Origin of the sequence: Rhodovulum sp. BSW8, from assembly GCF_003314725.1 — a bacterium.
Lineage (GTDB): Bacteria > Pseudomonadota > Alphaproteobacteria > Rhodobacterales > Rhodobacteraceae > Rhodovulum > Rhodovulum visakhapatnamense.
In genome coordinates this window covers 64,279-248,265 of sequence record NZ_QNVX01000012.1, presented here as the reverse complement: position 1 = coordinate 248,265, position 183,987 = coordinate 64,279, and the positions used below count along the sequence as shown (strand labels likewise).

Below are 183,987 nucleotides of genomic sequence, written 5' to 3'. Positions count from 1 at the left end.
GCCGTCGCGCCCGCGGCCCGGCCCGCGGCGGTCGACCCGGTGGCGCTGGCGCGCGCGGCGGCGGCCGCGGCGCAGGATCTGGAAGGGCTGGCGGCGGCGATGGCCGCCTATGAGGCATGCGAGCTGAAGAAGGGCGCGCGGAACCTCGTCTTTTCCGAAGGCAATCCGAAGGCGCGGGTGATGGTGATCGGCGAGGCGCCGGGCCGGGACGAGGACCTGCAGGGCAAGCCCTTCGTCGGCCGCGCCGGGCAGCTTCTCGACCGGATGTTTTTCCATATCGGGTTGGGGCGCGCCGACCCGGCGGCCGAGCGCGCGCTTTATATCACCAATGTCCTGCCCTGGCGCCCGCCGCAGAATCGCGACCCCGAGGCGCAGGAGGTGGCGATGATGCTGCCCTTCCTCGAACGCCATGTCGAACTGGCCGATCCCGACATCCTGGTCCTGATGGGCAACCATTCCTGCGGCGCGCTTCTGGGGCGGAAGGGCATCACCCGGCTGCGCGGCCACTGGGTCGAGGCGCTGGGCCGGCCCGCGCTGCCGATGTTTCACCCGGCCTATCTGTTGCGCAATCCCCATGCCAAGCGCGATGCCTGGCACGATCTGCTGATGCTGCAGGCGCGGCTGAGGGGCGGATGATGGGGCCGGTCGATCTTGTGACGCTCGCGGCCTTCGTGCCGGCGGCGCTGGCCCTGAACCTGACGCCCGGGGCCGACATGATGTTCTGTCTGGGGCAGGGGCTGCGCGGCGGCCCGCGCGCGGCGCTGGCGGCCGATCTCGGCATCGCGCTGGGCTGTTTCGTTCATGTGACGCTGGCCGGGCTCGGGCTCGGCGCGGTGGTGGCTGCGGTCCCGGGCGCGTTCGAGGCGATCCGCTGGGCGGGCGTCGCCTATCTGCTCTGGCTGGCCTGGGGCGCGCTTCGGCACGGGGCGCTGGCGCCGGGGCTGCCCGCCGTCACGCCCCGCCGGGCCTTCCGCGAGGCGCTGGCGGTGAACCTCACCAATCCCAAGGTGATCCTCTTCGTGCTGGCCTTCCTGCCGCAATTCGTGGTGGCCGAGCGCGGCGCGGTGCTGGCGCAATTCCTGATCCTGGGGGGTGTGCTGTCGCTTGGGGGCTTCATGGTCAACGGCGCGGTCGGGGTCTTCGCCGGGCGGGCGCGGCAGGTCCTGAGCGGCTCGCGCACGGTCGAGCGCGCACTTGGCGTCGTTTCGGCGGCGATCTTCACGGCGCTGGCGGTGCGGCTGGCGGTTCTGCAAAAGGGGTAGGCATGGCAGGTATCGACGGGACTAGGGAGTTCGTCCCGGTCAGGATCGCGGTCCTGACCGTGTCGGACACGCGCGGGCTGGCCGAGGACCGGTCTGGCCAGACGCTGGCCGACAGGATCGCGGCGGCGGGTCATATTCTGGCCGATCGCAAGATCCTGAAGGACGAGCGCGCCGAGATCGCGGACCAGCTGCGCGCCTGGTGTGCCGATCCCGAAATCGACGTGGTGATCTCGACCGGGGGCACCGGGCTGACCGGGCGCGACGTGACCGTCGAGGCCCATCGCGACGTCTACGAGAAGGAGATCGAGGCCTTCGCGACGCTCTTCACCCTGGTGTCCTTCGGCAAGATCGGCACGTCTGCGGTGCAAAGCCGCGCCACCGGCGGCGTCGCCCAGGGCACGTATCTCTTCGCGCTGCCGGGCAGTACCGGCGCCTGCAAGGATGCCTGGGACGAAATTCTGGTGCATCAGCTCGACTATCGCCACCCTCCCTGCAATTTCGTCGAGATCTTTCCGCGACTCGACGAACACCGCCGACGGAAATAGGTATATTCGCCATAGTGAATGTGTGCCCCGTTGCGGCCGCCCGGGCGTTTCTGTCGGGCGCCGTGGCAGGCGGCCTTGCGACCCGATGCGACGGGAAAGGACGGTTCGATGCGTTTCCTCCGCCGCAGCCTCACGGGGCTGTTCCTGCTGGCCCTGACGCTTGGGCTGCTGGCCTATGCGGCGGCGACGCTGCGGTCAGCCATCGACGCGCGCCGGTCCGACCGGCCCAAGGCGCCGCCCGTGGCCGAGCGGGTCTTCTCGGTCAATGTCGTCCCGCTCCGCCCCCGGACCGTGACGCCCGAGCTGACCGCCTTCGGCGAGATCCGCTCGCGCCGCAGCCTCGAGCTTCGGGCCGAGGCCAGCGGCCGGGTGGTCTATCTGCATCCCGCTTTCGAGGAGGGCGGGCGGGTCGCGGCGGGCGATCTGCTGCTGCGGGTCGATCCGGCCGATGCGACCTCGGCCCGGGATCTGGCGCGGGCCGATCTGAGCCAGGCCGAGGCCGATCTGCGCGATGCCAGGCGGCGCCTCGATCTGGCTCATGACGAACTGACCGCGACCGAGCTGCAGGCCGGGTTGCGGCAGAAGGCGTTGGGTCGCCAGAAGGACCTGCGCGGGCGCGGTGTCGGCACAGATGCCGCGGTCGAAGAGGCAGAGCTGACGGCCGCCGCCGCCGATCAGGCGGTGGTGTCCCGCCGCCAGGCGCTGGCCCAAGCCGAGATCGGGCTTGAAACGGCCTTGACCGCGCTGGCCCGGGCCCGGATCGCGCTGGGCGATGCCGAGCGCGCACTGGCCGATACCGAACTGCGCGCGGCCTTTTCCGGCACGCTGATCGATGTGAGCCTGGTCGAAAGCGGGCTGGTCGGGGCCAATGAACGGGTGGCCGACCTGATCGATGTGTCGGCGCTGGAGGCCGGGGTGCGGGTCTCGACCGCCGAGTTCAGCCGCCTGCTGGACGAGAGGGGCGCGTTGCGGCCGCTGCCGGTGACGGTGACGCTCGATGTCTACGGCGCCAACCTGACCGCGCGGGGGGTGCTGTCGCGCGAAAGCGGGGCGGTGCCAGATGGCCAGGTCGGGCGGCTGGTCTATGCCCGGCTCGACGACGCGCCGGGCTTCCGGCCGGGCGATTTCGTGACGCTCCGGGTCGAGGAACCCGCGCTGGAGGATGTCGCGGTCCTGCCCGCCAGCGCGCTGGACGCGGCGAACGAGATTCTGGTGCTGGACGCCGAAGACCGGCTGGAGGCGGTGCCGGTCACGCTGCTGCACCGTCAGGGCGACCGGGTGCTCCTGCGCGCGCCCGGGCTTGCGGGCCGCGAGGCGGTGGCCGAACGCTCGCCGCTTCTGGGGGCGGGCATCAGGGTGCGCCCGCTGCGCCCCGGCGCCGCCGCCGAACCGGACGACGCGACAGAGGCGACGGTCGAGCTCAGCCCCGAACGCCGCGCCGCGCTGATCGCCTTCGTCGAGACCAGCCCGGCCCTGCCGCAGGAGGCGCGCGCCCGGATCCGCGCCCAGCTCGACCAGCCGCGTGTGCCCGCGCGACTGGTCGAACGGCTTGAAACCCGGATGGGGGGCTAGGCCGGTGCCGGGCCGGGTTGCCAGCGCCGCGGGCGGGCTTCTGTCCTATTTCACCCGCCACCGGACGGCGGCGAACCTGCTGTTGCTGCTGCTGATCGTGGCCGGGCTCTTTGCCGCGCCGCGGATGCGGGCGCAGTTCTTTCCCGACGTGATCGTCGAGACAGTCTCGGTCTCGGTGATCTGGGAGGGCGCGGGACCCGAAGAGGTCGATGCCGGGATCGTGCAACTGCTGGAACCGGAACTCCGCGCGGTCGAGGGGGTGGAAGAGACCGCGTCGCAATCGGTCGAGGGCTTGGCCACCATCACCCTCGATTTCGAGCCCGGCTGGGACATGGCGCGCGCCACCAACGACGTGCAGGCCGCGGTCGATGCCGAAACCGACCTGCCCGAAGAGGCCGAAGAGCCCGAGGTGACGCGCGGCGCCTGGCGCGACCGGGTGACCGATGTGGTGATCACCGGCCCGGTCGCGGTGGACCAGATCGGGCGGCTTGCCGACGAGCTGGTCGACCGGCTGTTCGCGGCGGGCATCACCCGCACCACGATCCGCGGCCTCGCCGCACCCGAGACGCTGGTCGAGGTGCCCTCGATCGAGCTGATGCGCCATGACATCACCATGGCCGAGATTGCCGCCGTGCTGGCCGCCGAGGCCGAGACCGCGCCCGCGGGCGATGTCTCGGGCGGCAATACGAGGGTCCGGACCGGGGTCGAGAAGCGCAGTGCGGCCAGCATCGCCGGCGTCGTGCTGCGCTCCTACCCGGATGGCTCCAAGCTGACGGTGGGCGACCTGGCCCATGTCCGGGTCGAGGGCGCGGATCGCGAGCGCGCCTATTTCGTCGGCCCCCACCCGGCGATCTCGCTCCGGGTCGACCGCTCGGACCGGGGCGACGCCATCGAGATGGAGGCCGTGGTGCGCGCCGTCGTGGCCGGGATGACGCCGTCGCTGCCCGAGGGCGTGCGCATCGACCTGATCCAGACCCAGGCCGATTATATCGCCGGGCGGCTCGACATCCTGCTCGGCAACGGGCTGATGGGGCTCGGGCTGGTGCTGGGGCTGTTGTTCCTGTTTCTGAATGCGCGCACCGCCTTCTGGGTGGCGGCGGGCATTCCGGTCGCGATGCTGGCCACCGCCGCGCTGATGTTCGCGGCCGGGCTGACGATCAACATGATCTCGCTTTTCGCGCTGATCATCACCCTCGGGATCGTGGTCGACGATGCCATCGTGGTGGGCGAGCATGCCGATTTCCGCGCCCGCCATCTGGGCGAGCCGCCGGTGCTGGCCGCCGAGAACGCCGCCCGCCGGATGGCCGCGCCGGTCTTTTCGGCGACGCTGACCACCATCGTCGCCTTCTATGCGCTGGTGGTGATCGGCGGGCGCATGGGGCATCTGATCGCCGATATTCCCTTCACCGTGATCGCGGTGCTGACCGCCTCGTTGGTGGAATGCTTCCTGATCCTGCCCAATCACATGGTCCATGCGCTGGCCCATTCGGCCAAGGAGCATTGGTATGACTGGCCGTCGCGCCAGTTCAACCGGGGGTTCCGGCGGTTCCGCGAAGGCCCGTTCCGCCGCCTGATGCGGCTGGTGATCCGGGGCCGCTATCCGGTGATGGCGGGCTGCCTGCTGCTGCTGGCGGTGCAGGTGGCGGCAGTGATCCGGGGCGATGTGCCCTGGCGGTTCTTCAATGCCCCGGAAGAGCGGTCGGTCACCGGCAATTTCATGATGCTTTCCGGCGCCGACCGGGCCGATACCGCCGCGATGATGGCCGAGCTGCAGCGCGCGGCCGAGGCGGTCGGGGCGCGCTATGCGGCGGAATATGGCAGCGACCCCGTGACCTATGCGCTGGCCGAGATGGGCGGCAATGCCGGGCGCGGGCTGGCCGGGGCCGAGATCAAGGACCCGGACCTTCTGGGGGCGATTTCGCTTGAACTGATCGACGCCGATGCCCGGCCCTATTCCTCCTTCGACTTCGTGCGCGCGCTTCAGGACGAGGTGCGGCCCCATCCCAAGGTGGAAAGCCTCAGTTTCCGCAGCTGGCGGGCCGGGCCGGGGGGCGATGCGCTCGATGTCCAGTTCTTCGGCGCCGAGGCGCGGGTGCTGAAGGCCGCGGCCGAACGGCTGAAGGCCGAGCTTGCGCGCTTTGGCGAGGTCTCGGCGCTGGAGGACAGCCTGGCCTATGACAAGGAAGAGGCGGTCTTGGATCTGACCGCTCAGGGCGCGGCGCTGGGCTTCACGATCGAGGATCTGGGCCGGGTGCTGCGCCACCGCATCAACGGGATCGAGGCCGCGACCTATCCCGAGGGGCCGCGTTCGGCCACGATCCGGGTCGAGCTGCCCGAGGCCGAGTTGACCGCCGATTTCCTCGACCGGATGCAGGTGCGCAGCCCCGAGGGCGTCTATCTGCCGCTGGCCGATCTGGTCACGGTCGAGCGCCGCACCGGGTTTTCCTCGGTCCGGCGCGAAAACGGGCTGCGGGTGGTCACGGTCACCGGCGATCTGTCCGAGGACGACCCGGCGCGCGCCGCCGAAATCTCGACCCGGCTGAAAGACGCGATCCTGCCCGCGATCGAGCGCGATCTGGGCGTCTCCTGGCGGCTGGGCGGGCTGTCGGAACAGGAAAAGGACTTTCTTGCCGATGCGCGGCTGGGCTTCGGGCTGTGCCTTGTCGGGATCTACCTGATTCTGGCCTGGATCTTCTCCAGCTGGACCCGGCCGGTCGTGGTGATGGCGATCATTCCCTTCGGGCTGGTCGGCGCGATCTGGGGCCACGCGCAATGGGATGTGCCGCTGTCGATGTTCACCGTCGTCGGGCTGATCGGCATGACCGGGATCATCATCAACGATTCCATCGTGCTGGTCAGTACGGTCGACGAATATGCCGACCGGCGCGGGCTGGTGCCCGCCATCGTCGATGCGACCGCCGACCGGCTGCGGCCGGTGGTGCTGACGACGCTGACCACGGTGCTGGGGCTCGCGCCGCTTCTGTTCGAGACCTCGCAGCAGGCCCAGTTCCTCAAGCCGACGGTCATCACGCTGGTCTACGGGCTTGGCTTCGGGGTCGGGCTGGTGCTGCTGGTGGTGCCGTCCCTGCTGGCGATGCAGCAGGATCTGGGGCGGCAGGTCGGCGCCCTGCGCCGGGCGCTGGGCGGGCGCGGGCGTCGGGCGATGCCGGTCCCGGCGCGGGCCGCGTTCGGGATGGCCGGGGTATTCTCGGGGACGCTTTTGCCCGAACTGCTGGGGGGCGGGCTGCCGGGGATCTGGCTGGCGCTGGTGCCGCCGCTGGCCGCCCTTCCGGCGCCGCTTGCGGCGTTTATTCTGTTCGTCTGCGGAAGCGCTTTGATCCTGGCGCTGGCCATCGCCGTCGCGCTGGTCGAGGGCCGCAAGTCCTGAGAGGGGCCTGAGAGGGCCGGGCGCTCAGCGCGCCCCGCCGCAGCCCTGAATGTCGACCGCGCGGTCCTGGCCCAGAAGCGTGATCCGCACCAAAGAGCGGTCGAGCGCGAAGGGCGTCCCGTCCGCGGGCACGATGTCCGATCGCGCGACCAACAAACTACCCTCGCGGTTCATCTCGGTCTCGGCGACCCAGATCGAGGGGTCGGGCAGTTCGAACACCGCGGTTTCGTCGCCGCCCAGCGGCGGCACCTCGATCCGCGCGGTCAGCCGAAGCCCGTCCGCGATCGGCTCGACCTCGCAGGCCACCCGTCCGACACGGGCCGCGCGCGCATCAAGCGGCTGGGCTGCCAGCGCGGCCCGGATCGGCGCGGCACGGCTTTCACCCGGCAACCGTTCGTCGAGCCTGAGCTCCATCGGCATGCAGATGTCGTGGCAGACCCCCAGGTCGATCCGCGCCCGGATCTCCATCGGGCGCCCGGGCTCGCCGGGCGTCACCTCGATCGGCAGGACCAGATCGTCGACATAGCCGATGGTGCGCATCCCGTTCGACGAGAACACGGTGGGCCGCGGCCAGTGCAGCCGCACCGCCGCGACATTCTTCGACCCGTGCCAGTCGAACCGGGGCGGGATGCCCGCATCGCCCGGCGCGCGCCAGTAGGTCTTCCAGCCCGGCGCGAGGGTCAGATGCAGCGCGGCCATGTAGGTGCCGCGGTCGGTCTGCCAGCCGGGCAGGATCTCGCCGCTGACCACGCTGTCCGGGGGCAGGGCGGTCTCTGCCCGGGCGGGGGAGGTCAGGGCCTGGGCCGCAAGGATCAGGGCGGCGGCGATCGGAACGAACAGATTTTTTGCCATGGCGCCCAAGATAGGCGCTCTGTCCCCGGCGCGGAATCACAAAGCGGCGAGAGAACGCCACAATTGCGGAACCGTGCCCTTGCGTCCTGCCCGGCTCGGGCACATGCTTGAACCGAGCAGGCGACAGGACAGGGCAGAATGCAGCTTGGAGGCAAGCTTCTGATTGCGATGCCCGGCATGGGCGATCCCCGCTTCGAAAGAAGCGTGGTCTATCTCTGCGCCCATTCCGACGAGGGCGCGATGGGCCTGATCGTCAACAAGCCGCTCAGCGAGATTTCGTTTTCGGATCTTCTCGACCAGCTCGACATCCCCCGCAGCCCCGGCGCGCGCGACATCCGGGTGCATTTTGGCGGGCCGGTCGAACATTCGCGGGGCTTCGTTCTGCATTCGGGCGAGTATCGCACCGACCGCGACAACACGCTTCGGGTCGATGCCCGGTTCGGGATGACCGCGACGCTCGATATCCTCGAGGACATCGCCCAGGGCGGCGGCCCGTCCAGTTCGCTTCTGGCGCTGGGCTATGCGGGCTGGGGGCCGGGGCAGCTCGAGGACGAGATCCGGCAGAACGGCTGGCTGACCTGCGATGCCGACCCGGCGCTGGTCTTCGACGGTGCCGATGGCAGCAAATGGGAACGCGCCATGCGGCTGATGGGCATCGACCCGCTGTTGTTGTCGCCCGCCGCCGGGCGCGCCTGAAAGACTGCCCGCCGCCGGGCGCGCCTGAAAGATTGCCCGCCGCCGGGCGCGCCTGAAAGTCGCCCGAAGAATCCGGTTCAGGGCCGGGGCGCGGCCGCGCGGCGCAGCCGGTCGTTGATCGCCCGGCCGAGCCCGTGGTCGGGGACCGGCGCGACGGCAATGGTCTGGCCCGGCGCGGTGCGGGCGTCGAGCCGGCGCAGCGCATGGAACAGCGCGGCCGCCGCCTCGACCAGATCGCCCGAGGCCGACAGGTTCAGCGCGGCCCCCGCACAGCCCGGCCCGAAGCCCAGCCAGAGCGCCCCCGGCGGCGGCACCTCGGCCTCCAGCACGACCCGCGCTCCGGGCGCGTAATGCGACCCCAACTGACCCGGCGCGGTGATCGCGGCCCCTTCGGCCCGCGCGGCGATCGCCATGCCAAGGCAGTCTTCCAGCGCCTCGGCGGGCAGCCCGCCCGGCCGCAGAAGAACCGGCCCGCCGTCCGCGTCGAAACCGAGGATGGTCGATTCCACCCCGACCGGGCAGGCGCCGCCATCGACCACCGCCGCGATCCGCGACCCGAGCCCCTCGATCACATGCTCGGGCCGGGTCGGGCTGACCGCGCCCGAGGGGTTGGCGGACGGCGCCGCGACCGGCCCGCCGAAGGCCCGCAGCAGCCCCTGGGCGACCGGATGATCGGGCACGCGCAGCGCCACGGTGGGCAGGCCCGCGCTGACCAGCGGCGACAGCCCGGACCCGGGCAAAAGCGGCAGCACCAGCGTCAGTGCGCCGGGCCAGAACGCCTCGGCCAGCCGCAGCGCCGGGTCCGGGAAACTGGCCAGCCGCGCGGCGGCGCCAAGATCGGGCAGATGCACGATCAGCGGGTTGAAGCGCGGCCGCCCCTTGGCCTCGAAGATCCGCGCCACCGCGCGGTCGTCGCGGGCATCCGCGCCCAGCCCGTAGACCGTCTCGGTGGGCAGCGCCACCAGCTTGCCTGCGGCCAGCAATGCGGCGGCGCGGGCCAGCCCGTCGGCATCGGGTGTCAGCGATTCGGCGCTCATGGGACGTTCCCTTACGTTGCGTTTGCGCTTGATGGGGCGGGGCGTTCCGTTACCTTCTGCCCGCGAAACGAGCGGTCAGATAAATCCGCCGAACGACCCCGACAAGCGGCGGCAATGGAGGCTTGCATGGCATATCGTGCTCCTGTGGCGGAATTCCAGTTCATTCTCGACCATGTGGTCGGGCTGGACGAGGTTGTGGCGACCGACCGATTTTCCGAGGCCACGCCCGATGTGACCCGGGCGATCCTCGATGGCGCGGGGCGGCTTTGCGACGATGTGCTGGCGCCGCTGCAACGGCCGGGCGACCTGCATCCGGCGCGGCTGGAAAACGGCGTGGTGCGCACCTCGCCGGGCTATGCCGAAGGCTATCGCGCCATTGCCGAGGGCGGTTGGGTGGCGCTGTCGGCGCCCGCCGAGCATGGCGGGATGGGGCTGCCGACCGCGCTTTCGACTGCGGTCAACGACATGATGAGCGGCGCCTGCCTGTCGTTGCAGCTGAACCCGTTGCTGACCCAGGGCCAGATCGAGGCGCTCAGCCATCATGCCAGCGACGAGATCCGGGCGCTTTACCTGCCGAAACTGATCGCGGGCGACTGGTCGGGCACGATGAACCTGACCGAGCCGCAGGCGGGGTCGGATGTGGGTGCCTTGAAGACCCGGGCGGTGCCCAATGGGGACGGCACTTATGCGGTGACCGGCCAGAAGATCTACATCACCTGGGGCGATGCCGATTTCATGGAGAACGTCGTGCATCTGGTGCTGGCGCGCCTGCCTGATGCCCCCGCAGGGACGCGCGGGATCAGCCTTTTCCTGGTGCCGCGCAACCTGCCCGATGCCGAAGGTCGGCCGGGTGTGGCGAACCGCGTCAAGGTGGTCAGCCTCGAACACAAGCTGGGGTTGCATGGCAGCCCGACCGCGGTGATGGAGTTCGACGGCGCCACCGGCTGGATGGTGGGCCAGCCCAACAAGGGCATGGCTGCGATGTTCACGATGATGAACAACGCGCGCCTCGGCGTCGGCGTGCAGGGCGTGGGCGTGGCCGAGGCCGCGTTCCAGCAGGCGCTGGCCTATGCCGCCGACCGGCGGCAGGGTCCGACGCCCCTGGGCGATGGCGGCATCCTCGGCCATGCCGATGTGCGGCGGATGCTGGCGGGGATGAAGGCCGAGATCTTCGCCGCGCGGGCCATCGCGCTGTCCTGCGCGGTCGCGGCCGATATGGGCACCGCGACGGGCGAGGCCGACTGGACGGCGCGCGCGGCCTTCCTGACCCCGATCGCCAAGGCCTGGGGCACCGAGGTCGGCATGGAGGTCGCCCAGCAGGGCGTGCAGGTTCATGGCGGCATGGGCTTCATCGAAGAGACCGGCGCCGCGCAATATCTGCGCGACGTGCGGGTGACCGCGATCTACGAGGGCACCAACGGCATCCAGGCGATGGATCTGGTGGGCCGCAAGCTGGCCGATGGCGGCGATGTCGCCTGGCGGCTTCTCGAAGAGGTCGAGCAGACCGCCGAGGCGGCGCGCGGCGTCTTCCCCGATCTTGCGGTCGAGGTCTGGACCGCGGCCGAGGCGCTGCGCGACACCACCGAATGGATGCTGGCCCGCGAGATGACCGACCGCTTTGCCGGGGCGGTGCCGTTCCTGCGCGCCTGGGCGCGGGTGCTGGGCGCGCAGCTGCACCTGGCGGCGGCGCTGGCCGAGGGCGGCTCGGGGCCGCGCAGCGCGCTGGCCCGCGTCTTCATCCGGCGGCTCTTGCCCGAACATGTCTCGGCTCTGGCGGCGGCGCGGGCCGGGGCGGACGACCTGTACGCCCTGTCCGACGCCGATCTCGGCGCATGATGGACGGCAGCCTGGCCCCGATCCGCACCCCCTTCGAGGTTCCGCCCGACGGTGGCGCGGCGGTCGAGATCGCCGAGGGCGTGCTGTGGCTGCGCCTGCCGCTGCCGCCGCCGCTGAAGCATGTGAACGTCTTCGCGCTGGACGATGGCCCGGGCTGGACGCTGGTCGATACCGGGCTCGACACCGAGCGCACCCGCGCGATCTGGCAGACGCTTCTGGCCGGACCGCTGGGCGGGCGCCCGGTCCGGCGGGTGATCCTGACCCATCACCACCCCGACCATGTGGGGCTGGCGGGCTGGTTCCAGTCGGCCCATGGCGCCGAGCTCTGGACCAGCCGCACTGCCTGGCTGTTCGCGCGGATGCTGACGCTTGACGAACAGCCGTTGCCCCGGCCCGAGACGCTCGAGTTCTATCGCGGCGCCGGGATGGACGCCGCAGTTCTGGCCGAACGCGCGGCTGAACGCCCCTTCAACTTCGCCGATGTGGTGGCGCCGATGCCGCTGGGCTTCCGGGCGCTCGCCGAGGGCGACCGGATCTCTGCGGGCGGGCGCGACTGGGATGTGCGGCTGGGCGACGGGCATGCGCCCGATCACGTCACGCTCTGGAGCCGCGACGACGCGCTGGTGATCGGCGGCGACCAGCTTTTGCCCTCGATCTCGCCCAATCTCGGGGTCTACGCGACCGAGCCGCTGAACGATCCGGTCGCGGGCTGGCTGGAAAGCTGCATCCGTTTCGCCACCCATGCGCGCGAGGATCATCTGGTCCTGCCGGGTCACAAGCTGCCTTTCACCGGCCTGCCGACCCGTCTGGTGCAACTGATCGAGAACCATCACGGCGCGCTAAACCGGCTGATCGAGGCGCTGGGCGAGGAACGCACTGCCTGCGACTGCTTTCCGGTGCTGTACCGCCGCGAGATCGGTTCGGGCGAATACGGGCTGGCGCTGGCCGAGGCGGTCGGCCATCTGAACCACCTGTACCTCACCGGCCGCGCGACCCGGCGCCGCCGGTCGGACGGCGCCTGGCTGTTTCGGAGTGAATAGCCCCGTGTATCGTTGGCGTCTTCTTCGCTGATTTCGAGGCCAGGAGGCCATGACGAGCTGCAGCAGGTTCAGCGATGCGTTCAAGCGGGACGCGGTCGCGCAGATCACCGAGCGGGGCTGCCCGGTCAGGGACGTGTCCGAGCGTCTCGGGGGCAGCCCGTAGTCGCTCTGCGCCCGGAAGGAGACGTTCGCGAAGGGTCATCGGCAGAGGCGGAGAAGGACACCGCGATACGGCGCCTGAAGACGGAACTGGCGCGGGTCTCAGGAGCGTGACATCCTGAAAAGGGCCACCGCGTATTTCGCCAGGGATGCAACGTGAGATACGCGGTCGTGGCCGGGCATCGCGGACAGTTCTCCGTCCGGGCGATGTGCCGTTCTCTGCGCATCCGGCCGGGCGGCTTCTATGCTGGGTTGAAGGCGCCGTTGGGCAAGCGTGCCGAGGAAGACGCCCGCCAGACCGACCTGCTGAAGGAAGCCTGGGCCGAAAGCGGCAAGGTCCATGGGCACCGCAAGCTGCACGACGATTTTCTTGAACGGGGCGAAGATGTCGGCCTGAACCGCGTTGCGCGCCTGACCGGGCTGGCCGGGATCACGGCTCAGATCGGCGCCAAGCGCCGCCCCGGGACGTATGGCGGCAAGCCCTCGGTCGTGGTCGACACCACCCTCAATCGCCGGTTCGACGTGGAGGCGCCGGACAAGGTCCGGGTGGCCGATATCACCTCCACCCGGACGCAGGAGGGCGTCGCCTGCCTGGCGGTGGTGATCGATCTGTCCTCACGCCGCGTGGTCGGATGGTCCATGCAGTCACGCCAGAGACCGACGTCGTGCTTCTGGCTCTGCTCATGGCCACGTGGCGCAGGAAGCCGAAGGCCGAGGGGCTGATCCACGCGGATCAGGCAAGCCAGTTCACGAGCCTGGACTGGGACGCTTTCCTGAAAGCCCACAACTTGGAGCATTCCACGAGCCGGCGCGGCAATTGCCACGATAACGCCGTCGCCGGAAACTTCTTCAACCTGCTCAAGCGGAGAGGATCGGGCGCCGAACCTACCGGACCCGCCAAGAAGCGCGGCAGGACGTGTTCGACGACATCGGGATGTCTACAACCCGAAGCGCAAGCACGCGCGGACCGGAATGCCGTCGCCCCTCGAGTTCGAGCGGCAGCAGAAACTGAGGCATGAGGGCGTCCAGGACACTCGGAGCCATTCACAGGGTCGGCACAGCCTGACCCCGCGCCGGGAAGCGCAGGCGTGGGCGGAATGCCACGCCCCGCGCTGCATCGCGGCATCGCGGGCGGCGGCAAGGTGACAGCGCCCGGGGCTTCGACTAGGGTGCCGCCAGCGAACAGGCAGGGGATACCGCAGGCATGGCAGCTTTCCGAACCGGCGCGACGCGCCTGTCCGTTCCGCCGTGCCGCGCGCATGCCCCCGCCCTCTCTCCGTCCTCCTGCCGCGCCGTCCGGCCGTTCCGGCCCGCCGCCGCCCATTTCCGGTCTGCCAAATGTTCCGTTTCCTGATTGCCTGCCTTCTGCCGCTGTTCCTGCTGGGCTGCGGCGCCGAATCCACCTGGGCCCCCGACGAAGCCGTCGCCCGGGCCAAGTACCGGGACGCCGCGTCGCCCTCGATCACGCTTTACACCATGATCAACAACCGGTCCGGTTCGGGCGCGCATTCGGCGCTGATGATCAATGGCAGCGAACGGGTGATCTTCGATCCGGCCGGAAGCTGGTGGCACCGTGCCGCCCCCGAACGCAATGACGTGCATTATGGCATCACCCCGAGGATGCTGGAGTTCTACATCGACTACCATGCCCGCGTGACCTATCACGTCGTCGCCCAGACGGTGCAGGTCTCGCCCGAGGTGGCCGAGCGCGCGCTGCGGCTGGTCGAGGGTTATGGCGCTGTGCCGAAGGCGATGTGCGCCCGGTCGACCAGCGATGTGCTGAACCAGCTTCCGGGCTTCGACAGCATCCCCCATACCGTCCGCCCCAAGGCGGTGATGTCGGCCTTCGCCAAGCTGCCGGGCGTCACCACGCGCGAATATTACGACGACGATCCCGACGAACACGAGGACCTGCTGCGCGAACAACAGCGCGCCCGGTTCGACGAACTGGTCCAGGGCATCGTCGAGGGCCAGTAGGCCTGGCCTCGGGAAAGGGGCGGCGGCAGGCCCGCCGCCTCAGCCCAGTTTGCCTTAGCCCAACAGGAACAAAAGCGCGTAAAGCGTGACCGCGCCCGCGCCGATGGCGGCCAGCACGGATTTGCGCCACCAGCCGACGGCCACGGTGACGACCGCCGCGGCCAGCCGCGCCGGATCGGGGTCGCCGCCGGTTGCGGGCGGCCAGACCACGGCGGGCGCGACCAGCGCGGGCAGCACCGCCACCGGCGTATAGCGCAGGTGCCGCAGCAGCCAGTCGGGCAGCCGCCGCCCGCCCATCGCACCGAGGAAGGAAAACCGCATCAGGAAGGTGCCGATCCCGAGCGTGACGATGATCGCCCAGGTCCCTGCCGTGCTCCAGCTCATCTAGCGCGCTCCCATCCGGCGTTCGATCTCGGCGCCCACGGCCATCGCCGCCACCGCCGCGATCATCAGCCCCAGATTGAAGGGCAGCCCGGCAAAGACCAGCGCCAGCGCGACCGAAGTGCCGGCCACCGCGACATGGGCCGGGGTCCGAAGCGCGGGCGCGACCATCGCCAGAAAGGTGATCGGCAGCGCGAAGTCGAGCGCGAATTGGGGCGGGATGCTGCGCCCCGCGACCGCGCCGACCAGGGTCATGCCGTACCAGGCGGGCAGCATCGGCGTGACCGCGCCCGCAAAGAAGGCGATCCGCTCGGCCACAGTCATCTCGGGGCGCGCCTCAAAGCGGGCATGCGCGACCGCGTAGGTCTGGTCGAAGAGGCCATAGGCGACCAGCGCCCGCTGCCAGAGCGGGGCCGCGCCCAGATAGGGCGTCAGCGAGGCCGAGTACATTGCCATCCGCATGTTGACCGCCAGCGCCGTGGCGATCACCACCAGCGTATGCGCGTTCTCGGCCATCAGTTGCACCGCCGAGAACTGCGCAGCCCCCGCCAGCACCACCATCGAAAACCCCATCACCTCTGGCAGCGAGAACCCGGCCTCGGTCGCCACCACCCCGAAGAGAAGCGCGAAGGGCACCAGGATCAGAAGGAACGGCGCGCCTTGGCGCAGGCCGGTCAGATAGGCAGAGTTCCGGGTGGAGGCAGGCATGGCGGGGGACTAGGCTGAAGAGGTCCCGATGGGCGTAAGGCCCGGCGGGACAGGATGCAATCGCAAACCGGAGGCGGCATGCGGATCTTCGGAACGATCCTCGCGGGCGGGCAGGGGCGGCGGCTTGGAGGCCGCGACAAGGCGTTGATCGGGCTTGGCGGGCAGACGCTTCTGGCGCGGGTGGCCGAGAGGCTGGAGCCTCAGGTCGAACGGCTGGCGCTCAGCGCGAACGGCCCGGCCGGGGCGTACGCGACGGCCGGGCTTGGTCCGGGCGTGCCGGTGCTGCCCGATCCGCCGCCGGGCGATCTGGGGCCGCTGCTGGGCGTTCTGGCCGGGCTCGACTGGGCCGCGGCGCATGGGGCCGACTGGCTGGTGACCGCGGCCATCGACACGCCCTTCCTGCCCTGCGATCTGGTGCCGCGCCTGCTGCTGGCGGCCGAAACCGCGGGCACCGGGCTTGCGATGGCGGCCAGCGGCGGGCGGCGCCATCCGACTGCGGCGCTCTGGCCCGTGGGGCTTCGCGGCGAGCTTGCCGCCGAGGTCGCGGGCGGGCTGCGCAAGCTTGGCGTCTTCGGCGCGGCGCGCGGCGCGGCGCTGGCCGATTTCGCGACCGTGCCCGGCCCCGATCCGTTCTTCAACGTCAACACGCCCGAGGATCTGGCGGCGGCCGAGGCGGCGCTGGGATGACCATGGTGGATACGGTCATCATGGCCGACTGGTCGGCCCGGTCCGGCCCCTCGCCGGCCCGTCCCTCGGCCGATGCGATCTGGATCGCGGTGGCGCGCCGGGGCTGGACGACCGCGACGGCCTATTTCCGCAACCGCGCCACCGCCGAAGCGGCGCTTGTCGATCTTCTGGACGGCGAGATCCGCGCGGGGCGCCGGGCGCTTCTGGGGGCCGATTTCGCCTTCGGCTATCCGGCGGGTTTCGCCCGGGCGCTGACCGGCACCGCCTCGGCCCGCGCGGTCTGGGCCTGGGTCGCGGACCGGCTGGAGGACCGCCCGGACAACTGCAACAGCCGCTTCGAGCTGGCCGATGCGATCAATGCCGCCCTGCCCGGAGGTGGCCCCTTCTGGGGCTGTCCGGCGGCCCGCGCCGCGCGGCTGGCGGATCTGACGACCACGCGCCCGGCTAACATCGTCTTCGCACCGCATCGCCGGGTCGAGCGGCTGCTGCGCGATCGTGGCGGGCCGGGGCGGGCCGTCAAGAGCGTCTGGCAGCTTTACGGGGCGGGGGCGGTCGGTTCGCAGGTGCTGGTCGGGCTGCCGATGCTGCACCGGCTGGCCGGGCGGTTCGGGACCGATCTGGCGGTCTGGCCGTTCGAGCCGACCGGAGCGACCGGAGCGACCGGGGCGCCCCTCACCCTCGCCGAGATCTATCCCGCGATGATCGGCCCGGAGGTGGCCGAGGCGCTGGCGGCCCGGCCCGGACAGATCCTCGACGAGTGGCAGATGCGGCTGATGGCAGAGGCGGTGCTGGCGGCCAGCGGCGCGGGCAGGCTCGCGGCGCTGCTGGACGTGCCGCCCGGCGCCGAACTGGCCGAAGAGGCCTGGATTCTCGGGGCAAGCGACCCCGAGGCGTTGCGCGCCGGGGCGAAGGCGTCGCTCAGCCGAACATGCCGGTGACGCGGCCCAGCAGCATGAAGGCGCGCGCGGTGCGGGTCTCGGCCAGGTCGTTGAGCTCCTGATCGCTGGCGGCGGCCTCGAATTCGACCAGAACCCGGTCGAACTGGCGCAGGAAATGGTGCGCCACGTCGCGGAAGATCGGGTCCTTCTTCATGCGCGCGGCGGTCAGCGCCAGACAGGACCGGTCGCGCACGCCGCCCAAGGCCGAGACCGGCAGACCGCGCTCGCCCTGCGCGAATCGGCGCCAGATCTCGGGACGCGCCCGGTCGGGATGCAGATCGTCCATGTAGATCCCCTCTTCGCTGAGAAGGGTCAGGATGTCCTGGGCCGAGCGCACCAGCTTGGACGCGGTGCGATCCTCGAGCGCCCGGCGCAGCGCGCGGAACCCGGCGCGGTCCGAGGTGTCCTCGGGGAAGTTCAGCGCCCGGATGAATTCCTCGACGGTCAGCGGCCGGACCGTGTCCTCGGGCACCGAGCCAAGGGCAAGACGCGGCTGGTCGTCCGGCGGGGTCTTCGACGGAGAGGCGGCGGGCGCTGTGCGGGGGGCCGAAGGGCCGGGATGGGCCTTGGTCGACAGGGCCTGCGGCACCTGAATGTCGGCGATCTCGACGGCCCGGTCGCGCCGGGTGGCGAAGGTCGCGATCGCGTCCTGGGTTTCGCGCTGGGCGCGGGCCAGATCGTCGATCCGCTTTTCCATCGAGGGGCGGACATCCATGCCCGCGCCCTGCTGCTGCGCCAGATAGGCCTGGCGAAGCGAGTCGACCGTCGCCTGCAGACGCGCGGCTTCCTGACGCAGCAGCCGCGCCGAGCGCGCGCCTTGCGCCACCACCCAGATCAGCCCGACCGGCAGCGCCAGCGCCAGCACCGTGACCGCCGTGCCAAGCGCGCCGCCCCCGGTCCCGGCAACGCCGTCCGCGCTGGCCAGCAGCGCGCCCGACAGCCCCAGCCAGGCGACGCTCAGGACGCCGGCGGCGATCTCGATCCGCGACAGGCCGCCCTCGCGGCCCTGTCCCGCAACGGGGGCCAGATCGAACGGCTTGTCCTTGTCCCTCTCCGCCATGCCAGCGGCCCCGTCCGGTAATGTCAGATGTAGCGGATGCTCAGAACTTCGTAGCTGCGCTCGCCGCCCGGCGTGCGCACCTCGACGCTGTCACCCTCTTCCTTGCCGATCAGCGCGCGGGCCAGAGGCGACTTGACGTTCAGAAGGCCCCTCTCGATATCGGCCTCGGCTTCGCCGACGATCTGGTAGGTCTTCTCTTCGTCGCTGTCCTCGTCGACCAGCGTCACCGTCGCGCCGAACTTGATCGCGCCGGACAGCTTGGACGTGTCGATCACGTCGGCCCGCGACAGCAGGCCCTCGAGCTCCTTGATGCGGCCCTCGATGAAGCTCTGCTTTTCGCGCGCGGCGTGGTATTCGGCGTTCTCGGACAGGTCGCCATGTTCGCGCGCTTCGGCGATGGCCCGGATCACGGCGGGACGCTCGACGCTTTTCAGCGTCTTGAGTTCTTCGTCGAGCGCGGTGTAGCCCGCGCGGGTCATGGGTATCTTTTCCATAGGACTCTTCGGACAGTTCACAGAACGGAATGCAGACCCCGCGGGTCCGCTTTCACGAGTAGGTCGGTCTACCCTGACCGGAGTGCGGGAGCAATTGCAATAGGCGAAAGATCCGCGCTTGGGCAGAGCCCCGCGCAGGCATAGCGGCGGCCGGAGAGACTATTCATTTTCTTATGCCGCGCCGCCGCGAAATGATGTTGCCGAACAATTGAATTGACGGCCCGGCTGAGTTAACGGTTTGCGGACTGCATTCAGCCAGGGCGGCCGGTGCGCCGGCCGAGAAGGGTAATCGCATGGCCGAGATCGAACGGGAATCGATGGAATACGACGTGGTGATCGTGGGAGCCGGCCCCTCGGGGCTTTCGGCGGCGATCCGCCTGAAGGAACTCGATCCCGATCTGTCGGTCGTCGTGCTCGAGAAGGGGTCGGAGGTCGGCGCGCATATCCTGTCGGGCGCGGTGCTCGACCCGATCGGGCTGAAGGCCCTGTTTCCCGACTGGAAGGAGCGCGGCGCGCCGGTCTCGGTGCCGGTCAAGGAGGACAATTTCGTCTTTCTCGGCAAAAGCGGCAGCCTGCGCTTTCCCAACTGGCTGATGCCGCCCTTGATGTCGAACCATGGCAAGTACATCGTCTCGATGGGCAATGTCTGCCGCTGGCTGGCCGAACAGGCCGAGGCGCTGGGGGTCGAGATCTTCCCCGGCATGGCCTGTTCGGAACTGGTCTGGGGCGAGGACGGCGCGGTCAAGGGCGTCGTCGCGGGCGAATTCGGGCGGCAGGCCGACGGCACGCCCGGGCCGAATTACGAGCCGGGGATGGAACTGCACGGCAAGTATGTCTTCATCGCCGAGGGCGTGCGCGGTTCGCTCGCCAAGCAGATCATCGCGAAATTCGACCTTTCGAAGGGCCGCGACCCGCAGAAATACGGGCTCGGCATGAAAGAGGTCTGGGAAATCGACCCCAAGAAGCACAGGGAAGGCACCGTCACCCACACCATGGGCTGGCCGCTGAACGGCAATGGCGGCGGCGGGTCCTTCATCTATCACGCCGAGAACAACCAGATCTTCATCGGCTTCGTGGTGCACCTGAACTACCGGAACCCGCATCTTTTCCCCTACATGGAATTCCAGCGCTTCAAGCATCACCCGATGGTGGCCGAGCTGCTGGACGGCGGCAAGCGCGTGGCCTATGGCGCGCGGGCGATCTCGGAGGGCGGCTATCAGTCGATCCCGCAGGCGGCCTTCCCCGGGGGTGTGCTGCTGGGCTGTTCGGCCGGGCTGGTGAACGTGCCGCGGATCAAGGGCAACCACAATGCCATGATGTCGGGGATCGAGGCCGCCAAGGCGGCGGTCGCCGCGATCAAGGCGGGGCGCGCGGGCGATGTGCTTGCCGACTATGACGACGCGCTGCATGCGGGCGACATCGCCAGGGACCTGAAGAAGGTGCGCAACGTCAAGCCGCTCTGGTCGAGATATGGCGGCTTCCTCGCGACGATGCTGGGCGGGTTCGACATGTGGGTCGCGCATCTGACCGGCTGGAACCCGCTGGGCACCATCCATCACGACAAGACCGATGCCGAAGCGACCGGCAAGGCCGCCGATTTCCCGAAGATCGACTACCCGAAACCCGACGGCAAGATCAGCTTCGACCGGCTGACCAACGTGGCCTTCTCCTTTACCAATCACGAGGAAAGCCAGCCCTGCCACCTGCGGCTGGCCGATCCCGCGATCCCGGTGCAGGTCAACCTGCCGCAATTCGCCGAACCCGCGCAGCGCTATTGCCCGGCCGGGGTCTACGAGGTGGTCGACGAGGGGCAGGACCCGCGCTTCGTGGTCAATTTCCAGAACTGCGTGCATTGCAAGACCTGCGACATCAAGGACCCGAGCCAGAACATCACCTGGGTCACGCCACAGGGCGGCGACGGGCCGAACTACCCCAACATGTGAGAATTTTACCGGGGACCGACGCGGCCCCGGCGGCCCCGGCGGCAACGCGCGGCGCAGGGGTCGGATGGCTTCTGCGCCGCCGGTTTTTCGGGCCGGGCGCTTGCAGGGGGCCGTGACTGTCACATCCGCGCGACGGCAGCGGCCTTTGCGCCTCGCCCTGGCGCCGGTCCATTGCCTTGGACGGTTCGCGGCTCTACCCTGCCGTCCAAACGAACAGGAGTGCATTCTTGGCCAAATCGCTGCCGCGCCTTGCCGCCCTGGCCATTCTGGGGCTTGCCGCGCTGAACACGGCGGCCCCCGCCCGGGCCGATCTGGGCGTGTCCGGTCCGTATCTGGCCGCCCGCCAGGCGAGCTTTCTCAGCGACTACCGTGCCGCTGCGGTCTATTACACCGAGGCGCTGGCCAGTGATCCCTCGAACCCGCGGCTGCTGGAAAACGCCATGACCGCGCTTGTGGGACTGGGCGAGGTCGAGAAGGCGGTGCCCATCGCCCGCCGGATCGAGACGCTGGGCAATCCCGACCAGTTGGCCAATCTGGTGCTGATGGCCGACCAGATGAAGCAGGGCCAGTTCGACCGGGTGATCGCCGATCTGGATGCCGGGCGGCAGACCGCGCCGCTGGTCGACGGGCTGATCCGCGCCTGGGCCGAGTTCGGGCAGGGCCGCATGACCGACGCGCTGGCGGCCTTCGACGCGGCCTCGGCGCAGTCGGGCATCAAGGCCTTCGGGCTGTATCACAAGGCGCTGGCGCTGGCGGCGGTCGGCGATTTCGAAGGCGCCGACACCATCTTTTCGGGCGAGGCCGAGGGGCCGCTGCGCGCCACGCGGCGCGGTGTTCTGGCCCATGCCGAGGTGCTGAGCCAGCTTGAACGCAATGACGACGCCATCGAACTGATCGACGCCGCCTTCGGCACCGAGGTCGATCCGGGCGTCGCCGCTCTTCGCGCCCGTCTGGCCAGGGGCGACGCACTGCCCTTCGACGTGATCGACGGCGCGGCCCAAGGCGCGGCCGAGGTGTTCTTTACCGTCGCCAGCGCGCTGAACGGCGATGCGCTGGACGGCTATACCCTGCTTTACGCCCGGCTGGCCCAGTTCCTTGCGCCGAAGAATGCCGATGCGATCCTGCTGTCGGCCGGTCTTCTCGAGGCGCAGGACCGTTACGAGCTGGCGACCGAGGCCTATGCCGCCGTGCCGAAGGACGATCCGGCCTTCTACGCCGCCGAGCTCGGCCGCGCCGAGTCGATGCGCCATGCGGGCGATGTCGACGGCGCCATCGAGACCCTGCGCGGTTTGGCGGCGACCTATCCGGATGTGGCCATCGTCCATGTCACGCTGGGTGACGCGCTGCGCAGCCAGGAACGCTTCGGCGACGCGCTCAAGGCCTATGACGCGGCCATCGCGCTGTTCGACGAACCGGCGCGCGGGCAATGGATCGTCTATTACGCCCGGGGCATCTCGCATGAACGATTGGACCAGTGGCCCGAGGCCGAGGCCGATTTCCGCAAGGCGCTGGAGCTTGAGCCCGACCAGCCTCAGGTGCTGAACTATCTGGGCTATTCCTATGTCGAGATGAACACCAATCTCGACGAGGCCATGTCGATGATCGAGCGCGCGGTCGCGGCCCGGCCCGATGACGGCTATATCACCGACAGCCTGGGCTGGGGGCTTTACAAGCTTGGCCGCTATCAGGAGGCGGTGCCCCATATGGAGCGCGCGGCTGCCCTGATGCCGGTCGACCCTGTCGTCAACGACCATCTGGGCGATGTCTACTGGGCGGTGGGCCGCAAGGTCGAGGCGCAGTTCCAGTGGCATCGGGCGCTTTCGTTCGACCCCGAAGAAGCCGAGGCCGAGCGCATCCGCAAGAAGCTTGCGGTCGGGCTCGACAAGGTCCTGAAGGACGAGGGCGCACCGCCGCTTCGGGCTGCCAATGACGGTTGAGGCCTTCGCGCCCGCCAAGATCAACCTGACCCTGCATGTCACCGGACAGCGGGCCGACGGTTATCACCTGCTCGACAGTCTGGTGGTCTTCGCCGATATCGGCGACCGGCTGACGCTGGAGCGGGCCGAAGAGCTCAGCCTTTCGGTCAGCGGCCCGCGCGCCGGCGGCGTGCCGGTGGACGGGCGCAATCTGGTGCTGAAGGCGGCGGCGCTGTTCGGTCCGGGGCAGGGGGCGCGGGTCCGGCTCGACAAGCGGCTGCCGGCGGCGGCGGGCATCGGCGGCGGGTCCTCCGACGCGGCGGCGGCGCTGCGCGGCCTGGCCGCGCTTTGGGGCCGCGATCTGCCCGGGCCCGAGGCGGTGCTGTCGCTGGGCGCCGATGTGCCGGTCTGTCTGGCGCCGGGGCCGGTGCGGATGCGCGGGGTCGGCGAAGAGATCCTGCCCGCGCCCGCCTTGCCCGAGTTCGGTCTTCTGCTGGTCAATCCCGGCGTCGAGGTGCCGACGCCTGCAGTCTTCAAGGGCCTCGTCCGCAAGAACAACGCGCCGCTGCCCGAGCTTCCGGGCTGGGCCTCGGCCGCCGATCTGGCGGACTGGCTTGCGGGCCAGCGTAACGATCTGGAACCCCCCGCCCGGGCCGAGGCGCCGGTGATCGACGCGGTTCTGGCCGCGATCGCGGCGACCCCCGGCTGCCTTCTGGCGCGGATGTCGGGGTCGGGCGCGACCTGTTTCGGGATCTACGCGGATCGTGCCGCCGCCGAGCGCGCCGCCGCCCTGCTGCGCGAGACCCGGCCCGACTGGTGGGCCGAGGCCGGGGCGCAATATTCGTTGTAGCGGCAGACCTTGCGCGCCGGTTTCCGGCCCGCCCCCGAGGCAGGTGCCGCCCTCGCCGGTTCGGGCTGACAGATCGCGAAAATGAAAAACGGCGCGGGCTGGACCAGCGCGCGCCGTATCTTCAAGCCCTGTCCGGGCCGGTCAGCTGATCCGGGCCACCACGTAATCGGCCAGATCCGACAGCATGTCGCGGATCTCGTGTTCGGGCAGCAGGCTCAGCGCCTCCTTGGCGCGCGCGGTCCAGGCCAGCGCCTCCTGCCGGGTCGCCTCGATGGCGCCGTGTTTCGCCATCAGCCCCAGCGCATGCTCCAGATCGCCCTCGCGCTGGTCGCCCTTCTCGATGGTGCGCGCCCAGAAGGCGCGCTCTTCGGCATCGGCGGCGGCGATGGTCTTGATGATCGGCAGCGTCAGCTTCCGTTCGCGGAAATCGTCGCCGATATTCTTGCCGGTCGAGGCCGCGTCGCCCGCCACATCCAGCAGGTCGTCGACGATCTGGAAGCCCACGCCCAGCGCGTCGCCATAGGTGTAAAGCGCCTTGACCTGTTCCTCGGGCATGCCCGCGATCACGCCGCCGACCTCGGTCGCCGCCGCGAACAGGGCTGCGGTCTTGCCGCGCACGACCTTCAGATAAATCTCTTCGGTGGTCGACAGATCCCGCGCCGCGGTCAGTTGCAGCACCTCGCCCTCGGCGATCACCGCCGCCGCGTTCGACAGGATGTCGAGCACCTGCAGATTGCCCGGCGCCACCATCAGCTGGAACGAGCGGGCGAAAAGATAATCGCCGACCAGAACCGAGGACTTGTTGTCCCACAGCAGGTTGGCGGTGGGCCGTCCCCGGCGCTGACCGCTTTCGTCGACCACGTCGTCATGCAGAAGCGTCGCGGTATGGATGAACTCGACCGTGCTGGCCAGATAGATGTGATAGGGGCCGTCATAGCCGCACATCCGCGCCGCGGCGATGGTCAGCATCGGCCGCAGCCGCTTGCCGCCCGCGCCGACCAGATGCGCCGCGACCTCGTCGATGCGGGGCGCGTATTCCGAGGTCATCCGCTCGCGGATCAGACGGTCGACGGCGGCCATCTCTTCGGACAGCACTGCGGCCAGACGTTCGTGCGGTTTGGTAACGGCGTGGTCCAAGCCCATGGCGGCCTCGTCTCTTGCTCGACAACGGGGCGGCACTGCCCTTAATTCGCTGTCATGAAAGAACTCGTTCGCACCAATGACCCGACACTCGTGGCCTTTGTCTCGGCGCTTCTTCAGGGCGAGGAGATAGACTGCTTTCATATGGATGTCCACATGAGCGTGCTGGAGGGCTCGCTAGGCGTTTTGCCGCGCCGGATCATGGTGGCCGACCGCGACCTGTTTCGCGCCCGCGCGGTCCTGAGGGACAACGGCATCCCTTGCGGCGACGAAAGCTGACCCGGTGACGGCGCTGCGGCAGGACGGATTTCTGGGCGGCCGGCTGCATCTGTGGCAGCCGACCGCGGGCTACCGTGCCGGGATCGACGCGGTGCTGCTGGCCGCGGCGACGCCCGCCGAGCCGGGCCAGAGCGTTCTGGAACTCGGCTGCGGCGCGGGCGTGGCCAGCCTGTGCCTGGCGGCACGGGTGCCGGGACTTGCGATGACCGGGGTGGAACTGCAGCCCGCCTATGCCGCCCTTGCCCGGCGGAACGCGTCCGGGACCGGGCTGCCGCTGGAGGTGGTCGAGGCCGATCTGGCAGCGCTGCCGCCCGGGGTGAAGGCGCAAAGCTTCGATCACGCGATCTTGAATCCCCCCTATTTCCGGCGCGACCGCGGCAGCGCCGCCCCCGATCCGGGGCGCGAAACCGCGATGGGCGAGGCCACGCCGCTGGCAGAGTGGATCGCGGCGGCGGCGCGGCGGCTGCGTCCCGGCGGGCGGCTGACCGCCATCCAGCGCGCCGAGCGGCTGCCCGACATGCTGGCGGCGCTTTGCCCGCTGCTAGGGTGTGTAGAGCTTCTGCCGCTCGCCCCTAGAGATGGTCGGGCCGCCAAGCTTGTCCTTTTGCGAGCACGGAAGGGGCGGCAGGGACCGTTCCGGTTGCATGCGCCGCTGACCCTGCACGAGGGCGCCGCGCATCTGGACGACGGCGACAGTTATACCCCGGACGTCGCGGCCATTCTGCGGGATGGGGCTGCATTGTCCTGGCCCGGTTGACGTCGCCAGTTATGCACGAACTCTTTTATTTCAAGGAGGTGACACGACTCGGATTTCGTGCTGCACTGTAAGCGTTTCATGACAGCTAGAGAGGAGCACCGGCCATGAATCTGAGTTCGCATCTGCAAGAACTGCGCAAGAAACACAAGGCTCTCTCTGATCAGGTCGAACGGGCCCAGCAGACCCCGGCCTCCGACACTCTTCAGGTCGCAGAACTCAAGAAACAGAAGCTGAAGCTCAAGGAACAGATCGAACGTTTGTCTCAGGCCTGATCGGCCGCCCGGCGGCTGGCGCGCGCGGCCAGGGCCGCGCCGCCGGTGATCAGGATCGCCGCCGCGAACAGGGTGGGCGTCGGGACCGCAACCCCGGCGCCGACCAGGACCAGGGTCGACAACAGCGGCGCGGCATAGCTGGCCACTCCCAGAAGCTGGATGTCGCCCCGCTTGACCCCGATATCCCAGACATAGAAGGCCAGCCCCACCGGGCCGAGCCCCAGAGCCAGGACACTGCCCCAGCCTAGCGCGGTCTCTGGCCAGACGGTCTGTTCCAGCGCCAGATGCAGCGGCAGCGACAGGGCGGCGGTAGCCAGGCAGAAGACGGCGACGCTGGCGGTCGGGACGGTGCCCAGCCGCCGCGACAGCACCGAATAGCTTGACCAGGTCAGCGCACAAAGCAGCGCAAGCCCGTAGCCGGGCAGGGCGGCGGCGTCGAACCCGCCGATCGCGCCCCCGGCCACGATCAGCGCCGCGCCCGCGAAGGCGGCCAGCGCGCCCAGCACATGGGGCGCACGCAGCCGCTCGCCGGGCAAAAGCCCCGACATCAGCACGATCAGAAGCGGCCAGAGATAGGCGATCAGCCCGGCCTCGGCCGCGGGCGCCAGCCGCAGCGCCGAGAAGTAAAGCGCGTGATAGCCGAAAAGCCCTGCCGTGCCGAAGGCATAGACCTTCCAGGAAATCCGCCGCAGCAGCCCCGCCTCGCCCCGGACGATCACCCAGACGAGCCCCAGCGTGCCGCCGATGGCAAAGCAGAGCGCGTTCAGCTGCAAGGGCGGCACCGGGGCCGAGCCCACGGTGAACAGCGCAAGCAACGCCCAGAGCAGGACGGCGACGAATCCGGTGGCGGTGGCACGGGTGCGGGTCATGACCGAAGGCTTATCCGGGCCGGTGCGCTCCGGCCAGAGCATTGCGCCGGGGGCCGACGTTGCGTCAGGGGTATTTTTGCCAAGAAGAAGACCCCGTCTGTTTCTTCTTGGCACAAATACCCGGCGCGCAGCGCGTCCGCGGCAGCGGACCCGGAAACGGAAAGGGGCGGCCCGTCAGGGCCGCCCCGGATCGCCCGCGGGCGGGATCAGACGAAGAACTGCGCGCCGTTGGCCGAGATCGTCGAGCCGTTGACGAAGGTCGCATCGTCGGAGGCCAGGAAGACCACGCAGCGCGCGATTTCCTCGGGCTCGCCGAGGCGGCCGGTCGGGATCTGCGAGATGATCGCCTCGCGCACCTTTTCGGGCACCGCCATCACCATTTCGGTGGCGATGTAGCCCGGGCAGATCGCGTTGGCCGTGATGCCGAACCGCGCGCCTTCCTGGGCCAGCGACTTGACGATGCCGAGATCGCCCGCCTTGGTCGCGGCATAGTTCACCTGGCCGAACTGGCCCTTCTGCCCGTTGATCGAGCTGATCACGATCACCCGGCCGAACTTGCGCTCGCGCATGCCGGGCCAGACCGGATGCACGGTGTTGAAGACGCCGGTCAGGTTGGTGTCGATCACCTCCTGCCATTGGTCGGGGGTCATCTTGTGGAACGGCGCGTCGCGGGTGATGCCGGCATTGGCGACCACCACGTCGATCGGGCCCAGATCGGCCTCGACCTTTGCCAGCCCGTCCTTCGAGGCCGCGTAATCGGCCACCGACCACTTGTAGGTGGCGATCCCGGTCTCGTCGGTGAATTTCTTCGCCGCCTCGTCATTGCCGCCATAGGTGGCCGCCACGCTATAGCCCGCGGCCTTGAGAGCCTTGCTGATCGCCTCGCCGATGCCGCGCGTGCCGCCCGTGACCAATGCAACTCGTGCCATGATTCCTCCAGATGGGGGTTTGTTCTTGTAATCCTGTTATGAAATGAACGCAGGACGCGCAAGAATGTTGCGCGCCCTTTGTCATTTCGTCGCGATCAGGCGCGTTCCAGGCACATGGCGACGCCCATGCCGCCGCCGATGCAGAGGGTCGCAAGGCCCTTCCTGGCGTCCCGGCGCTTCATTTCGAAGAGCAGGGTGTTGAGGATCCGCGCGCCCGAGGCGCCGATCGGGTGGCCGATGGCGATGGCGCCGCCGTTCACGTTCACGATGGCCGGGTCCCAGCCCATGTCCTTGTTGACCGCGCAGGCCTGGGCGGCGAAGGCCTCGTTGGCCTCGACAAGATCGAGATCCTCGACCTTCCAGCCGGCTTTCTCCAGCGCCTTGCGCGAGGCCGGGATCGGACCGGTGCCCATGATCGAGGGATCGAGACCGGCGGTCGCATAGGAGGCGATCCGCGCCAGCGGTTCCAGCCCGCGCTTCTCGGCCTCGTCGGCCGACATCAACAGGACGCCCGCGGCGCCGTCATTGATGCCGCTGGCATTGCCCGCGGTGACCGAGCCGTCCTTGGCGAAGGCCGGGCGCAGCTTCTGCATCGACTCGATCGTGGCGCCGTGGCGGATGTACTCGTCGGCCTCGACGATGGTGTCGCCCTTGCGGCCCGGGACCGTCACCGGGACGATCTCGTCCGCGAAGCGGCCGTCCTTCTGCGCGGCCTCGGCCTTGTTCTGGCTGGCCAGGGCGAATTCGTCCTGCATGTCGCGGCTGATCTGCCATTGTTCGGCCACGTTCTCGGCGGTCTGGCCCATGTGATAGCCGTTGAAGGCGTCCCACAGCCCGTCCTTGATCATCGAATCGATGAACTTGACGTCGCCCATCTTGTGGCCCGCGCGCAGATGCGCGACGTGGGGGCTGAGCGTCATGTTCTCCTGCCCGCCGGCGGCGACGATGGCGGCATCGCCCAGCAGGATGTGTTGCGCGGCCAGCGCCACCGAACGCAGGCCCGAGCCGCAGACCTGGTTGATCGACCAGGCCGCCGCCTCGACCGGGAAGCCCGCATTGACATGGGCCTGACGGGCCGGGTTCTGGCCCTGACCCGCGGTCAGCACCTGGCCGAGAATCGTCTCGGAAACCTCCGATTTGTCAATACCGGCCCGCGCGACGAGCGCTTCGAGCATCGTCTTGCCGAGTTCGTGGGCCGGAACGGTAGCGAACGCGCCGTTGAAGCTGCCGACCGCGGTACGGGCGGCAGAAACGATGACGACATTGGTCATGGGTAGGTCCTTCTCCCCTGGGTGCCTGACGGGGCGACTATAGGGGATGCACGCGCAGAATTGCACCCCCCGCCAGCGGCTCGCCTCACGCGTTCAGGCCGGAACCCGCGCGGCGGCGCGCCGCAGCATCGGCCCTGCCGGAGGGCAGGGACGCGCGGAGGGGACGGATCGCGGAAAACCGGCCCGGGAATTGGTGCCCGGGCGCCGTGCGGGGCAGAAAACTGCGGGGGCGGTCGAGCGGACGGAATCGGACGCGAGACGGCTTGGACACGGCCTGATCCCTCGGGCCGTGCGCGCCGTCCGGCCCATGATTGGCGTGCCGGTCTGGCCGTTCGGCCCGCGGCGCACCAGGCTCAGGTCGCAGGCCGGTGGGCGCGGGATCTGCCCGGGCGCGGAGCGGCGGTCAGGCGCTTCGGCGCTCGCGGTTGCCGCTTCGCCAGGGCGGGACGATGGTCGGGGCGCCGAAGGCATAGCCCTGCATGCAGTCGATACCGGCAGAGGCCAGCCAGGCGGCGTCGCGCGCGGTTTCGACATTCTCGGCCACGGTGAACATGTCGAAATGCTGGGCGATGGCGATCAGCGCCGAGGTCAGCACCTGATTGTCGGGATCGTCGGCGATGCCGCGAATGAACTGGCCGTCGATCTTGAGGATGTCGAAGTAGAAATCGCGCAGATAGCGGATCGCGGTATAGCCCGCGCCGAAATCGTCCAGCGCGAAGGCGATGCCCTTGGCCTGCAGGTCGCGCATGAAGACGGTGACCAGATCCGGCATCACCATGGCCGAGCTTTCGGTGATTTCCAGGATCAGCCGTTCGGCGAGCGTGGCGTCGTCCTCGATCGCGCGGTTGAGGGTGCGCGTCCAGCGCGGATAGCCGATCGAGCGGGCGGACATGTTGATCGCAAGCCGCAGGTCGGGGCAATCGGCCAGGGCTGCCAGCCCCAGTTCAAGTGCGGCGCAATCCAGCACCCGGCCGAGTTCGGTGGTTTCCACCGTCTCGATGAATTCGCCCGCCGGAATGGTCCGGCCGCTGCGGTCGATGACGCGGATCAGACCTTCGTAGAAGGCGATCCTGCCGTTTTCCATGCTTTGGACGACGGGCTGAAAGGCCAGCACCACATCGCGCCGGTCCAGCGCGTCCTGCACCATCGCGATGACGTTCCGGTCCCGTTCCGCGACGGCTGCGGACAGCGGACTGTCCGACCCTCGGGGCGCGGCAACGCCTTTTTCATAGCTGCCGTCCGGCATTCTGACCTCCGCTTCGCTCTCCGTTCTCATGGCGCGAGAACGGTTAAGGTCAGGTGAAGGTTCGCTTTTGGTTCCAAATTTAGGAAATCCGGGTAGTCTTTCGCAACTCTCGACATGAAAAGGAAAATTCTATGGCGGAAAGGTGCGGTTGGTGTGGAAGCGAGCCCATTTACGTGGCGTATCATGACACGGAATGGGGCGTGCCCGAGCGCGACTCGCGCGCGCTGTTCGAAAAGCTGATCCTCGACGGGTTCCAGGCCGGGCTGTCCTGGCTGACGATTCTGCGCAAGCGCGAGGGGTTCCGGGCCGCCTTTGCGGGCTTCGATCCCGAGATTATCGCGGGCTGGGGCGAGGCCGAGGTCGCGCGGCTGCTGGCCGATCCGGGCATCGTGCGGCATCGCGGCAAGATCGAGGCGACCATCGGCAATGCACGCGCCTGGTGCGAGATCGAGGCGCGCGAGGGGTTTTCGGACTATCTGTGGCGCCATGTCGACGGTGCGCCGCTGCAGAACAACTTCGCCAGCCTGGCCGAGGTCCCGGCCCAGACACCGCGGTCGCAGGCGATGTCGAAGGCGCTGAAGGCGGACGGCTTCAAGTTCTGCGGGCCGACCATCACCTATGCCTTCATGCAGGCGGTGGGCATGGTCAACGACCATGTCGTGACCTGCCCGCGCCATGCCGAGGTGGCGGCGCTGGGCTGAGCGGTCAGGACCCTTCGGCCAGACTGCCCAGAAGCGCCCTGGCCTCGGGGCCGTTCCAGTCGGCCTCGCCCATCAGGCGGCCGACCTCGCGGCCCTCGGGGTCGAGGATCACCGTCACCGGCAGCGCCAGGATGCCCATCGAGCGCGCCAGCCAGGAGGACTGGTCGCGCCATTTCGGCAGATGCGCGATCTGCTGTTCGGAGAACCACCGGTCGATGGCCTGGGGCGGGTTGCGCCCGGTGGCCACGGTCACCACGGCAAGCCGGTCGCTGTCCGCCGTCGCGGCCAGCGCCTCGAGCGTCGGCATTTCGGCCAGGCAGGGCGGGCACCAGGTGCCCCAGAAGTTCAGCACCACCCAGCGGCCGCGATACTCGCCGAGGCTGCGTTCGGCATCGGTCTCGTCCAGAAGAACGGCATCGGGCACCGCCTGCGGTTCGGCGTGGAACACCAGTTTCTTCATGGTGCCCTCGCGCATCGCTTCGAGCGTGGCGATGTCGGCGGCAGGAGCCGCGTTTGCACAGAGCCCGAGGGCGATGTAGAGGACGAGCGACCTTAAGACCATGTTTCCCTCCGAAGGGGGCCAGCCGATGACCAAAGACCAGACCCAGACCCGTTCCAACGCCATGTGGGGCGGACGTTTCGCCAACGGGCCGGACGCGATCATGGAGGCGATAAACGCCTCGATCTCGTTCGACAAGCGCCTTGCCCCGCAGGATATCGCAGGCTCGCGCGCCCATGCCGCCATGCTGGCGGAAACCGGTATCCTCACGGTTAAGGATGCCGAGGCGATCCGGGAAGGCCTGCTCACGGTCTTGTCAGAGATCGAGGCCGGGTCCTTTACGTTCTCGACCGCGCTCGAGGACATTCACATGAATGTCGAGGCGCGGCTGAAAGAGATCATCGGCGAACCGGCGGGGCGGCTGCACACCGCGCGGTCCCGGAACGATCAGGTGGCGACCGACTTCCGGCTGTGGGTGCGCGACCAGGCCGATGCGGCGATGGCCGGGCTTGAGGCGCTGATCCGCGCGCTGCTGGCGCAGGCCGAGGCGGGCGCGGACTGGGTGATGCCGGGCTTCACCCATCTGCAGACGGCACAGCCGGTGACCTGGGGCCATCACATGATGGCCTATGTCGAGATGTTCGCCCGCGATCTGTCGCGATTCGGCGATGCGCGCGCGCGGATGAACGAAAGCCCGCTGGGGGCTGCGGCGCTGGCGGGCACCTCTTTCCCGATCGACCGGCACATGACGGCACAGGCGCTGGGCTTCGACCGGCCGATGGCCAATTCGCTGGACGCGGTCAGCGACCGCGACTTCGCGCTGGAATTCCTGGGCGCGGCCTCGATCTGCGCGATGCATCTGTCGCGCTTCGCCGAAGAGCTGGTGATCTGGTCCTCGGCGCAGTTCCGCTTCGTGGCGCTCAGCGACCGGTTCTCGACCGGATCGTCGATCATGCCGCAGAAGAAGAACCCCGACGCGGCCGAGCTGATCCGGGCCAAGATCGGCCGGATCTTCGGTGCCAATGTCGCGCTGATGACGGTGATGAAGGGCCTGCCCTTGGCCTATTCCAAGGACATGCAGGAAGACAAGGAACAGGTCTTCGACGCGGCCGACACGCTGATGCTGGCCTTGGCCGCGATGGAGGGCATGGTGCGCGACATGACCGCGAACCGCCCGGCGCTGGAAGCGGCCGCCGCCAGCGGCTTCTCGACCGCGACCGATCTCGCGGACTGGCTGGTGCGCGAACTGGGCCTTCCGTTCCGCGAGGCCCATCACGTCACCGGCACCCTCGTCGCCATGGCCGAGACGAAGGGCTGCGACCTGCCCGACCTTTCCCTCGCCGAGATGCAGTCGGTGCATGAGGGCATCCGCGAGGACGTGTTCGGCGTGCTGGGCGTGCATAATTCGGTGGCCAGCCGGATGAGCTATGGCGGCACCGCACCCGAACAGGTCCGTGCCCAGATCGCCCGCTGGACCGAGCGGCTGGGATGAGACGCGGCGCGACATTTGCCGCGTGCCTTGCGCTTCTGGCGCTGGCGGGGTGTGCCCGGCCGCATGGCGGGGTCGCGGTGTCGAATGCGGGCGATGTCAGCGGCGGGGTGTCGGCGGGCCGCGTCGCGGTCGGCGCCGGACCGGGCGGGGCCCGCGCCTCGGCCAGGGTCGTGGACACCGGCAGCACGGCTGTTACGGTGGGCACCGATGGCGCCTCGGTCGGGCTGCGTCCGCGCGGCGCCCCGGTGCGGCTGATCCTTGGTACGGGAGGAGTGGGAATTGGCTTCTGATCGGTTGTTTCGGCCGCGGGGCAGCGCGGCCCTGGCGGCGGTGCTGGCCCTGACGCTTGCGGGCTGCGGGCTCGACGGCCCGCCCGAACCGCCCAAATCCGAAGCCGGGACCGGCTTTTCGGTCAGCGGCACCGCGGAAATGGGCGTCGTCGGAGGCAACCGGCCATGAAATACCTGCGCTATCTCTTTCTCGCGCTGGCGATCTGGGGCGCGATCCACCCGATATTCTATTTCATGCGCTGGATCCTCGCCAATGACTGGGACTGGGGCGGCATGATAGATGCCTGGTATGTCAATGACAGCGCCACCGGCCTGACCTGGGACCTGACGATCAGCGCCATCGCGCTGACGCTGTGGATCCTGATCGACAGCGCCCGGCGCCGCGACGCGCTGGGGCTGATCTGCATCCCGCTGACCTTCGGCATCGGCCTGTCCTGCGGCCTGCCGCTTTACATCTTCCTGCGCTCGCGGCCCTCGAAAGCCGCCTGAGCCCCCCGGAGACCCCAATGGACCATTTCCTCTACCGGAGCGGTGTGCTCCATGCCGAGGACGTGTCGCTGGCCGACATCGCGGCAACGGTGGGCACGCCCTTCTATTGCTATTCCGTGGCGACGCTGACCCGCCATTTCCGGCTTTTCGACGAGGCGCTGGCGGGCACCGACCATCTGGTCTGCTATGCGATGAAGGCCAATTCCAACATGGCCGTGCTCAAGCTGATGGGCGATCTCGGCGCGGGCATCGACGTCGTGTCGGGCGGCGAATACCGCAAGGCGCGCGCGGCGGGCGTGCCGGGCGAGCGGATCGTCTTTTCCGGCGTCGGCAAGACCCGCGAGGAAATGCGGCTGGCGCTGGAGGGCGGCATCCGCCAGTTCAACGTGGAATCGGAACCCGAGATGGCGGCGCTGGACGAGGTCGCGCGGTCGATGGGGCGGGTCGCGCCCATCGCGGTCCGGGTGAACCCCGATGTCGATGCGAAAACCCATGAGAAGATCGCGACCGGCAAGTCCGAGAACAAGTTCGGCATCCCGATCGCCCGCGCAAAAGACGTCTATGCCCGAGCCGCCGCGATGCCGGGGCTTCGGGTGCTGGGGATCGACGTGCATATCGGCAGCCAGTTGACCCAGCTCGAGCCCTTCGAGCAGGCCTATGGCAAGGTGGCCGAGCTGACGAAGGTGCTGCGCGCCGAGGGCCACGACATCCGCCGGCTGGATCTGGGCGGGGGGCTTGGCATTCCCTACGAACGCTCGAACGCGGCGCCGCCGCTGCCGGTCGAATATGGCGCCATGGTCAAGCGCGTGCTGGGCGATCTGGAGGTCGAGATCGAGATCGAGCCCGGACGGCTCATTGCCGGGAATGCGGGCGTTCTGGTCAGCCGGGTGATCTATGTGAAAGAGGGCGAGGGGCGGACCTTCCTGATCCTCGATGCGGCGATGAACGATCTGGTCCGGCCCTCGATGTATGGCGCGTATCATGACATCGTGCCGCTGAGGGAACCCGCCGCCGGAACGGACTATGCCCCTCATGACGTCGTGGGCCCGGTCTGCGAGACCGGCGACACCTTCGCCAAGGCGCGCGACCTGCCGCCGATGGCCGAGGGCGATCTTGTGGCCTTCCGTTCTGCCGGGGCCTACGGCGCGGTGATGGCGTCGGAATACAACACGCGCCCGCTGGTGCCCGAGGTGCTGGTCAGCGGGGATCACTTCGCCGTCATTCGCCAGAGGCCGTCCTTTGACGAGATCATAAACCGCGATACCATCCCGGAATGGTTGTGACCCGGCACCCCGCCCGGGTCCGCCGCCGGATGGGAGCATGACCGAGCGCACGCCGATCCCCGACGACGCCCTCACCCACCTGCGCTGGCCGCTGCGCCTGACCTGGGCGGGCCTTTTGGCCGAGCGTCTGTGCCGGGCCTTCTGGCCGCTGGCGAGCCTTCTTCTGCTGATCGCATCGGCCCTTGCCTTCGGGCTGCATGACCTGCTGACCCGCGGGACCGCGCTGGGGCTGGGGGGCGCGCTGCTGGCCGCGCTTCTGGCGACGGTCGTCTACGGCGTCCGCGGCTTTCAGCGGCCAAGCCGGGCCGAGGCGCTTGACCGGCTCGACCGGACGCTGCCGGGGCGGCCCATCTCGGCCCTTTCCGACAGTCAGGCCATCGGCGCGGGCGATCCCGCCTCCGAGGCGGTCTGGCGCGCCCATATCGCGCGCATGGCGGCCCGGGTGCAACACGCGCGCGCGGTTCCCCCCGATCTGCGTCTTTCGTCGCGCGACCCCTACGGTCTGCGCCATGTCGCGCTGATCGCCTTTACCGTGGCGCTGGTCTTCGGGTCCTTCCTGCGCGTGGCCAGTGTCGCCGATCTGGGGCAGGGCGGCCCGGCGCTTGCCGCCGGACCGACATGGGAGGGCTGGATCGAGCCCCCGGCCTATACCGGCAAGCCCAGCCTTTATCTGAACGACATCACCGATGACGCACTGGCCGTGCCTCAGGGCAGCCGGATTACCTTAAGGCTTTACGGCGCGGTGGGCGCGCTTGGCGTGACCGAAACCGTCTCGGGCCGCGAAGAGGGGGCCGAGGCCCCGCCGCCCGAGGGCACCGACGCCATGGCGCAAAGCTTCGAGGTGGTGAAGGACGGCCGCGTCGAAATCGACGGCCCCGGCGGCCGCGCCTGGCAGATCGTGCTGAGCCGCGATATCCGCCCGGAAATCCGGCTGACCGGCGATCTGGACGTCGCGGCCGATGGCGAGATGAAGCAACCCTTCTCGGCCAGCGACGATTACGGCGTGACCCGGGGCGAGGCGACGATCACGCTCGATCTGGCCCGCGCCGACCGCCGCTATGGCCTGGCCGCCGATCCCGACCCGCGCGAGCCGCTGGTGCTGGATCTGCCGATGCCGATTTCCGGCGACCGGCGGCAATTCACCGAAACCCTGGTCGAGAACCTGTCCGAACACCCCTGGGCGGGGCTCCCGGTCCGGATCGAGCTGGCGGCCGAGGATGCGCTGGGCCAGCGGGGCGTGTCGGCCCCCGTCGAGATGGTGCTGCCCGGGCGGAGGTTCTTCGATCCGCTGGCGCGCGCGGTGATCGAACAGCGCCAGGCGCTGCTTTGGGCGCGGGCGAACGCCCCCGAAGTCGCGCAGATCCTGCGCGCGGTCAGCTACCGGCCCGACGAGATCTTCCGCAACGAAAGCGCCTATCTGCAGCTTCGCGTGGCGATCCGGCGGCTCGAGGCTTCGGCCGCCGCGCTGACCGCCGAGACCCAGACCGAACTGGCCAAGGCGCTTTGGGACATCGCCGTGCTGATCGAGGACGGCGACCTGTCGGATGCCGCCGAACGGCTGCGCCGGGCGCAGGAACGGCTGGCCGAGGCGATGAAGAACGGTGCCAGCGATGCCGAGATCGCCCAACTGATGGACGAGCTGCGCGAGGCGATGCAGGACTACATGCGCCAGCTGGCCCAGCAGCAGCAGGAGAACGGTCAGGAGCAGGCCCGGAATGGCGAGACGCAGGAAATCACCGGCGATCAGCTTCAGCAGATGCTGGACCGGCTGCAGCAGCTGATGGAAGAGGGCCGGATGGACGAGGCCCAGCAGCTTTTGCAGATGCTCCAGCAGATGATGGAGAACATGCAGGTCACGCAAGGTCCGGGCGGGTCGTCTCCGGGCCAGCAGGCGATGGAGGGGCTGGCAGAAACGCTGCGCGACCAGCAGGGCCTGTCCGACGATGCCTTCCGCGACCTGCAGGACCAGTTCAATCCCGGCGGCCAGCAGGGCCAGGGCCAGCAGGGTCAAGGTCAGCAAGGGCAGGGCGAAGGCGAGCCGGGCCAGGGGCAGGGCGGAGCGCAAGGCCTCGCCGACCGTCAGGACGCGCTGCGCCGCGAACTGGAACGCCAGCAGCAGGGCCTGCCCGGTCTTGGCGCCTCGCCCGAGAGCGAAGCCACGCGCGAGGCGCTGGATCGCGCGGGCCGGGCGATGGACGAGGCCGAGCGGGCGCTGCGCGACAACGATCTGGCCGGGGCGCTGGACGATCAGGCCGAGGCGATGGAGGCGCTCCGCGAGGGCATGCGCAATCTGGGCGACGCGCTGGCCCGGAACCGGCAGGAGGGCGGCGAGGACGGTCAGGGCATGGGCCGGGCCGATGCCGGCGGCGAACGCCGCGACCCGCTGGGCCGCGCGCCGGGCTCGACCGGGCAGGTCGGCACCGAGGACAGCATGCTGCAGGGCGAGGATGTCTACCGCCGCGCCCGCGATCTGCTGGACGAGATCCGCCGCCGCTCGGGCGAACAGAACCGCCCCGATCTCGAACTCGACTACCTCCGGCGCCTGCTCGACCGGTTCTGATCGCGTCACCCGCAAGTCGCGCGGCTGTGCTAGGCTTCCCTTGGGTCACCGGTCGCAGGGGAGGCGGGCGTGAAAATCGTCGACTGGAATCTCGAATGGATGAACAAATGGTTTTCGGGCAATGCCCGGCCGCGCTGGGGCTCGAACGAGCTGTCGGCGGACGAGGCGCGGACCTGTGCCCGCAAGGCCGCCGCGGTGATCGACGCGCTGGCGCCCGACCTGCTCTGTCTGCAGGAAGGCCCCAGCGCCGAGGCCGAGATGGCGTTGTTTATCGACGAGTTTCTGTCGGATGCCGACGGGCCGCGCTTTGAGGCGCTGATCGGTTCCGACGGGGGCGCGCAGAAGCTTTACGTGCTGCGCCGCCGGGACGGGCTCGTGCGCGCGGTCGAGCGGGCGAGCGATGCCGCGACCTTGGCGCTGACCGAGCCCTGGGCGGCGGACGTCAATGGCGACATGCTGTTGGAGGGCTATGACTTCACCCGGCTGCCGCTGGTGGTCGATATCGACCCGGTGGGCGGCGCGCCGGTCCGGGTCGTCGTGCTGCACACCAAGTCGAAATATGTCCATGGCGGCGAGGCGCTCTGGCGCGATCCGGTGCGGCGGCAGGAATTCGTGGTGGCGGCCTTGCTGGCGCGCAGGCGCATTTCGGCCGAGGGCTTCCGGCTGCGTGCCTATCTCGACACGCTGGTGACGGACGACCCGGCGGCGCGGATCGTGGTCACCGGAGACTGGAATGACGGGCCGGGGACGGATTTCTTCGAGCGGAGCTATCTGACCCATAACGTGGCCGATATCGTGCTGGGGTCCACCTTCACGCCCGAGCTGATCTTCCGCCATCCGCTGCTGGCCCATGTGCCGCCTGCGGCGCTGTTCACCGCGCGCTTCGACGATTTCGTCGACGAGGTGCCGGACCGTCCGCTTTTGCTGGATCATTTCGCGATCTCGCCGGGGCTTGCGCCCTGGGTGCAGGCAGCCGGGATCGCCCATGACGCCTATGAGGCGGAACTGGACGGGTCCGGCGCCGCGCGAACCCAGCGCCCGAGCGATCACCGCCCGATCTGGGTCGAGTTGAGCAAGCCTTTGACGGGATAAGGCCCCGGCCCTGCAGGACCGGCGATCCTGCAGGGCCGGGGGCGGGCTCAGGCCAGCATGGCGAGCGGGTTTTCCAGATTGTCCCGGATCGCCTGCAGCAACTCGGCGCCAAGCGCCCCGTCGATCACCCGGTGATCGACGCTGAGCGTGACCGACATGACCGTCGCGACCTCGATCTCTCCGGCCTCGTTGACGACGGGTTTCTTCACGCCCGCGCCGACCGCGAGGATCGCGCCATGGGGCGGGTTGATCACCGCGTCGAAATTGTCGATCCCGAACATCCCGAGATTGGAAATCGCGAAGCTGCCGCCCTGATACTCCTGCGGCGCGAGCTTGCGGTCGCGGGCGCGGGTCGCCAGATCTTTCATCTCTTTCGAAAGCTGGCTGAGCGACTTGGTCTCGGCATCCTTCAGGACGGGGGTGAAGAGCCCGCCCTCGATGGCCACCGCGACCGCCACATCGGAGGGTTTCAGTTGCAGGATGCGGTCGCCGGCCCAGACTGCATTGGCCCTGGGCACCTGCTGGAGCGCCAGCGCGCAGGCCTTGATGATGAAGTCGTTGACCGAAAGCTTGACGCCTCGGGGGCTCAACTGGGCATTGAGCGTGCTGCGGAAGTCGAGCAGCGCGTCGAGCCGGATGTCGCGGCGCAGGTAGAAATGCGGGATGGTCTGCTTGGCCTCGGTCAGGCGGGCGGCGATGGTCTTGCGCATGCCGTCGAGGGTGACGACCTCGTAGGCGCGCCCGTCGTACATCCGCGCGACCGCGTCCGGCGATAGCCCGGCTGGCTGAGCGGCGGCGGCCTGTGGGGCGGCGGCGGTCTGGGGCGCCTCGGCCTTTGCGGGTTTTGCGGCGGGGGCGGTCGCGGCCTCGACATCGGCCTTGACGATACGCCCGCGCGGGCCCGAGCCCTGTATGGCGGTCAGGTCGAGACCCTTTTCGGCCGCGATCCGGCGCGCGAGCGGCGAGGCGAAGATCCGCTGGCCATCGGTGGCGCTGGGCGCGGGCGGGGCGGCGGCCGGCGCGGGACCCCCGTCGGGGGCCGCCTTGCCGCCCGCGTCGGCTGCGGGCGCAGCCTCCGGGGCCGGTTTCGACGGGGCCGCGTTGTCGTTGATGTCGTCTTCGCTTTCGCCCTCTTCCAGCAGCACGGCGATGGGCGTGTTGACCTTCACGCCCTCGGTTCCGGCCGCGACCAGCAGCTTGCCGATCCGGCCGTCGTCGACGGCCTCGAATTCCATCGTGGCCTTGTCGGTCTCGATCTCGGCGATGAGGTCGCCGGAAGCGACGGTGTCGCCTTCCTTGACCAGCCATTTCGCGAGCGTGCCTTCCTCCATGGTCGGAGAGAGGGCGGGCATCAGGATTTCGGTGGGCATGCCGGTCTCCTCAGCGGTAGGTCACAGCGCGGGCGGCTTCGACGACCTCTTTCGCGGTCACCAGCGCCAGCTTTTCCAGGTTCGCCGCATAGGGCATCGGCACGTCCTTGCCGGTGCAGTTGATCACCGGCGCGTCGAGCCAGTCGAAGGCTTCCTGCATCAGCACCGCCGAGATGTGGTTGCCGATCGAGCAGACCGGGAAGCCTTCCTCGACGGTGACGCAGCGGTTGGTCTTCTTGACGCTTTCGATCACCGTCGCGGTGTCGAGCGGGCGCAGCGTGCGCAGGTCGATCACCTCGGCCTCGATGCCTTCCTTGGCCAGCGCATCGGCGGCCTCGAGCGTATGGGCCATGCCGATGCCGAAGCTGACCAGCGTCACATCCTTGCCCTCGCGCCAGATCCGGGCCTTGCCGAAGGGGATGGTGAAATCGTCGAGCACCGGAACCTCGAAGCTGCGGCCGTAGAGGATCTCGTTTTCAAGGAAGATCACCGGGTTCGGGTCGCGGATCGCGGTTTTCAGCAGGCCCTTGGCATCGGCGGCCGAATAGGGCTGGACCACCTTGAGGCCGGGGATATGGGCATACCAGGCGGCATAGTCCTGGCTGTGCTGGGCGGCGACCCGGGCGGCGGCGCCGTTCGGGCCGCGGAACACGATGGGGCAGCCCATCTGGCCGCCCGACATGTACAGCGTCTTGGCGGCCGAGTTGATGATCTGGTCGACGGCCTGCATGGCGAAGTTGAAGGTCATGAACTCGACGATGGGGCGCAGGCCGCCGAAGGCCGCGCCGACGCCGAGACCCGCGAAGCCATGTTCGGAGATCGGGGTGTCGATCACGCGCTTCGCGCCGAATTCGTCGAGCAGGCCCTGGCTGATCTTGTAGGCGCCTTGGTATTCGGCGACTTCCTCGCCCAACAGGAAGACGTCGCCGTCGCGGCGCATCTCTTCGGCCATGGCATCGCGCAGCGCCTCGCGGACCGTGGTCGATTTCATCTTCGTGCCTTCGGGGATCTCGGGTTCGGCCACCGGCCGGGCGCGTTTCGGTTCGGCGGGGGCGGACGGCGCGGAGCCTCCGCCGGAGGCCGCCTTGCCGTCCGCGTCGGCCGCGGGCGCGGCCTCCTGCGCCGCCTTGACGGCGGCGTCGGCATCTTCGCCCTCTTCGACCAGCACGGCGATGGGGGTGTTGACCTTCACGCCTTCGGTGCCGGCCTCGATCAGGATCTTGCCGATCAGGCCCTCGTCGACGGCCTCGAATTCCATCGTCGCCTTGTCGGTCTCGATCTCGGCCAGGATGTCGCCCGCCGAGACGGTGTCGCCCTCCTTGACCAGCCATTTCGCCAGAGTGCCCTCTTCCATCGTCGGGGAAAGCGCGGGCATCAGGATTTCCGTTGCCATGTCTGTCTCTCCTCGCTCAGGCGTTCTGCGGCGCCGTGTCGGCGTAGATGTCGGTGTAAAGCTCGTCGAGAGCGGGCTCGGGGCTTTCCTTGGCGAACTCGGCGGCCTCGTTCACGACGGCCTTGATCTCCTTGTCGATCTCTTTCAGCTCGTCCTCGGACGCGTGCTTGCCCTGCAGGATCAGCTCGCGCACATGCTCGATGGCGTCGCGTTCCTCGCGGATCTTCTGCACCTCCTCGCGCGAGCGGTACTTCGCGGGGTCCGACATCGAGTGGCCGCGATAGCGGTAGGTCATGATTTCCAGGATATAGGGGCCCTTGCCCGCGCGGCAGTGGGCGACGGCCTTCTCGCCCGCGGCCTTGACCGCCAGCACGTCCATGCCGTCGACCGCCTCGCCCGCGATGCCGTAGGAGGCGCCGCGTTCCCAGAAATCGGGGCTCATGGTCGAGCGCTTGACCGAGGTGCCCATGGCATACTGGTTGTTCTCGATCACGAAGATCACCGGCAGCGACCAGAGCTGGGCCATGTTGTAGGTTTCCGCGACCTGGCCCTGGTTGGCGGCGCCGTCGCCGAAATAGGCGAATGTCACCCGGCCGTTGCCCTTGTACTTGTCCGAGAAGGCCAGCCCCGCGCCGATCGGCACCTGGGCGCCCACGATCCCGTGGCCGCCATAGAAATGGCGCTCCTTCGAGAACATGTGCATCGAGCCGCCCTTGCCCTTGGAATAACCGCCCTCGCGGCCCGTCAATTCGGCCATCACCCCCTTGGGGTCCATGCCGCAGGCCAGCATATGGCCGTGGTCGCGATACGAGGTGACGCGCTTGTCGCCCTCTTCGGCTGCGGCCTCGAGCCCGACGACGACCGCTTCCTGGCCGATATAGAGGTGGCAGAACCCGCCGATCAGCCCCATCCCGTAAAGCTGGCCGGCCTTCTCCTCGAAGCGCCGGATCAGCAGCATCTCGCGGTAGAAGGTCAGCAATTCTTCCTTGGAGGTGTTCGGTTTCGCGGGCGGTTTTCGCGTGGCCATCGGGCGGCGCCTCCCATGCGCAGAAATGGTTTAACGTTAAACGAAAATATATCAGAGCGATTCCAGGATTGCGAGGGCTTTTTGCCGGTCGCGGCCGGGCAGGCCGGTTTCGGCCAGAGACGGAAAGCTGTGGGGATGTGGCGCGCGGCCGCTCAGCGCACGACGATTTCGTCGGCGCGGATCAGGCCCAGCACGCTGCGGGCGCGTTCGTCGAGAAGGTCGAGGTCGAGATAGCCGTCCGACAGCCGCCGGGTCTTGTTCGAGACGGCCTCGAGTTCGGCCTCGAGCGCGGCCTTCTGGGCTTCGAGCGCGGCGGCATCGGCCTCGATCTGGATCCGGCGGAACAGCCCGTAATCGCCCTGCACCGCGGCGAAGGTGAAATACATCGCCAGCGAGAAACTGATCCCGATATAGACGAGCGCCCCCCAGGCGGGGCGCAGACGCGCCGCGGTCATGACCCTGCCCCTGCTTGCCGCGCGACAGGCGCGGTCCGCCGCAGTCTAGGGCAAGCGAATCGGCTTGTGAATCGAAAAGTCGGGGCCGCCCATCACAATGACGGCGGCCCGGGCGGGCCGCCGTTCATGGGGCAGGGCGGACAGGCCGGGCTGACCCGGCTCAGTCCTGAAGCGCGGCCACGCCCGGCAGGGTCTTGCCTTCCATCCATTCGAGGAAGGCACCACCCGCGGTCGAGATATAGCTGAACTTTTCGGCCGCGCCCGCGCCGTTCAGCGCCGCGACCGTGTCGCCGCCGCCCGCGACCGACACCAGCAGCCCGGCTTCGGTCAGCTCGGCCGCCTTGGCCGCCGCCGCGTTGGTGGCGGCATCGAACGGGTCGATCTCGAAGGCGCCGAGCGGGCCGTTCCAGATCAGCGTCTTGCACTTGGCGAAGACCTCCTCGATCAGCTCGACCGATTTCGGGCCGGCATCGAGGATCATCGCATCGGCAGGGCAGGCATCGGCCGCAACGGTCTCGTTCACCGCGCCCGCGCGGAATTCGCGCGCGACCACCACGTCGACCGGCAGCACGATCCGGCAGCCCGCGGCATCGGCCTTGTCCTTGATGTCGCGCGCAGTGCCGGCCATGTCATGTTCGCACAGCGACTTGCCGACATTGATGCCCTGGGCGGCCAGGAAGGTATTGGCCATGCCGCCGCCGATCACCAGGAAATCGACCTTGCCGACGAGATTGCCCAGAAGATCGAGCTTGGTCGAGACCTTGGCGCCCCCCACGACCGCCACCAGCGGCCGGGCCGGGTTGCCAAGAGCGCCTTCCAGCGCAGTCAGCTCGGCCTCCATCAGCCGTCCCGCGCAGGAGGGCAGCAGCTTGGCGATGCCCTCGGTCGAGGCATGCGCCCGGTGCGCGGCCGAGAAGGCGTCGTTCACGTAGATGTCGCCAAGCGCGGCCATCGCGGCAGCCAGCGCCGGGTCGTTCTTTTCCTCGCCCTCGTGGAAACGGGTGTTTTCCAGCAGCAGGATGTCGCCCTCGCTGAGCGCGGCGACGGCCTGCTTGGCCGGCAGCCCGATGCAGTCGTCGGCAAAGATCACGCCGCGGCCGAACGCCTCTTCCAGCGCGGGCAGGGTGATCTTGAGGCTCATCTCGGGCACGACCTTGCCCTTGGGCCGGCCGAAATGGGCCAGCAGCACGGGCTTGCCGCCCGCCTTCAGGATGTCGTCCACGGTCGGCTTGATCCGCTCGATCCGCGTCGCGTCGGTCACCCGGCCATCCTCGACCGGTACGTTGATGTCCACCCGGACCAGGACCACCTTGCCGGCAAGGTCCATGTCGTCGAGGGTCTTCCAGGGCATGTGTCGTCCTCCCGAAGGGCTCACGTTGGCGTTAATTCGCCCGAAGTGCCGGAAAGGTCAATGGCCGGTCCCGTCGGCGCCTCTTTTCATCGCCTTTCCGCCGCACTAGTGTCTCGGCCCGACAGAGATCCCGAGGAGGAACCGGCGATGACCGAGATCAAGGACCCCGAGAACACCATCATCATGGAGCTGAAGGGGGGCCGCGTCGTGATCGCGCTTCTGCCCGAGGTTGCCCCGAAGCATGTCGAGCGGATGAAGGCGCTTGCGCGCGCCGGGGACTATGACAATGTCGTGTTCCACCGCGTGATCGAGGGCTTCATGGCCCAGACCGGCGATGTTGCGCATGGCAATGCCGAAAAGGACTACAACCCCGGCCGGGCCGGGACCGGAGGGTCCGACCTGCCCGACCTGCCCGCCGAGTTTTCCAAGCTGCCCCATGACCGGGGCACGCTGGGCGCGGCGCGGTCCTCGAACCCGAACTCGGCCAATTCGCAGTTCTTCATCAACTTCGCCGACAACCATTTCCTCAACGGCCAGTACACCGTTTATGGCCGGGTGATCGAGGGGATGGAGCATGTCGACGCCATTGTCCGGGGCGAGCCGCCGGCCAATCCCGACCGCATGATCAGCGTCAAGGTCGCCGCCGATGCGTAACCTTCTGGTCGCGCTTCTCTGCACCCTGGCGGGACCGGCGCTGGCGACCGGTCTCGACATCCAGGTGGCGGGAGAGGGGGCGAACGGCACCGTCCATGTCGAGCTGCTGGACGATGTGGCGCCCGGCCATGTCCAGCGCATCGCCGAGCTGGCCCGCGAGGGCGCCTATGACGATGTCGTCTTCCACCGGGTGATCGACGGTTTCATGGCGCAGACCGGCGATGTCGAATTCGGCAAGCTCGGCATGGACATGCGGCGCGCGGGCACCGGCGGGTCGACCCGCCCCGACCTCAAGGCCGAATTCTCGGACGTGCCGTTCGACAGGGGCACGGTCGGCATGGCGCGCTCGGCCAACCCGGATTCGGCCAATTCGCAGTTCTTCATCATGTTCGCCCCGGCGCCGCATCTGAACGGTCAGTACACGGTCGTCGGCCGGGTGACGAAGGGCATGGACGTGGTCGACGCGATCAAGCGCGGCTCGGGCCGGAACGGCGAGGTCACGGGACAGCCCGACCGCATGGTCAAGGTGAGCGTGACCGACTAAGCTCTTCTTCCGCGTGCGAAAACAGGGGCGGGGCCTGCGGGCTCCGCCCTTTTTGCGGCCGAGAGACCAAATCCGGCCTCCGGCTCGCCGGGCTGTCACGGATTTGTTAACTCTGCCGGGTAGCGGGAAGGCATTTGAGTTCATGCCGGGGGGCTGCCAATGAAACGGATTCTTCTTCTGACGACGATGGGCGTGCTGGCGGGGCCGGGGCTGGCCCTGGCCGACTGTGCGCCGGACAATCCCGGAGCGGGCGATGTCGTGTTCTGCACCGGCGCCGATACCGACGGCTTTTCGGACGGCTCGGACGATCTGACCGTCTATGTCCAGGACGGGGCCTCGGTCGCGCCCGCGGCGGCCGACACGGATGCCGTCAAGATCAAGGGCGACGGCAACACGCTGCTGAACAGCGGCACCATCGACGGCAGCGATGACGCGGTCGTGGCGGGCGACGATCTGACCCTGAACAATGACGGCACGATCCGCGCGGCCGATGACGGTGTCGATACCGAGGGCCATGACGGGCTGACCCTGACCAATACCGGGCTGATCGAAACCCCCGGCAAGGCGGTCAAGGCCGGGCCCGACGACGATGACGAAGGCGGCAACGGCCTGACGCTGGTCAACACGGCCGGGGCGGTGATCCGCTCGACCGGCAATGAGGGGATCGAGACCGGCAACGGTGCCGACATCACCAACAAGGGCACGATCGAGGGCTTCGACGACGCCATTCAGGTCGGCGAGAACGCGACCATCGTCAATTCGGGGCTCATTGCCAATATCCAGACCCCCGGCGACAGCGACGATCCGCAGGACGCCATCGACATCGATTCAGGCTATATCCGCAACGAGGCGACCGGGGTGATCCGCTCGACCGTCGATGCCGCCATCGACTTCGACCCGGGCACCGGGACGGGGGTCATCGACAACTTCGGGCTGATCTCGGGCACCGTCGCGGTCGAGACCGACGAGGCCGTGACCCAGGATATCGCGGTCTACAATGCGGGTACGCTGATGAGTACGCGCGATGGCGCGGCCGACCCGACGGGGCTGGCGCTGCAGCTGCGCGCGGGCAACGATGTCTTCGTCAGCTTCGAGGGCAGCAGCGTCGTCGGCGGGGCCGAGTTCGGCGCAGGCGACGATGCCTTCGATCTGATCGGCGGCTTCTCGGACATCTTCGGCGGTGCGGGGGCGCTGTTCGACGGCGGCGAGGGGCAGGACCAGTTCTCGGCGCTCGACTACACTTTCGACATGCTGAGCGCGACGCTCACGGGCTCGATCCTCGGGCTGAGCTTCGAGAACGGGGCCGACAGCTTCTCGGTCGCGCTGACCGGGTTCGAGATCTTCAACTTCGCCGATGCGACCTATGGTTATGACGACATCGCCGCCATCGCCCAGCCGGCGCCGGTGCCGCTTCCGGCAGGCGGCGTGCTGATCGTCAGTGCGCTGGCGGGCTTCGGGCTGCTGCGGCGCCGCGGCTGATCGGGCAAGAAAAAACGCCGCGCGGACAGTCCCCGCGCGGCGCCTTTTTCGGGTCCGGTTCAGGCTCAGTCGCCCAGCCGCACCAGCGCGTGACGCTTCCTGCCCGCCGACAGCTTGATCGGCTCGGCCAGCATCGCGGCATCGACCATCAGCCCGGCATCGGACAGCGGTTCATCGTTCAGACGGGCGCCGCCCTCGGCGATCAGCCGCTTGGCTTCCTTGCCCGATTTCGCAAGGCCTGCCCGGGTGATGAGCTGCACGACCGAAAGGCCCCCGGCGAGTTCGTCCGCGCTCAGCGCGACCGTGGGCAGGTCCTCGCCCACGCCGCCCTTCTCGAAGACCTCGCGTGCGGTCGTCTCGGCCGCCTCGGCCGCCGCACGGCCATGGGCCAGCGCCGTGACTTCGTTCGCGAGCACGATCTTGGCGTCGTTGATGGCGTTGCCTTCCAGCGCCCCCAAGCGTTCGCATTCCCCGAGGGGAAGTTCGGTGTAGAGCTTCAGGAACCGCCCGACATCGGCATCGGTGGTGTTGCGCCAGAACTGCCAGAACTCGTAGGGGCTCAGCATGTCGGCATTCAGCCAGACCGCGCCCGACTGGCTCTTGCCCATCTTCTTGCCGTCCGAGGTGGTCAGCAGCGGCGAGGTCAGGCCGTAGACTTCGCGGTCGATGATCCGCCGCGTCAGGTCGATGCCGTTGACGATGTTGCCCCACTGGTCCGACCCGCCCATCTGCAGGCCGCAGCCATAGCGGCGGTTCAGCTCCATGAAGTCGTAGGCCTGCAGGATCATGTAGTTGAATTCGAGGAAGGACAGCGACTGTTCCCGGTCGAGCCGCGACTTGACCGACTCGAAAGACAGCATCCGGTTGACCGAGAAATGCCGCCCCACATCGCGCAGGAAGTCGAGGTAGTTCAGCCCGTCCAGCCATTCGGCGTTGTTCAGCATCAACGCATCGGTCGGCCCGTCGCCGAAACTGACGTATTTGGCAAAGACCTGCCGGATGCCCGCGATGTTCGCCTCGATCTGGTCGGGTGTCAGCAGCGGGCGTTCGTCGGCCCGGAAGGACGGATCGCCCACCTTGGTGGTACCGCCCCCCATCAGGACCAGCGGCTTGTGGCCGGTCTTCTGCAGCCAGCGCAGCATCATGATCTGGATCAGGCCGCCCACATGCAACGACTTGGCCGTCGCATCGAAGCCGATATAGGCCGGGACCACTCCCGCAATCAGAGCCTCGTCCAGGCCCTGATAATCGGTGCAGTCGGCCAGAAAGCCGCGCTCGATCATCACGCGCAGGAAGTCCGATTTCGGGTGATAGGTCATTGCCTCTTGTCCCTTGGGTTAAAGTTCCGCCGTGATATATCGGCGGCAGGCCGGGAGGGAAAGACCATGATCGACAGCGGGACGGTGCGGGTGCTGGGGACCATGTCGGGCACGTCGCTCGACGGGGTCGACGCGGCCCTGATCGAGACCGATGGCAAGACCGTCTTCGGCTTCGGCCCCTCCGCCTACCGGCCCTATTCCCCCGAAGAACGGGCGGTGCTGGCGGCAGCCCTTGGGGGCTGGCCGGGCGATCCGGGCGTGGCCGCGGCGGCGGCCGTGGTCGAGGCCGCCCATGCCGAGGTCATGGCGCGGATCCCGGGCGCCGATCTGGCGGGGGTGCATGGCCAGACGCTGGCCCACGATCCGGGCGGGCGCGGCACCCATCAGGCGGGCGATGGCGCGGCGCTGGCGCGCGCGCTGGGCCTGCCCGTGGTCTGGGATTTCCGCAGTGCCGATGTCGCCGCGGGCGGGCAGGGGGCGCCGCTGGCGCCTTTCTACCATTTCGCCTGCGCGCGCCGGGCCGGGCTGACCGCACCGGTCGCCTTCCTCAATCTGGGTGGCGTCGGCAACCTGACCTGGGTCGATCCCGGCCGCGCGCGCCCCGAGGACGAGGGCGCGCTGCTGGCCTTCGACACCGGCCCCGCCAATGCGCCCATCGACGATCTGATGCAGACGCGGCTGGGCCAGAGCTGCGATCGCGACGGCGCGCTGGCCGCAGGGGGGCGCGTGGACGAGGCGGTGCTGGCCTGGTTGCTGGAGCAGCCCTATTTCCGCGCGCCGCCGCCCAAGTCGCTGGACCGGAACGCCTTTTCCGGGCTGTTGGATCGGGTCGCGGGGCTGAATGATGCCGATGCCGCCGCCACGCTTGCCGCCGTCGTCGCGGCCTCGGTCGCGGCCGGGATCGCGCTTTGCCCGGTGCGGCCCGCGCGGCTGCTGGTCACCGGCGGCGGACGGCGGAACCCGGTCCTGATGCGGATGATCTCCGCGCGGACGGGGCTTTCGGTGGAGCCGGTCGAGGCGCTGGGGCTCGATGGCGACATGCTCGAGGCGCAGGCCTTCGCCTATCTCGCGGTGCGGGTGGCGCGCGGCCTGCCGACCTCCTGCCCCGGCACGACCGGGGTTGACCGGCCGGTCTCGGGCGGACGGATCTCGATGCCCTGAGGATCAGGCGCGGGGGATGTCGAAGCCGGGCGGGGCCATCTCGAACCCCTCGAAGCGAAAACCCGGGCTGACCGTGCAGCTGACGAGCGTCCAGGCGCCCAGCGGCCGCGCGGCCTGCCAGTGACCGGCGGGAACGAGGCCCTGGGGCCGCGCGCCTTGGGCCAGATCCGCCCCAAGGATCATCGGCGCGGCCGGTCCTGCGTCGGTCGCCGACACGGTCAGTTCCAGCGGATCGCCCGCGTGATACAGCCAGATCTCGTCGGCATCGACCCGGTGCCAGTGGCTGCGCTGGCCCTCGGCCAGCAGGTAGTAGATCGCGGTTCCGGGGGGCCGGGTGCCGGGCGCGGCCTCGGCCACCCAGGTCTGGCGATACCAGCCCCCTTCGGGATGCGGGGCAAGCCGGAGCGTCGCGATGATCTCGTCCGCAGTCATGGCATCAGCCTAGCGGGGCGGGGTCTGTGGGGGAAGCCGGTTTGCCGCCGGCGGGCGGGCGGCGGATTTCGGCCAGCGGGCGCCGGTCATACCTGTGGACCCCGAGAAGGGGACATGAAACCGAATAAGAAAGGTGCTAGGAGCACGTCCCATAGGCAACGGAAAACGCGCGGAAAATCTTCCGCCTGCTGCAAGATCTGAAACGGCGATCCCGTCAGGGGGTCGGCGGCGTTTTCCTGTTGTCGCCATGCAAGGGGACACAAGGATGAGCATGACCGAAGACACCGATGCGCCCGAGCGGCGCGAGAACCTTTCCAACGACGATATTGTGTCGCGAATTCTGGGGTTTACCCTCTTCTGCATGGGGCTTTCCCGCGCCCCCGCAGATCAGGTTGCCCGCGGCCGCGGATGGCTGGACGATCTGGGTCAGCCGACAGACGATGGCAAAGCCCTTATCGAAGCTCTGATGAGCCGCGATTCGGCCTACGGGGTCTACAAGTTGGTATACTGATGTAGACGGGGGCATGCAAGCCGGAACTGCGACGGCAGGTCGCGGGGCCGGCTGCGGCCAATTGGCAGACGCCGGACAGGAAAAAGGCGCGTGCCCCGGGGGCCGCGCCTTTCTTTTGTCATTGGGCTGTCGGGATCAGCCGCGCAGGATCGAGGCCCCGGCATATTCGGCGGTTTCGCCCAGCATTTCCTCGATGCGGATCAGCTGGTTGTATTTCGCCAGCCGGTCCGAGCGCGACAGCGAGCCGGTCTTGATCTGGCCGCAATTGGTGGCGACCGCCAGATCGGCGATGGTGGCGTCCTCGGTCTCGCCCGAGCGGTGCGACATGACGTTGGTGTAGCGCGCGCGATGGGCCATATCGACGGCCTTCAGCGTCTCGGTCAGCGACCCGATCTGGTTCACCTTGACCAGCATCGAGTTGGCGACCCCGGCCTTGATGCCATCGGCCAGCCGTTTCGGGTTGGTCACGAAAAGATCGTCGCCCACCAGCTGCACCTTGCCGCCCAGCGCGTCGGTCAGCAGCTTCCAGCCGTCCCAGTCATCCTCGGCACAGCCATCCTCGATCGAGATGATCGGATAGTCGGCGCAAAGCTTCGACAGGTAGTCCACATTCTCGGCGGCGGTCAGGCTGAGGCCCTCGCCCTTCATCTCGTATTTGCCGTTCTCGAAATACTCGGTCGAGGCGCAGTCGAGCGCGAGATAGATATCCTCGCCGGGTTTGTAGCCCGCCTTCTCGATGCTCTTCAGGATGAAGTCGAGCGCATCGCGGGTCGAGTTCAGCGCGGGCGCAAAGCCGCCCTCGTCGCCGATGGCGGTGTTGTGGCCCGCGGCGGCCAGTTCCTTCTTGAGGGTGTGGAAGACTTCCGAGCCCATGCGCACGGCGTCGCGGATCGTCTCCGCGCTGACCGGCATGATCATGAATTCCTGGATGTCGATCGGGTTGTCGGCATGTTCGCCGCCATTGATGATGTTCATCATCGGCACCGGCAGGAGGCGGGCCGAGGTGCCCCCCACGTAGCGGTACAGCGGCTGGGCGGTGTAATCGGCGGCGGCCTTGGCGGCGGCCAGCGACACGCCGAGAATGGCGTTGGCGCCGAGGCGGCCCTTGTTCTCGGTGCCGTCGAGCTCGATCATGGTGGCGTCGATGGCGACCTGCTCGGTCGCGTCGAAGCCCACCAGCGCCTCGGCGATCTCGCCATTGACGGCGGCAACGGCGTCCAGAACACCCTTGCCCATGTAGCGGGACTTGTCGCCATCGCGGCGTTCGACAGCCTCATGGGCGCCGGTCGAGGCGCCCGAGGGCACGGCGGCCCGGCCCATGGTGCCGTCCTCGAGGATCACGTCGACCTCGACGGTGGGGTTGCCGCGGCTGTCGAGGATCTCGCGGCCGATGATGTCGATGATGGTGCTCATGGGGGGGCAGTCCCTTTCTAATGCACGAAGAAAAACTCGGGCCGAGTTCTAGCGTCCGGCGCGGCGAAGGGAAAGGGTGCGTTCGCGCCAGAGGGTATAGAGCCCCGAGGTGATGATGACCGCCGCGCCCACCAGCGTCAGCGCGTCGGGCCGCTCGCCGAAGGCCAGCATGGCGATGACGAGGGCGAAGATCAGCCGGGTATAGCGGAACGGGGTCACCACGGCGACATCGCCGACGCGCATGCCCTCGACGATGGCGTAATAGCCCGCGACCCCCATCACCAAGGCGCCGAACAGCGAGATCGCATCGGCGCGGTCGATCGCCACGGGGGCCTGGCCGAGCCCCATCATCACCAGCCCCACCGGCACCAGCATGAAGAAGCCATAGGCCGATAGCTGAAGCGAGCCCACATTGCGCGGCGTGGCCCGGGTCGCGAGATCGCGCAACGCCAGCCCGAAGACTGCGATCACCGCGAAGATCGAGGCGGGCTCGAAACCGTCGAGCCCGGGGCGCACGACGAGAAGAACCCCGAGAAAGCCGACCGAGATCGCGGTCCAGCGCCGCCAGCCGACCTGCGCCCCCATGAAGAGGGCGGCGCCCAGCGTGACGGCCAGGGGCGTCGCCTGCAGGATGGCCGAGGCCGAGGCCAGCGGCGTCAGCGCGATGGCGGTGACATAGCAGAGCGTGCCGACGATCTCGCCGAAATTGCGCAAGAGGACCGGTCGGCTCAGAAGCGCCCGCGACCAGAGCCGCTGGCCGCGCCGCAGCGCCATCAGCGCGAAGACGATGCCGCCGCCCAGCCCCAGAAGCGTGAGGATCTGCCCGATCGGCAGCGTCGCGGCCACCTTCTTGACGAACATGTCCTCGACGGCAAAGGCGGCCATTGCCGCAATCATCAGCATGATGCCGCGCATGTTGTCCATTTTTCGGGCGTCCTCAGGAAAGGGTGTCGGTCCCGATTATCGGCCTGAAGCGCCAGAGGAAAGTGAAATCGCCGTTTGTCCGGCCCGCCGGACGGGGCCTGGGCTTACAGCCAGCGCAACAGCCGGAACAGCGCCAGAAGCCCGAGCGCCAGGACGACATTGGCCGCCGAGAGCAGCGCGAAGGCCCAGGGGTTGGCGGTGCCCGGCATGCCCGCGACGTTCACTCCGAACAGCCCGGTCAGAAACCCGAGCGGCAGGAAGATCGCCGCCACCACCGACAGCACATAGCCGTTCCGCGCCATCACCGTGCCGCGCAGGCCTTCCAGATGGTCATGCAGCGCCACCAGCCGGGCGGCCACGGCGTCAAGCTCCTCGACCGTGCGCGCGGCGCGGTTGGCGCTTTCGCCCAGAAGGATGCGTGCCTCGGCGTCGATCAGCGCGCTCTGCCCCTCGGACAGCCGCCCCAGCGCCTCGCGCTGCGGCCCGGCGTGGCGGCGCAACCGGATCGCCTTGCGCCGAAGCGGCGCGAGATCGACGGCGCGATCCTCGTCCTCGCGTTCGAGGATCGCCTCTTCCAGCGCGTCGGTCAGGTCCTCGAGCTGGACCGATACCGCCTCGAACCGGTCGGTCAGGCCCTCGGCGATCTCGGCGAGGAAGGCGCCGGGGCTGGTTGGCGCGGTCCCGGCCGCGGCCGCGCGGCGCAGATCGTCAAGCGCGAAGACCTTGCTGCGGCGCACGCTGACCACCAGCCCCGGCGCGACCCAGATCCTCAGCGAGACCATGTCCTCGGGCTCGGCGCCGGCGTTGAGGTTGACGCCCCGCAGGTTGACGATGAGCCCGCCCTCGAGCGGGGTGCAGCGCGGACGGGTTTCGGTCTGCAGAATGGCCTCGGCCGCGACGGCGGGCAGATGCGCCTCGGTCCAGTCGGCCAGCGCCGGATCGGCCAGCGCGAAATGCAGCCACCGCCAGGCGGCGCCGGGGCCGGGGGCGGCGGCGGGCCAGGCTTCGGCGATCGGCCGTGCGGTGCCGTCGGGGCCGATGTCGAAGGCGGCCAGAGGGTGAGGCGGGACGGGGGTCATGGCTAGACCAGTTTGGGTTCGCGGCTGAAGCGGCGGGCGAGCGCGCCGACCGACAGCCCCTGCACCAGGATCGAGAAGACCACGATGACATAGGTTGCGGTCAGGATCAGCGGTTTCCACTCGCTTTCGGGCAGGCTCAGCGCCAGCGCGACCGAGATCCCGCCCTTGAGCCCGCCCCAGGTCATGATCGGGATGGTGCCGCGTTCAAAGCCCTGGCGGCGCCCGATCAGCAAGACCGGCACCGCGACCGACACGAGCCTTGCCGCCAGCGACAGCGCCACCGCCGCGACCAGCGTCTCGATCCCGTCAAGGTCGAAGGCGACCGCGAAGACCTCGATGCCGATCAGCAGGAACAGGACCGCGTTGAGGATCTCGTCGATCATCTTCCAGAAGGCATCGACATATTTCCGGGTCTCGTCCGACATGCCGTATTTCATGCCGACATGGCCGATCATCAGCCCGGCCACCACCGCCATGATCGGTGCCGAGACCCCGGCCGCCACCGCCAGTTCGTAGCCCCCGAAGGCCAGCGCCAGGGTGATCAGCACCTCAAGCGCATAGTCGTCGATCCGGCGCATCACCCGGAAGGTCAGCCAGCCCAGCACGCCGCCCAGCAGCGCGCCGCCCACCGCCTCGCGCAGGAACAGCATCGCCGCGGCAACGACCGCGTTTCCGTCTCCCGCCGCACCATGGGTGGCATGGGCCGCGGGGAAGGCCAGCCCGATCAGGATCAGGAAGACCACATAGGCCACCCCGTCGTTGAAGAGGCTCTCGCCCGCGATGGTGGTTTCCAGCGACCGGCTGAGCTTGGCCGCGCGCAACACCCCCAGCACCGCTACCGGGTCGGTCGGCGAGACGACGGCACCGAAGACCAGCGCCACCAGAAGCGGCATGCCGGTCAGCCAGGAAAAGCCCACGCCCACCACCGCGACCGACAGCGCGACGCCGATGGTTGCCATCACGAAGACGCTCAGCGCCTGGGCGCGCAGGTCCTCGACCTTGACATGCAGCGCGCCCGCGAACAGCAACAGGCCCAGCATGCCTTCCAGCAGCGCGTCGGAAAAGTCGATCCCCAGGACCAGGTCGCGCAACCCGGTGCCGATCCCGAGCCCCGGCACCAGCGCATCGAGCGCCATCGCGGCCAGCGAGACGATGAGCGCGACCAGCAGGATGCCGATGGCCTGCGGCAGGCGCAGCACGAAATAGTTGATGGTGCCGAACAGTGCGGCCAGCACGATCAGCAGCGAGGCGAGTTGAAGAGGCGGCATGCCGGGGTCCAGGGGTCGTTGAGGGGACGCAGTCGGGAACCATGGCTAGCCCGATCCCAGCACGGGGCAAAGCGGAAACGCCCCGTCAGGGGGCGGCGTCAGGTGCCGCAGAAGGTCTGGCGGACCTCTTCGCCGGGGGCGGGCGGGGCGCGGAAGGCACGGGCCTCGTCCTGGGGATCGAAGGGATGGGCCAGCACCCGATGCAGCCGCTCGAACGGGGCCAGATCGCCCGCGCGGGCGGCCGCGATCGCCGCCTCGATCCGGTGGTTGCGGGGAATATAGGCGGGGTTGGCGGCGCGCATCCGGGTCTGGGCCGCGCTGGCGGCGGTGCCCTCGCGGTCGAGCCGGGCCTGCCAGCGCCCGGTCCAGGCCTCGATCCCCGCGCGGTCGCGGAGCCTGCCGGGCGAGAGGCCCTCGGCCAGATCGCGGAAGGTGTTGGTGAAATCGGCCCGTTCGGCGGCCATCAGGTCCAGCAGCCCGTGGATCAGCTCGGCATCCCCGTCCTCGGCGGTGCCAAGCCCGATCTTGGGGCGGAAGACATCGAGCCAGGCCGCCTTGAAGAGATCGGGAAAGCCGTGCAGGGCTGCGGTCGCGGCCTCGATGGCGCGCTCGCGGTCGGGGTCGATCAGCGGCAGCAGCGAGGTGGCCAGCTGAGCCAGGTTCCAGACCGCGATATCGGCCTGCCGCCCGTAGGCGTAGCGCCCGAACTGGTCGATGGAGCTGAAGACCGTGTCCGGGTGATAGCCGTCCAGGAAGGCGCAGGGGCCATAGTCGATGGTCTCGCCCGCGACAGAGGTATTGTCGGTGTTCATCACCCCGTGGATGAAGCCCACCCCCATCCATTGCGCCACCAGCCGGGCCTGGGCGGCCAGCACCGCACCCAGCATATCCAGCACGGTTTCGGTCTCGGGGTAATGGCGGGCCATCACGTGGCGCGCCAGCGCCTCGAGCGCGTCGGTATCCTTGCGCACCGCGAAATACTGGAAGGTGCCGACGCGCACATGGCTGGCCGCGACCCGGGTCAGCACGGCGCCCGGCAGGCGGGTTTCGCGGATCACCTCCTCGCCGGTCGCGACGGCGGCCAGCGCCCGGGTCGTCGGAATGCCGAGCGCGTGCATCGCCTCGGACACCAGGTATTCGCGCAGCACCGGGCCCAGCCAGGCGCGCCCGTCGCCCATCCGCGAATAGGGGGTGCGGCCCGCGCCCTTCAGCTGAAGGTCGTGCCGGGTGCCGTCAGGCGCCACCACCTCGCCCAGAAGGATCGCGCGGCCATCGCCCAGTTGCGGCACGAAACCGCCGAACTGGTGCCCGGCATAGGCCTGGGCCAGCGGCTCGGCGCCCTCGGGCAGGCGGTTGCCCGCCAGCGTCTCGACGCCCTCGGGCGAGGCCAGCGCCTCGGGGTCGAGCCCCAGCGCCTCGGCCAGCGGCCGGTTCAGCGCCAGCAGCCGCGGCGCGCGCACAGGTTCGGGGGCCTGACGGCTGAAAAACCGGTCCGGCAGGCGGGCATAGGAATTGTCGAAGCGGATCGAAAGGGTCATGCCGCCGAGATAGGCCGGGCGCCGGGGCTTTCCAGCGGGACGGTTTCCCGGTACGGGCAAGGCCCCCGGGGTGGTCCCGGGGGCTTGCGGGTCTGTCAGGTGCCCTGAGGGCCGCGGATGCAACCGGTCTCAGGATTTCTTCTTGCGACGGCCGACCGCGGCCAGGCCGCCAAGGCCGCCCAGCAGCATCAGCCCCGCCGCCGGCAGCGGCACCGGTGCCACGGTGATCGAGGCCAGCTTGTAGGAATCGTCCATCGCATCGGCGCCGAAGCTGATCGAGGTGCCGCGCAGCCCGCTCAGCGGATAGGGGTTCGGGCCCGACCGCTCTTCGGGCGAGACCAGCGTGCCATCGACGAAGAGGTCGAAGCTGTCGGAATTGCCCCAGAACGAGAAGAGCACCGCCGAGAAGTCGACGGTCTGGCTGAACGACAGGGTCAGCAGGTCGTTGCCGAGAAAACCGTCGATATAGGGACCGTCGAGAAAGCCGGTGACGCCCAGGCCATGGTCGCCCTGATAGACGGACCGGTCGCAGGAGGACGTGGTCGAGCAGTCGGTTTGCACGATGGTGTCCGGGTTGGGAAAGTCGCGATAGACGCCGGCATAGGCGGTCACCGTGACCCCGTCGACGGTCAGCTGGTGGCTGGAATCGAGCGACATGGTCGTGAAGTCGAACGTCGCGGCCGATGCCGCCCCCGCACCAAGGACAACTGCCGCAGCAGCGGCGGCATAAGTCATTCTGGACATGTGTATTCCCCCGTTCGTAGTAAAGTCAGAAATCCTGCGAAATATTGCAGGTAACAGTTTATTAACAGATGCGGCGCTCCCGGGCAAGGAAAGCTGACGGCAATGGCCGGAGGGGGCAAATCCGACGCAGGGGGCGCCGAGGGTTTTGTTTCTCAAATCATTGATATGAATTGGGTTTTTCTCAAGTTATTTTTCATTTGGGGAAAGACAGAAAAGAACTCGCGTTTTGGGTGAGTTTCGCAAGCGGCTCTGAAACGGGCGGGGCTTGGAGAATAGAGTTTCCGCTCCCGGCGGTTTTACGCGGTCAAAGTCGGCCGAGCCTGTCCGTCAGCAGCGTGAAGAATGCGTCTGCGTCGATATCGCCCATGAAAGTCGCATTGGGGGCGCGGCCCGAGACGCCCCACCAGTCGGCGACGGTCATGCCTCGGGTGAAGCGACCCTCGGTCTCGATCTCGACATTGACGTGGCGGCCGCGGAACAGGCCGGGCCGGATCAGGTAGGCGGTGACGCACGGATCGTGCAGGGGGGCGCCCTCGGATCCGTATTTCTCGCGGTCGTAGCGCTCGAAGAAGTCGGTCATCGCGGCGACGGCCTCGCCCGCGGCAGTCCCCAGCGCCCGGAACGCGTCGTTGCGCGGCTTCGTGACCAGCGCCTTGTGGGTCACGTCCAGCGGCATGACGGTCAGCGGCACGCCCGAGGCAAAGACGATGGACGCGGCCTCGGGGTCGACGAAGATGTTGAACTCGGCCGTGGGGGTGATGTTGCCGACCTCGAAATAGGCGCCGCCCATCAGCACGATCTCGCGGATCTTCGGCGCGATCTCGGGGGCCTCGCGCAGGGCCGTCGCGATGTTGGTCAAGGGCCCCAGCGGGCAAAGCGTGACCTCGCCCTCGGGGGCGGCGCGCAGCGTCTCGATCAGGAAAGTGACGGCATGGGCATCCTGCAGCGGCATGGTCGGGTCGGGCAGGGCGGGGCCGTCGAGCCCGGTCTTGCCATGGACATGCTCGGCGGTGACAAGCGCGCCCGCCAACGGCCGGTCGCAGCCCGCGAAGACCCGGATATCGGGCCGTCCGGCCAGTTCGCAGACCATGCGGGCATTCTTCTGGGTCAGGGCCAGCGGCACGTTTCCGGCGACGGCGGTGATGCCCAGAACCTCGATCTCGTCGGGGCTGGCCAGCGCCAGCAGGATGGCGACGGCGTCGTCCTGGCCGGGATCGGTGTCGATGATGATCTTGCGGGGCATGCGGGGTCTCCGGGGAAGCTGGCCCCGCAACGTGGCGCGGGCGCGCCGGGATGTCCAGCGCGCCCGCCTTTCGGGTCAGTGGCCCTGTCCGGTGGAGGCCCTGCCCGAAACCGGTTCAGCCGTCGAAATCGACTTCCTCGACCAGCCGCAGCGCTGCCGCACGGTCGCGCGACAGGGCGATGAGGTTCACGTCATCGGCGGTGAAGCTGCCCCAGCTTTTCACCAGATCCGAGGGGCCGGTGCCGGGCACGACCGGGTATTCGTAATTGACCTCGGCATAGATCTCCTGGGCATGGTCCGAGGTGAGGTATTCCATGAATCTCAGCGCGTCCTCGCGGTTCGGCGCGGCCTTGGTCATGGCGATGCCCGAGATGTTCACATGGGTGCCGCCGTCCTCGAAGACCGGGAACAGCACATTGACCGATTGTGCCCAGGCCTCCTGCTCGGGGTCGTTCAGCATCTGGCCCATGTAATAGGTGTTGCCGAGCGAGATGTCGCATTCGCCGGCCCAGATCGCCTTGACCTGCGCCCGGTCGTTGCCCTGGGGTTTGCGCGCCAGGTTGGCCTTGACGCCTTCAAGCCAGGTCTTCGCGGCCTCTTCGCCATGGTGGTGGATCATCGCCGCCACCAGCGCCAGCGTATAGGCATGGGTGCCCGAGCGGGTGCAGATCCGGCCCTTCCATTTCGGGTCGGCCAGATCCTCGTAGGTGGTGATTTCCGAGGGATCGACCCGGTCCTTGGCGGCATAGACGATCCGGGCGCGGGTGGTGACCCCGAACCAGTGATTGTCGGCGTCGCGGAAGGCGGCCGGGATCTTCTCGACCAGGGTGTCGCTGTCGACGGCCTGGGTCACGCCCGCATCGACCGCCTCGGCCAGCCGCGCGACATCGACCGTCAGGATGATATCGGCCGGGCTGCGCGAGCCCTCGGCCTGAAGCCGCTCGACCATGCCCTTGTTGAGAAAAGCGATATTGGTGGCGATGCCGGTATCCTCGGTGAAGGCGTCGAGGATCGGCTGGATCAGCTCGGGCTGGCGATAGGAATAGATGTTCACATCGGCCTGGGCAGTCGGGGCCAGCGTGGCCGCCGCGGCGGTGGCCGCAAGGGCAATGCGCAAGGTCATGGGATCTCCTGTCCGGTCTGGTGCGTTCCGGTCAGGGTTAAATCCGACAATTTTTGTCGGGTCAAGGTGCCGCAGGGGGCGCCCGCTCACATCCGCTTGATCGGGCGTGAACGGGTCTCGGGCGTCAGCGCCCGGCCCTGGCCTTTTCCTCGGCCTTCACCGCATCCCAAAGCGCGTCCATCTCGGCCAGGTCCGAGTCCTCGGGGCGTTTGCCCATGGCCGCGAGCCGGGCCTCGATGCCGTTGAACCGGCGGGTGAATTTCGCATTGGCGGCGCGCAGCGCCTCTTCGGGCTCGATCTTCAGGTGGCGGGCGAGATTGGCCACCACGAACAGCAGGTCGCCGAATTCCTCGAACACCTCGGCCTCGGTCAGCCGGTCGCGGGCCTCGGCCAGTTCCTGCGCCTCCTCGACGATCTTGTCGAGAACCTGCGCCGTCTCGGGCCAGTCGAAGCCGACCCGCGCCGCGCGCTTTTGCAGCTTGACCGCCCGCGTCAGCGCGGGCAGCGCCAGCGCCACATCGTCAAGCACGCCCCTCGCCTTCTTGCCCGCCCGTTCGGCCGCCTTGATCGTTTCCCAGTCGCGGGTCTGCTGTTCGGCCGACTTGTCGCGATCCTCGCTGCCGAAGACATGCGGGTGCCGCGCCACCATCTTGTCCGAGACCCGGTCGGCGACCGAGTGAAAGTCGAACAGCCCCGCCTCGGCCCCCATCTGCGCGTGATAGACCGATTGCAGCAGCAGATCGCCCAGTTCGCCCTCCAGCTCGTCCCAGGCCTCGCGCTCGATGGCGTCGGCGACCTCATAGGCCTCTTCGATCGTATAGGGCGCGATCGAGCGGAAATCCTGTTCGATATCCCAGGGGCAGCCGGTCCTCGGGTCGCGCAGGCGCCGCATGATTTCCAGAAGGCGCGGCAGGCCGCCCTTGGGGTCACGGATCAGGCGGTCGGAATCCTCGGTCATCTGGGCCTCGCAATCTGGCATCGGCAGGAGTTGGACAAAGACAGGCCGGGGTGTAAAGCCGGGGCTGGCGAAAGGGAACCCGCGCGCTATCCTGCGCGGGGTGCAGGAGGGGGCATGCGATGGCACTGGAAGACGCGAAATCCGAGGTGGACGGGGCGATCACCCGCAAGGGGCACCGGGGGCTTGCCTACGAGAACGCCTTTGCGGGGGTGACATCGTTCCTGCGCCGCAGCCTGACCAAGGATCTTGCGGGCGTCGATCTGGCCATCACCGGCATTCCCTTCGATCAGGCGGTCACGAACCGGCCCGGCACCCGCTTCGGGCCGCGCGCGATCCGCGAGGCCAGCACGCTGCAGGCCTTCGACGTTCCCTATGGCTGGGGCTACAACCCGTTCGACGCCTTCGACATCGTCGATTACGGCGACATGGCCTTCGACTATGCCAGCGTGGCCGAGTTTCCGGCCCGGGCCGAGGCCCATGTCGCGGGCATCCTGAAGGCGGGCACGGCCTGCATCGCGCTGGGCGGCGATCATTCGGTGTCGCTGGCCCTGCTGCGCGCCCATGCGGCCAAGCACGGGCCGCTGGCGCTGGTGCAATTCGACGCCCATACCGATACCTGGGCCGATGACGACATGGCCCGGATCGATCATGGCACGATGTTCGGCAAGGCGGTCAAGGCGGGGCTGATCGACCCGGCGCGGTCGGTCCAGATCGGCATCCGCACCGACAACCCCGATACGATGGGGATCACCGTGCTGGACGCGCCCTTCGTGCATGAACACGGACCCGCCGCCACCGCCGCCCGGGTGCGCGAGATCGTGGGCGAGGCCCCGGCCTATCTCAGCTTCGACATCGACGCGCTCGATCCGGCCTTCGCGCCGGGCACCGGCACACCCGTCTGGGGCGGGCTGAGCAGCGCGCAGGCGGCGTCGATCCTGCGGGGGCTGCGCGGGATCGACATGGTGGGGGGCGATGTGGTCGAGGTCTCGCCGCCCTACGATCCGACCGGCGTCACCGCCATTGCCGGGGCGCATGTGGCGGTCGAACTGATCTGCCTCTGGGGCTGGACCCGGCGCCCCGATGCCGAGGACGGCGCATGAAGATCCTTCCCCTTGTCCTGCTGGTTCTGGGGCTTGCCGCGGCGGGCGGCGCGGTCTGGTTCCGCACCGTCCCCGACGATCCCGAGACCTGGCATGTCGACCCGCTGACCGCCGCGAAACCCGCGACGCCCAATGCGGCGCTCGTCCGTCCCGAAGGCGGGGACCGCGCCGCCCCGGTCTATCCGGTCACGCCCGAGGCGCTGGCCGAAGCTTTCGACGCCGTGGCGCTGGCCCAGCCGCGCACGTCCCGCCTTGCGGGCGCGCCCGGCGCTTTCTTCATGACCTATGTCCAGCGCTCGGCGCTCTGGGGCTTTCCCGATTACATCTCGGTCCGCATCCTGCCGGTCGAGGGCGGGGCGACCTGGGCCGCGTTTTCCCGTTCGCGCTACGGCCATTCCGACCTTGGCGTGAACGCGAAGCGGCTGGCCGACTGGCAGGCCGCGCTGGAGGCCCGGCTGGCCCCGCCTGCCTCTTGACCGTCCCCCGGCTTTCGCGCGACAGAGCGCCATGGTCCCGCTAGACAAACTCGAACAGATCTCGCGCCGGTTCGGCTATCTCGAAGCCCGGCTGGCCGAAGGTGCATCCGGCGATTTCGCCCAGGTCGGCCGCGAATATGCCGAGCTGAAGCCCGTGGTCGCCGAGATCGAGGCCTATCGCGGGCTGCTGTCGGATATCGACACCGCCGAGGCGATGCTGAAGGACCCCGAGATGCGTGCGCTGGCCGAGGAAGAACTGCCCGACCTGCGCGCCCGCCTGCCTGAACTGGAACAGGCGCTGAGGATCGCGCTTCTGCCCAAGGACGCGGCCGATGCCCGCCCCGCCATCGTCGAGATCCGGCCCGGCACGGGGGGCGAGGAGGCCGCGCTTTTCGCGGGCGACCTGCTGCGGATGTACCAGCGCTATGCCGAGACGAAGGGCTGGCGCTTCGAGATCCTCGAGGAAAGCCAGACCGAACTGGGCGGGATCAAGGAAGTGACCGCCACCGTGCAGGGCGAGGGCGTGTTCGCGCGCCTCAAATACGAATCCGGCGTGCACCGGGTCCAGCGGGTTCCCGCGACCGAATCTGGTGGCCGCATCCATACCTCGGCTGCGACGGTCGCCGTGCTGCCCGAGGCGCAGGAGGTCGATATCGACATTCCGGCGGGTGACATCCGGATCGACACGATGCGCGCCTCGGGCGCGGGCGGGCAGCACGTCAACACCACCGACTCGGCCGTACGGATCACCCACCTGCCGACCGGGCTGGTGGTCACCTCGTCGGAGAAATCGCAGCACCAGAACCGCGCCATCGCCATGGCGGTGCTGCGCGCGCGGCTGTTCGACCTGGAGCGTCAGAAAGCCGCAGACGAACGCGCCGCGGCCCGCAAGGCCCAGGTCGGCTCGGGCGACCGGTCGGAACGGATCCGCACCTACAACTTTCCGCAGGGCCGGATGACCGATCACCGGATCAACCTCACGCTCTACCGGCTGGACCAGATCCTGGCGGGCGATCTTGACGAAGTGATCGACGCGCTGATCGCCGACGACCAGGCCACGATGCTGGCCGAGATGGAGGGATGACCGCGCCCACCGGGTCGGTCCTGCTGGCGGGCGCCGTGGCGCGGCTGCGCGCGGCCGGTATCCCCGATCCGCAGCGCGACGCCCGGCGCCTTCTGGCCCATGCGCTGGAAATCGCGCCCGGGCGGCTGACCCTGGTTCTGCCCGAGCCCGTGTCGCCGGCGGCGGAGGCCCGTCTTGCCGCCGCGCTCGACCGCCGCGCCACCCGCGAGCCGGTGTCGCATATCGTCGGGCTGCGCGGCTTCTGGGGGCGCGATTTCCGCGTCAGCCGCGATGTGCTGGACCCCCGGCCGGAAACCGAGACGCTGATCGAGGCCGCCCTTTCCGCCCCGTTTTCCAATGTGTTGGACCTTGGCACCGGGTCGGGCTGCATCCTTCTGACACTGCTGCTGGACCGGCCCGGCACAGCCGGGACCGGCACCGACATCTCGGCCCCGGCGCTGGCCGTGGCGCGCGAGAACGCGGACCGGCTGGGATGCGACGGCGCGCGCTTCGTGCTGTCGGATTGGGACGCGGCGGTCGAGGGGCGGTTCGATCTTGTCGTCTCGAATCCGCCCTATATCGCCGAGGCCGAGATGCCGGGCCTTGCCCCCGATCTGGCCTTCGAGCCGCGCGGCGCCCTGACCGATGGCGGCGACGGGCTGTCGGCCTACCGCGCCATCGCCCGCGCAGCCCCCGCCCGTCTGACCCCGGGCGGACGGCTTCTGGTCGAGATCGGCCCGACCCAGGCCCGCGCGGTTTCCGCGATCTTTGCCGGGGCCGGCCTTGAAACCGTCGCGATCCGGCCCGATCTCGATGATAGAGACCGGGTTGTCGAGGTACGCGTCGCGGCGCCGGGGACGTAACGTCAAAACGTTGCGTGCCGCGCGTGGCCCTCGCCAAATGGCCGCAATTGGTGTATTTACCTCTTGCCAGCGTCTGTGGCCCGTGTTTACTGCACGCAGCGTTGGCCGGGTGCCGGGTAGGCGCCCCTCGCGCAAGACAAGCCAAAAAAGGGTCGACAGGGGCTCGTTTTGGACCCGCGCATTTCGACGCGCGGCCCTGTCCCAAGACACCACCACTAGGCTGGAAACAAGAACACGCATGAGACCGTCCAAGTCACGTTCGCGCTCCAAGTCGAACCGGTCGCGCTCGATCGGCAATATCGTCAATCGGGTCTTCGACAGTTCGGGTCCCGAGGGGAAGGTGCGCGGCACGCCGCAGCAGATCATCGACAAGTATAACCAGCTGGCGCGGGACGCCCATCTGGGGAACGACCGGGTCGCTGCCGAGAACTTTCAGCAGCATGCCGAGCATTACGCGCGGCTGCTTGGCGAGGCCCAGCGCGAGCAGGACGCCCGCCGGGAACAGCAGGATGCCCAGCAACCGCGTCCGCGCGAGCGCGACGACATGCAGGAAACCTCTCAGGGCAACGACGAGCCCGAGGAGTTCGCGCCCGCGCCGAAGGTGGCGTCGGACAGCGGCACCGACGTGATCGACATCGTCGGGGATGACGACGGTCAGGAAAGCACCCTGGTCGAAACCCCAGAGGAAAAGCCCGCCCCGAAGCCGCGCCGCCCGCGCAAACCCCGCGCAGTCAAGCCGCGGGGTGACGAAGCCGGAGGCGCCGCAGAGCGCGGCGAGTCGGCTCAAGGCGACTCGGGTCAGGGCGACTCGGGTCAGGGCGACTCGGGTCAGGGCGACGACCAGCCCGACGCCCCCAAATCCGGCACCGGAAAACGGCGCGGCGGCACGGCTGCGAATGACGGCCAACCCTCCGCCAACCCGCAGCGCGAGGCCCCCGCGGCCGAGTGATCGGCGCAAGCTTCGGCTGATCTTGCGAATGACCGGCGGCGCCATGCGCCGCCGTTTTCATGTCCGGTACTTCCTCGGCGGTCCGGTGGCCGCGTCAGCCGCGCGCGCCGGCCACGGCCCGCGCCAGGGCACAGAACGCCTCCAGCGGCAGTTGCTCGGCGCGGTCGGTGGGCGCGATCCCGACGGAGTGCAACAGATCCTCGATCCCGGGCGCAAGCCCCTTGAGACTGGCCCTCAGCATCTTCCGGCGTTGCCCGAAGGCCGCCGCCACCACCCGTTCCAGCACCGCCGGATCCGCCTCGAAGCGGGGCGCGGGCAGGGCGGTCAGATGCACCACGGCCGAGGCCACCTTGGGCGGCGGCGTGAAGGCCTCGGGCGGCAGCTTCAGGGCGATCCGCACATCCGTGCGCCATTGCGCCAGGATCGCGAGCCGCCCATAGGCCTTGCTGCCCGGCTCGGCCACGATCCGCTCGGCCACCTCCTTCTGGAACATCAGCGTCAGGCTCGACCAGACCGGCGGCCAGGTGGCGGGCGTCAGCCAGCGCACCAGAAGCTCGGTGCCGACATTATAGGGCAGGTTCGCCACGATCTTCACCGGCGGCGTCAGATGCGCCAGCGGATCGAGCGCCAGCGCGTCGCCATTCACCACCTCGAGCCGCCCCGGATAGGCCGCCGCGACCTCGGCCAGCGCGGCCAGACAGCGGGTGTCCTTCTCGACCGCCAGCACGCGCCGCGCTCCTTCCGCCAACAGCCCCCGGGTCAGCCCGCCGGGGCCGGGACCCACCTCCAGCACGTCGGCCCCGGCAAGATCGCCCGCCACCCGCGCGATCTTCGCCGTCAGGTTCAGATCCAGCAGAAAGTTCTGTCCCAGCGCCTTTTTCGCCGACAGCCCATGCGCTGCGATCACCCCGCGCAGCGGCGGCAACCCGTCGATCGTGCTCATGCCAGCGCCCTTTCTTCTTCTTGGCGAAAATACCCGCCGGGGGTCCGGGGGTGGCACACCCCCGGCGCGGGCCACATGGCCTAGCGCCGTCCCGCCGCGCGCGCCAGCGCCATCTCGCGCGCCAGTTTCAGCGCGGCGATCAGGCTCGACGGATCGGCCTGACCGCTGCCCGCGATGTCGAAGGCGGTGCCGTGATCGGGCGAGGTGCGGATGAAGGGCAGGCCCAGCGTCACGTTCACGCCGCCCGCGAAATCCAGCGTCTTGATCGGGATCAGCGCCTGATCGTGATACATCGCCACCGCCACGTCATAGCGCGCCCGCGCCTGCGGGTGAAACATCGTGTCGGCCGAAAGCGGCCCCGCAATCCGCATCCCCTCGGCCCGAAGCCGGTCCAGCACCGGGCCGATCAGCGCGAGTTCCTCGCCGCCCATCGCCCCGCCCTCGCCGGCATGGGGGTTGAGCCCGGCCACCGCCAGACGCGGGCTGTCGATCCCGAAATCCCGGATCAGCGCGGCCTCGGTGATCCTGAGGCTATTCTCCAGCAGTTCGGCGGTCAGCGCCTGCGGCACCTCGGCCAGCGGAATATGGATCGTCACCGGCACCACCTTCAGGGCGGGGGCCGCCAGCATCATCACCACCCGATCGACCCCGGCCAGATGGGCCAGAAACTCGGTATGGCCGGGATGCGGAAAACCTGCCCCGTCCTGCAAAGCCTTCTTGTGGATCGGCGCGGTACACAGCGCCGCGGCCTTCCCCTCCTGCACCAGCGCGACGCCGCGGGCGATGGCCTCGATCACGCCCGCAGCATTGGCGGGGTCCGGACGGCCGGGAACGGCCGGGGCCGGGAAGGGCAGGCGCAGCACCGGCAGCGCGGTCGCGGCCACATGCATCGCCTCGGCGGGCGCGTGGATCTCTGCATGGGGGGTGCCCTCGGGCAGATGCCGGGGATCGCCGATCCAGAAGAAGGGCAGGCGCGCGCCAAGGCTCTGCCAGGCGCGGGCCGCGATCTCGGGGCCGATCCCGGCCGGCTCGCCGCAGCTCAGCGCGATGGGCAGGCCGGTCATGGCTCGCGGATGATGGCGTCGGCCTTCAGCTCGGCAAGATAGCTGTCGGCATAGCCGGCCAGCCGCTGGCCGAACAGCTGCCGCCGCACCGCCTCGCGGTCGATCGCGCCGTCCTCGCCCAGATCGGGCGTGCGGCCGCAAAGCATCAGCACCACCGCGGCCCGGGCATTGCCCAGCGCATAGGACACCTCGTTATCGTCGAGCTTGGCCAGTTCCTGCGCCACGTCCGGGGGCAGATCGGCCACCTGGCGGGTTTCGCGCACCAGCCGCTCGGGCGGCAGGCCGCGCGCCACGCCGTACAGATCGTCGCAGGTATCGGCCCGCATCCGCACCTTCATCGCCTGGGCCAGCGTGCCGCCGGGGATGATGAACTTGGCATAATCGACAGCGGCGGTCTTCGGCCCCTCGGCCCGGTCCTCGCGGATCGAGCGCAGCTGGAACAGAACGATGGCATTGTCCATCTCGATCGGTTCCGACACCTTGCCCGGCCCCAGCGCCAGCACCTGACCGGCGACCGAGGGCGGCAGCTTCGAGAGCGGCATCCAGCCCATGCGCCCGCCCTGATCGCGCGAGCGCGACACCGAATACTTGCGCGCCGCGGCGGCGAAGGCATCGGCGCTGTCGATGGATCCGGTCAGCTGGCGCGCCAGCGCCAGTGCATCGCGCCGGTAATCGGGCGTGTCGGCCCGCAGCACGATTTCCGACAGCAGCACCTGGGTTCCGGCTGTCGCCGCCGGGCCGCCCCCGGCGGCCGATTGCACCGCGCGGTCGATCTCGGCATCGGTGACCTGGGTCCGCGGCCCGTATTTCGCGCGCACGACCTCGCGCCAGGCCAGCCCGGACTTGACGAAATCGCGGAAGCTCTCCTCGGACACGCCGGCCTGGCCGATCAACACCACGAACTGGTCGACATCGAGATCCCCGCGCGCGGCGAATTCTTCCATGCCTTCCTTCAGCTGTTCGTCGCTGACCGTGATCCCCAGCCGTTCGGCCTCGTCCAGTCGCAGCCGGTCGTCGATCAGGCCATCCAGCGCGACCTTCTCGATATCGGGCGGATTGCCGAGCAGCCGCAGGAACTGGATCCGCTGATCCATCTCGTAATTGGTGATCGCCTTGTCGTTGACGAACAGCCGCGGGGCGAAGGGGCCTCCCTGCTGCGCCATGCTGCCATCGGCACCGCTCAGCACCAGAATTGCCACGGCCGCAGCCGCAAGGCCAACGCGTCCGATCATGCCTGTCCTCCGTTCTTCGTCTGCCTCATCAGCGCATGCACCGCCGTGCGCCGCCGCTCTTTCCCCGCGATCCGAACCCGGCCAGAGAGACCGTCAGATCGAAATCGGTGGACGGGTTCACATTAGTGGACGAGGTGAAGCGGCGCGAGAGGGAAAGATCCACGCTCACGCACTCATTGCTGTATTCGAGCCCCAGCCCGGCCTTGGCGGCCTCGTCGGCGACGAAATCGTAGCGCCAGTTGGCCTTGCCGGTCCAGTTGCGGTGAAAGTCGTAGGCGGCGTCGACCAGCCATTCCGACCGGTCGTCAAGTCGCTCTTCCGACGGGTTGGCCTCGACCCAGAGCAGGCTCGACCCGATGTCGATCCCGTCCTTTTCCCAGTCGATCCTGAGATCGTTCTTGGTGAAGTCGAACGAGTCGTCGAAAACGGCGCGGTTGGTCAGGCTGACCGCGGTGCCGAAATCGAGCTTGACCGCGGTCAGCCAGTCCGACACGTCGCCCTCGAGCCCCGAGCCGCTGGCGAACTGGTCGTCATCCTCGAAGCGCCAGATCCGCCCGACGGTCAGGCCAAGCGCCCATCCGCTGGGGGCATAGCGGGTCCAGCCCAGACCGAAATTGGCGCGCAGCCCGGTTTCGCGGGCGTCATCGCCGGAAAAGCGCGACATCGAGAAGAGGTTGCCCTCGTCGAATTCGACCAGCACGCCGTCCTCGTTCGGGATGTCGCTGTCGTCGTCGCGGCTCCAGGCCAGCTGGACCACGGGTTCGAGGATCTGCGAGCTGCCATCGGCCGCGCTTTTGACCATCGGCCAGCGCAGCTCGACCGCCGCGCCGGGGGTCAGCCGGTTCTGGCTGCCGCCATAGGTGTCGTCGTCCCCGATCTCGTAATGGTCGAGCGTGACCGCGCCCAGCGTGGCCAGAACCATCCCGTTCCGAAGCGTCCAGTCGCGGCGCCAGTCGGCCCCGATGGTCACGCGGCCCAGATCCATGCCGTCGCCATAGGCATCGAAATCCGGCCCGTCGGTCTCTTCGGTCGACCGTCGGTGCAGCATGTCCGCCGAAAATTCGAGCCGGGCCAGGCCGCCCAGCATTGCGGGTTCGAACCGGCGCACATACTCGGCCTCGCCCACGAGGGAGGGCATCGTGGAATTGTCTTCCGAGTCGCGGAGCGTCTTGAGATGGCCGATCTCGGCCCGGATCAGCTCGTCGCGGCGGGCGCGGCTGATCTCGACCGAGCTTTCCAGCCGGTCCTGTTCGGAATAGCCGTAATCCAGCAGATAGGCGCGGTCCGAGACGGTCTCGATGTCGAAGTCGAGCTTGAAGTCCCGGGGCAGATCGAAACGGCCTTCGGCAAAGAGGTAATGCCGGGTCTCGCCCTCGAGGATGTCATCGCGCGAGATGGCGCCGTTCAGCTCGATCTCGCCCCGGGTGAAGGCGCGGCGGTAGCGCAGTTCCAGGGTGCGCGTCTGGCTGCCCGAGAGATAGGGGGTCAGCGTCAGGTCCTGCGAGGGGCCGAGTTCGATGAAATAGGGGATCTTGATGCCGGTACCGAGCTGGTCGGTGATCCGGGTCGAGGGGGTCAGGAAGCCGGTCGCGCGCTTGCGCGAGGGGTCGGGCACGCGCAGATGCGGCAGATAGAAGACCGGTACGCCCGCGACCTCGAGCCGGGCATGGTCGAAATAGATCTGGCCTTCCTGTTCGTCATGGATGATGCGGCTGGCCCGGATCTGCCAGAGCGGCACCTCGCCGTTCACGCAGACCTTGCAGGTCGAGGCGACGGTTTCGCCCAGCCGGTTGTAGCGCCCCGCCACCCGCTGGATGTCGGCCGCCGCGATCTGCAGCTGCTGGTCCAGCACCATCCGGGCCGAGCGCAGGATGCCTTCGGTCATGTCGGCCGAAAGCTCTGCGCTGTCGGCCAGAAAGACGGTGTCGGGCCCCGAGGTCAGGGTGATCGGCCCCTCGATGGCCAGGGTCTCGCCGTCGCGGTCATAGACGATCCGCGCGGCCTCGAGCCGGGTCTTGCCATAGAAGACCTCGACATTGCCCTCGGCCACCAGCTCGCGCAGATCGCCGACCGAGATCCGGTCGGCGACCAGGGTCGCGGCCGGGCGCGCGGTCTCTTCGGCGAAAAGCCGGCCGGGCAGCGTGGCTGCGCCCGTCGTCAGGGCGGTGGTCAGGGCGAAGGCAAGAAGGGCCCGCATCAGCCGTCCTCCAGATGCAGCAGCAGTCCGAGCGACAGCAAGATCCCCGCCAGCGGCGGGCTCCAGGCCGCGAGCGCCACGGGAATCTGGCCGTTCTCTCCCAATACCTGCGCGAAGTTGCGCAGGAAGAACAGCCCCAGTCCAAGCCCCAGCGCCAGCATCGCCATCATGCCGGTGCGGCCGAAGCGGACATGGCGCATGGTGAAGGCCGCGCCCAGCAGGACCATGGCCGCCATCACCAGCGGCATGGCCAGTTCCATCTGGAACCAGACCCGCTGGGGCAGGGCGGAAAAGCCCGCCCGGTCGAGCCCCGCGATGAAGGCGGGCAGATCCCAGATCGCGACGGCGGCGGGGCGGGCAAAGCTGTCGCGGATGTTCTCGAGCGTCAGGTCGGAGGGCAGCACCAGCTGCGGCGAGACCGCCGCCCGGGCTTCGGGATTGTCGATCTCGGGGCCGAAGCCCCAGCGCTTGGCGTCGCGGATGTCCCAGCCCTGGGGCCGCAGCCGGGCCTCGGCGGCCTCGATCCGCCAGACCGGGGCGCCCTTGGCATCGAGCGACAGGAAGGTCACGTCGTAGAACCGGGTGGCCTGGGCATCGGCGCGCGCGGCGCGGATCACGGTCTGGCCCGAAAGCGAGCCCTGCCGGAGCCAGAGCCCTTCCGAGCTGACCGACAGCACGCTGGCCTCGCGCCCCTTGTAGCGCGAAGAGACCGAGTCATACTGGCGCGAGGTGGCGGCGATGATCGGGTTGAAGATCGCGACCGCGATGACGCCATAGACAAGCGCCACCACGACCGGCGCGGTCAGGCTGCGCAGCGCCGAGCGCCCCGAGGCACGCGCGACGACCAGTTCCGAGCTGCGTGCCAGCGCCAGAAACAGCGCGACCGTTGCCATCACTGCGATCAGCGGCAGGATCGTGTAAAGATCGCCCGGCACCTTCAGAAGGGACAGATGCAGCGCGCCGCCGATGCCCAGGGTTCCGGTGTCGAAGTCGCGCAGCTCCTCGACCATGTCGATCAGCACCATGATGGCGCCGAAGATACCCAGTATGGCCAGCAGATAGAGCGTGAACTTGCGGGCGATGTAGAAATGCAGGGTCATGCGGCGCGCTCCCGGGCCGGACGGGGACGGCGGCGGCGCATCGCCGACAGCCAGATCAGCCCCAGCCCCAGCGCGATCCCGATCAGCGGCGGGGCGTAGGTCACGGGCCAGAGCGCCGCATCGCTTTGCGCCACGCCCGCAGCCGAGTTGCTGAGGAAGTTGACCGCGATCAGCAGGGCGATGGCCAGCCCGATCTGGCGGCCGAGCCCGAAGCGCGAGAAACCGCCAGCCATGAGCGCCCCATAGCCGATCAGCGCACCGGCCACGGCCAGCAAGGCCTGGGCGGTGCGGGCGTGGCCCTCATAGAGAAAGAGCGCCCGCGGCTTGCCCGCGGCTTCGATCAGTTCGGGGCTGGGAAACAGCAGGTCGCGGGTCGACATCTCGTCCAGCGACGGGCGGCGGATCCGGGCGCTGCCGATCAGGCCCGAGATGTCATAGGCGAAATCGTCGAAGGTGGCGGTCGAGAGCCGCCGGTCTTCCTCGCGCAGCCACTGGGCCATGCCGTCGACCATGACCAGCTTGGGGCCATCCTCGCTTTGCACCAGAAACGCGCGGTTCGCTGTATAGGTGACCCGGGTCGCAGGATCGGTCGCGTCCGACAGATAGATCTGTTTCAGTTCGCCCGACCGGGCGATTTCGCGGATGAAGACGGTAATGCCGCTGGCCGGGTGCAGGAACTGCCCCGCCGACAGGAACCGCGCGGTGAAATCGCGCGAGATCTCGGCCTGGCGCAGGTCGAGCTGGGCGCGGCTGGCGGGGACCAGGAAATGGGTCAGGATGCAGATCGGGACCGCCACCAGCAAGCCGAACAGCGCGACCGGCCGCGCCAGACGCCAGGGGCTGCAGCCAAGCGCCTGCATCACCACCATCTCGCTTTCGTTGGTCAGCCGGTTGACCACATAGACGGTGGCCGCGAAGGCCGCGATCGGCAGCACCAGCCGGATCACGTTCGGCAGGGTGAGGGCCGCGAATTCCAGAAACACCAGGGCCGACTGCCCGTCCCCGATGATCTCGTTGAACAGCGACACGCCCCGGTTGACCCAGTAGACCGAGACCAGCACGAGCGCGAAAAAGCCGAACAGGACCGTCAGCTGCGCCAGTAAGTATCGGTCGAATCTGGGCACAAATATCCCCGGCAGGTCCATGATCGGGCGGCAGACTAGTCCAATCGTCTTGGGGGGAAAACTGCTATCTGGTCAAGCGGGGGGTGCCGGATTAGGTAGGGGCCGACAGGTATACCAGATCAGGAGCCGCAGATGAGCACCCCCGTCGCCATTGCCTTTGCCGAAACCGATCTCGAGGCGGTCGCGGGTGCCGCGGGCCGGATCGCGGTCCTTGTCGATGCCGAGGGCAAGCTCGATCCCGGCGCGCGGCGGGTCAACCGCCTGACCAAGGGCGCGCTGGCGCGGTTCACCGACAGCGAGGCCTTCGCCGGGATGAAACCGGCCGAGATCGTGACGCTGGCCTGGCCCGCCGGGCTTGCCGCCGAGGCGGTCGATGTGGTGCGGCTGGACCGCAAGGCCAGCCAGGCCGATGCCCGGCGGGCGGGGGCCGAGCTGGCCAAGCGGCAGGGCAAGGCCGACGTGCTGTTGCTGGCGGGCAGCCATCCGCGCGCGGCCGACATCGCCTTCGGCTTTGCGCTGCGCGCCTACAGCTTCGATGCGCACCGCACCGCCGAGCCGGTGGTGCCGGGAGCGGTCAAGGTGATGGTCGCCAAGCCCGAAGAGACCGCGGCCGCAGCCGGGCCGATGGCGGCGCTGGCCGAGGGCGTCTTCTTTACCCGCGATCTGGTGAACGAGCCCGCCAACGTGCTGACCACCGACGATTTCGCGGGGCGGCTGGCCGCGATGCAGGAGCTTGGGCTCGATGTCGAGATCATCGAGGAGGACGAACTGAAGGCCCTGGGCCTGCGGGCGCTGCTGGCGGTGGGGCAGGGGTCCGAGAGCCCCTCGAAGGTCGTCGTGATGCGCTGGAATGGCGGCGCGGCCGATCAGGCGCCGCTGGCGCTCGTCGGCAAGGGCGTGGTCTTCGACACCGGCGGCATCTCGATCAAGCCCGCCCAGGGCATGGAAGAGATGACCATGGACATGGGCGGTGCGGCGGTGGTCGCGGGCGTGATGCGCACACTCGCGCTGCGCAAGGCGAAGGCCAATGTCGTCGGCGTGGTCGGGCTGGTCGAGAACATGCCCGACGGCCGCGCCCAGCGTCCGGGCGACATCGTGCGCTCGATGAAGGGCGACACGATCGAGGTCATCAACACCGATGCCGAGGGCCGGCTCGTGCTGGCCGATGTGCTCTGGTACACGCAGGACCGGTTCAAGCCCGCGGGCGTGATCGATCTTGCCACCCTCACCGGGGCCATCATCGTCGCGCTCGGCACTGCCAATGCGGGCGTCTATTCCAACGATGACGGGTTCTGCGCCGATTTCCTGAAGGCGGCCGCCGCCGAGGGCGAGGGCGCCTGGAGGATGCCGCTGGGCGAATCCTACGACAAGCTGATCAAGTCGCGTCTGGCCGACATCAAGAACTCGGCCGGCCGGCCCGCGGGCTCGATCACCGCGGCGCAGTTCCTGCAGCGCTTCGTTGCCGCGGGCACGCCCTGGATCCATCTCGACATCGCCGGCGTCGCCATGGTCCAGGAGGAAACCGCGCTGGCGCCCAAGGGGGCGACGGGGTGGGGCGTTTTGGCGCTCGACCGGCTGGTGGCCGACCGTTTCGAGAACTGAGGGACCGGTGCTAGGATCGGGTCGCAGAGAGGGAGGGACAGCCCGATGATCATTCCTGCGACCCGCTACCGCGACCCCGAGGCGGCGCTGCTGTTTCTGGTGGGCGTTCTGGGCCTGGAAGAGCAGGCCGTCTATCGCGACGACGAGGGCAACCTGATCCATGCCGAGCTTCGGCTGGGGGACGGGCTGATGATGTTCGGCCCCGCCGGACGGGGCGGTCTCGATCCGCATCTGGCCGACCCGGGCGAGATCGGCGGGCGCGAGACGACGACGATCTATGCGGTGGTGCCCGATGCGACCGATCTGCACGGGCGCGCGGTCGAGGCGGGCGCCCGGATCGTCATGCCGCTGGCCGAGCAGAGCCATGGCGGCACCAGCTTTTCGGTCGCCGACCCCGAGGGACATATCTGGACCTTCGGCACCTACAACCCCCTCGCGCGGCGCTGACCGGGGCCCATGGGACAGGCGCTGTTCTATCATCTGACCCGGGGTCCGCTGGAGGACACCCTGCCGGTGCTTCTGGACAAGGCGCTGAAGCACGGGATGCGGGTGGCGGTGCGCGGCACCGACCGCGACCGGCTGGCCTGGCTCGACGACCGGCTGTGGCTGGGCGACGGCTTCCTGCCGCACGGGATGGCCGGGACCGGGTTCGATGCCGACCAGCCGGTGCTGCTGACCGCCGAGGCGGCCCTGCCGAACGGCGCGCGTTGTCTGATGGCCATCGACGGCGCCGAGGTCACCCCCGACGAGACCCGGGCGCTGGACCGGGTCTGCATCCTGTTCGACGGCACCGATCCGGCGGCGGTCGAGCGGGCGCGGGGCCAGTGGCGCCTGATCTCGGGGGCGGGGCTGGCGGCGCAATACTGGTCCGAGGACTCGGGGCGCTGGCAGAAGAAGGCCGAAAGCGGCGGCTGAGCCGTCCGGCTTGACGGGGCTGCCTGCCCCCGCCAGTCTGGCCCGGCGCGGCCGGGCTTGGGAGGGCGCCGTGACGTCTGGGATTTCCGGGGATGGGGTGCCGATCCTTCTTGGCCTGATCGGCCGGGGCATCGCGCGCTCGCGCAGCCCCGCCATGCATATGGCCGAGGCGCGGGCGCAGGGGCTGACGCTGCTTTATCGCGTGCTCGACATGGACGCGCCGCCGCGGCGGGGGCTCGATCTGGCCGGGATGCTTGCCGCGGCCGAGGCGGCGGGCTTCGACGGGCTGAACGTGACCCATCCGTTCAAGACCGAGGTGACCGGCCTTCTCGACGAGGTATCGAAAGACGCGCGTGCAGTCGGGGCCGTCAATACCGTACTTCTGCGCGACGGGCGGCGGATCGGCCATAACACCGACCTTTGGGGCTTTGCCGAAAGCCTGAGGCGCGGTCTGGCGGACGCGCCGCGCGGGCATGTCCTGCTGATCGGCGCGGGCGGTGCCGGGGGCGCGGTCGGCTACGCTCTGGCGCGCTCGGGCGTGGCGCGGCTGTCGATCCATGACAGCCAGCCGGATCGGGCAGAGGCTCTGGCGGACCGGCTGTCCGACCCGGGCGGCGGGTGTGCTGTCCGGGCCATCGCCGATCCGGCGGCGCTGATCCGGGACGACCGGCCAGACGGGATCGTCAACGCAACGCCGATGGGCATGGCCGGGCATCCGGGGATGGCGGTCGCGCCCGATCTGCTGTGCCCCGAGATCTGGGTGGCCGATATCGTTTATGTGCCGCTCGAAACCCCGCTTCTGGCGGCCGCGCGCCGGGCCGGATGCCGGGTGCTGCCGGGGGCGGGCATGGCGCTGTTCCAGGCGGTGCGGGCCTTCGAGCTGTTCACCGGCCGCCCCGCCGACCCGGCGCGGATGCGGGCGGCGTTCGAGCGCTTCGATGCGGGGAGAGCCCGGAGTTAGCCGCGCGGGCGCAGCACCATCTGGGTCTGGATCACATTCGCGGCAAGGGTCCCATCGCCCCGGGTGATGGTCGTCTGCCAGACCATGGTGCTGCGCCCGCGATGGAGCGGCACGGTCTCGCAGCGCGCGGTGTCGCCCAGGGCCACGGTGCGAAAGAAGTTCGTCTTGCTCTCGATGGTCGAGGTGCCTTCGCCCGACTCGAGATCGAGGTTCAGGAAGGTCGCGGTGCCGCCCAGGTTGTCGGCAACCGCCATGATCGCGCCACCATGCAGCGTGCCGTTGCGGTTGGTCAGATCCTCGGTCACCAGAAGCTCGGCCAGGACCCGGTCGGGCGCGGCCGAGACCACGGTCAGCCCCAAAAGCCGGGCGAAGGGCGGCTGATTCGCCGCGATCTCTGCGATCCGGTCGCTGTCGGGTCCGGGGCCTTGGGTCGGGTCTGTCATCGGGGGCGCCTCCTCGCTGTTTGCGCCCAACCTAGCGGGCCGCGACGGCGGGGGCGAGCGGTTCAGCGCGTCAGGATCATCCGGTCGCGGACGACTTCGATCCGCTCGAACCGGTTGAGATAGGCCATGCCCAGAAGCGATTCGCGCATTTCGCCGGAATTGACGAAGGCGCGCAGGTTACGGTCGGTGACCTGCCCCAGCTCGACCACATCGAGCCGGACCGGCGCGGTGCGGACCGCGCCATTGGCGGTATGGGCCTCGCCGAAGAATTGCAGGCTTTGCGGATCGATCCCCACCTTTTCTGCATCGTCGCGGGTCAGCACGACATCGGTCGCGCCGGTATCGACGACAAAGCGGATCGGGACATCATTGATCCGCAGGGTCATGTAGTAATGGCCATCGGGCGCGCGGGGCACCTCGATCCGGTTTTCGTCGGCAAAGACGGTCTGGCGCGGGGCCACGTCGTTGCGGATGTCGGACCAAAGCCCGAATCCCGCGATCACGCCGATGAAGATCAGCCCCCAGATCGCTGCCTGCTGGGCGACCTGACCCAGCCGCCGACGGTGCGACAGCAGGAAATAGCCCGCGATGACCGTGGCCAGCAGGACAAGATAGATCAGCCGTCCGAAATCGTCGCCGGTCATGACGCTCCTTTCCCGAGGATAGGACCGATATAGGCGGCGGGGGGCGAAACGCGAAGGGGCTCAGGTCGGGGCAAGGCCGAAATCCCTGAGCCCGTCGAGGATGAACTGCACCGAAAGTGCGGCCAGCAGCATTCCCAGCAGCCGCGAGACGACGACGATGCCGGTATGGCCCAGCGCCCGTTCCAGAAGACTTGCCGCCAGGAACAGCGCGATACAGATCCCGATCACCGCAATCATCGACAGATGGATCAGCAGCATGTCCAGCGGCGCGCGGTCGATCTGTCCGTTCAGAAGGATCATCGTCGCCATCGCGCCCGGCCCGGCCATCAGCGGGGTTGCCAGCGGAAAGACCGACGGGTCGGGCAGCTCTTCATGGGCGCGGTCCTCGCGCTTCTTGCTGCGCCGCTCGAACAGCATCTCGAGCGCGGTCAGGAACAGCAGGATGCCGCCCGCGATGCGGAAGGCGGGCATCGAGATCCCGGCAAAGGCCAGCACCTTTTCCCCGAAGATCCCGAACAGCGTCAGCAGCCCGACCGCGATGGCGGCGGCGCGCAGGCCGATGGCCCGGCGCTGGCGGGTGCCCATGCCCTGGGTCAGCGCCACGAAGACCGGCGCCAGCCCGATCGGATCGACGATCACGAAGAGGGTGATGAAGGCGCTGACGTGAAAGCCCAGATCCATCGCTCAGGCCTCGGCCGAGTCGAGCTTTTCAAGCGCGGCCATCCACAGCGCCTCGGCCCGCTCCATCGCCTCTTCGGCCTCGGCGAATTTCTTCTGCCAGAGGATCCGTTCGTCGGCGCGGGCGGGGTCGTAAAGCTCGGGATCGGCCAGCTTTTCCTGCAAGCGGCTGCGCATCTCGTCCAGCTTCTCGACCCGTTGTTCGCATTTGCGGACCTCGGCGCGCAGCGCCAGGATCTCGTCGCGCGAGGCGCGTCTGGGCGCTTCGGGCCGCGCGGGCCGGTCGGTGCCCGCGACCTTTTCGGGCAGGTCGGTGCCCAGCAGCATCCGGCGATAGGCGTCGAGGTCGTCCTCGTAGGGCGTGACCCGGCCGCCCTGCACCAGCCAGAGCCGGTCGGCCACCATCGACAGCAGGTGCATGTCGTGGCTGACGAGGATCACCGCGCCCGAATAGTCGTTCAGCGCCTCGGACAGCGCCTCGCGACTTTCGATGTCGAGGTGGTTGGTGGGCTCGTCGAGGATCAGCAGATGCGGCGCGTCGAGCGTCGCCAACAGCAGCGACAGCCGCGCCTTCTGCCCGCCCGAGAGCCGGCCGACCTCGGTTTCCGCCTGATCGGCGCCCAGACCGAATCCGGCCAGGCGCGCGCGCAGCTTCGCGGGCGCCTCGTCGGGGCGTTCGCGGCGCAGGTGCTCGAGCGGCGTCTCATCCAGATGCAGCTCGTCCACCTGATGCTGGGCGAAATAGCCGATTCTCAGCCGGTTGGCCGTGGTCATCCGGCCCGAGAGCTTGTCGAGCTTGCCCGCCAGCAGCTTGGAAAATGTCGACTTGCCCTCGCCGTTCCGGCCCAGAAGCGCGATCCGGTCGTCCTGGTCGATTCTCAGCGACAGGCGTTGCAGGACGGGCGTGCCGTCATAGCCGACCGCGGCCCCTTCCAGCGCCACGATGGGCGGCGACAGCTCGTCGGGCTGGGGGAAGGTGAAGACCACGCGCGCCAGATCCTCGGGCGCGGCGATGGGGGTCATCCGCTCGAGCATCTTGATGCGGGCCTGGGCCTGCTTGGCCTTCGAGGCCTTGTAGCGGAAGCGGTCGACGAAGCTTTGCAGATGCGCGCGCCGCAGGTCCTGTTTCTTGGCCTCGGCGGCCTGCACTGCGCGCTGTTCGGCACGCGCCCGGGCGAAGGCGTCGTAGCCGCCCGCGTACAGCGTGAGCTTGCGGTTTTCGAGATGCAGGATATGGCCGACCGCACGGTTCAGAAGCCCGCGGTCGTGCGAGATCAGGATTACCGTATGGGGGTAGCGCGCCAGATAGCTTTCAAGCCAGAGCGCGCCTTCGAGGTCCAGATAGTTGGTCGGCTCGTCCAGCAGCAGCAGGTCGGGGCGCGCGAACAGCACACCCGCCAGCGCGACCCGCATCCGCCAGCCGCCCGAAAAGTCCGAACAGGGCATGTGTTGCTGGGCTTCGGTGAACCCGAGCCCCCTCAGGATCGACGAGGCCCGCGCCTCGGCCGACCAGGCGTCGATATCGGCCAGACGGGTCTGGATTTCGGCGATGCGGTGGGGGTCGGTCGCGGTCTCGGCCTCGGCCATGAGGCTCGCGCGTTCGGTATCGGCGGCCAGCACCGTGTCCAGCAACGAGGTCTCGGACGAGGGCACCTCTTGCGCGACGCCGCCGATCCGGGCGTGGCGCGGGAAGGCGATCGCACCCGAATCGAGCGTCAGCTCGCCACGGATCAGCCGGAAGAGCGTGGTCTTCCCGGCCCCGTTCCGGCCGATCAGGCCGACCTTGTGGCCATCGGGAATGACGGTAGAGGCGCCCTCGAACAAAGGGCGCCCCTCGATGGAATAGCGAAGATCGTCGATGCGCAGCATGGCCCGGCTTTAACAGGGCGCGGGCCCCGGGGAAAGCCGGGTCAGGGAAGGCCGGGTCGGGGACAACCGGGTCAGGCGCCCCGCTCGGCGGCGACATCCTCGTTCCAGATCGTGCGGTCGATTCCCTTCGGGTCGATCTCGGGATGCTTCGACAGCCGGAAATAGGGCTCGGCCCGGGTCTTGCGCTGTTCGAAATAGTCCTTGGTCAGCCGGATCACCGTGCCCGACAGCAGAATCAGCGCAACGAGGTTGATGGTGGCCATGGTCGCCATCGAGGCATCGGCAAAGTTGAAGACCTTTGTGACCGGCTGCACCGCGCCCCAGATCACCATGCCGACCTGGGCGGCCTTCAGGATCGCCAGCGGCACGCCCCGGCCAAGCCCCAGAAACTCCATCACATTCTCGGAATAGGCGTAGTTGCCGATGATCGAGGTGAAGGCGAAGAAAAGGATCGCAACCGCGATGAAGGGCGGGCCGAAGGCGCCGATATGGGCCGACAGCGCGTTCTGGGTCAGCTCGGTCCCGGTGATTCCGTCGGGGCCGTAATCGACGACGCCCGACAGCAGGATCATCAGGGCAGTGGCGGTACAGATCAGCAGCGTGTCGATGAAGACGCCAAGCCCCTGCACCATGCCCTGGCTCGAGGGGTGATGCGGGTCGGGCACGGCGACGGCCGCGATATGCGGGGCCGAGCCCATGCCGGCCTCGTTCGAGAACAGCCCGCGCTTGACGCCGTTCAGCGCAGCCGCCGCAAAGCCCCCGGCGAATCCGCCCACGGCCTGGTCGATGCCGAAGGCGCTTTTGACGATCAGCGCCAGAAGGCCCGGGATCTCGGCCGCATGCACGACCAGCACATAGGCCGCGACCAGCAGGTAGATCCCGGCCATGATCGGCACGACCCGTTCGGCGACGCTGGCAATCGAGCGGATGCCGCCGAAGATCACCACGCCCGTCAGCGCGCCGATGGCGATGCCGGTCGCGAGTTTCGGGATGCCGAAAGCGCCGTCGGCGGCGTCGGCGATGGAATTCGACTGGACCGCGTTGAAGATCAGCCCGAAGGAACAGAGGAAGAAGAAGCAGAACACATAGCCCAGCCATTTGGCATTGAGCCCGTGCCAGATGTAATAGGCCGGGCCGCCACGATACTGGCGGTCGGCGTTGCGCACCTTGTAAAGCTGGGCAAGCGTCGATTCGGCATAGGCCGTGGCCATGCCGACCAGCGCCACCATCCACATCCAGAAGACCGCGCCCGGCCCGCCCAGATAGATCGCGACCGCGACGCCCGCGAGATTGCCGGTGCCGACCCGGCTGGCGAGGCTGACGGTCAGGGCCTGCAGCGGGGTGATGCCGCTGCGGTCCGACTCGCTCGAGCTGACGACGACGCGGATGAATTCGGGGAAGTGGCGGAACTGGAGCCCGCCGAGGCGGATGGTCAGGTAAAGCCCGGCTCCGATCAGCCCCCAGATCAGGACATAGCCCCAGAGTACGGTATTCAGGAAATCTACAATCACGGTCATGAAAAGCCCTTTTCACAGAGGCGCGCGAACACGCACCCCAACGTGAGCGGGCGGGGCCGGTTCCCGCGCGGCTCGCCCGCGACTGCGGCGAAAGCCTGTTTTCAAGGGCCGGGGCGCGTGCTAGCAGGGCCGCGATTTTTCCCCGCCGTCCCCGGGCGGCGCCCAAGAGGACGCAAGACATGGCGATTCAACGCACCTTCTCGATCATCAAGCCCGACGCGACCCGCCGCAACCTGACCGGCGCGATCAACGCCAAGCTCGAAGCCGCGGGCCTGCGCATCGTGGCGCAGAAGCGCATTCACCTGACCAAGGCCCAGGCCGGCGTCTTCTACGCGGTGCACAAGGAGCGGCCCTTCTACGACGAACTCTGCGAGTTCATGGCCTCCGAGCCGATCGTCGTGCAGGTGCTGGAAGGCGAGGACGCGATTGCCAAGAATCGCGAAGTGATGGGCGCGACCAACCCGGCCGAAGCCGCCGAGGGCACCATCCGCAAGGAATTCGCCCTGTCGATCGGCGAGAACTCGGTCCACGGGTCGGACGGTGCGGACACCGCCAAGGAAGAGATCGCCTATTTCTTCTCGGGTCTCGAACTGGTCGGCTGAGTCGCCGGTCGAGTCGCAGACCGTACTCGCCGCGGTGCCACATTGGCGCGCGGCGGAAAAAGGAAGGGGTCGGTTCCGCTGGAACCGGCCCCTTCTTTCTGTCGGGTCAGATGCTGGCCCAGTCCTTGAACACCGCGCCCTTGGTGGGTTCGGGAAGCGGCCGGGCCGAGTCGCCCTTCGGCGACACCGGACGCGGGTGGGAAGAGGTGGGGTTGGCCATCGTCGGGCTCCTTTCGCGGCATGGGCTGGGCGCCGGGACACGCGCGCGTCCGGCGGGTCTCACCAGATCGCAGAAACCGGGCGGCGTCCGGGCAAGAGTCGGGCAAAACGCGGCCATCCTGCTGCGGCGCGGCACAGGCCCGCGCGGACGCCCGGCGGGCGAGCGGACAGCCCGGGTCGGACCGCTGGGCAGGGGGGGCAGGAGCGACGGGCAAAAAGGGGGGCAGAGGGGGGGGGCACCGGGGGGTTCCGGGCAACAAAAAACGCCCGCGCGGGGGATCGCGCGGGCGCATCTGCGCCGAACGGGGGCCGAATTACTTCTCGGCCACCGCGTAATGAGCGCGTTTGGACAGGAGCGGCCAGCCCATGCGCGACGACAGCGGGGTCGGATCCGCAGTCTTCAGCTCGACATGGCCTTCGCCCATGCCGCCCAGCAGCGGCCAGTTCATCTGACGCGACAGCGGGGTCGGGTTGTTGGTCATCAGTTCGGTTTTCGAGGTGTTGTCCTCGGACAGGCATTTGAAGCCAAGCGCGTCCGAGAAGGGCGTGGTGGTGCTTTCGCCGTCGGTCTCGACGTCGGTGAGCAGGCGTTGCTTGCTGGAAAGCTTCGGCATCCAGTCGTCCCAGAAATATTTCATGGATCCTCCAGGTTGTTGCGTCCGCGATCGTCGATGACAGGAGCAGAGCTTCGGTCCGGGCCCGACGAGTACGGCGAATTGCAGTTGGGCGCTTTGATATTACCCCACCTGCGTGTGGAAAATTCAAGGGTCCTGACGGTCGCAGGACGGGGCGCCGCAGGGGCTGCGACGTGCTGTCAAGAGGGTTCGATATGTCGCACGATTCTGGGGCCATGTCAGGCTGCGTTGACATTGCCAACGTCAATCGCTTGTGACATCGTTTGCTTGTGACGATGCCGGGTCGGGTAGCCCAGCGAGAAATCGCGAAGGATATCTCCGGTCTGCGTTGTCGACGCCTGCGTGCAGGCTCTGCACGTACCACAGTCGAAAACCATATTGGGGAGACGACAATATGACTGACGATATGGACAAAGTCTGGCCGACCGGCCTGACCCTTGCCGAAGCCGAAGAAGTGCACAAGCAACTCATCGACGGCACCCGCGTGTTCGGCGCGATCGCGCTGTTCGCCCACTTCCTGGCTGCCATCGCCACCCCGTGGCTCGGCTAATCTAGAGAGAGGATATAGATCATGAACAACGCGAAAATGTGGCTCGTCGTGAAGCCCACCGTTGGTATCCCGCTCTTCCTGGTTGCCTGCGCCATCGCTTCCTTCCTGGTGCACCTGATGCTGGTTCTGACCACCGGCTGGATGGGCGACTACTACGCCGGCTCGTTCGAAGCCGCGTCGCTGGTCACCAACGCCACCACGCTGCTCTCGTAAGCCTTTCGGCTCGAGACAGGAATTTGCGAGGGCCGGGGTTTCAGCCTCGGCCTTCGTGCCTTCGGGGCGGCGACGCCCCGGCCCTACTGGAAACGCGCCCCAGCGGGCAATAGGACACGGGCCCCCTGTGTCGGGCCGCGTGTGGAGTGTGACCGCATGAATCGACTGAGCAAGATGGCGGTAAACCGTATCGCCACGGTCGGCCCCCGATTCCTCCCCTTTGCAGATGCCGCCAGCGAAGACCTGCCGCTCAGCCGCCTGTTGCGGCTGTCGATGTTCCAGGTCTCTGTCGGCATGGCGATGGTGCTGCTGGTCGGCACCCTGAACCGGGTGATGATCGTCGAGCTCGAAGTCCCGGCATCGATCGTCGGCATCATGATTTCCCTGCCGCTTCTGTTCGCACCCTTCCGCGCGCTGATCGGCTTCAAGTCCGATACGCACCGCTCGGCGCTGGGCTGGCGGCGGGTGCCCTACATCTGGAAGGGCACGTTGCTGCAATGGGGTGGCTTCGCCATCATGCCCTTCGCGCTGATCGTCTTGTCGGGGCAGGAAAGTGCGGCCGGTGCGCCGGAATGGATTGGTATTCTCAGTGCCGCCATCTCGTTCCTGCTGGTCGGCGCGGGCGTGCACACGGTGCAGACCGTGGGGCTGGCGCTGGCGACCGACCTCGCGCCGCGCGAGGACCAGCCCAATGTCGTCGGACTGATGTATGTCATGCTGCTGGTCGGCATGATCGTCAGTGCCCTGCTGTTCGGGATGTGGCTGGAGGACTTCTACCACGCCAAGCTGATCAAGGTGATCCAGGGCGCGGCCGTCGCGACTATGGTCTTCAACGTCATCGCGCTGTGGAAGATGGAGGCGCGCGACCGTACCCGCGCCAGGCCGCGCCCCGAAAGCGAGCCGGAACCCAGCTTTCGCGAGGCCTGGGGGCTGTTCACGCGCGGCCCCAACGCCCGCAGGCTCTTGTGGGTGATCGGGCTCGGCACGCTGGGCTTCGGCCTGTCGGACGTTCTGCTGGAACCCTTCGGGGGTCAGGTTCTGGACATGTCGGTGGCGGCGACCACCAAGCTGACCGCCTCGGTCGCGGGTGGCACGCTGGTCGGCTTCGCCTGGGCCTCTCGGGTGCTGTCGCGGGGCTATGACCCGATGGCGATGGCCGGTTGGGGCGCGCTGGTGGGCCTGCCTGCCTTCGCCGCGATCACCTTCTCGGCGACGCTGCAATCCGAACCGATCTTCGTGCTGGGCACGATGCTGGCGGGTTTCGGGGCGGGGCTGTTCAGCCATGGCACGCTGACGGCCACCATGCGCTCGGCGCCGAAGGCCCAGGTCGGGCTGGCGCTCGGGGCCTGGGGCGCGGTGCAGGCGACCTCGGCCGGTGCCGGGATCGCGCTGGGCGGCGTCTTCCGCGATGCGGTGCTGCATTCGCCCATCGGCGACATGTTCGGCGCGGCCACGCCCTATTTCTTCGTCTACGCGATCGAGCTGGCGCTGCTGGTGGCGACCATCGTCGTCGGCTACCGGCTGATGCTGAGCCGCGCCTTCGGCATCGAGAACGCGCCCGACTGACGCGGGCGCCCGTGCCCCCGCGCCAGGCGCGGCGGCGGCACGCCCTTTCGCGGCAAAATCCGGCCCCCGGGGTTTCCCCTGCCGCCGTCTTGGCTAAGTATGCCGGGAAAAGGGGCCGGATTTGATCGACTCGCGTTGCATTCCCTCGTTCGCCGTCCTGACGGCGATCCTGCTGTCTGTCGCCCCGCGACCGGCCGCCGCGACCGAAGCCGTGCTGAGCGCGCCCGGCGCACCCGACGCGGTGCGGCAGGCGCTTGAGAACTCGGCTCTGTCGCTGCAGGCGGCCAGCGAACCCGATGCCAGCGCGCAGGACATCTTTGCCGCCGCCCGGGCCGATTACGCCCGTCTTGTCGGCGTGCTCTATGCGCGCGGCTATTACGGTCCCGAGGTCCATGTCACCCTCGACGGGCGCGAGGCGGCCGATCTGTCGCCCCTGTCGGTGCCCGCCCGGATCGGCCGGGTCGAGATCCGGGTGGCGACCGGGCGGCCTTTCGCCTTCTCCGAAGCCCAGATCGACCCGCTGGCCCCCGGCACCGACCTGCCCGAGGGGTTTGCCCCGGGGCGGCCCGCCGAGGCGGGCACCATTCGCGCTGCGGCCGAGGCCGGGGTCGATGGCTGGCGTACCGCCGGTCATGCCAGGGCCCGGGTCGCGGGACAAAGCCTGATCGCCAATCACCCGGGGGCAACGCTGGCCGCCCGGGTGCGGCTCGATCCCGGGCCTGCGGTCCGGTTCGGCGATCTCGTGATCGCCTCGGGCTCGCGGGTCCGCGAAGAGCGGCTTCGGGCCATTGCCGGGCTGCCGATGGGCGAACCCTTCGATCCCGAGGCGCTGGACCGAAGCGCCGAGCGGCTGCGCCGGACCGGCGCTTTCCGGTCGGTGCGCCTGACCGAGGCCGAGACGCTCGGACCCGGCAACAGCATGGATATCGGGCTGGAGGTGGTCGACCAGAAGAAACGCCGCCTGGGCTTCGGGATCGAGCTCTCGTCGCTCGAGGGCGCGACGGTCTCGGGCTACTGGATGCATCGCAACCTTCTGGGCGGGGCCGAGCGGCTGCGCTTCGATTTCGAGATCGCGGGGATCGGCGGGCAGGAGGGCGGCGGCGAGGACCTGTCGCTGTCGGCCCGCTTCGACCGCCCGGCGGTGATCGATGCCGATACCGGGCTTTACCTGCTGGGCGCCGTCGAGGATCTGGACGAGCCCGATTACACCGAGACCAACGCCCGGGTGGGCGGCGGCCTGACCCGGATCTTCACGCCGCATCTGAGCGGCGAGGCCGGGGTGCTGTTGCGCTATTCCGATGTCAGCGACGATCTCGGCGACCGGCAACTGACCCATCTGACCTTTCCCGTCAGCCTGACCTGGGACCGCCGCGACGATGCGCTCGACGCCCATGACGGGTTTTACCTCGACGGCAGCGTGACCCCGCTTCTGGCAGTGGGCGGCGCTGCCGAAAGCGGCGCGCTGATCAAGGCCGATGCGCGGATCTACCAGCCGCTCGGGGCCCGGGTCGTGCTGGCCGGGCGGGCGCAGATCGGGTCCGTGGTCGGCGCGTCGAGCGATGGCGTCCCGCCCGCGCTTTTGTTCTTTTCGGGCGGCGGCGGCACGGTGCGCGGCCAGCCCTATCAGTCGCTCGCGGTCGATCTGCCGAATGGCGACCGGATCGGCGGGCGGTCCTTCGTCGGGCTGTCGGGCGAGGCGCGGATCGGCGTCACCCGCGCGATCCAGATGGTGGCCTTCTACGATGCGGGCTTCGTCGGGCCCGACTCGTGGGTGTCGGACGGCGACTGGCATTCGGGCGCGGGGCTCGGGCTGCGCTATGACACCGGGATCGGCCCGATCCGCTTCGACATCGCGGCGCCGGTCGACGGCGATACCGGCGACGGGGTTCAGTTCTACATCGGTATCGGGCAGGCCTTCTGATGCGCGCGTTTCTCGGTTTTCTTCTGCTTCTTCTCACCGCGCTGCCGCTGGCCGCGCAGGAGGACGACCGCGGCGTTCTGGTGCGCTTTCTCGAGGACAAGCTGTCCTCGGCCGGGCGCGAGATCCGGATCGAGGGATTCGAGGGCGCGCTGTCCTCGCGGGCGACCCTGAAAGAGCTGACCATCGCCGATGAGGATGGCGTGTGGCTGACCGTGCGCGGGGCCGTGCTCGACTGGTCGCGGGCGGCGCTTCTGCGGGGCGAGGTCAAGGTCGAGGAACTGTCGGCCGACGAGATCCTGCTGCCGCGCCTGCCCAAGGGCGAGGGTGCCAGCGTCGAGCAATCCGAGGCCACGCCCTTCGCGCTGCCGGACCTGCCGGTCTCGATCGACATCGGCCGGGTCAGGACGCCCCGGCTGGTGCTGGGCGAGGCGCTGATCGGCCAGGAGGCCGAGATGGCGCTGGACGGGGCGCTGAGCCTCGCGGGCGGCGCGGGCGAGGCCGATATCACCGCCACCCGCAGCGATGCCGATGGCGCCTTCGCGCTGAAGGCCGCCTATGCCAATGACAGCCAGACGCTGTCGCTGGACCTGTCGCTGACCGAAGGCGCGGGCGGCATCGTGTCGAGCCTGGCGGGTCTGCCGGGCGCGCCGCCGCTGGCGCTGACCGTCGAGGGCGACGGGCCGCTCAGCGATTTCGCGGCCGATCTGGCGCTGGCGACCGAGGGCGAGCCCCGGGTCGCGGGTCGGCTGACCATCACCGCGCCCGAGGATGCGCCCGAGGCCCGGGACTTTGCCGCGACCCTTGCGGGCGATCTCGGCCCGCTGGTGGCCGAGCGGCTGCGCCCCTTCTTCGGCGACTCGTCCGAGCTGGCGGTCGAGGGCACGCGCGGCGCCGACCGCCGGCTTGACATCTCGCGGCTCGAAGTCGCGACCGGGGCCTTGCAGCTGGGCGGCACGCTGGTGCTGGCCCCGACTGGCCTGCCGGAAAAGGTCGATCTGTCGGGGCGGCTGTCGGGGCCCGTGGTGCTGCCGGTCTCGGGGCTGGACACCTCGGTCGAGGGTGTGTTGCTGGAGGCCAAATTCGATGCCGCGACCGGCGAGGCCTGGCAGGCCGACATCGCTTTGGACGGGCTGACCAGCGGCCCGCTGAAGCTTGGCCATGCCGATCTGACCGGCACCGGCACGATCCGGCCCGAGGCTCCGGCGCTGGACGCTGACATCGCCTTCCGCGCCACCGGGCTGAGCCATGCCGACCCTGCGCTGGCGCGCGCGCTGGGCGCAACGGCCGAGGGCCGCGCGCGCCTCTTCTGGCAGGCCGGGACGCCGCTTTCGCTGAGCGATCTGGCAATCGCGGCGGGCGATGCGCGGCTGACGGCCAAGGGTACGCTGGGCGCCGCCGCCGACGGGCTGCCCTTCGACGGCCAGATCGGCGCGGCGCTGGACGACCTGTCGCGCTTTGCGGCGCTGGCGGGCCGGGCGCTGGGCGGCGCGGCCCGGGCCGATCTGACCGGGCGCTACCGGCTGCTGGACGGGATCTTCGATCTGGCGCTCGCGGCCGAAACCACCGATCTCAAGACCGGCACGCCCCGGCTCGATCCGCTTCTGGCCGGAACGGGACAGGTGCAGGTGGCGGCGATGCGGGGGCCCGAGGGGACCGCGCTGAAGGCGCTGCAGGTCGAAACTCCGGGCATCCGTCTTGAGGGCAAAGGCGATCTGTCGACCGCCTCGGGCGGGCTGACCCTGACCGGGCAGGTGCCCGATCTGGCGCTGGTCGATCCGAAGCTGACCGGGCCGGGCACGCTCGACACCGCCTTCGGCTGGGAATCGGGCGGGCGGCTCAGGCTCGACCGGTTCGAGGCGCGGGCGGCCGGGGCCGAGATTGCCGCCCAGGGCGCGCTGACCCCCGGCGACCCGGCGCTGCCCGCCGAAGGCAAAGTGACGCTGAACGCGCCGAAGCTGTCGGTCTTTTCGGGGCTTGCCGGACGGCGGCTGTCGGGATCGGTGGACGCGACGCTGACCGGGCAGGGCGCGGTCAAGGGCGATTTCGAGGCCGCGCTGAGCGCCGAGGCGCAGGGGCTGGCCATCGGCATGGCCCAGATCGACCGGGTGATCGGCGGCAAGACCACCATCGAGGCCGAAGGCGCGCGCAAGGGCGGCGCGATCTCGGTCGGGCGACTCGACATCGCGACGCCACGGCTCACCGTCAAGGCCGAGGATCGTGCGGGCGACGGCACGCTCGATCTGGCGGCACGGCTGTCCGATCTGGCGCTGCTGGTCGAGGGCTTCCCGGGGCCGGTCGCGCTGAAGGGCACGGCCCGGCCCGACGGGGCCAACTGGCGCCTGAAACTCGACGCGACCGGGCCGAACGGTACAACCGCGGCCGTTGCGGGCACGTTGGCCCGGGATGCCTCGTCGGCCGATCTGAGCCTGAAAGGCCGGGCGCCGCTGTCGCTGGCCAATCCGTTCATCGAACCCCGCAGCCTTGACGGGATGGCGGCCTACGATCTGACGCTGAAAGGCCCGCCGGGGCTGTCGGCGCTGTCGGGTCGGGCCACGACCTCGGGCGCGCGGCTGTCGGCGCCGACGCTGGGCGCGGCGCTGACCGATATCGGCGGTCGGGTGGATTTGTCGGGCGGACGCGCGCGGCTGGACCTTGGCGGACGGCTGGGCGGCGGGCAGGTCTCCGTCGCGGGGCCGATCGCGCTGTCCGGGGCCTTCCCGGCCGAACTGGCCATCCGGCTGACGCAGGCGCGCCTGCAGGACCCGGCGCTTTATGAAACCAGCGTCGATGGCACCGTGACCGTCACCGGCCCGCTGACCGGCGGCGCACGGATCGCCGGGCGGCTGGATCTGGGGCGGACCGAGATCACCGTGCCCTCGACCGGGCTTGGCGGCGGCGGCGAGCTGCCCGATCTCGTGCATCGGGGCGCCCCGGCGGCGGTGCAGGCGACGCGGGTGCGGGCCGGACTGGTCGAGACCGACAGCGGCGGCGGGGGCGGACGGCCCTATCCGCTGGACCTGACGGTGTCGGCGCCCTCGCAGGTCTTCGTGCGGGGCCGGGGGCTCGATGCCGAGCTGGGCGGGCGGCTGGTTCTGGGCGGGACCACCGCCGATGTCGCGGCCACGGGCCAGTTCCAGCTGATCCGTGGGCGGCTCGACATCCTGGCCCAGCGTTTCACGCTGGACGAGGGGCAGGTGACGCTGTCCGGCCCGTTCGATCCGCAGCTGCATTTCGTGGCGGCGACCCAGTCGGGCGACGTGACCGCGCGAATCCTCGTCGACGGGCGCGCCAGTTCCCCCGATATCTCGTTCCAGTCGGACCCCGATCTGCCGCAGGAAGAAGTGATCTCGCGGATCCTGTTCGGCCGTGGGCTCGATACGCTGTCGCCCTTGCAGGCGGCCGAGCTGGCCTCGGCGGTGGCCACGCTGATGGGCCGGGGCGGGCAGGGGATTCTGGGCACGCTGCGCAGTGCGACCGGGCTCGACGATCTGGACGTGAATTCGACCGAAGAGGGCGGCACCGAGTTGAGTGCGGGCAAGTACCTGTCGGACAACGTCTATTCGCAGGTGATCGTCAATCCGGACGGCGAGAGCGAGATCAACCTAAACCTCGACGTGTCGCCTTATGTGACCGTCAAGGGCCATGTCGGCGCCGAGGGCGATACCGGCATCGGGATCTTCTACGAACGCGATTACTGAGAACGACAGGGCCCGCGCCCGCCGGGGCGCGGGAGCGGCTCAGCCGTTGCCGCGGCGCACGAAGCGGGCGGCCTCGGCGGCGGCAGCGCGGAGCGCGTTCGACTTGTTGACGGTTTCCTGCCATTCGGCGGCCGGGTCGGAATCGTAGACGACGCCGCCGCCCGCCTGGATGTACAGCTTTTCGTCCTTGAGGACGGCCGTGCGCAGCGCGATGCACATGTCCATGTCCCCACCGGCTGCGAAATAGCCCACGCCGCCGCCATAGACGCCGCGCTTTTCGGGTTCGAGCTCGTCGATGATCTCCATCGCGCGGACCTTGGGCGCGCCCGAGACCGTGCCCGCAGGCAGCCCCGCCAGCAGGGCCGACAGCGCATCCTCGCCCTCGGCGATCTCGCCCACCACGTTCGAGACGATATGCATGACGTGGGAATAGCGCTCGATGATGAATTTCTCGGTCGGATGGACGGTGCCGATCTTCGCGACCCGGCCCACATCGTTGCGTCCCAGATCGAGCAGCATCAGATGCTCGGCCAGTTCCTTCTGGTCGCAGAGCAGGTCGGCTTCGAGCGCGCGGTCCTCGGCGGGCGTGGCGCCGCGCGGGCGGGTGCCGGCGATGGGCCGGATCGTGACCTCGCCGCCGCGCAGCCGCACCAGGATCTCGGGGCTGGCGCCCACGACCTGGAAACCGCCGAAATTGAAGAAGAACATGAAGGGCGAGGGGTTGGTGCGCCGCAGGCTGCGGTAAAGCGCGAAGGGCGGCAGCGGAAAGTCCTGGGTCCAGCGCTGGGCCGGGACGACCTGGAAGATGTCGCCCGCGCGGATATAGTCCTTCGCGGTCTCGACCGCGGCCATGTAGCTTTCGCGGGTGAAGTTCGAGACCGGCTCGCCGATCTCGCGCGCCTCGCCGAAATCGCGGGTCTCGGCGGGCACCGCCCGGTCGAGATCGCGCAGCGCATCCATCACCCGCTCGGCGGCCTGGGCATAGGCGGCGCGGGCCGACAGCCCGGGTTCGGGCCGGGCGGGCGAAACCACCGTCACCTCGCCCTTGACCCCGTCCAGCACCGCCACGACCGAGGGCCTCAGCATCAGCGCATCGGGCAGGCCCAGCGGGTCGGGATTGACGTTCGGCAGCCGCTCGACCAGCCGGATCATGTCATAGCCGAGATAGCCGTAAAGCCCCGCCGCGATGGAGGGCAGGTCCTCGGGCATGTCGATGGCGCTTTCGGCGAGGATCTGGCGCAGGCTGGCCAGCGGATGGCCCTCCATCGGCTCGAAGGCGTCGGGATCGAAACGCGCCATCCGGTTGACGCGGCTGGTCTCGCCCCGACACTCCCAGATCAGGTCGGGCTTGAGGCCGACCACCGAATAGCGGCCGCGCACCTCGCCGCCCGTGACCGATTCCAGCATGAAGCTGTCGGTCCGGGCGCCCGCGAGTTTCAGCATCAGCGAGACCGGTGTATCGAGATCGGCGGCCAGCCGGGCATAGACGACCTGGGCGCGACCGGCCTCGTAACCTGCCTCGAAGGCGGCGAACTCGGGAATGATCTTCGACATGGGCGCTTACCGGAACTGGGCATTGACGGCGTTGATCGCCGCCTGGTCGAGCGACAGCCCGGCGGCGTTGATCACCGCCTGGGCGAACGAGCTGTAAAGGTCCTGGGCGATCCCCTGGCTGGCCTGCGAGGCGATGCTTTGGCGCAGCGCCTCGGCGCCCGGATCGTTGCCGTCGGGCGGCAGGATGGCGTCGAGCCGGATCAGCCAGACCTCGTCGCCCGAGGGCACGACGGCGGTGTCGCCCTCGGCCCCCAGCGCGAACAGCGCATCGGACAGCGGCTGGGGCATCAGCCCGCCGCGCGACAGGGCGCTTTCCGACGTCACTTCGGGCCCGAGCGCGGCCATGTCCTCGCCATTCTCGACCCGCGCCTTCAGCGCCTCGGCCTTGGCGGCAAGCTCGCGCGCGGTTTCGGCCGCGCGCCAATCCTCGGCGACCTGGTCGCGCACGGCGTCGAGCGGACGCAGGGTGGGCGGGGTTTCCCCGTCGAGCCGCAGCGCGAAGATGCCGCCGTCGTCCAGTTCCTTCACTTCGGGGAAATCGCCCTCGACCGCCGCATTGGCAGCCTCGCGGAAGTCCTGATAGGCAGCGATGCCCTGGTCGCTATTGGCGGTATAGTCGATCTCGCCCAGCTCCATGTCGGTTTCGCGTGCCAGATCCTCAAGCGTCGCGCCCGCCGCCAGCAGGTCGTCGAAGTCCGACATCTTGTCGGCGATCATCCGAACCGCGCGGTCGTGCACCGCCTCAGGGGCGAGGGTTTCGCGCGCCTCCTCGAAGGGGACTTCCTGCTTGGCGAGGATCGCGTTCACCCGGAAGATCGCGGGCCCGAGATCCGACATCACCGGCCCGGCAAGACCGGGTTCGGTCAGCGCAAAGACCGCCTGTCCGGCCGCGCCGCCGATCTGCACCTCGGAGACGTCGCCCAGGTCGATATCGTCGATCGAGAGGCCCCGCGCCGCCACCGCGTCGTCGAAGCTCTCTTCGCCCGAGGCGATCTTGTCCCAGGCGGCTTGGGCCTCGGTCATGTCGGCAAAGACCAGCCGTTCGACAAGACGTTTCTCGGGCTGCACGAACTGGTCGATATGTTCCTGATAAAGCTGATGCAGCAACTCTTCGTCGGGCTCGATCCGGTCTGCCATCATCTCGGGGGTGAGCCAGGCATAGGCGATCTTGCGCGTCATCGGGGCGGTGTAGGCAGCGGGGGTCGCTTCGTACTGGGCGGTCAGATCGTCCCCGGTCGGGTCGGGCACCGGCGCGTCGAGATCCCCGGCTGTCAGGTGGATCAGGCTGACGCTGCGCCGTTCGGCGATGAAGGTGTACAGCGTGTCGACATAGGTCTCGGGCGGGTTCAGCCCGGCAACGACGGCCGTCTGCAGCAGCGAGCGCGCGGCCTCGTCGCGGAGCGAGGTTTCGAACTGCGCCTCGGTCAGGCCGTTCTGCGACAGGGTGTAGCGATAGGCCTCGCGGTCGAAGCTGCCATCGGGGCCCTTGAAGGCGTCGATCCGCATCACCTCGCGGGCGACCTGATCGTCGCCGACCGACACGCCGATCCGGGCCATCTCGTTGTCGAGCGCGGCATTCGAGATCACCTGGGCGCGGATGGCATCGACCAGCCCGGTCGACTGGGCCTCGGCGATGCTCATGGTCTGGCCGCCGGTTGCCGCCGCGCGGGCGCGCAATTCGCGCTGCAGCGCGCGGGCATAGGTGTCGGTACTGATCTTCGTGTCGCCGACGCTGCCGATGGCCTCGACCCGGCCGCCGAAATTACTGACCCCGAACCCGCCGAGGCCCAGCACCACGAAGATCAGCATCAGCCAGACGAGCGTCTTCGAGAATTGCTTGCCTTTGGACTTGGACATCGGGCCGCCTCCCTGCCGGATCTGGGTTCGCTGCTGTGTAGGTCTTTGCGCGGCCCCCCGCAAGCGTCAGGGGCGGAAGGCCGCAAGCCGCTGGAACAGCGTCCGAAGGCCCGGACGGTCGATATTGGCAAAGGCGATCCGCAGCTGGTCGCGGCTGCCCGGATCGGCCTCGGGCAGGAACATCGCCCCCGGCAGCAGCAGCACGCCCGCCTCGGCCACGAGACGCCGGGCGAGCGTCGTCGAGTCGATGGCGAAGGGGTGGCGCACCCAGGCGAAGAAGGCGCCCGCGCCCATCAGATCCCAGCCCGGCAGGGCGGCGAAGCCGGTTTCGACGGCTGTGCGGCGGGCGAGGATCTCGGCCCGTTCGTCGGCCTTCCAGGCGGCGAGGTTGCACAGCCCCCAAAGTGCCGCGCGCTGGCCAAGCTGGTTGGCGCAGATCGCCACCGTGTCGAGGAATTTCCCGACCTCGGCCACGATCGGTTCGGCGGCCACCAGCGCGCCCACGCGATGCCCGGTCAGCCGGTAGGCCTTGGAGAAGGAGTAAAGCTGGATCAGCGTGTCGCCCCAGTCGGGATCGGCGAACAGCCGGTGCGGGGCGCCGTCGCGCCCGTCGAAATCGCGATAGGTCTCGTCGAGGATCAGGGCGATCCCGTGATTGCGGCAAAGCGCCAGGACCTCGGCCACGAGCCCCGCCGGATATTCGAGCCCGGTCGGGTTGTTGGGCGTGACCAGCACGATGGCGCGGGTGCGCGGCGTGATCAGGGCCGCGGTGCGCTGGACCTCGGGCAGCAGGTTGGCCCCGGTCGAGAGCGGCACCGCCCGCACGCCGGCCATGTCGAGCCACATCTTGTGATTGAAGTACCAGGGCGTGGGCAGGATCACCTCGTCCCCGGCCGCGGCGATGGCCGAGACGGCCGCGCAGAAGGCCTGGTTGCAGCCCTGGGTGATGGCGACCTGTTCGGGCCGGATCGCGCCGCCATAGGCCGAGGACCACTGGTCGGCGATTTCGGCGCGCAGCTCGGGCAGGCCCAGCACGGGGCCGTAAAGATGCGCGCCCGGATCGTTCAGCGCGGCCTCGGCGATGGCCTGCCGCAGCGCCGCGGGCGGCGGGTCCATCGGCGCGGCCTGGCTGACATCGAGAAGCGGCCGGTCGGGCGGAAACTCGATCCCGTCAAGCCAGCGCCGGGCCTCCATGATCGGCGGGGCGAAGGTGGCGGCGGTGCCGCCGCGCGGTGGCTGGCGGACGGGCATCGCGGCGGCTATTCGCCCGCGCGGTAGGGTTTGACGTATTGCAGCGCCATGTCCCAGGGGAAGAAGATCCAGGTGTCCTGGCTGACCTCGGTGATATAGGTGTCGACCTGCGGCCGGCCCATCGGCTTGGCATAGACCGTGGCGACATGGGCCTTGGGCATGGTCGCGCGGACCACCTCGAGCGTCCGGCCGGTATCGACCAGATCGTCGACGATCAGCACCCCGGTGCCGTCGCCCACCAGATCGCGGTCGGGCATCTTGATGATGACCGGCGCGCTCTGGGACTGGTGGTTGTAGGACTTGACCGAGATCGTGTCGACCAAGCGGATGTCGAGTTCGCGCGAGACGATCATCGCCGGGGCCATGCCGCCCCGGGTGATCCCGACCACCGCGCGCCAGGCGCCGTTGTCGGGCCCCTGTCCGTCGAGCCTCCAGGCCAGCGCCCGCGCATCGCGGTGCAGCTGATCCCAGCTGACGTGAAAGCCTTTTTCATGGGGCAGACGGTCGGGGGCCATCGGTGTCTCCTGTGCGTGCCTTCGACGAATGGCAGGTCGCGCCCGCCCGCGTCAAGCGCTGCCGCGGGCGGGCGCGGACCGCTCAGCCGTCCTTGCGTCCGGTGACCGCGTCGATATCGGGTGCGTCGACCGCTTTCATGCCGACGCTGTGATAGCCGGCATCGACATGGTGCACCTCGCCGGTGACCGCGCTGCCGAGATCCGACAGAAGATAAAGCGCCGATTTTCCGACCTCGTCCTGGGTCACATTGCGCCGAAGCGGCGAATTCAGTTCATTCCATTTCAAGATATAGCGGAAATCGCCAATGCCGCTGGCGGCCAGCGTCTTGATCGGTCCGGCGGAAATGGCATTGACGCGAATTCCATCCTTGCCGAGGTCTTCGGCCATGTAGCGGACCGAGGCTTCGAGAGCGGCTTTTGCGACGCCCATCACGTTATAGTGAGGCATCACCCGCTCGGCCCCGTAATAGGTCAGCGTCAGCGCCGAACCGCCTTCGGTCATCAGGCGCGCGGCGCGCTGGACGGCGGCGGTGAAGGAGTAGACCGAGATGTCCATCGACATCAGGAAGTTCGACCGGGACGTGTCGACATAGCGGCCGCGCAGCTCGTTCTTGTCCGAGAAACCGATGGCATGGACGATGAAATCGAGCCGGCCCCAGCGCGCCTCGAGCGCGGCGAAGAGGGCGTCGAGCGACTCTTCGCTGGCGACGTCGCATTCCAGCACCATATCGCTGCCCAGGCTCTCGGCCAGCGGCATCACGCGCTTCTTAAGTGCTTCGCCCTGATAGGAAAAAGCCAGCTCAGCGCCGGCGTCCGCGCATTGCCGCGCGATCCCCCAGGCGATGGACTTGTCGTTGGCGAGTCCCATGATCAGGCCCCGCTTGCCCTCCATCAGCTTTGTCGACATCCGAGGTCCCCTCGACCATCTGTTCAAAAATTTGCCGCCGGTGTAGGGCAAATGCACGAACCCATCAAGTGCCACAGGGTCAACCAGGAGGACGCAGGCCATGAGCGACAGGGACGGACTATTTGCGGGCGACGATCCCTTCGCGATCGCGCGCGCCTGGCTGGCCGAAGCCGAAAAGACCGAACCGAACGATCCGAATGCGATCGCGCTGGCGACGGTCGACGCGCAGGGATTGCCGAATGCGCGGATGGTGTTGTTGAAGGAGATCGAGGACGACGCTTTCCTGTTCTACACCAATTACGAAAGTGTAAAGGCGGGCGAAATTGCCCTAACGAATAAAGCGGCATTCGTGTTACACTGGAAATCATTGCGGCGCCAGATCCGGGTCCGTGGCGTGACCGAGAAGGAAGAAGGCGAAAAAGCCGATGCCTATTATGCCTCTCGTGCTCTGCAAAGCCGACTTGGAGCCTGGGCGTCGCAGCAGTCGCGACCCTTGGCGTCGCGGCGCGAACTGATGGCCGAGGTGGCGCTTGTCACCGCCAGGCGCGGCGTGTCGCCGCAACGGCCGCCCTTCTGGGGAGGCTTCAGGCTGAGGCCTCTCGAGATAGAATTCTGGGCCGACGGGGCCTTCCGCCTGCACGACCGGTTTCGCTGGTGCAGAGATACACTTGACGCTGAGTGGAAGATCGCCAGACTCTACCCTTGATTGCCCGGAGGCGGTCCGGGCAACGCGCGGCGGGACGATGGGGCGTCGAACTCTTTTTGGGGAGTGCGTCTGGCCAGCGTCCAGGCGCCTGAGGCATCAAAGACGACCGGGACCGGACGTATGGACAAGGACAGCGACACGGCGTTGCGCGTCGAAGGGCGTGTTAAGTGGTTCGATCCGTCAAAGGGGTTCGGCTTTGTCGTGTCCGACGAAGGCGGCCCCGATATCCTGCTGCACGCGAATGTGCTGCGGAACTTCGGACAGAATTCGGTTTCGGACGGGGCGGGCATCGTTCTGGTCGTGAACCGGACGGCCCGCGGGCTGCAGGCGACAGAGGTTCTGAAGATCGAGCCGCCCGTTGCCGCGGGGGCGCCCGCGCTCGAGGATGCGATGCATCTGACGGCCGAACAGGTCGCGGCATTGCCGCTGGAACCCGCACGCGTTAAATGGTTCGACAAGGCCAAGGGCTTCGGTTTTGCCAATGTCTTCGGCCGCGACGACGATGTGTTCATTCATATCGAGGTGCTGCGGCGGTCGGGATTGGCCGATCTGCAGCCGGGCGAGGCCATCGCGGTGCGGGTCACCGAAGGCCAGCGCGGCCGCCTCGCAATATCGGTGGGTCCATGGGAAAGCGCGCTCGGTCCGGACGGGGCCTTCGCAAGATAGCGGTCCGGGCGGCGGCGGCCGGTCTTCTGGTCTGGGCGGTTGCGGGGGCGGCGCGTGCCGCCGATTGCGCCGAGACCCGGGTCGATCTGCGCGGCGACTGGGGCACGGCGCGGTTCACGGTCGAGATCGCCGATGACGAGGCCGAGCGGGCGCTTGGCCTGATGAACCGGACGCATCTGGCCGGATCGGCGGGGATGCTTTTCGTCTACCCCGATCCGCAGCCCGTCGCCTTCTGGATGGAGAACACGCTGATCCCGCTCGACATGATCTTCCTCGACGGGGCGGGTCGGGTGAAGAAGGTCCATGCCGACGCGGAGCCGCTGGACCGGAGGCCCATCGACGGCGGGCCGGGCATTCTGGCGGTGCTCGAGATCAATGGCGGGCTGGCCGGGCGGCTGGGCATCGCGCCCGGAACCGAGCTGCGCCATCCCGCCTTCGGGCCGGACGCCGCCTGGCCCTGCGACTAGGACCCAAGCCTCTTTCCTTGCGGCGGCCTGGGCGCTATGGAGGCGGCCACGGGGCGTAGCGCAGCCTGGTAGCGCGACGGCTTTGGGTGCCGTAGGCCGTGGGTTCGAATCCCGCCGCCCCGACCATAACCCACTTTGTTAACCTTTTGAGCGTATTCGGCTTTTTCGCCGCAGGTTCTGCTCATATTCGTCAACGCGGGGGACGAATCTCAACCTTCGCGTGCAAGCCCTTCTTCTGGCGCGGTTTTCCATCCCCATTCTGTTTTCCACAAGCTGTGGATGACTCAAGCCCTTGTGGTCAGCCGTTCAGTCAACCCCAAAAACTTGGCCTTGGGCGCAAGAATCGCGTTGACCAATCCCCTAATTTTCCGTCAATTTGTATGGGCTGGGTGAGGCAACACTAGATCTAGTGGCTCGACCGAGGGTCGGGAACAGCGCCTCGGCGGGACAGGACCAAGGGCACAGAACACGGGCTGCGGCGCGCATGCCGGATCCGGCGGCAAGACCGCCGGTGAGGCCATGCGTTTGCCTGACGGCAGACGGGTCGGCAGACGGGCCCGGGACGCTTTCGCGGCGCCGGGACAGAAAAATACGGGATACGGGGCAGATCCATGAAGATCGAACGCAAATTCACCACCGAAGAGACCGGCGCCTACGGCGCGCTCGAGTTCGTGTCGACGACGTCGGAGATTCGCAATCCCGATGGCAAGGTGGTGTTCCGGCTCGACGAGGTGGAGGTCCCCGCGGGCTGGAGCCAGGTCGCAAGCGACGTGATCGCCCAGAAGTACTTCCGCAAGGCCGGCGTTCCGGCGCGACGGACCCCGGTGCCCGAAGAGGGCGTTCCCGCCTTCCTGTGGCGATCCGTGCCCGATACGGACGAGCTGGAAGCCCTGCCCGAGGATGCGCGCTTCGGCGGCGAGACCTCGGCGCGGCAGGTCTTCGACCGGATGGCGGGCGCCTGGACCTATTGGGGTTGGAAGGGCGGCTATTTCACCACCGAGGAAGACGCCCGCGCCTATTACGACGAGATGCGCTACATGCTGGCGACCCAGATGGCCGCGCCCAACAGCCCGCAATGGTTCAATACCGGGCTGCACTGGGCCTATGGCATCGACGGTCCGGGGCAGGGGCATTACTATGTCGACTACAAGTCGGGCAAGCTGACCAAGTCGATCTCGGCCTATGAACACCCGCAGCCCCATGCCTGCTTCATCCAGTCGATCAAGGACGATCTGGTGAACGAGGGCGGCATCATGGACCTCTGGGTCCGCGAGGCGCGGCTGTTCAAGTACGGCTCGGGCACCGGCACCAACTTCTCGTCGCTCCGCGCCGAGGGCGAGGCGCTGTCGGGCGGGGGCAAGTCCTCGGGTCTGATGGGCTTTCTTCGGATCGGCGACCGGGCCGCGGGCGCAATCAAGTCGGGCGGTACGACCCGTCGAGCAGCGAAGATGGTGATCTGCGACATGGATCACCCAGATATCGAGTCCTTCATCAACTGGAAGGTCATCGAGGAACAGAAGGTCGCGAGCCTCGTGGCGGGCTCCAAGACCCATGAAAAGCACCTGAACGCGATCTTCGATGCGATCCGCGTTTGGGACGGCAATGCCGACGCGGCCTTCGACCCGGGCAGGAATGACGGCCTGAAGGCCGCGATCCGGGCCGCCAAGAAGGCGATGCTGCCCGAAGCCTATGTCAAGCGCGTGCTCGATTATGCGCGCCAGGGGTATTCCTCGATCGAGTTCCCCACCTACGACACCGATTGGGACAGCGAGGCCTATGCCACGGTGTCGGGCCAGAATTCCAACAACTCCGTCCGCGTGACCGACGCCTTCCTGAAGGCGGTCCGCGAGGATGCAGATTGGGAACTGGTCCGGCGGACCGACGGCACAGTCGCCAAGACCGTCAAGGCCCGCGAGTTGTGGAGCCAGGTGGGCCACGCCGCCTGGTCCTGCGCCGATCCGGGCATCCAGTTCCACGACACCATCAACGCCTGGCACACCTGCCCGGCCGATGGCGAGATCCGCGCCTCGAATCCGTGCTCGGAATACATGTTCCTCGACGACACGGCCTGCAACCTCGCCTCGATGAACCTGCTGACCTTCTGGGGCGACGGCGCGTTCCAGGCCGAGGATTATGCCCATGCCACCCGGCTCTGGACGCTGACGCTGGAAATTTCGGTGATGATGGCGCAGTTCCCCTCGAAGGAAATCGCGCGCCTGTCCTACGATTTCCGCACGCTGGGGCTTGGCTATGCCAATATCGGCGGGCTTCTGATGACCATGGGGCTCGGCTATGACAGCGACGAGGGCCGGGCGCTGTGCGGCGCGCTGACCGCCGTTCTGACCGGCATCGCCTATGCCACCTCGGCCGAGATCGCGGGCGAGCTGGGCGCCTTCCCGGGCCACAAGCGCAATGCCGCCTCCATGCTGCGGGTGATCCGCAACCACCGCAACGCCGCCTGGGGCAAGGCCAAGGGCTATGACGGGCTCGCCGTGCCGCCGGTGCCGCTCGATCACGCCAACTGCCCCGACGAACGCCTGGTCGAGATGGCGATGTCGGCCTGGGACGAGGCGCTGGCGCTGGGCGAGAAACATGGTTTCCGCAACGCGCAGGTTTCGGTGATCGCGCCGACCGGGACCATCGGTCTGGTGATGGATTGCGACACCACCGGCATCGAGCCCGATTTTGCGCTGGTCAAGTTCAAGAAGCTCGCGGGCGGCGGCTATTTCAAGATCATCAACCGGTCTGTCCCGGCCGCGCTCGAGGCGCTGGGCTACGGCCCGGCCCAGATCGAAGAAATCATCGGCCATGCGGTGGGCCATGGCACGCTGGGCAACTGCCCCGGCATCAACCACACCTCGCTGATCGGCCATGGCTTCGGTCAGGCCGAGATCGACAAGATCGAGGCGGCGCTGCCCTCGGCCTTCGACATCCGCTTCGTCTTCAACCAGTGGACCCTGGGCGAGGAGTTCTGCACCCGGGTGCTGGGTATCCCCGCCGCCAAGATGGCCGATCCGGGCTTCGACCTGTTGCGCCATCTGGGCTTCAGCCGGGCCGATATCGAGGCCGCGAACGACCATGTCTGCGGGACGATGACGCTGGAAGGCGCGCCGCATCTCAAGCCGGAACATTACCCGGTCTTCGACTGCGCCAATCCCTGCGGCAAGAAGGGCAAGCGGTTCCTCAGCGTCGACAGCCACATCAAGATGATGGCGGCCGCGCAAAGCTTCATCTCGGGCGCGATCTCGAAGACGATCAACATGCCCAACGATGCCAGCATCGAGGATTGCCTGTCGGCCTATGAACTCAGCTGGTCGCTGGGGGTGAAGGCCAATGCGCTGTACCGCGACGGGTCCAAGCTCAGCCAGCCGCTGGCCTCGGCGCTCGTCGAGGATGGCGAGGAGGCCGAAGAGATCCTCGCGACCGGCACCCCGGCCGAGAAGGCGCAGGTCATCGCCGAGAAGATCGTCGAGAAGGTGGTGGTCAAGGAGATCGTCCGCAGCCACCGCGAAAAGCTTCCGACCCGGCGCAAGGGCTATACCCAGAAGGCGATCATCGGCGGCCACAAGGTCTATCTGCGCACCGGCGAATATCAGGACGGGACGCTGGGCGAGATCTTCATCGACATGCACAAGGAAGGCGCGGGCTTCCGGGCGATGATGAACAATTTCGCCATCGCCGTGTCGGTCGGGCTGCAATATGGCGTGCCGCTCGAGGAATTCGTCGAGGCCTTCACCTTCACCCGGTTCGAGCCCGCGGGCATCGTGCAGGGCAACGACTCGATCAAGAACGCGACCTCGATCCTCGACTACATCTTCCGCGAACTGGCGGTCAGCTATCTCGACCGGACCGACCTGGCCCATGTCAAGCCGACCGGCGCCGCCTTCGAGGAACTGGGCAGCGGCCATGAAGAGGGCAAGGCGAATGTCGCCCCGGTCTCGGACAGCGCCGCGTCGAAGTCGCTGGAGGTGCTCAAGCAGATCAGCTCGACCGGCTATCTGCGCAAGCGTCTGCCGCAGGAACTGGTGGTGCTGCAGGGCGGCATGGGGGCGGTCGCCTTCGCCAGCAGCATCGACACCGCGGCCGCGCTGCCCGCCGCGGGTCCGGCCTCTGGCGCGGCCACGGCGCTTGCCACGGGCACGGTGCCGATGGATGTCCGCGTCAAGGCTAAGATGCAGGGCTACGAGGGCGATCCTTGCGGCGAATGCGGCAACTACACGCTGGTCCGGAACGGCACCTGCATGAAGTGCAACACCTGCGGTGCGACGAGCGGCTGCAGCTAAGACCGCATGAACCTGTCGTTCCGGTGAAAGGACGACCTCGACGACATCGAGGACTAGGTCATGTTGACAAATGGCGGACCCAGAGACGGATCGACGTGATGTCAATGAAGCCGAGGAAGCTCTCAGCGGTCTTGTCGTAGCGGGTCGCGACACGCCTGGCGTTCTTGAGCTTGTTGAAGCAGCGTTCGACCAGATTACGCAGGCGATACAGCGAGCGATCGACACCAATGCGCTTCTTGCGGGACTTGCGCATCGGTATCACGGGCAGGACGTTGCGCGCCTCCATGCCGTTTCTGATCTTGTCTGCATCGTAGCCGCGATCTGCGATGAGCCCGCTCGGGCGGGGCAGATTATCCGCCATCACCAGATCGAAGCCGAGCTAGTCTGACGTTTGGCCATGGATTCTTGAGTTCCAACCCGTTCGACAATATCGGCCTGTGCGGCATGGACCGATTAAGGCGGCTGCACGCGGCAGCCTGATATTCGCGGAACCTTGGGTGGCAGAATCACACAGCCACCGCAGCTGGCTCCTCCGGGCTGACTGATGTGTCAGAGGTTCTTTTTGCTTCTATTGCGTGTTTCGACCTGGCGCAGCATACGCCGAGCCATGTCGCGTGAAATCCGACCTCTCAGAACTTCGACCTCGCCACGATGGCAGTCTCGCAAACGCTTGCTACTCCCACATGGGCAGATTGCGTGTCCGCCGAGATGCTGGCGGCACATCAGCCTCAGGTACGCGATGACCACCTGCCGATCTTGTTCAACTCCGAGTATCTCCGAGAATGCTTCTACGACGCCAGTGATACCGTGAGACCGCTCGCCGAAGGGCCATTCGCCGTTGGTGTCAAAATAGGTCTGGCTGAAGAAGAAGTCGTGCAGAGGGCCACGGAAGAAAGCCTCGACAGTCGGTTCCTGCACCTCTGCCAGCCAGCCCTCCCATACAGTCAAGCAGCAGGCACCGTCGCTTGGAAACACATGCCTATCTAGGTCACGAGGTATGCGCCCTTCGGTCTCGTAAACACGCGGCGATGTAGACGGGAAGTCACTGAAAAAACCGATGAAGACCGAATAGCCATCGAGCGGTCCCTGGCCGTCCCACACGACAAACTTGCCCTCTACGAGGACGACGTCGTCTTCCATGCTGACGACGAGCTCGGGCTGGCAGGTGTTTGCGACCCGCCACACCTCGCGGAACAGTTCGTCGACTTGGTTCGTCAGCGTGGCTACTTCGCCCATGGCTTCGATGTTGTCCCTTCGGATTTGCGCGCTTCCGCTGCATCCCTGAGACGGTCTGCGCGGGCGTCGTCAGACAGTGCTGCCGCTATCCCGGAAGCAAGGGCTGGGGCCCCCAAACCACTGGAGAGCGCGGACTTCGTTTCGAGTGCGCCCTTTGCGGTGGATGACGCATCCTGCTTGGGCTCATCGAAGAAGCTGTGGGCGAAGACCTTCCGCCAGGCTTTTCGAGCCTCCTTCTCGCGAACGTCACCGTCGAGCTTGTCGAGCTCCTCGACGGACGCCTTGGCCTGATCGATCAACCGAACGATGCGATCTTCATCTTTGGCGTCGGACACCTCGAAACCGTTAGCATAGACCGGCGCGGATTTGGAGCGGAGCGAGATCTTTCGCAGCGTCTCGCGGATCGACTCGTCGTCCCGACCATCGACTTCGACGTAGCACTCGATGAAGATCGCCGTCGCGACGAGGCCGCCGGGAAAGCTCGCCCGCAGTCGGTGCGCATGCGTCTTGGAGTAGAACTTGCCGTAGCGGATGATCCGCCGGAGTTGGTAGCTCCCGTCGGTAACCGGGCTGAGCGCCACCTTGTTCTTGATCCACTCATTCATCGCGGCGGGGTCAGAAGCTACCCACTCGTCACCCGACGAGAGCTCGTAGCGATAGCCTGCCTCGGTCCAGCGACGCCGGAAGACAGGGAAGTCACACTGATACCCGTTCGAGTAGACCACGCGGACGCACTTCTTTTTGGTGGCCGGTTCGTTCTTGAACCCGCTGCCCTTGCGCGCGATCGCCTGCCTGACCCAGTCACGTGTCGTCCGAGGCGTCTTCGCGTCGTCCTGCTCGAAGACGATGCCCAGATCAATGTCGTACCGGCTGTCGACGTCATTCTCGGGCGGCTGCGTCATGGTCCGTTGCGCGTAGCCGCCCTGATTGATCGTCTCGGCGACCTTCGGCTTATCGAGCTCCGCAAGGCCGTCCTCGATCCGCTTCAGGTTCCGCTCACGCCGCGACCTCATGTCGGCTTGTTCGCCCGACGTGAGACGGACGCGGTCCTCGTGGAATGTTCGGACCCGCTTCGAAAAATCATACATCTTGCGCCCTCGCTGCGACCTATTATCTATAGGTGGGGTCTGGGCACAACGCGTTCAAGACCTCTTAACCAAGGATCGAATTGGAGAACGAATCGTGTATCCCCTGTTACCGTGGAAGTGGCTGTCCGGCTTGCTCGGCTTGGTCATCGCGATCGCGGTGTACGTTGACGACGTGGGGCAGTGGTTAGGCGTCTCGGTTCCGGACACGGTTGTCGTCCGCCTTCTGCCGCTCATCCTGCTGGGTGCCTTCTCCGGCTTCTTCGGACCGACCGGCTACTACGCGCCTTGGCGCTTGGTCTGGCGATTGATCCCAAGCCTCAACCGCTGGTTTCCCGACCTCAACGGCGTATGGGTCGGTGCGACGAACTCCAATTGGCCGACCGTGAAGAAGCTCGTCGAGACGGCCCTCAGCACCGGAAAGGTGACAGAGCAGGACCTTCACGACACACCGGAGCAGCGTGACGCGATGGCCGTCCAGATCACCAACTCACTGTTCACGCTGAGGATCGCCGCTGGGCTGAGTTCGACCGAAGGGGAGTCCCACTCAATCACCGCGAAGCCGTGGCGCCACCAGCACACCGACCGCATCCACCTCTCCTACGTTTACCAGCAGCACACGCCGAACCACGCGGCGACCGACGAGGAGAAGCACCTGGGGGCGGCAGACCTAGCGCTGACGGCGGAAGACGGCTCGCTGGCCTCGGGGACCTACTGGACGCGGAGGAGCTGGCGCACTGGGCGCAACACTGCTGGCACGCTGGAGCTGTCTCGACTGTCGGATTGGAGAGAGAAGGGGAAGGGCCTGAGGGACTACGCAGCCGAACACAAGGAACTCATTGAAAAGAAATAGGTTCATCGAGCGACCCTGAAACATCAGGCCGACAATAGAATGCTGTGCTTATTCTGTACTTGGCCCCGAGGGGCGCCACGAAAATCAGCCTAAGTGCTTGATTTTTATGGCTCCGGCGGTAGGGATCGAACCTACGACCAATTGATTAACAGTCAACTGCTCTACCGCTGAGCTACGCCGGAACTGGAGGGCGATATAGCAAGTCGATTCAGTGGCGTCCAGAGGGTCTTGCAGAAAAAACGCACGCAGATCGCGGACGCCTCAGACGCGTCGCCAAAGGGCTTCGGCGGCCAGGGGGCCGTCCGGGGCCGCGAGGGAATGATCCGCCAGATCAATGAGATGAGCCAGAACGTTGCGGGTTGCGGCGGGCAGGAGAGCCGGGGGAGTGTCGGTGTAGATCGCGCGGGCGAGGGCCGCGGGCGTGGCCGGGCCCCTCGACAACACGTCAAGCAGACGAGCGGCGCGGGCGCGGCGGTGGGCGGCAAGTGCCGCGATCCGGCCGGGACCGTCGGGCACCGGGGCGCCATGGGCCGGAAAGAGACGCTGCTCGGGCCGCGCGGCGAGGCGGTCCAGCGAGGCCATGAAGGCGCCGAGATCGCCGTCGGGCGGCGAGACCATGGAGCTGGCCCAGCCCATCACGTGATCGCCGGTGAAAAGCGCGCCCGCGTCGGGCCCGAGCCCGCTCCAGGCGAAGCAAAGGTGATTGCCCATATGGCCCGGCGTATGCAGGGCGGTCAGCGTCCAGCCCTCACCCTCGATCCTGGCGCCGTCGGCAAGCGTCTCGTCCGGGGCAAATCCGGCATCGACGCCCTCGCCGCCGCCGAGCCCGTCAAGCGCCGCCAGATCGGCGCGGCGGCCCGCGCGGCTGTCGCCGAAGGCCAGCACCGGGGCGCCCGTCGCCTCGGCCAGCGGGCGGGACAGCGCGGAATGATCGAGATGGGAATGGGTGACGATGATCCGGCTCACCCGCTCGCCTGGCGCGAGCGCGGCCAGAAGTGCGGCGAGATGCGGCCGCGAGGCCGGGCCGGGGTCGATCACCGTGACCTCGCCTTCGCCGAGAATGTAGCTGTTGGTGCCGCGGAAGGTCATCGGCGAGGGGTTCGGGGCCAGCACGCGGCGCAGCCCGGGCGCAAGCCGCTCGGCCCGGCCGGGTTCGGGGGCAAAGGGCTCGGGGGCGAAGGGCTTGGGGGCTGAGGGCTTGGGGGCTGAGGGGTCGTCCATCATTCCTCTTTCGTCGCGAAGGCGCTGCCGATATGGCTCTAGCATGGTGGACCGCTGGATCAAACGGGTGCTGCCGCGGGGGCTCTACGGCCGGGCCGCGCTGATTCTGATCGTGCCGATCGTGACCATCCAGCTGGTGGTGTCGGTGGTCTTCATCCAGCGTCACTTTGCCGATGTCACCCAGCAGATGACCCGGGCTCTGGTGCTGGAGCTTGCCTATCTGACCCGGATCGTGGATGCGGCGCCTGACCTGGCCGAGGCGCGGACCGAGGCCGGCGCCGTGGCCCGGCCGCTGGGGCTGGGTCTGACGCTGCCCGCCGAGGCGCCGCAGGATGAAAGCCGTCGATTCTACGACCTCTCGGGCGAGACCGTGACCGAGACCCTGCGCCGGGGACTGCCGGGCTTTACCGGGATCGACCTGGCCACCGACACCTCGCGGGTCTGGGTCGGCATCGAGACCGGCAAGGGACCGATGGAGGTGTCGTTCAACCGCGGCCGGGTCTCGGCCTCGAACCCGCATCAACTGCTGGTGCTGATGGTCTTCACCAGTGCGCTGATGACGCTGATCGCCTTCCTGTTCCTGCGCAACCAATTGCGCCCGATCCGGCGCCTGGCCCGTGCCGCCGACGCTTTCGGCAAGGGGCGCCCGATTCCCTACCGACCCTCGGGCGCGACCGAGGTGCGGGCCGCGGGGCGTGCCTTTCTCGACATGCGCGCCCGGATCGAACGCCAGATCGAACAGCGCACGCTGATGCTGTCGGGGGTCAGCCACGATCTGCGCACGCCGCTGACGCGGCTCAAGCTGGAACTGTCGATGGCCGAGGACACGCCGGAAACCCGGGCGATGCTGCGCGACATCAACGACATGGGCCGGATGATCGACACCTTCCTCGACTTCTCGCGCGCCGATGCGCTGGACGATCCCGAGGAGGTCGATCCGGCCGCTCTGCTGGACCGTGTCGCGCAGCGCGCCGGGGCGGCGGAGGGGACGGTCGAGCTGGGCGCCCTGCCGCGCGGCCAAAGGGCCTCGCTGCGGCCGATGGCGGTCGAGCGGGCCTTGCAGAACCTCATCGACAACGGACTGCGGCACGGCAGCCGGGTGGCGGTGTCGCTTTACCTGCGTCCCGGGGCGCTGGTCTTCACGGTCGAGGATGACGGACCGGGTATCCCGGAGGATCAGCGCGAGCTGGCGATGCAGCCCTTTCAGCGGCTGGACGAATCGCGCAACCAGAACCGGGGGTCGGGCGCCGGTCTGGGCCTCGCGATTGCCGCCGACATCGCGCGCGGCCATGGCGGTGCCCTGCATCTGGGCACCAGTGCGCGGCTGGGCGGGCTGCGAGCCGATCTGGTTCTGGCGCGCTAGAGCCGCGGCCCAGACGGCGCCCCTCCGATGGGGCCGGCCGGTTTCGGGCCGGGATACAGGTCGGAAGTCGCAGCCCGGAACCGCCTTGCAGACGGCAACAGGATGCGAAGCCGTCAGGCGTCGGCGGCAGGCCCCAGCCGGTCGAGCAACGCACCGCTTTCGCGGCGCCCAAAGGCGCCGGCCGCGCGGCCGCGCCGGGCGCCAAGCCGGGTGGCGACAAAGGCCTCGGCCACCGCATCGGGGGCGCCGCGCAACAGGACCGACGCCGTCAGCAAAAGTGCGGTTTGTTCGGCATACCAGCGCGCCTCGGCCTCGTTCGGCAGGCCCGGCCAGCGCGCGGCATGGGCGCGCAATTCGGCATCGTAAAGCCGGTCGGCCCCGGCGGCGGCGTGCAGTTCCGCGGCCAGGGCTTCGGCGGCCAGCGGCTCGCGGGCGAGTGTACGCAGGATGTCGAGGCAGATCACGTTGGCCGAGCCTTCCCAGATGCCGTTCAGCGGGGCTTCGCGGTAAAGCATCGGCAGCGGGCTGTCCTCGATATAGCCGTTGCCGCCAAGCACCTCCATCGCCTCGGCGATCATCGGGGCGGCCTGCTTGTTGGTCTGGAACTTGGCCAAAGCCACACCGATCCGGGCCAGCGCGGCCTCTGCCTCCCCGTCCTCCGCCCGGTCGACGGCCGCGGCGACCCGAAGCCCCAGCGCGACCGCGCCTTCGACATCGAGCGCCAGATCGGCCAGCACCGCGCGCATCAGCGGCTGGTCGATCAGCCGCTTCTGAAAGGCGGTGCGATGGGCGACCCAGTGATGCGCCTCGGACAGCGCCGCGCGCATCAGGCCCGCAGGCGCCAGAGCCGTGTCGAGCCGGGTGTGGTGCACCATGGTCAGGATCGTGCGGATGCCATCGCCGATCTCGCCCAGCTGCCAGGCCAGGGCCCGGTCGTATTCGATCTCGGCCGAGGCATTGGACCGGTTGCCGAGCTTGTCCTTCAAGCGCAGCAGGCGGATCGGGTTGCTTCCGCCGGGCAGCCAGCGCGGAACCAGAAAGCAGGTCAGCCCGCCCGGAGCTTGCGCAAGCGTCAGGAAGCCGTCCGACATCGGGGCCGAACAGAACCACTTGTGCCCGGTCAGCCGCCAGGCCTCGCCATCCGGCTCGGCCCGCGTGGCGGTCGCGCGCAGGTCCGACCCGCCCTGCGTTTCGGTCAGCGCCATCCCCAGCGTTGCGCCCTACTTTTCGGCGAGGGGCCGCGGCGCCGGGTCATAGCGGCGCGAAACAAGGAGGGGCTGCCAGGCGGCGGCCAGCGCGTCCGAGGCGGCCAGCGCCGGATGGGCGGCATAGGTCATGGTCAGCGGGCAGCAATGCCCGGGCTCGACCTGTGCGGCCATGTAGACCATCGCGGCATGGGCGGCATGCCCGCCCGGTCCGCCCTCCCAGGGCAGCGCGGCATAGCCCGCGGCGATGCTGGTGCGCATCAGGCAATGCCAGCCGGGGTCGAACCGAACTTCGTCGAGCCGTTGCCCGGCGCTGTCGACCGGCACGAGGTGCGGCACGGTGCGGTTGGCCGCGCGCCCGGCCGCGCGCATCTCGGCGCGGCCCATGTCCCGCCCGTAGGCGGCCAGCGGTGCGTCGGGGGCGCCCGCGCGGGCCGCGGCCTCGCGCAGCGCGGAATCGCTAGCCCAGAGGTCGACGTCGCCGCGGTCGGGCGGCTGGTTGCGGACCTCGACGGGCGCCGAAGAGGCTGGGGGCGGCAGGATCGGCATGGGTTCCTCCACGCAGAAGGATAGGCATGTCGGCTGGATCCTGCCAAGCCTTGCCGCCGCCGAGGGCGCGCCGGAATCCGCCGAATTGTTCCGAGTCTTGCGCTTGCGGTCGGCCGGTCACCTTGCTGCGTCGCGGCGGATCGGCTTGTGGCCGGGCGCAGGGCCGCTATGCTCCGCCGCGCGGAGCCAATGCCACGGGAGAGCGGACCCTCATGCAGAAGATCACCGTCGAGACCACCCCCATCGAAGGCCAGAAACCCGGCACATCGGGGCTGAGGAAGAAGACCCCTGTCTTCATGGGACCGCATTACCTGGAGAATTTCGTCCAGTCGATCTTCACCGCCATTGGCGGCGTGTCGGGCAAGACGCTGGTTCTGGGCGGCGACGGGCGGTATTTCAACGACCGCGCGGCACAGGTGATCCTGCGCATGGCGGCGGCCGGCGGCGCGGACCGGATCGTGGTGGGGCAAGGCGCCCTGTTGTCGACGCCCGCCGCCTCGAACCTGATCCGCAAGCGCGGCACCGATGGCGGGATCATCCTGTCGGCCAGCCACAATCCGGGCGGGCCGGACGAGGATTTCGGGGTGAAGTTCAACACCCCGAATGGCGGCCCCGCGCCCGAGGAGGTGACGAACCGCATCTTCGAGGCGACCCGCACGATCGCCTCCTATGACATCCTCGAGGCGCAGGATCTGGACCTGTCGGCGCCGGGCGAGTTCACGCTCGGCAAGACGGTGGTCGAGGTGGTCGATCCGGTCGCCGACTATGCCGAATTGATGCAGAGCCTGTTCGATTTCGACGCGATCCGACGGTTGATCGCGGGCGGTTTCACGCTTCGGTTCGACGCGATGCATGCGGTGACGGGACCCTATGCCAAGGCGATTCTCGAAGGCGCGCTGGGCGCGCCCGAGGGCAGCGTGATCAACGCGGTGCCGAGCCCCGATTTCGGCGGCGGTCACCCCGACCCGAACCCGATCTGGGCGAAGCCGCTGGTCGATCTGGTGATGGGGCCCGATGCGCCCGATTTCGCCGCCGCCTCGGACGGCGATGGCGACCGCAACATGATTCTCGGGCGCGGCATCGTTGTCACCCCCTCGGACAGCCTGGCCGTGCTGGCGGCGAACGCGGCGCTGGCGCCCGGTTATGCGGGCGGGCTGTCGGGCGTGGCGCGGTCGATGCCGACCTCGCGCGCGGTCGACCGGGTCGCCGAGGCGCTGGGGATCGACTGTTACGAAACGCCTACGGGCTGGAAATTCTTCGGCAATCTGCTCGATGCCGGACGCGCGACGCTTTGCGGCGAGGAAAGCGCGGGAACCGGGTCCGACCATGTGCGCGAGAAGGACGGGCTTTGGGCGGTGCTGCTGTGGCTGAACGTGCTGGCCGGAACCGGGCTGTCGGTCGCGGACACCATGCGGGCGCATTGGCGGGCTTACGGGCGGAACTACTACACCCGGCACGATTACGAGGCTGTGGATCAGGACAAGGCCGAGGCGATGCTGGACGCGTTGCGCGGACGGCTGGCGACTCTGCCGGGGCAGAGCTTTTCCGGGCGGCGGATCGAGATGGCGGATGAATTCGCCTATGACGATCCGGTCGATGGAGCGCGCAGCACCGGGCAGGGGATTCGCATCCATTTCGAGGGCGGCGCCCGGATCGTCTACCGGCTGTCGGGCACCGGGACGGTGGGGGCGACGCTTCGGGTCTATCTTGAAGACTATGTCAGCGACCCGGCCCGGCTCGAGTTGCCGGTCGAGGAGGTTCTGGCCGATGTGATCGCCGCTGCCGACGAGGTCGCGGGCATCCGCGCCCGGACCGGCCGAAGCGCGCCCGACGTGCGGACCTGATCTCTCCCGCCCCGGCGCCGGCACGGGGGCTGCGCCCCCGCTTGGGCCGCGTTGGGCCTGGCGCGCGCTGTCGCGCGCGCGCCTCCGGCGGGGGTATTGGGGCCAAGAAGAAGACGGGCGCCCCCCCCCGGTTCGGTCTTCTTCTTGGTAAAAATACCCGGTTTCGAACGGTCAATCCCGCGCGAAGGGGTCTGTCGGATAGCCGACCCCGGCGAGGTACAGCCCGTCCGGCGGGCAGACCGGTCCGCAGGCCGCGCGGTCGCGCGCCTCTAGGGCGGCCTTGACGCCTTCGGGGGTCCAGGCGCCCGCGCCGACCCGTTCCAGCGTTCCCACGAAGCTGCGCACCTGGTTGTGCAGGAAGCTGCGGGCGCGGACGTGAAAGCGGAATTCGCGGCCGCCGGGATAGGGCATGTCCTCGATGTCGAGCGCGTCGAGCGTCTTGACCGGCGAGGCGGCCTGACACAGCGAGGCGCGGAAGGTGGTGAAGTCGTGTCGGCCCAGCAGGTGGCGCGCGGCCGCCTGCATCGGCGCCAGGTCCAGATCGTGGCCGACCCTCCAGACATGGCCCCTGTCATGCACCAGCGGGGCGCGGCGCGAGACGAGGCGGAAGAGATAGCGCCGCTCGACCGCCGAGAACCGGGCGTGGAACTCTTCCGGCACACGGGCGCAGGCCACCACCGCCACGGGGGCCGGTTTCAGGTGATGGTTCAGCGCCTCCGACAGGCGGAACGGGTCCCAGTCCTTCGCCAGGTCGCAATGTGCGACCTGACCCAGCGCATGGACGCCCGCATCGGTCCGCCCCGCCGCTGCGATCGAGGGCACGTCCTGTTCCAGCCGCGCCAGCGCCGCCTCGACCGCGCCCTGCACCGAAGCGCGGTCGGCCTGGCGTTGCCAGCCGGAGAACGGCGTTCCGTCATATTCGATCTTCAGCGCATAGCGGGGCATGGCGCCCCGGTTACCGCGACAATCCTTCCTTGGCAATCGGGCCGCTTGGGGGCTGGCAGCACGGGCCGGGCATGATTAACTGTCACCCGGACTTCGAAAGGAGCGCCCGGACCTCGAAAGGAGCGACTTTGCGTATCGGCGATCTGGCGGATGGAATGACACGCGGCGTCGAAGGCATCGCCGCCTCGGTTTCCGAGACCTTCATGGAGCCCGTGGTGCGGCTGGGCGTGACCGGCCTGTCGCGCGCGGGCAAGACCGTGTTCATCACCTCGCTGGTGTCAAATCTTCTGGACCGGGGCCGGATGCCACAGCTGCGCGCGGCCGCTTCGGGGGCCATCGTCTCGGCCTATCTGCGGCCTCAGCCCGACAACACCGTGCCGCGTTTCGATTACGAGGCGCATCTGGCGGCGATGACCGGGTCCGAGCCGCACTGGCCCGACTCGACCCGCGCCGTTTCGGAGTTGCGGCTGTCCCTGAAGGTGCGGCCCGGCGGGCTTGGCAGCATCTTCGGCGCGGTGACGGGTCCGCGCACGATCCATGTCGATATCGTCGATTATCCCGGCGAATGGCTGCTGGATCTGGCGCTGATGGACAAGGACTATGCCGAATGGGCGGCCGACACGCTGGGCCGGCTCGACCAGCGGCCGGGGTCAGAGGGCTTCGTCGCGGCGCTGGGCGGGGCCGATCCGGGCGCGCCCTTCGACGAGGCGACGGCACAGATGCTGGCCGCGCGCTTCACCGAGGCGCTGAACATCGCGCGCGAGGCGGGCTTTTCCGACTGCACACCGGGACGTTTCCTGTTGCCGGGCGAGATGGCGGGTTCGCCGGTCCTGACCTTCGCGCCCTTGCCGGTGCCGGGCGGCAGCACGCCCCGCGGCAGTCTCTGGCGCGAGATGGAGCGCCGCTACGAGGCCTACAAGCGCGAGGTGGTCAAACCCTTCTTCCGCGATCATTTCTCGCGGATCGACCGGCAGGTGGTGCTGGTCGATGCGCTGGGGGCGATCCATGCGGGGCCGCGCGCGGTCGAGGATCTGCGCCGCGCGATGACCGAGATCCTCGGCGCCTTCCGGCCCGGGCGGAATGCCTGGCTCACGCGCTTCCTGATGGGCAAGCGGGTCGAGAAGATCCTCTTTGCCGCGACCAAGGCCGACCATCTGCATCATTCCCAGCATGCCCGGCTGACCTCGATCATGCAGGCGCTGATGAAGGAAGCCCGCCGCCGCGCCGATTTCGCGGGGGCCGAGACTGCGGCAATGGCCATTGCCGCGCTGAGGGCCACGGTCGAGGAAACCCGCGAGCAGCGCGGCGAAAGCTATGACTGCGTGCGCGGCACGCTGATGTCGACGGGGCGGCAGACCGCGCTTTACCCGGGCGAGCTGCCCGAGGACCCGGCGCTGTTGCTGGAACCGGCGCGGGACGGGGCCGAGGACTGGCTCGACGGCGATTACCAGGTCATGCATTTCGCCCCGGCCCGGCTGACGCTGAAACCGGGCGAGGGGCCGCCGCATATCCGGCTGGACAAGGCCGCCGAATTCCTGCTGGGAGACCGCCTGAGATGACCCGCCGCCCCGTCGTGTTCGACCTGGAGGACGAGGAGGCGGCGCCCGCGCGGCCCGCGCGCAGGCCCGATCTCCAGCCCGAGGCGTTCTCCGGCCCGCCGCCCCAGGACCCGCCGGTCAGCCCGGCCACGGCGCCGCCGGTGCCCGACGAGGACGAGGACCCGGCCCCCGAGGGGCGTGCCATGCAGACCGTTGCGGCGCTGGCCGCGCGGCGCCCCTCGCGGCTGGCGCGGTTCTTCTGGTCGTCCTTCGTCGCGCTTCTGGGCTTCGTGATCTCGGTCGCGGCCTGGAACTTCGTCTTCGGGCTGTTCGAGCGCAACCAGATCCTCGGCACCATCGCCCTGACGCTGGTCGGGCTGGTCGCGCTGGCCGTGCTGCTGATCGCTCTTCGCGAGATGGCGGCCTTCGCGCGGCTCAGGCGGCTCGACACGCTGCATCACGAGGCCGAGGCGGCCATCGGTGCCAATGACGTCAAGGCGGCCCGGGCGCTGGTCGACCGGCTGACGGGGTTCTATGCCGCGCGCGAGGACACCCGCTGGGGCCGCGCCCGGCTGGCCGAGCGGCGCGACGAGATCTTCGATGCCGACGGCCTGATGGGCCTTGCCGAGCGCGAGCTGCTTTTGCCGCTTGATGCGGCGGCCACCCGCGAGATCGAGGCTGCCGCGCGGCAGGTGGCGACGATCACTGCCATCGTGCCGCTGGCGCTGGCCGATCTGCTGACCGCGCTGACCGCGAATCTCAGGATGATCCGCCGTGTCGCCGAGATCTATGGCGGGCGGGGCGGCGTGCTGGGCTCGATCCGGCTGGCGCGCGCGGTGATGACCCATCTGGTGGCGACCGGCGCGGTCGCGGTGGGCGATGACATGATCGGCTCGATTGCCGGAGGCGGCATGCTGGCCAAGGTCTCGCGCCGCTTCGGCGAGGGCGTGGTCAATGGCGCCCTGACCGCCCGGGTCGGCGTTGCCGCGATGGAGGTCTGCCGACCGCTGCCCTTCCGCGAGGCGCGCAGGCCCTCGGTCAGCGCGCTGGTCAAGCGGGCGCTGACCGGCGTTTTCTCGCGCCCCGATTCCTGACCTGCACGTGACCGCCCAGGCCTGCGACCTGTCTCCGCGCCCCGGCCGATTAACCCTTGTTTGCTTGAGCTTGACGGTCGGACCGGGGTAGACTGGGGGCGGGCCCGGCGACCGGCCGGGCGAACCGGAGATCGAGCGCCATGACACACGCCTTTCCGGCGGCCCTTCTCGGGGCCGCATGCCTTCTTGCTGGCCAGTCCGCGACCGCGAGCACCGTCTACGGGATCGATTTCCCCGCGGGCGATATCTCTTTCGCGGACCGCGTCGTGAGTTTCACGCCGGGTTTCGGCTTTGGCGGCGGCGTGGCGCCCTGCACCGATGCCTCGAACGCGCTGGGCGTGGCCTCGGCCGGCCCCGACAGCTATCTTGGCGAATGCAACGGCTATGTGTCGCTGGGCGAGGGCGGCAGCTTGGTGCTGGGTTTTGACGACAACCTGCTGGTGCCTTCGGGCGATGCCGCGCCCGATCTGCAAGTCTTCGCTGGCGGCGACCATGACGAGCATTTCCTGGTCCTGATCGGGCTGGCGGGCAAGCTGGACGACTGGTTCGCGCTGACCGGCGCCGAAGGCTCGATCTTCCTCGGGGGCTCGATCGGCATCGACATCGATGCCGCGGCTGGGGTGATGCCCGGTATGGCGTTCTCGCGGGTGATGATCGTCGACCTGCCGCGCTACTGCAACACCGCGACCGGGGTGATGGAATGGAGCGTGGGCGAGGCCTGCGGCTTGGATATCCGCCATCTGCCCTATGACGGCCCCTGGGCGGGCGTCGACATCTACGGGTTGGGCGCGATCTCGACGGTTCCGGCGCCGATCCCGCTGCCGGCGGCCGGGCTGATGCTGGCGACCGCACTGGGCGGTCTGGCCGCGCTGCGTCGCCGCAGCAGGGGGTAGCGGCGCTTTACCTTGGTCCGGCCGCTGTCTATAGACACGGCATGCCTTGTTCTGTCCGGCCGATCCGTCGAATTACGGGCCCGGCGCTCTGATCCGGAGCGACCGGGCAAAGGCGCTTGACCCGTCGCGCCGAACTTTCCAGACATCATCAAGACCGTAATCCGGATCGCATTCCGAGGATTCCTGCCATGTGTGCCGATACACCCGACTATAAAGACACCGTCTTCCTGCCCGAGACCGATTTTCCGATGCGCGCGGGCCTGCCCGCCCGCGAGCCCGCCTGGCTGGAGCGGTGGGAGCGGATCGGCATCTACGACCGGCTGCGCGAAAAAGAGGGGCGGGCGCCGTTCACGCTGCATGACGGCCCGCCCTATGCCAACGGGCATCTGCATATCGGCCACGCCCTGAACAAGATCCTCAAGGACTTCATCGTCCGCAGCCAACAGATGATGGGCCGCGACGCGCGCTATGTGCCCGGCTGGGACTGCCACGGCCTGCCCATCGAGTGGAAGATCGAGGAACAGTACCGCGCCAAGGGGCTCGACAAGGACAAGGTCGATGTCGTCGATTTCCGCCAGGAATGCCGCCGCTTCGCCGAAGGCTGGATCGACGTCCAGCGCGAGGAGTTCAAGCGCCTCGGCGTCACCGGCAACTGGGCCGATCCCTATCTGACCATGAACTTCCATGCCGAGGCGGTGATCGCCGAGGAGTTCATGAAGTTCCTGATGAACGGCTGCCTCTATCAGGGCTCGAAACCGGTGATGTGGTCGCCGGTGGAAAAGACCGCGCTGGCCGAGGCCGAGGTGGAATACCACGACCATCAAAGCCACACGATCTGGGTGAAGTTCCCGATTGTTTCGGGGGCGTCCGAGGCGCTGGACGGCGCGCAGGTGGTGATCTGGACCACGACGCCCTGGACCATCCCGCAGAACCGCGCGGTCTGCTTCGGCCCCGAGATCGGCTATGGGCTTTACGAGGTCACGGCCACGCCCGAGGAATGCTGGGCGAAGGCTGGCGACCGCTTCATCCTTGCCGATGCGCTGGCCGAAAGCGTGCTCGGCGCGGCCCGGCTGACCCCGGACATGTGGACCCGCGTGGCCGATGTGTCCGCCGACGCGCTGGGCGCACTGACGCTCGCGCATCCCTTCCGCGGCGTCGAGGGCGGCGCGGGCGAGTGGGATTTCAACGTGCCGGTCCTGCCGGGCGATCACGTGACCGACGACGCGGGCACGGGCTTTGTCCATACCGCGCCCAGCCATGGCGACGACGACTATCAGATCGGCCTGAAATTCGGCCTGCCGATGACCTATAACGTGCTGGAGGACGGGTCTTTCCGGCCCGACCTGCCGCTGTTCGGCGGCGCGGTCATCATCCGGCCCGACGGCAAGGAGGGCGACGCCAACCGCCGGGTCATCGACACCCTGGTCGAGGTCGGTGCGCTGATCGCGCGCGGGCGGCTCAAGCACAGCTATCCGCATAGCTGGCGGTCCAAGGCGCCGCTGATCTACCGCAACACGCCGCAATGGTTCGCGGCCATCGACCACACGCTGGACGACGGCATGGGCACCTATGGCGACACGATCCGTCAGCGCGCGCTGGCCTCGATCGACCAGCTGGTGAAATGGACGCCGCAATCGGGCCGCAACCGCATCCATTCGATGATCGAGTCGCGCCCCGACTGGGTGCTGTCGCGCCAGCGCGCCTGGGGCGTGCCGCTGACCTGCTTCGTCAAGACCGGCGCCAAGCCCACCGATCCCGATTTCCTGTTGAAGGACCCCGCCGTCAACGCGCGCATCACCGCCGCCTTCGAGGCCGAAGGGGCCGATGCCTGGTACGCCCCCGGCGCCAAGGAGCGCTTCCTCGGCAACGATTACAACGCCGATGACTATACCCAGGTCTTCGACGTGCTGGACGTGTGGTTCGACAGCGGCTCGACCCATGCCTTCGTGCTGCGCGACCGCGCCGACGGCACGGCGGACGGCATCGCCGACCTTTATCTCGAAGGCACCGACCAGCACCGGGGCTGGTTCCATTCCTCGATGCTGCAGGCCTGCGGCACGCTGGGCCGCGCGCCCTATCGCGGTGTGCTGACCCATGGCTTCACGCTGGACGAGAAGGGCAACAAGATGTCCAAATCGCTCGGCAACACCATCGTGCCCGAGGAGGTCGTCAAGCAATATGGTGCCGATATCCTCCGGCTCTGGGTGGCGCAGACCGACTATACCAACGACCAGCGGATCGGCCCCGAGATCCTCAAGGGCGTGGCCGACAGCTATCGGCGGCTGCGCAATACCATGCGCTTCATGCTGGGCAACCTCGCGGGCTTCTCCGAGGCCGAGACGGTCGCGCCTGCCGACATGCCCGAACTGGAACGCTGGGTGCTGCACCGGCTGGCCGAACTGGATGAACGGGTGCGCGCGGGCTATGACGCCTATGACTTCCAGGGCGTGTTCCAGGCGCTGTTCAACTTCTGCACTGTGGACCTTTCGGCCTTCTATTTCGACATCCGCAAGGACGCGCTTTATTGCGACGCGGCCGACTCGGCGACCCGGCGGGCGGCGCGGACCGTACTGGATCTGCTGTTCCAGCGGCTGACGACCTGGCTCGCGCCGATCCTCGTCTTCACCATGGAGGATGTGTGGCTCTCGCGCTTCCCCGAGGATGAGGGCTCGGTCCATCTGCAGGATATCCCCGAAACGCCGGCCGACTGGCGCGACGAGGCGCTGGCGGCGAAATGGGCGGGCATCCGTCAGGTGCGCCGCGTGGTGACCGCCGCGCTCGAGATCCAGCGCCAGGACAAGGTGATCGGCGCCAGCCTCGAGGCCGCGCCGGTCGTGCATGTGCGCGATGCCGAAGTGCTGAAGGCGCTGAAATCGGTCGATTTCGCCGATATCTGCATCACCTCGGCGGTGCAGCTCAGCGGCGACCCGCGCCCGCAAGAGGCGTTCCGCCTGCCCGATGTCGATGGCGTCGGCGTGGTCTTCGAAAAGGCCGAGGGCGAGAAATGCGGCCGCTGCTGGAAGATCCTGCCCGATGTGGGCCAGCACGCACATCCGCAGACCTGCGGGCGCTGCAGCGCGGCCCTGGGCTGAGACGATGCGGGGGCCGGATCGACCCGGCCCCCATCCTTGTCGCCGGATCAGGCAGCGGCCCCCGAGAACAGCGCCTTGGTGTTCTGGAAGGTGGCAACGCCGGTCTGCAGCGCCAACTGGTCCTTGAAGACCGACCGGTCGAACGAGCTGTCGGTCTGGAACTCGCTCTGCAGCAGCCCGGTGGTCGAATCCGGCGGCGGCGTCTGGCGGTTGGCCGCAATGTCCGACCGGGCGGCCGCCTTGTCCTCATCGCCGACCGACACCGCCCGGTTGTCCGGATCGAGGAAGTCCGCGATCCGGCTCAGGGCGCTGTCCCGGGTCGAAGGCTGGCTGTTCCCCGTCAGATCGTAGGGGCCAGCGGCCTCTTCCGGAGACTTTGCGGCCTCGGTCTCGAGCTCCATCATGCTTTTCACGAGGTTCTCGGTGGCGCCTGGAGTTCCGAGGTCTTCCCTGCGCTTTTCCGGTTGGGACAGCGACAGAAGGCTATCGCCATTGGTATCGACATCCGACTTGGCGTTGGCGTCGATCAGGTTCGCGAGGCCGGTGCTGGCGACCTCGCCATAGGACAGGCCGCCATCCTTGTCCTTGTCGATCTGGCTCAGGATGTCCGTTGCGGACTGGGCCTGGCCGGAGGCGGCAGGCCCCTGTTGGCGGGAATCGATATGTAGCGCCTTGCGTGCTGCAGCGACGCCCCAGGCGGAGAAGTCGCCTGCGATTGGTGCGGTCATGGTCTCTCCTTCTGAGCAGACAGGTGGAGCCCCATGCTCGGAAGAAGAGGTTGGTCAAACCTGAACGGACCCCCTGCGGAAGCCCCGGGCGGGGCTGGTTTTTCCGCAGGATTTGTCCGGATTTGAAAGCGTCTGGCCGAAGGGTCCCGGGCGCGCGATGGGCCGTCGGGCAAACGGTCCTCGGGTGATCCCGAGACTCATGACGGGTACATTCCCCCGGCCATCAAGCCAGGGGGCAGGCGGTGGGACAAAGATGACGGCGCGGCCTCGGTCAGGCAACTTTTTCCGTCAGCATCCGCTGCATCGCGGTATAAAGCGCCTCGGCCTGGGTCGAGGCCTGGTCGGCCGACGAACCGGTATCGCTCAGGCTGGACAGAACGCCCTGAACGATCGATTCGGTCTGGCTGGGCGGCGGCGGCGGCGTGTCCGCGGCCAGATCGGCGGCGTCCTGCAGCAGAGTCAGCGCGGCCGAGGTCGCTGTGCCGCTGTCGGATTCCGACGTATCGTCGGTCGTCGTCAGGACCAGAGAGGACTCGGACTCGTCGCTTTCGTCACTTTCCTGGGCTTCGAGCAGCTTGAGAAGCGTTTCCTCCTCGGTCTTGGCGGACGCGGTGGAGGACTCCTGTGGCGGTGGCGGTGGCGGCGGGGCCTGCCGCGCCGCACCAAGCCCGGTCAGGGCCGAGCTGGTCATCGAGATATTCATGGCTGTCCTTTCCAGCAGTCACAATCGAGCGGGACCGCGTCGGGGGAGGGGGGACACGCTCCGGCTGCCGCCATTGAACACTCGAATGGTGGACCAAATGAGGCGGAAAGCTGGCATATGCCGACAATTTCCTCGATCCGGGGGCGACCCGATCCGGGCGCTCAGGCTTTCGGATGGGCCGCGTCGTAGACGTCCAGAAGCCGTGCCGTATCGACAGCCGTATAGGCCTGCGTGGTCGACAGCGAGGCATGGCCCAGCAGTTCCTGAATGGTCCTGAGATCGCCCCCCGCCGCCAGCAGATGTGTGGCGAAACTGTGGCGAAGCGCATGCGGCGTGGCCGAGGCGGGCAGGCCCAGCCGGGCGCGCGCGCCTTCCATCGCCCGGGCCACCATCCGCGGGTTCAGCGCCCCGCCGCGCGCGCCCCGAAACAGAGGCCCGTCGGGCACAAGATCGAACGGGCAGAGGTCCAGATAGGCGGCGACCGCCTCGCGCGCGGCCGGCAGGACCGGAACCAGCCGCTCCTTGCCGCCCTTGCCGCGAATCCGCAGCACGTCGGGCAGGGGGGCATCGCGGCCCCTGAGCCCCAGCGCCTCGGAGATCCGGAGCCCCGAGCCATATAGAAGCGTCGCCACCGCCGCGTCGCGCGCGGCGATCCAGGGCACCTCGGGGGTGTCGCCCAGATCGGCGATCACCGCCCGGGCCGCGTCCTCGGGCAGCGGGCGCGGCAGCTTGCGGGTGAATTTCGGCGCGCGCACCGACAGCACGGCGGTCGGCTCGAAGCCTTCGCGTCGGCCGAACCAGCGAAAGAAGCCCTTGACCGCCGACAGCGCCCGCGCCAGCGACCGCGGCCCCAGCCCGCGGCTGCGTTCATGTGCCATCCAGGCGCGCAGGTCGCGCAGCTCGATCCTGGCCAGCCGCGCGGGGCCTGCGGGCTCGCCGTCATACTCGGCCAGAAAGGCCAGAAAGCCCCGCAGATCGGTCGCATAGGCCCGGATCGTGGCCTCGGAGGCGCCGTCGATGGCGCGCTCCTCGGCCAGCCAGGCCTCGAGCGCGTCGCGCAGCGCCGGGCTGAGCGCGAGGCTCATGCCAGCCAGCGCCGCAGCACCCTTTCGACGGCATCGGCGAAGAACTCCATCAGGTCGGTGCCCTGATTGGGGGTGAACTGCTGCGGATCGGCCGACCCCAGTGCCAGCAGCGCGGGCAGCCGGGCCTCGCCCAGATCCAGCGTCAAAAGCGCTTCGGACCTCAGCTCGGCGGCGCGGCTGCCATAGATCGACTCGCAATGCGGCCCGGTGCGGCGCAGCACGATTCGGCGCGGCGGCCGGCTGGTGCCGTTTCCGGCATAGCTCCGGGCAAATCCCGCAGTCATCACCCGCACCGCGCCGCCGGGCGCGGCCAGCGCCGTCTCTGCCCGGTCGCCGTCGGTTTCCAGAACCAGCCGCACGCAATCGACGCGCAGGATCGCGGCCAGATCGTCGTCCAGAAGCCCCAGCAGGGTTTCGAAATCGGGCGCCTCCAGCAGGCGCAGCACCGCGCGGTGGATCTGGTTGGTGCCCGCGAGGTTTTCGTAGGCGGCGGCGATCACCGACCGGTGGGTCTCTTCCAGCCGGTCGAGCCGCGCCTCGAGCCGTTCCATCGCGATGCCGCGCAGATCGACGATGTTGGCGCCCATCATCTTGTCATTGGCCGCGACCAGGGCGCGCATCACGTCAGGGTCGTCGAGGATCACCTTGGGCTCGTTGATGATCCTCGCGCGAAGATCGTCCGCTATCGCTGCGGTGCTGCTCATGTTTTCTGCCTCGTATGTGTCGTGTTTTGAGGCAGGATACACCAGGCTCAGAGGATTTTCTGCCCCGTTTTTTGCCAGTCGGCCATGAATGCGGCGAGCCCCTTGTCGGTCAGCGGATGCGCGGCCATGGATTGCAGCACCGCGGGCGGCGCGGTCACGACATCGGCACCGATCTTGGCGGCCTCGCTGATATGGTTGACCGAGCGGATCGAGGCCGCGAGGATCTCGGTCTTGTAGTCGTAGTTGTTGTAGATCGTGCGGATATCGGCGATCAGGTCCAGACCGTCGAGGTTGATGTCGTCAAGCCGCCCGATGAAGGGCGAGACGAAGGTGGCACCGGCCTTGGCGGCAAGGATCGCCTGCGCGGCGGAAAAACACAGCGTGACATTGACCATGTGCCCTTCGCCGGAAAGCGTCTTGCAGGCCTTCAGCCCGTCCCAGGTCAGCGGCACCTTGACCGCGATGTTCGACGCGATCTGCGCCAGCTTGCGGCCTTCCTCGATCATGGCATCGGCGCCGGTCGCCACCACCTCGGCCGAGACCGGGCCGTCGACCAGGTCGCAGATCTCTTTCGTGACCTCGAGGATGTCGCGGCCCGATTTCAGGATCAGCGAGGGGTTGGTGGTCACGCCATCCACGATCCCCAGATCGTGGAGTTCGCGGATTGCCTCGATATCGGCGGTATCGACGAAGAATTTCATGAAAGCCTCCCCGGGCCTTGCTGCAATCGGTCGCGCCGGTGATAGCCGATGCGGGGCCGGGCCGAAACCCCGGCCGGGCGGGACGACGCCATGAGGGAGGTTTTTCCCGAAGGGGCGCGGGTGGGCGTGCTGACCGCGCAGCCGCTGGGCCGGGTGCTCGACTATCTCGCGCCCGAGGGGGGCTGCGGGCTTGGCGATTATGTCGAGGTGCCGCTGGGCCCGCGCCGGGTGATGGGGGTGGTCTGGGGGCCGGGCGAGGGCGGCTTCGATGCCGCGAAACTGCGCCGGGTCGGCCGCGTTCTGGACGCCGTCCCGATGCGGGACGAGATGCGGGCCTTTCTGACCCGGGCGGCCGACTACACGCTGACGCCCTTGTCGTTGATGCTGCGGCTTGCCACCCGGACGCCGGGCTTGGGCGAGGCGCCGGGCGCGCTTAGGGTTTACCGCCGGGGCGAGGGCCAGCCCGACCGGATGACCCCGCCGCGCGCCCGCGTGCTGGAGGTGCTGGAGGCCTTCGGCGGGCTGTCCTTCACCTTGTCGGAACTGGCGGCCGAGGCAGGGGTTTCGGCCGGGGTGGTCAAGGGGCTGGTGCCCTCGGGCGCGGTGCTGGAAGAGGATCTGCCGCGCGACCGGCCCTATCCCCGGCTCGATCCTGCGCGGCCCGGCAAGGCGCTGGCCGAGGATCAGGCTGCGGCCGCGCAGGCGCTGTGCGCGGGGATTGCCTCGGGGGGCTATGGCACGACGCTTCTGAAGGGCGTGACCGGTTCGGGCAAGACCGAGGTCTATCTCGAGGCCGTTGCCGCCTGCCTGCGGCAGGGCCGCCAGGCGCTTGTGCTTCTGCCCGAGATCGCACTGACCGCCGAGTTCCTGACCCGGGTCGAGGCCCGTTTCGGCGCGCGCCCCGCCGAATGGCATTCGGGCGTGACCTCGGTCGAGCGGCGCAGGCTGTGGCGGATGGCGGGCGAGGGCGCCGCGCAGCTTGTGGTGGGCGCGCGCTCGGCGCTGTTCCTGCCGTTTCAGGATCTTGGTCTCATCGTTGTCGATGAGGAGCACGACAGCTCCTACAAGCAGGAAGAGGGGGTTCTCTACAATGCGCGCGACATGGCGGTGCTGCGGGCCTCGCTTTGTTCGGCGCAGGTGGTGCTGGCCTCGGCCACGCCCTCGCTGGAAAGCTGGGCCAATGCCGATGCGGGAAAATACGCGCGGCTCGATCTGGCGGCGCGGTTCGGCACCGCGACCCTGCCCGAGATGGCCGCCATCGACATGCGCGCCGAAGACACGGCACCCGGGCGCTGGATCTCGCCCGCGCTCGAAGCCGAGGTTCGGGCGCGGCTCGGGGCCTCGCGGCAGTCGCTTCTGTTCCTGAACCGGCGGGGCTATGCGCCGCTGACGGTCTGCCGCGCCTGCGGCCACATGATCGGCTGCGATCATTGCGACGCGCGGATGGTCGAGCATCGCTTCCAGCAGCGGCTGGTCTGCCACCAATGCGGCGAGACGAAGCCCATTCCCGAGACCTGCCCCTCCTGCGGGGTCTCGGGCAAGCTGGCGCCGGTCGGCCCCGGGGTCGAGCGGCTGGCCGAAGAGGCGGTGGCGCTGTTCCCCGAGGCGCGGGTCGCGGTGCTGTCGTCCGACCTGTTCGGGTCCGCCCGCGCGCTCAAGGCCCAGATCGAGGCCATCGCGGGGGGCGAGGCCGATATCATCATCGGCACCCAGCTGGTCGCCAAGGGCCACAACTTTCCGCTGCTGACGCTGGTCGGCGTGATCGATGCCGATCTGGGCCTGCAGGGCTCGGACCTGCGCGCGGCCGAGCGCACCTTCCAGCTGATGCGCCAGGTCGCGGGGCGGGCCGGGCGCGGGGCCGAGCGGGGGCTGGCGCTGTTGCAGACCTATCAGCCCGAGCATCCGGTGATCCGGGCGATCCTGACCGGCGACGAGGAGGGCTTCTGGCGCGCCGAGGCCGAGGAACGCCGCGCGGCCGGGATGCCGCCCTATGGACGGATGGCGGGGATCATCCTCTCGGCGCCCGAGGCGAAACCCGCCTTCGATCTGGGCACGTGGCTTGCGCGCAATGACGGCGCGCTCAGGCGGGTGGGGGCGCAGGTCTTCGGCCCGGCGCCCGCGCCGGTCGCGCGCATTCGCGGCCGCCACCGGGTCCGGCTGCTGGTCAAGGCACCGAAGGGCGTGCCGCTGCAGGCCGCAATCGCCGACTGGATCGCGCCGGTCAAGCTGCCGCCGAACCTGCGGCTTGCGGTCGATATCGACCCGCAAAGCTTCATGTGAGGCTCAGACCGGGCGCGCGGCGCCGTGCGGCTGGTCGATCAGGTAATCGGTCGCCATCGCGCCGAGCCACATGCTGAACAGCGCGAGCCAGGCGGTCCCCGCGAAGATCGAGGCCCCGGTCACGCCCGCCCCGATGGAACACCCGCCCGCCAGCATCCCCCCGAAGCCCATCAGCGCCGCGCCGATCATCGCCTTGCGCATGTTGACCTCGGATTCGAAGCCCTGCAGCCGCAGATCGCCCCCGACCCAGGCGGCGGCGAAGGCCCCCAGGAACACGCCCGGCACCAGCCCGATGTCGAATTGCAGGACCGCCGGGCGTTCGAGGAAGAACATCAGCGTGTTGGCCGAGGGGCCGGTGAAGGTCAGGCTCTGGACCTGCACCGGATCGAAGGCGACCTGCGAGAGCCCGAAGGTCAGCACCCAGCCGACCGCCACGGCAAAGCCCACCCCGGCCCCGAAGACAAGCTTGCGGAACGAGATCCGGTTGCGCCGCGCCAGATACAGCGCCAGCACCGCGATCATCAGGCCAAGCCCCAGCCCGCTTTCGCGCGGCAGGCCGAACCCGCCCAGCAGATCGCTGTTGCGCCCGCCCGCCGTGACCCAAAGCCCCGCGATCCGGTCGCGCAAGGGCGCGAGCCAGCCATGCAGGCTCATCTGCCCGACCACGGCGAAGATCAGCCCCGAGACGACCGAGCGCAGGTTGCCGGTCGCGGCCAGCACCAGCATCCGTCCGGCGCAGCCTCGCGCCAGCACCATGCCGATGCCGAAAAGAAGACCCCCCGCGATCGCCCCCGACCACGAGCCCGGTACCGCCATGATCCGCGCATCCCCCGACCGCATCAGGCCCGACAGCTCGGCCGCCTGGACCCAGACCAGCGCGGTCGAGAAGCACAGAAGCCAGACCGCCAGCCGGGCGCCAAGCTGGCCACGCGCGACCTCGACCGCCGCCGCGCGCAGGCAAAAGGCCGAGCGCTGCGCCGCGACCCCGAAAATCCCCCCGGCGATCAGGCCGAACAGTGCAGCTGTCGGTCCCTCGCCGATGCGCTCCACCAGCTGGACGATATCCATGCAGATCTCCTCTCTCCCTGGGCAAGGGTTCTGCCCCGGCCCGGCCCGGCCTGCCTTGATCTGGGTCAGCCCTTTACGGCCCGCGGGACGGGACCGGAATCGTCTCGCCAGACCGGGATTTCAGGGATATGGGGAAACGATGACCTTGCGTTTTTCCCCCCTCCGCCTCGATGCCGCCGGCACGCTGCCGCTCTGGCGGCGGCCGGTGTCGCTTCTGTTCGTGATGGCCTTCGCTATGCCGGTGGCCTTCGCCACCTGGTCGGCGCTTCTGAACAATTTCGTCATCGAGGCCGCGGGCTTCACCGGGGTCGAGATCGGCTGGCTGCACACCGTGCGCGAGGTGCCGGGCTTTCTGGCGATCGGGGTGATCGCGCTGATCCTGTTCATGCGCGAACAGGTGCTGGGGGTCGTGTCGCTGCTTCTTCTGGGGGCGGCGACGGCGGTCACTGCCTGGTTCCCTTCGCTGGGCGGCATTCTCACGATCACCATGCTGAGCTCGATCGGGTTCCACTACTACGAGACGGTGAACCAGTCGCTGCAGCTGCAATGGATCGAGAAGGACAAGGCGCCGCAAACCCTGGGTTGGCTGATGGCGGCGGGGTCGGCGGCGGCGCTTCTGGCCTATGGGCTGCTGGTCGTCACCTGGAAGACCTTCGATCTGTCCTACAATTTCGTCTATCTCGCCTCGGGCGGGTTCACGGCCGTCGTGGCGCTGTTCTGTCTCCTGGCCTATCCGCAATTCGAGGCGCCGAACCCGCAGGTCAAGCGGCTGATCCTGCGGCGGCGCTACTGGCTTTACTACCTGCTGCAATTCATGTCGGGGGCGCGGCGACAGATCTTCACGGTCTTTGCCGCCTTCATGATGGTCGAACGCTTCGGCTTCGAGGTGAACGAGGTCACCGCGCTGTTCCTGATCAACTTCCTGGCCAACATGGCTTTCGCACCGCTGATGGGCAAGGCGGTCGCGCGCTGGGGCGAGCGGCCGGCGCTGGTCTTCGAATATGCCGGGCTGATCTGCGTCTTCCTGGCCTATGGCGGGATCTACTATCTGGGCTGGGGCGTGGTGCTGGCCGCCACGCTTTACGTGATCGACCACATGTTCTTCGCGCTGGCCTTCGCGCTGAAGACCTATTTCCAGAAGATCGCCGATCCGGGCGACATCGCCCCGACCGCGGCCGTGGCCTTCACCATCAACCATATCGCGGCGGTCTTCCTGCCCGCGGCGCTTGGCTATCTCTGGGTGACCTCGCCGGGGGGCGTGTTCCTGCTGGCGGCGGGCATGGCGGCAACCTCGCTGGTGCTGGCTTTGATGATCCCGCGCCATCCCTCCCCGGGCAACGAGACGGTCTTGGCCCGCCTCGCCCCGGCGGCCGCCGAATAGCGTCATCGGGCGTCGCCGATCCGGGTCAACAGCGCCTCGACCGCGCGGCTGCGATAACGCCGGGGGTGGATCAGGACCGAAAAGGCCCGTTCAGGCCGTGCCGTCCAGTCCACCTCGCGAAACGAGATCCCGGCCGGGACATGGGCGGCGAGCGCGCCCGCCGAGAGGAAACTGGCATAATCGCTTTCGGCGACCACCGCGAGGATCGCCTCGTTCGACGGCAGTTCCATCGCGAGGCTCAGATCGGCCAGCCTCAGCCCCATCGCCGCCAGATGATCCTCGAAGGCCGCGCGGGTGCCCGAGCCCGGTTCGCGCACGACCCAGTCCTGCGCCAGATAGGCGGCGCGGTCGGGGGCGGGACCGGTCGCGAGCCGGTGGCCCCTACGGGTCACCAGCGCCAGCGCGTCGCGGTCGACCACCCGGGTCAGCAGGTCGGGGGCATCGACCTCGCCCTCGACAAAGCCCAGATCGGCGGTCCCCTCGGCCACCGCCCGGGCGACCTGGGCGCTGTTGCCGATCTTCAACGAGATCGCGACGCCGGGATGGGTTTCATGCAGCGCCGCCAGCCGGGGCGGCAGCCAGTAGGACCCGACGGTCTGGCTGGCCCAGATCCGCAGCCGACCCTGCATGGTCTGGCCCAGATCGGCCAGCATCAGCTCGGCCGCCTCGCTTTCGGCCAGCAGGGCGCGGGCGGTGTCCATGAAGCGCCGCCCGGCCTCGGTCAGCGCGATCCGACGCCCGACCCGGTCGAAAAGCCGGACCCGGTGCCGCGCCTCCAGCGCCGCCACCGCCGACGACACCGCCGACTGGGTCAGGTTCAGCGCCTCGGCGGCGCGGGTCACATGCTGGCGTTCAGCGACGGCCAGGAAGATGCGGATCTGCTCGAGGGTCATGGCATCGGTCTTACAGGCACGCTGATAGATTAGCAAAATCGAACGAAAGCATCCAAACAATCCGTTGGATAAAACGGTTGTGCCGGTCCAGCCTGCCGCCCACGGCAACGGAAAGGCAGACCCATGACCGACACCCCCCTCGACAGCGCCCCGCGCGGGCTGGCCCGGATCGACCGCGCCGGGCTTTTGCCCGGGCTCGCGCTGACCGGGGGGCTGGCGCTGGTGGCACTGGGGCTGCACCGCGCGCTGGGCATCCCCGCGCTCAGCCCGCTGGTGCTGGCGATGGTCATGGGCATGGCGATCCGCAACGGGATCGGCCCGGTGCCGCTGGCCGCCCCGGGCATCGCCTTCTCGCTGAAACGGCTGCTGCGGCTGGCCATCGTGCTGTTGGGGGTCCAGCTGACGCTGGGCCAGCTGGCGGCGGTCGGGCCGGTGGGGCTTGGGATCGTGGCGGTGACGCTTTGTTCGACCTTCCTCTTCACCAAGGCGATGGCGCGGCTTCTGGGGGTCCAGCGGCGGCTGGGCGAGCTGATCGCGGCGGGCACCTCGGTCTGCGGCGCCTCGGCGGTGCTGGCCTGCAACACGGTCACGCGCGGGTCGGACGAGGATGTGGCCTATGCCATCGCCTGCGTCACCGTCTTCGGATCGGCGGCGATGCTGAGCTTTCCGCTGATCGGGACCGCCTTGCATCTGACGCCTCAGGCCTACGGGCTTTGGGCGGGGGCCTCGATCCACGAGGTGGCGCAGGTCGTTGGCGCCTCCTTCGCGCTGGGCGATGCGGCGGGGCAGGCGGGGACGGTGGCCAAGCTGAGCCGGGTGATCTTGCTGGCCCCGCTGATCCTGGCGCTGGCCCGGGTCGGCCGGTGGCGCGGCCATGCCCCCGCCGACGGCGCCGCGCCGATGCCCTGGTTCGTGGTCGGGTTCCTGGCCATGGTCGGGGTCAACTCGGTGCTCGATCTGCCCGAGGCGGCGCAGCACGGGCTGGCCCTGACGGCTTCGTTCCTGCTGACCGTGGCACTGGCGGCGATGGGGCTGGAAACCGATATTCGCAAGCTCCTGCAAAAGGGCCTGCGCCCGTTGCTGCTGGGGGCGGCGGCCTCGGTCTTCGTGGCGGGCCTTGCGCTCGCGCTGGTGGTTCTGCTTTAGCGTCAAACCCGCGATCCGTTCAAAATTCCTTCAATTCCAGATCTGCCCCATAGGCGGCCGTCGCGGGCCGCCTATATCGTCTGTGGTGCAAAAGAACGGAGGTGCGAGCATGTTTTCCCTTCTGGGCCGAAAGACCGATATGGTGCGCGAGGACGAGGCTTTGAAAGGCCGTCCCGAGCCGATCGCCACCGCCGAGACCCATCACGTCTTCGGGCGGCCGCTGCAGGCGCCGGTTCCCGAGGGAATGCAGGAGATCGTCTTCGGCATGGGCTGTTTCTGGGGTGTCGAGCGGCTGTTCTGGAAGCTGCCGGGCGTCTGGATCACGGCGGCGGGCTATGCGGGCGGCTTTACGCCGAACCCCACCTATGAAGAGATCTGCACCGGCCGCACCGGCCATGCCGAGGTGGTGCGCGTGGTCTACGATCCGGCCGAGATTTCGCTCGACCGTCTGCTCCGCACCTTCTGGGAAGGGCACGACCCGACCCAGGGCATGCGTCAGGGCAATGATCGCGGCACCCAGTACCGGTCTGCGATCTATGTCCACACGCCCGACCAGAAGGCGGCGGCCGAGGCCAGCCTCGCGGCCTATCAGGCGCGGCTGAAGGCGGCGGGCCACCGCGCCATCACCACCGAGATCCGCGAGGCGCCGCCCTTCTTCTACGCCGAAGGCTATCATCAGCAGTACCTGTCCAAGAACCCGGGCGGCTATTGCGGGCTCGGGGGCACGGGCGTAAGCTGTCCGGGGGGAACAGGCGCCTGATCCGAGAGGCCTGATCCGAGAGGAAAGTGGGCACGCGCATTCACATCACCGGAGCCAGCGGCGCGGGCTGTTCGACGCTTGGGCGTGTGCTGGCCACGCGGCTGGCCTCTCAGGTCTTCGACAGCGACGATTTCTACTGGCGGCCCTCCGATCCCCCCTTCGCGGCCAAGCGGTCTCAGGCCGAGCGCGTCGCGCTGATGCAGGCGCTGTTCGTGCCGCGTTCCGACTGGATCCTGACAGGCTCGCTGGGCGGCTGGGGCGATGCGCTGATCCCGCGCTTCACCCATGTGGTGTTCCTGACCGTGTCGCCTGCCTTGCGGCTGGCGCGCCTGCGGCGGCGCGAGCGCCAGCGCCATGGTGCCGCGATCCAGCCCGGAGGCGCCATGGCCCATGCCTATCGGGCCTTCATCGACTACGCGATGGGCTATGACAGTCCCGATTTCACCGGCCGCAGCCGGGTCAAGCACGAGCTCTGGCTCGAGGAATTGCCCTGTCCGGTGATCCGGCTCGACTCCTCGGTCGCGCCCGACCTGCTGGCCGACCGGGTGATCGAGGCGCTTGACCAGACCGTCGGCGCGGCCTAGGCGCTGGGCCCTGATCCCAGCCCACCTGATCCCAGCCCATCCGAAAGGCCGCCCCGATGCCCACCTATTCCGCGCTGACCACGCTGACCGCGAAAGCGGCCGCCGACGCTCTGGCCGAGGCCATCGAGTCGCGGATGGACCCCGAACCCATCGGCGTCGGCGTCTTCGAGATCGAGGACGGCTCGGGCCTGTGGGAACTGGGCGCCTTCTTCACCGAGGCCCCCGACGAGGCCGGGCTGGCGCTTTTGGCGATGGTGCACGGGGCGCGGCCCTTCACCGTGTCCGAGGTGCCCGAGACCGACTGGGTCGCCAAGGTCCGGCGCGATCTGGCGCCGGTTCAGGCCGGGCGGTTCTTCCTTTATGGCAGTCACGATGCCGACCGCGTGCCCGAGGGGCCGGTGCCGCTGCTGATCGAGGCCTCGATGGCCTTCGGCACCGGGCATCACGGCACCACGCTGGGGTGCCTGCGCGCGGTCGACCGGTTGGCCGAGGCCGGGCTGGCCCCCGGTGCCGTGGCCGATATCGGCTGCGGCACGGCCGTTCTGGCGATGGCGGCGGCGCATCTGTGGCAGGTGCCGATCCTCGCCTCCGACATCGACCCGGTGGCGGTCGAGGTCGCCGAGGCCAATGTGGCGGCGAACGGGCTGGCGGGGCGCATCCGCTGCATCGAGGCGGCGGGGTTCGAGCATCCCGAGCTGGCAGCCGCGGCGCCCTACGGGCTGATCTTCGCCAATATCCTCAAGGCGCCGCTGATCGCGTTGGCGCCCGACATCGCGGCGCAACTGGCGCCGGGCGGGATCGCGATCCTGTCGGGGCTGCTGAACGAGCAGGCCGAGGAGGTGGCCGCAGCCTACGCGGCCTCGGGTCTCGAACTGGAGGGGGCGGAACAGATCGGCGACTGGACCACGCTTTGTGTCCTGAAGCGCAGGGCCTGAGCCGCAATATTGCCGCTTTCTCCCGGCATCATGGCCGAACTTGGCCGATGCGGGAGAGGGCGATGCAGGATCCCCAATATCGCGACTTCCAAAACCGGTTGCAGCGGGTGGCCGAGATGCACCGCTCGGGCCGCGCTTTCGAGACCGCTGACACATCCCGAATGGCCGCGCTGCGACGGCCGCGCCATGCCTTGAATCTTCCGCTGTGGCGGTCGCTTGGCGTCATGGCCGCGACGGTCACGCTGGTGAAGGTGGGTATCCTCGTCCAGATCGGCGCCCCGGCCTATGCCGAGCGTCTGGCCCAGGCCGAAAGCCGCACGCCGGTCGAGCGTGCGGCGGCTGCCGTCATGCGGGTCGACCCGGCGACGGGCTGGGTCGCGCGCGGGGTCTCGGCTTTGCTCGGCCGGGGGCGCTGACCGCCGCCGACCTGATCCGTTCCCTTGGCGCAGGGCGCGCCGATCTCACCGCAGAAGGGTGTCGATGTCGCCGCGGCAGAGGCCGATATCGTCGAGTTCCCGATCGCTCAGCCGCGACAGCGCCTTGCGCGTGCGGCGCAATTCGTCCCAGGCCTGAACCCGGGCGACAAGGGTGGTGACAAAACCCAAACGCGGGGCCGTCGCCAGCAGGCCGGCCGGTTGCGGATGCGAGAGTTCGAACATGGCCATCGTGAAGGTCCTTCCGTCGCTGCTGGTCGTTCGTCGACCGCATAAAAGCGCAGCTATTCGTCCGGAATGTGGTGCGCAAGCGGGCAATTATGCATGCGTCGCATGCGCTGGGCGCATGTCGGAAACGGGCGGCCAATTCCCCGTCATAAATGGGAAAAACCGCTTCCCCGTCTGGTCGCTTTCCGACCTCCAGAGGCCGTTTCCGGACTGCGGGCGCGGCCGGTGCCGCGATGGGGCATGAAACCGCCCGGCCGCATTCCGTCTGGCCGATGTTCGCTTTTCGTGCTACTGCGTCCGAAAAGCCACAAGAAATGGGGCAGCCATGCGTGTCTTGGGCATCGACCCGGGCCTTCGGAACACCGGTTGGGGGGTGATCGACCAGCGGGGCAGCCGACTCGGTCACATCGCGAACGGCATCTGCCACTCCTCGGGCGAGACCCTGGCCGAGCGGCTTTTGTCGCTGCACATCCAGCTGACCGAGATCGTTGCCCGCTACGCCCCCGAGGCGGCGGCGGTCGAACAGACCTTCGTCAACCGAGACGCGGCCGGCACGCTGAAGCTGGGGCAGGCGCGGGGCATCGCGCTGCTGGTGCCGGCGCAGGCCGGGCTCGAAGTCGGCGAATACGCGCCCAACGCGGTCAAGAAAGCCATCGTCGGGGTCGGCCATGCCGACAAGCGCCAGATCGACCATATGGTGCGGCTGCAATTTCCCGGCATCGAGATCGCCGGGGCCGATGCCGCCGATGCGCTGGCCATCGCGCTGTGTCACGCCCACCATCTGGCGGGGGGCGCGCGGCTGGCGGCGGCGCTGGCCCGGGCGGGCGCATGATCGGGCGGCTGGCCGGACGGCTGATCCACAAGGGCGCCGATCAGGTGATGATCGATGTCGGCGGCGTGGGCTATGTCGTGCATGTCTCGGACCGCACCCTGATGGGGCTGCCGGGGCCGGGCGAGGCGGTCGCGCTTTATACCGACCTGCTGGTCCGCGAGGATCTGTTGCAGCTTTACGGCTTTCCGACGCTGCATGACCGCGAATGGCACCGGCTTTTGATGGGGGTGCAGGGGATCGGGGCGAAGGCCTCGATGGCGATCCTCGGCACGCTTGGGGCCGAGGGCGTCGGCCGGGCCATCGCGCTGGGCGACTGGGGCGCGATCAAGGCCGCGCCCGGCGTCGGCCCCAAGATCGCCCAGCGCGTGGTCAACGAGTTGAAGGACAAGGCCCCCGCGGTGATGGCGCTGGGCGGCCGCCTGGCGCCCGAGCCCGCGGCCGGGGCGGTGATCGAGCCCGGCCCCGCAGCGCCGACGCCCGCGACGCGCCCGCAGGCCCCGGTTTCGACGTCGGTTTCGGCGCAGGCCGATGCCCTGTCGGCGCTGGGCAATCTCGGCTATGCTCCGTCCGAAGCCGCCCAGGCGGTGGCGCGGGCCGCGGGCGAGACCCCCGGGGCCGACACCAAGACGCTGATCCGCGCGGCGCTGAAGCTGCTGGCCCCCAAGGCGGACTGAAGGCTGACTGAATGACCGAACCCGACCCCATGCTGCGCCCCGAGGCGCGCCCCGAGGATTCCGACCGCGCGCTGCGCCCCGAGACGCTTGACGCCTTCATCGGCCAGGCCGAGGCGCGGGCCAATCTGCGGGTCTTCCTGCAAAGCGCGCGCCAGCGCGGCGAGGCGATGGACCATGCGCTGTTCCACGGGCCGCCGGGGCTGGGCAAGACCACGCTGGCGCAGATCGTCGCGCGCGAGCTTGGGGTGAATTTCCGCATGACCTCGGGGCCGGTGCTGGCCAAGGCCGGGGACCTTGCGGCGATCCTGACCAATCTGGAAAAGCGCGATGTGCTGTTCATCGACGAGATCCACCGGCTGTCTCCCGTCGTCGAGGAGATCCTCTACCCGGCGATGGAGGATTTCGAGCTCGATCTGGTGATCGGCGAGGGTCCGGCCGCGCGCACCGTCCGGATCGAGCTGCAGCCTTTCACGCTGGTCGGCGCGACCACTCGGCTGGGCCTGCTGACGACGCCCCTGCGCGACCGGTTCGGCATTCCGGTCCGGCTGCAATTCTATACCGTGCCCGAACTGGAAGAGATCGTGGCGCGCGGCTCGCGCCTGCTGGGCATTCCCGCCGATCCCGAGGGCATCCGCGAGATCGCGCGCCGCGCCCGGGGCACCCCCCGGATCGCCGGGCGGCTGTTGCGCCGGGTCGTCGATTTCGCGCTGGTCGAGGGCGACGGGCGCATCACCCGCAAGGTGGCCGACCATGCGCTGACCCGGATGGAGGTCGATGCGGTCGGGCTCGACGGCGCCGACCGGCGCTATCTCAGGCTCATTGCCGAGAACTATGGCGGCGGCCCGGTCGGCATCGAAACGCTCTCGGCCGCGTTATCGGAATCGCGCGACGCCTTGGAAGAAGTGATCGAGCCCTATCTCCTGCAACAGGGGCTGATCCAGCGGACGCCGCGCGGCCGGATGCTGGCGCAGAAGGCCTGGACGCATCTGGGTCTTGCGGCGCCGCGCCCGGCCGGGCAAACCGCCCAGACCGACCTGTTCGACGAAGGCGCCTGACGGGCCCCGGCTGCCGCCCCGTCTTGCGTTCCTGACGACGGCGGCCGCGACAGATGCCGAAAGGAGACCGAGATGACCCCCGAGGAGGTGACCGCGCTCTTTACCCGCTCCGAGGGCGACTATCTGTTCGCGCGCTGGGGACGGCCCATCGCGCCGGTGGTTTTCGGGGTCGACGACGCGACGCTGGCGACCTTCAAGGGCGCCTGCGAGGCGGTGGTTTCGCTGGCCGGGCACCAACTGACCGAAACCGACCCGGACCTCGGGTCCAACCTCATCGTCTTCTTCTTCGAGAACTGGCTGGAGCTGGTCCGGGTGCCCCATCTCGACCGGCTGGTGCCCGATCTGGTGCGCCGGGTCGGCCGGTTGCAGGCGGCGGGCGCAAACCAGTACCGGTTTTTCCGCTTCGACGAGGATGGCGCGATCCGCGCCGCCTTCGTCTTCGTGCGGATGGATGCGGATCTGGCCCGGGTTCCGGCGGAATCGATCGCGCTCAACCAGATGGTCCAGACGATCCTGCTGTGGTCCGACACCGCCTTCGCCGAGCGCAGCCCGCTGGCCCGCATGCCGGGCGGTACGCTGGTGTTGCGACCGGAGATTGCGGCGGTCATCCGGGCAGGCTATGACCCGGCGATGCCGACGGTCGCCCGGGATGCCAGCCACGCGCTGCGCCTCGCCGCCCGGATCGGCCGGACACTCGGGCAGACACTCGGGCAGACACTCGCGCAGGATACATGACCCACCGCTTTGCCGTCCGCGTCTATTACGAGGACACCGACCTTGCCGGCATCGTCTATTATGCCAATTACCTCAAGTTCATAGAACGCGGCCGGTCGGAATGGGTGCGCGGGATCGGGCTTGATCAGGTGCGGCTGAAGGCCGAAACCGGCATCGTCTTCGCGGTGCGCCGGGTCGAGGCCGATTATCTGAGCCCGGCGAAGTTCGACGACCTGCTGACGGTCGAGACCGATCTGGTGCGGGCGACGGCCGCGCGGCTGGTGCTGGATCAGGCGGTTCTGCGTGGCGACACGCGGTTGTTCGAGGCCCGGGTGACGCTGGCTGCGCTGGGTCCCGAGGGGCGACCGGCGCGGCTTCCGGCAGAGTTTCGCCGAAGCCTCGAAACCGGGTAGGCGAGGCCCCGCGCTGACGCGGTTGTGTTGGCAATCCCCCTTAAAACGCGCTAGCGTCCGGTGTAACGCGGGCCGGACGAACCGGCCCTTTCCAACGAGCAGGCAGAATGGATACCGATACCCTTGCGATGGCGCAGGAGATTGACTTCTCCTTGCTCGCCCTTTTCTTGCGCGCGACCATCACGGTCAAGCTGGTGATGCTGTTGCTGATCGTGGCCTCGTTCTGGTCGTGGTCGATCATCATCCAGAAGATCATCACCTACCGGAAGGCCCGGGCCGAGGCCGCGCGCTTCGACGAGGAATTCTGGTCGGGCGAGCCGCTGGACGAGCTGTTCGACAAGATCGGCCCCGAACCGCAGGCCGCGCCGGAACGGATATTTGCCGCGGGCATGATGGAATGGCGCCGCAGCCACCGTCAGGACGGCAAGCTGATCGCGGGCGCCGCCGCCCGGATCGACCGGTCGATGGACGTGGCCATCGCCAAGGAAACCGACAGCCTGAATGCCGGGCTGTCGTTCCTTGCGACGGTGGGCTCGACCGCGCCCTTCGTCGGGCTCTTCGGCACGGTCTGGGGCATCAAGCACGCCTTCGAACAGATCGCGCTGCAGCAGAACACCAACCTCGCCGTGGTGGCGCCCGGCATCGCCGAGGCGCTGGTGGCGACCGCGCTGGGGCTGCTGGCCGCCATCCCGGCCGTGATCTTCTACAACAAGCTGTCGGCAGACAGCGACCGGCTGGGCGGGGGCTATGAATCCTTTGCCGACGAATTCTCGACCATCCTGTCGCGCCAGCTGGACGCCTGAGCCATGGGTGGCAGCCTGACCCCTCGCAAAAGCTCGGGTGGACGGCGGGTGCGCGGCCACCGCCGCCATCCCGCGGCGATGTCCGAAATCAACGTCACGCCCATGGTCGACGTGATGCTGGTGCTGCTGATCATCTTCATGGTCGCGGCGCCCATGCTGACCGCGGGCGTACCGGTCGAATTGCCCAAGACCGCCGCCAGCGCGCTGCCCTCCGAACAGGAGGCTCCCCTGACCGTCACGCTGACCGCGGACGGCAAGATCGTTTTGCAGGAAACCGAGGTGGCCTCGGACGCGTTGATCCCGAAACTGAAGGCGGTGGCCGCCGAGCGCGAGGACGACAAGGTCTATCTGCGTGCCGACGGCGCCATCCCCTATGAACGTGTGGTGCAGGTGATGGGCGCGCTCAATTCCGCGGGCTTCCGCAATATCGGTCTGGTGACCGATACCGGCGGGCCGACCCTCGACGGGCGGAGCGAGTAGGGCCGCAACATGAACACCGGGACCTATATCTCGGGGGGCGCGCATCTGGGTCTGATCGCCTGGGTGATGCTGTCCGGGCTGTTCGACGCCCCGCCGCCGAAGCCGATGGAGGTGACCGACGTGACGATCCTGTCCGGCGACGAGTTCGCGGCGCTGACGGCTCCGGCCGCGGCGCCGACGCCGTCGCAGGAGGTCGACGCGCCGGAGGCCCCGTCGCTGCCGCGCTCGCCGCGTCCCGCACCCGCGCCCGAGGCGCGCCCCCAGCGTCCCGAACCGCCCCCGCCGCAGGCCGCGGCCGAGCCCGACACCGCGCCCGAGGCGCTGGAGCCGCCCGCCGAGGCCGATGTGGCAGAGACCGTGACCGCGCCCGAGGCGCCCGAGATCCCCGAAGCCCCCGAGGCGCCGGTGACCGATACCGCGCCGCCGCGCCCCTCGACCCGGATCGCGCCGGAACCTTCGGCGCCGCCGCCCGAGGACGCGGTCGTGGCCGAGCAGCCGTCCGAGGCCACCCGCCCCGATCCGGCCGCCGAGCGGCCCACGCCCGAGGCCGACGAGGCCGCGCCCGAAGAGGCCGCCACCCAGACCGTGACCGAGGCCGAGGAACGGCCCGAGACCGGGCTGGCCATGGCCTCGTCGCCCCGGCCCCGGAACCGCCCGAACCGGCCCGCAGCGCCCCCGCGCGAGACCCCGCCGCCCGCAGAGACCGCCGCCGCACCTCAGGCCCCGGCAGAGCCCGATGCCCCCGCCGAGACCGCCTCGGAAGAGGACAGCCTGGCCGATGCCGTCGCGGGCGCCGTTGCCGATGCGCTGTCGGAGCCCGCCGCCGCCCCCGAGGGCACCGGCGGGGCCGGGCGCGCGGCCAGCGGCCCGCCCCTGACCGCGGGCGAACGCGATGCGCTGCGCGTGTCGGTCTCGCGCTGCTGGAACGTCGGTTCGCTCTCGACCGAGGCGATGCAGACCTCGGTCGTTCTCGGCGTGGACATGGAAGAGACCGGAAAGCCCAATATCGGGTCGATCCGGATGATTTTCTGGACCGGCGGATCGGAATCCGCCGCACGCCAGACCTACGAATCGGCGCGCCGCGCCATAGTGATGTGCGGGTCGTCGGGTTTCCCGCTGCCGGTCGAGAAATACGACCAGTGGCGTCAGATCGAGATGACCTTCGACCCCGGAAAGATGAGGATTCGATGATGCTGCGCCTTCTGACCGCAATCCTGGCGCTGGTCCTTGGACATGCCGCGCTGCCGGCGCAGGCTCAGAACGGTCCGCTGAGGATCGTGATCGACGAAGGGGTGATCGAGCCCTTGCCCTTCGCCGTGCCCGAATTCGTGGCCGAAAACGCGGCCGCCGCCGAATATGCGCAGAACATCACCCGCGTGATCGCGGCCGATCTGGAAGGCACCGGGCTCTTTCGCGAGATCCCGCGCGAGGCTTTCCTGTCGACGGTCACGAGCTTTGCCAGCCCGGTGCAATATGCCGACTGGAAGGCGATCAACGCCCAGGCGCTGATCACCGGCGCGGTCAGCGTCGACGGCTCGGGGCGGCTCAGCGTCAAGTTCCGGCTGTACGACGTCTATGCGCAGGCGCCGCTGGGCGACGGGCTGCAATTCGGCGGCGCGACCGGCAGCTGGCGCCGGGTGGCCCACAAGGTGGCCGACCAGGTCTATGCGCGGATCACCGGCGAGGGCGGCTATTTCGACAGCCGCGTCGTCTTCGTGGCCGAGCGCGGCCCCAAGAACGAACGCGCCAAGCAACTGGCGATCATGGATTACGACGGCGCCAACATGCAGGCGCTGACCGACGCCAATTCCATCGTGATCGCGCCGCGTTTCTCGCCCACGGGCGACCGCGTACTTTATACCAGCTATGAAAGCGGCTTTCCCCGGATCTACCTGCTGGACGTGGCCACCGGCCAGCGCCGGGTGCTGGACGATCAGCCCGGCACCATGACCTTCGCGCCGCGCTTTGCCCCCGACGGCCGGCGGGTGCAGTTCTCGCTGTCCCAGGGGGGCAATACCGACCTTTACGAGCTTGACCTGCAATCGGGTCGCCGCAGCAGGCTGACCGACGCGCCCTCGATCGAGACCGCGCCCAGCTTTTCGCCCGATGGCAGCCAGATCGTGTTCGAGTCCGACCGCTCGGGCACGCAGCAGCTTTACGTGATGCCAGCGAATGGCGGCGAGCCGCGCCGGATCTCGTTCGGGCAGGGGCGCTATGGCACTCCGGTCTGGTCGCCGCGTGGCGATTACATCGCCTTCACCAAGCAGAATCAGGGCCGGTTCCATATCGGCGTGATGCGGACCGACGGGTCCGAGGAACGCCTGCTGACCGCGTCCTTCCTCGACGAGGGCCCGACCTGGGCGCCGAACGGCCGGGTGATCATGTTCACCCGCGAAACCGCCGGCGCGGCCGGGGCGCCGGGGCTTTACACCGTCGACATCACCGGGCGGAACCTGCGCAAGGTCCCTTATCAGGGACAGGGCTCCGACCCGTCCTGGTCTCCGCTTCAACCCTGAGACCCGAAAGACGCGCCCGGAGCCCCGGGCGCGTTTCCCTCATCCAATGCCGCTGGTAGGATGGCCTTGCCGGCGACGATCCGAAAAAAGGATTTCCTGAATGACCCGCATTACCACGTCGATCCTGCTGATGACGGCGCTTGCCGTGTCTGCCTGTTCGAATGCCGACCGCTTCGGGTCGGCCAGTGGCGCCGGGGGCGCCGGAGGGGCCTATGGCGCCAATGGCTCGCCCAGCGACCCGACCTCGGTGGCCTATTTCAACCAGACCATCGGCGACCGCGTGCTGTTCCTGGTCGACCAGAGCACCCTTTCGCCCGACGCAACCGTCACGCTGGACGGCCAGGCCAACTGGATGAACCAGAACACCGCCTATTCGGCCACCATCGAGGGCCATGCCGACGAACAGGGCACCCGCGAATACAACCTTGCGCTGGGCGCCCGCCGCGCCAATGCGGTCAAGGAATACCTGGTCTCGCGCGGCGTCTCGCCGAACCGGCTGCAGACCGTGACCTACGGCAAGGAACGCCCGATCGCGATCTGTTCGGAGGAATCCTGCTATGCCAAGAACCGGCGCGCGGTGACCGTGCTGGCCGCGGGCGCGGGGTTCTGAGGAGGACGCGATGATGCGGATTGCGGCGCTTGCCCTGACGGTGGCTCTGGGGCTGGCGGCGGGCGGGCCCGCCTCCGCCCAGTCGCGCGACGAAACCCTGGCGGATATCCGCCAGGAACTGACGGTGCTGAATGTCTCGGTGCAGGGGCTCAGGCGCGAGCTGTCGACCACCGGCGGGGCCATGGGCTCGGCCGGGGGCGGCTCGGCCCTGCAGCGGCTCGACGCGATCGAGGAACAGCTGCAGCGTCTGACCTCGAAGACCGAGGAACTGGAACACCGCATCCAGACGGTTGTCGATGACGGCACCCGCCGGATCGGCGATCTGGAATTCCGGCTGGTCGAGCTTGAGGGCGGCGACGTCTCGAAGCTTGGTCAGACCTCGACGCTGGGCGGCGGGTCGGTCTCGGCCGCGCCCGCCCCGATGATCACGCCGGCGCCGGACGCGGCCGACGGGATGGAACTGGCCATTGGCGAGCGTGCCGATTTCGACGCCGGCAAGGCCGCGCTCGAGGCCGGTCAGAACGCCCAGGCAGCCGAGATCTTCGCCCGGTTCGGCGACACCTATCCGGGCAGCCCGCTGGCGGGCGAGGCGCAGTTCCTGCGTGGCGAGGCGCTGTCGGCCTCGGGCGACACCTCGCAGGCCGCGCGCGCTTATCTGGAAAGCTTCTCGGGCAGCCCTTCGGGGCCGCGCGCCTCTGCGGCCCTTCTGAAGCTTGGGCTTGCGCTCAAGGACCTGGGCCAGACCCGTGAAGCCTGCGTGACGCTTGGCGAGGTGCGGACGCGCTTTTCGGGCTCGGGCGAGGCGCAGCAGGCGGGGGCTGCGATGGCCTCGGCCGGGTGCAACTGAGCCCGGGCGCCGCGGCGCTGCAGGCGGCGCTGGGCCGGGCCTGTCCCGGCGCGGCGCCGCTGGCCGTCGCGGTCTCGGGCGGCGGGGATTCGCTGGCACTTCTGCTGGCGGCGACGGCGGCGCGGCCCTCGGGTCCGCCGGTCCTGGCTGTCACCGTCGATCACGGGCTCCGCCCCGAGGCGGCCGACGAGGCGCGGAGCGTGGCCGCGATCTGCGCGCGCCTCGGGGTCCCCCACAGCACACTTGTCTGGCAGGGCTGGGACGGCCGCGGCAACCTGCAGGATGCCGCGCGGCGCGCGCGGATGCGGCTGATCGCGGACTGGGCCCTGGCGCGGGGCATCGACCGCGTCGCGCTTGCCCATACTCGCGACGACCAGGCCGAAACCGTGCTGATGCGGCTTGCGCGCGGTGCCGGGGTCGACGGGCTGGCGGCGATGGCGACCGAACGGCAGGCGCTGGGCGTCACCTGGCTGCGCCCCTTCCTCGATATCCCGCGCGCCGATCTGCGCGCCTTTCTGACCGAGCGCGGGCAGAGCTGGGCCGAGGATCCCTCGAATGACGACCCGCGCTTCGACCGGGTCCGGGTGCGGCAGGCGCTGGCGCTGCTGGCCCCGCTGGGGATCGACGCCGAGGGGCTGGCGGCGACGGCCGCCCGGCTGGGTTCGGCCCGTGCCGCCCTTGACGCCTGCACCGCCGAGGCCGCCGCGCGGATCGCTGTGGAGGAGGCGGGCGATGTGGTGCTGGACGAGGCCGCCCGCGTGGCCCTTCCCGCCGAGATCGGGCGGCGGCTGTTGTTGGGCGCGCTGGCCTGGGTTTCGGGCGCCGACTACCCGCCCCGGGCCGGGGCGCTGGCCGCCACACTTGCCCGTCTCGAGATCGCGCCGCGCACCACGCTGCAGGGCTGTCTTCTGATCCGCGAGGCCGGGCTGCTTCGGATCGGGCGCGAGCTAGCCGCGGTGGCGGGGCTGTCCGCGCCTATCGGTACGCTGTGGGACGGGCGCTGGCGCCTCGCGGGGCCGGCTACGGGGGGCGAAGAGATCCGGGCGCTGGGCGAGGCGGGGCTTGCGCTGTGCCCCGACTGGCGCGCGACCGGGCTGCCACGAAGCTCGCTTTTGGCCTCGCCCGCGGTCTGGCGCGGCGGAACCCTGGTGGCCGCGCCTCTGGCCGGACACGGAACGGACTGGACCGCGACGGTAAACCGTCCTTTCAGGACCCGGCTACTCTCGCATTGAACATGCGGCCTCAATCGCTATCTTAGGCCAATGGCCGGGAGCCCTTCGCCCGGCGGACCGAAATTCAAGGAGTACGCCTTGGGCAACGCGCGACAAATCGCCTTCTGGGTCGTCCTGTTCCTGCTGATCCTGGCCCTGTTCAATCTGTTCAGCGGCGGGCAGGGGACGATGTCCTCGCACACCATCAGCTATTCCGAGTTCCTGCGCAATGTCGATGCGGGCGAGGTTTCCAGCGTCACGCTGGACGGCGAGCGCGCGGTGATCCGCGAGTCCGACGGCTCCACCGTCACCGCAATCGTGCCGCGCGGCACCGACGTGACCGAGCAATTGCTGGCCAAGAACGTCGATGTCCGCGCCGAGCCGCAGGAACAGAACGGGCTTCTGGCCTATATCGGCACGCTTCTGCCCTTCATCATCCTGATCGGCATCTGGATCTTCCTGATGAACCGCATGCAGGGCGGCGGGCGCGGCGGCGCGATGGGCTTCGGCAAGTCCAAGGCCAAGCTTCTGACCGAAAAGCATGGCCGCGTCACCTTCGACGACGTGGCGGGCATCGACGAGGCCAAGGAAGAGCTGGAAGAGATCGTCGAATTCCTGCGCAACCCGCAGAAGTTCAGCCGTCTCGGCGGCAAGATCCCGAAAGGCGCGCTGCTGGTCGGCCCGCCCGGCACCGGCAAGACGCTGCTCGCGCGCGCCATCGCCGGCGAGGCAGGTGTGCCCTTCTTCACCATCTCGGGCTCGGACTTCGTGGAAATGTTCGTGGGCGTCGGCGCCAGCCGTGTGCGCGACATGTTCGAACAGGCCAAGAAGAACGCCCCCTGCATCGTCTTCATCGACGAAATCGACGCCGTGGGCCGGTCGCGCGGCGTGGGCTATGGCGGCGGCAATGACGAACGCGAACAGACGCTGAACCAGCTTCTGGTCGAGATGGACGGCTTCGAGGCCAACGAGGGCATCATCATCGTCGCGGCCACCAACCGCCCCGACGTGCTGGACCCTGCGCTGTTGCGTCCCGGCCGGTTCGACCGCCAGGTGCAGGTGCCGAACCCCGACATCAAGGGCCGCGAGAAGATCCTGGGCGTTCATGCCCGCAAGGTGCCGCTGGGCCCCGATGTGGATCTGCGCATCATCGCGCGCGGCACGCCGGGCTTTTCGGGCGCGGATCTCGCGAACCTCGTCAACGAAGCGGCTCTGATGGCCGCGCGCGTCGGTCGGCGTTTCGTGACGATGGAAGATTTCGAGAACGCCAAGGACAAGGTCATGATGGGCGCCGAGCGGCGGTCCATGGTCATGACCGAGGACGAGAAGAAGCTGACCGCCTATCACGAGGGCGGTCATGCCATCGTCGGTCTCAATGTCCCGCAGCACGACCCGATCCACAAGGCCACGATCATCCCGCGCGGCCGCGCGTTGGGTCTGGTGCTCAGCCTGCCCGAACGCGACCAGCTGTCGGTCAGCTACACCAAGTACAAGTCCAAGATCGCGATGGCGATGGGCGGGCGCGTGGCCGAAGAGCTGATCTTCGGCAAGGAGAACGTGACCTCGGGCGCGTCCTCGGACATTCAGCAGGCGACCCGGATCGCCCGGGCGATGGTCACGCAGTTCGGCTTTGACGACGAGTTGGGCTATGTCGATTATGCCAACGAGCAGGACAGCTATCTGGGGTCCTATAACAGCGGGCCGAAGCATTCGACCGCGACCCAGAAGATCATCGACGACAAGGTCAAGGCGCTGGTCGACGAAGGCTATCAGACCGCCAAGCGCATCCTGACCGAAAAGCGCGAAGATCTCGAACGGCTGGCCCAGGGGCTTCTGGAATACGAAACCCTCACCGGCAGCGAGATCGCCAAGGTGATCGCGGGCGAGCCGCTGAACCGGGGCGATGACGACACGCCGTCCTCGACAGGCGGCGACACGCCCTCGGTCACGGCGATCCCGAAGACCAAGCCCCGGCCCAAGTCGGGCTTTGAACCCGAGCCGCAGGCGTGAGCCCTCACGGCTTTGAAGACTGGAACCCCGGAACCTACGCAAGGTTCCGGGGTTTGCGTTTGCGCCCGGCGCTGGATCTGCTGGCGCAGGTACCCGAGCTGCCCGAGGGCGGCGTCGTCGATCTGGGCTGCGGCAATGGCGCGGTCGCGGGCGCGCTGCGCATGCGGTTTCCGCGTGCGACCCTGACCGGGGTCGACAGCTCGCCCGCCATGCTGGACGAGGCCCGCGTCCCGGGTCTTTACGACCGTCTGATCGAGGCCGATGCCGCAACCTGGACCCCCGAGGCGCCGGTCGCGCTGATCTTTTCCAACGCGCTCTGCCACTGGCTGCCCGATCATGCCGGGCTTTTCGCGCGCCTGGCGAGCGCGCTGGGGCCGGGGGGCACGCTGGCGGTGCAGATGCCCCGCCAGTTCGCCGCCCCCTCGCATGCTCTGATGCGCGAGATCGCCGCGCGCTGCTTTCCCGACCGGTTCGACTTTTCCGGCTGGGTGCCGCCGGTCGCCGAAGCCGCGGCCTATGCCCGGATTTTGGCGCCGCTGGGCACCGTTTCGGCCTGGGAGACGTCCTATGTGCAGCGGCTCGACCCCGCGGCCGACGGCCATCCGGTGCGCCGCTTTACCGAGGCGACGGCGTTGCGCCCCTTTGCGGCCAAGCTCGACGGCGACGAACTGGCCGCGTTTCTGACCGAGTACGAGACCGCGCTGGACCTGGCCTATCCCGCCGCGCCGGATGGCAGCGTTCTCTTTCCATTCACCCGCGTATTCTTCACCCTCACCGTCTGATCGTCGAGGGTTCTGGCCCTCGCCGGGTGCAGCCGCTATCTGTTGGCAAAACGGAAAACGCGGGAGGATCGGCCATGGCCCCGAAGACGGATATCGAGATCGCACGCACCGCCGAAAAGCGCCCGATCCAGGAGATCGGCGCCAAGCTGGGCATTCCGCCCGAGGCGCTTCTGCCCTACGGCCACGACAAGGCCAAGGTCACGGCCGAGTTCATCGCGGGCCTCGAGGACCGGCCCGAGGGACGGCTGATCCTGGTGACCGCGATCAACCCGACGCCTGCGGGCGAGGGCAAGACGACGACCACGGTCGGCCTTGGCGACGGGCTGGCCCGGCTGGGCCACAAGACGGCGATCTGCATCCGCGAGGCCTCGCTGGGCCCCTGTTTCGGCATGAAGGGCGGCGCGGCCGGCGGCGGCTATGCCCAGATCGTGCCGATGGAGGACATGAACCTCCATTTCACCGGCGATTTCCACGCGATCACGGCGGCGCATAACCTGCTGGCCGCGATGATCGACAACCATATCTACTGGGGCAATGCGCTGGGCATCGACCAGCGCCGGGTCACCTGGCGCCGGGTGATGGACATGAACGACCGGGCGCTGCGCGACATCGTCTGTTCGCTGGGCGGGCCGTCGAACGGCTATCCGCGCGAGACCGGGTTCGACATCACCGTCGCCTCCGAGGTCATGGCGATCCTGTGCCTGGCCACCGACCTTGCCGATCTGCAGCGGCGGCTGGGCGAGATCATCATCGGCTATACCCGCGACCGGGCGCCCGTGCATGCGCGCGAGCTGAAGGCCGACGGGGCGATGACGGTGCTGCTGCGCGACGCGATCCAGCCCAATCTGGTTCAGACGCTGGAACATACCCCCGCCTTCGTCCATGGCGGTCCCTTCGCCAATATCGCCCATGGCTGCAACTCGGTCATCGCCACGCGCACGGCGCTGCGGCTGGCCGATTACGTGGTGACCGAGGCAGGGTTCGGGGCCGATCTGGGCGCCGAGAAGTTCATGAACATCAAGTGCCGCAAGGCGGGGCTTGCGCCCGCGGCGGTGGTTGTGGTGGCCACGGTCAAGGCGCTGAAGATGAATGGCGGCGTCGCCAAGGACGATCTGAAGGCCGAGAATGTGGCGGCAGTCCGGACGGGCTGTGCCAATCTCGGCCGCCATATCGAGAATGTCCGGTCCTTCGGGGTGCCGACAGTGGTCGCCATCAACCATTTCGCGGGCGATACCGAGGCCGAGATCGCTGCCGTGCAGGACTATGTGCGCGGGCAGGGGACCGAGGCGATCCTGTGCCGCCACTGGGCCGAGGGCGGCGCAGGCATCGAGCCGCTGGCGCGCAAGGTCGTGGCGCTGGCCGAGACCGACCATCACAGCTTTGCGCCGCTTTATCCCGACGAGATGGGTCTCTTCCACAAGATCGAGACCATTGCCCGCCGGATCTACCGCGCCGATCACGTGGTGGCCGACCAGAAGATCCGCGACCAGTTGACCGCCTGGGAAGAGGCGGGCTATGGCCATCTGCCGGTCTGCATGGCCAAGACCCAGTATTCCTTCTCGACCGATCCGGCGCTGACCGGCGCCCCCGAGGGCTTCGACGTGCCGGTGCGCGAGGTGCGGCTGGCGGCCGGGGCGGGCTTCGTGGTGGCGATCTGCGGGCGGATCATGACCATGCCCGGCCTGCCGCCCGAACCCGCGGCCCATTCCATCGGTCTGAATGCCGAGGGCCAGATCGAGGGGCTGTTCTGAGGCGCTGCCGCATTGCGGCGCGCGGGCAGGCGGGGTAACACGCGAACCAGACGTAACGGAAGTCGAGAGGCCCCATGATCCCCCCCCAGACCTGCCGCAGCATGGACGAGCTTCGCCCCCAGATCGACGCGCTCGACGCGCGTCTGGTCGGGCTTCTGGCCGAGCGCGCCCGCTATATCGACCGCGCCGCCGAGTTGAAGGCCGCCGCGGGTCTGCCTGCGCGGATCGACGACCGGGTCGAGGAGGTGGTGGCCAATGTCCGGGCGCGGGCCGGGGCAGAAGGGCTCGACCCCGATCTTGTCGAGACGCTGTGGCGGACGCTGATCGAATGGTCGATCGGGCGCGAAGAGCGGGCCCTGGGGGCCAAGGAGGTACGGGGATGACTGCGACACGCATTGACGGCAAGGCCTTTGCCGCCGGGATCCGCGAGAAGGTCGCGGCCCATGTGGCCCGGCTGAAGGCCGATCACGGGCTGACCCCCGGCCTTGCCGTGGTTCTGGTGGGCGAAGACCCGGCCAGCCAGGTCTACGTCCGCAACAAGGGCGAACAGACCCGCGAGGCCGGAATGGCCTCTTTCGAACATCGCCTGTCGGTCGACACCTCCGAGCCGGACCTGCTGGCGCTGATCGACCGGCTGAACGCGGACCCCTCCGTGCACGGGATTCTGGTGCAACTTCCGTTGCCGGCGCATATCGGTGAGGCCAAGGTCATCAATGCGATCGACCCGGCCAAGGATGTGGACGGCTTTCACATTTCGAATGTCGGGCTGCTGGCGACGGGGCAGAAGTCGATGGTGCCCTGCACCCCTCTGGGCTGTCTTCTGATGCTGCGCGATACTCTGGGTTCGCTCTCGGGGCTGAACGCCGTCGTCGTCGGGCGCTCGAACATTGTCGGCAAGCCGATGGCCCAGCTGCTGCTGGCTGACAGCTGCACGGTGACCGTCGCCCATTCGCGCACCCGCGACCTGCCCGAGGTCTGCCGTGGCGCCGATATCCTGGTGGCCGCCGTGGGGCGCCCGCAGATGATCCCGGGCGACTGGGTCAAGCCCGGCGCGACGGTGATCGATGTCGGCATCAACCGGGTTCCCGCGCCTGAAAAGGGCGAGGGCAAGACCCGGCTGGTCGGCGATGTCGATTTCGCCAGCGCGGCCGAGGTGGCGGGCGCCATCACGCCGGTGCCGGGCGGGGTCGGTCCGATGACCATTGCCTGCCTGCTGGCCAATACCGTGACCGCCTGCTGCCGCGCCAACGGCCTGCCAGAACCCGAGGGCCTGACCGCCTAAAGCGGGATTGGCACCATCGTCCCGGTGAAACTGGCCACATGGGTCCGACCCTGGCCGGGACGGTCGCCGGTTTCGGCAAAGACCTCGGAGCGGACGACGAACAGCCGCCTGCCGGTCTTGACCACCGATCCGGTCGCGATCAGCCGGTCGCCAAGCGCCGGGGCCAGCAGGTGGATGCCGGCCTCGCTGGTCAGCACGTCATGGTCGGGCGGCATCAGGCTCAGCGCCGTGTAACCCGCGGCGCTGTCGGCCAGCGCGAAGGTGAAGGCGGCATGGGCCGCCCCGATCTGCTGGCCGAACTGGGGCCTGATCGGCGCCGAGATCGCCACGGTTCCCGGTGCGACCGATACCAGCCCGGCCCCAAGGGTCGACATCATCGCCTGCCGGGCGAAACTCTCGCGGACGATGGCCTCGAAGTCTGGATTTCTGGGCGCGTGCTGCATGGACTCTCCCTGCACCGGTACGGGATCGACGCTAGCTTGGGCGATCTTCGCTGTCACGCCCGCATGGGCAGGGCCAGCGCCTTCGGCCCGGTCAGGATCGCCAGCGCATCGGCGCCCATCAGCGCGTCCAGCACCGGGGCGTGCGTCGCAAGCCCGCCCGTATAGGCGCCGAAGGCGGGCAGGATCGCGCGCCTGCAGTCGACCAGGAAACAAGGCCGTGCCACGCTCTGCCCGCCCAGCCGCCGCCGCATCTTCGGGTGATAATGCCCCGAGACCTCGCCCTCGGCCTCTCGCTCGGCGATATGGCGAAACCTGAGCGGCCCCAGCGCCAGCTCTGCCAGGGCAGTGCCGCCCAGATCGGGCGGGGCCGGGTCGTGATTGCCCGAGATCCAGATCCAGCGACGTCCGGCCATCAGCGCCGTCAGCCGGTCGGTTGCGGGCTCGGGCAGATCGCGGGCCGCGTCGTCATCGTCGAAGCTGTCGCCGAGGCAGATGACCGTGCGGGGCGCCAGCGCCTCGATCTCGGCGGCCAGCCGGGTCAAAGTCTCGTGGGTGTCATAGGGCGGCAACAGGGCGCCCGCGCGCCGCGCCAGCCGGTCGGCCTTGCCCAGATGCAGGTCGGACACGGCCAGCAGCCGTTCGGCCTCCCACCAGAGCGCGCCGGAAGCGCGGGCGGTCAGGACGGTTCCGGCCAGCGGGAAAGCATATCCGTTCATGCTTTGTTTCAACCGCATCCGCCTCCTGGAGGCAAGGGCGAAGTCCTCGCTTCAGCTCAGACCGGCGGCCGTCATCAGCCGGGCGGCGGCTTCGTCGATCAGACGCTGTTCGGCCGCGCCCTTCACCGGAACCCGCCCGGCTTCCAGAAACAGCGGTGCGGCCAGCGGCGAGACGCGGTCAAGGCGCCGGTGGTCGATCCGGCCGCGCACGCGGGCCAGCATCGCCTCGATCCGGCCGAAATCGACGAGCCCCTTCATTGCCTCCTCGCGCGTGATCTCGAGCAGAACGTGATCGGGGTCGTAGCGCATCAGCGTGTCGTACAGGATGTCGGACGAAAAGGTGGCCTGCCGCCCTGTCTTGCGCTGCCCGGGCAGGTTTCGCTCGATCAGACCGGCAATGACGGCGGATGTTCGAAATGTGCGCTTCATGACCGCATTTCCAGCGAGCCAACCAGCAAAGGCTGTATATAGCTCGTTCGAATCCATCAAGTCAGAGGGGGCGTCAACCGGCTCGAGCCCCCAGATCAGCGTGGCATAGTCCGAGGCGACGAAGCTAATCGGCGCCAGTCCGGCGGCTTCCATCCGCCGGGTCAGCAAAAGGCCCAGGGTCTGCTGTGCGTTCCGCCCCGCGAAGCCGTAGACGCATAGATGCTGGCGGCCCTCATAGGGGAAGGTCTCGATCAGCAGGCGGTCGCCGCGCTCGGGCAGGGCCGAGACCCTGCGCTGCAGCGCCAGCCAGTCGGCGGTATGGGCGGGCAGGCCGGGCCAGTCTTCGGCCCGGAACATCGCCAGGATGCGCTTGGCCAGACGCGTTGAGGTGGCGAACTTGGTTCCGGCGAAAACCGCGATCTTCGGGTCGCGGCCGGGGCTGCGACTGACCTCGACCACCATCTCGCGGAGCGCTTCATAGCGCACGACCTGGCCGCCGATCAGGAAGGTGTCGCCCGGGGTCAGAGTCGCGGCGAAGGCCTCTTCGACCTCGCCGAGCGGCGCGCCGCCGCGCGCGGGCCGCAGCCGCACCTTCAGGGTCTCTTCCTCGACGATGGTGCCAAGGTTCATGCGGATGCGTTGGGCTGCGCGCGGGTCACGCAAGCCCCAGTGGCCATCGGGCGCCTGTTTCAGCCGCTGCCAGCGGTCATAGGCCCGCAGCGCGTAGCCGCCGGTGGCCGCGAAGTCGAGGCAGGCGTCGAATCGGGGCCGCGTGAGGTCGGCATAGGGCCCGGCCGAACGCACCTCGGCGAACAGGGCCTCGGCGTCGAACGGACCCGCGGCGGCGGTGGCCAGAATGTGCTGGCACAGCACGTCGCGGGCGCCGGGGCCGCGCGGCTCGCCGTCCAGATCGCCCGCGCGCACAGCGTCGAGTGCCGCCATGCATTCGACCACCTCGAAGCGGTTCGCGGGCACAAGCAGGGCCTTCGACGGGGCGTTATAGCGGTGATTGGCGCGGCCGATCCGCTGCACCAGCCGCTTGACGTTCTTCGGCGCGCCGACCTGGATCACCAGATCGACATCGCCCCAGTCGATCCCGAGATCGAGCGACCCGGTGCAGACGACAGCCCGCAGCCGCCCCTCGGTCATTGCCGTCTCGACCTTCTCGCGGGCCTCGCGCGACAGGCTGCCATGGTGGATCGCGATCGGCAGGGCATCCTCGTTGGCCAGCCACAGATCGCGGAAGAACAGTTCGGCCTGGGCGCGGGTGTTGTGAAAGATCAGCGTCGTGCGGTGGCGTGCGATCTGATCCAGCACCGCCGGGATGGCGTGGCGCCCGCCACCCCCGGCCCAGGGCGGCGGCGCGCTCGTGTCCAGCATGGCGATGTCGGGTGGCGGGCCCGGATCGGCGGTCAGGATCTCGCAGGGCGCGCCCGTCGGGGCCAGAAAGCTTGCCAGCGCGGGCGGGTCCTCGACCGTGGCCGACAGCCCGACGCGGCGGAGCCCGGGGCAGAGGCTCTGCAGCCGCGCAAGGCCCAGCGTCAGCAGATCGCCGCGCTTCGACTCGGCCAGCGCATGGAGTTCGTCGACGATGACGCGGCGCAGCCCGGCGAAGATCCGCGGCGCGTCCTCGTAGCTGAGCAGCAGCGCCAGACTTTCGGGCGTGGTCAGCAGGATATGCGGCGGGTCGGCGCGCTGGCGGCGACGACGGGCCTGCGAGGTGTCGCCGGTGCGATCCTCGACGCGGATCGGCAGGCCCATCTCCTCGATCGGGCGGCCAAGGTTGCGGCGGATGTCGGCGGTCAGCGCCTTCAGCGGTGAAATGTAGAGAGTGTGCAATCCATGTGCGGAATTTTCTGAAATCTCGACCAAAGAAGGTAGAAAACCTGCAAGCGTCTTGCCGCCCCCCGTGGGCGCGATCAGCAGCAGCGACGGGGCGTCGGCCCGGGTCAGCATCGCGGTCTGATGCGGATGCACGGTCCAGCCCCGGGCGGCGAACCAGTCGGCGAAGGGCGGGGGCAGGGCCATCGACGTCTCCGGTGGGCGGCCGGTCAGGCGGGGTCGGGCGCGGTCATGCCTCGATCCAGATCGTCACCGGACCGTCATTGACCAGCGAGACCTTCATGTCGGCCCCGAACCGCCCGGTTGCGACCGGCACGCCTTCGGCGGCCAAGGCCTCGGCGAAACGCAGATACAGCCGTTCGCCCTCGGCCGGAGGGGCCGCATGCGAAAAGCCCGGGCGGTTGCCGCTGGAGGTATCGGCGGCGAGGGTGAACTGGCTGACGACCAGCGCCGCGCCGCCGGTATCGAGGACCGAGAGGTTCATCTTGTCGGCCGCGTCGCGAAAGATCCGCATCCGCGAGATGCGGCGGGCGAGCTTGTCAGCCTCGGCTTCGGTGTCGCCCGCCATGGCGCAAACGAGGATCATCAGCCCCGGCCCGATCTCGCCGAGACAGGCGCAATCGACCCGGACCGCGGCCTCGCTGACTCGCTGGACCAGCGCCCTCATGCCAGGTCCGCCGCCCAGGGCGGGTTGGCGCCCGCGCGCGCGACGGTGACGGCGGCGGCGCGGATCGCCAGATCCAGCGCGGCCTTCAGCTCCGCCCCCGGCACCCCGTCGGCAAGGGTGTCGCGGTCGAGCCTGCCCGCCCGGGCCAGCCCGGCCAGCAGCCCGGCATTGAAGGTGTCGCCCGCGCCCACGGTATCGACGACCTGTACGGGCGGCGCCGGCACGTGGCATTCGACCCCGGCGCTCAGCGCATCGGCGCCCCCGGCGCCCCGGGTCAGCAGCACCAGCCGCGGTCCCCGGGTCAGAAGCCCCCGCGCCAGATCGCGCGCGTCCCCCGGACCCTCGAGCCAGTGCAGATCCTCGTCCGAGATCTTGAGAATGTCGGCCGCGGCGATCATCCGCGCGATCCGGGCGCGATAGGCGGGCACGTCGGCGATGAAGCCGGGCCGGATATTGGGGTCCAGCATGGTCACCCGCGCCCCGGCCTCGCGCAGGAACAGCGCCTCATAGGCGCTGCCGCAGGGCTCGGCCATCAGCGAGATGCCGCCGCAGAACAGCGCGCGCACCGACGCGGGCAGGGCGGGCAGGTCGGCGGGTGTCAGCATCCGCCCGGCCGTCGCCTCGTCATAGAAGGCATAGCGCGCGTGACCGTCGACCAGCGTCACGAAGGCCAGGGTGGTCGGCCGGTCCGAGCGCAGGCAAAGCCCGGTCTCGACCCCCGAGGCGGCCAGAGCCTCGGCAAGCTGGGTGCCGAAAAGATCGGTCGAGAGGCCTGCGAGAAAGCCGGTCGGCGCCCCCAGCCGGCCAAGCGCGATCGCGGTGTTGAAGACCGCGCCGCCCGCATGCGGGGCGAAAGCGGGCTCGCCCTCGGTGCTGGTCCGGGGCAGCATGTCGATCAGGGCCTCGCCCGCGCAAAGGATCATGGTCGGCTCGCCTCGCTCTGTGGGGGTCAGGCTAGCGCGCGGACCCGGTGGGTGCAAACGGGCATCGCCTACTGCTGCAGCGCGGCCAGATAGCCGATCCCGGCCGCCAGCGCGAGACCCAGCACCACGGCAATGGCGATCTTCCAGGCCGACCAGGGCCGTTCGCCCCGAACCCGGCCGCTGCGCCCGTTGACGACGAAGCGGTAGGTCTTGCCGCGATAGCGGTAGGCGGCCAGCCAGACCGGCAGCAGAACATGCTTGAAGGTGACCGCCGAAACCTGGGTCTCGAGCCGGTCGATCCGCTGGCTGTCGCCGCCGATGTCGAACATCACGTCGCGGCGGATCACCCGGTCCATGGTCCGGCGCGCCTCGGCAAAGCCGGTTTCCAGATCGACCGTGTAGCCTTCGGCCCGGAAGCCCGCCAGATACTGCGGCCGGTAGGGCAGCATCAGCGACAGGTCCCAGGGTTCGAGCGCGTCGGTATAGCGTTTCGGCAGGCTGGTCGCGGCCAGAACCAGCACGTCGTCGAAAAACCGCGCGACCCGGCCCGAAACCGGGGTCCAGCGGATCTTCTGCACCTGCACCGTCTCCGACCGGCCCTCGCGCATCACCCGGCGGGTTTCGTGATAGATCGTGCCCCGCGCGCCGCTGTACTGAGATCTCGTGTCGGCATCGAAGGTCCAGTACGGGACGTAGATGCCCTCCATCCGGCGGCCCTTGCGGGCATAGGCCTGCAACCCGTTCGGCGCGAACCAGAGCCGCCCCAGCCAGTCGGTCATTGCCTTGTGCGCCTCGGCCTCGGACAGCGCGAAGGGCAGCACGCCCTTGGGCTTGATCCGCCGCTGAACCCCGGTTCCGGTGACGACGGGGGTCGCGCAGAACGGGCATTCGGCGGCATGGGTGGCCTCGTCCATCTCGAACTCGGCGCCGCAATTGGGGCATTTGATCTGCCGGACGTCCTGCATCTCGGCCCCCGGCAGCGCCGCGTCGAGCGCCGCGCGGTAGTCCAGCTCGGCCAGCGGCGCGTCCCAGGGGCCGGTGCCCTCGACGGGCTCCTCATGGCCGCAATGGTCGCAGATCAGCCGACCGTCCTCGGGAGAGAATCGCAGGTCTGCCCCGCACTGGTCGCAGGGAAAGCGGTGGTCGGGGGCGGTCATCCCGGGCTCAGACCCCGGGCGGGGGCGGCGGCGGGGCGACGGTGAAAAGCCGGGCAAGCTCGGGCACCTCTTCGGCGCGCTTCCAGCCGTCCTGGCCCTGGGTCCAGACAAAGCTGTCGCGGCGGAAGCTGCCCTCGCCCGCCATCCGTCCCAGCCGGGCCATCGAGAACGGCCCCGAGGTCTGGCCGTTCTCGGCGATGTGCCAGACATGTTCGACCGGCGGCGGGGGCGGGGGGACCGGCATCGCGGCCTCGGCCGCCGGGCTGCGCGGCACCGCGCCCCAGGGGCCGGTCTGGGCGACGCTCTGGGCCATCGCCATGCCCAGGCCCGCGCCGATCCCCGCCGCCATGCCGCCGCCCGCGGGGCTTTGGGCGGCCTCGGTCATGGCTTCGGCCGCGGAATACTGGGTGTAGCGGCCCAGATCGCCCGCGATCCCCATCGAGGTGCGCTTGTCCAGCGCCTTTTCGACCTCGGGCGGCAGGCTGATATTCTCGATGTAGAATTCGGGCATGGTCAGGCCGTAGGCCTCGAGCGTTTTCGACACCTCGCCCGAAATCAGCTTGCCCAGATCGGCGGTGTTGGCGGCCATGTCCAGCACCGGGATACCGGAGGCCGCGATCACGCGGGAAAACTCCTGCACGATGATGTTGCGGATCTGAAAGCCGATCTCGTCCATGGTGAATTCGCCATCGGTGCCGACGATCTCGACCATGAAGCGGGCCGGGTCGGTGACGCGGACCGTATAGCTGCCGAAGGCGCGGATCCGGGTCGGGCCGAATTCGGGGTCGCGCAGCATCACCGGGTTCTTGGTGCCCCATTTGAGGTCGGTGAAGCGGGTGGTGTTGACGAAGTAGACTTCCGACTTGAAGGGAGACCGGAAGCCGTGATCCCAGTGCTGCAGCGTGGTCAGCACCGGCATGTTGTTGGTTTCCAGCATGTAGAGGCCGGGCGTGAACACGTCGGCCAGCTGGCCCTCATGAACGAAGACCGCCGCCTGACCCTCGCGCACTGTCAGTTTGGCGCCGTACTTGATGGCATGGCCCTCGCGTTCGAACCGCCAGACCATGGTGTCGCGGGTGTCGTCGACCCAGTGGATGACGTCGATGAACTCGCCGGAGAGAAAGTCGAAAATGCCCATGGGTCAGGTCCTCCGTGGTGTCCGGGTCAAACTATAGGGCCGGTGCCGGACGCGGCCATGCCGGGCGCCAGAGCGCATGCCTCAGGCGTCGCCCCCCATCAGCTCGGCCGCCATCTGCTCGACGATGGGGCGGGCCTCGGCCGGGGTCATGCCCGGGCGCAGGCGCCGGTCGTAAAGCATCTTCAGCAGCAATTCGTCATGGGGCGTCAGCAGCGCGAATTCCTCGTCGTCGTTGAAGATCGACGGGCGTACCGAGGGGTTGTCATTGGCCAGCCCCAGCCCCTGGGACAGTTCCTCATGCACGCAGGATTGGCGCAGGCGGTCGGGATGTTCGCCGCGGATCACGGCGACGGCGCTGGAGTAGGTGCTGGACTCGCCCTTCGAGAAGGCCAGCACCAGGCAGAAAGTCGATCGCGGCATCACGGCGATCGTGCTTTGGGCGGCGACGTCGATGCCCGGGATCAGACGTTCGAGGTCGGGGCCCAGGCGGCGGCGCTCGTCCTCATTGACGATGAAGACCTGAAAATTGGCCTGTTCGGGGCTGGTCACCCACATCGGCATCCCGGTCACCCGCGACAGTCGCCGGACATAGGCCGCGATCTCGGCCCGGTCCCGGCTGCGCTGGGCGGCCGGGATCGTTGCGCCGAAGGTGATGCCAAAGCGGACAGGTTGTTCCCAGCGCCGGAGCCGGCTTTCGGTCTCGCGCGCCACCAGATGCCCGCCGCGGCTGACATATTCGTCGAAAAGCGCGATCCGCACGAAATTCTCGACCAGCGCGCGGCGGGTGAAAGGCACATCGGTCTCGCCGCCATCGGTCCGCAGCAGGCCGCGCGACAGAAGATCGGCCTGCACCCGGGCGTAATGCCGGGCCAAAGCCTGGCTGTCGGGCGAAAGCTCCGGCTGCACCGCTTCGGCGGGGCGGGCGGCGGGCCGTGTCTCGGGCGGCGCGGGCGCCATCTGACAGCCGGCCAACGCCACGGCAAGGGCGCTGGCCAGCGCCCCCGGCCCGAGCCCCGGCCGAAAGGAAGGGCGCGATTTCGGCGTCACGATGCGGTCAGGCCTCCGGCAGGGCGCCGGCGCCCTGCGCCCGCGACTTGGCGGAGGCGAGGGTGTCGCGCAGCTCTGCCTCCATCTTTTTCAGATCGTCCTCGGCCTGGGCGCGCCGGGTCTTGCCCTCGTCGGCAATGGTCAGGCTTTCCTGGATCGTCGCGATCAGATCGGCATTGGCCTTCTTGACCGCCTCGATGTCGAACACGCCCCGTTCCATTTCCTCGCGCACGGTCCTGTTGGCCTGGCGCAGGTTGGCGGCATTGGCGGTCAACAGCTCGTTGGTCAGGTCGCTGGCCTCGCGGACCGCCAGCGCGGCCTCTTTCGAGCGCTGGATGGTGACCGCCTGCGCCAGCTGGGTTTCCCAAAGCGGCACGGTATTGACCAGGGTCGAGTTGATCTTGCTGACCAGCGACTTGTCGTTTTCCTGCACCAGCCGGATCGAGGGCAGCGACTGCATCGTCACCTGGCGGGTCAGCTTGAGGTCATGCACCCGGCGTTCAAGATCGTCGCGCGCGGCGCGCAGGTCGCGCAGCTCCTGCGCCCGGATCACCTGATCGGCCTCGGGGGCCGCGGCGACCTCGGCCTCCTTGGCGGGGATCTCGGTGGCGTCGAGAGCTTTCAGCTTCTCTTCGCCCGCGGCGATGTAAAGCGCGAGCTCGTCGTAGAAATCGAGGGTCTTCTCGTAAAGCTTGTCGAGCGACTTGATGTCCTTCAGCAGCGTGTGTTCATGGGTCAGCAGCCGGTCGGTGATCGAGTCGATCTGGCCCTGAACCGTCTCGAATCGCGCGACGAACTTGGCGAAGGGCGCAGTGCGCCCCATCAGCTTTTCCCACCAGCTCGCCTCGCGCCGCACGTCGAGTTCGGACACCGAAAAGCCCCGGATCGTGGTCACGATCTCGCGGAGCGAGTCGCCTGCGGGCCCCACGTCCTTGTTGCGCACATCGGCCAGCATGGCCTGGCTGATGGTCTGCAACTCGGCCTGGGCACTGGACCCGAAACCGATGATCGAATTGCTGTCCGACATGTCGATCTCGGCCATGCGGGCGCGGATGGCGTCGGCCACCGGCGGCGCGGCGCCGTCCAGCGGGACCAGATCCCGGGCCGGTTCGGGCAGGACCGCCAATGTCACTTTTTCAACTTCGGCGACGTCCTGCGCCGCCTTCAGGCGATTGTTGTCCGAGCTCATGCATTCTCTCCCGAAATGGGCGCGACGGGCGCCGTGCGGATGCCGTCCCGTTGCAGCCGGTCGCGCAAGACTTCGATCTCGACGTCAAGATCGGTGCGGTCGTCCTGGATCAGTGCCCGGGTGCGGGCGGCGAAATTGTCCTCGAGATCGCCCAGAAGCGCCTCGTAATCCTGGCGGGCGGTGACATCGCGGGTGCGGGCGTAAAGATCGGCGAACTTCACGGTCGCATCGCGCGCGCCCAGCAGATAGACGACCAGATAGCGCCGGGCGGCGGTCAGATCGCGCGGGTCTTCCTCGACCGTGCGGAACATGTCGCGCACGACCGCCTGAAACCGTTCGACCCTCGCCTCGAGCCCGCGGTCGCCGGCGCGCCGGATCGCCTCGGACATGGTCGCCAGGTGCTTTTCGGCCTCTTCGATGGCGCGCGCCACGCGGTCCTGCTGAAAGCTGTCGATGCCTTCCATTCCCTTGTCGCCGAGCGGATCGAGGCCGAAGGCAAAGCTGTGGAGCGCGGTGCCCAAGACGGCATAGATCGCCGGGGTCAGCCAGTCGCCGCCGCCGATCCCCGCCAGCAAGAGCCCCGCGCCGGTGAGACCCGAGCCCAGGATCTTGCGCGGCAGCGCCGGGCGGCGGGCCACCTTGCGGGCGGCCCAGGCATCCTCGGCCCGCAGCCCCTCGCGGGTCAGCCAGGCGGCAAGGATCAGCACGCCGAAGGCGCCAAGCGTCAGTGCCAGCCCCGCCGGGTCGGAAAAGAAGGCGCGCGGCAAAAGCGGCAGGGGCGCGAAGAACATCGCATTGGCCCGGCCCGCGGCCCGTGCCGGACGCCGCCCCTGGAACGGATGGCGGGGCGGGGCGGCCGTCTCGGGGCCGGGCGTGCCGGGGCTGTAGCGGCCGCCGAACCGGTTGGCCATCACGCGCCCCCCATGACGGCCACGTAGAAGACCAGCGCGATCAGCAGGAAGAACGACAATTTCTGCAACCCGGTGCCCGACATGATCCCCTCTGTCTTCACGGCCTTCCCTTATACATGGGATGCGACGCGGCTGTTAAAAGCAAGTGTCGGCGGGTTTTGCCGATCAGCCGGGCGGAGCCTTGCCGCGCGGCCGCATCGGCCGTGCGGCGCCGGGCGTGCCTGCGCCCCGGGGCGGCTTTCGGCCCGCGACGCCGTCCGGCGTCTTGGCCGAAGCTGGCCCCTCCGACCGGCGCGGGGTCTTTGAGCCCGAAGGCTTCGGGCCGCCCGATTTGGCGCCCGGCTTTGACCCCGGGGTCTTGGGAGCACCTGGTTTTCCGGTGCCCGATCTGGGGCGGAGGGATCGCGGCCGGGCGGTTGCCTCGCCCTCGGGGCTTTCTAGCCCCAGCTGGTCGCGCAGCACGCGGCCGCGGATTTCCTCGACCTCGCCCGCCTTCAAAGCGCCAAGCTGGAACGGGCCATAGCTGATCCGGATCAGCCGGTTCACGGTCAGTCCGACAGCCTCCATGGCGCGGCGGATCTCGCGGTTCCGGCCTTCGCGCAGGCCGACGGTCAGCCAGGCATTGGCGCCCTGCTGGCGGTCGAGCGTGACCTCCATCGGCCGGAAGCTCTCGCCCGCGATGACGATGCCCTCGCGCAGCGGGGCAAGCGTGGCGTCTTCGGGCGTGCCCTTGACCCGGACGCGGTACTTGCGCAGCCAGCCGGTCGACGGCAGTTCCAGCCGCCGCTTGATGGCGCCGTCATTGGTCAGAAGCAGCAGGCCCTCGGAATTGAGGTCGAGCCGTCCGACCGACATGACGCGGGGCATGTCCTCGGGCAGCTTGTCGAAGACCGTCTCGCGGTCCTTCTCGTCCTTGGCGGTGGTCACGAGGCCCGCGGGCTTGTGATAGAGCCAGAGCCGCGGCCGGTCGGCCGCCGCCAGCGGGGCGCCGTCGACGGCGATCCGGTCGGCCGGCGTGACGTTCAGCGCAGGGCTTGCGATCCGGCGGCCGTTCACCGTCACCCGCCCGGCGGCGATCATCCGCTCGGCCTCGCGCCGCGACGCGAGCCCAGCCCGCGCCAGGATCTTGGCGATCCGCTCGCCCTCTTGTCCGGTCTTGTCCATGGGGGGGGTTTACGCCGGATCGCGGGGCGGGGGAAGCGGCTTGCGCGGGCGACGGGGGCGCGGCATGAGGGAGAGATGAGCCCGTTTCGCAGCCATATGGACAGGGCGCTGGCCGAGGCCCGTGCCGCGGCACGGCGGGGCGAGGTGCCGGTGGGCGCGGTGGTGGTCGCGCCCACCGGCCGGATCGTGGCGGCGGCGGGCAACCGGACCCGGGAACTGGCCGATCCGACCGCCCATGCCGAGATCCTGGCCCTGCGGGCGGCCTGTGCGGAGGCCCGGTCGGAACGGCTTCCGGGCTATGATCTTTACGTGACGCTGGAGCCCTGTCCGATGTGTGCCTCGGCCATCGGGCAGGCGCGGATCGCGCGGCTCTATTACGGGGCGGCAGATCCGAAATCGGGGGGCGTTGCGCATGGGGCGCGGGTTTTTGCGCACCCACAGAGCCACCATGTGCCGGAGGTCTATGACGGCATCGCGGAAGCCGAGGCCGAGGCCCTGCTGAAGGCGTTTTTCGCCCCGCGCCGGTGATCGGCGCGCGCGGGCCGCCGAAGGGCGCGATTTTTCTGCGAAAAATCGTGGTTGCCCGCGACGAGGCAGAGGAGGCCCTATAGCTCGATCGGCACCAGGACCTCGGGTTCGATCACCCGGACGCCGGGCAGGTTCTGCTTAAGCGCCTCGGCGGACTGCTCGAGAATCGGGAAGGTGCGGTAATGGCAGGGGATCACTGTCTTGAAATGGAAGAAAGTCCGGGCCGCATAGGCCGCACGCTTCATGTCCATGGTGAAATGCCCGCCAGCGCAAAGCAGCCCGATATCGGGTGCGTGCAGATCATTGAAGATCTCCATGTCCGCCATCACGTCGGTATCGCCGCTGACATAGATCACATGGCCCTCGCCCGCGATCATGAAGCCCGATTCGGTGCCGGTATAGACCGGGCCATCGGGGCCCTGGACCGAGGAGGAATGGGTGGCGTTCACCATTGTCACCGCCACATTGCCAAGCCGGACCGTCCCGCCCTTGTTGAAGCCGATTACCGCGATCCCCTCGCGGGACTCCCACCAGCTCATCAGATCGAAGATGCCGACCGCCGGGATCGACAGCTCGCGCGCGATGGCGATGGTGTCCGCGACATGATCGAAATGGCCGTGCGTGACCAGGACATGGGTCGCGCCGCCGATGGCCTCGGCCCGCCGCTCTTCGGGGAACATCGGATTGCCCACGAGCCAGGGGTCGATCAGCAGGATCTGGTCCTCGATCTCGATACGGAAGCCGGAATGCCCGAGCCAGGTGATCTTCATGTCGCGTTCTCCTCTGCCGCGCCGCCCCCGCCCCCGGGTTTCCCCCTTTGCCGCGCTGGCCGCGTGCTCCATGATTGCCGGGAAAAGTAACAGAGCGGAGCCGGTATGCCCATGGACTGGACGCGACAGATCGACGCCTATTGCGAGCGGACCGATTTCACCTTCTGGGCCGAACCGGTGAATGCCGCGACGAATGCCGCATTCGTTCTGGCCGCGCTGGTGATGTGGCGCCGCTGTGACGGGATGCCGTTGGGCCGCGCGCTGGCGGCGGTGCTGGCAGTGATCGGCGTCGGCAGCTTTCTCTTTCACACCCTGGCGACCGAATGGGCCTCTATGGCCGATGTCCTGCCGATCCTCTGTTTCATTCTGCTTTATGTCTTCGTGGCCAACCGCACCTATTGGGGCCTCGGGCTCTGGCCCGCGCTGGGGCTGACCGCGCTCTTCTTTCCCTATGCCGCCGTCACGGGCCCACTGTTCGGGCGCCTCGGCTGGCTTGGATCGTCGGCGGGCTATGCGCCGGTCGCGCTGTTGATCCTCGTCTATGCGCTGGCTCTGGTCCGCCGCCTTCCAGAGGTCGCAGCGGGGCTTGGCCTTGGCGTTGGCTTGCTGGCGGTCTCGCTCACTTTCCGCACCATCGACCTGCCGGTCTGCGCGGCGCTGCCGCTCGGGACGCATTTCGTCTGGCATCTTCTGAACGCAGTGATGCTGGGGTGGATGATCGAGGTTTACCGGCAGCATGTGCGGCGCGCGTCCAGGGGGGCCGTCCCGGGCTGAGATCCCTCAGATTCCGGTCCTGCGGACCGGCATCGGACCGGATGCGCACCGACCGGGCAGGGCCGACGGGCTGCCGGTCAGATCCGGCGGTGCCGCCGACCCGGCAGGTCCGATCTGTCGAGATGCCTCGCGATCCGGCATTCCTGCAGAAATGTCAGTGCCCGCGAGCCCTTGAGCGCCGCCGCGATCTCGGCTTCGGGAACGTCGGCCTCGATCGCAAGAATGGCAAGAGGGATACGCGTTCCTCTGATACGCTCCAGCACATCCATGCCCGACATCTCCTCCAGCGCGGGATCAAGGCAGCATGGCACAGTCTTCAGTAGAATTAAAACGTGAGATTTTAAAAAACAGACATCCAAGAACGCCACCTCCTGTTAATGTCATATAAAATAATGCCCCATCTCGCTCTGCAAGTCTGGCATTCCGGAGCGAAAAACGGATTGCTGGCGCAAACGCCGCAAATTGCAAAAGGTTAAAATGGAATTGTTGGACAAATTCCCCCTTCTTCGGAAGGGGAAGTCTGCGGCCCGGGCATCGGTCGACCCGCCGGAGGGACGGTTCCTCCGGCGAATCGCTGTCCCGGGCGTCAGCCGGGCATGAAGACGACGGTTTTGTGACCGTTCAGCAGAACCCGGCGCTGCAGATGCAGCCGCACCGCCCGCGCGAGCACCCGGCTTTCGATATCGCGTCCGACCGCAACGTAATCCTCGGCCGAGAGGGCATGGTTCACGCGCTCGGTCTCCTGCTCGATGATCGGCCCCTCGTCGAGATCGGCGGTCACGAAATGCGCCGTCGCGCCGATCAGTTTGACCCCGCGCTCATGCGCCTGGTGATAGGGTTTCGCGCCCTTGAAGGACGGCAGGAACGAGTGGTGGATGTTGATCACCCGGCCCGACAGCGCGCGGCTCAGCTTGTCCGAAAGCACCTGCATGTAGCGCGCCAGAACCACCAGCTCTGCCCCGGTTTCCTCGACCAGGTCGAGCACTTTCCTTTCCTGCTCGGCCTTCGTGTCCTTCGTCACCGGCCAGCAATAATAGGGAATGCCTGCCGCCTCGGCCGTGGCGCGGCTGTCTTCGTGGTTCGAGACCACGGCGACCACGTCGGCCTCCATCCAGCCGACCCGGATCTGATAGAGAATATGCAGCAGCGCATGGTCGAATTTCGATACCATCAGGATGATCTTCGGCCGCCGTTCGGCATCGACCACCTCGGCGTCCATGCCGTAGCCGTTGATGGCGGGGGCCAGTCGGGCGCGGATCGCCTCGGCCTCGGACGGGGCCTGCGTGTGGAACGCGACCCGCATGAAGAACCGGTTGCTTTCGGGATCGCGGAACTGGGCGCTGTCCTGGATGTTGCCACCAAGCGCGGTGACCGCATTCGCGACGGTGGCGACGATCCCGGGCTGGTCGTCGCAGGTGAGCGTCAGGATGAAATGTGTCGAGGCCATCGGCGGAATCCTTGCCTGAATGTCTTGAACGCGCGTTTCGGCGCCTTGCGTTATGGAGAAAGGCCCGGAGCGAGTGCAAGCGCCATTCCCCCGACGCCGCTTTGGGTCCCGACCGCGACATTGGCTGGCGCCTTGCGGGGCCGGGGGGCTCGGCGCCCGGGCACGCTCTTGCAGCATGCGCGGCAGACGGCTAAACGCGGGGGCGAATTTCTCGATCAAGGAAAGGCGGCCCCATGTCCATCGACATCGACACCGCGCGGCGGGTGGCGCACCTCGCCCGGATCGCCGTTCAGGAAGACGACCTGCCGGCGCTGGCGCAGGAACTGTCGGGCATCCTGACCTTCATGGAACAGCTGAACGAGGTCGACGTGACCGGCATCGAGCCGATGACCGGTGTCACCCCGATGCGGCTGAAACGCCGCGCGGATGTGGTGACCGACGGCGAGATGCAGGACCGGATCCTGGCCAATGCGCCCGATGCGCGCGAGGGCTTCTTCGCGGTTCCCAAGGTGGTGGAGTAACGCCATGAGCGATCTGACCAGGCTGACCATTGCCGAGGCGCGCGACGCGCTGCGCAAGGGCGAAACCACTTCGGTCGCGCTGACCGAGGCGTATCTTTCGGCCATCGACGGCGCAGGAGCGCTGAATGCCTTCGTCCACAAGACCCCCGAGATCGCGATGGACCAGGCCAGGGCCGCCGATGCCCGGATTGCGTCGGGCGAGGCGCCCGCGCTGTGCGGCATGCCGCTGGGGATCAAGGATCTGTTCTGCACCAGGGGCGTGGCCTCGCAGGCCGCCTCTAAGATCCTCGAGGGCTTCCGGCCCGAATACGAATCGACCGTGACCCGGAATCTCTGGGATGCGGGCGCGGTCATGCTGGGCAAGCTCAACATGGACGAGTTCGCCATGGGCTCGTCGAACGAGACCAGCACCTATGGCAACGCGGTCAATCCCTGGAAGGTCGACGACCGGCAGCTGACGCCGGGCGGCTCTTCGGGCGGCTCGGCCTCGGCGGTTGCCGCAGATCTTTGCATGGCCGCGACCGGCACCGATACCGGCGGCTCGATCCGCCAGCCCGCAGCCTTCACCGGCATCGTCGGCATCAAGCCGACCTACGGGCGCTGCTCGCGCTGGGGGATCGTGGCCTTCGCCTCGTCGCTGGATCAGGCCGGGCCGATGACCAAGACGGTGCGCGACGCCGCTATCATGCTGGGCGCGATGTCGGGCCATGACCCGAAGGATTCGACCAGCGCCGACATTCCGGTCCCGGATTTCGAGGCGATGCTGACGGGCGACATTCGCGGCAAGAAGATCGGGATCCCGAAGGAATACCGCATGGAGGGCATGCCCGCCGAGATCGAGAAGCTCTGGGCCGACGGCAGTGCGATGCTGAAGGATGCAGGCGCCGAGATCGTCGAGATCAGCCTGCCGCACACGAAATACGCGCTGCCCGCCTATTACGTGATCGCGCCCGCCGAGGCGTCCTCGAACCTCGCGCGCTATGACGGGGTGCGCTATGGCCACCGGGCCAAGCTGGGGCAGGGCGACGGCATCGTGCAGATGTACGAAAAGACCCGCGCCGAAGGCTTCGGCAAGGAGGTCCAGCGCCGGGTGATGATCGGCACCTATGTGCTGTCGGCTGGCTTCTACGACGCCTATTACAACCGCGCCCGCAAGGTCCGCGCGCTGATCAAGCGCGATTTCGACGAGGTGTTCGCCGGCGGCGTCGATGCGATCCTGACGCCCGCGACGCCCTCGGCCGCCTTCGGTCTGGGCGAGATGGCCGATGCCGATCCGGTGGCGATGTATCTCAACGACGTCTTCACCGTGACCGTGAACCTCGCCGGTCTGCCGGGCATTTCGGTGCCCGCGGGGCTTGACGCGCAGGGCCTGCCGCTGGGGCTTCAGCTGATCGGCCAGCCCTGGGGCGAGGGCGATCTGCTGAACACCGCACATGTTCTTGAACGCGCCGCAGGATTTGTTTCCAAGCCCGCGAAATGGTGGTAAGGCGCGCCGGATCACTGGGATCGAAACCACGAGCAGGATGGACCCGATGCGTGCCGTGACCTCCGCGATGGCGCTTCTGGCGCTGGCCGCGTGCAATACGCAACTGCCCGATTCCGCGGCCGGAGTCGGGTTCGACAACTACGCCGATTACAGCGCCCATCGCGAGGGTGTGCTGCAGGGTACGGTCTCGGCCCAACCGCTTGATGCGGCGCCCGCGCAGGGCGTCGTGACCGAGATCACCGGCGGGCCAATTTCGGCGGTCGAGAGTTCCGATGCCACCGCCATGCCCGGCGCGCAGGCTGAAAACCATGCCGGGATCTCGGACGAACAGAGCTTCGCCGCCGTCAGCGCCCGCGAGACGATCGCCAGCGACCGCGAGCGGCTGGAGCAGCAGCGCGAGCAATATACCTTCATCCAGCCCGAGCCGCTGCCCCCGCGCCAGGGCGGCAATGGCGCCAGCATCATCGAATATGCGCTGAGCACCACCAATCCGCTCGGCCAGCAGGTCTACAAGCGCGGCCGCGCCGTTGCGCCCGAAACCCTGGCCCGGCGCTGCGCCAAGTACGGCTCGGACGATCACGCTCAGGAAGCCTTCCTCAAGAATGGCGGGCCCGAGCGCGACCGGCTGGGGATCGACCCCGATGGCGACGGCTTCGCCTGCTACTGGGACCCCTCGCCGTTCCGGCTTGCCGAAAGATAACCGCGTGACGCCGCTCTGGCGTCCCTCGCCCAATTGTGGCGCCCGGCGTGGCGGCGCGCGGCCCGACATGGTCGTGCTGCATTTTACCGCCATGGCCGATGCGGCCTCGGCACTCGACCGGCTCTGCGATCCGGCCGCCGAGGTCTCGGCCCATTACCTGATCGCCGCCGACGGGCAGGTCGTCCAGCTGGTCGACGAGGCCGCGCGGGCCTGGCATGCCGGGGCCGGATGCTGGGGCGGGGTCGAGGACGTCAATTCCCGCTCGATCGGGATCGAGCTCGACAATCCGGGCGACCGGCCGTTCCCGGCGCCGCTGATGGCCGCGCTGGACGCGCTGTTGCCCGGCATCCTCGCGCGCTGGTCGATCCGGCCCGAACGGGTGATCGGCCATTCCGACATGGCGCCTGATCGCAAATGGGACCCGGGCCGGCGGTTCGACTGGCGAAGGCTGGCACGGCAGGGGCTGGCGGTCTGGCCCGAGGTCCTGGCCTCTGCCGGTCCCGCGCCCGACGAGACCGCCTTTCGCACGGCGGCTACGGCCTTCGGCTATGGCGCGCGCTGGGACACTTGTCATGTGCTCGACGCGCTGCGCCAGCGGTTCCGGCCCTGGGCCGGAGGGCCGCTTGCGGTCGCCGACATGGCCGTCATCACGGATCTTGCCCGCCGCTTCCCCGTTGACCCGGACGGCGCGGGCGCCTAGATCGGGCGTCGCGCGGATGGCTGGATGGCCGCGGGGGTGCAAGCCTTCGAGGAAAGTCCGGACTCCACGAAGCGACGGTGCCGGGTAACGCCCGGCGGGGGAAACCCCAGGGAAAGCGCCACAGAGAACAGACCGCCTCCGGTCTCGGAGGTAAGGGTGAAACGGTGGGGTAAGAGCCCACCGCGGGCCTGGCAACAGGACCGGCACGGCAAGCCCCACCGGGAGCAATGCCGAATAGGGACCCCGCGCAGGCTGGACCTGCAGGGCGGCTTCGGCCCAGGGGTCCGGGTTGGCAGCTTGAGCGTATCGGTAACGGTACGCCCAGAGGAATGGTCATCCAGGGGGCCTCGCGCCCCCGGACAGAATCCGGCTTACAGGCCATCCGCGCATATCGTCCTCGTCCCCGCCGTGAAGCCGGCCCGGGCGTTCCGGGCGATTCCGTCTTGGCCGGTGCGGGAAAGCCTCTAGGTTGCAGGGGCGGGAAACGCGCATCTCCGCATAGCGGGATAGCAGAGGGACGGAAGACCGGATGAGTTTTGTCAGGACGATGGCCACCCTTGCCGTGGGCTTTGCCGCCGCCAAGGGGCTTGAGCAGTTCCAGAAGATGGGAGGCGGCGCCGGAATCGCCGATTCCGTGAAATCGGCCGCGACGCGGGCCGGGCTCGGCAGCCAGATCGGGCCGCTGCTGGAGCGGATGCAGGTGCCGGGCGGCGCCGCGGCGCTGAAGGAAAACGCCAAATGGCTGGGCACGAAGGCGCGCGAGACCGGCGATCACGCGCTGGTCGGGCTTGGCGGGCTGATGGCGGGGCTGGGCGGGGCCGCCTGGGCGGGCTCGGTCAATGCCCGGGATATCCTGAACGCGATGGGCGAGGTCTCGCCGCCCGACGTCTCGATGGAGAAGAACGCGCGGCTGCTGATCCGCTCGATGGTGATGGCGGCGAAATCCGATGGCGAGATCGACCCGGCCGAGCGTGCAGCGATCCTCGATGTGCTGGGCGATGCAACCGATGACGAGCGTGCCTTCGTCGAGGCCGAGATGGCCCGACCCATCGACATCGAGGCGCTTGCGGCCGAGACCGGCACTCATCAGCGCACGGCGGTCTATGCGGCGGCGGTGGTGACGACCAGGGTCGACAGCCCGGCCGAGATCGCGCATCTTGACCGGCTGGCCGAGGCGCTGCATCTGGGCCGCGCCGCGCGCCAGCGGATCCACAAGGCGATGCGGTTGCCGCAGGTGCTGGCCTGAGACGCGCGCCCCCGGGGCGGGCCGGGACTGCAACGGCCAGAACCCGCTTGACTCGGGGGCGCGGATCGCTAAAACGCGGGCTTCAAGGAATTCACGGGCGGAACGCCGCCCGCGCGACGGAGATGAGACATGGCGAAGCCGACAACCATCAAGATCCGCCTGAACTCGACCGCGGGCACCGGCCATTTCTACGTGACCAAGAAGAACGCCCGCACCATGACCGAGAAGATGGTGGTCAAGAAATACGACCCCGTCGTGCGTCAGCACGTCGAATACAAGGAAGGCAAGATCAAGTGATCTAGCCGCCTCCGGAGGTTTCTCCGGCAAGGGTCAGACCGGGGCCGCACCGCAAAGGGCGGCCTTTCGTTTTGCGCGAGGCCGTTTGCGCAAGGTCGGTCTATCCGGGGGCCGGTTTGCGCGGAGGGCCGGTTCTTCTGACGCCGGGCGCGTCGCGCGCTGGCCTGCATACGGTGCCGGCCCGGCGACAGGATCGTCGGCTGGCCCCAGGTCGAGCCCGAAGCCCATCCCGGCCAGCGTCGCCAGAACGGCGCGGGGCAGGCGCAACTCGCGCACGGCGAAGCTTGCGCCGAGCACATCGCCGCCCGCGAGAACCCGCAGCAACTCCAACGGCGGGGTCAGCGCCGGACCCGAGATCAGGACCGGCGCCATACCTGCGCACGGGAGCGCGCCAAGCCCCAGGGCGATGCGGCTGCGGGTGGCGCGCCCGGCTGCGGCGATCCGCGCCACCCGAATGCCAAGCCCCGCGCGCCGACAGAAGCGACAGCGTCAGAGCCATGGCAAGCCCCGCGTCGACGACCGGCGTGTTCTGAGCGGCATTATATTTATCAACCGCAATGGCTTGCGGTGGTGCGACGCACCCAGGGAATACGGTCCGGCCAAGACGCTTTACAACCGCTGGAAGCGCTGGAGGTGAGTGGCTGAACGCCCCTGGTTCGAGAGAAGCCACGAACATGGTGTCTTCGCCCGGATCATGACGGGCCTGGCCGCGGAACGGGCCGAGCACAAGACGATCATGATCGAAGTGAGCAGGCGAACGCCATGCGTTCGAGTGAGCCTGCGCAAGTATCTGAAGGCGCACCGCACGGCCTCGAGCCTGCGGGTGGAAAAGGGGGGCGCGGACGCCGGATCGGCCGGACCAAGGGGGGCATGAACACCAAACTGCATGCCGTCGCCGATGCGAAGGGTCGACCGATCGGGTTTTCCCGTCCGCTGGACAGGTCAGCGACGACACCGGCGCGGCGGCGCTGCTGGGCCGCCTGCCGAAGGCGGACTGGTTGCTGGCCGACCGGGGCTACGATGCGGACTGGCTGCGAGATGCGTTGAAAGACAAGGGGATGAAGGTCTGCATCCCCGGCCGGACGTCTCGCAAGACAGCCGTCAGATACGACAAGCGGAGGTACAAGCGCCGCAACCGCATCGAGATCATGTTCGGCCGGCTGAGGGACTGGAGGCGCGTCGCCACCCGATACGACAGATGCCCGGAAACCTTCTTCTCCGCCATCGCCCTCGCAGCAACCGTCATGTTCTGGCTCTGAAACTCAATGGGTCCGGAGCCTAAGGGCGGGCCTGCGATCATCGACCGTCTGATGTTTGCGCCACTTCGCAACCGTCTTGGGGGGCGTCGGGAAAACGATTCACCGGATCGTTTTCCGATCCTCCCCACTCCGCAGGTCCCGGCTCAGCGTCGCGAGCGACGCTTGCGATCGCTGTATCGCGGCTCTGACCGCGTACGTGGTCGTGGCGCTTCCGTGACGAACTTGTCCCATAGGGCCTCCTTCCATTCCTTCGAAGGGATCGCACCATCAAAGCGCGGGATCAAACACCTAGGGCAGCCCCTGTCCGTCCCAGACCTGCCAGGCCGCTTCCGACCCGCGAAAGACGTTGATATCGACCGGCCCGGCCACCCCGTCGATCCGCCCGGTCCCGGTATATTGCCAGAAGGTCCAGGGCGTGCCCGGATAGGTCGTCTCGGGCGGCCCGGCGACCGAGCGCAGCCAGAAGCCCGTGCCCGGCAGCCGGGTGATGCCGGTGTCGCGGGCGAAGTCGACCGTGGTATAGATGACCGGCCGCCGGCCGTAATGCCGCTCGACGATATCGAGGAAGGTCGCGGCCTCGGCGCGGACGGTGGCGGCATCGGGCCTGAGCCGACAGGTCGGCGAAAACGGGTTCCACTCCATGTCCAGCATATGCGGCAGCCCGTCCGCACTTCGGGGCACATTGGCGATGAACCAGCGCGCCTGCCGGTCGGCCCGGGCGCAGAAATAGAAATGGTGATAGGCCGCGCGTGCGACACCCGCTCGGCCCGCGCCCGTCCAGTGCGCCCGGAACATCGGGTCGCTGTCCTCCATCCCTTCGGTCGCCTTCACATAGACGAAGGACACGCCTGCCTTGCGCAGTTTCGGCCAGTCGATGGCGCCTTGCCAGCGTGAGACGTCGATGCCGTGCACCGGATAGGCGCGGGGTCCGGCGCCGGTCCAGTCATGCGGATCGTGATCGTCAAAGCGCGGCCGCTCCGCTGCGGCAAGGCGCAAGGGGGCGGCGCGGTGCGGCTCGGCCGTCGCGGCGCGCGGGGTCTGGCGCCCCGGCGATGACGGGCCGCAGGACATCAGCGACAGCGCCAGAAGCAGAACGAGTGTCTTGTGCGGCATGGATCCGGACGCTCAGGGGATGCCCTGCCATTTGGCGCCGAATCCGGGCCGCAGGCAACGGTTTCCGGCGGCTTCGGGCGGCCGGGCCGGGAGGCGGCTGCGGTCCAAGTGCGACCATAACGTTTTAGTCAGGTATTGCACCGGCCGCGCCGCTGTGGTTCTTTGCGCGCGATCGTTCCAGCCAGATGCGAGGACCAAGTCCCGCCGCCAGAGGACAGATTGACCGATGGATCGCAGGGAATGGAACGCGCGATGGGCATATCTCACCTTGGAGCCGCTGCCGCGGCCTGTGTTTTCGTGCTGGCGCAGGGCGCTTGGGCCGAGGAGTCCGGGCCGCATCTCGCGATCGAGCTGAACGCTGTCGCGCCCGCCGAGACCGGCTGCCTGATCAGCTTCATGGCCCGGAACGGGCACCCCGCCGCAATCGAGCGCGCGGTCTTCGAAACCGTGCTGATCGACCGCGCGGGGCAGGTCGAGCGGCTGACCCTGTTCGATTTCGGCGACCTGCCCTCCGGGCGGCCGCGGGTGCGGCAATTCTCGATCCCGGGGCTCGCCTGCGACGATCTGGGGCAGATCCTCATCAACGGCACCAGCGCCTGCGAGGCGGGGGCGCTGGGCGAGGCGGCTTGCACCGAGGGGCTCGATCTCAGCACCCGCACCGATGTGGAGCTGATCGGATGATCGGGGCGGCGGTCGAGCTCTTGCGCCGGGTCGCCGATCTGGGCGGTCCGGTCGTGCTGATCCTGATCGGGGTCTCGGTGCTGACGGTGGCGGTGGTGATCTACAAGCTCTGGCAATTCGCGGCGGCAGGCGTCGGGCGGCACCGGGCGCTGACCGAGGCCGTGGCGGCCTGGGATGGCGGCGACCGGGGGCTGGCGCGCGCCGCGCTGGGCAGATCGCGCAGCTATCTGCGCCCGGTGATCGAGCTTGCGATGTCGGGGCAGACGGATCCCGAGCGGCTGGGCGCCGAGGCCGAGGCCCGCTTCGCGCGGCTGGAACGCGGCTTCCGCCTGCTCGATTCGGTGGCGCAGCTCTCGCCGCTGCTGGGTCTCTTCGGCACGGTTCTGGGCATGATCGCGGCGTTTCAGGCGCTGCAGGCGGCGGGCACGCAGGTCGATCCGTCGATCCTGGCGGGGGGCATCTGGGTGGCGCTGCTGACGACGGCGGTGGGGCTGGCGGTCGCGATGCCGACCGCGCTGATCCTGAGCTGGTTCGAAAGCCGGATGGAGGCCGAGCGGGTGCTGGCCGATACCGCGATCCACACCGTGCTGGCCCCGTCCCGGCCGCAAGGCGCGCCGCTTGCAGGCGCCGAGGCGGCAGCGCGGGCCGGGGCGATCCATGCGTAGGCGACGGCGGCCCTTGTCGCTGACGCCGCTCGTCGACGTGATCTTCTTGCTGCTGCTCTTCTTCATGCTGAGTTCGACCTTCACCCGCTTTGCCGAGATCGACCTCTCGGCCGCAGCGCCCGGCGGGGCTGTGGCCATGCCCGATACGAAACCGCTTTTCCTGCAGCTCGACCCCGAAGGGCTGCGGATGAACGGCCGCGACATGCCGCTTGAGGCTCTGGCCGACACCCTTGCCGGGGCTCCGGCCGAGGGTCCGGCGGAGGACGCGCAGCCGGTGCTGGTGGCGCTGCAGGGCGCGGTCAGCGCCCAGCGGCTGACCGATCTGCTGGTGGTGCTGCGCGCGGTGCCTGGCCTCCGCGTGACCGTTCTGGGGGCATCATGACCGCGAAATCCCGACGCGCGCCGCGCGAACCGACCATCGCGCTGATCAACATCGTCTTTCTGCTGCTGATCTTCTTTCTGGTCGCGGGCACGCTGGCCGCGCCGCTCGACGCGACGCTGAAGCTCGTCGATACCGAAGGGCTGGAGGGGGCCGGCCCGGCCGATGCGCTGGTGCTGCATGCCGACGGACGGATCACCCGGCAGGGCGCCGAGATCACGCCCGAGGCCTTTGTCGAGGCGCTCGACCCCGATGCAGGGGCCGATACGGGCGCTACGGTGCGGGTTATCCCGGATCGTGAGGCGCCCGCCGCCGATCTGGTGGCGCTGGCGCGCGCGCTGCGCGCGGCCGGAGCCGGGCGGGTCGTGATCGTGACCGAACGGGGGCTGCGATGATCCCGTCCTCCCGCGCGGGCAAGGTTCTGGCGCTGGGCCTCGCGCTTGGCGCCCATGGGGCGCTGGCTTTGGTGCTGGTGCCGCAGACCGAAACCCGGATGGAGGGCCGCGCGGGTGCCGTCGAGGCGGCGGTTGGCGCCAGTTTCGCCGACATGGCGGCGGGGCGGCTGACCGCCGAAAGCGCCGAAACCGTTGTCGAGGCCGCAGCCCCGCCCGAGCCGGTCGCGGCCCGGCTGCCCGACCCGGTCGAGGCGGTGCAGCCCGCGTCCGCCGAGGCCCTGCGCCCGCTACCCGAGGCCGCGCCGCAGCCGCAGCGCCCTGCGCCGCAGGCCGCCGAACAGCCCAAGCCGAAGGCCGCCGAGCCGCCGCCGCCCGAGACGGTGAAGGCCGAGCCCGAACCCGAGCCTCAGCGTCAGGCCGCGCCCCGGGGCAATGCCGACCGCAATGCCCGCGCCGGTCAGGCGGCGGGCACCGATCGGGCACAGGCTGCCACCAGCGGCCGGGGCGGCGCGACCGCCGAGTCCGGGAATGCCGCGGCCTCGAACTATCCGGGGCTGGTGATGCGGGCGCTGTCGCGGGTGCCGAAACCCCGCATCCGCGCGCGCGGCGCTGCCGTGGTGGCCTTCCGCCTCGGGGCCGATGGCAGCCTTGCCTCGGCCTCGGTGGCCCGCAGCTCGAGCTCGGCCGCGCTCGATCAGGCGGCGCTCCGGATCGTCCAGCGTGCGGCCCCCTTCCCGCCGCCGCCGCCGGGGGCCCAGCGCAGCTTTTCGATCCGGATCGAGGGGCGGTAGGACGGGCCGCCGCACAGGCCACGGTTCAGAGGGTCACGACCAGCTGGCGCCCGCGATGGGGGACGATCTCGAAGCGGGTGTCGAAGACCTCTTCGAGGATCTCGGCGCGCAGCACCTCGTCGGCCCTGGCCGCGGCGATCACCCGGCCGTCCTTCATCGCCACCACCCGGTCGGCCCAAAGCGCGGCGGCGTTGATGTCATGCAGAACAACGACGACCGCACGGCCGTCGGGGCCGGGGCGCGACAGGTCGTGCAGCCGGGCCATCAGGTCGCGCGCGTGGCGCGGGTCGAGCGCGTTCAGCGGCTCGTCAAGCAGCAGCCAGGGCGTCGCCTGGGCATAGGCCATGGCCACCATCGCGCGCTGGCGCTGGCCGCCCGACAGGGTGTCGAGAGGCCGCGCGGCCAGCGCGTCGAGCTCGAAGGCGGTCAGCGCTTCGGCGACGACGCGGGCATCCTCGGGGCCGGGCCGCCCGGCATGATGCGGCCAGCGGCCGAAGCCCACCAGCTCGGCCACCCGCAACCGGCTTGCGACCGTGGGCGATTGCTGCAACAGCGCCACCTGCCGCGCGCGCCGCCGGTCGGGCACCGCGAAAGGGTCGAGCCCGTCGATCCGCACGGTTCCCGCGCCGGGTCGCGCGAGCCCCGCGATGCAGTGCAGCAAGGTCGATTTGCCCGCGCCGTTCGGCCCGATCAGCGCGGTGATGCCGCGCGGCGCGAGGTCCAGCCCGACCTCGTGCAGGATCGGCGTGGCACCGGCAGCGTAGGACAGCGATCGGACTTCGATCATGCGGATCTCCTGTTCAGGACGAGGGCGAGGAACAGCAGCCCGCCGAAGAATTCCACCAGCACGGCCAGCGTCGAGTGCAGGCCCAGAAGCCGCTCGAACACGAACTGCCCGGCGACGAGGATCGCGGCGCCCGACAGCCCGGCCGCGGGCAGCAGGACCGCATGGCGGTAGGTGCCCGCCAGCGCCCGGCCCAGCGCCGCGGCGATGAGGCCCAGAAAGGTCACCGGCCCGACCAGCGCGGTCGCGACGGCGACCATCGCCGCGACCAGCATCAGGGCCGCGACCGCCAGCCGGTCATGGGCAAGGCCAAGCCCGCGCGCCGTCGGCCGGCCCAGCGCCGCCACGTCGAGCGCGGGTGCCATGGCGATGGCCAGCGCGCCCGCCCCGACCAGAACGACGGCGGCCATCCAGAGCGCGCCGGTCGGCACGGATCCGAAGCTGGCAAACATCGCCTGCTGGACCACGGCGAATTCGGAGGGGTCCAGCATCCGCTGGGCCAGCTCGGCCAGGCCGCGCAGCAGGACACCGAGGATCACCCCGGTCAGGATCATCCGCGTCACGTCGCCCGCGCCCCGCCGCAGCAACAGGCCGAACAGCGCGGTCGCGGCCAGCGTCAGCAGCGCGGTTTCGGCCAGGAACCGGCCGAACTCGGGCAAGAGCGCATAGCCAAGCCCGCCCAGCGTCGCGACCAGCGCGGTCTGCAGGAAGATGAACAGCGCGTCGATCCCGACGATCCCGGGGGTCAGAAGCCGGTTCGCGGCGACGGTCTGGAACAGCACCGTCGCCATGCCGGTGGCCGCGCCCACAAGGATCAACGCGGCCAGCCGGGTCGCGCGCAGCGACAGGATGAAGCCGGTCGGGCCGCGCAGATGCCAGAACAGGAACAGCAGCGACAGCGCCGCCAGCAGCCCGGCCAAGGCCCAGAGCCTGCGGGCGGGGCGGGGAAAGGTCCCGGCGGTCTCAGCCATTGCGCGCCGGTCCCGGGGCGGCATAAAGCAGCCACAGAAAGACGCCCGCGCCGAAGACGCCGAAGACGGTGGCGGCCGGGATCTCGTAGGGCTCCCGCAGCACCCGGCCGAGGATGTCGGCGGCCAGAACCATGCCGGCGCCCCCGGCCGCGACCAGCGGCAGGTTGGCGCGCAGGTTGTCGCCGCGCCAGCGCGACACGAGGTTGGGTGCCACCAGCCCGACGAAGGGCAGGGCGCCGACCGTCACGATCACCAGCGCGGTGATCGCCGCGACCGCCACCAGACCCAGCGTGCGGGTCTGGGCATAGTTCAGCCCGAGGCTGCGCGCCTGGGTCTCGCCCAGACCCAGAAGGGTGATCCGGTCGGCCGCCGCATAGACCAGAAGCGCCAGCGCCGCGATGCCCCAAAGCAGCTCGTAGCGGCCCTGCACCACGCCCGAGAACTCGCCCAGCCGCCAGATCCCCAGATACTGGACAAGATCGGTCGTCCAGGCCAGCCACAGCCCGGCCGAGCCGAGGATGCCGCCATAGATCAGGCCGACCAGCGGCAACAGCATCGGGTCCTGGCGCGGGATGCGGCGGGCGAGCGTAAGAAACCCCGCCGTTCCGATCAGCGCCGAAGCCGTCGCGGCCGCCATCTTCCACACGGGCGCGGCGCCCGGCGCGATCAGGGTGACGCCCAGAAGGCCAAGCATCGCCGCCTCGGGGGTGCCGGTCAGGGCGGGCTCGACCAGCCGGTTCTGCACCGTCTGCTGGATCACCACGCCCGCCAGCGCCAGCCCCATCCCGGCCAGAAGCGCTGCCGCCGTGCGTGGGAAGCGGCTGACCGCGATCAGCCAGCCGGTCCCGAGATCGCCCGAGAAAAGAGAGGCCGCGCCGATGCAGAGGCTCAGCCCCGCCAGCGCCGCCAGCGCGGTGCCGAGCCCCAGCCAGAGCCTCAGCCCGGCCGTCATGGGCGGTCGGCGGAAAAGGCCGCGACGATTTCGTCGAGCGTGTGCATCATCGACTGAACGCCGCCGCCCGCGATGTAAAGCGGCCCGCTGTCCAGATAGACGATCTGCCCGGCCCGTGCGGCCTCGGTGCCCCGGACCAGCACGTTGTCAAGCGTCGCCACCGCCGCTTCGCCGCTGGCGCCGATGGCCGCGCCGCGGTCGATGGCGAGGATCCAGTCGGGGTCGGTCTCGGCCACGAATTCGAACGAGATCGCCTCGCCATGGGTTGCGGCGCCCAGATCGGGATGCGCCTCGGGCAGGCCCAACGCGGTGTGCAGCCAGCCGAAGCGGCTGTCGCGCCCATAGGCCGAGATCTTGCCGCCATTGGTCAGCACGATCAGCGCGTCGCCCTTGCCCGCGACGGCTGCGCGGGCGGCGGCGATCCGGGCGTCGAGCGCGGCCTCGAGGGCTGCGGCCTCGGTCTCGCGGCCGAAGAGGCGGCCATAGGCCTGCAGCCGGGCGCGGGTCTCGGCCAGCATGTCCAGACCGGTCACGGTCATGTCGATGGTTGGCGCGATCCGCGCCAGCGCCGCGGCCTGCCCCGAGGACCGGCTGCCGACCACGATCAGGTCGGGATCGAGGATCGCGAGGGCCTCGAAATCGGGCTCGAAGAGCGTCCCGATCCGGGTCGCGCGGCTGGCGGTGGCGTCGAGATAGGGCAGGTAATGCGGCTCGGGCACGCCCGCGACGTCGACCCCCAGCGCGTCCAGCGTATCGAGCGCCGCGATGTCCATCACCGCCACCCGGGCGGGGTCGGCGGTCAGCTCGGCCGGGCCGGTGGCGGTCTCGACGGTGACCGTGCGGGCGGCTGCCGGCAGGCCGAGGCAAAGCGCCAGGGCCAGCGAAGCCAGACTGCGGCTCAGCATGATGTGTCCTTTCCTGCGATGGGGGCGACCGCTGACTGGCGGTGCGCTGGCGGTGTCCGGGGATCTTTTCGGGTAGCGGTGCCGTGACCGGTCAGGCCCGGATAGCGCCTTGCCCTCGACCGGGGCAAGACCTAAATCGACAGAAAAAGTCAGGAATGTATCATGACCCTTCTTCACGACACCGGCGTCTTTTCCACCCCCAAGGCGAGCAGCTATCTTCAGCAGCTCTGCAAGCATTTCGCCCATAAGGTCGCGGTCGAGTACGACACCGATCTGGGTCGGGTGGCGCTGCCCCCGGGCGAGGCCAGCCTCGAGGCCAGTGACGGGCTGCTGACCGTGACGGTCAGCGGGGCCGATCCCGCCGCGTTGGAACTTGCCCGCAACATCGTCGACAGCCATCTGGCGCGCTTTGCCTTTCGCGAAGGCTTCGAGAAGATGGACTGGCGGGGTGGCAAGGTGGCCTGAACCGTGCCGTCGGCCGGTCCGGGGCACGGCCTTGCAGGGACCCATCGGTCCGGCCATGCCCCGCCCCGTCCGGTGTCAGAACCGCCAGCGGGCGCTGACCCCGAAGGTCCGTCCCGGCTCGTTCAGCGCGACCACCCGGCTGAAGTCAATCCCGTCCGAGCTGCGGCTGGCATAGGTCTCGTCCAGCAGGTTGCGGATGTCGAACCGGATTTCGACCCCGTTCATCCGCGCGGGGGCATAGGTCGCGTGAAGGTTCAGCACCTCATAGCCCGGAAGGTCGGTCGGCGTGTCGGTGTTCTTAAGGGCGATTTCCGCCGATCCGCCCAGCCGCCAGGCGGGCGTCAGGTCGAGCCCGCCTTCCAGCGCGATGATATGCCCGACCGGGCGGCCATAGTAATAGGACGTGGTGCCGACGGTGTCGCCGTCGAGTTTGACATCGGCATAGGTGTAGTTCAGCCGGGCGAAGCCGTCGCTGCCCTGCCAGCCGATCGACCCCTCGACCCCGCGCGAGCTGACATCGGCCCGCGCGCCGCGGTCGGCGCCGGTGGGCAGCACCGCGTTGAGATCGTCGATCCCGGTATAGAAGACCGCGCCGCTGACCGCCCAGGGACCGGTCTCATAGCGCAGGCCCAGGCGGCTTGCCTTGCTGCGCGAGGTGGTGAAGCCGTCATAGGTCCAGTCGCCGCCGAAATTGACCAGCGCCGCCTCGCCCAGCTCGTAGCCGCCCCAGGTCGAGGCGATCCCGGCATTCAGCGTCAGCCGTTCGGTCAGTACCACATCGACCGAGGCATTGGCGCTGAGCCCGCTGCCGTCGAACTCCTGTCCGTCGGCGGCGTCGAACTCCTGCATGTCATAGCGCAGCCCGTAGGAGACCGAGACCCTGTCGGTCAGGTCCTGGCGCGCCTGGGCGAAGAGGCCGATATTGGTCATGCTCTCCTTGCCCCGGCTGTCATAAGGGGCGGTGCCGCGCCCGCGCCCCTTGGCGGTCTCGTCGAAGAAGTCGAGCCCGGCGGTCAGGGTGCCGGTGCCGATCTGCCATTCGTTGCTGGCGCTGCCGCTGAGGCTGGTATTGAGCCCCCAGGCTCCGATGACGTCGACCTCCTGCTCGTTATAGGACAGTTGCAGCTTGGGCGCGAACCAGCCCTCGGGGGCCTCGTCGGTATAGCTGAGCGTGAACGAGCTGCGCCGGGCATAGCCGTCGACCATCACGCTGTCGCCCGAGGTCAGCCCGGCGAAATCGGGCCGGATGAAGTAAAGCCCGTTGCCGCCCAGCTGCGCCGCCCGGCGCCCCTCGTCCTCGGTTTCCGAGGCGCTGAAGGTCAGCCGCTTGCCCGATTGCGAGGTGAAGCCCAGCTTGGCGGTGTAGGAGCTCAGGTCGGGCTCGGTCCCGCTCATGGTGGTGCCGTCGCCATCCTCGTACTCGCTGCCGATCTCGCGCGTGCCGCTCAGCAGGTAGTCAAGCCCGCCCTGCTGGCCGAAGACCGTCAGCGCGCTGCGCAGGTCGGTGCCGTTGGTTGACGTGCCGATGCTGGCGATGCCGCCGAAACTCTTGCCCGGTTCCAGCAGATCGCGGGCATCCTTGGTCTCGTAGGCGATGGACCCGGCCAGACCGCCGGGGCCGCCATCGGCCGGGGCAAGGCCCTTGGTCACCTCGACCCGTTTCAGCAATTCCGGGTCGATCAGCACGTTGCCGGTATGGTGGAAGGCGCCCTTGTTCTGGCGCGCGCCGTCGATGGTGACCGACAGCAGGCTTTCCTCGATCCCGTTCACGAAGACCTTTTGCGCAATCGCCGCGCCGCCCCCCACCGTCACCGAGGCCTCGCCCTGAAAGACGTCCTTCACGCTGGACGGGTTGCGGTTTTCCAGGTCCTCGGCGGTGACCTCGGTATTGCCCAGAAGATCCTGGGCTTCTGCCCCCTCGATCCGCAGGGTGCCGAGATAGGTCTGGTTGGTATCCTGGCCGAAAGCGGCGCTGCCTGCCCAGCAGGCGCCCAGAAGCAGCAGGCCTCGAGAGGTCCGGTTCATGCGTTGTCCCCAATTCTGCGTGTCACATGGCTGGACAGCGCGTCCTGGGACGGGCGATCTGGCTTTCCGGTCCGCCGGGCGGCGCCGCGGCGAATATCCGACGATTTTTATCAGTCTTCGCGTACATACGAATTCGTGCCGCACATGCAAGAACGGATTCGGTCTTCCACGACCGAAGACGCACAAGGAAACCGCCCCGCGATGCAGGGACGGCGCGGTTTTGGGCATTTCGGTCCCTTGGACGCACCGTTGCGTGGCGAAACGTCGCGACCCGTGGTTCAATCCGTTCTGCGGCATTGAGCGGCCGGGAATGCGCTATGTAACCTTACTGCACAGCGATATCCGGGAGAGTTGCAGAGATGACCGAGACCAGCGACGATGCCCCGTACCGGGTTGCCGCGATCCCGCTTGTGGAAGACCTGGCCATCGACGCGCTGCTGGCGAAGGTCGTGGCGGCCCTGCGCGCCGAGGGCGTCCGCGTCGCCGGGTTCCGTCAGGGCCGCGCCCCGGAGGGCGGTATGGCGGTCGAGGATCTGACCGGCGGCGGAGTCTTTTCGATCTCGCAGGATCTGGGGCCGGGGTCGCAGGGCTGCAAGCTCGACCCGCAGGGGCTGGCCGAGGCGGCCTGTGCCGCGCTGGCCGCGCTTGAGACCGGGCCCGATCTGCTGATCCTGCCGCGCTTCGGCAAGGCCGAGGTCGCGGGGCACGGGTTTCGCACGGTGATCGAACGCGCCTGCGAGCGGCAGGTGCCGGTGCTGGTCGCGGTCAAACCCGATTGCACCGCGGCCTGGACCGATTTCACCGGTGGCGTGGCCGACCGGCTTGTGCCCGAGCGGGCGGCGGTGCTGGACTGGTGCCGGGCCGGGATCTGCGCCCGGGTCTGAGGCGCCTCCGGGGCTTAGCTGGCCGCTGAAAACTCCGAGGATCGCGTTTTCGACGCCAAGGAGCGTCACTTTTCGGGCTCTCTCGTCGAGCTGATGAAAACGTGGCGCGTCTGGACCTGACGAGCGAAGCGAAAGGCGTGCGCCTCAGACCTTTTTTCGGTAGCCTGCTAGGGCAGGGCCAGGATCACATGGCTCGACTTGATCAGCGCGGTCGCGGCGTCGCCGGGGGCCAGTTTCAGCGCCTCGGCGCTTTCGCGGGTGATCGTCGCAACCAGCGTCTTGTCGCTTCCGAGATCCAGCACGATCTCGCTGTTCACCGGCCCGTCGGTGCGCCCGGTGACGGTGCCGGTCAGACGGTTGCGGACCGACATCGGGCCAAGCTCGTGCCCCTTCGCGAGGATCACGAAGCTCGACTTGACCAGCGCGAAGATCTCGATGCCGGGGGCCAGCCCCATTTCGGCGGCGCTGTGGCCGGTGATGACCGAGGCCAGCGTCTGGCCGCCGCCGATATCCATCTGCACCTCGGCGCTGACCGGGCTTTCGGTCACCGAGGTCACGGTGGCGCGGTAGGTGTTGCGGGCCGAGGTCTTCATCATCAGGCTCCAGAGAATGTCGCCGGGGTCGAGGTCGATCTGGTTGTCGAGCGAGGCGACCACCCGTTCCAGCCCTTCCTGGATCGCGGTGAAGGCGGCGATGACCTTCTCGCCGGCCGGGGTCAGCGCCGCGCCGCCGCCCGCGCGCCCGCCGGGGGCGGCGCTGACCAGGGGGCTTGCGAAGATGTTGTTCATCGCCTGCACCCCGTCCCAGGCCGCCTTGTAGGACAGGCCCACCTCGCGCGCCGCGGCCGAGATCGACCCGGTCCGGCCGACCGCGGCCAGAAGCGCCACCCGGTCGGCGCCCATCCGCGCCCCGGGCCGTTCCAGCGTCAGCGCGCTGCGCACTCCAACCGGCATTGCCGTCTCGCTCCTTTTGCGGACATCGCCCCGTCTTAGCGCGAAGCCGCCCGATCTTCCACCGCCGAGTGCCCGGTGCTGTGCCCTGCCGCCGGGCGCCGGACCTTCGGGCCAGGGCCGCGTCAGCGCGGCCTCTTGCCAGCCGTTATACAAGTGGCAAGCATGGCGGCGATCCCCTTCGCCGCCAGCGCGCGGCCAGGCGCGAAAGGAAGATGCATGGAAAAGGTCATGGCCGAGATCCGGGCGGGCGAGGTCTGCGCCCCGCTGCCGCAGACCGGCGATGCGACAGTGTGGTTCGTCGGGCGGCTCAGGACCCCCTGGACGTCGCCGCGCGACTGTCCGCGTCAGGGCGACCGCACCGCTGGCCCGGTCTGCCGGATCGAGATCGACCCGCGCTGGCGCGAGGCGCTGGCCGGGATCGAGCGCAAGGAGAACCTGCTGCTTCTGTACTGGATGGACGGGGCGCGGCGCGATCTGGTGCGCCAGAGCCCGCGCAATGACGGCGAGACCATCGGCACCTTCGCACTGCGCTCGCCCAACCGGCCCAATCCGGTGGCCTGTTCGGTGGTCGCGCTTCTGGGGCGCGATGGCGATGTGCTGCTGGTGCGGGGGCTCGATTGCATCGACGGGACGCCGCTGATCGACCTCAAGCCCGATTATGGCGGGCGGCCCTGTCCCGAGCATTAGGTGTTCAGTCCCGGCATCTCGTGGATCGGGTTCAAGATGAATCTGTCCGGCTCTGATGTCCGGATCTTGCAGATGTATTCGCAGGGCGTGAGCCCGTCGATGGTCTTGAGGCGGCGCGCGAAGCTGTAGGCTGCCATCAAGTCCGCGAGGTGGGGGCGGAGCTGGTCGTGGCTGTCGTGATGGTCCCGATTGACGTTCAGCGGGAAGACGCGCCACTGGTGCCTCGCCTGATCCGCTTCACCCTCCCTGATCGTGCGGTGCATCCGTTCGACCTGTCCGCCGCCCTGGAAAAACAGTCCCCCCGGACTGTTTTCCGATCCTCCGAACTCCCGGGATGGTTGGGGTTGGTCAGGGCAGCGTTTGAACGCCGACCGCTTCGGCTTGTCGCCCTCGACGTCCGGCAGGCGCGAGAGGCATTCGCCATCGGGTTTGAACCAATGGCGCCGCAATGGCTCAGCGCTGCAGGCAGCACTGCAGTGCAGAGCGTGTCAGATGCGGGATGGACGGCTGCAGGGCACGGAGGCCGTCGTCAAGCGGCAGCAGCGTGTGGCGCCGAAACGCGACGATGGCCGCCTCCTCGGCCTCAGACGGAACCGTCGAACGTGGCCT

General features: G+C 68.7%; 174 protein-coding genes, 2 tRNA genes, 1 other RNA gene and 6 pseudogenes. 100 read left to right on the top strand and 83 right to left on the bottom strand.

Annotated features, from left to right (window positions below; translation table 11 throughout):
- The 5 genes from DSD19_RS09480 to DSD19_RS09460 form a co-directional block, all read left to right on the top strand.
- On the top strand, positions 1-636 hold a 636-nt coding region (locus tag DSD19_RS09480), incomplete at its 5' end, for a uracil-DNA glycosylase (protein ID WP_133260393.1).
- Positions 636-1,262, top strand: coding sequence for a LysE family translocator (locus DSD19_RS09475; RefSeq protein WP_371412568.1), 627 nt, complete (start codon positions 636-638; stop codon positions 1,260-1,262). The genes DSD19_RS09480 and DSD19_RS09475, both read left to right, overlap by 1 nt.
- A gap of 2 nt (positions 1,263-1,264) precedes the next feature.
- Complete coding sequence (gene moaB, locus DSD19_RS09470) at positions 1,265-1,807, top strand: molybdenum cofactor biosynthesis protein B (RefSeq protein ID WP_113669392.1); 543 nt, start codon at positions 1,265-1,267, stop codon at positions 1,805-1,807.
- 108 nt (positions 1,808-1,915) lie between these two features.
- Positions 1,916-3,379, top strand: a complete 1,464-nt coding sequence (locus tag DSD19_RS09465; protein ID WP_113669391.1) for an efflux RND transporter periplasmic adaptor subunit — start codon at positions 1,916-1,918, stop codon at positions 3,377-3,379.
- A gap of 4 nt (positions 3,380-3,383) precedes the next feature.
- Positions 3,384-6,767, top strand: a complete 3,384-nt coding sequence (locus tag DSD19_RS09460; protein WP_113669390.1) for an efflux RND transporter permease subunit — start codon at positions 3,384-3,386, stop codon at positions 6,765-6,767.
- Between the two features lie 24 nt (positions 6,768-6,791).
- Here DSD19_RS09460 and DSD19_RS09455 read toward each other — a convergent pair whose 3' ends face one another.
- Positions 6,792-7,619: a protein-disulfide reductase DsbD domain-containing protein gene (locus DSD19_RS09455; protein WP_113669389.1), complete on the bottom strand. Its 828-nt coding sequence runs from the start codon at positions 7,617-7,619 to the stop codon at positions 6,792-6,794.
- 129 nt (positions 7,620-7,748) lie between these two features.
- On the opposite strand from DSD19_RS09455, the pseudogene DSD19_RS09450 reads away from it, so the two are divergent.
- Positions 7,749-8,315 (top strand): annotated as a pseudogene (locus tag DSD19_RS09450) (YqgE/AlgH family protein); the annotation flags it as partial.
- Positions 8,316-8,392: 77 nt separating this feature from the next.
- On the opposite strand, the gene DSD19_RS09445 reads toward DSD19_RS09450, so the two are convergent.
- Complete coding sequence (locus DSD19_RS09445) at positions 8,393-9,352, bottom strand: L-threonylcarbamoyladenylate synthase (protein ID WP_113669387.1); 960 nt, start codon at positions 9,350-9,352, stop codon at positions 8,393-8,395.
- Positions 9,353-9,478: 126 nt separating this feature from the next.
- Here DSD19_RS09445 and DSD19_RS09440 point away from each other — a divergent pair, with 126 nt between their 5' ends.
- The 4 genes and pseudogenes from DSD19_RS09440 (at position 9,479) to DSD19_RS09425 (ending at position 14,364) form a co-directional block, all read left to right on the top strand.
- A complete protein-coding gene (locus tag DSD19_RS09440; RefSeq protein ID WP_113669386.1) occupies positions 9,479-11,188 on the top strand; it encodes an acyl-CoA dehydrogenase in 1,710 nt (569 codons plus the stop codon).
- Positions 11,185-12,228, top strand: coding sequence for an MBL fold metallo-hydrolase (locus DSD19_RS09435; protein ID WP_371412567.1), 1,044 nt, complete (start codon positions 11,185-11,187; stop codon positions 12,226-12,228). The genes DSD19_RS09440 and DSD19_RS09435 overlap by 4 nt, the downstream gene beginning before the upstream one ends.
- A 49-nt stretch (positions 12,229-12,277) precedes the next feature.
- Positions 12,278-13,413, top strand: a pseudogene (locus tag DSD19_RS09430) (IS3 family transposase); the annotation flags it as partial.
- 312 nt (positions 13,414-13,725) lie between these two features.
- Positions 13,726-14,364 (top strand): hypothetical protein, encoded by a 639-nt coding sequence (locus DSD19_RS09425; protein WP_113669385.1) that lies wholly within the window; start codon positions 13,726-13,728, stop codon positions 14,362-14,364.
- Between the two features lie 54 nt (positions 14,365-14,418).
- Here DSD19_RS09425 and DSD19_RS09420 read toward each other — a convergent pair whose 3' ends face one another.
- Together DSD19_RS09420 and DSD19_RS09415 are read right to left on the bottom strand one after the other, a co-directional pair.
- Positions 14,419-14,748 (bottom strand): AzlD domain-containing protein, encoded by a 330-nt coding sequence (locus DSD19_RS09420; RefSeq protein WP_075785318.1) that lies wholly within the window; start codon positions 14,746-14,748, stop codon positions 14,419-14,421.
- The gene (locus DSD19_RS09415; protein ID WP_113669384.1) at positions 14,749-15,453 is read right to left on the bottom strand and encodes an AzlC family ABC transporter permease; all 705 of its coding nucleotides are present in this window, start codon (positions 15,451-15,453) and stop codon (positions 14,749-14,751) included.
- Between the two features lie 78 nt (positions 15,454-15,531).
- On the opposite strand from DSD19_RS09415, the gene mobA reads away from it, so the two are divergent.
- Together mobA and DSD19_RS09405 are read left to right on the top strand one after the other, a co-directional pair.
- The gene (mobA, locus tag DSD19_RS09410) at positions 15,532-16,140 is read left to right on the top strand and encodes a molybdenum cofactor guanylyltransferase MobA (RefSeq protein ID WP_207802441.1); all 609 of its coding nucleotides are present in this window, start codon (positions 15,532-15,534) and stop codon (positions 16,138-16,140) included.
- Positions 16,137-17,078 carry a molybdopterin guanine dinucleotide synthesis gene (locus DSD19_RS09405; protein WP_113669382.1) on the top strand — a complete coding sequence of 314 codons (942 nt, stop codon included), beginning with the start codon at positions 16,137-16,139 and terminating at the stop codon, positions 17,076-17,078. The genes mobA and DSD19_RS09405 overlap by 4 nt, the downstream gene beginning before the upstream one ends.
- Here the strand turns inward: DSD19_RS09405 and DSD19_RS09400 are convergent.
- Both DSD19_RS09400 and greA read right to left on the bottom strand, forming a co-directional pair.
- Positions 17,059-18,138, bottom strand: a complete 1,080-nt coding sequence (locus tag DSD19_RS09400; RefSeq protein ID WP_113669381.1) for a hypothetical protein — start codon at positions 18,136-18,138, stop codon at positions 17,059-17,061. The genes DSD19_RS09405 and DSD19_RS09400 overlap by 20 nt on opposite strands.
- Before the next feature lie 23 nt (positions 18,139-18,161).
- On the bottom strand, positions 18,162-18,632 hold the full coding sequence (gene greA / locus DSD19_RS09395; protein ID WP_075785323.1) for a transcription elongation factor GreA: 471 nt from the start codon (positions 18,630-18,632) through the stop codon (positions 18,162-18,164).
- A gap of 293 nt (positions 18,633-18,925) precedes the next feature.
- On the opposite strand from greA, the gene DSD19_RS09390 reads away from it, so the two are divergent.
- From DSD19_RS09390 to DSD19_RS09380, 3 genes are all read left to right on the top strand, one after another.
- A complete protein-coding gene (locus DSD19_RS09390) occupies positions 18,926-20,575 on the top strand; it encodes an electron transfer flavoprotein-ubiquinone oxidoreductase (RefSeq protein WP_113669380.1) in 1,650 nt (549 codons plus the stop codon).
- Positions 20,576-20,802: 227 nt separating this feature from the next.
- Entirely contained in the window at positions 20,803-22,512 is a 1,710-nt protein-coding gene (locus tag DSD19_RS09385; protein WP_243627847.1) for a tetratricopeptide repeat protein, read from the top strand.
- Positions 22,502-23,341 carry a 4-(cytidine 5'-diphospho)-2-C-methyl-D-erythritol kinase gene (locus DSD19_RS09380; protein ID WP_113669379.1) on the top strand — a complete coding sequence of 280 codons (840 nt, stop codon included), beginning with the start codon at positions 22,502-22,504 and terminating at the stop codon, positions 23,339-23,341. The genes DSD19_RS09385 and DSD19_RS09380 overlap by 11 nt, the downstream gene beginning before the upstream one ends.
- Positions 23,342-23,482: 141 nt before the next feature.
- On the opposite strand, the gene DSD19_RS09375 is transcribed toward DSD19_RS09380, so the two are convergent.
- Positions 23,483-24,484: a polyprenyl synthetase family protein gene (locus DSD19_RS09375; RefSeq protein ID WP_075785326.1), complete on the bottom strand. Its 1,002-nt coding sequence runs from the start codon at positions 24,482-24,484 to the stop codon at positions 23,483-23,485.
- A gap of 54 nt (positions 24,485-24,538) precedes the next feature.
- Here DSD19_RS09375 and DSD19_RS09370 point away from each other — a divergent pair, with 54 nt between their 5' ends.
- The 3 genes from DSD19_RS09370 (at position 24,539) to DSD19_RS09360 (ending at position 25,789) form a co-directional block, all read left to right on the top strand.
- Complete coding sequence (locus DSD19_RS09370; RefSeq protein ID WP_075785327.1) at positions 24,539-24,760, top strand: DUF2007 domain-containing protein; 222 nt, start codon at positions 24,539-24,541, stop codon at positions 24,758-24,760.
- Between the two features lie 4 nt (positions 24,761-24,764).
- Complete coding sequence (locus tag DSD19_RS09365) at positions 24,765-25,517, top strand: tRNA1(Val) (adenine(37)-N6)-methyltransferase (RefSeq protein ID WP_113669378.1); 753 nt, start codon at positions 24,765-24,767, stop codon at positions 25,515-25,517.
- A gap of 104 nt (positions 25,518-25,621) precedes the next feature.
- On the top strand, positions 25,622-25,789 hold the full coding sequence (locus DSD19_RS09360; protein ID WP_075785329.1) for a YdcH family protein: 168 nt from the start codon (positions 25,622-25,624) through the stop codon (positions 25,787-25,789).
- Here DSD19_RS09360 and DSD19_RS09355 read toward each other — a convergent pair.
- From DSD19_RS09355 to DSD19_RS09340, 4 genes are all read right to left on the bottom strand, one after another.
- Positions 25,780-26,658 carry a DMT family transporter gene (locus DSD19_RS09355; RefSeq protein WP_113669377.1) on the bottom strand — a complete coding sequence of 293 codons (879 nt, stop codon included), beginning with the start codon at positions 26,656-26,658 and terminating at the stop codon, positions 25,780-25,782. The two genes, DSD19_RS09360 and DSD19_RS09355, sit on opposite strands and share 10 nt — an antisense overlap.
- 206 nt (positions 26,659-26,864) lie before the next feature.
- Entirely contained in the window at positions 26,865-27,587 is a 723-nt protein-coding gene (gene phbB / locus DSD19_RS09350) for an acetoacetyl-CoA reductase (protein WP_113669376.1), read from the bottom strand.
- 95 nt (positions 27,588-27,682) lie between these two features.
- The gene (locus tag DSD19_RS09345) at positions 27,683-28,858 is read right to left on the bottom strand and encodes an acetyl-CoA C-acetyltransferase (protein ID WP_113669375.1); all 1,176 of its coding nucleotides are present in this window, start codon (positions 28,856-28,858) and stop codon (positions 27,683-27,685) included.
- A gap of 403 nt (positions 28,859-29,261) precedes the next feature.
- Positions 29,262-30,104 (bottom strand): EAL domain-containing protein, encoded by an 843-nt coding sequence (locus DSD19_RS09340; protein ID WP_113669374.1) that lies wholly within the window; start codon positions 30,102-30,104, stop codon positions 29,262-29,264.
- A gap of 131 nt (positions 30,105-30,235) precedes the next feature.
- Here DSD19_RS09340 and DSD19_RS09335 point away from each other — a divergent pair, with 131 nt between their 5' ends.
- Positions 30,236-30,805 carry a DNA-3-methyladenine glycosylase I gene (locus tag DSD19_RS09335; protein ID WP_113669373.1) on the top strand — a complete coding sequence of 190 codons (570 nt, stop codon included), beginning with the start codon at positions 30,236-30,238 and terminating at the stop codon, positions 30,803-30,805.
- 4 nt (positions 30,806-30,809) lie between these two features.
- Here DSD19_RS09335 and DSD19_RS09330 read toward each other — a convergent pair whose 3' ends face one another.
- Positions 30,810-31,367 (bottom strand): TlpA disulfide reductase family protein, encoded by a 558-nt coding sequence (locus DSD19_RS09330; RefSeq protein WP_113669372.1) that lies wholly within the window; start codon positions 31,365-31,367, stop codon positions 30,810-30,812.
- Positions 31,368-31,392: 25 nt separating this feature from the next.
- On the opposite strand from DSD19_RS09330, the gene argH reads away from it, so the two are divergent.
- The 7 genes from argH to DSD19_RS09295 all read left to right on the top strand — a co-directional run bounded on the left by argH (position 31,393) and on the right by DSD19_RS09295 (position 38,510).
- On the top strand, positions 31,393-32,796 hold the full coding sequence (gene argH / locus DSD19_RS09325) for an argininosuccinate lyase (protein WP_075787523.1): 1,404 nt from the start codon (positions 31,393-31,395) through the stop codon (positions 32,794-32,796).
- Positions 32,793-33,086, top strand: coding sequence for a hypothetical protein (locus DSD19_RS09320; RefSeq protein ID WP_113669371.1), 294 nt, complete (start codon positions 32,793-32,795; stop codon positions 33,084-33,086). The genes argH and DSD19_RS09320 overlap by 4 nt, the downstream gene beginning before the upstream one ends.
- Positions 33,076-33,255 (top strand): argininosuccinate lyase, encoded by a 180-nt coding sequence (locus DSD19_RS09315; protein ID WP_243627846.1) that lies wholly within the window; start codon positions 33,076-33,078, stop codon positions 33,253-33,255. The genes DSD19_RS09320 and DSD19_RS09315 overlap by 11 nt, the downstream gene beginning before the upstream one ends.
- On the top strand, positions 33,252-33,575 hold the full coding sequence (locus DSD19_RS09310) for a DUF2834 domain-containing protein (RefSeq protein ID WP_113669370.1): 324 nt from the start codon (positions 33,252-33,254) through the stop codon (positions 33,573-33,575). The genes DSD19_RS09315 and DSD19_RS09310 overlap by 4 nt, the downstream gene beginning before the upstream one ends.
- A gap of 17 nt (positions 33,576-33,592) precedes the next feature.
- Entirely contained in the window at positions 33,593-34,858 is a 1,266-nt protein-coding gene (gene lysA / locus DSD19_RS09305) for a diaminopimelate decarboxylase (protein WP_113669369.1), read from the top strand.
- A gap of 37 nt (positions 34,859-34,895) precedes the next feature.
- On the top strand, positions 34,896-37,418 hold the full coding sequence (locus DSD19_RS09300) for a TIGR02302 family protein (protein WP_113669368.1): 2,523 nt from the start codon (positions 34,896-34,898) through the stop codon (positions 37,416-37,418).
- A gap of 69 nt (positions 37,419-37,487) precedes the next feature.
- Entirely contained in the window at positions 37,488-38,510 is a 1,023-nt protein-coding gene (locus DSD19_RS09295) for an endonuclease (protein ID WP_113669367.1), read from the top strand.
- Between the two features lie 47 nt (positions 38,511-38,557).
- Here DSD19_RS09295 and DSD19_RS09290 read toward each other — a convergent pair whose 3' ends face one another.
- From DSD19_RS09290 to pgk, 5 genes are all read right to left on the bottom strand, one after another.
- Entirely contained in the window at positions 38,558-39,880 is a 1,323-nt protein-coding gene (locus DSD19_RS09290) for a pyruvate dehydrogenase complex dihydrolipoamide acetyltransferase (RefSeq protein ID WP_113669366.1), read from the bottom strand.
- Positions 39,881-39,890: 10 nt separating this feature from the next.
- Positions 39,891-41,273 carry a pyruvate dehydrogenase complex E1 component subunit beta gene (locus DSD19_RS09285; RefSeq protein ID WP_113669365.1) on the bottom strand — a complete coding sequence of 461 codons (1,383 nt, stop codon included), beginning with the start codon at positions 41,271-41,273 and terminating at the stop codon, positions 39,891-39,893.
- 16 nt (positions 41,274-41,289) lie between these two features.
- Positions 41,290-42,300, bottom strand: a complete 1,011-nt coding sequence (gene pdhA / locus DSD19_RS09280; protein WP_113669364.1) for a pyruvate dehydrogenase (acetyl-transferring) E1 component subunit alpha — start codon at positions 42,298-42,300, stop codon at positions 41,290-41,292.
- A 152-nt stretch (positions 42,301-42,452) separates the two neighbouring features.
- Entirely contained in the window at positions 42,453-42,755 is a 303-nt protein-coding gene (locus DSD19_RS09275; protein WP_113669363.1) for a septum formation initiator family protein, read from the bottom strand.
- A gap of 160 nt (positions 42,756-42,915) precedes the next feature.
- Entirely contained in the window at positions 42,916-44,106 is a 1,191-nt protein-coding gene (gene pgk, locus DSD19_RS09270) for a phosphoglycerate kinase (RefSeq protein ID WP_113669362.1), read from the bottom strand.
- A gap of 147 nt (positions 44,107-44,253) precedes the next feature.
- On the opposite strand from pgk, the gene DSD19_RS09265 reads away from it, so the two are divergent.
- From DSD19_RS09265 to DSD19_RS09255, 3 genes are all read left to right on the top strand, one after another.
- Positions 44,254-44,760: a peptidylprolyl isomerase gene (locus DSD19_RS09265; protein WP_075785345.1), complete on the top strand. Its 507-nt coding sequence runs from the start codon at positions 44,254-44,256 to the stop codon at positions 44,758-44,760.
- Positions 44,753-45,304, top strand: coding sequence for a peptidylprolyl isomerase (locus DSD19_RS09260; RefSeq protein ID WP_113669361.1), 552 nt, complete (start codon positions 44,753-44,755; stop codon positions 45,302-45,304). The genes DSD19_RS09265 and DSD19_RS09260 overlap by 8 nt, the downstream gene beginning before the upstream one ends.
- Before the next feature lie 159 nt (positions 45,305-45,463).
- Positions 45,464-46,783, top strand: a complete 1,320-nt coding sequence (locus DSD19_RS09255) for a VPLPA-CTERM sorting domain-containing protein (RefSeq protein ID WP_113669360.1) — start codon at positions 45,464-45,466, stop codon at positions 46,781-46,783.
- A 65-nt stretch (positions 46,784-46,848) separates the two neighbouring features.
- Here the strand turns inward: DSD19_RS09255 and tyrS are convergent, their stop codons facing one another.
- Positions 46,849-48,102, bottom strand: a complete 1,254-nt coding sequence (gene tyrS, locus DSD19_RS09250) for a tyrosine--tRNA ligase (RefSeq protein ID WP_113669359.1) — start codon at positions 48,100-48,102, stop codon at positions 46,849-46,851.
- A 66-nt stretch (positions 48,103-48,168) separates the two neighbouring features.
- Here tyrS and DSD19_RS09245 point away from each other — a divergent pair, with 66 nt between their 5' ends.
- Positions 48,169-49,263, top strand: coding sequence for an anhydro-N-acetylmuramic acid kinase (locus tag DSD19_RS09245; protein WP_113669358.1), 1,095 nt, complete (start codon positions 48,169-48,171; stop codon positions 49,261-49,263).
- Positions 49,264-49,266: 3 nt separating this feature from the next.
- Here DSD19_RS09245 and DSD19_RS09240 read toward each other — a convergent pair whose 3' ends face one another.
- Complete coding sequence (locus tag DSD19_RS09240) at positions 49,267-49,695, bottom strand: cupin domain-containing protein (protein WP_113669357.1); 429 nt, start codon at positions 49,693-49,695, stop codon at positions 49,267-49,269.
- A gap of 265 nt (positions 49,696-49,960) precedes the next feature.
- Between DSD19_RS09240 and DSD19_RS09235 the strand changes: the two genes are divergently transcribed.
- Positions 49,961-50,206: a hypothetical protein gene (locus DSD19_RS09235; protein ID WP_133260392.1), complete on the top strand. Its 246-nt coding sequence runs from the start codon at positions 49,961-49,963 to the stop codon at positions 50,204-50,206.
- 135 nt (positions 50,207-50,341) lie between these two features.
- Here DSD19_RS09235 and eno read toward each other — a convergent pair whose 3' ends face one another.
- The 9 genes from eno to mazG all read right to left on the bottom strand — a co-directional run bounded on the left by eno (position 50,342) and on the right by mazG (position 60,517).
- Complete coding sequence (gene eno / locus DSD19_RS09230; RefSeq protein ID WP_075785352.1) at positions 50,342-51,619, bottom strand: phosphopyruvate hydratase; 1,278 nt, start codon at positions 51,617-51,619, stop codon at positions 50,342-50,344.
- Positions 51,620-51,667: 48 nt separating this feature from the next.
- Positions 51,668-52,543, bottom strand: a complete 876-nt coding sequence (locus tag DSD19_RS09225; protein ID WP_075785353.1) for a DMT family transporter — start codon at positions 52,541-52,543, stop codon at positions 51,668-51,670.
- Positions 52,544-52,647: 104 nt separating this feature from the next.
- Positions 52,648-53,622: a zinc transporter ZntB gene (locus tag DSD19_RS09220; protein ID WP_075785354.1), complete on the bottom strand. Its 975-nt coding sequence runs from the start codon at positions 53,620-53,622 to the stop codon at positions 52,648-52,650.
- A 2-nt stretch (positions 53,623-53,624) separates the two neighbouring features.
- Positions 53,625-54,890 carry a sodium:proton antiporter gene (locus tag DSD19_RS09215; protein ID WP_113669355.1) on the bottom strand — a complete coding sequence of 422 codons (1,266 nt, stop codon included), beginning with the start codon at positions 54,888-54,890 and terminating at the stop codon, positions 53,625-53,627.
- A 98-nt stretch (positions 54,891-54,988) separates the two neighbouring features.
- The gene (locus tag DSD19_RS09210) at positions 54,989-56,428 is read right to left on the bottom strand and encodes a YdiU family protein (protein ID WP_113669354.1); all 1,440 of its coding nucleotides are present in this window, start codon (positions 56,426-56,428) and stop codon (positions 54,989-54,991) included.
- Positions 56,429-56,557: 129 nt separating this feature from the next.
- The gene (locus DSD19_RS09205; protein ID WP_113669353.1) at positions 56,558-57,172 is read right to left on the bottom strand and encodes a VPLPA-CTERM sorting domain-containing protein; all 615 of its coding nucleotides are present in this window, start codon (positions 57,170-57,172) and stop codon (positions 56,558-56,560) included.
- Positions 57,173-57,476: 304 nt separating this feature from the next.
- Positions 57,477-58,415, bottom strand: coding sequence for a nucleoside hydrolase (locus tag DSD19_RS09200; protein ID WP_113669352.1), 939 nt, complete (start codon positions 58,413-58,415; stop codon positions 57,477-57,479).
- 115 nt (positions 58,416-58,530) lie between these two features.
- On the bottom strand, positions 58,531-59,538 hold the full coding sequence (locus tag DSD19_RS09195) for a Fe(3+) ABC transporter substrate-binding protein (protein ID WP_113669351.1): 1,008 nt from the start codon (positions 59,536-59,538) through the stop codon (positions 58,531-58,533).
- 124 nt (positions 59,539-59,662) lie between these two features.
- Complete coding sequence (gene mazG / locus DSD19_RS09190) at positions 59,663-60,517, bottom strand: nucleoside triphosphate pyrophosphohydrolase (RefSeq protein WP_371412566.1); 855 nt, start codon at positions 60,515-60,517, stop codon at positions 59,663-59,665.
- 98 nt (positions 60,518-60,615) lie between these two features.
- Between mazG and speB the strand changes: the two genes are divergently transcribed.
- The 5 genes from speB to DSD19_RS09165 all read left to right on the top strand — a co-directional run bounded on the left by speB (position 60,616) and on the right by DSD19_RS09165 (position 64,947).
- Positions 60,616-61,596 (top strand): agmatinase, encoded by a 981-nt coding sequence (gene speB / locus DSD19_RS09185; RefSeq protein ID WP_113669350.1) that lies wholly within the window; start codon positions 60,616-60,618, stop codon positions 61,594-61,596.
- Complete coding sequence (locus tag DSD19_RS09180; RefSeq protein ID WP_075785360.1) at positions 61,593-62,072, top strand: DUF1499 domain-containing protein; 480 nt, start codon at positions 61,593-61,595, stop codon at positions 62,070-62,072. Before speB ends, DSD19_RS09180 begins: the two co-directional genes overlap by 4 nt.
- A gap of 31 nt (positions 62,073-62,103) precedes the next feature.
- A complete protein-coding gene (gene prfA / locus DSD19_RS09175) occupies positions 62,104-63,156 on the top strand; it encodes a peptide chain release factor 1 (RefSeq protein ID WP_075785361.1) in 1,053 nt (350 codons plus the stop codon).
- A complete protein-coding gene (gene prmC, locus DSD19_RS09170; RefSeq protein ID WP_113669349.1) occupies positions 63,153-63,998 on the top strand; it encodes a peptide chain release factor N(5)-glutamine methyltransferase in 846 nt (281 codons plus the stop codon). Before prfA ends, prmC begins: the two co-directional genes overlap by 4 nt.
- 238 nt (positions 63,999-64,236) lie before the next feature.
- Positions 64,237-64,947 (top strand): DUF4167 domain-containing protein, encoded by a 711-nt coding sequence (locus DSD19_RS09165; protein ID WP_113669348.1) that lies wholly within the window; start codon positions 64,237-64,239, stop codon positions 64,945-64,947.
- Positions 64,948-65,041: 94 nt separating this feature from the next.
- Here the strand turns inward: DSD19_RS09165 and rsmA are convergent, their stop codons facing one another.
- The 6 genes from rsmA to lptF form a co-directional block, all read right to left on the bottom strand.
- Positions 65,042-65,890, bottom strand: a complete 849-nt coding sequence (rsmA, locus tag DSD19_RS09160) for a 16S rRNA (adenine(1518)-N(6)/adenine(1519)-N(6))-dimethyltransferase RsmA (RefSeq protein ID WP_113669347.1) — start codon at positions 65,888-65,890, stop codon at positions 65,042-65,044.
- Positions 65,891-65,970: 80 nt separating this feature from the next.
- Entirely contained in the window at positions 65,971-66,954 is a 984-nt protein-coding gene (pdxA, locus tag DSD19_RS09155; protein ID WP_113669346.1) for a 4-hydroxythreonine-4-phosphate dehydrogenase PdxA, read from the bottom strand.
- On the bottom strand, positions 66,951-68,186 hold the full coding sequence (locus tag DSD19_RS09150) for a SurA N-terminal domain-containing protein (RefSeq protein WP_113669345.1): 1,236 nt from the start codon (positions 68,184-68,186) through the stop codon (positions 66,951-66,953). The genes pdxA and DSD19_RS09150 overlap by 4 nt, the downstream gene beginning before the upstream one ends.
- Before the next feature lie 28 nt (positions 68,187-68,214).
- Entirely contained in the window at positions 68,215-70,383 is a 2,169-nt protein-coding gene (locus DSD19_RS09145) for an LPS-assembly protein LptD (protein WP_113669344.1), read from the bottom strand.
- Entirely contained in the window at positions 70,383-71,483 is a 1,101-nt protein-coding gene (gene lptG / locus DSD19_RS09140; protein WP_113669343.1) for an LPS export ABC transporter permease LptG, read from the bottom strand. Before lptG ends, DSD19_RS09145 begins: the two co-directional genes overlap by 1 nt.
- Positions 71,480-72,607, bottom strand: coding sequence for an LPS export ABC transporter permease LptF (lptF, locus tag DSD19_RS09135; RefSeq protein WP_075787526.1), 1,128 nt, complete (start codon positions 72,605-72,607; stop codon positions 71,480-71,482). Before lptF ends, lptG begins: the two co-directional genes overlap by 4 nt.
- A 132-nt stretch (positions 72,608-72,739) precedes the next feature.
- On the opposite strand from lptF, the gene DSD19_RS09130 reads away from it, so the two are divergent.
- From DSD19_RS09130 to DSD19_RS09115, 4 genes are all read left to right on the top strand, one after another.
- Positions 72,740-74,209 carry a leucyl aminopeptidase gene (locus tag DSD19_RS09130; protein ID WP_113669342.1) on the top strand — a complete coding sequence of 490 codons (1,470 nt, stop codon included), beginning with the start codon at positions 72,740-72,742 and terminating at the stop codon, positions 74,207-74,209.
- Positions 74,210-74,254: 45 nt separating this feature from the next.
- On the top strand, positions 74,255-74,656 hold the full coding sequence (locus DSD19_RS09125; protein WP_075785369.1) for a VOC family protein: 402 nt from the start codon (positions 74,255-74,257) through the stop codon (positions 74,654-74,656).
- A 9-nt stretch (positions 74,657-74,665) separates the two neighbouring features.
- On the top strand, positions 74,666-75,124 hold the full coding sequence (locus DSD19_RS09120; protein WP_113669341.1) for a DNA polymerase III subunit chi: 459 nt from the start codon (positions 74,666-74,668) through the stop codon (positions 75,122-75,124).
- Positions 75,125-75,194: 70 nt separating this feature from the next.
- A complete protein-coding gene (locus tag DSD19_RS09115) occupies positions 75,195-76,085 on the top strand; it encodes a shikimate dehydrogenase (RefSeq protein WP_207802440.1) in 891 nt (296 codons plus the stop codon).
- Here the strand turns inward: DSD19_RS09115 and DSD19_RS09110 are convergent.
- The 5 genes from DSD19_RS09110 to DSD19_RS09090 all read right to left on the bottom strand — a co-directional run bounded on the left by DSD19_RS09110 (position 76,082) and on the right by DSD19_RS09090 (position 81,236).
- On the bottom strand, positions 76,082-76,528 hold the full coding sequence (locus DSD19_RS09110) for a PaaI family thioesterase (protein WP_113669340.1): 447 nt from the start codon (positions 76,526-76,528) through the stop codon (positions 76,082-76,084). The genes DSD19_RS09115 and DSD19_RS09110 overlap by 4 nt on opposite strands.
- 62 nt (positions 76,529-76,590) lie before the next feature.
- Positions 76,591-77,172 carry a TIGR02281 family clan AA aspartic protease gene (locus DSD19_RS09105; RefSeq protein WP_113669339.1) on the bottom strand — a complete coding sequence of 194 codons (582 nt, stop codon included), beginning with the start codon at positions 77,170-77,172 and terminating at the stop codon, positions 76,591-76,593.
- Positions 77,173-77,232: 60 nt separating this feature from the next.
- Entirely contained in the window at positions 77,233-77,853 is a 621-nt protein-coding gene (locus DSD19_RS09100; protein WP_113669338.1) for a MarC family protein, read from the bottom strand.
- Between the two features lie 3 nt (positions 77,854-77,856).
- Positions 77,857-79,719: an ABC-F family ATP-binding cassette domain-containing protein gene (locus tag DSD19_RS09095; RefSeq protein ID WP_113669337.1), complete on the bottom strand. Its 1,863-nt coding sequence runs from the start codon at positions 79,717-79,719 to the stop codon at positions 77,857-77,859.
- Positions 79,720-79,790: 71 nt separating this feature from the next.
- Positions 79,791-81,236, bottom strand: coding sequence for a sodium:alanine symporter family protein (locus DSD19_RS09090; RefSeq protein WP_113669336.1), 1,446 nt, complete (start codon positions 81,234-81,236; stop codon positions 79,791-79,793).
- A gap of 179 nt (positions 81,237-81,415) precedes the next feature.
- Between DSD19_RS09090 and ndk the strand changes: the two genes are divergently transcribed.
- Entirely contained in the window at positions 81,416-81,838 is a 423-nt protein-coding gene (ndk, locus tag DSD19_RS09085; RefSeq protein ID WP_075785376.1) for a nucleoside-diphosphate kinase, read from the top strand.
- A 533-nt stretch (positions 81,839-82,371) separates the two neighbouring features.
- Here the strand turns inward: ndk and DSD19_RS09080 are convergent.
- Positions 82,372-82,695, bottom strand: coding sequence for a hypothetical protein (locus tag DSD19_RS09080; RefSeq protein WP_075785377.1), 324 nt, complete (start codon positions 82,693-82,695; stop codon positions 82,372-82,374).
- 391 nt (positions 82,696-83,086) lie between these two features.
- Between DSD19_RS09080 and pufB the strand changes: the two genes are divergently transcribed.
- The 5 genes from pufB to DSD19_RS09055 all read left to right on the top strand — a co-directional run bounded on the left by pufB (position 83,087) and on the right by DSD19_RS09055 (position 90,640).
- Positions 83,087-83,242, top strand: coding sequence for a light-harvesting antenna LH1, beta subunit (gene pufB / locus DSD19_RS09075; RefSeq protein ID WP_042460741.1), 156 nt, complete (start codon positions 83,087-83,089; stop codon positions 83,240-83,242).
- 21 nt (positions 83,243-83,263) lie between these two features.
- Positions 83,264-83,455, top strand: coding sequence for a light-harvesting protein (locus DSD19_RS09070; RefSeq protein WP_075785378.1), 192 nt, complete (start codon positions 83,264-83,266; stop codon positions 83,453-83,455).
- Positions 83,456-83,611: 156 nt separating this feature from the next.
- Positions 83,612-85,021, top strand: a complete 1,410-nt coding sequence (locus tag DSD19_RS09065; RefSeq protein WP_075785379.1) for a PucC family protein — start codon at positions 83,612-83,614, stop codon at positions 85,019-85,021.
- A gap of 121 nt (positions 85,022-85,142) precedes the next feature.
- The gene (locus DSD19_RS22625) at positions 85,143-86,942 is read left to right on the top strand and encodes an autotransporter assembly complex family protein (RefSeq protein WP_305793747.1); all 1,800 of its coding nucleotides are present in this window, start codon (positions 85,143-85,145) and stop codon (positions 86,940-86,942) included.
- Entirely contained in the window at positions 86,942-90,640 is a 3,699-nt protein-coding gene (locus DSD19_RS09055; RefSeq protein ID WP_113669335.1) for a translocation/assembly module TamB domain-containing protein, read from the top strand. The genes DSD19_RS22625 and DSD19_RS09055 overlap by 1 nt, the downstream gene beginning before the upstream one ends.
- Positions 90,641-90,679: 39 nt before the next feature.
- Here the strand turns inward: DSD19_RS09055 and trpE are convergent, their stop codons facing one another.
- From trpE to fabI, 5 genes are all read right to left on the bottom strand, one after another.
- The gene (gene trpE / locus DSD19_RS09050) at positions 90,680-92,194 is read right to left on the bottom strand and encodes an anthranilate synthase component I (protein ID WP_113669334.1); all 1,515 of its coding nucleotides are present in this window, start codon (positions 92,192-92,194) and stop codon (positions 90,680-90,682) included.
- A 6-nt stretch (positions 92,195-92,200) separates the two neighbouring features.
- The gene (locus DSD19_RS09045; protein WP_113669333.1) at positions 92,201-94,051 is read right to left on the bottom strand and encodes a peptidyl-prolyl cis-trans isomerase; all 1,851 of its coding nucleotides are present in this window, start codon (positions 94,049-94,051) and stop codon (positions 92,201-92,203) included.
- 66 nt (positions 94,052-94,117) lie between these two features.
- The gene (locus DSD19_RS09040; RefSeq protein ID WP_113669332.1) at positions 94,118-95,302 is read right to left on the bottom strand and encodes an aminotransferase; all 1,185 of its coding nucleotides are present in this window, start codon (positions 95,300-95,302) and stop codon (positions 94,118-94,120) included.
- A gap of 8 nt (positions 95,303-95,310) precedes the next feature.
- A complete protein-coding gene (gpt, locus tag DSD19_RS09035) occupies positions 95,311-95,817 on the bottom strand; it encodes a xanthine phosphoribosyltransferase (protein WP_075785385.1) in 507 nt (168 codons plus the stop codon).
- 82 nt (positions 95,818-95,899) lie between these two features.
- Complete coding sequence (gene fabI, locus DSD19_RS09030) at positions 95,900-96,724, bottom strand: enoyl-ACP reductase FabI (protein WP_075785386.1); 825 nt, start codon at positions 96,722-96,724, stop codon at positions 95,900-95,902.
- Positions 96,725-96,824: 100 nt separating this feature from the next.
- Here fabI and pdxH point away from each other — a divergent pair, with 100 nt between their 5' ends.
- From pdxH to DSD19_RS09005, 5 genes are all read left to right on the top strand, one after another.
- The gene (gene pdxH, locus DSD19_RS09025; protein ID WP_113669331.1) at positions 96,825-97,430 is read left to right on the top strand and encodes a pyridoxamine 5'-phosphate oxidase; all 606 of its coding nucleotides are present in this window, start codon (positions 96,825-96,827) and stop codon (positions 97,428-97,430) included.
- 120 nt (positions 97,431-97,550) lie between these two features.
- Complete coding sequence (locus DSD19_RS09020) at positions 97,551-98,096, top strand: cold-shock protein (RefSeq protein WP_075785388.1); 546 nt, start codon at positions 97,551-97,553, stop codon at positions 98,094-98,096.
- Entirely contained in the window at positions 98,054-98,563 is a 510-nt protein-coding gene (locus tag DSD19_RS09015; protein ID WP_113669330.1) for a DUF192 domain-containing protein, read from the top strand. Before DSD19_RS09020 ends, DSD19_RS09015 begins: the two co-directional genes overlap by 43 nt.
- Positions 98,564-98,612: 49 nt before the next feature.
- Positions 98,613-98,689: transfer RNA gene (locus DSD19_RS09010), tRNA-Pro, on the top strand.
- Positions 98,690-99,174: 485 nt separating this feature from the next.
- Positions 99,175-102,846 (top strand): vitamin B12-dependent ribonucleotide reductase, encoded by a 3,672-nt coding sequence (locus DSD19_RS09005; RefSeq protein WP_113669329.1) that lies wholly within the window; start codon positions 99,175-99,177, stop codon positions 102,844-102,846.
- A gap of 58 nt (positions 102,847-102,904) precedes the next feature.
- Here DSD19_RS09005 and DSD19_RS09000 read toward each other — a convergent pair.
- The 3 genes and pseudogenes from DSD19_RS09000 to DSD19_RS08990 all read right to left on the bottom strand — a co-directional run.
- Positions 102,905-103,222, bottom strand: a pseudogene (locus DSD19_RS09000) (transposase); the annotation flags it as partial.
- A gap of 173 nt (positions 103,223-103,395) precedes the next feature.
- Positions 103,396-104,082, bottom strand: a complete 687-nt coding sequence (locus tag DSD19_RS08995) for a hypothetical protein (RefSeq protein WP_113669328.1) — start codon at positions 104,080-104,082, stop codon at positions 103,396-103,398.
- Positions 104,070-105,170: a cyclic GMP-AMP synthase DncV-like nucleotidyltransferase gene (locus DSD19_RS08990; protein WP_113669327.1), complete on the bottom strand. Its 1,101-nt coding sequence runs from the start codon at positions 105,168-105,170 to the stop codon at positions 104,070-104,072. The genes DSD19_RS08995 and DSD19_RS08990 overlap by 13 nt, the downstream gene beginning before the upstream one ends.
- A 139-nt stretch (positions 105,171-105,309) precedes the next feature.
- Between DSD19_RS08990 and DSD19_RS08985 the strand changes: the two genes are divergently transcribed.
- Positions 105,310-106,020 (top strand): hypothetical protein, encoded by a 711-nt coding sequence (locus tag DSD19_RS08985; RefSeq protein WP_133260391.1) that lies wholly within the window; start codon positions 105,310-105,312, stop codon positions 106,018-106,020.
- A gap of 107 nt (positions 106,021-106,127) precedes the next feature.
- Here DSD19_RS08985 and DSD19_RS08980 read toward each other — a convergent pair.
- Both DSD19_RS08980 and DSD19_RS08975 read right to left on the bottom strand, forming a co-directional pair.
- A tRNA-Asn gene (locus DSD19_RS08980) sits at positions 106,128-106,202 on the bottom strand.
- A gap of 79 nt (positions 106,203-106,281) precedes the next feature.
- Positions 106,282-107,241 carry an MBL fold metallo-hydrolase gene (locus DSD19_RS08975; protein ID WP_113669325.1) on the bottom strand — a complete coding sequence of 320 codons (960 nt, stop codon included), beginning with the start codon at positions 107,239-107,241 and terminating at the stop codon, positions 106,282-106,284.
- Between the two features lie 43 nt (positions 107,242-107,284).
- Here DSD19_RS08975 and DSD19_RS08970 point away from each other — a divergent pair, with 43 nt between their 5' ends.
- Positions 107,285-108,604, top strand: coding sequence for an ATP-binding protein (locus tag DSD19_RS08970; protein ID WP_075785403.1), 1,320 nt, complete (start codon positions 107,285-107,287; stop codon positions 108,602-108,604).
- Positions 108,605-108,717: 113 nt separating this feature from the next.
- Here DSD19_RS08970 and DSD19_RS08965 read toward each other — a convergent pair.
- Positions 108,718-110,358 (bottom strand): annotated as a pseudogene (locus DSD19_RS08965) (acyl-CoA dehydrogenase family protein).
- Positions 110,359-110,570: 212 nt separating this feature from the next.
- Between DSD19_RS08965 and DSD19_RS08960 the strand changes: the two are divergent.
- Positions 110,571-112,202 carry an alpha-D-glucose phosphate-specific phosphoglucomutase gene (locus tag DSD19_RS08960; RefSeq protein ID WP_113669324.1) on the top strand — a complete coding sequence of 544 codons (1,632 nt, stop codon included), beginning with the start codon at positions 110,571-110,573 and terminating at the stop codon, positions 112,200-112,202.
- 171 nt (positions 112,203-112,373) lie between these two features.
- On the opposite strand, the gene truA is transcribed toward DSD19_RS08960, so the two are convergent.
- Positions 112,374-113,147, bottom strand: coding sequence for a tRNA pseudouridine(38-40) synthase TruA (gene truA, locus DSD19_RS08955; RefSeq protein WP_113669323.1), 774 nt, complete (start codon positions 113,145-113,147; stop codon positions 112,374-112,376).
- Positions 113,148-113,275: 128 nt separating this feature from the next.
- On the opposite strand from truA, the gene DSD19_RS08950 reads away from it, so the two are divergent.
- The 4 genes from DSD19_RS08950 to ileS all read left to right on the top strand — a co-directional run bounded on the left by DSD19_RS08950 (position 113,276) and on the right by ileS (position 119,764).
- Complete coding sequence (locus DSD19_RS08950; RefSeq protein ID WP_113669322.1) at positions 113,276-114,706, top strand: YcjX family protein; 1,431 nt, start codon at positions 113,276-113,278, stop codon at positions 114,704-114,706.
- Positions 114,703-115,779: a YcjF family protein gene (locus DSD19_RS08945; RefSeq protein WP_113669321.1), complete on the top strand. Its 1,077-nt coding sequence runs from the start codon at positions 114,703-114,705 to the stop codon at positions 115,777-115,779. The genes DSD19_RS08950 and DSD19_RS08945 overlap by 4 nt, the downstream gene beginning before the upstream one ends.
- Before the next feature lie 266 nt (positions 115,780-116,045).
- On the top strand, positions 116,046-116,672 hold the full coding sequence (locus DSD19_RS08940; RefSeq protein WP_243627843.1) for a VPLPA-CTERM sorting domain-containing protein: 627 nt from the start codon (positions 116,046-116,048) through the stop codon (positions 116,670-116,672).
- 188 nt (positions 116,673-116,860) lie between these two features.
- The gene (gene ileS, locus DSD19_RS08935; RefSeq protein ID WP_113669319.1) at positions 116,861-119,764 is read left to right on the top strand and encodes an isoleucine--tRNA ligase; all 2,904 of its coding nucleotides are present in this window, start codon (positions 116,861-116,863) and stop codon (positions 119,762-119,764) included.
- 47 nt (positions 119,765-119,811) lie between these two features.
- On the opposite strand, the gene DSD19_RS08930 is transcribed toward ileS, so the two are convergent.
- The 5 genes from DSD19_RS08930 to fsa all read right to left on the bottom strand — a co-directional run bounded on the left by DSD19_RS08930 (position 119,812) and on the right by fsa (position 123,685).
- Positions 119,812-120,492, bottom strand: coding sequence for a hypothetical protein (locus DSD19_RS08930; RefSeq protein WP_113669318.1), 681 nt, complete (start codon positions 120,490-120,492; stop codon positions 119,812-119,814).
- Between the two features lie 271 nt (positions 120,493-120,763).
- Positions 120,764-121,195, bottom strand: coding sequence for a hypothetical protein (locus DSD19_RS21770; RefSeq protein ID WP_075785412.1), 432 nt, complete (start codon positions 121,193-121,195; stop codon positions 120,764-120,766).
- Between the two features lie 161 nt (positions 121,196-121,356).
- A complete protein-coding gene (locus tag DSD19_RS08925; RefSeq protein ID WP_113669317.1) occupies positions 121,357-122,280 on the bottom strand; it encodes a tyrosine recombinase XerC in 924 nt (307 codons plus the stop codon).
- Complete coding sequence (locus DSD19_RS08920; protein WP_075785414.1) at positions 122,277-122,984, bottom strand: DUF484 family protein; 708 nt, start codon at positions 122,982-122,984, stop codon at positions 122,277-122,279. The genes DSD19_RS08925 and DSD19_RS08920 overlap by 4 nt, the downstream gene beginning before the upstream one ends.
- Positions 122,985-123,031: 47 nt before the next feature.
- Positions 123,032-123,685 carry a fructose-6-phosphate aldolase gene (gene fsa, locus DSD19_RS08915; RefSeq protein ID WP_113669316.1) on the bottom strand — a complete coding sequence of 218 codons (654 nt, stop codon included), beginning with the start codon at positions 123,683-123,685 and terminating at the stop codon, positions 123,032-123,034.
- Positions 123,686-123,775: 90 nt separating this feature from the next.
- Between fsa and DSD19_RS08910 the strand changes: the two genes are divergently transcribed.
- A complete protein-coding gene (locus DSD19_RS08910; RefSeq protein ID WP_113669315.1) occupies positions 123,776-125,965 on the top strand; it encodes a primosomal protein N' in 2,190 nt (729 codons plus the stop codon).
- A gap of 3 nt (positions 125,966-125,968) precedes the next feature.
- Here the strand turns inward: DSD19_RS08910 and DSD19_RS08905 are convergent, their stop codons facing one another.
- Positions 125,969-127,033, bottom strand: coding sequence for a YeeE/YedE family protein (locus DSD19_RS08905; protein WP_113669314.1), 1,065 nt, complete (start codon positions 127,031-127,033; stop codon positions 125,969-125,971).
- Between the two features lie 223 nt (positions 127,034-127,256).
- Between DSD19_RS08905 and DSD19_RS08900 the strand changes: the two genes are divergently transcribed.
- Positions 127,257-128,414, top strand: coding sequence for an MFS transporter (locus DSD19_RS08900; protein WP_243627855.1), 1,158 nt, complete (start codon positions 127,257-127,259; stop codon positions 128,412-128,414).
- 2 nt (positions 128,415-128,416) lie between these two features.
- On the opposite strand, the gene DSD19_RS08895 is transcribed toward DSD19_RS08900, so the two are convergent.
- Complete coding sequence (locus DSD19_RS08895; RefSeq protein ID WP_113669312.1) at positions 128,417-129,307, bottom strand: LysR substrate-binding domain-containing protein; 891 nt, start codon at positions 129,305-129,307, stop codon at positions 128,417-128,419.
- Between the two features lie 123 nt (positions 129,308-129,430).
- Here DSD19_RS08895 and DSD19_RS08890 point away from each other — a divergent pair, with 123 nt between their 5' ends.
- From DSD19_RS08890 to DSD19_RS08870, 5 genes are all read left to right on the top strand, one after another.
- Entirely contained in the window at positions 129,431-130,453 is a 1,023-nt protein-coding gene (locus tag DSD19_RS08890) for a YeiH family protein (RefSeq protein WP_113669311.1), read from the top strand.
- A 109-nt stretch (positions 130,454-130,562) separates the two neighbouring features.
- Positions 130,563-131,213 carry a peptide-methionine (S)-S-oxide reductase MsrA gene (gene msrA, locus DSD19_RS08885; protein ID WP_113669310.1) on the top strand — a complete coding sequence of 217 codons (651 nt, stop codon included), beginning with the start codon at positions 130,563-130,565 and terminating at the stop codon, positions 131,211-131,213.
- A 26-nt stretch (positions 131,214-131,239) separates the two neighbouring features.
- On the top strand, positions 131,240-131,797 hold the full coding sequence (locus DSD19_RS08880; protein WP_113669309.1) for an AAA family ATPase: 558 nt from the start codon (positions 131,240-131,242) through the stop codon (positions 131,795-131,797).
- A gap of 56 nt (positions 131,798-131,853) precedes the next feature.
- Positions 131,854-132,732, top strand: a complete 879-nt coding sequence (locus DSD19_RS08875) for a 50S ribosomal protein L11 methyltransferase (RefSeq protein WP_075785423.1) — start codon at positions 131,854-131,856, stop codon at positions 132,730-132,732.
- 62 nt (positions 132,733-132,794) lie between these two features.
- Positions 132,795-133,148: a hypothetical protein gene (locus DSD19_RS08870; RefSeq protein WP_113669308.1), complete on the top strand. Its 354-nt coding sequence runs from the start codon at positions 132,795-132,797 to the stop codon at positions 133,146-133,148.
- A gap of 45 nt (positions 133,149-133,193) precedes the next feature.
- Here the strand turns inward: DSD19_RS08870 and DSD19_RS08865 are convergent, their stop codons facing one another.
- Positions 133,194-133,397: a DUF1127 domain-containing protein gene (locus DSD19_RS08865; protein WP_113669307.1), complete on the bottom strand. Its 204-nt coding sequence runs from the start codon at positions 133,395-133,397 to the stop codon at positions 133,194-133,196.
- A gap of 322 nt (positions 133,398-133,719) precedes the next feature.
- On the opposite strand from DSD19_RS08865, the gene ruvC reads away from it, so the two are divergent.
- The 17 genes from ruvC to folD all read left to right on the top strand — a co-directional run bounded on the left by ruvC (position 133,720) and on the right by folD (position 149,374).
- Positions 133,720-134,226 carry a crossover junction endodeoxyribonuclease RuvC gene (gene ruvC / locus DSD19_RS08860; RefSeq protein WP_075785426.1) on the top strand — a complete coding sequence of 169 codons (507 nt, stop codon included), beginning with the start codon at positions 133,720-133,722 and terminating at the stop codon, positions 134,224-134,226.
- The gene (gene ruvA / locus DSD19_RS08855) at positions 134,223-134,900 is read left to right on the top strand and encodes a Holliday junction branch migration protein RuvA (RefSeq protein WP_113669306.1); all 678 of its coding nucleotides are present in this window, start codon (positions 134,223-134,225) and stop codon (positions 134,898-134,900) included. Before ruvC ends, ruvA begins: the two co-directional genes overlap by 4 nt.
- An 11-nt stretch (positions 134,901-134,911) precedes the next feature.
- Positions 134,912-135,955 carry a Holliday junction branch migration DNA helicase RuvB gene (ruvB, locus tag DSD19_RS08850; protein WP_075785428.1) on the top strand — a complete coding sequence of 348 codons (1,044 nt, stop codon included), beginning with the start codon at positions 134,912-134,914 and terminating at the stop codon, positions 135,953-135,955.
- A gap of 72 nt (positions 135,956-136,027) precedes the next feature.
- Positions 136,028-136,690 carry a hypothetical protein gene (locus DSD19_RS08845; RefSeq protein ID WP_075785429.1) on the top strand — a complete coding sequence of 221 codons (663 nt, stop codon included), beginning with the start codon at positions 136,028-136,030 and terminating at the stop codon, positions 136,688-136,690.
- Entirely contained in the window at positions 136,687-137,082 is a 396-nt protein-coding gene (gene ybgC, locus DSD19_RS08840; RefSeq protein ID WP_113669305.1) for a tol-pal system-associated acyl-CoA thioesterase, read from the top strand. Before DSD19_RS08845 ends, ybgC begins: the two co-directional genes overlap by 4 nt.
- A 107-nt stretch (positions 137,083-137,189) precedes the next feature.
- Positions 137,190-137,885 (top strand): protein TolQ, encoded by a 696-nt coding sequence (gene tolQ, locus DSD19_RS08835; protein ID WP_075785431.1) that lies wholly within the window; start codon positions 137,190-137,192, stop codon positions 137,883-137,885.
- A 3-nt stretch (positions 137,886-137,888) separates the two neighbouring features.
- On the top strand, positions 137,889-138,365 hold the full coding sequence (gene tolR, locus DSD19_RS08830; protein WP_075785432.1) for a protein TolR: 477 nt from the start codon (positions 137,889-137,891) through the stop codon (positions 138,363-138,365).
- 9 nt (positions 138,366-138,374) lie between these two features.
- The gene (locus tag DSD19_RS08825) at positions 138,375-139,556 is read left to right on the top strand and encodes an energy transducer TonB (RefSeq protein ID WP_113669304.1); all 1,182 of its coding nucleotides are present in this window, start codon (positions 138,375-138,377) and stop codon (positions 139,554-139,556) included.
- The gene (gene tolB, locus DSD19_RS08820) at positions 139,556-140,881 is read left to right on the top strand and encodes a Tol-Pal system beta propeller repeat protein TolB (RefSeq protein WP_165828091.1); all 1,326 of its coding nucleotides are present in this window, start codon (positions 139,556-139,558) and stop codon (positions 140,879-140,881) included. Before DSD19_RS08825 ends, tolB begins: the two co-directional genes overlap by 1 nt.
- A 100-nt stretch (positions 140,882-140,981) precedes the next feature.
- Positions 140,982-141,491 (top strand): peptidoglycan-associated lipoprotein Pal, encoded by a 510-nt coding sequence (gene pal / locus DSD19_RS08815; RefSeq protein WP_075785434.1) that lies wholly within the window; start codon positions 140,982-140,984, stop codon positions 141,489-141,491.
- Between the two features lie 13 nt (positions 141,492-141,504).
- Entirely contained in the window at positions 141,505-142,338 is an 834-nt protein-coding gene (gene ybgF, locus DSD19_RS08810) for a tol-pal system protein YbgF (protein WP_113669401.1), read from the top strand.
- The gene (gene tilS / locus DSD19_RS08805) at positions 142,329-143,570 is read left to right on the top strand and encodes a tRNA lysidine(34) synthetase TilS (RefSeq protein ID WP_243627841.1); all 1,242 of its coding nucleotides are present in this window, start codon (positions 142,329-142,331) and stop codon (positions 143,568-143,570) included. The genes ybgF and tilS overlap by 10 nt, the downstream gene beginning before the upstream one ends.
- Positions 143,571-143,648: 78 nt before the next feature.
- Positions 143,649-145,559: an ATP-dependent zinc metalloprotease FtsH gene (gene ftsH, locus DSD19_RS08800; RefSeq protein ID WP_075785435.1), complete on the top strand. Its 1,911-nt coding sequence runs from the start codon at positions 143,649-143,651 to the stop codon at positions 145,557-145,559.
- A 53-nt stretch (positions 145,560-145,612) separates the two neighbouring features.
- Positions 145,613-146,341: a methyltransferase domain-containing protein gene (locus tag DSD19_RS08795; protein WP_371412564.1), complete on the top strand. Its 729-nt coding sequence runs from the start codon at positions 145,613-145,615 to the stop codon at positions 146,339-146,341.
- Between the two features lie 74 nt (positions 146,342-146,415).
- Positions 146,416-148,092: a formate--tetrahydrofolate ligase gene (locus tag DSD19_RS08790; protein ID WP_113669301.1), complete on the top strand. Its 1,677-nt coding sequence runs from the start codon at positions 146,416-146,418 to the stop codon at positions 148,090-148,092.
- Positions 148,093-148,166: 74 nt separating this feature from the next.
- On the top strand, positions 148,167-148,475 hold the full coding sequence (locus DSD19_RS08785; protein WP_075785438.1) for a chorismate mutase: 309 nt from the start codon (positions 148,167-148,169) through the stop codon (positions 148,473-148,475).
- Positions 148,472-149,374 carry a bifunctional methylenetetrahydrofolate dehydrogenase/methenyltetrahydrofolate cyclohydrolase FolD gene (gene folD, locus DSD19_RS08780; RefSeq protein WP_113669300.1) on the top strand — a complete coding sequence of 301 codons (903 nt, stop codon included), beginning with the start codon at positions 148,472-148,474 and terminating at the stop codon, positions 149,372-149,374. Before DSD19_RS08785 ends, folD begins: the two co-directional genes overlap by 4 nt.
- Here folD and DSD19_RS08775 read toward each other — a convergent pair.
- The 11 genes from DSD19_RS08775 to DSD19_RS08725 all read right to left on the bottom strand — a co-directional run bounded on the left by DSD19_RS08775 (position 149,371) and on the right by DSD19_RS08725 (position 161,000).
- Positions 149,371-149,817, bottom strand: a complete 447-nt coding sequence (locus tag DSD19_RS08775; RefSeq protein ID WP_113669299.1) for a PaaI family thioesterase — start codon at positions 149,815-149,817, stop codon at positions 149,371-149,373. The two genes, folD and DSD19_RS08775, sit on opposite strands and share 4 nt — an antisense overlap.
- A gap of 53 nt (positions 149,818-149,870) precedes the next feature.
- Positions 149,871-150,533: a ligase-associated DNA damage response endonuclease PdeM gene (gene pdeM, locus DSD19_RS08770; protein ID WP_113669399.1), complete on the bottom strand. Its 663-nt coding sequence runs from the start codon at positions 150,531-150,533 to the stop codon at positions 149,871-149,873.
- Between the two features lie 51 nt (positions 150,534-150,584).
- Complete coding sequence (locus DSD19_RS08765) at positions 150,585-152,990, bottom strand: ligase-associated DNA damage response DEXH box helicase (RefSeq protein ID WP_113669298.1); 2,406 nt, start codon at positions 152,988-152,990, stop codon at positions 150,585-150,587.
- Between the two features lie 43 nt (positions 152,991-153,033).
- A complete protein-coding gene (gene dtd / locus DSD19_RS08760) occupies positions 153,034-153,471 on the bottom strand; it encodes a D-aminoacyl-tRNA deacylase (RefSeq protein WP_113669297.1) in 438 nt (145 codons plus the stop codon).
- Positions 153,468-154,394, bottom strand: coding sequence for a carbohydrate kinase (locus DSD19_RS08755; RefSeq protein WP_113669296.1), 927 nt, complete (start codon positions 154,392-154,394; stop codon positions 153,468-153,470). The genes dtd and DSD19_RS08755 overlap by 4 nt, the downstream gene beginning before the upstream one ends.
- A 68-nt stretch (positions 154,395-154,462) precedes the next feature.
- Positions 154,463-155,551 carry a TFIIB-type zinc finger domain-containing protein gene (locus DSD19_RS08750; RefSeq protein ID WP_113669295.1) on the bottom strand — a complete coding sequence of 363 codons (1,089 nt, stop codon included), beginning with the start codon at positions 155,549-155,551 and terminating at the stop codon, positions 154,463-154,465.
- Between the two features lie 7 nt (positions 155,552-155,558).
- Positions 155,559-156,689 carry an SPFH domain-containing protein gene (locus DSD19_RS08745; protein WP_113669294.1) on the bottom strand — a complete coding sequence of 377 codons (1,131 nt, stop codon included), beginning with the start codon at positions 156,687-156,689 and terminating at the stop codon, positions 155,559-155,561.
- 81 nt (positions 156,690-156,770) lie between these two features.
- On the bottom strand, positions 156,771-157,646 hold the full coding sequence (locus DSD19_RS08740; RefSeq protein ID WP_113669293.1) for a DUF2927 domain-containing protein: 876 nt from the start codon (positions 157,644-157,646) through the stop codon (positions 156,771-156,773).
- Between the two features lie 97 nt (positions 157,647-157,743).
- The gene (locus DSD19_RS08735) at positions 157,744-158,925 is read right to left on the bottom strand and encodes a toxic anion resistance protein (RefSeq protein WP_113669292.1); all 1,182 of its coding nucleotides are present in this window, start codon (positions 158,923-158,925) and stop codon (positions 157,744-157,746) included.
- The gene (locus tag DSD19_RS08730; protein WP_113669291.1) at positions 158,922-159,836 is read right to left on the bottom strand and encodes a 5-bromo-4-chloroindolyl phosphate hydrolysis family protein; all 915 of its coding nucleotides are present in this window, start codon (positions 159,834-159,836) and stop codon (positions 158,922-158,924) included. Before DSD19_RS08730 ends, DSD19_RS08735 begins: the two co-directional genes overlap by 4 nt.
- Before the next feature lie 165 nt (positions 159,837-160,001).
- Complete coding sequence (locus DSD19_RS08725; RefSeq protein ID WP_113669290.1) at positions 160,002-161,000, bottom strand: pseudouridine synthase; 999 nt, start codon at positions 160,998-161,000, stop codon at positions 160,002-160,004.
- A gap of 75 nt (positions 161,001-161,075) precedes the next feature.
- Here DSD19_RS08725 and DSD19_RS08720 point away from each other — a divergent pair, with 75 nt between their 5' ends.
- A complete protein-coding gene (locus DSD19_RS08720; protein ID WP_113669289.1) occupies positions 161,076-161,528 on the top strand; it encodes a nucleoside deaminase in 453 nt (150 codons plus the stop codon).
- 77 nt (positions 161,529-161,605) lie between these two features.
- On the opposite strand, the gene DSD19_RS08715 is transcribed toward DSD19_RS08720, so the two are convergent.
- Positions 161,606-162,298, bottom strand: a complete 693-nt coding sequence (locus tag DSD19_RS08715) for a metal-dependent hydrolase (protein ID WP_113669288.1) — start codon at positions 162,296-162,298, stop codon at positions 161,606-161,608.
- 111 nt (positions 162,299-162,409) lie between these two features.
- Between DSD19_RS08715 and DSD19_RS08710 the strand changes: the two genes are divergently transcribed.
- Positions 162,410-163,072, top strand: a complete 663-nt coding sequence (locus DSD19_RS08710) for a ceramidase domain-containing protein (protein WP_113669287.1) — start codon at positions 162,410-162,412, stop codon at positions 163,070-163,072.
- Positions 163,073-163,149: 77 nt separating this feature from the next.
- Here the strand turns inward: DSD19_RS08710 and DSD19_RS08705 are convergent, their stop codons facing one another.
- Together DSD19_RS08705 and purU are read right to left on the bottom strand one after the other, a co-directional pair.
- Positions 163,150-163,431 (bottom strand): hypothetical protein, encoded by a 282-nt coding sequence (locus tag DSD19_RS08705; protein WP_133260390.1) that lies wholly within the window; start codon positions 163,429-163,431, stop codon positions 163,150-163,152.
- Positions 163,432-163,658: 227 nt separating this feature from the next.
- Entirely contained in the window at positions 163,659-164,519 is an 861-nt protein-coding gene (gene purU, locus DSD19_RS08700) for a formyltetrahydrofolate deformylase (protein WP_075785452.1), read from the bottom strand.
- A 233-nt stretch (positions 164,520-164,752) separates the two neighbouring features.
- On the opposite strand from purU, the gene gatC reads away from it, so the two are divergent.
- The 7 genes from gatC (at position 164,753) to rpmG (ending at position 169,469) form a co-directional block, all read left to right on the top strand.
- Entirely contained in the window at positions 164,753-165,040 is a 288-nt protein-coding gene (gene gatC / locus DSD19_RS08695; protein ID WP_075785453.1) for an Asp-tRNA(Asn)/Glu-tRNA(Gln) amidotransferase subunit GatC, read from the top strand.
- Between the two features lie 4 nt (positions 165,041-165,044).
- Positions 165,045-166,526 (top strand): Asp-tRNA(Asn)/Glu-tRNA(Gln) amidotransferase subunit GatA, encoded by a 1,482-nt coding sequence (gatA, locus tag DSD19_RS08690; protein ID WP_113669286.1) that lies wholly within the window; start codon positions 165,045-165,047, stop codon positions 166,524-166,526.
- A gap of 46 nt (positions 166,527-166,572) precedes the next feature.
- The gene (locus tag DSD19_RS08685) at positions 166,573-167,226 is read left to right on the top strand and encodes a hypothetical protein (RefSeq protein ID WP_113669285.1); all 654 of its coding nucleotides are present in this window, start codon (positions 166,573-166,575) and stop codon (positions 167,224-167,226) included.
- Positions 167,227-167,293: 67 nt separating this feature from the next.
- Positions 167,294-167,926: an N-acetylmuramoyl-L-alanine amidase gene (locus tag DSD19_RS08680; protein ID WP_243627852.1), complete on the top strand. Its 633-nt coding sequence runs from the start codon at positions 167,294-167,296 to the stop codon at positions 167,924-167,926.
- 12 nt (positions 167,927-167,938) lie between these two features.
- Positions 167,939-168,316, top strand: an RNA gene (gene rnpB, locus DSD19_RS08675) — RNase P RNA component class A.
- A gap of 139 nt (positions 168,317-168,455) precedes the next feature.
- Positions 168,456-169,172, top strand: coding sequence for a DUF533 domain-containing protein (locus DSD19_RS08670; protein WP_113669283.1), 717 nt, complete (start codon positions 168,456-168,458; stop codon positions 169,170-169,172).
- Positions 169,173-169,301: 129 nt separating this feature from the next.
- On the top strand, positions 169,302-169,469 hold the full coding sequence (rpmG, locus tag DSD19_RS08665; protein ID WP_042459900.1) for a 50S ribosomal protein L33: 168 nt from the start codon (positions 169,302-169,304) through the stop codon (positions 169,467-169,469).
- A gap of 33 nt (positions 169,470-169,502) precedes the next feature.
- Here rpmG and DSD19_RS22295 read toward each other — a convergent pair whose 3' ends face one another.
- Positions 169,503-169,841, bottom strand: a complete 339-nt coding sequence (locus DSD19_RS22295) for a hypothetical protein (protein ID WP_243627838.1) — start codon at positions 169,839-169,841, stop codon at positions 169,503-169,505.
- Between the two features lie 82 nt (positions 169,842-169,923).
- Between DSD19_RS22295 and DSD19_RS08655 the strand changes: the two are divergent.
- Positions 169,924-170,728: pseudogene (locus DSD19_RS08655) on the top strand (IS5 family transposase).
- 288 nt (positions 170,729-171,016) lie between these two features.
- On the opposite strand, the gene DSD19_RS08645 reads toward DSD19_RS08655, so the two are convergent.
- The gene (locus DSD19_RS08645; protein ID WP_113669282.1) at positions 171,017-171,841 is read right to left on the bottom strand and encodes a GH25 family lysozyme; all 825 of its coding nucleotides are present in this window, start codon (positions 171,839-171,841) and stop codon (positions 171,017-171,019) included.
- Positions 171,842-172,081: 240 nt separating this feature from the next.
- Here DSD19_RS08645 and DSD19_RS08640 point away from each other — a divergent pair, with 240 nt between their 5' ends.
- From DSD19_RS08640 to DSD19_RS08620, 5 genes are read left to right on the top strand one after another with little or no spacing between them, the layout of a single operon-like run.
- Positions 172,082-172,522 carry a hypothetical protein gene (locus DSD19_RS08640; RefSeq protein ID WP_243627836.1) on the top strand — a complete coding sequence of 147 codons (441 nt, stop codon included), beginning with the start codon at positions 172,082-172,084 and terminating at the stop codon, positions 172,520-172,522.
- A complete protein-coding gene (locus tag DSD19_RS08635; protein WP_113669281.1) occupies positions 172,519-173,187 on the top strand; it encodes a MotA/TolQ/ExbB proton channel family protein in 669 nt (222 codons plus the stop codon). The genes DSD19_RS08640 and DSD19_RS08635 overlap by 4 nt, the downstream gene beginning before the upstream one ends.
- Positions 173,180-173,569, top strand: coding sequence for a biopolymer transporter ExbD (locus DSD19_RS08630; protein WP_113669280.1), 390 nt, complete (start codon positions 173,180-173,182; stop codon positions 173,567-173,569). Before DSD19_RS08635 ends, DSD19_RS08630 begins: the two co-directional genes overlap by 8 nt.
- Positions 173,566-173,961, top strand: coding sequence for a biopolymer transporter ExbD (locus tag DSD19_RS08625; protein WP_075785462.1), 396 nt, complete (start codon positions 173,566-173,568; stop codon positions 173,959-173,961). The genes DSD19_RS08630 and DSD19_RS08625 overlap by 4 nt, the downstream gene beginning before the upstream one ends.
- Entirely contained in the window at positions 173,958-174,752 is a 795-nt protein-coding gene (locus DSD19_RS08620; RefSeq protein WP_113669279.1) for a TonB family protein, read from the top strand. Before DSD19_RS08625 ends, DSD19_RS08620 begins: the two co-directional genes overlap by 4 nt.
- Positions 174,753-174,777: 25 nt before the next feature.
- Here DSD19_RS08620 and DSD19_RS08615 read toward each other — a convergent pair whose 3' ends face one another.
- From DSD19_RS08615 to DSD19_RS08600, 4 genes are read right to left on the bottom strand one after another with little or no spacing between them, the layout of a single operon-like run.
- Positions 174,778-175,539, bottom strand: a complete 762-nt coding sequence (locus DSD19_RS08615) for an ATP-binding cassette domain-containing protein (RefSeq protein ID WP_113669278.1) — start codon at positions 175,537-175,539, stop codon at positions 174,778-174,780.
- Entirely contained in the window at positions 175,536-176,507 is a 972-nt protein-coding gene (locus tag DSD19_RS08610) for an iron chelate uptake ABC transporter family permease subunit (RefSeq protein WP_081382093.1), read from the bottom strand. Before DSD19_RS08610 ends, DSD19_RS08615 begins: the two co-directional genes overlap by 4 nt.
- Positions 176,500-177,459 carry an ABC transporter permease gene (locus tag DSD19_RS08605; RefSeq protein ID WP_113669277.1) on the bottom strand — a complete coding sequence of 320 codons (960 nt, stop codon included), beginning with the start codon at positions 177,457-177,459 and terminating at the stop codon, positions 176,500-176,502. Before DSD19_RS08605 ends, DSD19_RS08610 begins: the two co-directional genes overlap by 8 nt.
- Complete coding sequence (locus tag DSD19_RS08600) at positions 177,456-178,364, bottom strand: siderophore ABC transporter substrate-binding protein (protein WP_113669276.1); 909 nt, start codon at positions 178,362-178,364, stop codon at positions 177,456-177,458. Before DSD19_RS08600 ends, DSD19_RS08605 begins: the two co-directional genes overlap by 4 nt.
- Before the next feature lie 162 nt (positions 178,365-178,526).
- On the opposite strand from DSD19_RS08600, the gene DSD19_RS08595 reads away from it, so the two are divergent.
- Positions 178,527-178,829, top strand: coding sequence for a DUF2218 domain-containing protein (locus tag DSD19_RS08595; protein ID WP_113669275.1), 303 nt, complete (start codon positions 178,527-178,529; stop codon positions 178,827-178,829).
- A gap of 75 nt (positions 178,830-178,904) precedes the next feature.
- On the opposite strand, the gene DSD19_RS08590 is transcribed toward DSD19_RS08595, so the two are convergent.
- Positions 178,905-180,854 (bottom strand): TonB-dependent receptor, encoded by a 1,950-nt coding sequence (locus DSD19_RS08590; protein WP_113669274.1) that lies wholly within the window; start codon positions 180,852-180,854, stop codon positions 178,905-178,907.
- Between the two features lie 359 nt (positions 180,855-181,213).
- On the opposite strand from DSD19_RS08590, the gene DSD19_RS08585 reads away from it, so the two are divergent.
- The gene (locus DSD19_RS08585) at positions 181,214-181,738 is read left to right on the top strand and encodes a DUF2478 domain-containing protein (RefSeq protein ID WP_113669273.1); all 525 of its coding nucleotides are present in this window, start codon (positions 181,214-181,216) and stop codon (positions 181,736-181,738) included.
- Positions 181,739-181,905: 167 nt separating this feature from the next.
- Here DSD19_RS08585 and DSD19_RS08580 read toward each other — a convergent pair whose 3' ends face one another.
- Positions 181,906-182,691, bottom strand: a complete 786-nt coding sequence (locus tag DSD19_RS08580; protein WP_075785470.1) for a TOBE domain-containing protein — start codon at positions 182,689-182,691, stop codon at positions 181,906-181,908.
- A 216-nt stretch (positions 182,692-182,907) separates the two neighbouring features.
- Between DSD19_RS08580 and DSD19_RS08575 the strand changes: the two genes are divergently transcribed.
- A complete protein-coding gene (locus tag DSD19_RS08575) occupies positions 182,908-183,378 on the top strand; it encodes an SAM-dependent methyltransferase (RefSeq protein ID WP_113669272.1) in 471 nt (156 codons plus the stop codon).
- On the opposite strand, the pseudogene DSD19_RS08570 reads toward DSD19_RS08575, so the two are convergent.
- Positions 183,375-183,987: pseudogene (locus tag DSD19_RS08570) on the bottom strand (hypothetical protein); the annotation flags it as partial. The gene DSD19_RS08575 and the pseudogene DSD19_RS08570 sit on opposite strands and share 4 nt — an antisense overlap.

What these genes read in the sequence shown, in the direction of transcription:
- DSD19_RS09475 (WP_371412568.1), top strand. Translation starts at nt 636, where the DNA reads ATGGGGCCGGTCGATCTTGTGACGCTCGCGGCCTTCGTGCCGGCGGCG.
- moaB (WP_113669392.1), top strand. Translation starts at nt 1,265, where the DNA reads ATGGCAGGTATCGACGGGACTAGGGAGTTCGTCCCGGTCAGGATCGCG.
- DSD19_RS09465 (WP_113669391.1), top strand. Translation starts at nt 1,916, where the DNA reads ATGCGTTTCCTCCGCCGCAGCCTCACGGGGCTGTTCCTGCTGGCCCTG.
- DSD19_RS09455 (WP_113669389.1), bottom strand. Translation starts at nt 7,619, where the DNA reads ATGGCAAAAAATCTGTTCGTTCCGATCGCCGCCGCCCTGATCCTTGCG.
- DSD19_RS09445 (WP_113669387.1), bottom strand. Translation starts at nt 9,352, where the DNA reads ATGAGCGCCGAATCGCTGACACCCGATGCCGACGGGCTGGCCCGCGCC.
- DSD19_RS09440 (WP_113669386.1), top strand. Translation starts at nt 9,479, where the DNA reads ATGGCATATCGTGCTCCTGTGGCGGAATTCCAGTTCATTCTCGACCAT.
- DSD19_RS09435 (WP_371412567.1), top strand. Translation starts at nt 11,185, where the DNA reads ATGATGGACGGCAGCCTGGCCCCGATCCGCACCCCCTTCGAGGTTCCG.
- DSD19_RS09425 (WP_113669385.1), top strand. Translation starts at nt 13,726, where the DNA reads ATGTTCCGTTTCCTGATTGCCTGCCTTCTGCCGCTGTTCCTGCTGGGC.
- DSD19_RS09420 (WP_075785318.1), bottom strand. Translation starts at nt 14,748, where the DNA reads ATGAGCTGGAGCACGGCAGGGACCTGGGCGATCATCGTCACGCTCGGG.
- DSD19_RS09415 (WP_113669384.1), bottom strand. Translation starts at nt 15,453, where the DNA reads ATGCCTGCCTCCACCCGGAACTCTGCCTATCTGACCGGCCTGCGCCAA.
- mobA (WP_207802441.1), top strand. Translation starts at nt 15,532, where the DNA reads ATGCGGATCTTCGGAACGATCCTCGCGGGCGGGCAGGGGCGGCGGCTT.
- DSD19_RS09405 (WP_113669382.1), top strand. Translation starts at nt 16,137, where the DNA reads ATGACCATGGTGGATACGGTCATCATGGCCGACTGGTCGGCCCGGTCC.
- DSD19_RS09400 (WP_113669381.1), bottom strand. Translation starts at nt 18,138, where the DNA reads ATGGCGGAGAGGGACAAGGACAAGCCGTTCGATCTGGCCCCCGTTGCG.
- greA (WP_075785323.1), bottom strand. Translation starts at nt 18,632, where the DNA reads ATGGAAAAGATACCCATGACCCGCGCGGGCTACACCGCGCTCGACGAA.
- DSD19_RS09390 (WP_113669380.1), top strand. Translation starts at nt 18,926, where the DNA reads ATGGCCGAGATCGAACGGGAATCGATGGAATACGACGTGGTGATCGTG.
- DSD19_RS09380 (WP_113669379.1), top strand. Translation starts at nt 22,502, where the DNA reads ATGACGGTTGAGGCCTTCGCGCCCGCCAAGATCAACCTGACCCTGCAT.
- DSD19_RS09375 (WP_075785326.1), bottom strand. Translation starts at nt 24,484, where the DNA reads ATGGGCTTGGACCACGCCGTTACCAAACCGCACGAACGTCTGGCCGCA.
- DSD19_RS09370 (WP_075785327.1), top strand. Translation starts at nt 24,539, where the DNA reads ATGAAAGAACTCGTTCGCACCAATGACCCGACACTCGTGGCCTTTGTC.
- DSD19_RS09360 (WP_075785329.1), top strand. Translation starts at nt 25,622, where the DNA reads ATGAATCTGAGTTCGCATCTGCAAGAACTGCGCAAGAAACACAAGGCT.
- DSD19_RS09355 (WP_113669377.1), bottom strand. Translation starts at nt 26,658, where the DNA reads ATGACCCGCACCCGTGCCACCGCCACCGGATTCGTCGCCGTCCTGCTC.
- phbB (WP_113669376.1), bottom strand. Translation starts at nt 27,587, where the DNA reads ATGGCACGAGTTGCATTGGTCACGGGCGGCACGCGCGGCATCGGCGAG.
- DSD19_RS09345 (WP_113669375.1), bottom strand. Translation starts at nt 28,858, where the DNA reads ATGACCAATGTCGTCATCGTTTCTGCCGCCCGTACCGCGGTCGGCAGC.
- DSD19_RS09340 (WP_113669374.1), bottom strand. Translation starts at nt 30,104, where the DNA reads ATGCCGGACGGCAGCTATGAAAAAGGCGTTGCCGCGCCCCGAGGGTCG.
- DSD19_RS09335 (WP_113669373.1), top strand. Translation starts at nt 30,236, where the DNA reads ATGGCGGAAAGGTGCGGTTGGTGTGGAAGCGAGCCCATTTACGTGGCG.
- DSD19_RS09330 (WP_113669372.1), bottom strand. Translation starts at nt 31,367, where the DNA reads ATGGTCTTAAGGTCGCTCGTCCTCTACATCGCCCTCGGGCTCTGTGCA.
- argH (WP_075787523.1), top strand. Translation starts at nt 31,393, where the DNA reads ATGACCAAAGACCAGACCCAGACCCGTTCCAACGCCATGTGGGGCGGA.
- DSD19_RS09320 (WP_113669371.1), top strand. Translation starts at nt 32,793, where the DNA reads ATGAGACGCGGCGCGACATTTGCCGCGTGCCTTGCGCTTCTGGCGCTG.
- DSD19_RS09310 (WP_113669370.1), top strand. Translation starts at nt 33,252, where the DNA reads ATGAAATACCTGCGCTATCTCTTTCTCGCGCTGGCGATCTGGGGCGCG.
- lysA (WP_113669369.1), top strand. Translation starts at nt 33,593, where the DNA reads ATGGACCATTTCCTCTACCGGAGCGGTGTGCTCCATGCCGAGGACGTG.
- DSD19_RS09300 (WP_113669368.1), top strand. Translation starts at nt 34,896, where the DNA reads ATGACCGAGCGCACGCCGATCCCCGACGACGCCCTCACCCACCTGCGC.
- DSD19_RS09290 (WP_113669366.1), bottom strand. Translation starts at nt 39,880, where the DNA reads ATGCCCACCGAAATCCTGATGCCCGCCCTCTCTCCGACCATGGAGGAA.
- DSD19_RS09285 (WP_113669365.1), bottom strand. Translation starts at nt 41,273, where the DNA reads ATGGCAACGGAAATCCTGATGCCCGCGCTTTCCCCGACGATGGAAGAG.
- pdhA (WP_113669364.1), bottom strand. Translation starts at nt 42,300, where the DNA reads ATGGCCACGCGAAAACCGCCCGCGAAACCGAACACCTCCAAGGAAGAA.
- DSD19_RS09275 (WP_113669363.1), bottom strand. Translation starts at nt 42,755, where the DNA reads ATGACCGCGGCGCGTCTGCGCCCCGCCTGGGGGGCGCTCGTCTATATC.
- pgk (WP_113669362.1), bottom strand. Translation starts at nt 44,106, where the DNA reads ATGCCCTGGAAGACCCTCGACGACATGGACCTTGCCGGCAAGGTGGTC.
- DSD19_RS09265 (WP_075785345.1), top strand. Translation starts at nt 44,254, where the DNA reads ATGACCGAGATCAAGGACCCCGAGAACACCATCATCATGGAGCTGAAG.
- DSD19_RS09260 (WP_113669361.1), top strand. Translation starts at nt 44,753, where the DNA reads ATGCGTAACCTTCTGGTCGCGCTTCTCTGCACCCTGGCGGGACCGGCG.
- DSD19_RS09255 (WP_113669360.1), top strand. Translation starts at nt 45,464, where the DNA reads ATGAAACGGATTCTTCTTCTGACGACGATGGGCGTGCTGGCGGGGCCG.
- tyrS (WP_113669359.1), bottom strand. Translation starts at nt 48,102, where the DNA reads ATGACCTATCACCCGAAATCGGACTTCCTGCGCGTGATGATCGAGCGC.
- DSD19_RS09245 (WP_113669358.1), top strand. Translation starts at nt 48,169, where the DNA reads ATGATCGACAGCGGGACGGTGCGGGTGCTGGGGACCATGTCGGGCACG.
- DSD19_RS09240 (WP_113669357.1), bottom strand. Translation starts at nt 49,695, where the DNA reads ATGACTGCGGACGAGATCATCGCGACGCTCCGGCTTGCCCCGCATCCC.
- DSD19_RS09235 (WP_133260392.1), top strand. Translation starts at nt 49,961, where the DNA reads ATGAGCATGACCGAAGACACCGATGCGCCCGAGCGGCGCGAGAACCTT.
- eno (WP_075785352.1), bottom strand. Translation starts at nt 51,619, where the DNA reads ATGAGCACCATCATCGACATCATCGGCCGCGAGATCCTCGACAGCCGC.
- DSD19_RS09225 (WP_075785353.1), bottom strand. Translation starts at nt 52,543, where the DNA reads ATGGACAACATGCGCGGCATCATGCTGATGATTGCGGCAATGGCCGCC.
- DSD19_RS09220 (WP_075785354.1), bottom strand. Translation starts at nt 53,622, where the DNA reads ATGACCCCCGTCCCGCCTCACCCTCTGGCCGCCTTCGACATCGGCCCC.
- DSD19_RS09215 (WP_113669355.1), bottom strand. Translation starts at nt 54,890, where the DNA reads ATGCCGCCTCTTCAACTCGCCTCGCTGCTGATCGTGCTGGCCGCACTG.
- DSD19_RS09210 (WP_113669354.1), bottom strand. Translation starts at nt 56,428, where the DNA reads ATGACCCTTTCGATCCGCTTCGACAATTCCTATGCCCGCCTGCCGGAC.
- DSD19_RS09205 (WP_113669353.1), bottom strand. Translation starts at nt 57,172, where the DNA reads ATGTCCAGAATGACTTATGCCGCCGCTGCTGCGGCAGTTGTCCTTGGT.
- DSD19_RS09200 (WP_113669352.1), bottom strand. Translation starts at nt 58,415, where the DNA reads ATGCCCCGCAAGATCATCATCGACACCGATCCCGGCCAGGACGACGCC.
- DSD19_RS09195 (WP_113669351.1), bottom strand. Translation starts at nt 59,538, where the DNA reads ATGACCTTGCGCATTGCCCTTGCGGCCACCGCCGCGGCGGCCACGCTG.
- mazG (WP_371412566.1), bottom strand. Translation starts at nt 60,517, where the DNA reads ATGCCAGATTGCGAGGCCCAGATGACCGAGGATTCCGACCGCCTGATC.
- speB (WP_113669350.1), top strand. Translation starts at nt 60,616, where the DNA reads ATGGCACTGGAAGACGCGAAATCCGAGGTGGACGGGGCGATCACCCGC.
- DSD19_RS09180 (WP_075785360.1), top strand. Translation starts at nt 61,593, where the DNA reads ATGAAGATCCTTCCCCTTGTCCTGCTGGTTCTGGGGCTTGCCGCGGCG.
- prfA (WP_075785361.1), top strand. Translation starts at nt 62,104, where the DNA reads ATGGTCCCGCTAGACAAACTCGAACAGATCTCGCGCCGGTTCGGCTAT.
- prmC (WP_113669349.1), top strand. Translation starts at nt 63,153, where the DNA reads ATGACCGCGCCCACCGGGTCGGTCCTGCTGGCGGGCGCCGTGGCGCGG.
- DSD19_RS09165 (WP_113669348.1), top strand. Translation starts at nt 64,237, where the DNA reads ATGAGACCGTCCAAGTCACGTTCGCGCTCCAAGTCGAACCGGTCGCGC.
- rsmA (WP_113669347.1), bottom strand. Translation starts at nt 65,890, where the DNA reads ATGAGCACGATCGACGGGTTGCCGCCGCTGCGCGGGGTGATCGCAGCG.
- pdxA (WP_113669346.1), bottom strand. Translation starts at nt 66,954, where the DNA reads ATGACCGGCCTGCCCATCGCGCTGAGCTGCGGCGAGCCGGCCGGGATC.
- DSD19_RS09150 (WP_113669345.1), bottom strand. Translation starts at nt 68,186, where the DNA reads ATGATCGGACGCGTTGGCCTTGCGGCTGCGGCCGTGGCAATTCTGGTG.
- DSD19_RS09145 (WP_113669344.1), bottom strand. Translation starts at nt 70,383, where the DNA reads ATGCGGGCCCTTCTTGCCTTCGCCCTGACCACCGCCCTGACGACGGGC.
- lptG (WP_113669343.1), bottom strand. Translation starts at nt 71,483, where the DNA reads ATGACCCTGCATTTCTACATCGCCCGCAAGTTCACGCTCTATCTGCTG.
- DSD19_RS09130 (WP_113669342.1), top strand. Translation starts at nt 72,740, where the DNA reads ATGAGCACCCCCGTCGCCATTGCCTTTGCCGAAACCGATCTCGAGGCG.
- DSD19_RS09125 (WP_075785369.1), top strand. Translation starts at nt 74,255, where the DNA reads ATGATCATTCCTGCGACCCGCTACCGCGACCCCGAGGCGGCGCTGCTG.
- DSD19_RS09120 (WP_113669341.1), top strand. Translation starts at nt 74,666, where the DNA reads ATGGGACAGGCGCTGTTCTATCATCTGACCCGGGGTCCGCTGGAGGAC.
- DSD19_RS09110 (WP_113669340.1), bottom strand. Translation starts at nt 76,528, where the DNA reads ATGACAGACCCGACCCAAGGCCCCGGACCCGACAGCGACCGGATCGCA.
- DSD19_RS09105 (WP_113669339.1), bottom strand. Translation starts at nt 77,172, where the DNA reads ATGACCGGCGACGATTTCGGACGGCTGATCTATCTTGTCCTGCTGGCC.
- DSD19_RS09100 (WP_113669338.1), bottom strand. Translation starts at nt 77,853, where the DNA reads ATGGATCTGGGCTTTCACGTCAGCGCCTTCATCACCCTCTTCGTGATC.
- DSD19_RS09095 (WP_113669337.1), bottom strand. Translation starts at nt 79,719, where the DNA reads ATGCTGCGCATCGACGATCTTCGCTATTCCATCGAGGGGCGCCCTTTG.
- DSD19_RS09090 (WP_113669336.1), bottom strand. Translation starts at nt 81,236, where the DNA reads ATGACCGTGATTGTAGATTTCCTGAATACCGTACTCTGGGGCTATGTC.
- ndk (WP_075785376.1), top strand. Translation starts at nt 81,416, where the DNA reads ATGGCGATTCAACGCACCTTCTCGATCATCAAGCCCGACGCGACCCGC.
- DSD19_RS09080 (WP_075785377.1), bottom strand. Translation starts at nt 82,695, where the DNA reads ATGAAATATTTCTGGGACGACTGGATGCCGAAGCTTTCCAGCAAGCAA.
- pufB (WP_042460741.1), top strand. Translation starts at nt 83,087, where the DNA reads ATGACTGACGATATGGACAAAGTCTGGCCGACCGGCCTGACCCTTGCC.
- DSD19_RS09070 (WP_075785378.1), top strand. Translation starts at nt 83,264, where the DNA reads ATGAACAACGCGAAAATGTGGCTCGTCGTGAAGCCCACCGTTGGTATC.
- DSD19_RS09065 (WP_075785379.1), top strand. Translation starts at nt 83,612, where the DNA reads ATGAATCGACTGAGCAAGATGGCGGTAAACCGTATCGCCACGGTCGGC.
- DSD19_RS09055 (WP_113669335.1), top strand. Translation starts at nt 86,942, where the DNA reads ATGCGCGCGTTTCTCGGTTTTCTTCTGCTTCTTCTCACCGCGCTGCCG.
- trpE (WP_113669334.1), bottom strand. Translation starts at nt 92,194, where the DNA reads ATGTCGAAGATCATTCCCGAGTTCGCCGCCTTCGAGGCAGGTTACGAG.
- DSD19_RS09045 (WP_113669333.1), bottom strand. Translation starts at nt 94,051, where the DNA reads ATGTCCAAGTCCAAAGGCAAGCAATTCTCGAAGACGCTCGTCTGGCTG.
- DSD19_RS09040 (WP_113669332.1), bottom strand. Translation starts at nt 95,302, where the DNA reads ATGCCCGTCCGCCAGCCACCGCGCGGCGGCACCGCCGCCACCTTCGCC.
- gpt (WP_075785385.1), bottom strand. Translation starts at nt 95,817, where the DNA reads ATGGCCCCCGACCGTCTGCCCCATGAAAAAGGCTTTCACGTCAGCTGG.
- fabI (WP_075785386.1), bottom strand. Translation starts at nt 96,724, where the DNA reads ATGTCGACAAAGCTGATGGAGGGCAAGCGGGGCCTGATCATGGGACTC.
- pdxH (WP_113669331.1), top strand. Translation starts at nt 96,825, where the DNA reads ATGAGCGACAGGGACGGACTATTTGCGGGCGACGATCCCTTCGCGATC.
- DSD19_RS09020 (WP_075785388.1), top strand. Translation starts at nt 97,551, where the DNA reads ATGGACAAGGACAGCGACACGGCGTTGCGCGTCGAAGGGCGTGTTAAG.
- DSD19_RS09015 (WP_113669330.1), top strand. Translation starts at nt 98,054, where the DNA reads ATGGGAAAGCGCGCTCGGTCCGGACGGGGCCTTCGCAAGATAGCGGTC.
- DSD19_RS09005 (WP_113669329.1), top strand. Translation starts at nt 99,175, where the DNA reads ATGAAGATCGAACGCAAATTCACCACCGAAGAGACCGGCGCCTACGGC.
- DSD19_RS08995 (WP_113669328.1), bottom strand. Translation starts at nt 104,082, where the DNA reads ATGGGCGAAGTAGCCACGCTGACGAACCAAGTCGACGAACTGTTCCGC.
- DSD19_RS08990 (WP_113669327.1), bottom strand. Translation starts at nt 105,170, where the DNA reads ATGTATGATTTTTCGAAGCGGGTCCGAACATTCCACGAGGACCGCGTC.
- DSD19_RS08975 (WP_113669325.1), bottom strand. Translation starts at nt 107,241, where the DNA reads ATGGACGACCCCTCAGCCCCCAAGCCCTCAGCCCCCAAGCCCTTCGCC.
- DSD19_RS08970 (WP_075785403.1), top strand. Translation starts at nt 107,285, where the DNA reads ATGGTGGACCGCTGGATCAAACGGGTGCTGCCGCGGGGGCTCTACGGC.
- DSD19_RS08960 (WP_113669324.1), top strand. Translation starts at nt 110,571, where the DNA reads ATGCAGAAGATCACCGTCGAGACCACCCCCATCGAAGGCCAGAAACCC.
- truA (WP_113669323.1), bottom strand. Translation starts at nt 113,147, where the DNA reads ATGCCCCGCTATGCGCTGAAGATCGAATATGACGGAACGCCGTTCTCC.
- DSD19_RS08945 (WP_113669321.1), top strand. Translation starts at nt 114,703, where the DNA reads ATGACCCGCCGCCCCGTCGTGTTCGACCTGGAGGACGAGGAGGCGGCG.
- ileS (WP_113669319.1), top strand. Translation starts at nt 116,861, where the DNA reads ATGTGTGCCGATACACCCGACTATAAAGACACCGTCTTCCTGCCCGAG.
- DSD19_RS08930 (WP_113669318.1), bottom strand. Translation starts at nt 120,492, where the DNA reads ATGACCGCACCAATCGCAGGCGACTTCTCCGCCTGGGGCGTCGCTGCA.
- DSD19_RS21770 (WP_075785412.1), bottom strand. Translation starts at nt 121,195, where the DNA reads ATGAATATCTCGATGACCAGCTCGGCCCTGACCGGGCTTGGTGCGGCG.
- DSD19_RS08925 (WP_113669317.1), bottom strand. Translation starts at nt 122,280, where the DNA reads ATGAGCCTCGCGCTCAGCCCGGCGCTGCGCGACGCGCTCGAGGCCTGG.
- DSD19_RS08920 (WP_075785414.1), bottom strand. Translation starts at nt 122,984, where the DNA reads ATGAGCAGCACCGCAGCGATAGCGGACGATCTTCGCGCGAGGATCATC.
- fsa (WP_113669316.1), bottom strand. Translation starts at nt 123,685, where the DNA reads ATGAAATTCTTCGTCGATACCGCCGATATCGAGGCAATCCGCGAACTC.
- DSD19_RS08910 (WP_113669315.1), top strand. Translation starts at nt 123,776, where the DNA reads ATGAGGGAGGTTTTTCCCGAAGGGGCGCGGGTGGGCGTGCTGACCGCG.
- DSD19_RS08905 (WP_113669314.1), bottom strand. Translation starts at nt 127,033, where the DNA reads ATGGATATCGTCCAGCTGGTGGAGCGCATCGGCGAGGGACCGACAGCT.
- DSD19_RS08900 (WP_243627855.1), top strand. Translation starts at nt 127,257, where the DNA reads ATGGCCTTCGCTATGCCGGTGGCCTTCGCCACCTGGTCGGCGCTTCTG.
- DSD19_RS08895 (WP_113669312.1), bottom strand. Translation starts at nt 129,307, where the DNA reads ATGACCCTCGAGCAGATCCGCATCTTCCTGGCCGTCGCTGAACGCCAG.
- DSD19_RS08890 (WP_113669311.1), top strand. Translation starts at nt 129,431, where the DNA reads ATGACCGACACCCCCCTCGACAGCGCCCCGCGCGGGCTGGCCCGGATC.
- msrA (WP_113669310.1), top strand. Translation starts at nt 130,563, where the DNA reads ATGTTTTCCCTTCTGGGCCGAAAGACCGATATGGTGCGCGAGGACGAG.
- DSD19_RS08875 (WP_075785423.1), top strand. Translation starts at nt 131,854, where the DNA reads ATGCCCACCTATTCCGCGCTGACCACGCTGACCGCGAAAGCGGCCGCC.
- DSD19_RS08870 (WP_113669308.1), top strand. Translation starts at nt 132,795, where the DNA reads ATGCAGGATCCCCAATATCGCGACTTCCAAAACCGGTTGCAGCGGGTG.
- DSD19_RS08865 (WP_113669307.1), bottom strand. Translation starts at nt 133,397, where the DNA reads ATGGCCATGTTCGAACTCTCGCATCCGCAACCGGCCGGCCTGCTGGCG.
- ruvC (WP_075785426.1), top strand. Translation starts at nt 133,720, where the DNA reads ATGCGTGTCTTGGGCATCGACCCGGGCCTTCGGAACACCGGTTGGGGG.
- ruvA (WP_113669306.1), top strand. Translation starts at nt 134,223, where the DNA reads ATGATCGGGCGGCTGGCCGGACGGCTGATCCACAAGGGCGCCGATCAG.
- ruvB (WP_075785428.1), top strand. Translation starts at nt 134,912, where the DNA reads ATGACCGAACCCGACCCCATGCTGCGCCCCGAGGCGCGCCCCGAGGAT.
- DSD19_RS08845 (WP_075785429.1), top strand. Translation starts at nt 136,028, where the DNA reads ATGACCCCCGAGGAGGTGACCGCGCTCTTTACCCGCTCCGAGGGCGAC.
- ybgC (WP_113669305.1), top strand. Translation starts at nt 136,687, where the DNA reads ATGACCCACCGCTTTGCCGTCCGCGTCTATTACGAGGACACCGACCTT.
- tolQ (WP_075785431.1), top strand. Translation starts at nt 137,190, where the DNA reads ATGGATACCGATACCCTTGCGATGGCGCAGGAGATTGACTTCTCCTTG.
- tolR (WP_075785432.1), top strand. Translation starts at nt 137,889, where the DNA reads ATGGGTGGCAGCCTGACCCCTCGCAAAAGCTCGGGTGGACGGCGGGTG.
- DSD19_RS08825 (WP_113669304.1), top strand. Translation starts at nt 138,375, where the DNA reads ATGAACACCGGGACCTATATCTCGGGGGGCGCGCATCTGGGTCTGATC.
- tolB (WP_165828091.1), top strand. Translation starts at nt 139,556, where the DNA reads ATGCTGCGCCTTCTGACCGCAATCCTGGCGCTGGTCCTTGGACATGCC.
- pal (WP_075785434.1), top strand. Translation starts at nt 140,982, where the DNA reads ATGACCCGCATTACCACGTCGATCCTGCTGATGACGGCGCTTGCCGTG.
- ybgF (WP_113669401.1), top strand. Translation starts at nt 141,505, where the DNA reads ATGCGGATTGCGGCGCTTGCCCTGACGGTGGCTCTGGGGCTGGCGGCG.
- DSD19_RS08790 (WP_113669301.1), top strand. Translation starts at nt 146,416, where the DNA reads ATGGCCCCGAAGACGGATATCGAGATCGCACGCACCGCCGAAAAGCGC.
- DSD19_RS08785 (WP_075785438.1), top strand. Translation starts at nt 148,167, where the DNA reads ATGATCCCCCCCCAGACCTGCCGCAGCATGGACGAGCTTCGCCCCCAG.
- folD (WP_113669300.1), top strand. Translation starts at nt 148,472, where the DNA reads ATGACTGCGACACGCATTGACGGCAAGGCCTTTGCCGCCGGGATCCGC.
- DSD19_RS08775 (WP_113669299.1), bottom strand. Translation starts at nt 149,817, where the DNA reads ATGCAGCACGCGCCCAGAAATCCAGACTTCGAGGCCATCGTCCGCGAG.
- pdeM (WP_113669399.1), bottom strand. Translation starts at nt 150,533, where the DNA reads ATGAACGGATATGCTTTCCCGCTGGCCGGAACCGTCCTGACCGCCCGC.
- DSD19_RS08765 (WP_113669298.1), bottom strand. Translation starts at nt 152,990, where the DNA reads ATGGCCCTGCCCCCGCCCTTCGCCGACTGGTTCGCCGCCCGGGGCTGG.
- dtd (WP_113669297.1), bottom strand. Translation starts at nt 153,471, where the DNA reads ATGAGGGCGCTGGTCCAGCGAGTCAGCGAGGCCGCGGTCCGGGTCGAT.
- DSD19_RS08755 (WP_113669296.1), bottom strand. Translation starts at nt 154,394, where the DNA reads ATGATCCTTTGCGCGGGCGAGGCCCTGATCGACATGCTGCCCCGGACC.
- DSD19_RS08750 (WP_113669295.1), bottom strand. Translation starts at nt 155,551, where the DNA reads ATGACCGCCCCCGACCACCGCTTTCCCTGCGACCAGTGCGGGGCAGAC.
- DSD19_RS08745 (WP_113669294.1), bottom strand. Translation starts at nt 156,689, where the DNA reads ATGGGCATTTTCGACTTTCTCTCCGGCGAGTTCATCGACGTCATCCAC.
- DSD19_RS08740 (WP_113669293.1), bottom strand. Translation starts at nt 157,646, where the DNA reads ATGGCGCCCGCGCCGCCCGAGACACGGCCCGCCGCCCGCCCCGCCGAA.
- DSD19_RS08735 (WP_113669292.1), bottom strand. Translation starts at nt 158,925, where the DNA reads ATGAGCTCGGACAACAATCGCCTGAAGGCGGCGCAGGACGTCGCCGAA.
- DSD19_RS08730 (WP_113669291.1), bottom strand. Translation starts at nt 159,836, where the DNA reads ATGGCCAACCGGTTCGGCGGCCGCTACAGCCCCGGCACGCCCGGCCCC.
- DSD19_RS08725 (WP_113669290.1), bottom strand. Translation starts at nt 161,000, where the DNA reads ATGGACAAGACCGGACAAGAGGGCGAGCGGATCGCCAAGATCCTGGCG.
- DSD19_RS08720 (WP_113669289.1), top strand. Translation starts at nt 161,076, where the DNA reads ATGAGCCCGTTTCGCAGCCATATGGACAGGGCGCTGGCCGAGGCCCGT.
- DSD19_RS08715 (WP_113669288.1), bottom strand. Translation starts at nt 162,298, where the DNA reads ATGAAGATCACCTGGCTCGGGCATTCCGGCTTCCGTATCGAGATCGAG.
- DSD19_RS08710 (WP_113669287.1), top strand. Translation starts at nt 162,410, where the DNA reads ATGGACTGGACGCGACAGATCGACGCCTATTGCGAGCGGACCGATTTC.
- purU (WP_075785452.1), bottom strand. Translation starts at nt 164,519, where the DNA reads ATGGCCTCGACACATTTCATCCTGACGCTCACCTGCGACGACCAGCCC.
- gatC (WP_075785453.1), top strand. Translation starts at nt 164,753, where the DNA reads ATGTCCATCGACATCGACACCGCGCGGCGGGTGGCGCACCTCGCCCGG.
- gatA (WP_113669286.1), top strand. Translation starts at nt 165,045, where the DNA reads ATGAGCGATCTGACCAGGCTGACCATTGCCGAGGCGCGCGACGCGCTG.
- DSD19_RS08685 (WP_113669285.1), top strand. Translation starts at nt 166,573, where the DNA reads ATGCGTGCCGTGACCTCCGCGATGGCGCTTCTGGCGCTGGCCGCGTGC.
- DSD19_RS08680 (WP_243627852.1), top strand. Translation starts at nt 167,294, where the DNA reads ATGGTCGTGCTGCATTTTACCGCCATGGCCGATGCGGCCTCGGCACTC.
- DSD19_RS08670 (WP_113669283.1), top strand. Translation starts at nt 168,456, where the DNA reads ATGAGTTTTGTCAGGACGATGGCCACCCTTGCCGTGGGCTTTGCCGCC.
- rpmG (WP_042459900.1), top strand. Translation starts at nt 169,302, where the DNA reads ATGGCGAAGCCGACAACCATCAAGATCCGCCTGAACTCGACCGCGGGC.
- DSD19_RS22295 (WP_243627838.1), bottom strand. Translation starts at nt 169,841, where the DNA reads ATGGCGCCGGTCCTGATCTCGGGTCCGGCGCTGACCCCGCCGTTGGAG.
- DSD19_RS08645 (WP_113669282.1), bottom strand. Translation starts at nt 171,841, where the DNA reads ATGCCGCACAAGACACTCGTTCTGCTTCTGGCGCTGTCGCTGATGTCC.
- DSD19_RS08640 (WP_243627836.1), top strand. Translation starts at nt 172,082, where the DNA reads ATGGAACGCGCGATGGGCATATCTCACCTTGGAGCCGCTGCCGCGGCC.
- DSD19_RS08635 (WP_113669281.1), top strand. Translation starts at nt 172,519, where the DNA reads ATGATCGGGGCGGCGGTCGAGCTCTTGCGCCGGGTCGCCGATCTGGGC.
- DSD19_RS08630 (WP_113669280.1), top strand. Translation starts at nt 173,180, where the DNA reads ATGCGTAGGCGACGGCGGCCCTTGTCGCTGACGCCGCTCGTCGACGTG.
- DSD19_RS08625 (WP_075785462.1), top strand. Translation starts at nt 173,566, where the DNA reads ATGACCGCGAAATCCCGACGCGCGCCGCGCGAACCGACCATCGCGCTG.
- DSD19_RS08620 (WP_113669279.1), top strand. Translation starts at nt 173,958, where the DNA reads ATGATCCCGTCCTCCCGCGCGGGCAAGGTTCTGGCGCTGGGCCTCGCG.
- DSD19_RS08615 (WP_113669278.1), bottom strand. Translation starts at nt 175,539, where the DNA reads ATGATCGAAGTCCGATCGCTGTCCTACGCTGCCGGTGCCACGCCGATC.
- DSD19_RS08610 (WP_081382093.1), bottom strand. Translation starts at nt 176,507, where the DNA reads ATGGCTGAGACCGCCGGGACCTTTCCCCGCCCCGCCCGCAGGCTCTGG.
- DSD19_RS08605 (WP_113669277.1), bottom strand. Translation starts at nt 177,459, where the DNA reads ATGACGGCCGGGCTGAGGCTCTGGCTGGGGCTCGGCACCGCGCTGGCG.
- DSD19_RS08600 (WP_113669276.1), bottom strand. Translation starts at nt 178,364, where the DNA reads ATGCTGAGCCGCAGTCTGGCTTCGCTGGCCCTGGCGCTTTGCCTCGGC.
- DSD19_RS08595 (WP_113669275.1), top strand. Translation starts at nt 178,527, where the DNA reads ATGACCCTTCTTCACGACACCGGCGTCTTTTCCACCCCCAAGGCGAGC.
- DSD19_RS08590 (WP_113669274.1), bottom strand. Translation starts at nt 180,854, where the DNA reads ATGAACCGGACCTCTCGAGGCCTGCTGCTTCTGGGCGCCTGCTGGGCA.
- DSD19_RS08585 (WP_113669273.1), top strand. Translation starts at nt 181,214, where the DNA reads ATGACCGAGACCAGCGACGATGCCCCGTACCGGGTTGCCGCGATCCCG.
- DSD19_RS08580 (WP_075785470.1), bottom strand. Translation starts at nt 182,691, where the DNA reads ATGCCGGTTGGAGTGCGCAGCGCGCTGACGCTGGAACGGCCCGGGGCG.
- DSD19_RS08575 (WP_113669272.1), top strand. Translation starts at nt 182,908, where the DNA reads ATGGAAAAGGTCATGGCCGAGATCCGGGCGGGCGAGGTCTGCGCCCCG.